The sequence below is a fragment of the Salinispora pacifica DSM 45544 genome (genome assembly GCF_000378845.1).
Classification (GTDB): Bacteria; Actinomycetota; Actinomycetes; order Mycobacteriales; family Micromonosporaceae; genus Micromonospora; species Micromonospora pacifica.
This window is the reverse complement of record NZ_KB905359.1, coordinates 3,029,479-3,251,779: the sequence shown is the minus strand read 5'-3', so window position 1 is coordinate 3,251,779 and position 222,301 is coordinate 3,029,479. Positions and strand designations below refer to the sequence as shown.

The window sequence follows — 222,301 nt, the reverse complement described above, 5'->3', positions numbered from 1 at the left end:
CACCGATGCTGGAGTCTCCCCTGGCGGGAGAGTCAAGCCTGGGACGGCGGTTCGGCGGGTCGCGGGCCAATTCCAGAACGGCCCGGCTGTACAGACGTCAACGGTCGGCCCGATCCGCTGCGACGGGACCTGGCGCAGGAGTTGGTCGACGTTGGCCAGGAGCCGCCCGCACTGGGCGCGGACCGAACATCAGGCCCGGCGCCGTTCTAGGCCCCGGCGGAAGCCCATACGCAATTATTTCGTAATCTGGCCGTTGAAGGGTCAGTCGTTGAGTCCGTTGCATCGCGCTTTCCACAGCTCTCGCCGTGCCTGTTTGGTGTTGAGGCGCTTCAGTCCAATGACAGCCCAAGACCGGAATGACTCGTCGTCGCTGTATAGTTGTTCGGTGAGTAATGGCAGCGCTTGGGATGAGCGGGCTTCGCCGATGAGTTCGAGCAGCCAGCAGCGCAAGCCGTGGCCGTTTCGTTCCTGAGCGAACTCAGCGATGAGTTCGTCAAGGTGGTCGGCGGCGTGAGGAAGTAGGAGGCCGAAGCCGTCTTCCATGGCTTGTGGATCATGACGGTGCATGAGCCACATGGCCCGCTCGAACCGCTTAGTCATGGCGGTGAGGCTAGCTGACCAGTGGCATGCGGCAACCCCGAGCGAGACTGATTCGATTTTCCTAGCCTCGCCCCTAGCCGGCGTGTTCGCTGGCCAGGGGGCGTTTGCTGTCCAGGTGGGCGGAGGGTGTGGGATTCGAACCCACGAAGACATCACTGCCTTACCGGTTTTCAAGACCAGCGCCATCGGCCACTAGGCGAACCCTCCCGGCGTGCCGCCCCGCGGGGCGGCGACGGTGCCCAGTCTGCCACGCCGGCCCGGCCGATGAGCAGGCGCGCCCACCGACACGCCGTCCATAGTGGGTATGAACGGTATGGGCTCCCCGGTGGGTACCGACGTCGGGTAGACAGGGACCATGCAGGCGATCACGATCCAGGAGTTCGGCGGGCCCGAGACGTTGGTCTGGACCGAGGTGCCCGATCCGGTGCCCGGCCCCGGCGAGGTGATCATCGACGTACGGGCCAGCGCGGTCAACCGGGCCGACGTGCTGCAACGGCAGGGCCACTATCCGCCGCCCCCGGACGCGTCCCCGTACCCCGGCCTGGAGTGCTCCGGGGTGATCAGCGCGGTCGCCGACGACGTGTCCGGTTGGGCGGTGGGGCAGCCGGTCTGCGCGCTGCTGGCCGGTGGCGGGTACGCGGAGCGGGTGGCGGTGCCGGCCGGTCAGCTGCTGCCGGTGCCGGACGGCGTGGACCTGGTGGACTCGGCAGCCCTGCCCGAGGTGGCCTGCACGGTCTGGTCGAATGTGGCACGGCTGGCCCGACTGACCGCTGGGGAGACACTGCTGGTGCACGGCGGCGGCAGCGGGATCGGCACCTTCGCGATCCAGCTCGGCGCGGCCCTCGGGGCGACGGTGCTGGTGACCGCGCGGTTGGCCAAGCACGACCGGCTGCGTGAACTAGGCGCCGCCCACACGATCGACTATCGGGAGCAGGACTTCGTCGAGGAGGTCCGTCAGGTCACCGGCGGCCGGGGCGCGAACGTGATCCTTGACATCATCGGCGCTGCCTACCTGGAACGAAACATGGCCGCGCTGGCCATTGGCGGACGGCTGATGGTGATCGGCATGCAGGGAGGCCGGAAGGCGGAGCTGGATCTGGGCGCGTTGTTGGTGAAGCGGGCGACGGTGGCCGCGACCGCGCTGCGGCCCCTCCCACTGGCCGAGAAGGCGGAGATCGTCCAGGGGGTACGCGAGCAGGTGTGGCCGCTGATCGTGGCCGGCCAGGTTCACCCGGTCGTGGACCGCCGGCTGCCGATAACCGACGTGGCCGAGGCCCACCGGCGCGTCGAGTCGAACCAGCACGTCGGCAAGGTGCTGCTGACCGTCGGCTAGCGCGGCATCGCCAGGCGCGCACCGGGACCCTCGTCGGCGACCTGGTCGCCCGGGTTGCTGAGAATGCAGCGGCGCAACGACAGGCACCCGCAGCCGATACACCCGTCGAGGTCGTCCCGGATCCGGGTCAGGAGCGTGATCTTCTCGTCCAGCCGGTTCCGCCACAGTTGGGAGAGTTGGGTCCAGTCCTCCGGGGTCGGGGTCCGGGCGGCCGGCAGGGATTCGAGCGCCTCGCGGATCTCCTCCAGCGAGATGCCGACCTGTTGGGAGATCCGGATGAACGCCACCCGGCGCAGTTCACTGCGCGCGTACCGGCGTTGGTTGCCGCCGGTGCGGTCGGCTCGGAGCAGCCCGATCCGCTCGTAGTAGCGCAGGGCGGATGACGCCACGCCACTGCGTGCGGAGAGCTGGCCGATGGTCAATAACTCCTGCATCACGTCACCTTGAGCTGAAGTGGGCTTCAAGTTGCAGGCTAGCCACATGACAGCCACCACGACCACCGCAGCGATCGCCGAGGCCGCCGCGCCGCTCGACGGCCAACCGCCGGTCGCGCCCCTGCTGGAGCGGATCCGAGCCGGCCGGGAGTTCGGCACGAACGTCTACTCCACCATCGACGTGCTCCAGGTGCTCTACCACCGCGTCCTGCGGGTCCACCCGACGACCGTTGACGACCCGGACCGGGACCGGTTCCTGCTCTCCAAGGGGCATGCGGTCGCCGGCTACTACGCGGTGCTCGCCGCCGCGCAGTTCATCCCCGCCGACTGGCTCGACGACCAGGGTGGGCCGGCGAGTCGGCTCGGCGAGCACCCCGACCGGATGCTCGTGCCCGGCGTGGAGATCGGCTCCGGATCGCTCGGCCACGGCCTCGGCCTCGGCGTCGGAACCGCGCTCGGGCTACTCGCCCAGGGCCGGCTCGAACCCCGGGTGTACGTGCTGCTCGGCGACGCCGAACTGGATGAGGGTTCCAACCACGAGGCGATCACCTACGCCGGTACGAACGGCCTGGCCAACCTCACCGCGATCGTGATCGACAACGCCTCCGCCACCCACGGCTGGCCAGGCGGACCGGCAGCCCGGTTCACCGTGGACGGCTGGACCGCGGCGACCGTCGACGGACGCGACCACGACGCCCTGCACGCCGCCCTGACCGGGCATGACGGCAACCGGCCCCACGTTGTCGTGGCGGTCGTCAACCCCAAGGAGGACTAGTGCGCGACACCTTCGTCGACACCACCACCGCGCTGCTCGCCGACGACCCGCGTACCGCGCTGGTGCTGGCCGACATCTCCGCCGCCCTCTTCGCCCCGGCGGCGGACCGGCACCCGGACCGGGTGCTGAACGTCGGAATCCGGGAACAGTTGATGGTCGGGGTGGCCGGCGGGCTCGCGTTGACCGGCCTGCGGCCGATCGTGCACACCTACGCGCCGTTCCTGGTCGAGCGGGCGTACGAGCAGCTCAAGCTCGACCTGGATCACCAGGATGCGAGCGCGGTGCTGGTCAGCGTGGGTGCCTCGTACGACCGCCCCGAGGCGGGCCGGACCCACCTGTCGCCGGCGGATGTCTCGTTGATCGACACCCTGCACGGCTGGACGGTGCACGTGCCCGGCCACCCCGGTGAGGTGGCGCCGCTGCTGCGGACGGCGGTAGCCGCGGAGACCTCGGCGTACCTGCGGCTGTCGGTGCTGAGCAACGAGCGGCCGTTGGGCGGCGACGGAGCGTTGCGGGTGGTGCGGGACGCCGGGCCGGGAGCACCCCTGGTGGTGGCCGTCGGACCGACCCTGGACGCGGCCACCGCAGGGCTGGCCGACCTGCCCGTCACCGTGGCGTACACCAACCGGCCGCGGCCGTTCGACACCGCCGGGCTGCGCGACCGGGCCGGCACCGACGTGATCCTGGTCGAGCCCTACCTCGCCGGGACCTCCAGCCGGGTGGTCTCGGCGGCGCTGGCGGACCGCCCACACCGGCTTCTGGCACTCGGCGTCGGGCGCGAAGAACTCCGGCGGTACGGGTCGACCGACGACCACACCCACTGGCATGGCCTGGACGCGTCTGGGCTGCGGCGATCGGTGCTGGACTTCGTCTCACCAGCGCGGCGCTGACCTTCCGTCTCGGCGGTCAACGGGGGCTCGGCCGGGTCAACGGGGGCTCGGCCAGGACAACGGGGGCTCAGCGGAGCGCTCGGCCGGGACAGCGGCGGCTCGGCGGTCAGCGCGCCGAGCCGCCGCCGGCGGGTGAACTACTCGCTCTTGGGCAGCACGATCAATCGGGCCGCACCGTTCTCCCCGTTCTTCGTGCCGGCCACGCCCAGCACCCGGCCAACCTCAACCGCCTCCGGCTGAACCGTTTGGCGGCGCTCCACCACCCGCAGCTCCGGCCCGAAGGTCCAGGTCATCTCAAAGCCATCCGACGACCGAACGGTCATCTCCCGCCCATCGACAGCGACCACCTCGCCACGTTGGACCGCCACCGTCCTCGGACCGTCCTCTTTCGTCTGCACCACGACCTCGCCGTACATGGCGTTCTTCCGCAGCAGCACCCGGGCCGGCCGCCGCTTGCGCCACTCTTCGGCCCGTTCCTTCCGGCCCGGCTCCGCGTCCGAAGACGGTGCGTTTGACGCGGCGGCGGGCACCACCTCCAGCTCGACGGGGTCCAGGCCCAGCGCGGCCAGCGCCTGACCCTCCACGCCCAACGCCGCGGCGACCTCGACGGCCTGCTCTCCGCCCGGCCCGGTCACCTGGGCCGCGCCGCAGCCGCTGAGCCCGAGCGTGACTGCCGCGAACAGCGTGGTGGCGGCGACTCCCCAACGTGCCATGACTCTCCCTCTCATCCCTGTGGGTGGGAGCCCAGCCTGGTCGGTCTCGGCGAGCGCCGGGTCAGGCCGATGTTCGGGTCTGGTAAGGATCCGGCGGCAGCGAGACGACAAACGCGGCCCCGCCCTCGGCCGCGTGCCCCGCGCTGATCTCACCACCGAGCCGCCGGACCAGGCCGGCGGCGAGGGCCAGGCCCAGCCCACTACCGACCTTGCGCACCCCCCGGTACCGCTGGTGCAGCGCACCCCGCTGGAAGACCACCGCCAGGTCGTCGTCGGTCAGGCCGGGGCCGCCGTCCCGCACCTCGATCACTCCGCCGGCGGCCGGGTCCGGGCCGGCCCACCGGGTCGCGAGCACCACCGGCGCCCCCGGCGGCACCACCCGCAACGCGTTCTCCAGGAGCCCATCCACCACCTGCCGAATCCGCCCCGGATCGGTGTGCACCGGCACCGCCGGATCCGGCGCCTCGACCCGGAACGCCACCGAGACGGCCGCGCACCGCGCCGCCCACGTCCGCTCCGCCTCCGCGGCCAGCCGAACCAGGTCGACCCGTACCGGCTCCAGCGGGAAGTCCACGGCCTCCAGCCGGGCCAGGGCCAGCAGGTCCCGTACCAGCCGATCCAGGTGCTCCGCCTCGACCAGCACCGTGCGCCCGGTGCCGGTCACCTCCGCCGAGTCGATCACCCCGTCCGCCAACGCCTCCGCGTACCCGCGAATGGCGGTCAGCGGGGTCCGCAGCTCATGTGAGACGGAGAGCAGGAACTCTCGCTGCCGTCCCTCACTGGTGGTGAGCGCGGCAGCCAAGCCGTTGAGGGCCTCCGCCAGGTCCGCCACCTCGTGCGGGGGCTCCACCGGCACGCGAACCGCGCGCTCGCCCGCCCGCAGCCGCGCGGCAGCGTCTGCCGCCCGCCGGATCGGCCGGGCCAGGCGACGGGCGAGCAGCAGACCGGCGACCGCCCCGGCCGCCAGCCCGGCCAGCAGGGGCAGCCAGAGGCTCTGGGCGACCTGCCGCCAGATGCCGCCGAGCGAGCCGGCCCGCGCGAGCACCACCCCGTCGCCGCCGGGCAGCGCTCGCCCCTGCACCAGCGCCGGTCGTCCGGCGACCAACCGCCGGTCGGCGACGTGCCGACCCGCGGCGATCCGCTCCACCACCTGGGCCGGCAGTCCCGGCCGGTCCACCACCCCGTCTCGCACCAGGTACGCCTCGATGCCCTGCGCCCGCAGTTGGCGCAGCAACCGGTCCTCGTCCACGGTGCGCGGGGTGTCCAGCCGACTGCGTAACGCCTCGGCGGCGAGTCGGGACTGGGCGGCCAGCGCCTGCTGCTCGCGGTGTTCCACTCCACGGACCGCGAGCGGCACCGCGACGATCGCGGTAACCAGGACCGAGACCAGGGCAACCGCGCAGGTGACCAGCACCGCCCGGACGGTCAGGGTCGGCCCACGGCGGGTGCGGTCACGCCGGGCGGATCCGGGCCGGGCGGGCTCGGGCTGGGTGCCGGTGGGCCGGGCGGATCCGGGCCGGGCGGATCGGGGCCGGGCGCGGGTGGGCCGCGGGGCGCCGGACGTCGGCACGGTCGAAGGGTCGACCCGGTGCTCACCCATCGGCGGCGTACCCCACCCCCCGATGGGTACGGATCACACTCGCCGAGCCGAGCTTCGCCCGGACCTGCGCCACGTGCACGTCAACGGTTCGGGTACCCGCGGGAACGGCGTACCCCCACACCCCGGCGAGCAGTTCCTCCCGGGTGAACACCCGGCCGGGGCGGGCCATCAGGTGGGCGAGCAGGTCAAACTCGGTGGAGGTCAACTGCACCGGATTCCCCGCGGCGGTCACCGTACGGCGGTCGAGGTCCAGCGTGACCGTGCCGACGATCCGCGGCTGGCCCGGCGGCGGCCCGGCGACCCGGCGCAGCACCGCCCGCACCCGGGCCACCAGTTCCCGCGGGCTGAACGGCTTGGTGACGTAGTCGTCGGCGCCGAGTTCCAGCCCGACGATGCGGTCCACCTCGTCGTCGCGCGCGGTGAGGAAGATGACCGGTGTCCAGTCCCCGGACTCGCGCAACCGGCGGCAGATCTCGGTGCCGGGCAGACCGGGCAGTGCGATGTCGAGAACGCAGGTCACCGGCCGGAGCCGGCGGGCGGCGGCGAGGCCGGCGTCGCCGTCCTGCTCCAGGTGTACGCCGAACCCGTCCCGGGCCAGATAGAGCCGGACCAGATCGGCGATGGCCGGTTCGTCCTCGACGAGGAGGACGAGCCCGCGATGCGGCGCGTCAACGGTCACCGGCTCATGATGGCCGACTGGGAGAGCGCTGCGTTGCTCGGGACATGTTCGGGTTCGGTAAGGAGACGGTCAGCGGACGGTGGCGGGTCGGAAGGCGGCCGGCCGGGCCAGGGCCGGACCGGGGTCGCCAATCGTGGCGACGAGCCGCTCGCGCGCGGTCCGGACGCGGGTGCGGAAAGCGTGGTTGAGCAGCTCGTCGAGCTGCCACACCTGCTTCGGGTGCCGCGTGCGGATGACGAACCGCTCCCGGACGCCGTCGATGGCGGTAGCGGCCAGCTCCAGGCAGTGCAGCCGCGGGTCCGGCCCCCAGGTGACGTCGCTCAGCTCGCGCAGCTCGGTGTTGAGATGCAGGCGGAGCCGGTGCAGCACCCGGGTCTGCCGGGTGACGACCAGCCGTCGGTGGGTCAACAGCAGGAGGTACTCGCCGGCGGTGGCCGACCGGTTCGGGCGACTGCACCGGGTGACCAGGATGGGGGCGTCACCCGAGCCGACACAGCGCCGGAAGACGGGCATGTGTCGGCTGGCGGTCTGGGTCGCGATACCAGCCTCGGCCGCAGCGGGAAGGAACGTTCGGGAGAAGACGTCCATACCCTGCCCAACGACGCCCCGGCGCGGGGTGATATGGGCGGGACGGCGGAACCTTGCATCTTCCACGCCCTCCGGTGGTCATGACCACCGAACGGGTCATGGCCACCCGGGCGGTGGGTGGTTCAGAGCAACTCGACGATGGTCGCGTTGGCCATGCCGCCGCCCTCGCACATGGTTTGCAGGCCGTACCGGAGGTTCTCGTCTCGCATGTGCGCCAACATGGTGGTCATGATCCGGGCCCCGGATCCGCCGAGCGGATGCCCGAGGGCGATGGCGCCGCCGCGCGGGTTGAGCCGGTGCGGGTCGGCCTCGGTCTCCGCGAGCCAGGCCAGCGGCACCGGGGCGAACGCCTCGTTAACCTCGTACACCCCGATCTCCTCGATGCCCAGCCCCGCCCGGCGCAGCGCCTTGGCGGTGGCCGGAATGGGCGCGGTCAACATGGCGACCGGGTCGTCGGCGCAGACCACCGCGGTGTGGATGCGGGCGAGCGGGCGCAGGCCGTGCCGGCCGGCCCACTCGGCGGTGGTGACCGCGAGCGCCGCCGCGCCGTCGGAGATCTGGGACGCGGATCCGGCGGTCACCACGCCGTCGGCCCGGAACGGGGTGGCGAGCTCGGCCAGCTTCGCCAGGGACGTGTCCCGACGGATGCCCTCGTCGGCGGAGGCCGTGCCCCCGTCGGCGAGGGGGACCGGTGCCAGCTCGGCGTCGAATGCGCCGGCATCCTGCGCCGCGCCCGCCTTCTCGTGGCTGGCGAGGGCGAACTCGTCGAGCTGGCTGCGGGTCAGTCGCCACCGGCGGGCGATCAGCTCCGCGCCGACGCCCTGGCTGAACGGGAGCGGGTCGTCCTCCGCCACCCCCTCCACACCCCGGTAGCGCTCCAGGATCGCCGCGCTGAACGGCACGCCCCCGGCCACGCTGGAGCCCATTGGCACCCGGGTCATCGACTCGACCCCGCCCGCCACCACCAGGTCGGCCTGCCCGGAGAGCACAGTCGCGGCGGCGAAGTGCAGCGCCTGCTGACTGGACCCGCACTGTCGGTCGAGGGTGGTGCCGGGAACCGTCTCGGGCCAGCCGGCCGCGAGGACGGCGTTACGGGCGACGTTCCAGGACTGCTCGCCGACCTGCGAGACGCAGCCCCAGAAGACGTCATCCACCTGGCCCGGGTCGATGCCGGTCCGTTCGGTGAGGGCGCGCAGCACGTGCGCCGACAGGTCGACCGGGTGTACGTCGGCGAGGCTTCCCTTGCGCCGCCCGACGGGGGTGCGTACCGCGCCGACGATGACTGCGTCACTCATGACTACTCCCCGGTAACTTGGCTTGCGTCGATGGTACGCGGCCCGCCGGGCAACCCGCTGCCCTGGCATGCTGGGCAATATGGATACGACTTCGTCCGAGACCCGGCAGTGGCGGGTCTCGGCCGCCCTACCAGCGGTCAAGGCCGGCGGGGCCGGGGCGCTGGTCGCGCTCGGTCTCCTGCTCGCCGACGGCGACCCGGTCCGGCTCACGTTGGCCGCGCTGGCCGCCGCCGCGCTCCTGGTCTGGGCCGCGCGGGACCTGCTGGTGCCGGTCCGCCTCGCGGTCGATCCGGAAGGACTGACGGTGGTCAGCGGCTTCGCCGGCCGGCGGCGGCTGCCGTGGTCGCAGGTGGCGGCGATCCGGGTGGACCAGCGGGCCCGGCTCGGCCGGTCGAACGCCGCCCTGGAGGTGGATGCGGGGGAGACACTGCACCTGTTCGGCCGGTTCGACCTGGACGCCGACCCGACTGATGTCGCGGCACAGCTACGGGCGGCTCGCCCGACCTGATCGTCAGGCGAGCAGGGTCGCGGTCCGGAACAGGGCCAGGCCGAGCAGGGCCACCACGAGCACCGTCCCGCCGCCCACCTGCACCAACGTACGCTGCGACCGTGGGGCGTGGGCGAGGACGAAGGCCATCAGACCGCCGACCACGAGACCGCCCAGGTGACCCGGGATCGAGATCCCCGGCACAGTAATCGTGAAGACCAGGTTGATCACCAGGATCGGGAGCACCTGGGAGACGTCCCGCCCCAACCGCCGGCCGACGACGAACAGGGCCGCGAAGAGCCCGAAGACGGCTGTGGACGCGCCCGCGGTGGCCGCGTTCGGCGCGCTGAACAGGTAGGCCGCGACGTTCCCGCCGAGGCCGGCGATCAGATAGAGGGCCAAGAACCGGGCCGGGCCGAGACTCGCCTCCAGGGTTCGGCCGAGGATCCACAACGCGTACATGTTCAGCAGCAGGTGGATCACGCCGTAGTGCAGGAACATCGCGGTGACCAGGCGGTACCACTCGCCATCGGCGACGCCACCCACGGTGCCGTTGGGAAAGACCGCGAGCCCGATCACGGCTCCCCACTCGGTCAACGGGGTGCTGCCGCCGAGCAGACCGCCGAAGCCGGAGCCCCCCACCACCGCGTCGCCACCCCGGTCGGTGCCGATGGAGAGCAGCATCACCAGGGCGTTGAACGCGATCAACGCCTTGGTGACGTAGCCGTGTTGGCCGGCGAGACCACCACCGAAGGCGGTACGCGCCGGCCGCACACTGCGGCGCCCTTCGTTGACACACTCCGGGCACTGGAAGCCCACCGACGCCTCGCGCATGCAGTCCGGGCAGATGACCCGGTCGCAGCGGTTGCACCGGATGTAGGCCTCCCGACCGGGGTGGCGGTAGCAGACCGGGGTGGTCGGTGGTGATTCACTCACCGGACAGCCCAGGTACCCGAGCGCTCAGTCATGCGAGCAAAGGTACCCTGTCCGCCTTCAGGAGCCGGTGCGCTCGATCTCGACCCGCTCGATAACGACGTCGCGCAGCGGGCGGTCAGCCGGGTTCGTCGGGGTGTTGGCGATCGCGTCAACGACCTTCACCGACTCCTCGTCGGCGACCTGCCCGAAGATGGTGTGCCGGTTGTTCAGGTGCGGGGTCGGCGCCACCGTGATGAAGAACTGCGAACCGTTGGTGCCCGGCCCGGCGTTCGCCATCGCCAGCAGGTACGGCCGGTCGAACCGCAGCTCGGGGTGGAACTCGTCGGCGAAGGTGTAACCCGGTCCGCCCCGGCCGGTGCCGGTCGGGTCACCCATCTGGATCATGAAACCGCTGATCACGCGGTGCGAGATCGTGCCGTCGAAGTACGGGCCGCTGCCCGGCTGGCCGGTCCGCGGGTCGGTGTACTGCTTGGTGCCGTCGGCCAACTCCACGAAGTTGCGAACGGTCTTCGGCGCGTGATTCGGAAAGAGCTGCAGCCGAATCGGGCCGGCGTTGGTGTGCAGGGTGGCGTAGAGATCCTCGGCCACGGGTACTCCTCACTAGGTGTTCAGTTCCAAGCGGATCCTCCCATGTGCCCGATCTGGCCATGCGGAGGCATCCGAAGGTGGAGGATGACGAAGGGACAACTCCGAGGAGGTGGGACCGTGTTTGGAAACGGGCGGCGTAGGACCCAGAGCCAGCTTGCCAAGATCGAGCTTGGTCGAAGCTTCGGTCATCTGAAGCGGGCGGCGGGGCACGCAACGAACGGCACCGGCGCCACGGTCGGCCCACGGGTGCGGGCGGCCCGCAGCGTTGTTGCCCCGACCGCGCTGGTCATGCGAGACCGGGCGGCGAGCGGCTACGTGTCGACCGTGGCGGCCCTTACCCCGCTGGCCATCGCCGTCCGCGCCGCCCAGGCGGAGGCAGCCAGCCGGGCCGGCGCGGGCAATTCGACCGCCACCAGCAGGAAGGTGCAGGAGAAGAGGATGCGGGCGACACGCGCGAAGAAGCGGTCCGGTCGGGGCAGGGTGACCGGCCTGCTGGCGGCCAGCGTCGTGGTTGGGCTGGTCGGCGCGATGGCGTTGCGACGCCGCTACGAGCGGCGGGAGTGGGTCGAGTACGACCCGGTTCCCAGCCTGGACCCGATGCAGGCCGAGATGGACATGATCGAGGTCACCACCCGGACCCCGGCCGAGCAGACCGCCCCGACGCCGACCGAGAAGGTGGCGCCACCGGCCGCCGGCAGGGCCCCCGCGACACCGACCGAGAAGGTCCGCGCGGCGACCGCCGAGAAGGCCCCCGCGACACCAACCAAGCAGGTCCCCGCGGCGATCGCCGAGAAGGCCCCCGCGACACCAACCGAGAAGGCCCCCGCGACGACCGAGGGCAAGAGCTCCACCAGCCGGACCACCAACGACCTCTCCAAAGCCATGAAGAACGGTCGCCGCTGACCCCCGGGTCAGAGCCAGCCGTGCCGGCGGAACCAGCGGTAGAGCGCCAGGCTGACCCCGAGCATCAGGGCCAGCACCGTGGGATAGCCGTAGGTCCACCCCAGCTCCGGCATGAACTCGAAGTTCATGCCGTAGATGCCGGCGATGGCGGTCCAGACCGCCGCGATGGCCGCCCAAGCCGCGATCTTGCGCATGTCGTCGTTCTGGTCCACGGTGACCTGGGCCAGCCGCACCTGAAGGATTGAGTTGAGCAGGTCGTCGGCGGCGTTGACCTGCTCAACGGTACGGCTGAGGTGGTCCTGCACGTCCCCGAAGTACCGGCGGATCTCCAACGGCACCTCGCGGTTGCGCTCAGCGGTGATCCGCAGAAGCGGACGCTGGAGCGGCATCACCGCCCGCTTGAACTCGACCAGCTCCCGCTTCACCTGGTAGATCCGCTGGATCCGATCGCCGCCCGGCCGACGGTCGAAGACGTCGGCCTCCAGCGTGTCCAGGTCGTCCTCCAGCCGGTCGGCGACTTCCAGGTACTGGTCGACCACCCGGTCGGTCACCGCGTACGCCACCGCCCACGGGCCGTGCGGCAGCAGATCCCCCTTCGCCTCCAGGTCGGCGCGCACCGGCGCCAGCCGGCAGGCGTCCCCGTGCCGGACACTGACCAGGAAATCCGGGCCGATGAAGAGCAGTACCTGGCCGGTCTCGACGACCTCGGAGTGCTCGGTCAACTCGGCCTGGTCGCGGTAGCGGGCGGTGCGCAGCACCAGGAAGCTGACCGCGCCGAACTGCTCCAGCTTGGGCCGCTGCTGGGCTTTGACCGCGTCCTCCACGGCCAGTTCGTGTAGGCCGTAGGTAGCCGCGATCTCGGTCATCTGGGCCAGGTCGGGCTCGTGTAGGCCGAGCCAGACGAAGCCATTGCCCGCCTCACGCGCCGCCGCCAGCGCCTCGGCGTGGCGCTGGTGGCCGGGTTGCCGCTCCCCGTCCAGGTAGAGCGCGCAGTCAACGACCGCATCGTGGGGCACGGCCGGCGCCGGTGGCCCGGCCGCGCTCTCGAAGCTGAGCCGGCGGGTCATCGCCCGCACCGGGGCTGCCCAGTCCCGCGGTCGGATCACCCGGCCACCCGACCGGGCGCCCCTGGGCCTACGCCGCAACCGGTCCGTCATCGCACCCTCCCCGCTCGACGACGCGTTGCAGCGTACGCCGCCAGCCGGGTCGACATCGGTGCCGCGGGGGCGGGGCGAGCGCCGGGCCGGCCGAGTCGAACCAGCCCGACGCCGATGGCGGAGGTCAGCCGCGTACGGCCGCCACCGCCGCCGCGAGTCGACGCGCACCCTCGTCGATCTGGTCCACGGTCACCGCCGAGTACGCCAGCCGCAGCGCGTGCTGCCCGCCGTCGAGTACGAAGTCACTGCCCTTCACAACGGCGACCCCGCGCTCCGCCGCCGCCGGAGCCAGCCGGTCCACCTCGACGTCCGCCGGCAACTCCACCCAGAGGAAGTAGCCGCCGTCCGGCTCGACGAACCGGGCCTCCGGCAGGTGCCGCCGCAGCGCCTCGGCCAGCGCCTGGGCCCGCTCGCCGAGGGCCCGGCGCACCGTCGCGATCGAGCGGTCGATGTCCCCGGAGACGCAGAACTGGTGCACCATCGCCTCGGAGACCATGCCCGGCGAGATGTAGAGGTTGGTCGCCTTCTTCGCGATATCGGCGATCAGGTCCGCCGGCCCGACCAGGTAGCCGACCCGAACGCCCGGGCAGACCGTCTTGGTGAAGCTGGAGGCGTGCACCACCCGGTTGTGGGTGTCCAACGAGAGCATCGAGGGCAGCGCCTCGCCGCGGAACCGGACGTCGGCGTACGGGTCGTCCTCAAAGATCGTGAAATCGAACTCGACGGCGAGGTCGAGCAGCTCCCGCCGCTTGTCGAGGCTCAGCGTCACCCCGGCCGGGTTCTGGTAGTTCGGAATGATGTGCGCCAGCCGTGGCCGCACCCCGGACTCCAGCAGCTTACGCAGCTCGGAGGTGTCCAGACCGTCCGGCTGGATGGTGATCCCGTGCAGCTCGCTGCCCATCCGCCGCAGGTTCAGCAGGGTCCGGTCGTAGGTCGGACGCTCCACCACCACCGCGTCACCGGGTCGGACGAGGTGGTCGAAGAGGAACGCGTCGGCCTGCAACGAACCGTTGGTCACCAGGACCTGGTCCGCCCCCACTCCGTGTTTCTGCGCGATCCACTGACGCAACGGAAGGTAACCGGCGGAGGGGCCGTACGTCGTCACGCCGGTGGGATCGGCGTCGAACGCACGGATGGCGGCGGTCTTCAGCCCCTCGACATCGACGATGTCCAACGAGGGAGCGCCACGGGCGAAGGAGATCAACTGCTCGGCGGTCATGGCTGTTCAGCGTACGGAAGGCGGCAGCGGATCCGCCGACGGCACGACGAGTGCCGTTGCGGAGCCACCGGATGGGTGACCGGTCTCACCCGGGGACGACCCGCTCGGTCGCCCAGACCCGGACGACGTCGCGGAGCGAGATCACCCCGGCCACCTCCCGCCCGTCGAGCACCACCAGGTGCCGAAACCCGCCGCGGGCCATCGCGGTCGCCGCTTCCTCGACCGTCCACTCCGGCCCCGCGTACACCACGTCCCAGGTCAGGTGGGCTCCGGTCGGCTCGTTGTCGCAGTCCAGCCCACGCCCGATCGCGTTGAGCAGGTCCCGCTCGGTAATGATCCCGATCCCCTCGGAATCCGGATCGATCACGACGGCCGACCCGATGCCCCGCTCCGACATCATTCGCGCCGCCTGCCGGAGCGTGTGCTCCGGGCCGACTACCAAAACCTGGCTGGACATCACTTCCCGAACCTGCATCACACATCAACCCCTGCGAAATGGTCGCACTCGGTAAAAACATGGTGCACCTAGTGTGTTACCGGGACAAGGCTGCCGCATGCGATCTGACCAGCCCGATTCAGCCGAGCGGCGCCAACAGCCCTGCGCTACCCACCCACCAGCCGGTCCGGTTGCCCCCAGGAGCCCCATTCGACAGCGCTATCCTCCTCCGGTGACAGCCGAACGAACGCAAAAGGACGCCGGAATGGTCGGAATGGTGCTAGCGGCTGGCGCGGGACGCCGCCTGCGCCCGCACACCGACACGCTGCCGAAGGCGCTGGTACCGGTCGACGGCGCGACCACCATCCTCGATATCGCGCTGCGCAACCTGGCCGAAGTTGGACTCACCGAGATCGTCGTCGTGGTCGGCTACGCCGCCGACGCGGTTCGGGAACGCCAGGCGGACCTGGAGCAGAAGTACGGCGTCACGCTCACCCTGGTACCCAACGACCGGGCCGAGGAGTGGAACAACGCGTACTCGCTCTGGCTGGCCCGCAGCTGGTTCGCCCGCGGGGTCCTGCTGGTCAACGGAGACACCGTCCACCCGGTGAGCGTGGAGAAGACCCTGCTCGCCGAGCGCGGGCCGGGGATCCTGCTGGCGATCGACACGATCAAGACGCTGGCCGAGGAGGAGATGAAGACCACCTTCGACGCCGACGGCCAGCTCACCCGGATCACCAAGCTGATGGACCCGCACGAGGCCCGCGGGGAGTACATCGGTGCGACGCTGATCGAGCCGCACGTCGCCGAGGCGCTCGCCGACGCGCTGGAGGCGACCTGGCGACGCGACCCGAACCGCTACTACGAGGACGGCTACCAGGAGTTCGCCGACCGAGGTGGCGAAGTACGCGGGGCACCGATCGGCGACGTCGACTGGGTCGAGGTCGACAACCACGACGACCTGGCGCGGGCTCGGGAGATCGCGTGCCGCTACTAGCCCGTACCGTCGCCACTCCGCTGGCCATCGAGGTCCGCCGGGGTGCGGTCGCCAACCTCGGCGAGCTCCTCGCCGACCGACGGATCTCCGCCGGCGGAGACGTGGCCGTGGTCGTGGGGCCCGGGCAGGGGGAGAAGATCGTCGAGCTGTGCCGACCGACGCTGGGCTCAGCCGATGTCTTCACGGTGGCCGGCGGCAGCGTGGACGCCGCCACCGAGTTGGGCGACCGGCTCCGCCGCCGGCACTACGACGCGGTGGTCGGGATCGGCGGCGGCCGGACGATCGACACCGCGAAGTACGCCGCCACCCGCTACGGCATCCCGATGGTCACGGTCGCCATCAGCCTCGCCAACGACGGCATCGCCTCCCCGGTGGCGTCGCTGACCCACGACGGCGGCAAGGGCTCGTACGGCGTCCACATCCCGATCGCCGTCCTGGTCGACCTCGACTTCGTGGAGAACGGCCCAGACCGGCAGACCCAGGCCGGGATCGGTGACGCGGTGAGCAACCTCAACGCCTGCGCCGACTGGGAGCTCGCCCACAAGCTGCGCGGCGAGCCGATCGACGGGCTCGCCGTGACGCTGGCCCGGACCGGCGCCGAGGCGCTGCTGAACCACCCTGGCAAGATCACCGACGACGCCTTCCTCACCACGCTGGCGGAGGCGTTGATCCTCGGCGGCATCGCCATGTCGATCTCCGGTTCGAGCCGGCCGGCCAGCGGCGGTGACCACGAGATCTCACACGCCATCGACCACCTCTGGCCCGGCACCAGCGCCCACGGCGAGCAGGCCGGGCTCGGGGCCCTCTTCTGCACCTGGCTGCACGGCGACCGGGACCGGTTCGGCCAGCTCGCCCGCTGCCTGCACCGGCACGGCCTCGCCACCCGCCCGGCCGAACTGGGCCTCACCAACGAGCAGTTCGTCGAGGCGGTGCACTTCGCGCCCCGGACCCGGCCGGACCGCCACACGATCCTCGAACACCTCGCCCTGTCCCCCGACGAGCTCCGGTCTCGGTTGGCAGACTGCCTCGACGCCCTCGGTGAACACCTTGCCTGAACCGTCCCAGCCGACGCCGGCCGACTTCTATCGGGCCAACCGGGGCGGCGGGCTGTTCAGCGAGGCGATCAGCCAGCGGATCGGGGCCACCTTCGCCGGCGGCGCACACCGGCTCGGGCTGCGGCCCACCACACTGAGCATCACCAACCTGACCCTCGGCCTGATCACCTCGGTGATCGTGGCGACGCTGGCCGAGCCGGTCGCCACGGGCCGCGTACCGGCCTGGCTGGTCGGGCTGGTGGCGTTGGTCGGCTGGCAGGTGGCGTACGCACTGGACTGCGCGGACGGGCAACTCGCCCGGGTCACCGGCCAGGGTAGCCCGGCCGGGGCGCGGGTGGATGTGCTCAGCGACGTGGCGGCCCAGATCGCCTTGGTCGCCGCGCTCAGCGCGACCGCGGTCGCGCAGTCACCGTCGATTCCCGCCTGGCTGATCGCGACCTTCGCCGGCACCTGGATGGTGAACCTGGTCACCTCGGTGCTGCAGGCCGGGCCGCACGCGACCAGCATGGTCACCTCGACCTCGCCGCTGGTGCGACTGGTGAAGCTGATCCGCGACTACGGCGCGGTGATCTTCGTTGCCGCGCTGGTGTTGCTCTTCGCGCCCAGCCTGACCAGCTGGGTGATCATCGCCTTCACCGCGATCAACGGCGGCTTTCTACTCGCCAGCATCGCCTTCGCCGCTCGGGCCTCACTGCGCTGACCCTCGGCCCGACTCGGCCATCCGGGCGGTTTCGGTGTAGATGTCGAGCAGCCGCCGGGTGACCACCTCCGGGTGGAAGGTGCGCTCATAGCGGGCCCGAGCGGCCGGCGCACGGCCGGCGGCCTCGGCGGCTGCCGCTGGCAGCGCGTCGGCCAGCGCGGCCGGATCCGGCGGCACCACCCAGCCGGCGGGTTCCGGGGTGCCGGCGCCGACCAAAAACGGGATACCACCGAGGGCCGTGCCGAGCACCGGCCGACCGGCGGCCAGCGCCTCGATGATCACGGTCGGCAGCACGTCGTGCCAGGTGGAGGTGGCCAACACCACCGCGCTCGCCGCCAGGGCGGCGTGCACCCCACCCCGGTCCAGCGGACCGAGGAATGTCACATCTGCCCGCTGGGCCGCCGCCTCCGCCACCAGCGGTCGCAGCTCACCGTCACCGGCGACGCGGAGCGGGCCGAGCGCACCGTCCGGATGCCGACGCCAGGCCTCCAGCAGCAGGTCCAGCCCCTTCTCCGGGCTGAGCCGGCCGAGGAAGAGGAAGCCGGTGCCCAGCGGCGCCGGGGCACCCGGGTCGGGGATCGCGTTCGGCTTCACCACGATCCGTTGCTCCGGGATGCCGTAGTCCCGGAGGTGCTCCGCGATCGAGGTGGTCAGCGCGATGAACCGGTCCACCGAGCGCCAGGTGCCCCGGTGCACGGCGAGCGTCGTCGCCATCAACGCGCTCTGCGCCCGCGACCCCCGGTAGCAGCGGTGCACGATCGCCGGTACGCCCAGCACTCGCCCCCGGCAGTCCTGGCAGATCGCCCCGTCCCGGAAGTACAGCCCGGACGAGCAGACCTGCCGGTAGTTGTGCACCGTCTGCACCACCGGCACGCCGTGCTGGTGCGCGGTCCGCACCACCCAGGGCGAGAGCAGGGGGTACGGGTTGTGCAGGTGCAGCACGTCCGGCCGCTGCTCGGCGAGCAGGCGACCCAGCTCCCGCTGGGCCCGTGGGGCGTAGATCGGGGAGATCGGCAGCAGCGCCTTCGCGGGCCGGGACATCGACGCGATCTCGTCGGAGCTACGCAGGAACGGCAGCACCTCGACCCCGGCCGCGGTCAGCTGGGCGATCTCCGCGTCGACGATGGTGTTCTCGCCAGACGGCTGAGCCTCCCGGTACCGGTTGTGCGCCACCACGATTTTCATGGAACCCGAGGCTACCGTTGGTGGGTGCCCGAGCTACCAGAGGTGGAGGCGCTCGCCGACTACCTGCGCCAACGCGCCGTCGGCCGGCAGGTTGACCGGCTGGAGGTCTCCGCGATCAACGCCCTGAAGACGTACGACCCGGCGATCACGGCCGCGGCCGGCCAGCCGGTCACCGACGCCCAGCGCCACGGCAAGTTCCTCGACCTGGTCTTCGGTGCTGACCTGCACCTGGTCATTCACCTGGCCCGCGCTGGCTGGCTGCACTTCCGGGAGAAGTTCCCCACCCGCGTCCCATTGCGCCCGGGTAAGGGCCCGGTGGCGCTACGGGCCCGCCTCGACGACGGCTCCGGGTTCGACCTGACCGAGGCCGGCACCCAGAAGAGCCTCGCCATCTACCTGGTGACCGATCCGACGGTGGTGCCGGGGGTGGCCCGGCTTGGTCCGGACGCGCTCGCCGTGGACCCGGTCACCTTCGCCGAGCGGCTCCGCAGCCGAAAAGGCCAGGTCAAGGGGGTACTCACCGACCAGACGGTGCTCGCCGGAGTGGGTAACGCGTACTCCGATGAGATCCTGCACACGGCGCGGCTGTCCCCGTTCGCGCTGACCACCCGGCTGACCGACGACCAGCTCGCCACCCTGCACGCGGCGACCCGGGACGTGCTCGGCGACGCGGTGTCCCGGTCGGTGGGGCAACGGGCCGCCGAACTCAAGAGCGAGAAGCGCTCCGGTCTGCGGGTACACGCCCGCACCGGGTTGCCCTGCCCCGTCTGCGGCGACACCGTACGGGAGGTCTCGTTCGCTGACTCCAGCCTCCAGTACTGCCCCGGTTGCCAGACCGGCGGGAAGCCGCTCGCGGACCGACGGTTGTCGCGAATTGTACGTTGAGTGAGGGCGCTCGCCGCTGACCGTGAATATTCCGCCCGGCTGCGACGAAGGTCGGGATTAGGGTTCTACTCGAACGGCCATCCATCGGTATAGTGGCCCGGTCCCGGCTTCCGTAAAGGTCCGGAGCCGGCCAGCTGCCAACAGCCACCCCCAGAAGCGAGGTCCTACCGGTCCGCGCTCGGGCCCGGGTGACGCATGGGAGACTGAAGTGGTGGGCGACACGGTCCCTCACTCCGAGTGAGCGGTCCGCGTCCTGCGGGAGGACATGAATGAGGTGACGACAAGCCTCCAGCACCCGGTAACCAACGGAGGCCAAAGCAGAACGGTGCGGCACGTCGACAGCTTCGAGATCCAGCCGCCGACACCGCCGTCTCACAACGGCGTACCTCGGTCGGCCTGGGCCCGCAGCCATCGTCGGGTCTCCCGTTGGCACCGCCCCTACACCGCGGCCCTGGTGCTACTGGACTTCGCCGCCGCCGCCTTCGCGAGTTTCACCGCCATCCGCGCCTTCGACCAGGCACAGGCCGGGTTCTACAACGACGACCCGACCTGGTTCTACACCGTGGCGTGCCTGTTGCTACCGCTCGGCTGGGTGGCGATCCTCTGGTTCAACGGGTCCTACGACCGGCGCTACCTGGGCCTCGGTCCGGACGAGTTCAAGCGGGTACTCCGGGCCGGCGTGGCGGTCTGCGCGACGGTCTCCTTCCTGGCCTTCGCCACCAAGACACATCTGTCCCGATATTCGGTCGGCACCGCGCTACTCCTCGCCCTGCTGCTGATTCTGCTGGTCCGGATCCTGGCCCGATTCGTGCTGCACGTGCTCCGGCGCAACGCCGGCCGGGCCGCGCACCGGATGGTCCTGGTGGGCACGCTGCCCGAGTGCCTGGAGGTCCATCGCCAGGTCACGCGGAGCCCCGCCGCCGGATTGGTGCCGGTCGCCATCCACCTCACCGACGGCTACGCGGCTGCCCGCGGCGTGGAGACCCCGGTCCCGGTCTACGCGGGGCGGGACCTCCTCGCCCTGGTGCGCGAGGTCGGCGGGGACACGATCGCGGTCTGTGGGTCGGCCAGCGCCGAGCCCGGTGAGCTGCGCCGGATGGCCTGGCAGCTCGAAGGCTCCGGGGTCGATCTGGCGGTGGTGCCGCAGCTGACCGACATCGCCGGGCCCCGGGTGCACATCCGCCCGATCGAGGGCCTGCCGCTGCTGCACGTGGAGGAACCGACCCTCTCCGGTCCGGCACTGCTGGCAAAGAACATGCTCGACCGGGTGGCGGCCGGCCTCGGCCTGTTGGTTCTGCTGCCGGCCTTCCTCGCGATCGCGGTAGCGATCCGGATCTCCGACCCGGGCCCGGTCTTCTTCCGGCAGCCCCGGGTGGGCCACGAAGGGCGGACCTTCCAGGTCTGGAAGTTCCGCACCATGTACGTGGACGCCGAGGAGCGGCTGGCCAGCCTCGTTGACCAGAACGAGACCGACGGCATGCTGTTCAAGATGAAGCGGGACCCGCGGGTCTTCCCGGTGGGCCGCTTCCTGCGCGCCTCGTCCCTGGACGAGCTGCCCCAGCTGATCAACGTGTTGAAGGGGGAGATGTCGTTGGTCGGGCCCCGCCCGCTGCCCGCCGACGACGGCGACTTCCTCGGCGACGTACGCCGCCGGCTGCTGGTCAAACCGGGCATCACCGGTCTCTGGCAGGTCTCCGGCCGCTCCGACCTCTCCTGGGACGAGGCGGTCCGCCTCGACCTCTACTACGTCGACAACTGGTCGCTGGCGTACGACCTGAGCATCCTGTGGCGCACGGTCGGAGTGGTGCTCGCCCGGAAGGGCGCATACTAGCCCCAATGCCGTGTTTGGTCCGCGAGCCGGGTACTTGCCGTGCGCGCGTTTGATCATGTGGGTTCTCAACGGGTCGCCGGTGGGGGGTAACAGGTGGGACACCGGGCTGGCTGTCGGTGGCGTCGGTCAGGGCGGCGGCCGCCGCTACCGTCACCGTCCGAGTTATGGCAGCCTGGGCGGCCAGCGGAGCTCCCGATGTTCAGGTCGCCTTGGAATGACACCCGCTATACCGGAGCTCCGCTGCTTCGCGTCTCAGACACGCTTTGACACGCCGACCCCCGCCCTGACTGAACGGCGTTAGGCCCAGACCGGGAGGAAGCCTAGACCGTGACTCAGCCCGTCGTGCCGCCGCTGATCTTGGAGCCGATGGCGCGGTCCATCACGTCCAGGCCCACGGCGTTGAACGGCTTGTTGAGGCTGCGCATCAGGGAGTCCTGCGACGGCCGGTAGACGCCGTACTGGTGGTAGTGACCGCCCTCATAGGCGCCGATAACACCGCCATCGGGAGTAGCGCGGCCAAGGTAGGAGGCCCATTTGCGGCCGGTGGAGTCGGTGGTGACGTTGGGTGCCAGCAGCTCGCCGCTGCTGTAGGTGGTGCCGGGGGTGTAGTACTCGTCGGCGAGGCCGCCGACCGAGTGGCCGAGTTCGTGGAGCGCGATCTGGCCGGACAGGATGTTGGCGCCGGAAACCGTGGACAGGTCGCGGTACCCGGCGCCACCGTACTTGGCGGTGTTGCCGACAGCGACGATCGCGTCGACGCCAGGGGCCTGGTTGGCGTACTGCCGGGCCTTGGCCTCGTTCAGGCAGAGCAGGCGTTCGGTGTTGTTACACCAGAGGTGCATGTCCAGCGCAGTGTCGCGGTTGACGCCCGGGGAGGGGTCGTTGTCGACGCCGGACTCGTTGGAGATGATGTTGACCAACCACACATTGATGAAGCTCTTGTACTTGTTCCACGGGGCGCTGGCGGCGATCTCGTCCCATTTCGCCTGCGCGTGCTTGCGCAAGGTGCCCATTTCGGCGGCGGTGTAGCCATCGCCGATGAACACCATGTCGAAGCGCTGGCTGGACGGTCCACTGTACTGGATCGTGACCACGTCCGCCTGGGCGACGACATCGGCTGGGGCGAGCTGGGTCGCGGTTTTCTCCTGGGGCAGATACGTCTTGGTGATCGTGCCGTCGGGCGAGAAGACCTCTCGCCACTGCATCGGCGTGCCCGGGTCGGGCATGGCGGCTGTCGGGGTGGACAGGGTGAGGCTCACCGCGGTGACGAGCAGGGCCAAGCCGATCCGCTGGATCGATCGTCGGCGCATGGGGGGTCCTTTCGGGGGGGGTCGGCGCCGTTGCAGGACGATCCCGCCCGGTTCGCCTGTTGAGGGAATCCCGTCCGGGCATAGTAGAGGTACGGACAAGGTCAGACCAAAGACCGCCATGGATTAATTTTGTGTGATGTTTCCGCTACGTGTGTTCACCCAGATGAGTGGCCGATCAGTCACTCGCCGACGCCGCGGGTGCGGCGGACCGTAGCCTTCCAGGGCGCGGTCGCGAATGTACTCGAATTCCATCCTGGACAGTGTGGCCAGCACGGTGCGCACCGTCCCGGACGGTCGTCGCCGAGCCCACGCCGGCAAAGATGGACAGCCACCGAGCCCGACTCGACCATCCAGGACCACGGCGCTACCGTCACCTTGTGCGGCTCCGGGCGGTCCACCTACGGCACCGTGGCGGTGGGACGCGACGAGCCGCCGACTACCTGGTGGCGCCGCCAGCAACGAGGTCCTCACCTCACTCCGGCGAGGAAAGTGCCCAACTCGTCAAAGATCCACAGTGGAATCAGACGAAGTGGCCGTGTTCTAATTTGGCAGGTTCATCCGTATCCGGCCGGAGCCTCCGGCCGGAGTGGCAAAGGAGTGCGCATGCCCGTCACCGCCGACCTCGGCAAGCTGGTTGACAAGGCCTACCAGGACAAGACCCTCACCGAGATCGTCGACGCCCCGGTGTCCGCCCTCTCCGGCGTCAGCGACGGCGACGCCAAGCTGCTCAAGGAAGCCTTCAACATCACCACCGTCGGCGACCTCGGCCGCAACCCGTACTTCCGGACCGCGAACGCCCTGGTCGCCCTTACCGGCGCGAAGTAACACCATCGTCGATTTCCAGTGGCACGTCGTGCCAGGCGGGCACTGATCAGACGCGGGGTGACCACCGTCCGCTTCCGACCCGTCACCAGACGGTGGTCACCCCGCGGCCAGCCCGCCTACACCACACGACCTCGCGGTACGCAAAGAAACCGTGCTGTTCACCCGCGCTGACCCCGATACGTGTTCGGCCCCCGCTCGGCTGGAATCACCGTCCAGCCGGTCGAACAGGGCCGAGCCTCGTCGCGAACCATCGACAGCGCATCCGACGCTCACGCAGCGTAGTCCGGTAGCAGAGCTGGCCTCAACCATCCAGCGGTCAACGCCGGAGCCCTTGGCACTCCGGCCGGCACGGGCCAGGATGCACTCCGTGAGTGGCAGCCTCTCCGCCGTCCTCGGTGTCGTCGCACTGGCGACCGCGCTGACGGCGACCCTCGTCGCGGTGCTGCGCCCGCGCGGCCACCGCACCATCGCCACCGCCACCCAGCGGGCCACCTACGAGGTGCTGCACACCGCCGGCCTCGCCGCCGAGCCGCTCCGCGCCGGGCTGACCGCCACGAACGCCGCCAAGGCCGTACGCCACCTCCGGGCCCTGGTTGGGGCGGCCGGGCTGGCGCTGACCGACACCGCGGCGTTGCTCGCCCTCGACGGGCGCGGCGCACACCACCAGGCCCAGCTCGTCGCGGCGGCCCGCCGGGTCGCGGCGGCCGGCCGGTCGACCGTGCTCGGGGAGGCGGAGCTGCCCTGCGACCGGGTGGACTGCCCGGTCCGGGGTGCCGTGGTCGCACCGTTGACCGGCGCGGACCGGCGGATTGTCGGCGCACTGTTGGCCATCGCGGACGGGGCACCCGCGCCCGGCCTGGTGCAGGCGACGCTGGAGACCGCGCACTGGGCCGGTAGCCAGCTCGCCCTCGCCGAGCTGGACTCCTCCCGAGAGCGGCTGGCCCGCGCCGAGGTCCGCGCGCTGCGGGCACAGATCAGCCCACACTTCATCTACAACGCGCTGACGGCGATCGGGTCCTTCGTCCGCACCGACCCGGACCGAGCCCGGGAGTTGATCCTCGAGTTCGCCGAGTTCACCCGCTACTCGTTCCGGGCGCACGGCGACTTCACCACCCTGGCCGAGGAACTCCGGTCGATCAATCACTACCTGGCCATCGAACGGGCCCGATTCGGCGAGCGGCTCCAGGTGCGACTCCAGGTCGCCCCCGAGGTACTGCCGGTGACCCTGCCGTTCCTCTGTCTGCAACCACTGGTGGAGAACGCGGTACGGCACGGGTTGTCCGGCAAGCCCGGCACAGGCATGGTGAGCATCGAGGCCCGGGACGCGGGCACCGAGTGCCACATCACGGTGGAGGACGACGGGGTGGGGATGGATCCGGCCACGCTGGCCGCCGGCATCGCCGAACTGGCCGCCGCCGGAAGCGCCCCGACGGGGACGCCGGGCGGGCAGGTGGGTTTGTCCAATGTTGACGAACGGCTCCGGGCGGTTTTCGGGGACGAGTTCGGCCTGGTGGTGGAGACCGGCCTCGGCTTGGGTACGCGGGTGAGCATGCGGGTGCCGAAGTTCCATCCCGGCGTACGGGCGGGGTCGTGACCGGGTTCCTCCGGGTCCTGGCGGTTGACGACGAACCACCGGCCCTCGACGAGCTGGCGTACCACCTGCGGGGCGACCCACGGGTCGCCCGACTACACACCGCCGGTGACGCCACCGAGGCGCTACGGGTGCTTCGCGACGGCGATGTGGACGTGGTCTTTCTGGACATCCGGATGCCGGGGCTGGACGGGATGGAGCTGGCCCGGGTCCTCCGCCGCTTCGCCCGGCCGCCGGCCATCGTCTTCGTCACCGCCTACGACGACGGCGCGGTGGACGCGTTCGACCTGGGTGCGACGGACTACGTCCGCAAACCGGTCCGGGCGCAACGGTTGGCCGAGTCGCTGCGCCGGGTGGTCGGAGCGCGGCGGGTGCCCCCGCAGCCGGCGGCGCCGGCACCGGATGAGGACCCGACCATCCCGGTCGAGCTGGCCGGGACGACCCGGATGCTGCCCCGGTCGGCGGTGCGCTGGGTGGAGGCGCAGGGTGACTACGTGCGACTGCACACCACCGACGGTTCCCACCTGGTCCGGGTCTCCTTGGCGACCCTCGCCGAGCGGTGGGCTAACGCCGGTTTCGTCCGAATCCACCGCTCCTACCTGGTCCAGCTACGGCTCATCGCCGAGCTACGGCTGGTGAACTCCGGCTACGTGGTGGTGGTCGACGTGACCGAGTTGCCAGTCAGCCGACGGCACACCCGCGAGCTGAAGGAGAAGCTGATCCGGGCGGCCAAGCAGGACTGGGCCCGCTGATCCGGCTAGCGCACCACGGCGGCGATCGCCGCCCCGAGCATCGCCGGCCCGTACGGGATGGGGGTTCGCCGGCCCGCACGACCAGTCACCAGCAGGACGCCGACCAGCGGAAGGTTGACCAGCGGGGCGAGTAGAACCCCGGTGACCACGGTCGGCCACCCCAGCCAGCCGAGGTAGAGCCCGAGCGCCGCACCGAGCTTCACGTCGCCGAAACCGAGTTGGGACCGGGGCAGCAGCGTAAGCGACAGGTAGCCGACCCCGCAGAGTGCGGCGGCGAGCAGGGCCCGGCCCAGCGCCGGGAACGCCGGGTCGGCTACCGCGGCGAGCAGCAGTAGCGCCAGCCCACCGCCGGCGACGGCCCCCACCAACGGGTCGGGTAGCCGCAGCACCCGCAGGTCGACCGCGGCCAGTGGCACCCCGAGGGCGGCGAGCAGCAGAAACGCCGGCAGCACCCAGGTGGCTCCGACGCCGCCCCCCACGATGCCGGTGACGGCGGCGGTGAGGGGCACGGTGACCGCCCATCCCGGGGTCAGTGGGCGCCGACAGTCCGGGCACCGCCGGGGTGCCCGCCACCAGGGTGACCGCGCACCGGCGCAGTCCGGGCAGGCGCTCCGCCAGGCCGGCCGGGGCCGACCGCTCGGCCAGTAGACCGCGTATCGGTCAATCAGCCCGGGCAGCAGCAGCCCCCAGCCGGCACCGGCGACGGCGGCAACGAGGGGGAGCAGCACGGCGGGAGCGTAGCGTCCACCCGCCTCGCCCCGGCGTCTTCGCCCGTCCCGCCCCGGCGTCTCGCCCGCGCCGGTCCACAGCTCCCACCGCTGGTCAGCGCGGCTGTGGGTCGAAGTTATCCACAAGAAGGAGCGCTTATGCACAAGTTATCCACAGGGCGGTGCGATGCGCTACCGGCAGCTGGGCAGCGCTTGACTTTCCCCGGAATCGAGCGAGACTGCCGGGGTGGTCGCCGCCGATGACCGCGTTTCCGCGCGGACCCGCATCGTGCTGGCCGATGTGGTCCGGCGCGAGTCCGACAGCGAGCACCCCCGCGCCGAGCACCCCCGCACCGAGCTCACCGAGCAGACCCGGGTCGGTGCGGCTCTGGTCCGCGGCCTGGTCCGGGCGCAGCTCTCCCTGGCGTTGCGGCTCTGGCTGGTGGTGGCCGTCGGGCTCGGCGGCCTGCCGTGGCTGTTCGCCATCGCGCCATCGGTCAGCCGGGTCACCGTGCTCGGGGTGCACCTGCCGTGGGTGCTACTCGGAGTGCTTCCCTTCCCGTTCCTGGTCCTGGTCGGCTGGGCGTACGTGCGCCTGGCCGAACGCAACGAGCAGGACTTCACCGACCTGATCCAGCGGCCGGAGCGCTGAGTGTGGGCAACGGTTACGTCGCTTCGGCGATCGTCGCGGTCACCCTGATCACCGTCGGCATCGGCTTCTACGGTCTGCGCCTCGCCCGCACCACCTCGGACTTCCTGGTGGCGTCCCGGGCGGTCAGCCCGACCTGGAACGCCGCCGCGATCGGCGGGGAGTACCTGTCAGCGGCGAGCTTCCTCGGCGTCGCCGGTCTGATCCTCAAGCACGGCGTGGACGTGCTCTGGTATCCGGTCGGCTTCGCCGCCGGGTACCTGGCGCTGCTGCTCTTCGTCGCCGCGCCGCTGCGCCGCTCCGGGGCGTTCACCCTGCCCGATTTCTGTGAGCTCCGGCTGGGCTCCCGGCGGCTGCGCACCCTCGCCACCGCCTTCGTGATCTTCATTGGTTGGCTCTACCTCGTCCCCCAACTGCAGGGCGCCGGGCTGACCATGGCCACGTTGACCGGCTCGCCCTACCCGGTGGGCGCCCTCCTGGTCGCGGCGGTGGTCACCGCGAATGTGGCGCTCGGCGGCATGCGGGCGATCACCTTCGTCCAGGCGTTCCAGTACTGGCTCAAGCTGACCGCTCTCGCCATACCGGCGATCTTCCTGGTGTTGCAGTGGCAGGCCGACGCCCGCCCGGCGGTGACCCCACCGGAGGGTCCGACCTTCCGCACCGCGACCACCGTCGTGGTCGAACATCCCGCCACCCTCGCCCTCCCCGACGGCCAGCTGCGGCAGGTACGCCCCGGTGACGAGCTGACCTTCGCCGCCGGGCAACCGGTGCCCGACGTGGCCGGGGTCGCCACCGACCCAGCCGACTGGTTGCTACCCGGCACCGAAGCCGACGACCAGGGCCTGTTCACCACCTACTCGCTGATCCTCGCCACCTTCCTCGGGACGATGGGCCTACCGCACGTGCTGGCGCGCTTCTACACCAACCCGGATGGCGCCGCCGCCCGCCGCACCACCCTGGTGGTCCTGGCCCTGGTCGGCGCCTTCTACCTGCTGCCGACCGTCTATGGGGCACTCGGCCGGATCTACACCCCGCACCTGCTGCTCACGGGGGAGACCGACGCGGTGGTGCTGCTCCTGCCCGGCGCGGCACTGGGTACGGGGACCACCGGCCGGCTCCTCGCCGCGCTGGTCGCCGCCGGCGCGTTCGCGGCGTTCCTCTCCACCTCCTCCGGCCTGCTCACCAGCGTCGCCGGAGTGATCTCCACGGATGTGCTGGGCCGCGGCTCGGTGCGCGGGTTCCGACTCGCCACCGTGCTCGCCGGCAGCGTGCCCACGGTGTTCGCGCTCAACGTCTCCGGGCTGGAGGTGTCACAGGTGGTGGGGCTGGCGTTCGCGGTGGCCGCGTCGAGCTTCTGCCCGCTGCTGGTCCTGGGCATCTGGTGGCGGGGGCTGACCGCCCGTGGCGCCGCCGTCGGGGTGCTCGTCGGTGGGGGCGCCGCGGCCGGGGCGGTACTGGTGACCGTGCTCGGCCCGCCGCTGGCCGGGTGGCCGGCCGCACTCCTCGCGCAACCGGCCGCCTGGACGGTCCCGCTCGCCTTCACCGTCATGGTGGCGGTGTCGACGGCCACCCGCCGCAGCGTCCCAACCGATGTCGGCGCCACGATGCTCCGCCTGCACACCCCCGAAGCCCTGCGACCGTGATCAGGAACAGCCGGCTGGGTCAGGGCTACTACGGTCGTACCCATGACAGCAGAGCAGCCCCCCGCCCTCGCGCTGCGTGGTCTGGTGAAGCGCTTCGACGCGAAGACGGCGGTGGCCGGCGTTGACCTGACCGTGCCAGCCGGCTCGTTCTACGGGCTCCTCGGGCCCAACGGCGCCGGCAAGACGACCACGCTGTCAATGGCCGTGGGGCTGCTCCGACCAGATGCCGGCGGCGCCTGGGTGCTCGGCCACGACGTCTGGGCCGACCCGGTACGGGCGAAGCAACTCCTCGGCGTCATGCCCGACGGCGTACGCCTCTTCGACCGGCTCAGCGGCGCCGAGCTACTCGCGTACCACGGCCTGTTGCGTGGCATGGACCCGGCGGTGGTCGACCAACGCGCGGCGGAACTGCTGGACGTGCTCGCGCTCGCCGACGCCGGGCGGACCCTGGTGGTGGACTATTCGGCCGGGATGAAAAAGAAGATCGGCCTGGCCTGCGCACTGCTGCACGGCCCCCGGCTGCTCGTGTTGGACGAGCCGTTCGAGGCGGTCGACCCGGTGTCGGCGGCGCTGATCCGCGACATCCTCGCACGGTACGTCACCGGCGGCGGCACGGTCGTCTTCTCCAGTCACGTGATGGAGGTCGTGGAACGGCTCTGCTCGCACGTGGCGATCCTCGCCGACGGCGCCATCAAGCGGGTCGGCACCCTGGACGAGGTCCGCGGGGAGCAGACGCTGGAGCAGGTCTTCGTGACGGTCGTCGGTGGACGCACCGCGACCGGTGAGGAGCTGGCGTGGCTGTAGCGGTGACCGACGCGGGATCCGACGTGGGGGCGGGTCGGCGGGTCTCGGCCTGGCACTTCGTCCGGCTCAAGCTGCGGGTGCTGGGCAACAACTTCCGGGGACAGGGTTGGCGGGTCGGCCTCTTCGCGGTCGGCGCGGCCGTTGGGCTCTGGTCCGCTGTCTTCGGCTTCTCCCTCTTCGCCGCCCCGGGCCTCGCCGGCAACGACCAGTACGCGACGCTGCTGGCGGCCCTGGGCGGCGGTCTGCTGGTACTGGGCTGGCTCCTGCTGCCGCTGATCTTCTTCGGGGTCGACGAGACGCTGGACCCGGCCCGCTTCGCGCTGCTTCCGCTGCCCCGCCGGACCTTGGTCACCGGTCTCTTCGCGGCGGCGCTGGTCAGCGTCCCGGCGGTCGCCGGGCTGCTGGCCTCCAGCGGTTTGATCTTCACCGCGGGTGTCTTCGGCGGATGGCCGGCCGCCCTCACGCAGGCGGTCGGGGTGCTGGCCGGCCTACTGCTCTGCGTCGCCGCTGCCCGCGCCATCACCAGCGCCTTCGCCACCATGCTGCGTTCACGTCGGGTTCGCGACCTGGCCGCGGTCCTGCTGGCCGGGGCTGCCGCCCTGATCGCGCCGGTGCAGCTGGCCGCCGTCGCCGCGCTGCGGGACGCGGACTGGGACCGGCTGGCCGCGGTGGCGGCGGTGGTCGGCTGGACACCGTTCGGCGCGCCGTGGACGATCGGCATCGAGGTCGCGCAGGGGCGGGTCTGGGCCGCACCGGTGAAGCTGCTGATCACGGCGGTGACCGTGGTGGCGCTGCTGGTCTGGTGGTCCCGCTCGCTGGAGTCGGCGATGATCGGCACCGCGAGCAGCGGCCGGACGTCAACCCGGTCACCGGCGACCGGCACCGCTGTCACGCAGCTCTTCCCCCGGCTGCTGGACTGGCTTCCCCGGGGCCGCTTCGGCGCGTTGGTGGCGCGGGAGGCGCGGTACTGGTGGCGGGACGCCCGCCGACGGGCGAACCTGATCACGCTGGCCGTGGTCGGCCTCTTCGTCCCGGTCATGCTCAACCTCGGCAGCGCCAGCCTCACCAGGGGCGGCGGCACCCCGGAAAGCTCGTCCCCGGTCCTGGTCACTCTCTCCATGGTCTTCGTCGGGGTGCTCGCCGCCGCGACCCTGGCCAACCAGTTCGGCTTCGACGGCAGCGCGTACGCGGCGCACGTGGTGGTGGGGGTGCCCGGCGCGGTGGAGCTGCGGGCCCGGATGGCGGCGTTCTCGCTCTACCTGCTGCCGCTGGTTCTGGTCATCTCCGGGATGCTCGCCCTCCTGGTGCTGGGGCAGCCGGGGTGGATCGGCCTGACGGCGGGGAGCCTGCTCGCCACCTTCGGCGCCGGGCTCGCGGTCAACACCCTGCTGTCGGTACTCGGGGCGTACTCCTTGCCGGAGACGAGCAACCCGTTCGCGATGAACAGCGGCGCCGGGGTGGCCCGCAGCTTCCTGGCCATTCTGTCCATGCTCGCCTCGGCGGTCGCGGTGATCCCGATGGTGGTGGCCGCCGCGCTCCTCGGCGACGTCTGGCTCTGGCTGGCCCTGCCGGTCGGCGCGGCGTACGGGCTGGGGGCGGCGCTGCTCGGCGCCTACCTGGCCGGCGACGTGCTGGACCGGCGTCAGCCCGAACTACTCGCGACCATCACTGCCCGCCGTTGAGTAAGTTCCCGGCCCCGGCTAGCTGCAACCATCGATCGGGGCAAGGAGTCTGCTGAATAGAGCCGCGCGATCAGCGGTCAGCCAGCAGGGGGGACGCCAACGTGACGGTAAGCATGCCCGGCCCAGGAGACACCCGGGAGGAACCGCCGCCCACAGTCGCCGAGGACACCGGCAGCGTGGTCGACAGTTTCGAGGAGTTCTACGCCGCCACCTTTCAACCGTTGCTGCTCCAGCTCTACGCCTACACAGCCGACATCGACCACGCCCACGACGCAGTCCAGGAGGCATTCAGCCGAGCCTGGCCCCGCTGGAACAAACTCGTCCACTACGACCACCCAGCAGCCTGGATCCGCACCGTCGCCATGAACGTCACCCGCAGCCGCTGGCGCCGGCTGCGCGCCGCCCGCGCCCACGCCCGGTTCCGCCACGACGACACCACCGAAGGACCCAGCCCAGACCGGGTAGCACTAGCCCACGCACTCGCCACCCTGCCCGAAAAACAACGGCGAGCAATCGTGCTCTTCCACATAGCCGACCTCAGCATCACCGAGATCGCCACCCAAGAAGCAACCACCACCGGCACCGTCAAGTCCTGGCTACACCGAGGCCGCGCCGCACTCGCCACCGCACTCTCCGACCCGGGGACGGAGGAAACCAATGCCTGAAAACAACAACACCCCACACCTCGACAACATCTTCACCGCATACACCTCCGGCGGACCACTGGCAACCCCAGCCGGCGCCGCCGCCGCACAACACGTCGCCCGCCGCCGCCGCACCACCCGCATCGTCGCCGCCGGCGTCCTAGCCATAGCCGTACTCGCCGCAACCCCAGCAATCGCCGCAACCTGGACCACCCCAAACCCACCCGCACCACCCGCAGACACACCAACACCAACCACACCGACCCCATCGAACTCCACCACCCCAACCGCCACCCCCAGCCCATCAGCCACGACCCCCACCGCTGCGGCACCCCCTGATGGCCGGATCAGCAAAGAACAACTGGGCAACACCACCCTCGACCTACCCGAGTGGCCCGCAGGTCAGCTCAGGTGCCCGTCCGGCCGGGTCAAATTTTCGGGCGGCAGCGCCATTCACCCCGACGATCAAGACATCAAAATCGAAATCCGCCAGGTTGCCCATACGGACCTGGATCGTGATGGAGCGCAGGAGACGGCCGCGCTTCTGCGCTGCAGCGGACGGGAGTGGAGCAAGGCGCGTGTGTTGGCCTTCGACCGGACCGAATCCGACACCATTGAGACAATGGGCCTGGTGGTCGAACAGACCGAACAGTCGTGGCCCACGCCGAGCAGCATCGCTGGCATCCGCAGCATCAGGCCAGCAGCGGCGGCAGTTGAAGTTGAGGTGGCTGATTTCGGCGAAAACGGTGTGCCGCAGAGCCTCGCTCAGCACCAATGGCGGACGTACTCCTGGTCCGGCAAGGGCTTCGAGCAGTCCGGGGGACCCTCCACCTTTCCCCCGAATCCCCGGATGACCGACCTGTCGATCAGCGGCGAAGACCTACAGCTCAGCCCGGTCGGTTCAGACCGAGCACAGGGTGTCATCCGGCTAGAGGTCGCGAACCTGGGGCCACAGCAGGCTACGGATCCGCAGGTGCGGGCATATCTCCCACCGGGGGTGGCGGTCACCTCGCCACCCAAAGGATGTACGACATCTGGCGGCGGCGCCCACGTGACATGTCGACTGGCGGCCCTGGCGGTCAACGGCAGCGCCACGCTGACCATCCCCGTGTCGGCGCAGCCCTCGGGGCTCGACCCTGGCAGCACGATTGGTGAGTATTCAGCGGTTGTGGAGTGGGTCGCTCCCACCGGAGACGGGACCTACCCGGAGCCACCAGGGACCCATCAGAACAGTAAGACCATTGGAGTACTGACCTTGCCCGCGTGATCCGGCGCCAAGGTGGTCTACGACTACGGCGGTGACATCCGCTACTGGTCAGCGGGGACGAGTAGCGGCGAACAGCACTGCTCGTGGTTGAGTTCCCGGCCCCGGCTAGCTGCAACCATCGATCGGGGCAAGGAGTCTGCTGAATAGAGCCGCGCGATCAGCGGTCAGCCAGCAGGGGGGACGCCAACGTGACGGTAAGCATGCCCGGCCCAGGAGACACCCGGGAGGAACCGCCGCCCACAGTCGCCGAGGACACCGGCAGCGTGGTCGACAGTTTCGAGGAGTTCTACGCCGCCACCTTTCAACCGTTGCTGCTCCAGCTCTACGCCTACACAGCCGACATCGACCACGCCCACGACGCAGTCCAGGAGGCATTCAGCCGAGCCTGGCCCCGCTGGAACAAACTCGTCCACTACGACCACCCAGCAGCCTGGATCCGCACCGTCGCCATGAACGTCACCCGCAGCCGCTGGCGCCGGCTGCGCGCCGCCCGCGCCCACGCCCGGTTCCGCCACGACGACACCACCGAAGGACCCAGCCCAGACCGGGTAGCACTAGCCCACGCACTCGCCACCCTGCCCGAAAAACAACGGCGAGCAATCGTGCTCTTCCACATAGCCGACCTCAGCATCACCGAGATCGCCACCCAAGAAGCAACCACCACCGGCACCGTCAAGTCCTGGCTACACCGAGGCCGCGCCGCACTCGCCACCGCACTCTCCGACCCGGGGACGGAGGAAACCAATGCCTGAAAACAACAACACCCCACACCTCGACAACATCTTCACCGCATACACCTCCGGCGGACCACTGGCAACCCCAGCCGGCGCCGCCGCCGCACAACACGTCGCCCGCCGCCGCCGCACCACCCGCATCGTCGCCGCCGGCGTCCTAGCCATAGCCGTACTCGCCGCAACCCCAGCAATCGCCGCAACCTGGACCACCCCAAACCCACCCGCACCACCCGCAGACACACCAACACCAACCACACCGACCCCATCGAACTCCACCACCCCAACCGCCACCCCCAGCCCATCAGCCACGACCCCCACCGCTGCGGCACCCCCTGATGGCCGGATCAGCAAAGAACAACTGGGCAACACCACCCTCGACCTACCCGAGTGGCCCGAGTACCTGAAAGAACACTGCCCCGCCGGGCGGGTGAAGTTCTCCGACGGCACCGCGCAGCTGGCGCCCGAGTCGGAACTCCGGATCACCATCTCCGAGGTCGTCCACGCTGACCTCGATCAAGACGGGGCTAAGGAGACGGCCGCACTGATCAACTGCAGCGGGATTGAGCTGGGTGAGTCGCGGGTCCTCGCTTTTGACCGATACGCCTCCGACACCATTGTGACGATGGGTCTGGTGACCGGGCACACCGGCGACATCGCTTGGATCAGGGGGATCCGCGCGAAAGGCACCGCCGTCGAGGTGGAGGTTCTGGACGCGGCCGGCGAAGGAGTCGTGGCCGGGTTCGCGCAGTCGCAGTGGCGGGCCTACTCCTGGTCAGGCAAGGGCTTCGTCCAGTCGGGCGGGCCGAGCGCCTTCCCACCGAACCCGCGAGTCACCGACCTCTCCATCAGCGGGGGTGACGTTCAGTTCGTCCCGGACGGCGCGGACACGGCGACTGGGACGCTGCGCCTGACCATCAGCAACCAGGGGCCGCAGCGAGCCACCGACCCCTATCTGAGGGTGGATCTGCCGGCGAAGGTCACGATCACCTCGCTACCCGCGAAGTGCGAAACATCGAAAACCCCGAGCGGTACGCGCTATCGATGCTGGCTGCCAGCACTGGCGGCGGGTGCCGACTCCGTCGTCAACCTTCCGCTGTCCGCACCGCAGTCCGTACTCGGAGGGGCGCAGCCCAGCCAGTGGGACGCCACCATCGTCTGGGGTTTCACCGGGACAGAAACCGGAGACGGCGAAGGCTGGCCCTACCCCGAGCCCGACGGCGCCGAGGGCGACAACTCAGCGAAGGGAAACCTTCTCCCAGCCCCGTGATCAACGGGAAGCCGCCCAGCGATCGCCACCTCGGTCGCTGGGCAGGCGGTGCGTCCTCCGGCCGCCGCCACGTCAGACGCAGCCGGGCGGGCCCGCTGCCGGTCAGCGGAGGCGGGTAGCGGCGACGAACGTGCGCCAGGACTCGGGACCAAACGTCAACGCAGGGCCGAGCCGGTCCTTGCTGTCCCGCACCAACACCACCCCGGTTAGATTGTCCGCCACCTCGACACAGTTGCCCCCGGTATCCCCAGAGCGGGTTGACGTGCGCCAGCGCGGTTCAACAGCAGTCATGACGTCACCTTCAGCTTTCGAATCATGTCCAGCGAAGTGCTTGTGGACAACGCCTCGCCCAGCACAAGGCCCAGATGGGCCGACGCGCCCGCCGACGCTGAGTGGCACAACATGCAGCCGGAGTTGCGGTAGCTCGGCCACCTCCAGCAACTGGTCAGCGGAGGCGGGTAGCGGCGACGAACGTGCGCCAGGACTCGGGACCAAACGTCAACGCAGGGCCGAGCCGGTCCTTGCTGTCCCGCACCAACACCACCCCGGCCAGATTGTCCGCCACCTCGACACAGTTGCCTTCATTGGCTGATCTGGTTGACTTCCGCCATAGCGGTCCGGCACTCATCATGGCGTCACCTTCAGCTTGTTGATCACATCGATGGAGGCCCGCTCGCTCAGGGCCTCGCCGAGTAGATGCTCCCACTTGCGCTGCACCAAGCGCATCCACTCCGGGTAGTCAGCGATTTGTCCCCGTGCCGCGTTGTCGAGGCAAAGCAGGTTGTCGCTTCCGGGGAGTTCCGCGATCACGAAGCCGCCGCCCATCGAGGCGTGGGCACCAACCTCAAGCGGCAGGATGTGTAGACGCACCTGAGGCAGCTCGGCCGCTTCGAGTAGTCGACTGAGCTGCCGATCCATGACAGCGTGCCCTCCGACCGGTCGATGCAGGGCACTTTCATCGATCACAAACACGCATTCGGACGACTCGTTCTGGTGGAGGACAAGCTGCCGCCTCATCCGGAGGCTGACAAGCTCCTCCACCCGCTCGGTTCGGTACAACCTGCCCGCCGAAACCACCGCCCGCGCATACTCCTCGGTTTGCAGTGGGCCGGGGATCAGACAGGGGTTCGAAGTAACACAGTCGGATGGCTCGTTCTTCGTGCCCGGGCCAAGACTCAAACCAGGACGGCCCACCCCTGCCCTCATCTTCCTTGAGCAGGCTGGCGAGGATTCCTCCAGTTCCAAGTGCTTGATCTGCAGCAACAGCAAACTCCATCGTCGGGCGACGTCGGCCAGTCTCGATCGCGGCCACCGTGGACGGGCTCCATTTGATCGAGGCAGCCAGCGCCTCCTGTGACATTTCTGCGCCCGCCCGAGCAGCCTTGAGCGCTCGAATCCACATCTCGACGTTCATCCTTACCTTCCTGGTAAGTACGTGACCGCGTTCTGTAGTAAGCACTGGCATCCTCCCCCGCCCGGGCTACCGAGTCCAGGGTGGAAGCTGCGCGGCCCGGCTGGTGGAGGCGACGCCCGGCAGCTGGTCCTGCGTCGGGTCGCCCCGAGCACTCCCGGGTCGGGGCGACCCACCACCTGGAGGAGGCAGCGATGCTCAGACTGTTCCGACGAAACGGCGCGTTGCGGTGGTACCGGCGCAGGGGCCGGCCGGCGGCGGCCAGCACGTGGGGGGCGACGGCGGTGGGGCGGGCGACGGCTCCGCCGCAGCAGCCGCCCGCGTGGGCCAGCTGGCCGACGGTGGCGTCACCCCAACCGGGCCGAGTTGGTTGGCTGACCCCGGCGCAGACCTGGCGGGCCAACGGTGGCCGCTGGTGAGCGGAGCACGACCGCCAAGGGGCCGCCCGGCGGCGGGCCGAGGGGTGCCACACGTACCGATGCGCCCGCTCTGGCGGTGTCGGGCGTGTGGCGCCCCCTGGCCCTGCCAACCGGCGCGACTCGCGTTGTTGGTGGAGTACCGGCACGATCGACCGGCGCTCCTCGTCTACCTGGGAACGCTGCTCGCGGAGGCGGCGACACAGCTGGCGCCGCTGCGCCGGAGTGAACTGTCGGACGGGCTGCGGGAACGCTTCGTCGGCTGGGCGCGGGCCGGGGACGGCAGAATGTTCCACGTGAATCATGAGCCGGGCGCTGACATCCACCACACCGACCCGTTCGCCGTTCCCGCCGGCCAGCGGTCCCCCGTACGCCGGTTGCGCGGTCGGCTGGCGACGCCGGTGACGCTCTGGACGGCGCCCGGCCCGGCCGGGCTGACGGTGTCGTCAACGCTGGTGGCGGAGGGTGAGCCGGACCGGCTACTCGGGTTGGTCGACCCGGAGTCGGAGCTGTGGGCGGCGGCCGAGGCGGCTGGGCGCTTCGCGGTGGCGCCACTCGGCCCGGCACACCGGCAGCTCGCCGACCGCTTCGCCGGGCTCTTCCCGTCGCCGGGCGGCCTCTTCGCCACCGGCGACTGGACCGACACCGAGTACGGCCCGGTGCCGTCGGACGCCGGCGGCTGGACCGGCTGCCGCCTCGACACCGCCCGGGAGTACGGCTGGGCGCTGCTGGTGGAGGCCACGATCGTCGCCGTCGAACTGGTCGAGGAGGCGGAGCCGCTGCTGCACTACCGGGGCCGGTACCGCGAGATCGCCGGAGGTGGTCGCCGGTCGTCGGAGTGAGCCAGGTCACTCAGCGCAGCCACGGTGCCGTTCGGCGCAGCTGACGACCGGCGACGATCGACGCCTTCCCGGACCGGTAGCGGATTCCCTACCGTGCGCGAAACCCCGGATACCTGTGAAGGTGGTGAGCCACGGATGTCCACAGACACACCCGCGTCCGACCCGGCCGAGTCGACGGCGGAACGCTATCTGGCCGTGCAACGGTCGGCTGACTTCGCCGGGTTGCGGCGCGCCTTGCGCGGCTTCGTCTTCCCGATGACCGTCGCGTTCTTCCTCTGGTACGCGCTCTACGTGATCCTGTCCGCGTACGCGCGGGACCTCATGGGTACGAAGATCGTCGGCAATATCAATGTGGCGCTGGTCTTCGGTCTGCTCCAGTTCGCCTCCACCTTCCTGATCGCCTGGCTCTACTCCTGGTACGCCGCCCGCCGGATCGATCCGGTGGCGGACCGGATCCGCGCGGAGATCGGGGAGATCGGGGAGGTGCCCCATGACCACGGTCCTCGCGGCTGAGGCGGGTGACAGCACCGCCCGGAACCTGACCCTCACGCTCTTTCTCGTCTTCGTGGCGGTGACGCTGGCGATCACGGTGTGGGCCAGCCGGCAGACCAAGACCGCCACCGACTTCTACGCGGGTGGCCGCTCCTTCTCCGGCTTCCAGAACGGCATGGCGATCGGCGGCGACTACATGTCGGCGGCGTCGTTCCTCGGCATCGCCGGCCTGATCGCCCTCTACGGCTACGACGGCTTCCTCTACTCGATCGGCTTCCTGGTCGCCTGGCTGGTGGCGCTGCTGCTCGTCGCCGAGCTGCTGCGCAACTCCGGCCGCTACACGATGGCCGACGTGCTCGCCTTCCGGATGCGGCAGCGTCCGGTACGGACGGCCGCCGCGGCCTCCACCATCACGGTCTCGATCTTCTATCTGCTCGCCCAGATGGTCGGTGCGGGGGCGCTGGTCGCGCTGCTGCTCGGCATCAAGCCGGGTACGACCTTCCTCGGCCTGGACGCAGACGCCGCCAAGATCGCCACGATCATCATGGTCGGCGCGCTGATGGTCACCTACGTGACGGTGGGCGGCATGAAGGGCACCACCTATGTGCAGATCGTGAAGGCGTTCCTCCTGATGGGCGGCGCCGTCGTGATGACACTGCTGGTGTTGGCGAAGTACAAGTTCAACCTCTCCGACCTGCTCGGGGAGGCGGCGGACGCCTCCGGCAAAGGTTCCGCCCTCCTCGCACCGGGGCTGCGGTACGGCGTCGAAACCCCCGGCGACGCCCTGAAAACCTTCTACAGCAAGCTGGATCTCCTCTCCCTCGGCGTCGCGCTGGTGCTCGGCACGGCCGGCCTGCCGCACATCCTCATCCGCTTCTACACCGTGCCGACGGCGAAGGCCGCCCGGAAGAGCGTCCTCTGGGCGATCGGCATCATCGGCACCTTCTACCTGCTCACGCTCGCGCTCGGCTTCGGTGCCGCGGCGCTGGTGGGAAGCGAGGCGATCACCGCGCAGGACCGGGCCGGGAACACCGCCGCGCCGCAGCTGGCCGAGGTGTTGGGGGTGGACTTCCTCGGCGGGGAGTTGGGCGGGGCGACCCTGCTGGCGGTCATCGCGGCGGTCGCCTTCGCGACGATCCTGGCGGTCGTCGCCGGCCTGACCCTGGCCTCCTCGTCCAGCCTGGCGCACGACTTCTACGCCAACGTGGTCAAGAACGGCACCGCCTCCGAGCGGCAGGAGGTAGCCGTGGCGCGGATCTCCGCCCTGGTGATCGGCGCGATCGCGATCGTCCTCTCCATCTTCGCGCAGAACCTGAACGTCGCCTTCCTGGTCGCCCTCGCCTTCGCGGTGGCTGCGTCGGGCAACCTGCCGGCGATCCTCTACAGCCTCTTCTGGCGGCGGTTCAACACCAACGGCGCGGTCTGGGCCATCTACGGTGGCCTCTTCGCCGCGGTCTTCCTGGTCTTCTTCTCCCCGGTCGTCTCCGGTTCACCGACCGCGATGTTCCCCGACCAGGACTGGCAGTGGTTCCCCCTGTCCAACCCGGGCCTGCTCTCCATCCCGTTCGGTTTCCTCTGCGGCTGGTTCGGGACGGTGATCTCCAAGGAACGCGACGATCAGCGCTACGCCGAGTTGGAGGTTCGCTCGCTCACCGGCGCGGGCGCGCACTGACCGTCCCGGGGCGGTGACATCGCGGTCCGGGCGGCGACACCCCTGGGCCGAGCCGGCGGCACCCGGGCGGGCCGGGCGGGGCGCCGATGCCCCGGCCCGGCCCTTCCGCGCCGGGCGGGAACCGACTGCTCGGTAGGGTGGCCGCCATGAAGGTTGTGCAACGCTTCGGCCCCGGTCATCGCATCCTCGTCACCGGCGGGGCGGGTTTCGTCCCCTCCCACCTGGTGGACGCCCTCCTCGCCCGTGGCTGCACGGTCGTGGCGGTGGACAACTTCGTGACCGGGTCCAAGGAGAACGTCGCCCATCTGGCGGAGACGTCGACCTTCACGCTCGTCGAGGCGGATATCTCCGACGGGCTTCCCGAGCACCACCCCGCCCTCGCCGAACGGTTCGACGCCATCCTGCACATGGCGTCGCCGGCCAGCCCCACCGACTTCGAGAAGCTGCCGGTGGAGATCCTCCGGGTCGGCTCGGTCGCCACCCTGCACCTGCTGGACCGGGCGGTCGCCGACGGTGCCCGGTTCCTGCTGGCCTCCACCTCCGAGGCGTACGGGGACCCGTTGGAGCACCCCCAGCGGGAGACGTACTGGGGCAACGTCAACCCGATCGGGATCCGGAGCGTCTACGACGAGTCGAAGCGGTTCGGCGAGGCGGCGACGATGGCGTACCACCGGAGCCGGGGAGCCGATGTCGCCATTGTCCGGATCTTCAACACCTATGGTCCACGGATGCGGCCAGACGACGGCCGGGCGATCCCGACGTTCATCGCCCAGTCCCTGCGCGGCGAGCCGATCACCGTGCACGGCACCGGGGACCAGACCCGCTCCATCTGCTACGTCGATGATCTGGTGCGGGGCATCCTGTTACTGCTGGACTCGACCGAGACCGGGCCGGTCAACTGCGGGACCGAGCACGAGCTGAGCATGCGTCGACTGGCAGAGTCGATCGTGTCACTCTGCGGGAGCAACTCCGAGGTGACCTACGTCACCCGGGCCGCGGATGATCCGAAGATGCGTCGACCGGATCTCACCCTGGCCCGGGAACTCCTCGACTTCGAGCCGGAGGTTACGCCCGAGGAGGGCCTGCGCCGCACGATTGCATACTTTCGCGACCGGCTCGGGTAGCCGCCCACGGCGGCCCATCGCCAATTCGGGTGCCACCGGCTTACAGCATCCCGACGTACCCTGACTCGCATGTCAGCGACCACCGCCGCCGCTTACCCGCTCCCGTACCTGAGCCGCAGCTCCGGGCGGGCGCGGGTGGCCGGCCCCAGCGCCACCGGACGTGCCCGCCCCGCGCCGACGGGATGGCACCCCGCGCCGACCGGCCCGACCGGACCGACCGGACCGACCGGTGGTGGGCCCCTCGGCCCTGGCGGTCCCGGTGGCCCGGGTGGCCCGGGGCGGCCGGGTGGTCGCCCCGGGCCGGGGCGGCGTGGCCCGCGTCCTCGCTGGGGCCGGATCGCGCTGGTGGCCGGAGTCGCGGTGCTGGTGTGCGCGCTGCTCGCCGGCACCGGGGCCTGGTTCTACGCTCGCGGCCTCGACAACGACCTCGACCGGACCAATCCGTTCCCGCCCGGGGAAACCGAGGACCGACCGGTCAAGACGGTTGATGGCGCGCTGAACATCCTCCTCGTCGGCACGGACTCCCGGGATCCGGACGCGCCGATGGACCAACGCGGCGAGTGGCGCGCCGACACGATCATCGTGCTGCACATTCCCAGCGACCACCAGGAGGCATACCTGGTGTCGATCCCCCGTGACCTGTACGTGCCGGTCCCGGAGAGCGCGAGCGCCGCCTGCGACTCGGGGCAGCGGAGGAAGATCAACGCCGCTTTCGCGTTCGGCGGCCTCCCCTTGGCGGTCCGCACCGTGGAGTGTTTCACCGATGTCCGCCTCGACCATGTCATGGCGATCGACTTCGGCGGGTTCGAAGAGGTCACGGATGCGCTCGGCGGCGTTGATCTCACCGTGGAGAAGACGATCACCTCAATCCACAAGCCCTACCGAACCTTCACCGAGGGTGTCAACCACATGGACGGCGCCGAGGCGCTGGACTGGGTCCGGCAGCGCAAGCAGTTCCCCCGGGGCGACTTCGACCGAATGCGGCACCAGCAGGAGTTCCTGCGCGCGCTGATGGGCAAGGCGGCCAGCACCGGAACGCTCACCAACCCAGTCAAGATGAACGACTTCCTCAAGGCCGTAACCGCCGCGGTCACCGTTGACGAAGACTTCTCCCTGATCGACATAGCCCTCCAGTTCCGCAGCCTGCGGGGGGAGAATCTGACCTTCGTGACCAGCCCGCACAACGGCAGCCAGACCATCAACGGCGAATCAGTCGTGATCTCCGACCGGGAGCAGGCGCTCGCGATGTACCAGGCCATCTCCGCGGACAGCATGGCCGACTGGGTCGCGACGAACGAGAGCGACGCCGACAGCTGACCCCGCACGCCGGGGCAGCGCCGCCAGCGTCGACCCGACCGGGTTGGGATCCAGCGAACGGACCCGCCGGTGGCGTGCCGAACCGTAGCCTGATGCGAGGATTACTCACAGACGGTGGCGGGGAGGAACCACGTCCAGGTCGAGGGGCGGACGGGAGCGGGCCGACGCGGGCGTCCGGCGCGGACGGCCACGTTGGCCCCGCCTCCTACTCGGCGTCGGCCTCGCGCTGGTGATCCTGGCCAGCGTCGCCGCGGTCGGCCTCTACCGGCTCGCCCATCGGTACGACCAGACGGTGACCCGGGAGGAGCTGCTCGACCCGGACGCCCGGCGGAGCCGGACCGACCTGGACGGTCCGCTGAACTTCCTGCTCATCGGGACCGACCGGTGGCGAAGCAGCAGCGCCACCGCCGACCGAAGGTCGGACACCATCCTCATCGTGCACGTGCCGGCCGGCGGGCGGGAGGCGTTCCTGATGTCGGTGCCCCGGGACCTTCGGGTCATCATCCCCCCGGCCCCCGGCTTCAGCGGCGGGGTAGACAAGATCAACGCCGCGTACCAACACGGCGGTGGCGGAGCATCCGGCACCCAACTCCTCTCCGCGACCCTCGCCCAGCTCACCGGCATCCGCTTCGACGGCGCAGTCAAGGTCGACTTCTCCGGCTTCCGCGACGTCATCGACCACCTCGGCGGCGTACGCATCTGCGTCGACACCGAGTTCCGCTCCATCCACACCGACCGGGTGTTCACCCCCGGGTGCCAGGAGATGGACGGCGGCACCGCGCTGGACTTCGCTCGCCAGCGTTACGACCTGCCCAACGGCGACTACGACCGGCAGACCCACCAGCAACAGCTCCTCCGGGCGATACTGCAGCGCACCTCCGAGACCTCGATCCGAACCAACCCGGTCCGCCTGGACCAGGTGATCCGAGCGGTCGGCAACTCACTGACGGTGGACACCAACGGCGTACTCCTGGCGGATCTGCTTCTCGCGCTGCGGGACCTGCCGGCGGACGCCCTACGGGGGATCCGGCTGCCGTCCTACCCGCAGACCATCGACGAGGTCTCCTACGTCGTCCTGGAGGAGGGCGGCGCCGGGATTTTCACCGCGATCCAGAACCAGCGGGTGCCGCAGTGGGCCCGGGCCAACCCCCGGTGGGTCACCCAGCTCTGACCAACCGGCAACACCCACCCAAAGCGCCCGGCCCCTAAGCTGGAGGCCGTGTTCGGACCCCGCGTACCCACCGTGACCGTGACCGAGATCAACGACGATGCGTACCTGCTCGATGTCCGCGAGGACGACGAGTGGCTCGCCGGCCACGCCCCCGGCGCCCATCACCTGCCGATGACCCAGCTCGCCACCCGGTTGTCCGAAGTGCCCGACAACCGCGAGGTGGCCGTCATCTGTCGATCCGGCGGGCGCTCCGCACAGGTCGTCACCTACCTCCTGCGCAACGGCTGGGAGCAGGTAAGCAACGTCGAGGGCGGGATGGGCGAATGGGCCGCCACCGGCCGGCCGGTGGTCGGCGGCGACGGACAGCCCGGCCGAGTCCTGTAGCCGCGCCTCATGGCCCACCCCCTGGTCTTCGCCCACCGCGGCTCGTCATACGACCTACCGGAACACACGCTGGCCGCGTACCTGCGCGCCCTCGACGAGGGCGCCGACGGGTTGGAGTGCGATGTTCGGCTGACCCGCGACGGGCACCTCGTCTGCGTACACGACCGTCGCCTGGACCGCACCAGCAACGGGCACGGCCCGGTCAGCACCCGCACGCTCGCCGAGTTGGAAGGGCTCGACTTCGGGTCCTGGCACCCGGGACCCGCACGAGCCAACGGCGACGAGGTGCTGGACGAGTCGTACCTACGGCTGCTCACCCTGGATCGGCTCCTGGAAGCGACCCGCGCCGCCGGCCGGCCGGTCCGGCTGCTGATCGAGACCAAACACCCGTCCCGGTACGGGCGACACGTCGAGCGCCGGCTGGTCGCGCTGCTCGAACGGCACGGACTGACCGTGCCAAGACCCGACCACCCGCTCCAGGTCACCGTCATGTCGTTCTCGCTGCTGGCGGTGCGGCGACTCCGTGCGCTGGCCCCCGCGCTACCCGCCGTGCTGCTGTTGGACAGGCTGCCGCGCGGGGTTCGGCTGAATCGGTTGCCGTTCGGCATCCAGATCGCCGGTCCCGGCCTCGCGCTGATGCGTGCCCACCCCACCCTGGTCCCCGCGCTGCAGGCAGCCGGCAACCAGGTGTACGTCTGGACCGTCAACAAACCCCGCGACCTGGAGCTGGTGCTGGACGCCGGGGTGGACGGCATCATCACCGATCGACCGGCTCCCACGCTCACCCGACTCCATGGCTGAGCGTGGGACCAACGGACCTGTCCCGGATCCGGCCGGCGGTGCACACTCGGGGGCATGCCGAGACGCACGGACTTCTCTGCTCTGATCAACGGCCACGCCGCGGTGATCGAACTGATCAACTCCGGCGAGGCCGGCGCACCGGCACTCCGCCAACTCCTCCGGGTGACCCAGCAGGCACTGGGGGCCGCCGGGATGGCCTTCGTCGAGTTCACCTCCACCGGTGGACGGGTGATCGCCGCCACCGGCACCGCCGAACGGACCCTCGGCCAACCCCTGCCGGCAGACGACCCGAACGTCATCTGTCTGCTCTCCGGACCCAGAGTCCACCAGCTCGACACGGACCGCCTGAGCGGCCGGCTCGGGACGAACTTCACCGGCCCGGCCAGGTCCCAGATGGTGGTGTCCCGCGCCGAGATCAGCGGGCACACCGTGGGCAGCCTGCACGCCCTCTACCCCGCCGCTGAGGATCAACCGGGCCCGGACCACCAGTGCGTGATCGCCTACGTCGCCTCCTGCATCGCCCATCTCTACGGCGACCAGCGCGGCCTGCCGGTGCACGTTGACGGACCGATCGTGGCCGCGCTCGCCGATGGCCTGACGGTGGTCGACAGCGAGGCCCGCGTCCAACTCTGGAATCCCGCCGCCGTCCAGATCACCGGCCACGCGGTCACCGACGTACTCAGTCGGCCCGCGCCGTTCCCCCTTCCCCCACCGGGGCAGGCACTCGACCATCGGCTGCCGGACGGTCGCTGGCTGCGGATCGCCTCGGAAGAGCTGCCGGGGCCCGGAACGCTCCGCGTGGTCACCTTCCGCGACATCACCGACGAGCAGCAGAGCATCGCCGACCACGACCTCTTCGTCGCGGTGACCAGCCACGAGCTGCGTACACCCGTGACTGTCATCAAGGGGTACGCGGACACCCTCACCGATCACTGGGAGGCACTCAGTGACGCCGACCGGCAGCTGGCCGCCCAGAAGATCGGGCAGCGCGCCAACGAACTGGCCCGCCTCGTCGACCGGCTCCTCTCCTCCACCGCCGAGGCGGGCGCCGGCGGAACGCCGCCCGCCCCGTACGACCTGGGCGACGCCCTGCGGGCGGCGGTGACCGAACTCCCCGCCGAGCTACGGCGCCGGATCACCCTCACCGCACCGGTCGGCCTGCCCTGGGCGCTCGGTCACCGGGCCAGTCTGGCGACGGTCCTCACCGAACTCTGTACAAACGCCGGCAAGTACTCACCCCCCACCAGTCCGATCACGGTCACCGCCGGTACCGACGGAGAGACCATCTCCGTCCGCGTCGCCGACCAGGGCATCGGCATCCGTCCAGAGCACGTGGAGCGCGCGTTCGACCAGTACTGGCAGGGCGATTCCGGCGACGGCCAGCGCCTTCCCGGAGCCGGGCTCGGCCTCTTTCTCGTCCGTCGCATCGTGGAGCAACAGAATGGACGGGTATGTCTCCGGCCGAAGGCCGGTGGCGGTACGGTCGCAGAGGTACGACTACCCCATGGGTGACCAAAAGCGGTGGGGGTGAAGGGCGACGGTGTTGACGGAGAGTCCCGAACGGACGTGGTGCGTGGTGGTTCCCCACGACGGGGTGGGAGCCCGGCAGGCGCGGCACTGGCTCGCCGGCGAGCTAGGCACCGCCGTACCGCCAGCGCTGCTCGCGGATCTCGTGGCGGTCCTCGCGGAGCTGGTGGGCAACGCCGTACGGCACGCCGACCCACTTCCGGGCGGGGTGATCCGGGTGGGTTGGCGGCTGCGCCCCACCCCGATCGGCCCGCGGATCTTCTTGCGGGTGACTGACGGTGGTGCCCCTGTCGAGCCGCGGATCCGGGCTATCGATCCCGACGCACCCGACGGCCGTGGCCTGCACATCGTCGCCGGTTTGTCCAGCCGCTGGGGTGTTGACCAGGATGGCCTCGGGCAGAGCGTCTGGGCTGAGTTCGAGCCGGCCGGAAGTCCGACCGAGCCGGTCGGACCGCAGGCCGAGACGGTCGGCGGCAACGCTTTCGACGGACCGGATCTGGTGATCGCCTGACCGGCGAGGCCGGGTGGGTCCGACCCCCGTCAGCCCACGCGGCCCTCTAGGCTGTCCGACCGTGAGCAAGCGTCGAAAGAGCCAGCGGGCCGCGGACACCACCGGGAAACGGGAGAAGGTGCGGGACATCTTCGTGCCCCGCCCCTTCGAGGGCCTGACCGACGAGCCGGAGTGGATCGCCCTACGCGAGCTCGTGCCGGCCGCCACCGCACCACTGCGCCTCGCCCCCGACCTGGTGACCGAGTTCGGCGAGCGGGAGGTCCTGCTGGCCACCGTCCTGCCGGTGGCGGCACCGGCGATGGTGCAGCCAACCGGCCGGGTCCTGCTCGGCCTCCAGCGGCATCAACAGTCCGGTGACGTCTCCCGGGACCTGGCCGAGGCGTTGCTCTGCGCGCTGCGTACCGAGCCGGGCCGCCAGGTCGGCGTGCCGCCGCTGCCCGGCCCGGGGCCCCGACTGCCGGACGTGCTGGTTGATGCTCCCCTGGAGATCACCCTGCACAAGAGCTTCCAGTTCTGGCTCGACCCGGACTCGGCCGCCGATCCGACCGTGCAGGCGTCGCTGGAGCGGGCCGACGCCGCGATCTACCCGACTGTGCGGCTCACCGCGGCCCGCGCCGCCTACTGGTGCCAGGTCTCGGAGAAGGCACACGTCCGGTGGGTGCTCCCCGACGACGAGGACGCCGCCCTGGATGCGCTGGCCCGCCTCAGCGTGGCCGGCACCCTGACCCTGGGCGAGGAGACGAAGTTCGCCGGAATGTTCCGCGCGCACGGACGCCTCGTGCCGGTCTGGGACCTTCCGGAGGAGACCCCGGCCGGCCACTGGGAGCAGCCGGTGGCCGAGTTCGCCGAACGCTACGCTGCGGCCTTGGCAGCCGCCACCCCCCTGGATGCGGCGGCCCGACGGGCGCGGCACGGGCTCCTCGGCCGCCAGCTCGCCCTCCGCTGAGTCCGCGCGGCCGGCGGAGGCGCGCGGCCGGCTCAGTCTCCCCGGCCGAGGGGGGCGCGGAGTAGCGGGCAGGACATGCACCGGGGGCCGCCCCGCCCGGAGCCCAGCTCCGAGCCGGCGATCGGGACGACCTCGATACCGGCTCGCTCAAGCTGCGCGTTGGTCTCTGTGTTCCGCTCGTAGCTGACGCAGAGCCGGGGCGCCAGGGCGAGGGTGTTGTTGCCGTCGTCCCACTGTTCCCGCTCGGCGGTCACCGGATCCAGGCCAGTGTCGATCACCCGAAGCTGGTCCAGTTTCATCGCGTCCGCTGCGGCCCGCAGGAACGGCGCTGGTCCTTGCACCCGCGGATCGTCGCCGCCCGTCCCGGCGATCACCGTGTACGCGACGAGCGTGCTGGCGATGTTCGGGTACATCAGCACCGCATCGGTGTCCACCATCGTGCAGACGGTGTCGAGATGCATGGTGGCCCGCTCCTGGGCGATCGGTACGACCAGGATGGTGTGCGCCAGCTCCGCGGCGAAGACCTGGCGGGAAAGCCGCTCGGCACCCGCTGGCGTGGTCCGCTCGCCCACCCCGACCGCCAGCACTCCGGGGGCGAGCAGCAGCACGTCCCCACCCTCCAGATGTTCCATCCCCGGGTGGTACGCGAACTCGGTGCCGGCGAAACGTGGATGGTGGCGGTAGATGATGTCAGTCAGCGTGCTCTCCCGCCGGCGGGCGGGCATGGCCAGGCTGGTGACGGCGGCCCGACCGCCGATCCAGACCGAGGAGTCGCGGGTGAAGAGCAGGTTTGGCAACGGGTCGATGACGAAGTCGTGCCGGTCCATCAGCTGGTAGACCAGGCCGCCGGGGCGCTCCCGGGTGATCCGCAGTTCCTCGTGGGCCAGACCGGCGATGAGGACACCGGCCAACGTGGCCGGGTCGAGGTAGGCGAGGTGGGCGGCGACCCGGGCGCGTAGCTGGTCGCCGAGCCGGGGCGAGCGCAGCACCTGCTCGGTCAGCTCGGCCCGCGCGTCGTCGCCGGCGAGGGTCTCGGTGAGCAGCTCCGCCAGGTGCAGCACCTCCACGTCGCGCTCGCGCAGCACGGCGGCGAACGCGTCGTGCTCCTCCTGCGCCCGGCTGACCCAGGGAATCGCGTCGAAGAGCAGCGAACCACTGTTGCGGGGGGTGAGCCGGGCGAGCTCGGGACCGGGGCGGTGCAGCAGGACCGTACCCAGGCGGCCCACCTCACTGTCCACGTAGTGGCTCACCATCGCAGCCTAGAGCCTGAGTTCTTGGTATCCGGCGAAACAACGATGGATGAACACGGCATTCATCCGCACTCACTCCGGCGCTCCAACTTGCCCTCTCAGGGGAGTAGCGACGTAGGGTAGCGGGGACATAACTTCGAGGGACCTTTTGCCGGAGGTCGCGATGACTGTCTACCCTGCTCGCCGAGCCGCACCCTCCGCCCAGGCGTTGCCGCCCATGGCGGTGCCGCATCCTCGGGTGGATAGCCCGGGCGCTCTCGCCCCACCCCGCTCCTCCCCCCTCGAGTGGGCCCGCCGCCGACGGGCCGAGCGGGGCGCACGGCGGCTGGAGGCAGCCGGAGCACGGGCTCTGGGTCGACTCGACCAACTCGGTCCGGCCTGGCACGTGATCGAATGGCCGCGTACCGACTCGCTCGATCTGCTCCACGACGCCGCCGAGGACGAACGCGCCGGCTTTCTCGTGATCGGCCCGAGCGGGCTCCACGCGGTCACCATCGTTGATCACGGTCGGGCCCGGGTGTTGGTGGCCGGGGAGGTCGTACAGATCAACGGCAAGCGCCCGGCCTACGTGGCCGAGGCCCGCAAGGATGCCAAGCGGGCGAGCAAGGCCCTCAGCAACGCGGTTGGGCTACCCATCCCGGTGACGCCGGTGCTGACGTTCGTCGGCTCCGGCGTCATCAGCGTGTACGGCCTCCCGGAGGACTGTCTGATGGCCACCCACCGGGAACTGGACCGGCTCCTCGTCGCCGCGGGGAACCGAATCAGCCCGGAAACCGCGGCCAAGCTGTCCCGGGTCGCGCAGCACCCGGGCACCTGGCGCAACGGCAGCTACCGTCCGGCGGCCGACTACCGGTGGTATGGCGACGGCAGCTGACAAGCCGGAGCACCGGCGGTACCGTCGGTGGGTCACGGTCCAAATCACCACCAGTGAGCTGACGGTTGCCGGCACGGTCAGCGAAAATGCGTCGGGTCACGCTAGCGTGGGCAGACCGTCTGGGTTTAGGTAGGAGGTGCGGTGGCCCACGTCGAACTCTCGCTCTCAGAAGTCCGCGTGCCGACGGTGGTGGCACCGACAGAGCAGGAGTACGACAACGTCACCTCCTGGTCGGTAGCCGTCTCCCAGGCAGACGAGCCCTGCCTGCTCATCGCTGCCGACACTCGTGTGGTCGCCGTATCCGCCGCCGGGTCTCAACTCCTCTTTCTCGGTGACTGTCGGGACGTGATCGGGCAACCACTACTCGACGGTAGCCTGCGGTTACTCGATTTCACCGCCAACCGGGGCGAGCTGACCGAGCCGGAACTCGACAAGATCCCACCGCTCCTCGCCATCACCTCCGGCCGCCTGGCCCGCGGGCTGCTCCGGATCAAAGGGGTGTCGGCGGGGGCGCCGGACGCCACCGTTGACGCCATCTCCACCCCGGTGCACCACGCCGGTGTAGCCGTCGGCTCCCTCACATTCTTCTCCGAGGTCTAACCCGGAGCACTGCATGTGGCGTGCGCCGCACGCGGTGTGCTGGGTAGGAACCGCCCGAGGCCGTAAGGTGCCCTCATGCTGGATCTCGCTCTGCTGCCGGGTGATTACGCCGTCTGCCGTCTGGCGGCCGGCTCTGCCCTGCCGCCCGGCCTCTCGGGCGGGCTGAGCGACGATGACGTGGTCACGGTGAGCTGGACCACCGATGGCGTGTCGGTGATCTGTCCCGCGACGCGCGCACCGGCACAGACCGAGACCACCTGGCGCTGCCTACGCCTGGTCGGCCCCTCCGACCTCGCACTCTCCACCGGCTTGGCCGCTCTCATCGACCCGCTGGCCGACGCCCGCGTCTCCGTGGTTGCCTTCTCCACCCACGACACCGACTACCTGCTGGTCCCGGCGGTCCGCCTCGATCAGGCCGTCACCGCGCTCGAGCGAGCCGGGCACCGGGTCCGCACCTAGCCAGGGCTGGGTCGCGTTGGCCTCGCGGGTCCGCACCTAGCCAGGGGCTGGTCGCGTTGGCCTCGGTCGAGAAGAGGCCCGGTTGAGGCTTCACCGGACCAGCGGACCCTCCTACGATGGGTCTCCCATCCGCTGCACTTATTCATGTCGATTTGAGGATCGTCCGTGCCGTCCGGACTCCGCCCCGCTGCTCCCGCTCCGCCCACCGACCGGCCCCGGACCGGACCACCGACCCGGCGTGGCCGGTCGCAGATCCCGGCCGCGACCGTGGGTGGGCTGGTGGCGCTCCTGGCGGTACTGCTCACCTCGGGCTGCGGCACCCCGCCCGAGCTGCGCGACCCCCAGCCGAGCCAGTCAGCCCGGTCCACCTCACCCAGCCCGACCGACGCCGCGACCACCACTGCGGCACCGTCGCCGACGGGGGCGTCCACCCCGACGGCCAGCAGTACGCCGGTCGCCGTCCGGTGCCCCGCCGGACCGTCCAGCCAGCAGGTGACCGACCTGGTGCGCGGGCAGGACCTGCTCCCCGCCGACGCCCGGGTACGGTTGCTGACCGGGCCGCTCTGCGCCGACGACTGGCACTACACCGTCCTCGCCGTCACCGGCTACGAACCGCTCCAGGTCGTCAGCCGCGGTTCCGGCACCGCACCACGCCTGGTCACCGCCGGCACCGACGTCTGCACAGCGGAGGTACGGGTAACCTCCCCAACCGGCATCCGGACCCTGGCCTGCGACGCCAGCTCGGGTACGTAGGCTGTCGCCATGCCGGGAACACCGCCGACCCGCTTTGTCTACCTCGGGCCCGAGGGCACCTTCGCCGAGCAGGCGCTGCGGACCATCCCCGCCGCCGAGCGGGCCAACCGAACGCCCGCCCGCAGCGTCGGCGAGGCGCTGGAGAGCGTACGGGTCGGTGCCGCGGATGCGGCGCTGGTGCCGCTGGAGAACTCCATCGGTGGCGCGGTCGGGGTGACGCTGGACGAGTTGGCCGAGGGCGAGCCGTTGGTGATCACGCGGGAGGTGATCCTGCCGGTGGAGTTCGTGCTCGCCACCCGCACCGGCGGGCACCTCGGTGCGGTGCGCAGCGTGGCCGCCCATCCCCAGGCGTCAACGCAGTGCCGGGCATGGCTGCACGCCCATCTGCCCGACGCGGCGGTGGTTGACGTGCTCTCCAACGGTGCGGCGGCGGTCGGGGCCGCCGCTGGCGACTTCGACGCGGCGATCTGCGCTCCGATCGGCGCAGCCCGACACCGGCTCGCGGTACTGGCCGAAAAGATCGCCGACCACCCGGACGCGGTGACCCGGTTCGCGCTCTTCTCGCGGCCGGGGCCGCCCCCGCCGCCCACGGGGGACGACGTGACGTCGCTGGCGGTGTACATCGCCCACGACCGGGTGGGCGCGCTGCTCTCCGTGCTGATGGAGTTGGCCGTGCGCGGAGTCAACCTGACCCGGATCGAGTCCCGGCCAACCGGCGAGGCACTCGGCCGGTACGTGTTCTTCCTCGACTGCACCGGTCATCTGGCCGATGCCCGGCTCGGCGAGGCGCTACAGGGATTACGTCGGGTCTGCGCCCAGGTGCGCTTCCTCGGGTCGTACCCCCGGCACCGCTGGACCGGCGGCGGAGGTGAACGGCCAGCCCCGGCGGGGCCCGTTGACGCCGACTATGTCGACGCCGCCGCCTGGCTGGCCCGGCTGCGTAGCGGGGATCTCAGCTGAGACCGGTCGCACAGTTTCTGGCCACCCCCGCCCGGCGCCGGGCCGTGGCCGACCTGTTCCGGGCGACCGACGGCTCAACCCCAGCCCAACTCGTGCAGGCGCTCGTCGTCGATGCCGAAGTGGTGGGCGATCTCGTGCACAACCGTGACCGCCACCTCCTCCACCACGTCCTCCTCGGTGTCGCAGATGCGCAGAATCGGGTTGCGGTAGATCAGGATGCGGTCGGGCAGCACGCCCGAGTAGTCCCAGCCGCGGTCGGTCAGGGCGTGCCCCTCGTACAGGCCGAGTAGCTCCTCGCCGGGGGGTGGGGTGTCCTCGACCAGGATGACCACGTTGCTCATCAGACTGAGCAACTCCTCGGGTACCTCGTCGAGCGCGTCGCCGACCAACTCCTCGAACCGCTCCCGGTTCATCTCCATGGCCACCGCCCCATTCTGCCGGTACCCGAGCTTCTGCCGGGAAGCCCCGCCCCGGCGGGGAAGGCGGACAGGCGGCGGGGGAGGCGGACAGCCGCCGGGGGAGGCGATTCGGTCCGAACCGTCGCTGGCTGGTTGTGCCATGATGCGGATCAATCTCATCGATGAGAAGGGCCTCCGATGGATCCGAAGCAACCCATCCCCCGGCAGGAAGACCGCTCCGATGAGATCGCCGGCGGGCAGTGGGGCGGGGACGCTCCTCGACCATCGGGCCACCGGCGCTCGATCACCCAGCTCCTCCGTAACCGAGGCCTGCCACTCGTTCTCGCCGGGCTCGGAGCCGTCGCCGGGCTGGCCTCGCTGACGCAAACGTGGGTGGTGCAGCACCTGCCCGGTATCACTCCCGGCGGGGATGCGTTCCAGATTCGGGAGACGGTTGACCGGACGGGTGGTCTCGGCCTCGCCTACCTGGTCGGCATCCTCGGTCTGGCGGTGGCGGTCGCCCTCGCCCTGTACGGCACCGGAGCCACCCGGCCGAACGCCCGCATCGCCGGCCTGGCCCTGGCGGCTGCTCTGCTCGCGGTGCTGGTCGCCGGGATGACCACGATCGGCGACCGAGACGAAAACGCCGGCTACTTCCCCGGCCAGGTGGGTGTCGACACCGAATACGGGCGGGGGATGGTCGCCGCCTTACTGACCTGCGCACTACTCGGGGCTGCCGTGCTGCTCGCCCCGGCCGCCGGCAGGTCCGAGCCGGAGGCCGGTGCGGCAACACCGGAGGCCGGGGCGACAACACCGGCCCGACGACCGCGTGCTCCCCGCCGCGCCGCAGCGGACGACCTGCCGCCCCCCGCCGACCTCACCGTCCGCCCGACCGCCCCGTTCATCCGCCCGGATTGATCGAGCCATGCCACTGGGCACCACCCGCGCCACGGGCCTACCCGACCACCGGTTCGGCCCTGCCGCCCCGCCACCCGTTGGCGCCGGATTCGCCGATTGGCCATGGTTGGCGCCGCCTCCGCGAGGTACGGTGGCTGCCCGCCGTAACGCCGGGTCACACAACCGTGACGACTGGCCGTAGCGGTGGCGGGCGAAGGAGGAGCCATGGTCCGCCCGGGATTACCGAAGTTGATCGCCACCGATCTGGACGGGACGCTGGTCCGCAGCAACAACACCGTCTCCGCGTACACGCACGAGGTGCTCGACCGGATGCGCGCCGCCGGCATCCCGATGGTCGGCGCGACCGGTCGCGGACCACGGCTGACCGAGCTGACCCGTAACGACATCCGCGCCGCCGACTTCCTGGTGATGGCGAACGGCGGCTGGGTGGTGGACCAGAGCGACCCGGACGGGCCGTTGGTGCTCCGCGACGAGTGGTTCTCCGGTGCGGTGCTGGCGGAGTTGCTGACCGAGTTGGAGGCAGCGGTCGGCCCGCTGACCGTCATGGTGGAGTCGTCCGGCGAGTCCAACGCACCGCTCTGGGGGGACTACCACGCGAGTTGGCCGTACCCAGAGCTGTTCGAGGCGCGCAGCCGCGCCGAGTGCCTCGCCGGCAACGTGATCAAGGCTTTCGCCCGGACCGCCGACCACCACACCGATGAGCTCCTGGCGATGGCCCGGCGAATCATCCCACCGCACGCTGCCTCGCTCACCCAGGCGGGCCTGGGCTTCATCGAAATCTGCCCGCCCGGTGTGGACAAGGCGACCGGGCTCCAGGTGGTCGCCGAACGGCTCGGCGTGGACCCAGCGGAGGTGCTGGTCTTCGGCGACCAGCCGAACGACCTGCCGATGTTCTCCTGGGCGGGGTGGGCCCGGGTGGCGGTGGCGAACGCGCACCCGGCCGTGCACGCGGCCGCCGACGAAGCCACCCTCCGAAACGACGACGACGGAGTCGCCGTCTACCTTGACCGGCTCCTGACCCGCTGACAGCCCCCGGGCCGCACCGATCAGAGGTACTGGCCGGTGCTGTGCCCCTCACCGCCCGCCGGCTGCCCCATCCCGGGCATGCCGGGCGCGATTCCGCCCGGCCCGCTGGGGAGGGCCTGCCGGCCGGAGCGCATCTGCTCCAGCTGCACCCGGGCCGCCATCTGTTGGGCGACCAAGGCCGCCTGGATGCCGTGGAAAAGCCCTTCCAGCCAGCCGACGAGCTGCGCGTGGGCGATCCGCAACTCGCTCTCGCTGGGCGCCTTCTCCTCGGTGAAGGGCAGGGCGAGACGCTCCAGTTCCTCCCGCAGCTCGACGGCGAGCCCCTCCTTGAGCTCGACGATGGACCGTTCGTGGATCTCCCGCATCCGGTGCCGGCTGGCGTCGTCGAGCGGGGCGGCCTTGACCTCCTCCAGCAGCTGCTTGATCATGCTGCCAATCCGCATCACCTTGGCCGGCTGCTCGACCAGTCGGGCCGGGTCCTCCTGGCTATCGTCGGTCTGCACCGTGCCCACCGGACGGCCGTCCGGTCCCACCACCACCACGGTGCCGGACCGGGCAGCATCGTCCTGGCCTTGCTCGTCAGCCTGGTCCTGCACGTCGTTCTGTCCTGCGGACTGCGCTTCGGTCATGGCACCCATCTTTCCCCAGCCGCCGGCGGCGGTGCCCTCCGGGAGCAACGATCAGCGCCGATCGGGGCAACCCGCTACCGTCACCGGCATGTCCAGCGACCCGCGTGCCGTGCTCACCCGTCCCGCGCCGGCCCCGGAGGTCACCGTCGCCTACGGCCCCCATCCGGACCAGGTCGCGGATCTGCGCCGGCCAACCGGTGCCGGGCCGGCCGAGCGGCTCGTGATCGTTGTGCACGGCGGCTTCTGGCGAGCTGAGTACGACCGCCGGCACACCGCGCCGCTAGCGACCGCGCTGGCCGGGCTCGGCTTTCCGGTGGCGCAGGTCGAGTACCGCCGGACCGGGCAGCCCGGCGGTGGCTGGCCAGGAACCATGGTCGACGTCCTGACCGGGGTGTCCGAGCTACCCCGACTGACAGCCGAGGCCTTCCCCGGTGCGGTGGCGACCGGCCCGCCGATCCTCATCGGTCACTCGGCTGGTGGGCAGCTGGCACTCTACGCCGCCGCCACCCGGCCCGCCGTGGTCGGTGGGACCCTCGCCCTGGCCCCGGTGGCGAACCTGGCCGAGGCCTACCGGCTGGACCTGGACACGGGTGCGGTGGCCGCACTGCTCGGTGGCGGTCCGACCGAGGTACCGGGCCGCTACGCGGCCTGTGATCCGCGTTCACTGCCGCCCCCTAAATCACGGACAGTAGTCATACATGGCACCCTCGACGAGCAGGTGCCGGTCCCGATGAGCCGAGAATTCGTTGCCGCCGGGCACGCCGCTGGCGGCAACGTCCAGCTTATAGAGCTGCCCGAGTGCGAACATTTCGGCCTCATCGACCCAGAGTCAGCGGCCTGGCCGGAGGTCGTCCTCGCATTACGTTCCCTCACCAAAATCTAGGAGCTGGTTGACGCAGCGTGGCCAAGCGGGTAAAACGCCGGATGGGCCGGATACGCCCGGCAAAGACTCTGGAGAGGGACCGGTGACACAGGTGAACCGCAGGCGTGCCCTACAGCTGTTGGCAGCGCTGGGCACGGTCGGACTCGGGGCAGGATGCGCCGGCCGTGGTACGTCCGACGCTCCGCTGAGCCCCATCAAGATCGGCATGCTCATTCCGCAGACCGGTGACCTCACCGACGTCGGAACCGAGGTGGCCAACGGCTTCCAACTCTTCCTGGATCTCAACGAGGAGCAGCTCGGCGGGCACCCGACCGAGCTGGTCACCGCCGATGAGGGCAACGACGCGAAATCCGGCCAGGCCGCGGTGGAGAAGTTGCTCAAGCAGGGAGTGCTGGCCCTCACCGGCGTGGTCAGCTCGGCCGTCATGCTCGGCATCCGAGACACCGTGGAGCAGGCCCAGGTGCCGCTGGTCGGCTCCAACGCCTCCCCCAGCAGTCTGCAGAGCGTCGTCTACATCTGGCGCACGTCGTACGTGCTGGACGAGGCCGGTCGGGCCCTCGGCCGCCACCTGAAGGATGCGCTCGACCCGTCGGCACGGCTGGCGATCATCATGCCGGACTCGCCAGCCGGCGAGGACGTACTCCGGGGCTTCCAGGAGGAATTCGGGCAGTCCGACCCCCGGATCGCGGCTCCCGTCACCTGGACGGAGGATATCTCCGGCGTCCCGGGCAAGAATGCCTACCAGCGGGATATCGCCACGGCGCTGACCCGCGCTCCGGACGGCGTCTTCTGCTTCTTCGCCGGTGCCGCTGCCGTGGAGTTCCTCAAGCAACTCCGCGCGGAGGGATACACCGGCCCCGTCTACGCCCCGGGCTTCCTGACCGAGGGCAACGTCCTGGCGAGCTTCAAGGACAAGACGGATGTTCTCGGCATCCAGACCACCCTGAACTACTCGCCCGATGTCTACAACGCGGCCAACCGACTCTTCGCCTCCGCGTACCGCAAGAAGCACGGCACCTCGCCGACGGCCTACGCGACGGCGTCGTACGATGCGGCGCACGTCCTCAACCAGGCGATCCGGCGTGCTGGCGAGTCACCCACCCCGGCGGAGGTGAACCTCGCGCTCGGCAAGATCGGCCGTATTGACAGCCCCCGTGGCGTGTGGCAGTTCAACCAGTCGCGCACCCCACAGCAGCGGTGGTACCTCCGGGAGGTCCAGTTCGACGGCCAGCTCCTCTCCAACGTGCTCTTGACCGAGCTGGCCACGCTCGGCTGAGCGGGGGCGGCGCGGATCCGCCCCGGCCGCCTGCCGGCGCTGCGCCGCCCGGCAGCGAGCGCTAGGGGCGCAGTTCAGCGATGCAACACTTCACGCTGCCGCCGCCCTTGCGTAACTCGGCCAGCGCCACCGGCACCGGCTGGTAGCCGGCGGCTGCCAGCTTGTCGGCGAGGCCGGTCGCCTCGCTGTTCAGGACGACGTTGCGTCCATCGCTGACCAGGTTCAGTCCGAACGCGAGGGCATCGGCGTCATCGGCGACCACGGCCGCGGGAAAGAGCTGCGCCAGCACCTTCTGGCTGGTGGTGGAGAAGGCACCCGGATAGTAGGCGATGTTACTGTCATCGATCGACGTCAGCGCCACGTCCAGGTGGTAGAAGCGAGGGTCGACCAACCGCACCGAGACCACCGGTCGGCCCAGCGCCTCCTGGGCCTCGGCGTGGGCGGCGGGCTCGGTCCGAAAGCCGTAGCCAGCCAGGACGAGGCCACCGTGCGCCGCCGGCAGGTACGCGAAGTCACCCTCGCCCTCGTTGGTGGCGGTCGGGGCGATGAAGTGCCAACCGTGTGACTGGTAAAAGGCGCGGTGGGCCGCGGCCTCGGCGCTGCGCTGGGCATGCTTGAACCGCGCGCCGTAGACGGTGCCATCGACGACGAGGGCGCCGTTGGCCGCGTAGACCATGTCGGGTAGCCCCGGCTCGGGGGTGAGCAGGTGCACGTCGTGGCCGAGCTCGACCAGCGTCTCGCGCAGCCGGTCCCACTGCTTGACCGCCAACTCCACGTCAACCGCGGCGGTGACGTCCATCCACGGGTTGATCGCGTACTCAACCGCGAAGTGTTTCGGCGAGCACATGAGATATGTCCGCCTTCGCGGCACTCGCTGCTGGTTCACGATTACCAAGGTAGGTATCGTCGAACAACGGTAACAGCCACAAATATTGCTTCCAGGAGGCAGAACATTGCAGATCGACGCAGTAGATCAGCGAATCATTGCGTTGCTGGTCGCCGACGCCCGTGCGTCGTACGCCGACATCGGACAGCGAGTTTCCCTCTCCGCCCCGGCCGTGAAACGGCGCGTCGATCGGCTTCGCGCGACCGGAGTCATCCGCGGATTTACCGCTGTCGTTGACCCGGCCGCGGTCGGCTGGACCACCGAGGCCTTCGTCGAGCTGTTCTGCGCCGGTCGAACCACGCCACCGCAGATCGGTGTCGCCGCCCGCCGACACCCCGAGGTCGTCGGGGCCTACACCGTCTCGGGCGAGGCGGACGCCCTCGTCCACCTACGCGCCGCCGACATCGCCCACCTCGAGGTCGCACTGGAACGCCTGCGAGCGGAGTCCTTTGTGACCTCCACCCGCAGCACCATCGTGCTCTCCCGGCTCGTCGAGTCCCCCGGCGTCGGCCCATCCGACTAATCACCGATCGCCGCTGCTCCCAGCCGTCCCGGGACCACCACCCCGCCGCGTCGCTGGCGCGGGCTCCGCCGCGCCGTACGGCAACGAGCCGCACGGGAACCGCGGGTCGGCCGGCGGCGTCAGAGCGAACATGACATCGCGCCGTCCCACCCTTGTCGCGGGTACGCTACTCGCGCTCCTCCTGCTCGCGGGTAGCGTCGCCGCGGCCCGGTCACCGGCGCCGAAGACGCCACCGGCCGGACCCGAGTCACCTCTACAGCTGGTCTCCTTCGACTCCTGCGCCGATGCGCTGGCCGAACTGCGCGCCGCGACGGCAGCCGAGGTCGGCCCGTGGGGCCTCGCCAACGGCGTGCCCCAGCAACGGTCCGTATCGGCATCGGAGTCCGCACTCAGCGACAGCGCCGCGTTGAAGCCGGCCGGGGAACACTCGCTCACCAACGGGTACGAGCCCGGCGTTGACGAGCCGGACCTGGTCAAGACCGACGGGCAGCGGATCGTCACCATCAGCCAGGGCGTGCTCCGGGTCGTCGACGCCACCACCAACCGGTTCACCGGGCGGCTGGACCTCAACGATGGCCCCGACCTGCGCCCCTGGGGCCAGCAAGACCTGCTCCTGTTCGGCGATCACGCGGTGGTCCTCACCAACGCGGCACTGATGGTCTTCCCCGCGGCCAGGCTCGGTCGCGAGGACATTGCCGCGCCGTCACCCGAATCGAGCCCGCCCGCCGCGACCCGGCTCCACCTGGTCGACCTGAGCGGCCCACCCCGGGTGCTCAGCACGTACGAGATCCACGGTCGCACCCTTGACGCCCGCCAGACCGGTAGCACGGTCCGGGTGGTGGTCCAGTCCCACCCCCAACTGACCTTCCCGGAGTTGCCCGCCAGCGCCGACGAGGCGGCCCGAAAGGCGGCCTACCGGGCAACGGTGATCGCCGCGGGTATCGACGCGTGGCTACCGGCCTACGAGTGGACAGCCGGAGCGGAGCGCGGGAGCGGCCGGGTTGGCTGCGACCGACTCAGCCGCCCGCAGACCGGCACCGGCTCCACCGTGCTGACCGTACTCAGCTTCGACCTCAAGGCTGATCGGCTCACCGACGGCGACCCGGTCAGCGTGGCCGCCGCCGCGGACACCGTCTACAGCACCGGCGACAGCCTCTACCTGGCGGGCCAGCGATATCTGACGGCTTCGTCCACTCCGGGGCGGTGGCCCGGCCAGATCGGTACCTCGGTCACCGACATCTACCAGTTCGACACCGCCGCCGCCGGCCGTCCCCGGTACGTCGCCGCCGGCACGGTGCCCGGCCGGCTGATCAACCAGTACGCCCTGTCGCAGTGGCAGGGCCACCTACGCGTCGCCACCACCATGGTCCAGCTCGCCACCACGGGCCAGGACGCCATCACGGACCAGAACGCCATCATGAGCCAGGACGAACGCAGCTCGGAGTCCGGCGTTCACGTGCTGCGTCGACAGGGCGGGGTACTGACCCGAACCGGTGCGGTCACCGGCCTGGGCCCCGGGGAGCAAATCTATTCGGTGCGCTACCTCGGTGACACCGCGTACGTGGTGACGTTCCAGCAGACCGACCCGCTCTACGCGCTCGACCTGAGCGACCACGCCGCCCCCCGGGTCACCGGGGAGCTGAAGATCACCGGCTACTCGGCGTACCTACACCCGGTCTCGGACGGCCGGCTGCTCGGTATCGGGCAGGAGGCCGACCTCGACGGACGCACCCAGGGGGTCCAGGTCTCGCTCTTCGATGTCCGGGACCCGGCCCAACCGCTCCGGTTGGACCGCTGGCACCGCCCGTACACCTGGTCCGCCGCCGAGCACGACCCGCATGCCTTCCGGTATGACCCGAGCACCGGGTTACTCGCTGTCCCGGTCAACGCCGGTCTGCGTCTGTTGCGGGTCGCCGGGGACACCCTCACCGACCAGGGCGAGGTGACCCACCCGGCTGGTGGGCACATCACCCGTTCGCTGCTCGTCGATGGCACCCTCTGGACGGTGTCGGACGCGGGCCTGCGGGCCTCCGACCCGACGACCGTTGAGAGTGTGGCCTGGCTTCCCAATAGCTGACGGGCCTGGCTTCCCTGCAGCTGATCAGCCCCGCTCTGGTGGTGGGCCCCGGCCCCTCGGATTTCCGGGCCCACCACCGTCACCGGCTCGGAGTGTCGGCGGAGCCCTCGGAGCCCAGCTCGACGGGCCAGTTGGCGGCCAACTGATTGATCCGGGCCGCGGCGGCGGCCGGTTCCGCGCCCCCGCCCACCGCGACCCCCACCAGGTAGGCGGCGACCGGCGCGCCGGGTCGCAACACCTGATGCGCCACCTCCCGCGTCAGGTCAAGCACCGCTGGCACCGGCACCCGAGCCGGGTCGAGGCCGAGCTCGGCGCAGACCGCCGTCACCCATTCGTCCATCGTTGTCATCGCACCCACTCCTCTGCCCGGCGTAGATCCTCGTCGGTGTCACAGTCGAACCACGGTGGGGGGCCGCCCCCACGCCACGGCACCTCGCGTACGGCCAGCCCATGCAGCAGGGCCCGCAGGGACGCCCCGGCCAGGGGGCGCTGGGTGACCAGCCGGGTGAACGCGGCCCGCAGCGGGGCGACCCGCCACACCCCGCAGAGCGGCTGCCGCCGCCCGGCGTCGTCCACGAAACACACCCCGGCGATCCCACCGGGACCGGCCGCCGGTTGGTCCCCGTCCTGCTCGTCTTCGAGCTGGCCCAGCAACTCCCGAACCGCATCCCCCGTGAGCAGCGGCAGGTCGGCGGCGAGGAGGGCGAGGAGGTCCACATCGGCGGGTAGCCGGGCCAGCCCGGCCGCGGCAGCGGCGACCGGCCCCCCGCCCGGCGGCGACTCTCGGGTGATCACCACGTCGGCCGGCACGCCGGCCGCGGGGCCCACCAGGATTCGCGGTGCGGCGTCGGCGACCGCGGCCAGCACCCGGTCCCGCATCGGACGCCCACCGACCGGCTGGGCTGGCTTGTCCACACCGTCCATCCGTCGGGCCGCACCCCCGGCCAGCACCACCGCCGCGTACCTGCGCACCCGGCTACGGTACCGGCCGAGCCCGGTTGGCCCCGCGCCCACCTGCACGAAGAGCGGCCCGCCGCAGGCCGAGACCTGCCGGTTGATCAACGGGCACCCCGCCGGCCCCGCCGGGGGCGGGGACGAACCACGCCGGTCAGCGCGATGGCTGGCCACCCGGCCAGCTGGGTCGGGGGCACCCCATGCCGAAGCAGGTCGTCCACCAGCAGCGCGAGCGAATAGTCGGGATGTGGGGCGAGCACCCGTTCCAACGCCACCGCCGCCAGCGCCCCCTCCCCGGCCCGCCAGGCCGCGAAGGCCAGCAGCGACCCGGGGGCGGCGATCAGCTCCGGCTCGGCGCGGCGGAGCAGGTCGGCCCAGAGCGCGATGTCGGTCTCCCGCCCGTCGGTTCGCTCCCAGGCCAGGTCTCGCACCGTCTGGTCGGTCAGCAGCCAACTGAGCCAGGCCACCTCGTCGTCGTCGAGTCGTTCGCCCCGTCGGTGCCGACGCTGAGCGGCCCGGATCGCGATGCGCCCCGCCGCCCGCACCGACCGTCCACCCGACCGGTCGACCGACCGCCCGCCGGACCGGTCGGCCCCGGCTGCCCGGGCCACCAGGTCGGCGAAGCGCCGCCCCGCCCGCTGCGCGGCCCGCCGCAGCCGAGCTCGCTCGTCGCCCTCGACCGGCGCCACCTGGGCGACGAGCGCCGCCCGGTCGGGCAGAGCGACCTGACCGGCGAGGACCGCGGCGGCGGCCACCTGACTCGTGCTCGAGTCGTACGCAGTGCCGTCGGGCGGACAGCACTCCGGCTCCGGGCACAGGTACGACCAGTAGCGGCCATCGGTGACTCGGAGCGCGTCGAGCACCGCGATCCCGACCTCGGCCAGGGCCTGCCGGATGGCGTCAACCGCGGGGGTGACCTTGGACGCGGGCCCGTAGCCGAGCACCGTCGCGCGGTCGGTGGGCTGCTGTGCGACCACTGCCGCCAGATGTCGGGCCGCCGCGGCAGACCCACCCGGAGTGACAGCGCCACCCACCGCGCCGGTGGAGCCGGCCACAGCGGCGGAGTCGGCCAAGCCCGCAAGGTCCGCCCGAGCGGCGAAGGTGACCCGTGGACCACGCATCCCCACCACGACCACGCTGTCCGCCGGATGAAACCCGAGCAGGTAGGGCACGGCGGCGATCAGGTCCGCGCCGGAGCGAACGGAGAACCGGGGGAGGTCAGTCGAGGCCATTCCGGCAGCCTGTACGCCGCCCCCGACCGCCGCCCGCCCCTGTGGACGACACGCGGTCTATCCACAGCTACGTTCGGTAGTTACGCTGGTAACGGCGACTTCTCGGCCGCCGCCGCCCTCAGCCCGCCCCTACCCACTACCGTCCGACCCATGGATCTGGCGTACCTGCGGGCCCACCCGGAGCACCTGCCGACCTTCCGGACCCACCAGCGGATCCGGGAGACGCCGGTCGCCGGCGGCAGTAGCTGCACCGCCACCCGGCTCACCCTCGACGACGGGCATTCGATCTTCGCGAAGACCTGGCCCGAGACGGCCACCGGAGACCAGCCGGGGCGCTTCTTCGCCAGCGAGGCGGCCGGGCTGCGCTGGCTACGGGAGGCGGACGCGGTCGCCGTACCGGAGGTGATCGTGGCACTGCCCGACCTGCTGGCGCTGGCGTGGGTCGAGCCCGGCGAGCCCGACCCGGGGGCGGCCGAGCGGTTCGGCCGGGAACTGGCGGCCCTGCACCGGGCCGGCGCCCCGGCCTTCGGCGCCGACTGGCCGGGCTTCATCGGCACACTACCGGCGGACAACACCCGGGACGACGGCCCGTGGTCGCGGTGGTTCGTCGAGCGCCGGCTCCTGCCATACCTGCGGATGTCGGTCGACAACGGCGCGCTCGGCCCGGCGGAGCGGAAGCTGGTCGAGCAGGTCGCCGCCCGGGCCGCCACCCTCGGCGGCGACGAACCGCCGGCCCGGCTGCACGGCGACCTCTGGCCGGGCAACCTGCTCTGGGGCCGCGACGACCGGGCCTGGCTGGTGGATCCGGCAGCACACGGTGGCCACCGGGAGACCGACCTCGCGCAGCTCGCGCTCTTCGGTGGCGCACCGCACCTGGAGCGGATCCGCGCCGCCTACGACGAGGCGTGGCCGCTGGCCGATGGCTGGCCGGAGCGGATCCCACTACACCAGCTGCACCTGCTGCTGGTGCACACCGCTCTCTTCGGTGCGACCTACCGCGAAGCGGTTGCCCACACCGCCCGAAGCGCCCTGCTCGGCTCGGGCGCGCTACCGTCGTGAGGTGAGCGCCGCCCGACCGACCGCTGGGATCCTCGTGGACCGGCATGGCCGCGTCGCCCGAAGCCTGCGCGTCTCCCTGACCGACAAGTGCAACCTGCGTTGCACCTACTGCATGCCGGCCGAGGGGCTGCCCTGGCTCGCCGGGCCGCAGCTCCTCGACGACGACGAGGTGGTCCGGCTGATCCGGATCGCGGTGCAGCGGCTCGGGGTGACCGAGGTGCGGTTCACCGGTGGTGAGCCGCTGATCCGGCCCGGCCTGGTCGGCATCGTCGCGGCGGTCGCGGCGCTGGCCCCCCGGCCGCGCATCTCGCTGACCACCAACGGCATCGGGCTGGACCGGCTGGCGCCGGCCCTGCGCGCCGCCGGCCTGGACCGGGTGAACGTCTCGCTGGACACCCTCGACCGGGAGCGGTTTGTCCGGCTGACCCGACGGGACCGACTGGATGCCGTGTTGGCCGGGTTGACCGGCGCGGCCAAGGCCGGGCTGACCCCAGTCAAGATCAATACTGTCCTGATCCGCGGCATCAACCAGGACGAGGCGCCCGTGCTGCTTCGCTTCGCCCTCGACAACCACTACGAACTGCGCTTCATCGAGCAGATGCCGCTGGATGCCCAGCACGGCTGGGACCGGTCGACCATGGTGACCGCCGACGAGATCCTCGCCCTGCTCCGGGCCGAGCACACCCTGGTGCCGGACCCAGCCCACCGGGGCGCGGCACCGGCCGAGACCTGGCTGGTCAACGGTGGCCCGGCGCGCGTCGGCGTGATCGCCAGCGTCACCCGCCCCTTCTGCGGAGAGTGCGACCGTACCCGGCTCACCACCGACGGTCAGGTCCGTGACTGCCTCTTCGCCACCACCGAGTCCGACCTGCGCGGAGCGCTCCGGGCCGGGGCCGACGACGACGAGCTCGCCCGCCGCTGGCAGGCCGCGATGTGGGGCAAACGGGCTGGCCACGGCATCGACGACCCGGGGTTCCTGCAACCCGACCGCTCGATGTCCGCGATAGGAGGCTGACATGTCCGACCTGCGGGGGCCAGCGAACGACGCCGGACCCGACCGGAGGACCGCGACCCTCACGATCCGCTACTTCGCCGGGGCCCGGGCGGCCGCCGGATGCGTCGAGGAGCACCTGCCCGCCGGCCGGTCGCTGGACGCGGTCCTGACCGACATCGCCGACCGACACGGCGAACGGCTCGGCGCGGTACTGGGCGTCGCCAGTTTCCTGGTTGACGGGGTGAACTGGCACGATCGGCGGGCACCGCTGCCCGCGGGCGCCACGATCGACGTTCTGCCCCCCTTCGCGGGTGGCTGAGGGAGGCACAGCCTTGTTCGCGGTACTGGGGTTCGTCGCCGCTCTGGCCCTCTTCACCGGCCTGGTCCACCTCTACCTCTGGAAGCGGCTGGTACGCGACACCACCCGGCCGGGGCTGCCGCGACGCATCGGCAGTGTCACCATGCTGGTGCTCGCGGCGCTCGCCCCGGCCACGCTGGTCGGCACCCGAGCCGGGATGCACTGGCTCGCCTGGCCGGGCTACCTCTGGCTCGCGATCCTGTTCTACCTGCTGGTCCTGCTGGTGGCCCTGGAGCTACCGATGGCGGTCGCCCGGCTGGTGCTGCGCCGCCGGAGGGCCGCCGCCACGCCCACCGCCCCGGCACCAGAACCCGCCCTGGTGGTGGCCGGCGGGTCGGCCGAGCCGCCGGCCACCACCCCGCCTGTCGACGGGCAGCCGGACCACGATCCGTCCCGCCGGTTACTCCTCGCGCGCGGGGCGGCGATCTTCGCCGGGCTCACCGCCACCGGCCTGACCGGCTACGGCGTGCGCACCGCCCTCGGCCCACCCCAGCTGGACCGGGTACAGGTCCCCCTGGCCCGGTTGCCCCGGAGCATGGACGGCCTCCGCATCGCCACCGTCTCCGACATCCACATCGGCCCGCTGCTCGGGCGGGCCCACACCGAACGGATCGTGGCCATCATCAACCGGCTGGACGCCGACCTCGTCGCGGTCGTCGGCGATCTGGTGGACGGCTCCGTCGCCGAGCTGGGCGAGGCGGCGGCGCCACTACGCGACCTGCGATCCCGACACGGCAGCTTCTTCGTCACCGGCAACCACGAGTACTACTCCGGCGTGGAGGAGTGGGTGCAGGAGGTGGACCGCCTGGGCCTGCGGGTCCTGCAGAACCACCGGGTGGAGATCAAGGCCCGGGGCGGGGCACTCGACCTGGCCGGGGTCAACGACGCCGATGCCGCCGGCACCGGGGTGGCCGGCCCGCCGGACTACGCCGCCGCCCTCGGCGATCGGGACCCGAGCCGGCCGGTGGTACTCCTCGCCCATCAGCCGGTCGCGGCCTTCGAGGCCGCCAAACACGGTGTTGACCTGCAGCTCTCCGGGCACACCCACGGTGGGCAGATGGCGCCCTTCAACTATCTGGTGCAGCTCGAGCAGCCGGTGGTCTCCGGCCTCGGCAAGGTCAACGGCACCCAGGTGTACGTGACCAACGGCGCCGGCTTCTGGGGACCTCCGGTCCGGGTCGGCGCCGAGCCACAGGTCACCCTCGTCGAGCTGCGTTCGGCATAGTGCAGCTCACGTGAGCGCGTGGCGGCGAGCGTAGGACGTGGGCTTTGTGGCAGGATGCCTCGTGCCTCCGATCAACGCCGCACCCCCCGGTGGCCTCCCGTCCTTCGTCGCGGACCTGCACATCCACTCGAAGTACTCGCGGGCGTGCAGCCGTGATCTCACCCTGCCGAACCTCGCCTGGTGGGCTCGGCGCAAGGGCGTCGCCGTCCTCGGCACCGGCGACTTCACCCACCCCGCCTGGTATGACCACCTGCGGGAGACCCTGCAGCCGGCGGAGCCGGGCCTGTACCGACTCGCTCCGGAGGCCGAACGGGAGATCGCGCGCCAGCTACCGCCGCGCCTCGCCGACGAGGCGGAGCACACCCCGGTACGGTTCATGCTCAGCGTCGAGATCTCCACGATCTACAAACGCGGCGACCGGACGCGCAAGGTGCACCACCTGGTCTACCTACCGGACCTGGCGGCGGTGGCCCGGTTCAACACGGCGCTCGGGCGGATCGGCAACCTCGGCTCGGACGGACGGCCGATCCTCGGCCTGGACTCCCGCGACCTGCTGGAGATCACCCTCGCGGCGAGCCCGGACGGCTACCTCGTACCGGCGCACATCTGGACGCCGTGGTTCTCCGCCCTCGGCTCCAAGTCCGGCTTCGACGCGATCGCCGACTGCTACGCCGACCTGGCCGAGCACATCTTCGCGGTGGAGACCGGCCTCTCCTCCGATCCGGAGATGAACTGGCGGGTCGGCAGCCTCGACCGCTACCAGCTGGTGTCGAACTCCGACGCCCACTCGCCGCCCGCGCTGGCCCGAGAGGCGACGGTCTTCAGCTCCGCCCGCGACTACTTCGCCATCCGGGAGGCGCTGCGGACCGGCGACGGCCTGGCCGGGACGATCGAGTTCTTCCCGGAAGAGGGGAAGTACCACGCGGACGGCCACCGACTCTGCGGGGTCAACTGGGCGCCGGAGCAGACCCGGGCGGCGGGCGGCCGCTGCCCGGAGTGCGGCAAGCCGCTGACCGTCGGGGTCCTCAACCGGGTGGAGGAGTTGGCCGACCGACCCGTGGGGCACCGGCCGGCGCACGCCCGGGACGTCACCCACCTGGTGCCATTGGCCGAACTCCTCGGTGAGATCAACACGGTGGGGGCGCGTTCCAAGAAGGTCGCGGGCAAGCTCAACGACCTGATCGCCGCGCTCGGCCCGGAGCTGGAGATCCTCACCCGGACGCCGCTCGCGGAGATCGACCGGGTCGGCGGCGAACTCCTCGCCGAGGGCATCCGCCGGCTTCGTCGGGGGGAGGTCCGCCGGGTCTCGGGCTTCGATGGCGAGTACGGCGTAATCACCCTCTTCGACCCGACCGAAATCCGCCCCGGTGGGGGCTCGGCAGCGCAGGAGACCCTCTTCGACGTACCCGCCGTGCCGGCGCCGCGCCGTCCCGCGGAACCGACCCCGACCCCGAAGCCGAAGGCCCGCCGCCCGGCGACGAAGCCGGAGCCGAGGCGGGTCAGCCCACCCTCGCCGCCGATCGCGCCACCCCCCTCGCCGCACGAGCCCTTCGAGCCGATGCTGTCCGGGATGGAGGAGGTCGGCACCGGCCTGCTCGACCGGTTGGACGCGATGCAGCGAGTGGCCGCGGCCGCGCCCGGCGGGCCGCTGCTGATCGTGGCCGGTCCGGGCACCGGCAAGACCCGTACGCTGACGCACCGGATCGCGTACCTCTGCGCGGAGCTGAACGTCTTCCCGGAGCGCTGCCTGGCGATCACCTTCACCCGACGCGCCGCCGAGGAGCTGCGGCACCGACTCGACGGGCTACTCGGGCCGGTCGCCGAGGACGTCACCGTCGGCACGTTCCACTCCGTCGGCCTACAGCTCCTGCGGGAGAACCATGCGGCCGCTGGCCTGCCGGCGAACTTCCGGATCGCCGACGACGCGGACCGTGCCGCCGCCCGGGCCGAGGCCGGCGACGACGACGGCACCTATCTGGCGCTGCTCCGCAAGCAGGACCTGGTCGACCTGGACGAGCTGCTCACCCTGCCGCTGACCCTGCTGCGAGCCGATCGGCGGTTGGCCGACTCCTATCGCGAACGATGGCAGTGGATCTTCGTTGACGAGTACCAGGACGTTGACGAGGTGCAGTACGAGCTCCTCCGGTTGCTCAGCCCCGCCGACGGGAACCTCTGCGCGATCGGCGACCCGGACCAGGCGATCTACTCCTTCCGGGGCGCCGATGTCCGCTACTTCCTGCGCTTCTCGCAGGACTTCACCGATGCCCGGCTGGTCCGGCTGAACCGCAACTACCGTTCGTCGGCACCGATCCTGGCCGCCGCGGTGCAGGCGATCGCCCCGACGTCGTTGGTCCGGGGCCGCCGGCTGGACCCGGCCCGACTCGACCCGGAGGCCCCGCTGCTCGGGCGGTACGCGGCCATCTCCGTCGCCGACGAGGCCACCTTCGTCGCCCGTACGGTGGACGAGTTGGTCGGTGGGCTGTCGCACCGCTCGCTGGATTCGGGGCGGATCGACGGCGCCGCGAGCACGCTCTCGTTCTCCGACATCGCGGTGCTCTACCGCACCGACGCGCAGGCCGCACCGATCGTGGACGCGCTGTCCCGGGCGAACATCCCGGTACAGAAGCGCTCTCATGACCGGCTCCGTGACCGCCCCGGCGTCGCCGAGATCGCCCGGGAGTTGCGGCACACCGGCGTCGTTGACGGTGGCCTGCCGGCTCGGGTTCGGCTCGCCGGCCAGGTGGTCGCGCAACGGTTCGCCACCCCCACCCTCGACGGTTCGGGCACCGCCGGGCCGACCGACGTACGGGTGGCGGTCGACCTGCTCACCCCGCTGGCCCGGCGCTGCGGCGATGACCTGGACCTGTTCCTGTCCCAGCTGGCGACGGGGGCGGAGGTGGACGCGCTCGATCCACGCGCGCAGGCGGTCACCCTGCTCACTCTGCATGCCGCCAAGGGGCTGGAGTTCCCGGTGGTCTTCCTGGTCGGCGCCGAGGACGGGCTGTTGCCGCTGCGCTGGCCCGGTAGCGAGCCGGACGACGACGCGGTCGCCGAAGAGCGACGGCTCTTCTTCGTGGGGGTGACCCGGGCGCAGGATCGGCTCTACCTCAGCCACGCCGCCCGGCGATTCCGGCACGGCGCCGAGTACGACTGTCGACCCTCGCCATTCTTGTCCGCAATAGATCCGGGGCTCTTCGAACGCCTCGGGGAACCGGAGTCCCGCCGCCCCAAGGATCGTCAGCTCCGCCTGGTCTGAATCGCGGCCGCCACACACTACGGTGGCGAAGGCGGCGATACCCCGAGTGTCCAGCCGCTCACACTCCCGCTGGAGGACGCGCATGCCGGACTACGAACCACCGGCCGGCCACGGTGCCGAGCCGATTCCCCCTCGGCGCCGCGGACCGCTGGTCGCGGTACTCGGCATCGTCGTGTTCCTGACCCTCGGGGTCGGGGCGGGTGGCCTCTGGTTCCGCGCCGGGGGCGACGAGACGCCGGCGGCGTCCGACCCGACCCCCAACGTCACGGTCTCGGTCTCCTCCGCCGGGCCAGCCACGTCGGCGGGGCCCGGTCTCGCGGCCCCAGACCCTTCGGCCAACCCCCGCTTCGTCGAGGTCGGCCAGTGCGTCCGCAACAACGGGCCAGCCGGCGGTAAACCCGAGCTGCTGATCACCGAGTGCGGCCCACAGACGTACGAGGTGCTGCTCCGTGTTGACGGCCCGACCACGGGCAAGAAGGACGCCGCGGCGAAATGCGCCTCCGTCGGCGGCTACACCAACTGGTTCTTCTTCGACAGTGACCTGGACACTCTCGACTTCGTGCTCTGCCTGAAACAGCGCTGAGCACCGCCGCTCGGGGGCGACCACCAACGAGGCACCGGACCACGCGCTTATCTCCACACCTAGGGCTGTCTAGCGTGGAGGCTATACAGCCCTAGAATTGACTCGACACCGGACTTCCCGACACGCCGGTAGCTCCATCTACCGAGGTCTAGCCCCACTGCTAGACAGCCCGATACTCTCCGATGCGTGGATCCGATCCGCAATCCCTACGCTCCGGGCGCCGGGCAACGCCCGCCCGAGCTGGCCGGGCGCGGGCGGGAGCTGGACGTCTTCGACATCGTGCTGGAGCGGATCGCGCGCGGCCGACCAGAGCGCAGCCTGATGCTCACCGGGCTACGCGGCGTGGGCAAGACGGTGCTGCTCAACACGCTCCGGTCGCAGGCCATCAACCGACTCTGGGGCAGCGGCAAGATCGAAATCCGGCCAGACCAGTCGCTGCGCCGACCGATCTCGGCCGCCCTCCACATGGCCGTGCGCGAGCTGGCCCCCCGGCACCGCGCTCCAGACCGGATCGACGCCTTCCTCGGTGTCCTGAAGGCCTTCGCACAACGATCCGCCCCGAGCGGGCGGGGCGGGACCTTCCCCCGGCTACGGGACCGGTGGCAACCCGGCATCGATGTCCCCGCCGCGAGCGGGCGGGCCGACTCCGGCGACATCGAGATCGACCTGGTGGAGCTGCTGACCGACGCCGCCGCGGTGGCCGCCGACGTCGGTACCGGCGTCGCCGTCTTCATCGACGAGATGCAGGACCTCGCCCCGGAGGAGGTCTCCGCGCTCTGTGCCGCCTGCCACGAGCTGTCCCAACTCGGCGCGCCACTGATCGTGGTCGGTGCCGGGCTGCCGCACCTTCCGGCTGTGCTCAGCGCGGCGAAATCGTACTCCGAACGGCTCTTCCGCTACCAGCGCATCGATCGACTCGACCGGGTCGCCGCCGACCAGGCGCTCTGCGCGCCTGCTGCGCGCGAGGAGATCGAGTACGAGCAGAAGGCGCTCGACCTGCTCTACGAGAAGTCCGGCGGCTATCCCTACTTCGTCCAGGCGTACGGAAAGACGACCTGGGACCACGCTCCCCGCTCACCGATCACCGCCGCCGACGTCCGGGTGGCGGCGCCGGACGCCGAGGCCGAACTGGCGGTGGGCTTCTTCGGCTCCCGGTTCGAGCGAGCCACTCCGGCCGAACGCGAGTACATGCGGGCGATGGCGACCCTCTCTCTGGTTGACGGTACGGACGTGGGCACCCCGGATGACATGGACGCGGCCGTGCCGACCGCCGAGATCGCCCGCGCGCTGGGGCGTAAGCCCGCAAGCCTCTCCCCGGCTCGGGACGCACTGATCAAAAAGGGTCTCATCTACTCCGGCGAACGCGGTACGGTGGCGTTCACGGTGCCCCACTTCGGCCGTTACCTCCGCACCCAGCCGGCATAGCTGGGTCGAGCCAGCCGACGGCTCGGTGACTCACACCTTCGACCACGGCGGCGGAAAGATCACCTCGCCGGGAGCGGGCGGCCCGGTGCCACCGCCGACCGAGGGCAACACCCGGGCCTGCCAGGGCTCACCGAGCCCGGACCAGGGGCTGGTGAGGCCGAGCCGGTCGGCCCGACCGAACCCGAACCGCCGGTAGAAGGCCGGATCACCCAACACCACCACGAGGCGCTCACCCAGCTCGGCGGCGGCGTCCAGGGCTGCCTGCACCACCGCGCTGCCCAGCCCGATGCGCTGCCGGTGCGGGGCGACCGCCACCGGCCCGAGGGCGAGCGCGGGCACGTCGTCGCGGTCGGAGCGAACCCGCACCCGGGTGAGCAGCGCGTAGCCGACGACCTCACCCCCGTACTCGGCCACCATGGCCAGCGCCGGCAGCCACTCCGCGCTGCCGCGCAGCTCGTCGACGAGGCCGACCTCCGGCGGGGTGGTGACATCGGGACGGGCGAACGCGCCAGCGAGGACCCGCCGAACCGCACCGGTATCTGCCGGATCCTCGGGCCGTAGTCGCATGGTGGTCACGCCGGGGACGTTACCCCTCCGGCGCCGGCCCGTCCGGGACAGTACCGCGATTCGGCGTGGCAGGCCGGGTCGACCGATCCAGATCGGTCGGTTGCCGGGGTGGCGGCGGATCCGACAGGGTATGACTGACCCATGACACCCGTGCGCTCCCTCGCCCGAGTAATGCTCAGTGGCATCCTCGTGGTCGAGGGGGCCCGCAGCCTCGCCGCCCCGGCTCGGCTGGCCCCGGCCGCCACGCCGATGGCAGACCGGGTCGCGCCCCTGCTGCGACGAGCCGTTCCCGGCGTCCCCACCGATACCGAGACCCTGATCCGCGCCAATGGAGCCGTACAGTTCGGGGCCGGCCTACTGCTCGCCACCGGACGACTCACCCGACCGGCGGCCTTGGTTCTGGCCGGCACTCTGGTGCCGGGTACTATCGCCGGACATCCCTTCTGGACTGACGTGGATCCGGGACAGCGGGTCAACAACCAACTCCATTTCCTGAAAAACCTTGGCCTATTCGGTGGGCTCTTGCTGGCCGCCGCGGACACCGCCGGGAAGCCGGGGCTGCGCTGGCGGGCCGGTCAGCGGCTCGGCCACTCCCAGCGTTGGGCGACGCGAGCTGTTCGTACCGCCCGCCGACAGGCTCGGACCGCCGTACGATCGGCAGCGACGGCTCGACGCTTCCCTGGCTGACCAGCGTCGATCCTCCTCCCGTCGCGCTCCGTCGGACCAAACAGTGAATCCGACGTACCGACCGCCCGGTGTTAACCCGGTAGAAATGTCAAAAACCAGTGTGGGATCGGACACGGTCATATAACGCGGGAGGCAAACACGTGAGGGACCGTTCTAGGCTCCGTACCGGACCAGGACGGCGAGGGCGATATTGGTACGGGGGTGGGCACTCAATGCCGACGACTCTCCGTCGGCGGGGACGCCGCCTCACCCCGGTTCGCCGTGTCCTGCAGGGGCTCGATCGTAGGACCGTCATCCGGATCGGAGTCGTGGCCGTCGTCGCGTACGCCGCCTGGCTCGCGGTCGGCGCGTTCGGGCGGCCGTACAACTTCTTCGACATGAAGATCTACCACGGTGCGGCGGTGTGGTGGGCGAACGGCCACGAGCTGTACGAGTTCATCGCGCCCGACACGACCCTCGGGTTCACCTACCCGCCCTTCGCCGGGCTCGCCATGCTCCCAATGGCGCATCTACCGGTCGGGCTGGCCGGGCTGGTGAACGCGGTGGCGAGTGTCGCCGCGCTGGCCGTGGTCCTCACCGCGCTGCTCCGCCCGATCGCCGACCGGCTCAACTATCCCCTGTGGTACGCGGTGGCGCTCGCGACGGTGCTCGCCACCGCCCTTGAGCCGTCCCGGGAGACCCTCGGCTACGGGCAGGTCAATCTGCTGCTGTTCGCACTGGTCATGGCCGACCTGGTCGGTCTGCGCTGGCGATCCCGTCGAGGCGCCCACGGCGCCCCCACCGACGGGCCGCTGCTGCGCTTCGTCTACAGCGGCGCCTGGGCGGGCGTCGGGATCGGCCTCGCCACCGCGGTGAAGCTGACCCCCGCTCTCTTCATCGCCTACCTCATGATCCCCCGCCAGTGGCGGGTGGCTACCACCGCCGTCGGCACGGTACTGACCGTGACGATCGGGTCATTCGCCGTTGTCGGCCCCGAGTCCCGGGCCTACTTCGGTGGGGTGCTCTGGCAGACCGAGCGGGTCGGTGCCGCCGACATGACCCCCAACCAGTCGCTCGCCGGCCTGCTCGCCCGCCTCCACGACTCGATCGAGACCCCGGGGCTGCTCTGGTTCACGTTCGCGATCCTGCTGCTCGCGCTCGGTCTGTCCCGGGCCGCCAACGCCCGGGCAGACGGCGACGAGCTGACGGCATTCACCCTGGTCGGGCTCACCACCAGTGTGATCAGCCCGATCTCCTGGACGCACCACCTGGTCTGGGTGATCCCCGCGATCATCGTGCTCGCCGACGCCGCCGTCCGCCGCCGGGACGCCAGCCGGGCGCTCGCCGCCCGGGCCGGCTCGGAGGCACTACCCGGAGTGAACGGTCTACGCCCCCCGATCTGGTACCCGACGCTGACCGGGCTCCGGCATGGAGCCGCTGCCGTGGTCCTCTATCTCCTCTTCCTCGTCTCGCCGATCTGGCCGTACGAGCACCAGCTGCCCGAGGTGTCGCACTATCAGGACGGTCTCTTCGGTGCCCTGATGGAGAATTCGCTGGCCCTGGCGCTGATCGTGCTGGTCGCCGCGCTGCCCTGGCGCCCCGGGGCCGAGCCGGCCTTCTACGGCGAGCGTCCAGGCCGGCCGGTCCCGCTGGCCAGCCGCCGCTGACCGTTGACCACGGACGGCGTCAGGGACAGTTCACCCACTCCTCGGTGCCGTCCGCGAACACCTGCCGCTTCCAGATCGGCAGCCGCGCCTTCACCTCGTCAACCAATCGGGCACAGGCGGCGAACGCGGCGGCTCGGTGGGCGGTGCTGACCGCCGCCACCAGTGCCGCGTCGCCGATCTCCAGTGGCCCGACCCGATGCGAGACCGCCACCGCGTACACCTCGGGGTCGGCGGCGATCTCGGCGGCGACCTCGCGCAGCACCCGCTCGGCGCTCGGGTGCCCCTCGTAGGTCAGCGCGACCACCGCTCGGCCATGGTCGTGATCCCGGACGACGCCCTGGAACGACACGACCGCGCCAGCGGCCCGGTCCGCCACCGCGCCCTCGTGTGCGGCGAGATCCAACGGTCGCTCGGTAACCTCGCCGAACGCCACGGTCGGGGCGGTCACGACCCGCGCTCCCCAGGCAGCAACGGCAGCGGCACGACCGACACCCGGTCACCCGGCTCGCCGGACGCGCCGGGGCGGATCACCGCGAACCCGTCGGCTTCGGCCAGGCCGCGCAGCATCGCCGAGCCGACGTGCCGGAGCGGATGGGCGGTGCCGGTGACTCGATCCAACCGGACCAACGCAAGGTGGGTGAAGGCGCCCCGCCCGGGAATCGGCTCGGCGAGCACCGCCTGCGGCAACTCCGGCATCAGCCGGCCGGCGAGACCGGCCAGCAGCGGTGCGACCAGCGACGCCAGGGCGATAATCGCGGACTGCGGGTTACCGGGCAGCCCGGCCACGAAGCGTACCCGGCCGTCGGTGCCGACCACCCGGGCCAGCAGCATCGGGAAGCCGGGCCGAACGGCGACGGTGTTGACCACGTACTCCGCCCCCAACGCCGCAAGTGCGGGATGCAGGTGGTCCACCGGTCCGTGCATGGTGCCGCCGGTCGTGCAGACCAGGTCGGCCTGGGTGAGCGCATCCCTGAGCGCCGCCACGTGCGCCGAGAGGGTGTCCGCCACCGGCCCGACCACGTCGGAGGGGCGCACCGCACACCCGTACCGGCGCAGCCACGCCGGCACGGCGGGACCGAGTGCGTCCCGGACCCGCCCCGCCCCGGGCGGCCCGGCCGTCAACAGTTCGTCCCCGAAGACCAGCAACGCCGCGCGCGGCTGCCGCCGTACGCGCAGGGTGTCGTGTCCGCAGGAGGCGGCCAACCCGATCACCGCCGGGTCCACGGGCGTGCCGACCGGGCACAGCTCCTCTCCGGCGGCGGCCTCCTCACCCGGCAGCCGCCACTCGGGCGACGGCCGGGGGGTGCCGGCCACCAACCCGTCCGGAGTACGGCTCGACTCCTCCACCCGCAGCACAGCGGCGGCGCCGTCGGGAACCATCGCACCGGTGGCGATCTCGACGGTGGTGCCGTCCTCGGTCAGCGGCGCCGGAACCCCGCCGGCCAGGACCCGACCCACGATCCGCCACGGACCGGCGCCACGCACCGCCCAGCCATCCACGCTGGTCGTGCGGAACGCCGGTAGGGGGGTCCGGGTGGCCAACGGCTCGGCCAGGGTATGCCCGTCGAGGTCAACGAGCGGCCGACCCACCACCGGCAGCGCGGCAGCTCGACCCACCGCATACGCCCGGGAACGCGCCTCCTCCCAGCCCGCGGGTGGGGGCGGAGCGACGGGGGCGGCGGCTGCGGCTTCCATGCTCACCCGACGAGAGTATCGGGGCGTGCACGTGCCCGTTGGTCCGCGAACCGATCAGTGGTCCCCGCCACGAAGCTGGTCAACAGCGTGGGCGAGGATCGGCCCGAGCACGGCCAGCCCGTCGCGGGCGCCACCGGTCGAGCCGGGGAGGTTCACCACCAGCGTCCGCCCCAGCACACCGGCGACTCCCCGGGACAACACCGCGGTGGGCACGCGGTCCCGGCTGTACGCGCGGATGGCCTCCGCGATGCCCGGGATCTCGTGGTCGAGCAGCGCCCGGGTCACCTCCGGGGTACGGTCCGTCGGGTTGATGCCGGTGCCACCACTGGTCACCACGACATCCACCCCCTCGGCGGCGGCGGCGCCCAGCGCCGCACCGACCGGGTCACCGTCCGGGACCACGATGACCGGCTCGTCCACCACACAGCCCAGCTCCCGCAGGCCGGCGGCGAGCAGCGGGCCGCTGGTGTCCGGGTAGACACCGGCGAAGGCCCGGTTGGAGGCGACAACCACCCGCGCCCGGATCACGGGCGGTCCTCGGGGCGGACCCACTCACCGGTCGCTCCGCCCTCCTTGCGCAGGACACGGACCGCGTCCACCGTGGCCGCCGGGTCGACGGCCTTGACCATGTCGACGAGGGCCAGGCCGGCGACCGCGACGGCGGTGAGCGCCTCCATCTCGACGCCGGTGCGGTCGGCCGTCCGGGCGGTCGCGGTGATCTCAACGGTGTCGTCGGTGAGGGTCAGGTCAACGGCGACGCCGTGTAGGGCGATCGGGTGGCAGAGCGGAATCAGGTCCGGGGTCCGTTTCGCGCCCATGATCCCGGCGAGCCGGCCAACGGCGAGCGCATCTCCCTTGGGTAGCCCATCGCGGCGCAGGAGGTCAACGACCGCACGGGTGGTGCGGAGCCGGCCGGCGGCGACGGCCAGCCGCCCGGTCACCGCCTTGGCGGAGACGTCAACCATGCGGGCTGCGCCTGCCGCGTCAACGTGGGTGAGCTGCGCGGAGTCCGTCACGACGGCGAGTCTAGTCACCGCTCTGCCGGGCTCGGCCGCCGGTTGGAACGGCCACCGGCCGGCTACCACCGCGGTCCTTCCCAGCTCGCCTGACCCGGCGCCGCCGATCTGCAAAACTGACCGCGTGACCAGCGCCGTTCCGGGCGTACGCCGCGGGTGGTCCGCCGTTGACAACGCCGCCGGTGGCCTCGCCGTCGACCTGGCCCTCTACGCCGCCTCAGCCGGATTCGCCGCAGTCACCACCCTGACCTCCGCCCTCGCCCCGCACCGCGCATGGGGCAGTGTCGCCACCGCCGGCTACCTCGTCGCCGCCGTCGTCGCCACCGCCCAGCTGCTGAGCTGGCGGCGCCGCCCCGGCTCCCCGCTGACCGGGCTCGCCACCCGCTGGGCGGTCGCCGGGCTCGCCGCCAGCACCACCGTGCTGCTGCCGGTGCTCTGGCAGAGCACCGAACGGGCCTTCGGGCGTCCCGACCGGGCGCAGGAGGAGGTCATCGTCATTGAGGACTCCGGGCGGCGGCTGATCGAGACCGGTACGCCCTATCTCAGCCGCGAGGCGATCGCCGCGCTCCCCGCCAGCGAGCAGCTCTTCGGCTACACCCCGTACCAACCGGCAATGGCCCTGTTCGGGCTGCCCCGCGCCCTCGTCGACACCGCGTTGACCGACGCCCGAGTGTGGTTCGCGCTCGCCACCGTCGCCATCCTCGCACTCGCCGGGCGCACGCTCTGGCGGTCCGGCGCCCGCGAGGCACACCGGCCCGGCAACGGCATCCTGCGCGGCGTACAGGCCGCCGCGATCCTGCCGGTCAGCGCGCTCACCCTCGCCACCGGCGGCGACGACCTACCCGTTCTCGCGCTCTGCCTGTTCGCGCTCACCCTCGCCGCCGCCGGTAAACCGGGCCGGGCCGGGGCTGCCGTGGGGTTGGCCGCTGCCCTGAAACTCTTCGCCTGGCCGGTCGCGGTGGTCTTGGCCGTCTGGGGTGCCACCCGACGGTCCGGCCGGCGGGTCCTCGCCGGCGCCCTGGGGCTGCCGGCCCTCGCCCTGCTGCCCGTTCTGCTGATCGACCCCGACGCGTTGGTCGAGAACGTGCTCCGCTTCCCGCTCGGCCAAGGCCTGGTCACCAGCCCGGCCCAGTCCCCGCTCCCGGGCCACCTGATCTCCACCGCGCTGCCCGCCGGGCGGCTACTCACCGGCGGGCTGCTGCTCGCCGTGGGGCTGGCCTTCGCCCTGCGGCTCACCCGCCGCCCGCCGCGTACGGCCGCCGCCGCGTCGCTCATCTGCGGGTACGGGCTCCTCGTCGCGCTCCTACTCATGCCTGCCAGCCGGTTCGGCTACCTGCTCTACCCGCTGGCCTTTCTGATCTGGACCCCCGCACTCGCCTGTCGGAATCCAGCAACCCGCCACGAAACCGACTAACCCGGCGTACACCTGAGAGGTGACCACCTTTCGTGACCGCGGCGACGCGGGTCGGGCACTCGCCGATCGGCTCACCGCGCTCGTCGGCGAACCCGATGTCATCGTGCTTGCCCTGGTTCGCGGCGGAGTGCCGGTGGCCGAGGTGATCGCCCGTCGACTCGAGGCCCCACTCGATGTGATCACCGTCCGTAAGCTCGGCCTTCCCGGTGCGCCCGAGGTCGCGTTCGGCGCGATCGGTCCCGGCGGGGCCCAGGTGCTCAACGAGCGGATCGCCAGCCGGCTCAGCCCGGCGGAGATCGCCGAGGTCGATCGCCAGGAGCGGGCCGAGTTGGATCGCCGGGAGCGGCTCTACCGGGCCGACCGTCCGCCGCTGGATCTCACCGACCGCACCGCCCTGATCGTCGATGACGGCCTCGCCACCGGCGCCACCGCCCGCGCCGCGGTCCAGGTCGCCCGCCACCTCGGTGCCCGACGGGTGGTGGCGGCTGCCCCGGTCGGCTCGCAGGAGGCGTACGAGTTGCTCTCCGCCGAGGCCGACCAGGTTGTCTGTCCGCAGCACCCGGCCGAGTTCACCGCGGTCAGCGCCTACTACGACGACTTCCACGAGGTCTCCGACGACGAAGTCACCGCCACGTTGACCGCGACCGCTTAGGTCAACCAGGTACGGTCAGATGATGAGCCTCACCTGTCCCAAGTGTCACGGCGAGATGCGCCAGTACGAGCGCAGTGGCGTCGTCATCGATCAGTGCAGCGAGTGCCGGGGGATCTTCCTCGACCGCGGCGAGTTGGAGAAGCTGTTCGAGGCGGAGGCTAACTGGAACCGGCAGCAGGCCGCTCCGGCACCCGCCCAGCCCAGCCAGCCCGGCGGGTACCCGCCGCCACCGCCGCAGCAGCCCGGCTACGGCACCGTGCCGCCCCCGCCGCCCGCGCACGGCTACCCCCCGGCTCCGGCCCCGGCCTACGGGAGCCACGGTCAGCACTACGGTTACCACGGGCACTACCGGCGGAAGCGGCACAAGGGCTTCCTGGGCGACCTGCTCGGCTGACACCGTACGGCGCGTCCGGAGGGACCCCGCCGCGGCAGCGCGGGCCGGGATCCTTCCGGACGCTGCCCGTTCCTTCCGCAGGCTGCGCGGTGATTCGGACGCTGCGCGGTCAGCTGACTTCGCGCACCTGATCGCTGGGTCCACTCACACGATCGCCATGTCCACGAAGCGCGACAGGTGGAGCTGCGCTGCCACCGTCACCGTGTCGGTCGGCCCGTTCCGGTGCTTGGCCACCACGAAGTCCGCCTCCCCGGCCCGCGGCGACTCCTTGTCGTAGTAGTCGTCACGGTGCAGCAGGATGACGACGTCGGCGTCCTGCTCGATGGAGCCGGACTCCCGCAGGTCGGAGAGCTGGGGCCGTTTGTCGGTCCGCTGTTCGGGGCCACGGTTCAGCTGGCTGACCGCGATGACCGGGCACTCGACCTCCTTCGCGAGGAGCTTGAGGCCACGGGACAGGTCGGCGACCTCCTGCTGCCGGCTCTCCGTACGCTTCGGCGAGGTCATCAGCTGGAGGTAGTCGACGACGATGAGCTTCAGATCGTGTCGCTGCTTGAGACGTCGCGCCTTGGCCCGGATTTCCATCAGGTTCATGCTCGGCGTGTCGTCCACGAAGAGCGGCGCCTCACTGATCTCACCCATGCAGCGGGCGAGCTTCGTCCAGTCGTCGTCGGAGAGCTGACCGCTGCGCAGCACGTGCAGGGGCACCCGGGCCTCGGCCGAGAGAAGTCGCATGACGATCTCGACCTTGCTCATCTCCAGCGAGAAGATCGCCGCAGCCTGGTTGGCGCGAATCGCTGCATTCCGCGCGAAGTCCATGCTTGCCGTGGACTTCCCCAGGCCGGGCCGCCCGGCGACGATGATGAGCTGGCCGGCCTGCAGACCGTTGAGGAGTCGGTCGAGGTCGGTGAAGCCGGTGGGAACGCCGGTCATCATGCCGTGCTGGGCGCCAACCGCCTCGATCTCGTCGAGCGTGGGCTGGAGCATGTCGGCGAGGATGGCGAAGTCCTCGCTGACCCGCCGCTCCGTGACGTCGTAGACGGCCTGCTGGGCGAGGTCAACGACGTCATCCACGTCCCGGCTGCCGCTGGCGGCGGTACCGAATCCGAGTTGCACGATCCGGGTGCCGGCCTCGACCAGCCGCCGGAGCACAGCCCGTTCGCTGACAATCCGGGCGTAGTAGGCGGCGTTGGCCGCGGTGGGCACACTGGCGATCAGGGTGTGCAGGTACGGTGCGCCCCCGATCCGGACCAGGTCGCCGGAGTCGGCCAGGGCCGCCGCGACCGTGATCGAATCAGCGGGCTCGCCCCGGCCGTAAATCTCGAGAATCGTGTCGAAGACGGTGGCGTGGACGGGTCGGTAGAAGTCGTTGCTCTTGAGAATCTCGACCACGTCGGCGATCGCGTCCTTGGACAGGAGCATCCCGCCCAGCACACACTGCTCGGCGGCGATGTCCTGCGGTGGGGTCTTCTCGAACTGGCCGTCCCGCTGCACCGGCACCGATGTCGGCCCACCAGAACGCGGTTCGGCTGCCATCTCGTCGGCGACCGACACGGCTCCCCCTTCACACCGTCAGCTCATCGACCTGGCTCCACCGCGGAGTCACGGCCTTCTCGACCCGCAGGGCGATCGGGGGCCATCGTGCGGCGGGTCGGTTGGCAACCATACGGAAGACGAGCAGGACGCCTCAACAGCAGCGGTGGACGAGTCTCGGGACAACCTGTGGATAGCAGGGGGCAGGCATGTGTGCAGCTTGTGCACAGCCTGTGGATAACTGTGGAAGAGTCTCCCTCAACACCACTCTGAGCTGGAAAAACAGCATCCACACCCTGTGGATAAAAGAAAATCGGTCAGCCGCCGGGCTGGGATACCGGCGCCAGTTCGGCCCGAGGCACGATACCGATCGAGCCGGGACGGGATACGGATCGGGCCCGCGCCGAGTACGGCGCGGGCCCGATCGGTGGTGCGGGTGGTTGTCAGCTCTGAACGACGTTCAGGTCGAACGCGGCGGTCACCTCGGGGTGCAGCTTGATCCGCACCGGGTAGGAGCCGAGCGACTTGATGTGCCTGGGCAGCTCAAGCCGACGACGGTCCAGCGTCGGGCCGCCAGCGGCCTTGACGGCCGCGACGATCTCGGCCGCGGTGACCGAACCGAAGAGCCGACCGCCCTCGCCGGCGCGGGCCTTCAGGGCTACCTTCAGCCCTTCGAGCTGGCCCTTGACCTCGTTGGCGTGGCCGAGGTCACGAATCTCGCGGGCCGACCGGGCCCGCTTGATCAGCGTGACCTGCTTCTCCGCGCCCTTGGTCCAGGCGATCGCGAAGCCCTGGGGCAGCAGGTAGTTACGGCCGTAGCCGTTCTTGACCTCCACGATGTCCCCTGGGGCACCGAGGCCGGATACCTCCTGAGTCAGGATGATCTTCATGTCGGCGCCTCCCCTCAGCGAGCCGTCGCCGTGTACGGCAAGAGCGCCATCTCGCGGGCGTTCTTGACCGCACGGGCGATCTGCCGCTGCTGCTGCGAGGTCACGCCAGTCACTCGCCGGGCACGGATCTTGCCCCGGTCGGAGATGAACTTGCGCAGCAGCGCAGTGTCCTTGTAATCGATATAGGTGATCCCGTCCTTGTCTAGCGGGTTCACCTTCTTCTTCGGCTTGCGAAGTGCCGCAGCCTTGGCCATTGACCTTGCTCCTGGTTTGCGATTGCGGGCGCTCGGCGCCATCAGAACGGAGGCTCCTCGTCGAAGTTGCCACCACCGGACCCGCCGCGCGAGGGCGCGGGAGCAGGAGCAGGAGCGGCCGAGGCCCACGGGTCGTCGAAGTTGCCTCCGCCGCCCTGGCCACCACCGCCGCCAAAACCACCACCGCCCGAGCGGGACATCTTCTGCACCTTCGCCGTGGCGTAGCGCAGCGACGGGCCGATCTCGTCGACCTCCAGCTCGATTACCGTGCGCTTCTCACCCTCGCGGGTCTCGTACGACCGCTGCCGCAGCCGACCGGACACGATCACGCGGGTGCCGCGCTGCAGCGACTCCGCGACGTGCTCGGCGGCCTGCCGCCACACGGTGCACGAGAGGAACAACGGCTCGCCGTCCTTCCACTCGCTGGACGACTTGTCGAAGAACCGGGGCGTCGAGGCGACCCGGAACTTGGCGACCGCCGCCCCGGAGGGGGTGAATCGCAACTCGGGGTCATCGGTCAGATTGCCGATGACCGTGATGATGGTTTCTCCTGCCATGACCATCTCCTCGCGCACTCATCGTCTCGCCGTACAGGCTGACAGAGCCGTCCGACAATGCCGACGAGGCTGATCCGGGGGTGTCGGGGTTGGGGGTCGGGGTGCGCCTCAGCGCACTTCCGGCCGAATAACCTTGGTACGCAGCACCGACTCGTTGAGCCGCAGCTGACGGTCCAGCTCGGCCACCGCTGCTGGCGTCGCCTGCAGGTCGATGACGGCGTAGATCCCCTCGGTCTTCTTGTTGATCTCGTACGCGAGGCGCCGGCGGCCCCACACATCGGTCTTCTCGACCGAGCCACCCGCGGTCCGAATCACGTTCAGGTACGTGTCGAGCGACGGAGCGACGGTGCGCTCCTCAAGGCTGGAGTCGAGGATCACCATGATCTCGTAATGACGCAAGACGTGCTCACCTCCTATGGGCTAGGACGGCCACGGTCCTTCCGTGGCAGGAGGTCGTGCGTCGTGGCCCACCCGGAACCGGGGGGACCCGGCCGGACGTGGACAACCGAACCAGGATACCCGGCCCGAACGATCATGCCCGGGGTGGTGGAAGTGCCCCCGAACATGGTTCACGGGGGGCCCGGCCAAGACGTCGATGTCGAGGCGAGCCCCCCGTGAACCAGAGACCGCGGGGTGTCGTGTCCGCATTCCTTGGGTGGGACCTGGGGAGGAACGACCACACCGATGAGGTTGGACCGGCGACACCCCGCGGGGCTTCATCATGTTGTTTCCCGACCATATCCTTAATGTGCAGGACTTGTCGGAGAATTCGGTAAATCTCAGACAATCTACTAGTCCAAGCTCACAGAACCGTCCATCCCACCTCGTTCAACGACGACTGATCACTGCGGTGACGCACCTCTGACCACGCCGGTTACGCGCGTCGCCGCACTGCGGTCGCCGTCGGTCGGTGAACTCGACGTAGGCTCCCCAGCATGCGTATCGGAGCCCACGTCGATTCGTCCGACCCACTGGCGGAGGCGACCGCCAGAGCCGCCGACACCGCGCAGTTCTTCCTCTCCGACCCGCAGGGTTGGAAGACGCCGAAGCCGCGGGCGGACGCCGACCGGCTGCGCAGCGCCGAGGTGGACCTCTACGTGCACGCACCGTATGTGATCAACCTGGCCACGTTGAACAACCGCATCCGGATCCCCAGCCGGAAGCTCCTGCTCGCGCACGCCCGAGCCGCCGCCGCTGTCGGAGCCCGTGGCCTGATCGTGCACGGGGGCCACGTCAACGCCGGCGACGACCTCGCCACCGGGTTCGACAACTGGCGCAAAGCCTTCGCGTACGCGGCGGAATCCGGCGGCTTCGGCGTACCGGTGCTGATCGAGAACACCGCCGGCGGGACGAACGCCTGCGCCCGCCGACTGGACGCGCTCGCCCGGCTCTGGGACACGATCGGCGATCACGAGGTGGGCTTCTGCCTGGACACCTGCCACGCGTACGCGGGCGGTGAGGAGTTGCTCGGGCTGGTCGACCGGGTCAAGGCGATCACCGGGCGGATCGACCTGATCCACGCCAACAACTCCAAGGGCGCCTTCAACTCGGGCCAGGACCGACACGACAACCTGACCGGCGGCACGATCGACCCGGAGCAGCTGGTGGCGGTGATCCGCGCGGCGGGCGCCCCGGTGGTGGTCGAGACACCCGGCGGGGCGGACGGCCAAGCAGCCGACATCACCTTCCTCCGGGAGCAGCTCGGCGTGCCGGGTCCGACCGGATGACCATCGGACGCCCTGGCGGCCCACCGCCACCGAATCCCAAGGCGGCCAGCACCGCCGGTGACCGAAAGCCCAAGACCATCATGGACAAGCTCGAAGCCGGCCCGGGTAACGCCGGATCACCCAAGGACGACGCCACGGCCGCCGACACCGCCAAACCCACCAGCACCGCCACCGCGGAGAGCACCACCGCGGGCAGCGCGGACACCGCCACCAAGAGCACCACCGCGGACACCACTGCTGGCGGCAGCGCCGCCGGGCGCGGCGACGCCTCCTCTTCGGACGGCACCGCTACTTCTGCTGGCAGCACCGCCGAGGGCAGCACAGAAAAGGATGCGAAGGGCGCTAAGGGCGACAAGGAGAAACAGGATCCGTTCGCGTCCTTCGGCCCCGCTCCGACCCCGGTACCGACCCGGATCGGCCGGGCAACCCGCTCCGTTGGCCGGTTCCTGACCCACGAGTGGATGCTCGCAGCGCTCGGCTCGCTGGCCCTGGCCGTCGCGATGACCTGGCCGACACTGCGCTACCCGCGCTACACCCTGCCCCAGGACTACTGGGATCCGAGCCTGCAGGCATGGCAGATGGCCTGGTCCGGGCACGCGCTGTTGACCGACCCGGGCCGGCTGTTGCACGCCAACGCGTTCTTCCCGGAACGGTGGAGCTTCGTCTTCTCCGACACCCTGCTGGGGTACGCCCCAGCGGGGATGATCGGCACCGGCCCCGAAGCCGCCCTGCTCCGATACAACATCATGTTCGTGCTGGCCCACGCCCTCGCCACGTTCGGGGCGTACGTGCTGGCCCGGCAGTTGGGGTCGGGCCGGATCGGCGCCGCGGTCGCCGGAGTTACCTACACGTACGCACCCTGGTTGCTGGCCCAGGCCGGGCACCTGAACGTCATCTCCAACGGTGGCATCCCGCTGGCGCTGGCGATGCTCGCTCGGGGGCATGGCTGGTCGCTGCGGCACGGCTACCGACCGGAGAAGCGACGGGTCGGTTGGGTGTACGCCGGCTGGCTGGTCGCCGCCTGGCAGCTCAGCCTCGGCTTCGGCATCGGGCTGCCGTTCGCGTACGTCCTCGCCGGGACCGGGCTGGCCGCCACGGTGACCTGGTTCCTGCGACGCTGGGTCGTCCGCCCGGTGCGACGCCCCTTCGGTCGGCGGCTGTTCGCCGCCAACGTGGTCGGCGGGCTGATCTTCGCTGCGGTTGGCGCGTTGCTCGCACTCCCCTACTTCACCGTCGTCGAGCTGCATCCGCAGGCGGAGCGGACCGTCGCCGACCTCGCCTGGTTCTCTCCACCCGCGACGGGCTTCCTCACCGCGCCGGCCGAGTCGCGAATCTGGGGTGACCTGCACGAGGGGGCTCGGTCGACGCTGCCCTGGCAACCGGAGATGACCTTGCTGCCCGGGTACGTGCTCTACGCGCTCGCCCTGGGCGGCCTCTTCTTCTCGGTGTGGCGGGTCCGGCACCGGCTCCTGCTGCTGGCGGGGGTCGTGGTCAGCATGGTGCTGGCGATGGGCACCGAACTATTCGACGGGCGGTACACCTACGTGCCGCTCTTCGAGTACCTGCCCGGGTGGAACGGCCTCCGTACGCCGGGTCGGCTGATGCTCTGGACGACCCTGCTGCTCGGACTCCTCGCGGCCGGCGCGGTAAGCGCCTTCGCCGGCCGGGTCCGGAAGATCTCCGCCGCCCGGATCCCATCCTGGCCGAACCCGTGGCTGCGGTTGGCCACGCTGCTGCCACTGCTGTTGGTGACCGCCGAGGGGCTGAACCGCACCCCGCACCCGGTCGTCCCGGTGCAGCCCGCGGCGATGCGCACGGTGGACGGCCCGCTGCTGGTGCTGCCGAGCGACCCGAATCGCGACCAGCCGGTCATGCTCTGGTCAACCACCCACTTCCAGGACCTCGTCAACGGGGGGAGTGGCTTCACCCCGGCCCTGGTCGAGGAGGTGCGTCAGGCGACGATCACATTCCCCGACCAGGCCAGCGTCGACTACCTGCGCACCCTGGGCGTTCGCAACGTCCTGATCCCTCGGGATCAGGTGGCCGGCACGCCCTGGGAGTTCACCATCGACGCACCGGTTGACGCGCTCGGCATCACCCGGGAGGAGATCGGCGACGTGGTCGTCTACCGCCTGTGACCGGATCCCGAGTCAGTCAGGTCGCCGCCGGCACGGACGCTCGCTGTCTGGCCACCCAGGGAGCGTCCGGTGCGCCGTCGATGACCCCGCCGTCCGGGTCGTCGGGGTAGCTGGCCCGTACCGCGTCCTGCTCCGGCCGGAGGATCTCCTGGATGACCAGCACGCAGAGCACGACGACGGTGGTCAGCCGGAACGCGGCGGCCAGCACGAAGACGCCCTCGGGAAAGACCGGCGTGCCGGTGGAGGTGCCCAGCAGCTCGCCGTAGAAGGCCAGGAAGTAGCCGACCTCGGCGAGCTGCCAGGCCAGGAAGGCACCCCACTTGGGGCGGGCGAGTACGGCGAGGGGCAGCAGCCAGAGCACGAACTGCTGCGACCAGACCTTGCTGAAGATCAGGAAGGCGGCGACCACGAGGAAGGCGAGTTGGGCGAGGCGCGGGCGGCGCGGGGCCCGTAGGGCCAGCACGGCGATGCCGACGCAGGCCAGGAAGAACAGCGCGTACGCCAGGTTGTTCAGCACCGGAATGTTGTTGCTCAGCCACTCGAACGGGCCGGCGCCGGGCTCGCCGATCCTGCCGTCGAGGTAGCGGCCGATGTACCAGAGGGTGCCCCAGTCGATCGCCCGCTCCGTGTTGAGCTCCAGGAAGCGTCCCCAGTTGGTGGGGTTGGCCAGCGCGGCGGGAAGGTTAACCAGGACCAGCGCCACCGCGCCCGTAACGATCGCGGTGAGCGCGGCTCGCAGCCGGCTACTTCGAATGGCCAGCAGCAGGATCGGCCAGAAGAGGAAGAGCGGCCAGAGCTTCGCCGCCCCACCCAGGCCGAGTAGCAGGCCGGCCAACGCGGGTTTGCGGCGCGCCCAGGCGAACAGGCCGAAGGCGGCCAGTCCGATGGCGAGAAAGTCCCAGTTGACGGTGGCGGTGAGCAGCAGCGCGGGGGCGAGTGCGAAGAGTGCCGCGTCCCAGGGTCGTCGGCGCCGCAGCGCCAGGATCACCGCGACGGTGGCCACCGCCAGCGCCCCGAGCACCAGTACGTTCAGGTTGTAGAACCACATGGCCTGGTTCAGGCCGGGGTCCGCGCTGCCGAGCGCGTGCACCGGCAGGCCGAGGGCACCCATGAAGTAGCCGGTGAGCACCGGATACTCCACCGGGTGGTCCAGGTAGGGCACCTTCCCCTCGTTGAGCCCTTCGGCGTAGTAGAGCGCGAGCACGTCGGTGTAGCAGAAGCGGGTGTACTGGACGTTGTTCGTCCAGGCGCCATCCTGGCAGGGCGACTTCTGCACCCAGTGCAGGGCCATCGTCAGGCAGACCAGGGCCAGAACGATCCGCACCGCGGTCCAGAACCGACGCTCCCCGCCGACCGGCCGGTCCAAGGCGGTGGCGTGGTCACCCAACGGGCCACCGATCAGGCCGGAGACGCCACGAACGAAGCCGTCGGAACGGGACGGGTGGTCCGGTGCGGCGGAGTTGTCGGCGCCGCCCGTCGTCTGCGTGCTCATGACGTGCATCCTGCACTAGATCGGCGTCGCCGTCGTGCACCTGGATGGCGTTGGCGCTACCGCACCGCAGGTCTGGGCATCGCCGCTACCGCACCGCCGCGCCCCACCCCCAAGAGGTGGGACGCGTGACGGTGCGGCACGGCGCTGGCCCAGCCCGGCTAGTCCCGCCCAGGTCGTTGGGGGCCTCCGTTCGGCGGCGGTGGGAATCCGGTATCCCCACCGTTGTCGCCACCGCCGTTGTTGTCGCCACCGCCGTTGTTACCGCCGCCGCCGTTATTGTCACCGCCGCCGTTGTCACCGCCGCCGTTGTCACCGCCGCCGTTGTTGCCGCCGCCGCCGTTGTTGCCGCCGCCGTTGTTGTTGTCGCCGCCGTTGTTGCCCCTATCGGGGCAGAACAGGTCGAGCAGCCCACAGTCCGGCTCCGGCGGGGGCGGCAACGCGCCGTTACCGGCCTTGTCGTCCCCGACTCCGGTGATATTCGGCAGCTCAGACCTGGGCGCGTCCTTCAGCGCCTCGTTCATGAACTTTTTCCACACATCCGCCGGCATGGTGCTGCCGCCGATGTCGGCACCGTTCTTGTTTTTGATCGCCGGGTTCTCATTGGGGTCGTGGCTACCGATCCAGATCGCGGTCGCCAGGTTGTCGTCGTAGCCAACCATCCAGGCGTTCGAGTTGTTAGGGGTCCCGTCCAACTCCCAGGTGCCGGTCTTCCCGGCCGCCTCCCGCCCCCCGGAGAGGGCGTCGCCGTTCCTCCTCGGGATCTGCTTGAGCACCGCGGTCACCTCATCGGTGACCTGCTTGCGGATCCGTTGCTGCCCGTCCAGCTTCTCGCCGGTCCCACGGACGACCTTCCACTCGCCGGTCTCCTCGTCCTTCTGCTCGACCTTGAGCACGAAGTGCGCCTGGTGGAAGACGCCGTCGTTCGCCAGCGTCGCGAGCCCGTTGGCGTGGTCGAGGACGGTGATCGGGTACTGGCCAAAGCCCACCACCCGGTCGAAATAGTCCGGCGCCAGGTCCTCCGGCTTCTCCGCCAACAGGTTGTACGGCTTGGCCGGCTCGACGCTGTTGTCCCACATGGTGGTGACACCCGCCTGCCGGGCCATGCTGATCACCTTGTCCGAGCCGATCTGCTCTGCCACGTGGAAGAACGGAACGTTGTACGACTTGACCGTCGAAAAGTCGAGGGTGCAGGAGTTGTTCTCACATTCGACGGATCGGCCCGCGTTCCCGATGGGCTTTCCGTAGCCCGCGGGGGTGAAGGGCTCGGCGTCCCACCGTGAGTTGACGGAGATGCCGGCCTCGATGGCGGCCGCCAGGGTGTAGACCTTGAAGGACGAGGCGGGCGGATGGCCGCCGTAGAGGTTGCCGCCCTTATCGGTGTTCATACCGGCCCAGTCGGTGCCGGCGCCACTCTCCCCACCGTAGTAGGCGAGCACCCGGCCGGTCTTGGGGTCCACGGCGACTCCGGCGGCCTGCAGGTTATCCGGCTGGCCCTTGAGAGGCGAGCCCTTCGCCTCCGCTCGGGCCGCGTTCTCCATCGCGGTCTGCATCTTGTCGTCGATCGTCGTGGTGATCTTGTAACCGCCGTTGCGCAGCGCGTTCGTACAGGAGGGCGTACTCTCGTCCCCCGCCCCCGTGTTGGTGCAGAGCCCCCACTGCTCCATCTCCGCCCGCACGTAGTTGATGACGTTGCCGCGGGGGGTGCCCACACCGAAGCCGCTGCCCTCCTCGGCCAGCGGCTTCACCTCCGGAAATTCGGTCGGCCGCTCCGCCGCGTCGAGCCAGCCCTCGGCCACCATCCCGTCAAGGACGTAGTCCCAGCGCGACTTCGCGTCCTCCGGGCTGACCGCCGGGTCGTACCCGTTGTGGGTGGCGGTCTTCTCCGGCTGCTTGATGAGCCCGGCCAGCACCGCGCCCTCACCGACGGTCAACTTGCTGGTGGGCTTGCCAAAGAAGGTCTGCGCCGCGGCCTCGACCCCGTAGGCGCCGCGGCCGAAGTAGATCACGTTGAGATAGTTCTCCATGATCTTGTCCTTGCTGAACCTGTCGTTCAGCTTGGAGGCGAAGATCGCCTCCCGCACCTTTCGGGCGTAGGTATCGTCCTCAAGGCTCTCGTAAGCGTTACGCGCGTACTGCTGCGTAATCGTGGACGCGCCCTGCCGGTCACCACCGGTGAAGTTGTTCCAGGCGGCCCGGGCGATGCCCTTGTAGTCGACGCCCGAGTGCCGGTAGAAGTTCCGGTCCTCGGCCGCGGCGACCGCGTCCCGCACGTGCTGCGGCATCTGGCTTTTGGTGATCAGCGTCCGGTTCTCGTTACCGAGCTTCGCGACCAGACCCTTGCCGTCACTCGTGTAGACCGTCGTCGACTGCGGAAGTGGAATCTGGTCGGGCAGGACGACGTTGGTGTTCAAGTAGGTGAAGCCGACGACGCCCAGGCCGGCGAGCATGATAAAGACCGCGAACGAGGCGATCAACATGTTCGCCCGCTTCCGCTTCTTCGCCCGCGCGGCGTTCGGGTCACGGCCACCATTACGGGATCGGCCCGATCCACCGGGGCCACCCGGGCCGCCGGGACCACCGGCGGCCGAGGCGACGCTGGCCCGCGCCACCGAGGCCCGGCCTCCGGCCGCTGCGGCACCGGCTCGGGCCCGCCCCACGGACGCCGACCCAACGGAGGCCGACCCAACGGAGGCCGAACCGCTCGCGGCACCGACGCTCGCGGCACCGACGCTCGCGCGCCCGGCGGAGCCACCCGGCGCGGGGGATACCGGCACGGAGGCGCGTCCGGGCGCGGATGGCGCCGGCACCGAAGCACGGCCCGGCCCGGCCGGCGTCGGCACCGAAGCACGGCCCGATCCGGCCGGGGTCGGCACCGAAGCACGGCCCGATCCGGCCGGGGTCGGCACCGAAGCGCGGCCTGACCGGCCAACCGAGGCCGAGCCGGCGGCACCCTGGGTGGGGACGGAAGCCGAGCCGCCAACCGAAGCCCGGCCGCTGGAAGCGCCGCCCCGGGGCGTCACCGAGGCGCGGCCCGCTGTTCCCTCCGGTCCGGCCGACTGGCCACGTGCCGCACCATCGGGGGCACGGTACGCGTCGTCGGCCCGCCCGGGGACGCCGTGCTGGCCCGGTATCTGGGCCCGCCCACGCGAGGAGCTGGGGTCGCCGTACGAGTTCATTCTTCACACCCTGCCGGTCGCGGTGGAGCGCTGCCGCGCCACCACCGGTTTGCCGTGAGTTGCGGCACCCAGTGATACAACGCGACCAAGCCGCGCAAAGGTGCCTATCTGCCAATCAAGCGGGCTAATCGGACTATCAGAACGTCGATCGAGCTGGGCGGTGGCCCGTCGGGCCGAAGCGACCGATCGTGCTGACGTCACCGTTGCGCCTCTCGCCTCCGTCGCCTGCCTGGGGCGTCCGTTGAGGGCGCCCCGCCCACCACGACCTGCTCCGGCCCATTCTCCGCCAGCACGTCCCGACCGAGCAGATACTGCTCGATGAGGTGGTTCCAGGCGCAGCCGAGGCACACTTCTACCACGAAGACCTGAAACTCACGCAGTGTCATCGCCAGCGCGGGCAGCTCCGCCAGTCTCCGGGCCTGACCGGCGGACTGCCGGAGTTCGTCGCCGTAAATGTAGTGCACGCGCGTCAGGTTCTCACTCCGACAGATCGGGCACCGCTCGTCGGTCGGCTCGCCGTGGAACCGGGCCGCGTTCTTCAGGTAGGGCGAGGCATCGCAGAGGTCATCCGGGCCGACCCGGTTGGTCAGGAGATCCCGCAGCGCCGCCCGCTTCCGGAGCGAGTAGTCGACCACCTGGCGCTGCGTACGCATGAGCACGAGAGTACGCGGTGCCGCCCCACCCGGCGACCGAGTGACTATCTGTAATCGAGACACGGCGGTGCGAGGTTTGCCCCACCCGCGGCAATCCGCTAGCGTGACGATGTATCGGCCCGATACATCGTCGCGGTTAGTGCTCGGGTGAGCAGGGTAAGGAGGATGGCAGTGCTCGAATTCGCCATCCTCGGTCTCCTGCAGGAGGCTCCGATGCACGGTTACGAGCTACGCAAGGAGCTCACCGCGAAACTCGGTGCCATCCGGGCGGCCATCAGCTACGGAAGCCTCTACCCGACCCTGCGCCGCCTACAGGCGGCAGGGTGGATCACCGAGGCCAACGAGACACCCACCGTCTCGGACGTTCCCGCGCTGACCAGCCGACGAGGCCGCGTGGTTTACAAAATCACCGCGGAGGGCAAGGAACGGTTCGCCCAACTCATCGCCCAAGCCGGGCCCGAGACGTATGACGACACCGGTTTCGGCGTGCACTTCGCGTTCTTCGCCCGCACCGACCAGGCAACCCGACTTCGCATCCTGGAGGGTCGCCGCCGCAAAATCGAGGAGCGCCGCGAAGGGCTCCGCGACGTGCTCGGTCGCGCCGCCGAACGGCTCGACGCGTACACCCTGGAACTGCAACGCCACGGCCTGGACGCCTGTGAGCGTGAGGTTCGCTGGCTGGAGGAGCTCATCGCCAACGAGCGCTCCGGCCGTGCCCCGACAGCCCCGATCACCGGGGCGGCCGGCGGTCGACCAGAAGACAACAGCCCGCCTCCGCCTGGAGAGTCCAGGGAAGAGCGGCCGTGATGAAGGAGAAGGAGGCAGACGCTATGGGCTCCGTCCGCGTCGCCATCGTCGGTGTGGGTAACTGCGCCTCGTCCCTCGTACAGGGCGTGGAGTACTACCGGAACGCCGACCCGAACGACCGCGTCCCGGGTCTCATGCACGTCACCTTCGGCGACTACCACGTCTCGGACGTGGAGTTCGTCGCGGCGTTCGATGTGGACGCCAAGAAGGTGGGCATGGACCTCGCCGAGGCGATCGTCGCCAGCGAGAACAACACCATCAAGCTGTGCGACGTGCCCCCGACCGGGGTGACCGTGCAGCGCGGCCCGACGTTCGACGGTCTCGGCCAGTACTACCGCGAGATCATCGAGGAGTCGGACACCCAGCCGGTGAACGTGGCCGAGACGCTGCGCGCGGCCAAGGTCGACGTGGTCGTGGCCTACCTGCCGGTGGGCTCCGAGGAGGCCGGCAAGTTCTACGCCCAGGCCGCGATCGAGGCCGGCTGCGCCTTCGTCAACGCCCTCCCCGTCTTCATCGCCTCCGACCCGGTCTGGGCGAAGAAGTTCGAGGACGCGGGCCTGCCGATCGTCGGTGACGACATCAAGAGCCAGGTCGGCGCCACCATCGTGCACCGCGCCCTCGCGAAGCTGTTCGAGGACCGCGGCGTCGAGTTGCTGCGCACCTACCAGCTCAACTTCGGCGGCAACATGGACTTCATGAACATGTTGGAGCGCAACCGCCTGGTCTCCAAGAAGATCTCGAAGACCCAGTCGGTCACCTCCCAGGTGCCGCACGAGATGGCCAAGAGCGACGTGCACATCGGCCCGTCGGACCACGTGCCGTGGCTGGACGACCGCAAGTGGGCCTACATCCGCCTGGAGGGCCGCTCCTTCGGCGACACCCCGCTCAACGCGGAGCTGAAGCTTGAGGTGTGGGACTCGCCGAACTCGGCCGGCGTCATCATCGACGCGGTCCGGGCCGCGAAGATCGCCCTGGACCGGAAGATCGGCGGCCCGATCCTGTCGGCGTCGTCGTACTTCATGAAGTCCCCGCCGGTGCAGTACGCCGACTCCGACGCGCACGCCGCCGTCGAGGAGTTCATCGCCGGCGAGATCGCACGCTGACGTTCTGACAGGTGCGGGCCGGGCCCGGGTGGCTCCGGCCCGCACCGCCGTCGCGGGCGAGCGCACCGTGCCGCGTCCGGCGTGGGGCAGCACACCACCAACACTCGTGGCAGCATGACGGCGGTGCGCCTACGACCGCTGCTGCTCGGCACGGCGGCCGTACTGGCCACCACCCACGTCCTCGGCGTCCTGTTCGACGATCCCCCACTGCGCCACGCGGAGATCTTGGCTCTGCTGGCGCTTGGGGGCTACGCGCTCCTCGGTGAGCTGCCGAAGCCCCGCTGGGTCGTACCGGCCACACTCCTCGTGCTCGTCGTGGAGGCGTACCGCACCGCTCCGGCCGCCATCAACCATGACCGCGACCTGCGGCTGCTGCTCCCCGCGCCCGAAGGCCCCTCTCCGTCGCCGGTCCTGCTCACCGACGGTCTCGCCCTGACCTGGGCGCCCCTGGCTGTCTCCCTGCTGCTGCTCGGAGCCGGACGTCGCTGGCCGATCGCCCACCAGTCGGCCGCGCGTCGGAGGCCGGTCGTTGTGGGCACCGTACTCGCCACTCTGCTGTTCGTGGCATATCCAGCCGTCCGGCTCAGTGAGTTGGCCCTCGACCTGTCCGCGCGAGAGCAATCGAACTCCACTTCGACCGATCCGGTCTCAACGACCGTGCTCAGCGCCGGTTCGGTGCTGCTGGCGCCACTCGTACTCGGGCTGGTCGCGATCTGCCTCACCGCCGTACTGCTCCGGCGGGGTCGGGCGATCGCCGCCGTAGGTGCCGCGCTCCTCGCTGTCGCCGCCCTGCCACAGGTGGACCTGGCGCTTGCCACGGTGGACCTGCTGCTCGCCGTCAGGTGGAACTCCGCCGTGGTCAGCTCGTTCGTCATCGCGCCGCCGTCGCTGAGGTTGGCACCGCTTCCCGCGCTGGCCGCCGCCATCGAATTGATCGCGTACGCACTGCTCGCCGTCGGCCTGACTCGCGCCGGGCGCCGCGGGCAGACCGTCACCAACAGTCCGCGGTGACAGCCCGACAACCAGCGCTTCCCAGCGGCAGCCGTTGGCCGGCACCCGAACCGGGTGCCGGCCAACACCGTGTTCCCGCCGGCGGGTGAGATATGTGGTGGCGGGTATCAGAGCTCCTGGTACATCACGTGCAGACCGACCCGACCAAACGTCGGGTGAGCGAACGCACCCGGCACCGTACCGACGATACGGAAGCCGAGCCGCTCGTACACCGACACCGCAGTCCGGTTAGACGCGGCAACGGCGTTGAACTGCATGCCGGCGTACCCGCGCTGGTGAGCCCAGTCCAGCGCGAAGCGGCACAACGCGGTGCCGACCCCCTGCCCGCGGGCGCCGGCGGCCACGATGAAGCTGGCCGTGCAGACATGCGACCCGGGTCCCGCCCGATTCGTACCCATTTTCGCGCTGCCCAGGACCCGCTCACTCCTAACCGCGACGACGGTCAACCCGGGTGCTGGCTCGATCCACACCTCACGCGCCTCGTCAGGGGAGAGGTGCGGGTCGTACGTGAACGTCTCCTGAGCCCGTACGACTTCCCGGAGGATCGGCCAGACCTGCGGCCAGTCGGCTTCCTGGAACTCACGAATCGTCATCGGGCGTTGGTCACCTCCTCCTGAAACCGGCAGCGCGTTCCAGAGAGAGCTGTTGGCCGACACCCGAACCGGGTGCCGGCCAACAGTGTCTTTCTCCTTGTGGGTTAGGTCTACGGGTTTTGGGTCAGCTGGTCCAGTGCTCGGCCACCAGGTCAGCGGCCTGGGTCTCCCACTGGGCGTAGTGGAACGGGTACGCCGACACCTGCACCTTCTGCGCGGCCTCGGTCAACGGCATGTCCTGCCAGCCCTCGACCTGCCGCAGACCCTTCAGGAACGCGGTGGTGGAGTACTCGGGGTCGGTGATCTGCTCCACCGTGCCCCACCCGGAGGACGGACGCTGCTGGAACAGGCCCTGCGAGTCGTGGTCGTTACGCGCACCCAGGTGACCCAGGTTCTCCAGCTTCGACTCCTGCAGACTGGTGGCGATCGCCACCACGGCGGCCCGCTCGTCCATGCCAGCGGCCTTCGTGGCCTCGATGATGGCTCTCACGTTGCCGGTCTGCTCGCCACCCAGGTCGATCCGCGATTGCTCACCCTGCGTACCGTGCGGGATCAGCGTGCCCATGTCCGGCTTCTCCGCTGGCACCGCGGCCGCCGCGGTGGTCGAGGCCGCCGACGCGCTCGGGGTGGGGGTGGGGGTGGGGGTGGAATCGGTGCTGGTGTCGAAGGCCTGGGGACCAGCGACCACACCGGCGCCGAAGGCCAGACCAGCAATACCAAGCGCACTACGCAACATGATCGTGTTCATGAGTGTTGCTCCATTCGGGGGTCGACACCCACACGCACCCGAAGGGGGTCGGGAGCGGGGTGCAAGCACCGTCCGGCGCTCAAAGAACCAAGGGATAGGTCGGCGACCGCGGGTCTCGTCGGGACACGCACGGCGCCGGGTCCGGAGATAACGACCGGCCGGCCACCACCATTCCCGGCGGCCGTCCCCGCTTACGGCGGGGCACTTCCTCGGTCGTACGCATGGTGTAACGCCCCGGCGCCCGCCACGATTCCGCCCCCCACCGCGACCCCGGTCACCCCTCAAACAGGCATCTACCGGACAGATCGCTCCTGAGCTCAGGGCATCGACCTCAATGGCGGCCTTTCGGCACGCCCCTCGACGGCCAGCGTTCGGGCAGGGGAGATTTGGCCGATTCGGGGCATTGCCGGGCGTTTCTCAGCCGGTCCGGGAGATCGGTAGCCGATGATACGCACGTTTGGTTTGCGCAGCACTGTCCGCTCGGAGGTACAAATGATGCCGGAAACTCCCCGATGGGTGGTCCGGGACACCGACGCGCGCCGAGCGGGACGCACCGTGGCCGGCTGGTTCTTCCTCGCGCTGGCGGTGACCGTGACACAGGTGACCGGCGGGTGGCCCGCCCTCGCGCAGCAGCCCGCCGCGTCCAACGCGATGTCGGAGACCGTCCTCGCCTGGGGAGGAAACGGCGAGGGCGAGCTCGGCAACGGCACCACCACCGACAGCCCCGTCCCCGTGGAAGCGGAGTTACCGGCCAACACCACGATCACCGCCATCGCCGCCGGCAACGGCCACAGCCTCGCGTTGACCTCCGATGGTGCCGTCCTCGCCTGGGGCGAAAACATCTCCGGCGAACTGGGCGACGGCACCACCGACAACAGAAACACCCCGGTGGCGGTCAACCTCCCCCCGAGCACCACGATCACCGCCATCGCCGCCGGCCACAACCACAGCCTCGCGTTGACCTCCGATGGTGTCGTCCTCGCCTGGGGCTACAACTTCTTCAGCCAGTTGGGCGACGGCACCACCACCAACCGCAACACCCCGGTGGAGGTGGACCTACCGACCGGCACCACCGTCACCTCCATCGCCGCCGGCGCCGTCCACAGCCTGGCGATAACCACGGCCGGCGCCGCCCTCGCCTGGGGCGGCAACTACGCCGGCCAACTGGGCGACGGCACCACCGACAACAGAAACACCCCGGTGGAGGTGGACCTGCCGACCGGCACCACCGTCACCTCCATCGCCGCCGGCGGCGTCCACAGCCTGGCGGCAACCTCCACCGGCACCGCCTTCGCCTGGGGCAGTAACAACTACGGCGAGCTGGGCGATGGCACCAACACCGACCGTCTTGTTCCGGTGGCCGTCAATCTCCCCCCGAACACCACCGTCACCACCATCGCCGCCGGCGGCGGCGTCCACAGCCTGGCGATGACCTCCGCCGGCAGCGCCCTCGCCTGGGGCTACAACTACTACGGCCAGTTGGGCGACGGCACCACCACCAACCGCAACACCCCGGTGGAGGTAGACCTACCGACCGGCACCACGCTCACCACCATCGCCGCCGGCGGCGGCCACAGCCTGGCGATGACCTCCACCGGCGCCGCCCTCGCCTGGGGCGGCAACTACTCCGGCCAACTGGGCGACGGCACCACCAACCAGAGCAACACCCCGGTGAAGGTCAACCTGCCGACCGGCGCCGCCATCGCCACCATCGCCGCCGGCAACGACCACGGCATGGCCCTCATCGAACGACCGAGTTCCACCACCACGCTGGAGGTCGCACCGCGGAACCCGGAACCGGATCAGGACGTCACTCTCACCGCCGCCGTCACCTGCACCACCGACGCCCCCACCGGAACCATCACCTTCCGAAACGGCAGCAGTGACCTCCACACCGTGCCCCTGGATGGCGCCAACACCGCCGCCCACACGACCAGGCTCCCGGCCGGCAGCCACACCCTCACCGCCCACTACACCAGCACCAGCACCTGCCCCAGCGGTCAGTCGGAGGCCACCACCATCACCATCGACACACCCACCAGCCCCAGCCCCGACACCCCCGACGACCCCGGGCTCCCCATCACCGGCTCAAGCCTGCCCACCACCGTCGGCGCCGCCGCCCTGCTCCTCCTCATCGGCACCGCCCTGATCCACCTCGCCCGCCGATACCGACCAACCCACCACCCGCACTGAGCGAGCCGTCGTTGGTCGGCACCTCAGCGCTACCTCTCCTCCTGGGTGAGTCGGTCCAGCAGATCGCCCGCACGACCTACTTCGGTGTTCACGCCGAGTGCCCCCAAAAAGCCGCGCTCCACGAGCCGGCGAGAAGAGCACGGAAACGGGTCGCCACAGGTGCAACGGCCGGCATCGGTGAGTTGGTGGCTGCGGTGCAGCCGATAGCTCAACCGCCAAACGGTCGGCGACACGCACTCGGCCGGCGGGTCCTCCGGTGGCTCCTCCGGATCGAAGCTGAGTCGCATCAGTCCACCACCAACCCGAACCGCCTACGCCAGGCCCAGGTGAGCAGCGGTGCCGAACGTGGTCGAGCTCGCCGGTGTGGCGCGAACCAGCGCCGCAGCGCGTCGCGGCGTTGCGACGGCAGCACTGGTTCGAGAACCGGGAGGCCCAGCTCGACCAGCCGGTTTGCCGCCGCGTTGGCCGGTGAGCATGGTGCGACAGCCAGACAGACCCGGCAGAGTTGGCTTTCCGGATCGAGGACATGCGCGGCGAGCATCTCGTGCGCGGCCAGCGTTTCCGCTCGCGCGCTGCTCTGATGGACAGCCATGCCGTTGGCACCCTTCCGTTGGGGCGCGCACAGGTCGCAACGGAGTTGGCAGCCACGACCGATCACGACGGCGTAGGACCAAATGCACGCCCGGCCTGGTCCGGCATCGAGAAACACCGGACGGTCGGAAGCCGGGGAAGGCACGCATCGGCCTGGGACCGGCGGGCTGCCGGCACAGGGGTACGGCATGGTAGACAGTCACTGAGTCGGTCTTCGGGACGCGATCTATCGCGATGTCTCCCACGGCTCGTTTCCGGGTCGGGGTGGGCCGGCCGCCAAACCAGAGCCCACCCCGACCCGCTCTTCAACTTTCGGTAGTTGGTTCAGCACAGCCAGCATGGACCATCATCATGGAAACCACAATATTGTGCTGGCCATGTTTTTAGACGAAGCTGACTACGTCGAGAGGAGCACCAATGGCGGGCGGGCAGACAGCGACGCTGCGAGCGCAATGGATCGGCCAGCAACTCCGGGTGATGCGGGAGACGGCGGGGCTGACCCTGAAAGAGGTCGGCGACTACGTAAACCGCAACCCCGGCACGTTGAGCCGGATGGAGTCTGGATTCGTGGCTGCCCGCCTACCCGAGGTGCTGGCATACCTCGACGTATGTGGCATCGATGACCCAAAGCGCAGGGAAGATCTCAAGACGATGGCGCAAGACGTCTGGCAGAAAGGCTGGTGGGACGGGTTCACTGCGAACGTCGCCGGCGCACTGATCGACTGGGTCTGGCTGGAGAGCAGGGCGACCCACATCTACTCGTTCGAGGTCGCTGTGCTGCCCGGCCTGTTACAGACCCACGAGTACGCCGAGGCTGTGATCCGCGCCTGGGACCACAGCGCCTCCAACACCGAAATTGACCGCTTTGTCGAAGTCAGAATGGGCCGCCAACGCAGACTGACTGACGCCGAGCCCGTCCAGCTCTCCACCGTCATTGACGAGTGCGCCCTTCGCCGGCTGGTGGGCAGCCCGGAAGTTATGCGTGCACAACTCGCTCACCTGCGTTCTGTGGCCAGCTGGCCGAATGTTGAAATCATGATCTTACCGGGCAAGGCGGGCGCACATGCCAGCCCGAACGGTTCCTTCGACGCCTTCCGAATGCGCCGGCCGTACCCGCCAGCCGGCTGCATCGCCACTGCCGCCGGCAGCATCGTGGTCGAGGGAGACAAGGCACACTCACTCTTCCGGCGCTACGATCGACTGCGCAGTGCGGCCCTACACAATGGGGCCGTGCAGCGGTTCCTCTTTGATCTGGAAGCACGTCTGGAGTGAGCATGGCGGCGAAGACCTGGGTCCACCCCATCGAGCCGAGCAGGGTCGCCTGGCACGTCAGCACCCGCAGCGGCAGTGGCGGCGGTGACTGTGTCGAGGCGGGGCCGGTGCTCGATGGGAGCAGGCGGGTCGCCGTACGCGACAGCAAGGACCGCTCCGGCCCGGTCCTCGGCTTCTCCGCCACCAGTTGGACCGACTTCCTCACCGGCCTACGGTCCGGCACTCTGACCGGCTAATCCGCCGCCGACCAGCTTCGCCGAAGGGCCACGCCGGCCTCCAACTCCAACAGCTTCACCTTCCGGTCGAGCCCGCCACCGAAGCCGACCAGCTTCCCGCCGGAGCCGACGATCCGGTGGCAGGGCACGATCACCGGCACCGGGTTCCGGTTGCATGCCACGCCGACCGCGCGCGCCGCCGAGGCGTCGCCGAGCCGCCGGGCCACCTCGCCGTAGGTGAGCGTCTCCCCGTAGGGGATGGCGGTCATCTCCCGCCACACCGCCCGCTCGAACTCCGAACCCCGGGGAATCCGCACCGGCACGGTGAAGGCGGTCAGCTCGCCGGCGAAGTAGGCCCGTAGCTCGGCCACGGCGCGGGCCGAGAGGTCGTCGGCTGGTTCGTCGGCCGCCTCGGTGACCCGCGCGAAGTGCGCTCCGCACACGGTCTCACCGTCGGTGGCCAGGGAGAACTCGCCGATCGGCGAGTCGAGCACGGTCCAGCGCATCCGCCCATTCTCCTTCGCCGGTACGACAAGCCGGGGGTGGGCCGGCCCGTTGTGGCCGGCCCACCCCCGGTTTGTGGTGGTGTGGTGGTTAGAGGCTGTTGACGAAGGTGAGTAGGTCGTTGTTGAGCTGCTGCTTGTGGGTGTCGGTGATGCCGTGGGGGCCGTCGGGGTAGATCTTGAGGGTGGAGTCGGTGACGATTTCGTGGGCTTCCTTGGCGGAGTTCTCGATCGGTACGACCTGGTCGTCGCCGCCGTGGATGATGAGGGTGGGTACGTCGAAGCGTGTGAGGTCTTCGGTGAGGTCGGTTTCGGAGAAGGCTTTGATCGAGTCGTAGGCGGCCTTGTGGCCGGCCTGCATGCTCTGGAGCCAGAAGGTGTCCTTCATGCCCTGCGATACCTGGGCGTCGGGGCGGTTGGCGCCGAAGAAGGGTCCGTTGGCGAGGTCGCGGTAGAGCTGGGAGCGGTCGGCGAGGGAGCCTTCGCGGAGGCCGTCGAAGACGTCGATGGGTACGCCGTTGGGGTTGTCGGGGGTTTTGAGCATCAGTGGGGTGACGGCGCCGACGAGGGCGACCTGGGCGATGCGGTCGGTGCCGTGTCGGCCGACGTAGCGGGCGACTTCTCCGCCGCCGGTGGAGAATCCGACGAGGGTGGCGTCTTTGAGCTTGAGCTTTTTGATGACGGTGGCGAGGTCGTCGGCGTAGTGGTTCATGTCGTTGCCCTCCCAGGTTTGGGAGGAGCGGCCGTGGCCTCGGCGGTCGTGGGCGATGACGCGGTAGCCGTTGTCAGCCAGGTGCATCATCTGGGATTCCCAGCTGTCGGAGTTCAGGGGCCAGCCGTGGCTGAAGACGACGGGTCGTCCGTCGCGGGGGCCCCAGTCTTTGTAGAAGATGTCGACGCCGTCGCGGGTGGTGACGAAGCCCTCGTTGCGGTCTGATCGTTTTCCGGCGGCGGCGGGGTCGGCTTGGGCCTCGCTGGCGCTGTTGGTGGCGATGGCGGTGCCGCCGGCGGCGATACTGAGCACGGCCACACCGGCCAGGAGGGCGGCCCACACGGGACGACGGCGGTTACTGGTCAAGCGGGTAGGAGTGTCGAAGGTGTCCATGTCGGGTTTCCTTGTCTGAGTGTGGTCCTGGGCAGGGGTGCGGAGTTGGCGCTACTTGGCGAGGAAGGTCAGCAGGGCCTGGTTGACGTCGTCGGCGTGGGTCCAGAGCAGGCCGTGGGGTGCGCCGTCGATTTCGACGTAGTCGGCGTTGGGTAGCTGCTTGCGCAGTTCGCGGGCGGTGGCGTCGATGGGCAGGATGTTGTCGGCGGTGCCGTGCAGGATCAGGCTGGGTACGTCGATCTTGGGGATGTCGGCGCGGAAGTCGGTGATCCAGGTGGGCACGGCGGCGCTGGAGGCGTACCAGGACGCGCCGGCGGCGATGTTCCAGCTGTTGCGTAGGGCTTCTTCGGACAGGCGGGTGCCGAGGGTGTCGTCGGTGTTGTAGAAGTTGCGGTAGAAGTCGGTGAAGTAGGCGTAGCGGTCGGCGGTGACCGCGGCGAGGATGCCGTCGAAGACGTCCTGGGGCACGCCGGTGGGGTTGTCGTCGGTCTGCAGCAGGAACGGCTGCAGTGAGGCCAGGAACGCGGCCTTGGCGATGCGGGTGGAGCCGTAGCGGCCGAGGTAGCGGGCGACCTCGCCGCTGCCCATGGAGAAGCCGACCAGGACCACGTCGGTGAGGTCCAGGGTCTCCAGGACCGCGTTCAGGTCCGCGGCGAAGGTGTCGTAGTCGTAGCCGACGGTGGGTTGGCTGGACTGGCCGAAGCCCCGCCGGTCGTAGGTGATCACCCGGTAGCCGGCCTTGAGTAGGGCCGCGGACTGCTTCTCCCACGAGTGCCCGTCCAGGGGGTAGCCGTGGATGAGTACCACCGGCTGTCCCTGACCGTGGTCCTCGTAGTACACGTCGATGTTGGTGCTGTTCTCGGTTCCGACGGTGATGTACGGCATGACGACCTCCCAGACCAAAAGTGAGAACGTTCGTTCTCGCTTGCGCTGGGTAGTACGTTAGAGAACGAACGTTCCCCTGCGCCAGCCGGGGCAGCGTGACCGTCACCACACTTGACCGGGACAAGAGGAAGCCATGGCCCCCGCCACCCGAAACCGGACCACACCCGAGACCGAGCAGATCCGCGAACACGTCCTGATCACCGCCGACCGGCTCTACTACAGCCGCGGCATAAACGCCGTGGGCATGGACGCCCTACGCAACGAGGCCGGCGTCTCTCTCAAACGCCTCTACCAGCTGTTCCCCTCCAAGGAGAACCTTGTCGAAGCCGTCCTGCATCGCCGCCGCGGCATCTGGAACAGCCTCGTCGAAACCGCCATCGCCACCGGCAGTGACATACCCCGAGATCAACTACTCGCCGTCTACGACATGCTGGCCCACTGGTTCGACGAAGACGACTTCCGCGGCTGCGTCTTCATCAACACCTTCGGCGAGCTCGGCGGCACCGCACCCCACATCGCCGAACTCATCCGCGACCACAAGGCAAACTTCCAGGCACGCCTGGCCGAACTGGTCACCCAAACCGGCGCCCCCGCCGCACTCGCCCACCAACTCGCCATCCTCGCCGAAGGCGCCCAGACCACCGCCGCCATCGCCGGCACCAACGACGCCGCCCACCACGCCCGCGCCGCCGCCACCACCCTGATCGACACCGCCCTGGCCACCAACCGGCCACCAGCCAACACAACGGGGTGAAACCTCCCGGGCGCCGCCGGACCGGACTCAGAGGAGGTTCACCCCGAGCAGCAGGGTGCCGGCCGTGAGGCTGGCGCCGCCGGCGACGGTGAGCCAGATGAGTTTGTTGGGCTTGGTGTCCCGGGGCCGGATCACCGAGAGGAAGAAGCCGAGCGGCATCAGGATCGGGGCGGCGACGAAGAGCAGCCGGATCAGCGTACGGGTGCCGCTTCCCGCATCGGCCTCTTCGATGTAGGGGAGGGCGACGAGGGCGAAGAGGACCAGCACCCCGGCGTGCGCGTGCCCGGCGGCCCAGAGGCCCCGGCGGACCGGGTTGTCCAGGTAACCGGCTACGCGCCCGGCGAGGTGCTGGAGCAGGGCCAGTCCGCCGAACGCGATCGTCGCGACGGTGATCAGCAGGATTCCGGCGGTGTTCAGGGTTGACGGGGACATCGGGCACCTCCAACTAGTCAGTGTAAAGATGCACCTCCGCCCGAATCTTGTCAACATCTAGATTCCCCACCAGGCAAGCTCTCAGCGGTCGCCGGCGTCAGAGGTATCGGAGGTGACCGGTGTCCGAACGCATCGACGGGGAGTTCACCGCGTTTGTCAACGAACGGGGTGGTGTTCTACTGCGGGCCGCCTACGCCCTGGCCGGCAGCCAGCACGGCGCCGAGGACCTGCTCCAGACCGCGCTGGCCAAGGCGTACGCCCGCTGGTCACGGATCCGGGGAGAGCCCGAGCCGTACGTACGCCAGATCCTCTACCGGGACCAGGTGTCCGGCTGGCGGCGCCGTTCCCGCCGGCCGGAGTTCCCGGTCGCCGTGCCGCCCGACAGCGTCGGCGGACCCGACCGCGGGCACGAGGTTGACCTGCGGCTGCTGCTGCGCGAGGCGCTGCTGGCGCTGCCACCGCGGCAACGCGCGGTACTGACCCTGCGCTACCTGGAAGACCGGAGTGTCGAACAGACCGCCGAGCTGCTCGGCTGCCGGGCCGGCACGGTCGCCAGTCAGACCTCCCGGGCGCTGGCCCGACTGCGGCAACTGGTTCCCGCACTCGACGGGCACCGCACCGAGGAGTGGAGATGAACGGACCAACCGAGCAGGACCTACGGATCGCACTGCGGGAGCTGGCCGACGAGGCCCGCCCGCCAACCAGCCTCGCCGACGCCGCGCGGAGCCGGGGCCGACGGCTGCGGCGCCGACGGCGACTGGCTGTGACCAGTGGCGCGCTGGCGGCGTTGGTCGCCCTGGCCGCTCCCTTCGTCTGGCTCCGGCCAACCGCCCCCGAGCCGGGCCCGGCCGCCTGGGTTCCGCCGTCGAACCCAGCGGCACCGAGCCCATCCCGGATACCCGCACCCACCGGGAACTGGACCCAGCGCCCCCTGCCGCTGCCCGGCGGGTGGCTACTGGTCGGCGCCACGCCGTCCGGCATGTCCTACACGCCGGACGGCGAGCGCATCATCCAGCAGGGGTACGCGTTGGACCGCACCCAGGACCAGTACGTCAGCACCGACGAGTACGACGAGATCTGGACCTCACCCAGCGGCGCGGTCGCGGGGGTGGTGGACTACGACCGGCCGGGCGAGTTCGGGTTACTCGACCTGGGCAGCGGCGCGGTCCGCTGGGTGCGTACCGGTCAGCACGCCATGACGCCACAGTGGTCACCCGACGGCAGCCGAATCGCCCTGACCATCGGACGACACACGGCCCTCGGTGTGCTGAGTGCCACCGGCGAATGGCAGCTGTTCCCGGTGGACACCGAGAGGTACTTCTGCACCGACTACTGCTACTTCACCTGGACCCGGGACGGCCGGGAGGTGGTGTGGCAACAGACCGACCCCACCGCGCCCCGCTCCGAGGCTGCGCCGCACATCCGGCGGGGCGTGCAGCTCTTCTCCCCCGACGACGGCCGTCCGACCCGGTTCCTCCCGATCAAGGGGGACCCCACCGGACCGTGGTCCTGGTCGCCGGACGGCGAGCGGGTGGTGGTCAAGGGCCCGCAGGGGCCGGAGATCGTCGAGGTTGCCACCGGACGCGTGCTCGGGCCGACGGCGAGCGCGGAGGCGGCGTGGGGCCCCGACAACCAGTTGCTGTACCAGGACCGGCTGACCGGGGAGATGGTGCTGGTCGACCTGGACGGTCGGGAACTCGTCCGGCAGGCCCTTCCGGGAGAGGTCGGGCAGGACCTGACTGTTCTGGTGGCACCCCGTTGACCGGCCGGCAGACACTCGCGGCACCCCGGTCCGCGAAGCGCCGGACCGGTCGCGCTCCGCCCTACTCGACGATTCCCTGCTCGCGGGACCAGCGCAGCAGCTCGGCCTCGGCCTCGTCCCGCCCCAGCGGGCCCCGCTCCAGCCGTACCTCCTTGAGGTGCTTCCAGGCCTGCCCGACGACCGGACCCGGCGGTACGCCGAGCAGCTCCATGATCGCGTTGCCGTCCAGGTCGGGGCGGACCCGGGCCAGGTCCTCCTCGGCCGCGAGCCGAGCGATCCGCTCCTCCAACGCGTCGTAGTCGGCGGCGAGTCCGGCGGCCTTACGCCGGTTGCGGGTGGTGCAGTCGGAGCGGGTCAGCTTGTGCAGCCGCGCCAGCAGGTCACCGGCGTCGGTGACGTACCGGCGCACCGCCGAGTCGGTCCACTCGCCCCGGCCGTACCCGTAGAACCGCAGATGCAGCGCGACCAGTGCGGTGACCTTGGTGGTGGTCTCCCGGGGGAAGCGCAGCGCCTTCATCCGGGCCTTGGTCATCCGGGCGCCGACCACCTCGTGGTGGTGGAAGCTGACCCGACCGTCCGACCCGACCGCCTTCGTCGCCGGCTTGCCGACGTCGTGCATGAGCGCGGCCATCCGGAGGATGAAATCGCAGCCGTCCTCCTCGTACGAGACGGCGTTGCGCACCACGGTCAACGTGTGCTCGTACACGTCCTTGTGCTGGGCGTGCTCGTCGATCTCCAGCTTGAGCCCGGTCAGCTCGGGCAGGAACCGCTCGGCCAGCCCGGTGTCGACCAGCAGTCGCAGGCCGGCCACCGGGTCCGCGCCGCAGAGCAGCTTGGTGAACTCGTCCCGGATCCGCTCCGCCGTGATCCGATCCAGGTCGGCGGCCATCCGTACCATCGCCGCCCGGACGTCCGGGTGCACGGCGAACCGCAGCTGGGCGGCGAACCGGGCCGCCCGCAGCATCCGCAGCGGGTCGTCGCGGAACGACTCCTCCGGCGCCGCCGGGGTACGGACCACTTTGGCCGCGAGATCCGCCAACCCGCCGTGCGGGTCGGTGAAGCGATGCTCGGGGAGGCTGACCGCCATCGCGTTGACGGTGAAGTCCCGCCGCTTCAGGTCCTCGGCGAGGCTCGTGCCGTACTGCACCACCGGATTGCGGCTGACCTGGTCGTACACCTCCGCCCGGAAGGTGGTGATCTCCAGCCGCAGGCCGTCGCGCTGCACTCCGATGGTGCCGAACTCCCGCCCGGTCTCCCAGATCGCCTCGGCCCAACCACGCACGATCCGCAGCGTCTCGTCCGGCTGCGCGTCGGTGCAGAAGTCCAGGTCGTCGCCGAGACGGCCGAGCAGTGCGTCGCGGACCGATCCGCCGACCAGGTGCAGTTCGTGACCGGCGCTCGCGAAGCGGCGGCCCAACTCGTCGGCGACCGGAGAAACCCGGAGCAGTTCGGCTACGGCGGTGCGCTGCGCGGCGGTGAGTTCGCGGCGGTCGGCGGCGTGCGGTGCGGAATCGGACATGGGAGGGCCAGCCTATCGGTCCGACCGGGCCCGGCATCCGCCGGGCGCGGATGACGCCGGGCCGACGACTAGTCTGTGTCGAGGCCCTCGCCCGCGGACCCATGGTCGGTGCCGGGCACCGACCAGATCCTGGAGGCGACAACGATGAGCGGCCGGCTCTACCGCAGCGCCAACGCGCTGGGCGACGGTGGCCGACCGACGGGAGACGACGCGATCTTCATCTCGGCTGAGCCGCTGAACCAGCCGGCCGCCGAGGCGGTCGCGCCACCGGATGAGGCGGTGGCCGAGGGGAGCGCCGCGGCGAACAGCCTGGTGATGGCCGCGGGCAGCCTGGTCAGTCGGGGTACGGGTTTCATCCGGAACCTGATGATCGGCGCGGCTCTGGGCAACCTGGTCGGTAACGCGTACACCACGGCGATCTTCCTCCCGAACCAGGTGTACGAGTTCCTGCTCGGCGGAGTGCTCACCAGCGTGCTGGTGCCGGTGCTGGTTCGGCGGCGCAAGGCCGACCCGGACCGGGGCGAGGCGTACGCCCAGCGGCTGCTCACCCTGGCGGTGGTGGCGCTCGCCGCCGCCGCCCTGATCGCGGTGGTCCTGGCTCCGGTGCTGACCGGCATCTACGCCGGCGGTAAGGACGAGAACTACCGGGGCCTGGTCACCAACCTGTCGTACCTGATGCTGCCGATGTTGTTCTTCACCGGCATCAGCGCGCTGATCGCCGCCGTGCTGAACACGCGCGGGCACTTCGCCGCCCCGATGTGGGCGCCGATCCTGAACAACCTGGTGGCCATCGGCACCTTCGGCCTCTACATCTGGGTCTACGGCGCGCAGGCGCTCCAGCCGGGCCAGGTCGGGGCGGACCGGATCCTGTTGGTCGGCGGCGGCACCCTGCTCGGGGTGGCGGTGCAGGCCGCGGGTCTGCTGCCCGCCCTACGCAAGGTCGGCTTCCGGTGGAAGCTGCGTTTCGATTTCCGCGCGTTGGGGCTGCGGGAGTTGGCCCGGCTCGGCGCCTGGATGTTCTGCTACGTCGCGGTCAACCAGCTCGGGCTCTTCGTGGTGGTCAACCTGCTCACCCGGGTCGCCGGCGAGGACGACGCCGGCCTGCTGATCTACAACAACGTCTTCCTGCTGCTGATGATGGCGCACGGCGTCATCGCGGTCTCGATCATCACCGCGCTGATGCCCCGGATGAGCGCCGCCGCGGCGGACGGCCGATTCACCGACCTCACGGCCGACCTGTCCCGGGGCACCCGGATGGTCACGGCCGTACTCGCCCCGGTGGCGGTCTGCTACGCCGTGCTGGCCGCGCCGATCTCCGTGGTGGTGTTCCGGTATGGCGCGTTCACCGGGGAGAACGCCACCGCCACCGCCACCGTGCTGCTGGTCGCCGCAATCGGCTTGGTGCCCTTCGCGGTCAGCCAGCTCCTCACGTTCGCGTTCTACGCACTACCGGACACCCGTACGCCCGCGCTGGCCAACATCCCGGTGGTGGCGCTGCGGGTGCTGCTCCAGGTCGGGCTCTACGTCGTCCTTCCCGCCACCTTCGCGGCGGCCGGCATGATGCTCGGCAACGCGATCTCGTACCTGGCGGCGGTGGTGCTGTCCGCGTTGCTGTTGCGGCCCCGGGTCGGCCGGATCGGGCTGGGCGGGATCATGCGTACGGTGGGCAAGGTGCTGGTCGCCGCGCTCGGAGCGGCACTGGTCGGTCTCCTGGTGGTCCGCCTGCTGCCGGGCCGGCCGGAGGAGCTCGGGTGGTTCGCGGCGGCGGTACAGCTCCTGATCGGTGGGGCGGCGATCGGTCTCAGCTACCTCGGGCTCGCGATGCTGCTCCGGATCGGGGAGGTCACCGAGGTGGTCACCATGGTCCGCCGCCGGCTCGGTCACTGAGCGTCCCGTTCTGACCGTTTCTCCCGAGGCGGGAACGATCTGATCCGCCCACCGGCGGGAGTGCACTCTGCGTGAACGAGGATCACCAATCTGGGGATACGGCTGTGGATAACTTCCGCTCCGCCGCGCCGTTGCCGCGCCAGCCTGTGGATAACCAGCCGGGCGGGAGGCATGTCCGGTGCTGGCCCGGGAATCTGGCCCGGGTGTCCGGCCACCCGACCCCAGCCCCTGCGGCAACTACTAGCGGTCAACCTCTAGATTGGCTAGTACATGCGCCAGCAACACCGCCAACAACAGCCAAAACCGGACAAGACACCCGAGCCTGGCAGCCGCTAGCGGTGCGGTGGGAAGATGACATGCTGGGGAAGGTGGGGAACCCAGGTAAGGTCGCTCTCGACGGATGCGGCCGGTTTCGGCGCAGGCGCCGACAACAGCCGGCCGGTTCGTGGAAGGCAGAGCGGAAGCCACAATGCCCAGCAACGCGGGTCCATCGATCGACACGATCACCGAGGGAGGACGGGTGACCCAGGTCGGCGGGGGTCAGGAGGCGGACGAGGACGCTCCTCCGGTCATGACCTTCGGTGCTCCGATCGCCGGTGATGTGCTCGCCGAGCGGTACGAGCTCGTCGAGCACATCAACAACGACAGTGCCGGCCGGCTGCTCTGGCGTGGGGTCGATGTCGTGTTGCGCCGTCCCGTCGCAGTGGTGCTGCGCTACCCGGGCGGCGACTCCGCCACCGAAATGCTCCAAGCCGCCGTCGCCGCCAGCCGGGTCATCCACCCCAACCTGGTCGGTGTCTACGACGCGATCGACGAGGGCGAGCGGGCATACGTGGTCCGCGAGTGGGTCGACGGACAGTCGCTGCGGGAGCTCGTGGCCGCGGGGGCACTGGATCCAGCTCGGGCGACCGCCGTCGGCAACGCCGTCGCAAGCGCCCTGGCCGCCGTGCACGCCACTGGAATGGTGCACGGCAACGTCCACCCCGGCACGATCATGATCAGTGATGATGGCCGGGTGGTGTTGGCGGACGCGCGCACCGACGGGGCCGACAGCCAGGCCAGCGACCTTCGGGCGGTCGGCGGCGTCCTCTACTTCGCACTGACCGGCCACTGGCCGCACGCCGAGGTCCCGCTACACGGCGCCACCGCCGGACACGGACGGGCGGCGACCCCGGACGCGGTCCGGGGTCCGACGGGTGCGCTCGCCGCGCCGCGCCAGGTCCGGGCCGGGGTTCCGGCATACCTCGACGACCTCACCATGGATCTGCTGGACGGCTCACTCCCGCCCCCACCGTCGGATGTCCTCGCCGCGGAGTTGGCCCGGCTGGATGTCCCGGTCGATGAGCACCTGCTGGAAAGCAGCGGTCCACTGCGGTTCACCGCCGAGACCGGGGACGAGCCGTCACCGCTGGCCGCGGCGGGCGGGCGCAAGTTTGCCGTCGGGATCGCCAGCCTCCTCGCCGTCGCGCTCGTCGGCCTCCTGATCGGCATCAGCGTGCTCAGCGGAGGCGGGGACAGCGACCGGAACCCGACGACGGCCGCCAGTCCTTCTCCCACCACGACGGCTGGTGAAGATCCACCCGACTCCGTAGCGGCCGAACCGCCGGAAATCAGCGCTGCGAAGGTCATTGACCCGGACAGTGGGGACCGCGTCGAGGTCCGCAACGCCGAGAAGGTGTTCGACGGCAGCCTGGATGAGGGCTGGGCGACCCAGACCTACCGAGGGCACCCGGATTTCGGCAAGATCAAGCGCGGCATGGGCATCTGGCTCGACCTCGGTGAACCCCGCAAAGTCAAGTCCCTGCAGGTCCAACTCTCGGCCCGGGGTGCGTCGGCCCGGTTGTACACGGGCGCCAACGACCACCCCTCCTCAAGCGCAGGCGACAATGCGCTCTTCGAGGAGTACGAGCAGAACCCGATCGGGCCGGCCAAGGAAGATGCTGGCACGACGATGACCTTCGACGCCTTCGATGCGGACACCGAATACCAGTACCTGCTCGTCTGGCTGACCGAGCTGCCGCCGAGTGACGGCGGCTACAAGGTCGGCATTCAGGAGATCAAGGTCTCGTGATCCGCTCACCGCGTCCCCGGCACTGTCTCCGCCGGGCGCGGTGATGGCGCCGAACGGGTCAACCGAGCGGCCGGTGGGTCACGACGGCCCACCGGCAACCGCTGCCTCCTCCGATCTCGAGCTGCTGCGCGCGCACGTCGCTGGCGATCGGGACGCCTTTGCCGAGCTGCTGCACCGGCACCGGGACCGGCTCTGGGCGGTGGCGGTGCGCACCCTCGGCGACCGGGAGGAGGCGGCCGACGCGCTGCAGGACGCGCTGCTCTCTGCTCATCGGGCCGCCGGACGGTTCCGGGGCGATTCGGCGGTGACCACCTGGCTGCACCGGATCGTGGTCAACGCTTGCCTGGACCGGATCCGCCGCCGCCAGGCGCATCCGACGGTGCCGCTGCCCGACGGCGTACGCGACGGGGCCGGTGCCACCGGTGGCACGGAGCCGGCCGCTCCCATGCCCGACCACGACACTGCTCTGGTGGTCCGGGAGGCGCTGGCCGCGCTACCGGTCGAGCAGCGTGCCGCGCTGATCCTGGTCGACGTGCAGGGCTACCCGATAGCCGAGGTTGCCCGCATCCTTGAGGTAGCGGAGGGGACGGTGAAGAGCCGGTGTGCCCGGGGTCGGGCCCGTCTGGCAGCGACGCTCGGCTATCTCCGGACGGCGCCGGAGCAGCCACTCCTGGACGGAGGTATGCCAGCCGTCACGGGACGGAACCACCAGCCGCGCGGTGGCGTCCGATCGGTGTCGGGGCGACCCCGGCGCGAAGCCAACCAGGAGGAGCTGTGACGACCGGGGCGTTCCGGGAGGTCGACCACGAGTTACTCGCTGACTACGTCGGTGGGGCGCTGGCGGGCACTCCCGACGAGATGACCGTCGCCCGCCTGGTCGAGCGAGACGAGGCTTGGGCGGACGCCTACGCCCGGCTCGCGCCGGCGGTCGCGGAGGTCCACGCCGCCCTGCTCGCCTACCGGACGGCGGAGGAGATGCCCGCGACCGTGGCGGATCAGCTTCGCGCCGCGCTGGCCGCGACCGACGCTGCGCCGACGACCGAGGGCGCGCCAGCCGAGGGCGTGACGGCCGGCAGAGCAGCGCGACCTTCGGTAGTGCCGGCTCAGCCGCACGCTGGGTCACGGCGCCCCGGTGGCGTTCCGCACCCGGCCACCGCCGGCCCCGGCCGACGACGCCGGCGGTGGCAGCGGGTCGGTGCTCCGGTCGCGCTCGCCGCGGTGGCGGTGGCCGCTGTCGGGCTGCTCGACCTGGACCAACTCGGCTGGGGGACGGATGTTCCGGGGTCGAGCACCAGCACCCCCGAGCAGGCTGCCGCCGGGGTGGTGCGCACCACCGCGCCGCCGATGCGGACCGGTACGGACTACCAGCGGGAGGACTTGGCGGCGCCGGTCTCGTCGCCGCAGCAGTACTCCAGCCAGGGCACCACGGAGTCCGAGCCATCCGGCGTGGGCACCGCCGAGTCCGAGCCATCCGGCGTGGGCACCGCTGGGTCGGAGCCATCCGGCGTGGGCACCGCCGAGTCGGAGCCATCCGGCGTGGGGATCCAGGGCGACCGGGCGGCTGGGTCGATCGGGCTCGATCGGCTGACCGATCCGGGCGCGCTCGAAACCTGCCTGGCCGAGATCGGCGTCGAACACGATGCTGGCCGGCTGGCGGTCGAGGTGGTGGACTATGCCCGCTTCGAGGGCCAACCGGCGTTGGTCGTCCGGTTCGCCGATGAGACTGGTGCCCGCTGGGCCTGGGTCAGCGGGCCCGAGTGCGGTGTGCCCGGGTCGGGCGCGGACACCCGGTACCGTACGCGGGTAGGGTAAAACCCCACGACCGTCGCGGGGTGTGCTGCGTGACGTGAGCTGACCCACCGGATGACCGGCTCGGGAATTCCCGGTTCGTACGATGGCGTTCTCTACATCAGTTGCCGGCGCCTGATTCCGGGGTGTCGGCACCGAATCGCCGTCGGTGCGCGCCGTCGGCGAACACACAGACGAATCGGGAGACGGCAGTGGACGACGTCCGCAACCTGATCATCATCGGCTCCGGGCCAGCCGGCTACACGGCGGCGGTCTACGCCGCGCGCGCGAACCTCGCGCCGCTGGTCATCGAGGGGGCGCAGTCCGGCGGTGCGTTGATGACGACGACCGAGGTGGAGAACTTCCCGGGGTTCGCCGACGGAATTCTCGGTCCCGAGCTGATGGACAGCATGCGCAAGCAGGCCGAGCGCTTCGGCGCCGAATTCCTCACCGACGATGTCACCCGGGTTGAGCTCAACAACACCGGCGAGGTCGGCTCAGACGCGGTCAGCACCGTCTGGGTGGGGGAGACCAGCTATCGGGCAAAGGCTGTCATCCTCGCCACCGGCTCTGCCTGGCGCCCGCTGGGTGTACCGGGTGAGCAGGAGTACCTCGGCCACGGTGTGTCGTCCTGCGCCACCTGTGACGGCTTCTTCTTCCGGAACCAGCACATCATCGTGGTGGGCGGTGGTGACTCGGCGATGGAGGAGGCCAACTTCCTGACCCGCTTCGCCGAGTCGGTCACGATCGTCCACCGTCGGGACACGTTCCGGGCCAGCAAGATCATGGCCGAGCGCGCACTGAGCAACGACAAGATCAAGGTCGAGTGGAACGCCGCGGTGGAGGAGATCCTCGGCGCGGACGGCAAGGTATCCGGCGTCCGACTCCGCAACGTGCACACCGGTGACTCCCGGGTGCTTGACGTGACCGGCGTGTTCGTGGCGATCGGCCACGACCCCCGCAGCGAGCTCTTCCGCGGCCAGGTGGACCTGGACGACGAGGGGTATGTGAAGGTGGACGCGCCCAACACCAAGACCAGCATCCCGGGGGTGTTCGCCGCCGGTGATCTGGTGGACCACACCTATCGGCAGGCCATCACCGCCGCCGGTACGGGCTGCGCCGCCGCCCTGGACGCCGAGCGCTTCATCGCCACGATCCAGGGCTGAAATTCCGAAACACATCCCCCGAGGAGGGAACGTAGTGGGAGCAACCAAGTCGGTCACTGACGCCAGCTTCACCACCGAGGTACTGCAGTCCGACAAGCCGGTTCTGGTGGACTTCTGGGCGGAGTGGTGCGGGCCGTGCCGGAAGGTGTCGCCACTGCTCGAAGAGATCGCCGGTGAGATGGGCGATCAGGTCAGCATCGTCAAGCTCAACATCGACGACAACCCGGAGACCGCCCGCAACTACCGGGTCATGTCGGTGCCGACGCTCACCGTGTTCAAAGACGGCAAGCCAGTGCAGTCGATCGCCGGCGCCAAGCCCAAGGGGGAGCTGGTCAAGCTCATCCAGTCCGCGCTCTGACCAGCACCCGACGCAGACCTGCCCCCCGCATCCGCTCCACCGGGTGCGGGGGGCAGGTCTTTTTCCGGCCGCCACACCTCAGGCCCGGCGAGCGCCTAACCTCAACCCCAGAGACAACACCGCAGATCGTCTGCGGGGCCACCGGAACAGGGCCATCGGCGGCCTTCGAGGGCCATCCGGCCAGCCAGTGTCCGTGCAGAGGGGGTCGAGCGTGCGTCCGATCCGACCCGGCGACCGTGGACCGGCGGTCACCGAGATCCGTAAGGTGCTGGCCGGCCTCGACCTGCTCGTCCCGGCACCCGACAGCGACGAGTTCGACGCCCGCACCGAACGTGCTGTCCGCGCCTTCCAACAGTCCCGTGGGCTCAGCGTGGACGGCCGAGTCGGCGCCGAGACGTGGCAGGCCCTGGACGCGGCCCGCTGGCGGCTGGGTGCCCGTAGCCTCTACCACTCCGTACCGGAGCCCCTCATCGGTGAGGACATCCGGTCGCTGCAGGAACGGCTCCTCGAGATGGGCTACGACGTCGGCCGGGCGGATGCCATCTACGGGGTCCGGACAGCCCGGGCGCTCACCCAGTTCCAACGCGAGGTGGGGCTGGTACCGGACGGCACCTGCGGCCCCCACACCGTGAACTCGCTCCGACGCCTCGGCCGTAAGGTGGTCGGCGGGCGCCCACAGTGGCTCCGTGAATCTGACGCCATTCGACAGTCCGGTCCCACCCTGGTCGGGCGGACAGTGGTCATCGACCCGGGGCACGGCGGCAGCGATCCGGGCTTGACCGTGCCCGAGGGGCAGCGGCACTGGACCGAGGCCGACCTGGTGCACGACCTCGCCAGTCGCCTCGAGGGGCGGCTCGCCGCGGCCGGGGTACGAGTGCAGCTGACCCGCGGTCCGGCACAGCGGGACCATCTGCCCGACGCTGACCGGGCCGCCCTGGCCAACTCGCTCAGTGCGGACGTGTTCATCTCCCTGCACCTCGACGGCCACGTCAACCCAGCCGCCGACGGCGTGGCCACCTACCACTACGGCACCGACAACGGCGTCACCTCCACCACCGGTGAGCGCCTCGCCGGCCTCGTCCAGCGGGAGATCGTGGTGCGAACCGGGCTGCGCGACTGTCGGTCCCACGCCAAGGCATGGGACCTGCTCCGGCTGACCCGAATGCCGGCCGTCCGGGTCGAGGTGGGCTACCTGACCTCGCCAGCGGACCGATCCCGGCTGATCGACCCACGGTTCCGGGACCGCGTGGTGGAGGCGATCGTCGCCGCCATCCAGCGGATGTACCTCCCGATCGAGCAAGATGTACCCACCGGGTCGATCGACGTGAGCAAGCTGCGGGCGATGGTGGCGGCTGAGAGCGTGGCCGCCGGGACGGTGGTCGACTGACCGAAGCAGTGCCCGCGGCCAGCCGGCGCCGGACCAGGTCACCGGCGGCCAGTTGGCGCCGGACCAGATCCGGCGGTCAGTTGGCGCCGGACCGGGTCGCCGGGGTGGGCCGGACCGGCCGGAGCAGGCTCTCCGGGCTCATCGAGCCGAGCAGCTTCTCCAACGCGTACTCGACATCGGACTTCCAGCTCAGTGCGGTGCGCAACTCCAGGCGCAGGCGGGGGAAGCGCGGATGCGGGCGGACCGTTTTGAAACCCACGGAAAGGAAGTACTCTGCCGGGGCCACACAGGCCCCCGCCGAGTCGTCGGCGTCGCCGAACTTCGCATCACCGAACGCCTCGATCGCCTTGACTCCGCGTTTCGTCAGGTCCCGGGCGACCCCCTGCACGAGCATCCGGCCAAGCCCGCCACCGGCGAAGGCCGGCACCACCCTCGCCGTCATCAACAGCGCCGCGTCGGGGGAGACCGGTGAGGTCGGGAAGGCCATCGATCGCGGCACGTAAGCCGGTGGGGCATACAGCACGAACCCGGCGGGCATGTCGTCCACGTAGATCAGCTTGCCGCAGGCACCCCACTCCAGCAGGGTCTGCGAGACCCACGCCTCCTTCTCCAGGCCGGGATCCCCAGCCCCACGGGCCCGGTCCGCGGAGACCGGATCCAGCTCCCAGTAGACACACTGCCGGCACGAACGGGGCAGATCCTCCAGGGTGTCCAAGGTCAGACTGACCAGACGTCGCGACATTGGCGCATCCCCACAGTAGGCTCGGAGGTAGACCGCCCTTCGGTGTCCCCGACCACTGATCGTACGTCGGATCCGGACACCACGGGAAGGGATACGCGAAACGACCACCGGGCAGGTGACAGCGGAACATGACCGGCACGACGCTTGACGACTACACCGACCGCTACGCTCGACGAGTCCGAGGCATGACCGCCTCGGAGATCCGGGCGCTCTTCGCGGTGGCCAACCGGCCGGAGGTGGTCTCGCTCGCCGGAGGTGCGCCGTACATCGCTGCTCTCCCCCTGGACGCGGTCGGCGAGATGCTGGGCCGGCTTGGTGCCGACCACGGCACAACCACCCTCCAGTACGGCATCGGCCAGGGCACCCCGGAGCTACGGGAACGAATCTGCGAGGTGATGTCGCTCTCCGGCATCGACGCCGCCTGCGGCGCCTCGCCCGACGACGTCGTCGTCACCATCGGTGGCCAGCAGGCACTGGACCTGGTCGCCCGCCTCTTCCTCGACCCCGGTGATGTCGTACTCGCCGAAGGCCCGACCTACGTCGGGGCGCTCGGGGTCTTCCAAGCGGCCCAGGCACAGGTCGTGCACGTGCCGATGGACAACGACGGGCTGATCCCGGAGGCGTTGGAGACGGCTATCGCCGATCAGGCACGCGCCGGGCGCCGGATCAAGTTCCTCTACACCATCCCCACGTACCAGAATCCGACCGGCGTGACGCTGACCGAGCAGCGGCGGGAACGGATCCTCGACATCTGCGAACGCTCCGGCCTGCTGGTGGTCGAGGACGACCCGTACGGGCAGCTTGGCTTCGAGGGCGACGCGCCGGCCCCGCTGCGTGCTCGCCGCCGCGATGGCGTCTTCTACCTCAGCACGTTCTCGAAGACCTTCGCGCCGGGGTTGCGGGTCGGCTGGATTCTCGCCCCGCACGCGGTGCGGGACAAGCTCGTCATCGCCAGTGAGGCACAGATCCTCTGCCCCAGTGGCTTCGCTCAGGCGGCCGTGTCCACCTACCTCGGCACCATGCCGTGGCGGGAGCAGCTCAAGGTCTACCGGGAGGTCTACCGGGAACGGCGGGACGCGCTCCTCGCCGCCATGGCGGACCTGATGCCGGCCGGCACGGCGTGGACCCGACCCGGAGGCGGCCTCTTCGTCTGGGCCACCTTGCCGGACGGGCTGGACTCGAAGGCGATGATGCCCCGCGCTATCGCCGCCCGGGTGGCGTACGTGCCCGGCACCGGCTTCTACGCCGACGGCACCGGCAACGACGCGATGCGCCTCAACTTCTCCTTCCCGCCGCCCGAGCGGATCCGGGAGGGCGTACGGCGGCTCTCCGGAGTGATGGAGCAGGACATCGCCATGCGCCGGGTCTTCGGCGCCGTCGGCCCGCCCGGCTCTCGTCGGGGGCGGGCCGGTTCCGACACCCCCGGACCACACTTGGCATGATTCTGGCATGGGTAAGACCGCTGCCGATTCCGCTGTCCTGACCGACCTGCGCGTACTGGTACTCGCCGGTGGGCTCTCCTATGAACGGGACGTCTCGCTGCGATCCGGCCGCCGGGTCCTCGACGCGCTACGCGCGGTGGGCGTGGAGGCGGAGCTACGCGACGCGGACGTCGCCCTGCTGCCGGCGCTCGTCGCTGACCCACCGGACGCGGTGGTCATCGCGCTACACGGCGCCACCGGCGAGGACGGTTCGCTCCGGGGCGTGCTGGACCTCTGCGACGTCCCGTACGTCGGCTGCGACGCCCGCGCGTCCCGCCGCGCCTGGGACAAACCCTCGGCCAAGACCGTGCTTCGAGAGGCGCACATCCCCACCCCGGACTGGGTGGCCCTACCCCATGACCGTTTCTCCGAGCTTGGTGCGGTGGCGGTGCTGGACCGCATCGTCGATCGGCTGAGCCTCCCGCTGATGGTGAAGCCCGCACAGGGTGGATCGGGTCTGGGCGCCGCCGTGGTTCGGGACAGCGCCGCCCTGCCCGCCGCGATGGTCGGATGTTTCGCGTACGACTCCACCGCCCTCGTCGAACGCTACCTACCCGGGACAGACGTGGCAGTATCCGTAATCGACCTCGGCGCAGGACCGCAGGCCCTGCCGGCGGTGGAGATCGTGCCCCGGAACGGCGTCTACGACTACGCCGCCCGGTACACGGCCGGCCGCACCACATGGCACACACCGGCCCGACTGGCCACCGAGGTGGCCGAGGCGGTCGCCGAGCTCGCTGTCGCCGCCCACACCGCGCTCGGGTTGCGCGACCTCAGTCGGGTCGACCTGATCATTGATCCCGACGGTCAGCCGCACGTACTCGGGGTGAACGTCGCGCCCGGAATGACGGAGACCTCGCTGCTACCGCTCGCGGCCCAGGCCGCCGGTCTCGACTTCGGTCGGATGATCGGGACCCTGGTTTCCCAGGCCGCTTCCCGGGCGGCCTGAGCCGGCGAAGCATGGTCGTAGTTGGCGGGGCCGGGTCAGGACGAGACCGGGTCCGGCGCTGATGGCAGTGGCGGAGCGTCATCGGCCTGCTCCGGTGCACCGGAGTCGGCGCGGCCCGCGGGGTCCTCGCCGATCGCGCCGCCCGATCCGGCCTCGCCTTCGGGGTGGTCCGGGGCACCCGCACCCTCCGCCGGAGGTCCCGGATCCTCAGCGAGCCGGGACGAGGAAGATTCACTCTCCGGAGCGCCAACACCAGCATCAGCGCCGGCCGCCGGAACGTCAGCACCAGCGCTAGCCGCCACACTCCCGACCTCCCCACCGACCTCCCCGCCCGGCGCCGCGTCAAGTCCCGCCGCACCGGCGCTCTCCGCCGTACCGCCGCCCGCCGTACCGCCGCTACCTGTCGCGTCCTGCTGCCTGGTCACGGAAACTGAGCTTCCTGCGTCCAGGGCGGATTCCGCGGTCTCCGCGGTCTCGACGGCCTCGGTGGCTGCTGCGGCCTCTACCGCCCCGAAACTGGCCGGTGCCTGCCACTGGATTCGAGGCGGTTCGGCCAGTTGGCGTCCACCGAAGTCCGCCAACCACGCGGCGACGAGGGCGAGGTTCTCCCGCCAGGTCGACTCGGGGATCGGCGGCAGAATCGAATCCCACAGGGGCAGGAAGGTCCCCCGGAGCTGGAGCTGACCGTACGGCCGGGCGAGAAACCAGAGGTGTAGGTGCGCGGATCCGTCACCCCAGCGGTTCACATGCACCCGGGACACGCCGTCGAGGGAGCGGATGGCACGCTCCAGCCGAACCGTCAGCACGCCGAGCTCGGCCGCGAGCAGGTTCGGTAGGTCACCTAGATCCAAGTGCGAGCGGGATTCAAGGATCAACACCATCGGAAGCCCGGTAGGTCTATCCATCGCACGTACCCGCCACCGCTCGCCAACCCAGATGTACGCCTCATCGGGGGCGCCACAAGCGGTGCATTCCCGGTCACCTTCGCCGCGACGGGGCGGCTCGGTCGCGACCGGATCATCAAGTTGTTTGACGCGGAGATCGCCCTCAAAGGGGAAGGAGGGCCACTGGGTGAAGTTCGGCACTGAGGGAGGGGTGTCGGGCACGAGGGTGACCCTAGCTGTTTCCGGGACCGCTGTCCCCACCTCCTTCGACCGTCGATCCGTCGGATCGGCTCACCGCCGTCCATCCGCCCCCGACGTTATCCACAGGAGGTCGGCGGTTATCCACAGCCGTCTTCCACAGGTCAACACCGGGGTTGGGGCGCTGTTTCACGTGAAACAGCGCCACCTGTGGACAACTGCTGTGGATAACGTTGGGGACGATACTTTTGCTTCGCCCGGCGCCGACATCACCGGTCAGAGCCGCGAGGGCCAGTCGACAGGCACACGCCGGTCGCGGGCTGACACCCAGGCGCGGGAGCAGCCGCCCGACGGGCCCTTCCGAGCTGACCCATCGGCATGATCAGCTCGGAGAGCCGACAGATCCGCGTGAACGGATCGGGTTCGAGTAGCCAGTGGGACAAACGGGCGGGCGGGCGCAAGCAAGCGAGTGCAAACGGGGCGAGCGGACGGATAGGTGTAAGCGGGCGGAGGGGAGTGGCCGAGGCAACAGATCAAGTGCAGCGCCGACGTGCGGTGCTCCCCACCGCTCCACAGATCGAGTCACTCCCAGGTCGAACGACAGCCGCCCCCGTTTCACGTGAAACGGGGGCGGCGCTTCAAGGGCCCGCGAGTCGGGCCTTCGGTCAATCCTCGGGCTGCTCCCGGTCGACCCCAATGATGTCGACGATGCGCTCCAGGTCGTCCACACTGCCAAACTCGATCGTGATCTTTCCCTTGCTCCGGCCGATGTCGACCTTGACTCTGGTGTCGAAACGGTCGGAGAGCCTGTCGGCGAGATCAGTCAGTGCTGGCGCAGGTGGCTTCGGCCGACGCGTTGGCGCCTCCTTCTCACTGCTGTCGTCACTGAGCGAGAGCGCCACCACCTCCTCGGTTGCCCGTACCGAGAGCCCCTCGGCGACGATGCGTTGGGCAAGCCGCTCCTGCGCCTCCGGATTGTCCAGGCTCAACAGCGCTCGGGCGTGGCCAGCAGAGAGCACTCCAGCGGCGACCCGGCGCTGCACCTGAGCAGGGAGGTTGAGTAGCCGTATCGTGTTGGAGATCTGCGGCCGGCTTCGGCCGATCCGCCGGGCCAGTTCTTCGTGGGTGGCGCCGAACTCATCCAACAGTTGCTGGTACGCCGCCGCCTCTTCCAGCGGGTTCAGGTTGGCGCGGTGGATGTTCTCCAGCAATGCGTCCCGGAGCATCGAATCGTCCCGGGTGTCCCGGACGATCGCCGGAATGGAGCTCCGACCAACCGCCTGTGCCGCCCGCCAGCGACGCTCACCCATGACGAGTTCGAACTTCTCGTCGTCCAGCTGACGGACGACGATCGGCTGGAGGAAACCGACCTCCTGGATGGAGACCTTCAGCTCCTCCAGGGCGTCCTCGTCGAAGACCTGCCGCGGCTGCTTGGGGTTGGGAACAATCGCGTCGACCGATATTTCGGCGAAGCGAGCACCCGGGACCGGGCTGAGTGAGTCGGACGCCGGTGGCGGCGTACTCACCACCGCCAGGCCCGCGGTCGGCGTCACCACTGGGCTACTGACGACCGGGGTGGGTGCGCCGGGCGCGGCCGCCTCAGTCGGAATGAGAGCGCCCAGCCCTCGACCGAGTCCACCCTTGGGACGATTCTTCATGCCTGGCCTCCCCGTGGCCTGTCCGCGCTATGCATTGCGGTTCACCTCGGCCTTGATGCCCCGCTCCGCAATCTCCTGGGCGGCCTCGAAGTAACTCGTCGCCCCCCGTGACCCGGGATCGTAGGTCATCACGGACTGGCCGTAGCTGGGTGCCTCGGATACCCGGACGTTACGCGGGATGACCGCCTGGAGCACCTTGTTCCCGAAGTGGTTGCGGACATCCTGCTCCACGGCGTCCGCCAGCCGCGTACGCCGGTCGTACATCGTGAGCAGGATGGTGGAGACGTCCAGCCGGGGGTTGAGGTGCTGCCGGACGAGGTTGATGTTGTTGATGAGTTGGTTCAACCCCTCCAGCGCGTAGTACTCACACTGGATCGGGATGAGCACCTCCTCCGCGGCAACCAACGCGTTCACCGTGAGCAGGCCAAGCGACGGCGGGCAGTCGATGAGGACGTAGTCGAAGTGGCCCGGATAGCCCGTGATGGCGCGGGCCAGCCGCGACTCCCGAGCAACCACAGAGACCAGTTCGATCTCGGCGCCGGCCAGGTCGATAGTGGCGGGTATACACCACAGACTGGGGATACCCTCGACCGGCTGGGCGACCTCAGCCAAGGGCAAGCCGTTGATCAGGCAGTCGTACACGTCGGGCACCCCGGTGTGATGCGGGACGTTGAGTCCAGTAGACGCGTTGCCCTGCGGATCGAGGTCAACCACCAGCACCCGGTTCCCGTGCAGCGCTAGCGCCACTGCCAGGTTCACCGTCGTGGTGGTTTTTCCAACGCCGCCCTTCTGGTTCGCGACGCACATGACCCGGGTCCGGTCTGGGCGAGGCATCGTCACCTCGCCGCTCGGGTTCAGGATCTGCACGGCGCGCATAGCTTCCATCGCCAACGGTGGGTCATCCTCTTCGCGCGTCGGTGTTTCACGTGAAACGTACGTGTCAACCCCGTCCTGCCCGGAGGGCAGGTTCGGAGCCTTGGTCGGTTCGGCCGGCCGCCCCGGCGTTGCCTGCTGCGGCACAGCCACCTCGACGCCTGTCGAGGCGGCTGCCGTCCCCCGTACCGACGCGGCCTGCTCGGCCACCGGCGGATCGCCGACCCGGGAAGTCTCCCCGGTACTGCGGCTCAACGATACTTCCGGCGGCGAAGGGCGGGAACGTCCCGGAGCTGGCGCCGCTCGCCGGAAGGTCTCGTCCTGCGACGCTCGGACGGGCGGACTGACGGGAGGGCTGGGGGTGACCCAACCGGGATCGTCGGTTTCACGTGAAACCAGGTCGCCCGTTGACCCGGTCGCGCGCGGATCGTCGTACCTGCCGTCGTCATGCACCTGTCATCCCTGCCCGGCTTCGGATGGTCGGTCCGCATCCTGTCAACGGGTCGCTCGGGTGGTCACACCCGAGCGTGCGGCCCGTTGGAAGCGGTCGGAATCCGGCGAGTGCCCGGCACCCCCGCTCCACATTATCGACGCGCGGCCAGCCTACGGGGATTGGGCGTGATCGGTCCACGTCGGGCTGCACAGCTCGCCTGCCACCCGTACCTGTTCAACGACGCAGCTGCGAGCCGGATCCGCCGAGCTCAAACCAGAGCGCTGAATGGTCCACCAGGTCGGCGGCGCCCCATGGCGCCGCTTCCAACACACCTGGACACGCCTCGCTGATCAGGAGGCGGCAGTGCGGTGTCCGATGATTCAGCGCCGCCGACCACCACGGGAGCGTTTCGTGGGCTTGGGTCGCGGCGGTCCCACCACCCGCTCCCGAACGATCTCGATCACCGTCGTCGGTGGCTCGACAACACCCGCGCCGCAGAGGTGCACCTCCGGTGAGCCGCCGCCGAGCCGATCCACGACGACGGCATGCTCGGCGGCCTCCTCCGCAGCCGAGGCGCCCTTGAGGGCGACCAGCCGTCCACCCGGCACGGCCAGCGGGAGGCACCACCGGGCGAGCCGATCCAGCGGGGCCACCGCCCGAGCGGTCACCACATCACCGGTGAGCGGCTCGACGCCACCACCACCGGAGGCGATCTCCTCGGCCCGGCCCCGGATGACCCGGACCGAGGCCGCCAGGTCGAGCTGCGCCACCGCCTCGACGAGGAAGGCGGTGCGACGTGCCAGCGGCTCGACCAGGGTGACCGAGAGATCCGGCCGAGCGACCGCGAGCACGAGGCCGGGCAGTCCGGCACCGCTACCCACGTCAAGCACCGTCGCGCCCGACGGAATCCGCTCCGCCACCGCCGCGCAGTTGAGTAGATGCCGATCCCAGATCCGCGGCGCCTCCCGCGGGCCGATGAGGCCGCGGACCACCCCATCGGTCACCAACAGGCCCGCGTACGCAACAGCCAGGCCCAGCCGGTCACCGAAGAGCGTCCGGGCCGCGGTCGCCAGTTCCGGGGGTGGCGTGGCATCCACCGCGGCTGGCGCGGGGCGATCGCCGACAGGCAACGGCCCGGGCGGCGTACCACCCGGGCCGGACGCGGAGCGCGCCGCTGTGTCGTCGTGAGTCACCCGCTCAGTCCGCCGGCCGAACAATGATGCGCCGACTCGGCTCGACGCCCTCGGACTCGCTCGCCACGCCGTCGATCGCGTTGACCACGTCGTGCACACACTTACGTTCGAAAGCGGACATCGGCTCCAGCCGCACCGACTCGCCGTACTCCTTGACCTTCTCAACGGCGTTCTTCGCCACTGCGGCGAGCTCCTTACGGCGGCCCGCCCGGTAGCCGCCCACGTCGAGCAGCAGTCGGCTGGGGGTGCCGGTCTGCCGGAAGACCGCGAGTCGGGTGAGTTCCTGCAGCGCCTCCAGCGTGGCGCCGCGCTGACCCACCAGGCTCTGGAGTCGGCCGCCAACCACCTCCACAACCGGGCGCCCACCGGAGACCAACTCGTCGATGTCCCCGTCGTAGTCGAGGATGTCGAGCAGGCCCTCCACGTAGTCGGCGGCGATCTCACTCTGCCGGAACAGATCGCTCTCACCGGTGGACCGCTGCTCCGTGCCGCCGGCCTCGGCCGCCTCGGTCTGGCTCTTCGCCGTCGTCTCCGTCCCCTCTGCGTCCTGGGACTCGTCAGCGCGGGGCGTGCTGATCTCGGTCACGGTCTCCTCCGTACTCACTCGGCCGGACCGTCGGGTCCGCTGGTCTCCCGGGGCCGGCGGGAACGCCGATACCACGGGTAGGTCTATCCGGGCAGTCTCGCCCGTGGCCGCAGGGCGCGGCGGCGTTTTGCCCACCGGCGGCGGTATCAAGGTAGATACCGCCGAACACCGGTCGGATCAGCCCTGCCGTTTGGCGGGACGCCCCTTCTGGTTCGCGGGCGGGCCCTTCTTCTGGCCGGCGGCCTGGCCCTTCTGGTTGGCCGGCTGGCCCTTCTGGCTCGCAGGCTGGGCCTTCTGACCGGCGGCCTGGCCCTTCTGGTTCGCGGGCGGGCCCTTCTTCTGGCTGGTGGGCTTGGCACCTGGCTTCGGGGCGGCGACCTTGGTCGCGGCCGGCTGGGTGGCGGCCGAAGTGGCGGACTTGCCGCGGCCGAAGAGGCCGCCGCTCTTCGCCGGCTGCACCGGACCACGCGTACCAGTGGTGCTGGACTTCGCGCTCGGCGGCGGCGGGAACTTGCGCAACACCCACTGCTGCTGGGCCAGCGTGAACATGTTGTTGGTAACCCAGTAGATGATCACACCGATCGGGAAGATCGCGCCGGAGATAAGCAGCGACGCCGGGATGCCGTAGAGCATCAACCGCTGGATCATCCGCTGCTGCGGGTCCTCGGCCCAGCCGGTCTTGAGAATCATCTGGCGGCTGGTCAGGTAGGTGGTGCCCATCATCACCAGCACCAGAATGCCGGCCATGATCTTGACGGTGGTGCCGTCGGCGCCCAGCGCGGCCAGTTCCTCGGGGGAGGAGCCGAACTTGCCGGCGATCGGCGCGGTGAAGAGCTTCGCAACCGATGCGCTGTCGAACTGGTCGACCGTCCAGCCGTAGAGCGTCTTCTTGTCCAGTGGCTTGTCTGGATTGAGCCGACGGAGCACATGGAACAGGCCGAGGAAGACCGGAATCTGGAGGAACATCGGAAGGCAGCCCATGAGCGGGTTGGCCTTTTCCTTCCGATAGAGCTCCATCATCTCCTTCTGGAGCGTCTCCCGGTCACCCTTGTGCTTCTCCTGCAGCGCCTTGACCTGCGGTTGCAGCGCCTGCATCGCCCGCTGTGACTTGATCTGCTTGACGAAGACCGGGAAGAGGATCACCCGAACGGTGACCACCAGGAAGATGATCGCCAGGATCCAGGACCAGTTGGTGCCGAGCACCACGCCTTCCGGCACCCCGATGGCGTCCCAGAGCTGGTGCCAGCGCAGCAGGATCCACGAGATCGTTACATAGATAGGATCGAGCAATTCTCAGACTCCAGTCACATCGGCGCGGCGGCGACCATCCGGCTCCGGCACCGGATCGAATCCACCCGGATGGAAGGGGTGGCAGCGCATCAGCCGCCGGGCCGTCAGGCCGGCTCCCCGAACCGGGCCGTGGCGGGTCACCGCCTCCAGGGCGTACGCGCTGCACGACGGGTAGAACCGACAGCGGGCCGGCAACGCCGGACTTATCCACCGACGGTACGCGATGATGGGCCCGGCCAGCACCCGGGCACCGAGTGAGATCGGCTGTGCCGGATCTGGTGTCGAACTCACCGGGACCGCCGCCCGCGGGGGGCGCGTGCGGCCGCGATCGCGGTGTCGAGATCAACACCGAGTCGTTGGTACGACCGGTGCGCCGCGGCGGGCAGGGCACGGACGACGAGAGTGCTCCCGGCCGGCAGCCCGGGGAGGCGCTCCCGGACCAGGTGCCGCAGCCGGCGGCGAACAGTGTTGCGGACGACGGCGTTGCCAACCGCCTTGGAGACGACGAAGCCGGCGCGGGCTGGTGCGGATGTCTGCTCCGCACCAGTGTCCCGCGCCGGCTCCGGCGACGAGATCTCCGGTGGAGTGCCGGGCGAGGTCAGATGGACGACGACCACGCCGCGCCCGACGCGTCGGCCACCACGGACCGCCGCGGCGAAGTCAGTGCTGCGCCGCAGACGCTGCGCGGCGGTCAGCACGACTCTCCACGCCCTGCCGATCGGACCTGGCAGCCTCAGGCCGCCAGGCGAGCGCGGCCCTTGCTGCGACGGGTCGAGATGATGGCGCGGCCGGCACGGGTGCGCATGCGCAGCCGGAAGCCGTGGGTCTTCGCGCGCCGGCGGTTGTTCGGCTGGAAGGTGCGCTTGCTCACGTCAGGCTCTCCGTTGTCCTACCCCTGGGCGAAGATCGCCGGGGTCGCGTCTGGTCCGAGGTCGTCCCAGTTTCAGGTCGTGTCACGATCCGGGTCGTGTCATGATCCGAACCAGGTCATGATCCGGAACACCTTCGCGGCGCCCCCGATCAACGCTGCCCGACGCTGCGGACAGCAAGCATCCATCACCCTAGCAGAGGGTGAGAGAGCAGCCGCTCCAGCGTACGCAGGGGCACAACGAGCGTCAACGCTCCCACCGTCTGGCCCGACACCGATTGTTCCGGTGTTTCCGCTGCTGCCGCCGACGGTCCGGGTACGTCCGCTGTTGATGGCATCCGGACATCGCTGTTACCGTGCCCGATTGCGGTGCAGGGCTGTCGGCCCAAATCGCGAATGGCTGTCGGAAGCCCGGAGCCGTCCGGCTGTGGTCGCCGCCGGCAGGCAAGACCGAATCGGGCGGTGGATCGTTCGGCAAGATGACCCGCTTCAGTGCCCGCTCGTACCGGGGGAGGTCTGACCCACATTCGGTGGGCGGCACAATCGGTACGCACACAGGCTGTGGATAACTTGTGGACAAGGGTCGTTCGGTCAGCCGGGACGGGGGAAGACCGCGTGAACCCGGCGGGCCCGGGACGGCCGACGGGGAGGACGGCGGCGTCCGGGAACAGAGGCGAGGGGGTGGCACGACGGTGACGGATACAACCGACCTTGCCGCGGTGTGGACGGCGACGACCGACGAACTGGCCGATGAGATCGTCTCCGCGCAGCAGCGGGCCTACCTACGGCTGACCCGGCTCCGCGCCATCGTCGAGGACACCGCGCTCGTCTCCGTCCCGGACGCCTTCACCCGAGATGTCATCGAGTCCCGGCTCCGCCCGGCGATCACCGAGGCGCTCACCCGCCGGCTGGGGCGGCCCATCCAGGTAGCTGTCACCGTGCGAGCGCCGGAAGACGGCTCCGGCCGCCCGGCCGGCACCATCTACCACAGCGCCCCAAGCCCCGAGGCCGGTACGCCGCCCGGCGGCACCACCGGTGGTGCCGCGGGAGGGAACCCGGACGACGGCGTGGACCAACAGTTCCCGCTGATTCCCGGGCAGGCCCAACCGGAGCGCCGCGCCGCGGTGCCCGCCGGTTCGTACGGCGAGCAGCCGACGTCGGTGTCCCAGGACGGCCAGGAGCCGTTGTTCGGCTCCGCTTTCGGCGGGCCGTCCCGAGGCGAGCGACTCGATGTTGACGAGCAGGCCCGCCTGGGCCCGCCGGTGTCCGAACGCCCCTTCGACGTCCGCTACCGCGCAGCGGCGGCGGAGCAGCGCGGGGGGCCGGCGCTGCCCCGGGAACTCGGTACCGACAGCGGGCCGGGGCGGGTGGACCACCTGCCCCGACCCGGTGGCCGCGAGGACCGCCGGTTACCAACACCAGCCGACGGCGGTGGCAACCGGCTCAACCCGAAGTACATGTTCGAGACGTTCGTCATCGGTTCGTCCAATCGATTCGCCCATGCGGCTTCGGTGGCGGTCGCCGAGTCGCCGGCGAAGGCGTACAACCCGCTGTTCATCTACGGCAGCTCCGGGCTGGGCAAGACGCACCTGCTGCACGCGATCGGCCACTACGCCACCACGCTCGGCAACGCCAACTCGGTCCGGTACGTCTCGACCGAGGAGTTCACCAACGACTTCATCAACTCACTGCGCGACGACAAGACCAGCGCCTTCCAGCGCCGATACCGGGATGTCGACATCCTCTTGATCGACGACATCCAGTTCCTGGAGAACCGGGAGCGGACGCAGGAGGAGTTCTTCCACACCTTCAACACGCTGCACAACGCCAACAAGCAGATCGTGATCACCTCCGACCGGTCACCGAAGCAGCTGGCGACCCTGGAGGACCGGTTGCGGACCCGGTTCGAGTGGGGTCTGCTCGCCGACATCCAGCCGCCAGACCTGGAGACCCGGATCGCGATCCTGCAGAAGAAGGCCGCCCAGGAGCGGCTGTTCGCCCCGCCGGACGTACTCGAGTTCATCGCGTCCCGGGTGTCGAACTCGATCCGCGAGCTTGAGGGCGCGCTGATCCGGGTCACCGCGTTCGCCAGCCTCACCCGGTCGTCGGTGGAGCTGTCGCTGGCCGAGGAGGTGCTGCGGGACTTCATCCCGGACGGCAGCGGACCAGAGATCACCGCCGACCAGATCATGGTGGCGACCGCCGACTATTTCGGGGTGAGTCTGGAGGACCTGCGTGGGCACTCCCGCTCGCGGGTGCTCGTCAACGCCCGCCAGGTCGCCATGTACCTGTGCCGGGAGCTGACCGACCTGTCGCTGCCCCGAATCGGACAGGCATTCGGAGGGCGCGACCACACCACGGTCATGCACGCCGACCGCAAGATTCGTCAGCAGATGGCGGAACGGCGTTCGCTCTACAACCAGATCGCCGAACTCACCAACCGGATCAAACAGAACACCTGAGGCCCCGCCGGCGCCCCCACCTGCCAGCGGGTTGCCCGGAACCACCGAATCACCCGCCGAGCCACCGAACCGGCACCCACAGCGGCGCTCCTTCGGCGCTCCACCATCCCCCACCGGACCGGACGACGGGACCCGGATCTGGGCCGTGGGGCGGACCCGGGCCGCCCGTCTCGGGACCGAGAGTCCCGCTCGTTGTCCACAGCCTCCGCCGCTGTCGGTGGAGAACGTGGGGCCATCACCTCCTCGTTATCCACAGGTTGTGGAAAAACCTGGGGGTAGTGCTGTGGACGCTTGGGGATAACGGGGTGGTTGTCCACCGGAGGCGGACCTGGTGTGGACAAGCTGTTGAAGGTTCTGGGGATAACTCGGGTCGAGCTACGAGCGACGATCCACAGGCCTGGGGAAGAAGTCGGTGGATAACCGGTGGATAACCGGTGGACAACGGTGGACGGCCTGGGGGTAACTCTGGCCTGTGGATGACAGCCCTGGTTTTCCCCCGGGTTCTCCACAGGAAACCCACCGGTGGATACCCGGGCTGACCTGGGTCAACACAGGTTTTCCACAGTTTGCACAGGTGCGACGAAGACGATGAGTTATATCTCTGAAGACAACAAAAACCAATCATCACCGTTGGACTTTCTGTGGATCGGGCCGCAGACCGCCGCAGCCGGTCAGCAGCACCTGGACATGCATGGGGCCGGGCGTACCGCCGATGCCCGCGCGCCCTAAGGTGCCAGGAGAACCGGCACGCCCCGGCGGGTCGGTAGGCAGCGGTCGGCATGAGAGAGTTGGCGCTGACGTTGACGCGGAGGCATTGATGAAGTTCCGAGTAGAGCGCGACGCGCTCGCCGAGGCCGTGGCCTGGACCGCAAAGAGCCTGCCGAACCGTCCTTCGGTACCGGTGCTCGCCGGGGTGCTGCTCCGGGTCACCGACGGCAACCTGCAGGTCTCTGGCTTCGACTACGAGGTCTCCAGTCAGGTGACCGTCGAGGTGCAGGGAGACGCCGACGGCGCCGCCCTGGTCTCCGGCCGGCTCCTCGCTGAGATCACCAAGGCACTGCCGGCGAAGCCGGTCGACATCGCGGCGGTCGGCGCCCACCTCGAACTCGTCTGCGGCAGCGCCCGGTTCACGCTGCCCACCATGCCGGTCGAGGACTATCCGACACTCCCGGAGATGCCGGTCAGCGCTGGCACCATCGACGCCGCCGCGTTCGCCGCCGCCGTCGCCCAGGTAGCCGTGGCGGCCGGCCGGGACGAGACCCTGCCGATGATGACCGGTGTCCGGCTGGAGCTCTCCGGCGGCACGTTGGCCATGCTCGCCACCGACCGCTACCGTCTCGCCCTGCGCGAGATCGAGTGGCACCCGGAAGACCCGGAGATCAGCCTCAACGCGCTGGTGCCGGCCCGCACTCTGCACGACACCGCCAAGGCCCTGGGGACGCTCGGTGGCCAGGTAACCATGGCGCTCTCCCAGGGGGCGGCGGGCGAGGGCATGATCGGTTTCGTTGGCGGCCCCCGGCGCACCACCAGCCGACTCCTCGACGGCGCCAACTACCCGCCGGTCCGTTCGCTCTTCCCCGCCACTCACAATGCGCAGGCCCAGGTGCCGGTCAGCGCGCTTGTCGAGGTCGTCAAGCGGGTCGCGCTCGTCGCCGAGCGCACCACTCCGGTGCTGCTGAGCCTCAGCGGTGACGGACTGGTGGTCGAGGCCGGTGGCACCGAGGAGGCCCGCGCCAGCGAGGCGATGGAGGCCACCTTCAGCGGTGATCCGCTGACTGTTGGCTTCAACCCCCAATACCTGATCGACGGTCTCTCGAACATGGGGACCCAGTTCGCCGTTCTGTCGTTCGTTGACGCCTTCAAGCCGGCGGTGATTTCCCCCGTCGGCGAGGATGGTGAGATCGTGCCCGGGTACCGCTACCTCATCATGCCGATCCGCGTCTCCCGCTGATCGCACCCGAGACGAACACAACGCACGGAGGTACGGACATGCAGCTCGGCCTGGTAGGGCTCGGCCGGATGGGCGGCAACATGCGGGAGCGGCTGCGTGCCGCCGGGCATGAGGTGATCGGCTACGACAACCATGCCGAGCTGAGCGACGTCGCGAGCCTGGCGGAGATGGCGCAGAAGCTGGACGCGCCCCGCGCGGTGTGGGTCATGGTCCCCGCCGCCGTCACCGACGAGACCATCAACAAGATGGCGGAGGTGCTCGACGCCGGCGACATCATCGTTGACGGTGGCAACTCGCGGTTCAGCGACGATGCCCCGCGCGCCGAGCGGCTGAACGAGCGTGGCATCGGGTACGTCGACGTCGGTGTTTCCGGTGGCGTCTGGGGCCGGCAGAACGGGTACGCCCTCATGGTCGGCGGCGCCCAGGAACATGTTGCCCGGTTGATGCCGATCTTCGAGGCGCTGAAGCCGGCCGGAGACTTCGGCTTCGTGCACGCTGGTCCGGTCGGTGCCGGGCACTACGCCAAGATGGTGCACAACGGCGTCGAGTACGGTCTCATGCACGCCTACGCCGAGGGCTACGAACTGCTGGCCAAGTCTGAGCTGGTCACCGATGTCCCCGGTGTCTTCAAGTCCTGGCGGGAGGGAACGGTCGTCCGCTCCTGGCTGCTCGACCTCCTCGACCGGGCACTCGACGAGGACCCGGAGCTGGCCGAGTTGAGCCCCTACACCGAGGACACCGGCGAGGGGCGGTGGACCGTGGACGAGGCGGTCCGGCTCGCCGTTCCGATGAACGTCATCGCCGCCGCGCTCTTCGCCCGTTTCACCTCCCGGGAGGATGACTCGCCCGCGATGAAGGCGGTCGCCGCGCTGCGCCAGCAGTTCGGCGGGCACGCCGTTCGCAAGCGCTGACGGCTCCACCACCCGTGTACGTTCGCCGGCTGGAACTCGTTGACTTCCGCTCGTACGAGCGGGTCGGCGTGGATCTTGAGCCGGGGGCGAACATCCTGGTCGGTCCGAACGGGGTGGGCAAGACCAACCTGATCGAGGCGCTCGGCTACGTGGCGACCCTGGACTCCCACCGGGTCGCCACGGACGCACCGTTGGTCCGGATGGGTGCCGCCGCGGGGATTATCCGCTGCGCCGTGGTGCACGAGGGGCGGGAGCTGTTGGTCGAGCTGGAGATCGTTCCGGGGCGGGCGAACCGGGCCCGGCTCGGCCGGTCCCCGGCCCGGCGGTCCCGGGACGTGCTCGGTGCCCTGCGGCTGGTGCTCTTCGCCCCGGAGGACCTGGAGCTGATCCGGGGCGACCCGGCGCAGCGGCGCCGCTACCTCGACGATCTGCTGGTGCTCCGGCAGCCCCGGTTCGCCGGGGTGCGGGCCGACTACGAACGGGTGCTCCGGCAGCGGAACGCTCTGCTGCGCACCGCGTACCTGGCGCGTAAGACCGGCGGTACCCGCGGCGGTGACCTCTCCACCCTCGCCGTCTGGGACGACCACCTCGCGCGGCACGGTGCCGAGCTGCTCGCCGGTCGGCTCGACCTCGTCGCCGCACTCACCCCCCACGTCACCCGGGCGTACGACGCGGTGGCCGCCGGTAGGGGCGCGGCCGGCATCACATACCGATCGTCGGTCGAATCGGTCAGCCCAGCCGCTGACCGGGCGGCGCTGACCGCGGCGCTGAGCGACGCGCTCGCCGCCGGCCGGTCAGCCGAGATCGAGCGAGGGACCACCCTGGTCGGCCCGCACCGGGACGAGCTCACCCTCACGCTGGGGCCACTACCCGCGAAGGGGTACGCCAGCCACGGCGAGTCCTGGTCGTTGGCGCTGGCGCTCCGGCTGGCCGGGTACGACCTACTGCGCGCTGACGGGATCGAGCCGGTGCTGGTGCTGGACGACGTCTTCGCCGAGTTGGACACCGGCCGACGGGACCGCCTCGCCGAGCTGGTCGGTGCGGCGAGCCAACTCCTGGTGACCTGTGCGGTGGCAGAAGATCTCCCCGCGCGTCTGCACGGGGCGCGGTTCGTTGTCCGCGAGGGGGAGGTGCAGCGTGTCGGATGAGGCGGAACCCACCGCCGCCCCCCGTGCGGCGGGGGATACCGGAGCGGACGGGGCGGCCCCGGCAGCGGAGGCCGGCGCGGAGGCGCCGGCCGGGCCGCAGCTCGCGCGGGCGGTGCTGGATGCGGCGAAGGCACGGCGTCAGGCGGCGCAGCCGCAACGGCGCGGCCGCAACAGCGGGGTGAGCGGTGGGGGGCGACGGCCGCGGGGCTACTCCGGCCCGGGGCCGGACCCGCGCGACCCGCAGCCACTCGGCGCGGTGCTGGACCGGCTGGTGAAGGCCCGGGGCTGGCAGCAACCGGCGGCCGAGGCCACGGTTTTCGGCGCCTGGGAACGGGTGGTCGGCCCGGACGTGGCCCAGCACAGCCGGCCGGTGAAGCTGGAAGGGGGTGAGCTGACCGTGGAGGCGCGCTCGACCGCCTGGGCCACCCAGCTCCGGCTGCTCGCCGGCTCGCTACTGCAGCAGATCGCCAGCGAGGTGGGCCACAACGTCGTACGCCGGCTGCACATCCACGGTCCGGCCGCGCCGTCCTGGTCGCGTGGCCCTCGTCGGGTGCGGGGCCGCGGCCCCCGGGACACCTACGGCTGAACGACCCGGCGGGGTGCCACCGACTCCGCGTAGACCGCGAAGCCCCGCTCGGCGCAGCGACGGTAGAACGCGGCGAGAACGCTCAGCTCCGCGCAGGTGAAGGTCCACTGCGGCGGCGCTCCGCTGTCGTCGCGGAGCCGGTCCAGCCGGCTGTCCAGCCAACGCAGCTGCTGCTCGGCCAGGCGTCCGTCGCCGAGTAGCGCGCGGAGTACCGCGCTGACGGTCTCGAAGGTGACTGCCTCGCCGACTGCTCGGTGCCGCGCCACGAACCGCTCGACTCCGTCGGCGATCCACCCGCAGCCGTCCGGGTCGATCACCGGGTCCTCGTCCTCCTCCGAGTTCTCTGTGGCGTACAGCACATTATCCAAGCCGAGGATCAGATCGACCAGCTCGGTGTACGCGGTTGCCCGGACCGTGCCGGTCTTGGCGATCAGCTCGGCGAGCGCGGCGGTCGGTGCGGAGATCTTCGGCATATCGACGATCTCCCCGAAGTCCACGAACTCCGCCGGCGCGACCGGTTCGTAGAAGCGGCCGGTCCGCGGCCAGTTCACCACGACGTTGTCCAGCCCCATCTGGTGTCACCTCTCAAGCCCAAACTCCGTACGAACGCGTCGATCGTCCGGTTCCAGCCGGCAAAGATCAAGCCGGAGTTCGTCGCGAGATGGACACACATTGGGCGGGAGCGGCGCCGGCCGGTGCGAGCCTACGGTCGGCTCGGTGTACGTAGGGGGAGTCGTGGAGTGAGCAGTCGGCCGGCTATGAAGGTCTCAGCCGCCGCGCAAGGGGTGCCGAGTGGTGGATCTGTCGCCGACGCACAGTAGGATTGGGCCTGAGACGAAGACCCGGTGCGGAGCGATGAAACCCGGGGCCAACATGGGCCCGAGATCATCGTTCCACATCAGGTCGAGCCGATCGCGATCCGCGGGCACCCGCGGCGGCCGGCGCGTTCGACCCCCGGCCCGGACCACTCTCCGGTGCCGGTCCGCGCGCCCGACGTCGCGTTCTGTCCGCCGAACCCCGTGACCGGTCGCGCCAGTGGTGTGGCCGACGCGAGAAAGTGGCCGAGGGTGGCAGCGCAGGACAAGCAGGAGTACGGCGCAGAGTCGATCACCGTCCTCGAAGGGTTGGAGGCGGTCCGTAAACGCCCCGGTATGTACATCGGGTCCACCGGCGAACGCGGTCTGCACCACCTGGTGTGGGAGGTCGTGGACAACGCGGTGGACGAGGCGCTGGCCGGGCACTGCGACACCATCGACGTGGTGCTGCTCGCCGATGGTGGGGTTCGGGTCACCGACAACGGCCGTGGCTTCCCGGTCGACCCGCATCCGAAGCTCAAGAAGCCGGGTGTGGAGGTGGCGCTGACCGTGCTGCACGCCGGCGGCAAGTTCGACGGCAAGGCGTACGCCGTCTCCGGTGGCCTGCACGGCGTCGGTGTGTCGGTCGTGAACGCCCTCTCCACCCGGATGGCTGTCGAGATCCAGAAGGACGGCTACTTCTGGCGGCAGTCGTACACGGACTCGAAGCCGACGCCGCTGGAGAAGGGGGAGCCGACCGACGCCACCGGCTCGGCGGTCTCCTTCTGGCCCGATCCGACGGTCTTCGAGACCGTTAGTTTCGACTTCCAGACCATCTACCGTCGGCTCCAGGAGATGGCCTTCCTCAACCGGGGTCTGACCATCCACTTCCTCGACGAGCGCGTCGACGAGGGCGATGACAGCAAGATGCGCGAGGTCACCTTCTGCTACCAGGGTGGCATCGCCGACTTCGTCCGGCACCTGAACGCCTCGAAGACCTCGATCCACAAGTCGGTGGTCGAGTTCGGCACCGAGGAAGACGGGATGTCGGTCGAGATCGCCATGCAGTGGAACGAGTCGTATGGCGAGTCGGTCTACACCTTCGCCAACAACATCAACACGCATGAGGGCGGCACCCACGAGGAAGGCTTCCGGTCGGCGCTGACCAGCGTCATCAACCGGTACGGTGCGGAGAAGCGGCTCCTCAAGAGTGACGAGAAGCTCTCCGGGGAGGACATCCGGGAGGGGCTGGCGGCGATCATCTCGGTGAAGCTGACCAACCCGCAGTTCGAGGGGCAGACCAAGACCAAGCTGGGCAACACCCCGGTCAAGAGCTTCGTGCAGCGGGTCTGCAACGAGTGGCTGGTTGACTGGCTGGACCGAAACCCGGCCGAGGCGAAGGTCATCATCACCAAGGCCTCCCAGGCCGCGCGCGCCCGGGTCGCCGCCCAGCAGGCCCGCAAGCTGGCCCGGCGTAAGTCGTTGCTGGAGTCCGGCTCGATGCCGGGCAAACTGGCCGACTGCCAGTCAACTGATCCCCGTGAGTGTGAGGTCTTCATCGTTGAGGGCGACTCGGCAGGCGGCTCCGCCAAGCAGGGGCGCGACCCGCGGACGCAGGCGATCCTGCCGATCCGCGGCAAGATCCTCAATGTGGAGAAGGCGCGGATCGATCGGGTTCTGAAGAACAACGAGGTCCAGGCGCTGATCACCGCGCTCGGCACGGGTATCCACGACGACTTCGACATCGAGAAGCTGCGGTACCACAAGATCGTGTTGATGGCTGACGCGGACGTCGATGGTCAGCACATTCAGACGCTGCTGCTGACGCTGCTCTTCCGCTTCATGCGGCCGCTGGTCGAGCTGGGGCACGTCTACCTGGCCGCCCCGCCGCTCTACAAGATCAAGTGGAACCGGAAGGGCGACGACGCGCAGTACGCGTATTCGGACCGAGAGCGGGACGGTCTGATCACCCTGCGGCAGCAGAAGAAGCCCAACGCCAAGCCGGACGACATCCAGCGGTTCAAGGGGCTCGGCGAGATGAACTATCCCGAGCTGTGGGAGACCACGATGAACCCGGCCACACGCACCCTGCGGCAGGTGACGCTCGATGACGCGGCGACCGCGGACGAGCTGTTTAGCGTGCTGATGGGCGAGGATGTCGAGGCTCGTCGCTCGTTTATCCAGCGTAACGCCAAGGACGTACGGTTCCTGGACATCTGAGGTCTGCTCGGGTCTGGTCCGGCGAACGCGGCGCGACTCGGTGAATCCACAGAGTTATCCACAGCCAGGCCGGTTTCCACAGCGGTTATCCACAGCACAAAAGCGACTCTGAGTCTGATAAGGGTTAACAAGTGACCGATACCCCCGAGTCCACACCGAACGAGTCCGACACCTCCGAGACCGCCGGCGCCGTCGTGGCGCACGACCGGATCGAGCCGGTCGGTCTCGAGGTGGAGATGCAGCGCTCCTACCTCGACTACGCCATGAGCGTGATCGTCGGGCGGGCACTGCCGGACGTCCGGGACGGGCTGAAGCCGGTCCACCGCAAGATCCTCTACGCGATGTTCGACTCGGGGTACCGGCCCGACCGGGGGTACGTGAAGTGCTCCCGGGTGGTCGGCGACGTGATGGGCCAGTTCCACCCGCACGGTGACTCGGCGATCTACGACGCCTTGGTCCGGATGGCCCAACCCTGGGCGCTGCGCTACCCGCTGGTGGACGGCAACGGCAACTTCGGGTCCCCGGGCAACGATCCGGCAGCGGCGATGCGGTACACCGAGTGCAAGCTCCAACCGCTGGCGATGGAGATGCTGCGGGACATCGACGAGGACACCGTCGACCTGCAGGACAACTACGACGGCCGGGCCAAGGAGCCCACGATCCTGCCGTCCCGAATCCCCAACCTGCTGGTCAACGGCTCCGAAGGTATCGCGGTCGGGATGGCCACCAAGATCCCACCGCACAACCTGCGGGAGATCGGTGCGGCGGTGCAGTGGTGCCTGGAGCACCCGGAGGCCGACGAGGCGAGCACCCTGGAAGCCCTCCTGGGGATCGTCAGAGGGCCGGACTTCCCGACCCACGGCCTGATCGTCGGCCAGGCGGGAATCCAGGACGCGTACCGCACCGGTCGTGGTTCGATCCGGATGCGCGCCGTGGTCGAGGTCGAGGAGGACAAGCGGGGCCGCCCGGCACTGGTGGTCAGCGAGCTGCCGTACCAGGTGAACCCGGACAACCTGGCCGAGCGGATCGCCGAGCTGATCAAGGAGGGGAAGCTCGGCGGAATCGCCGACATCCGGGACGAGTCCTCCGGCCGCACCGGCCTGCGCCTGGTGCTGGTACTCAAGCGCGACGCGGTCGCCAAGGTGGTGCTGAACAACCTCTACAAGCACACCCAACTGCAGGAGACCTTCGGCGCGAACATGCTGGCGCTGGTGGACGGTGTGCCGCGCACGCTGAACCTGGCCCAGTTCATCCGCTACTACGTCGATCACCAGATCGAGGTGATCCGCCGGCGGACGGCGTACCGGCTGCGTAAGGCCGAGGAGCGGGCGCACATCCTGCGGGGTCTGTCGAAGGCGCTGGACGCCCTCGACGAGGTGATCGCGCTGATCCGGCGCTCGCCGACGGTGGACGATGCGCGGCAGGGCCTGATCCGGTTGCTGGACATCGACGAGATCCAGGCGACCGCGATCCTGGACATGCAGCTGCGCCGGCTGGCCGCGCTGGAGCGGCAGCGAATCCTCGACGACCTGGCGAAGCTGGAGCTGGAGATCGCCGACTTCAAGGACATCCTGGCGAAGCCGGAGCGGCAGCGGCGGATCGTCTCGGAGGAGTTGGGCGAGATCGTCGCGAAGTGGGGCGACGACCGGCGTACCCAGATCATTCCGTTCGACGGCGAGGTCTCGATGGAGGACCTGATCGCCCGCGAGGACGTCGTGGTCACCATCACTCGAACCGGGTACGCGAAGCGCACCAAGGTGGACGCGTACCGGTCGCAGCGGCGGGGCGGCAAGGGGGTCAGTGGCGCCTCCCTGCGGCAGGATGACATCGTCAGCCACTTCTTCGTGTGCTCGACGCACGACTGGATTTTGTTCTTCACCAACAAGGGCCGGGTGTACCGGGCCAAGGCGTACGAGCTCCCCGAAGCCAGTAGGGTGGCCAAAGGCCAGCACGTGGCCAATCTGCTCGCCTTCCAACCAGACGAGCAGATCGCACAGATCATCGAGATTTCCGACTACCAGGTCGCCCCCTACCTGGTTCTGGCCACGAAGAACGGAGTGGTAAAGAAGACCAGACTTGAGGAGTTCGACTCCAACCGGTCCGGCGGCATCATCGCGGTCAACCTGCGCGAGGACGACGAACTGGTCGGTGCCGCCCTGGTGGCGCCGGAGCAGGATCTCCTGCTGGTGTCGAAGAACGCCCTGGCGATCCGGTTCAACGCCTCCGACGAGGCGCTGCGGCCAATGGGGCGGGCTACCTCGGGCGTGATCGGGATGCGGTTCAGCGAGGACGACGAGTTGCTCGCGATGGAGGTCGTCCGGCACGGCTTGGACGTCCTGGTGGCCACCAATGGTGGATACGCGAAACGTACTCCGATCGAGGAATACCCGGTCCAGGGCCGGGGAGGTAAAGGCGTGCTGACTGCGAAGATCACCGAGCGGCGCGGTGGTCTGGTCGGTGCTGTGGTGATCGACCCGGACGACGAGCTCTTCGCTATCACCAGTAACGGTGGTGTCATTCGGACTCCGGTGAAGCCTGTACGCCGTACGCGCGACCGGAACACAATGGGGGTCAAGCTGATGGACCTTCCGGATGGCGTAACCATCGTGGCGATTGCTCGCAATGCCGACGAGCCTGACGAACAGGACTAGTTGCATGACGGAGACACAGGCGAAGTCGGGGAACGCGGGGAACTCGGCTGACCCGGTCGACGAGGACAGCGCCACGAGCGGTGCCTCAGCCGCCAGCCGTGCGGCAGTGGGCCGGGCCACCGTCCCCGCCGACGTGCCGGCCCCCAAGTTCACCAGAGCTCCGGGGATGGCCCCGCCGCCGGACAACCCGGCCAAGGAGTCGGAACCCACCGAGGAACCGGTTACGGCCACGAAGGCTGAACCGCCGCGTACCGATGGTGCCGCCGCTGAGAAGAAGACGGCCGGGACCGCCCAGGTACCGACCTCCGGTGGCGCTGGGAAGACCAGCGCGGCTGCCGGGAGCGCGGCTGCGGGGAGCGCGGCTACCGGGAGTGCGGCTACCGGGAGTGCGGCTGCCCTGGGCGGCGTGAACAGCGTCCCCCGACTTGGTGACACCGGAAGTCACCCGCGGGTCACCGGGGCCGCCCGACCACAGCCGAACTCCATTGGCCGACCCCAGGGCGGCGGCCTCCCGCCGGGAATCGGCGGGGTGGCGGCCGTCGGCGCCGCGCGCGTCGGCGAGGCGGTGCGCGCCGCGCGTACCGCGGTCAGCTCGGCCGCGTCTCGCGGGCCGCGCCGGGCCCGGCTGAACCTGCGGCGGATCGACCCATGGTCGGTGATGAAGTTCGCCTTCGCCGTTTCGGTGGTGCTCTTCATCGTCGTCGTGGTCGCGACCTCGGTGCTGTATCTGGCGCTGGACGCGATGGGCGTGTTCGCCAGCGTCAACGACAGCCTGAGTGATCTGGTCAACGCGGGCGGCGGGCAGAGCGCCAACGGTTTCCAGATCACCGCCCGTGGCGTGATTCTGAGTTCTGCGTTGATCGGCTTGGTCAACGTCGTGCTGTTCACGGCACTGGCAACGCTGGGTGCCTTCGTCTACAACGTCTGCGCCGACCTGGTGGGCGGTGTCGAGCTGACGCTCGCCGAGCGCGACTGAGTACGTCACGGGGACCCGGGCCGCCCGGCCCGGGTCCCCGATCCGCCGGTGCCGGGAGCACGCCCGGAGCCACCCCCGATTTTGGGGCGGCCGGGCCGATGGGTTAACCTTGCTCGTCGCAACACGGGGCTATAGCTCAGTCGGTTAGAGCGCAGAGCTGATAACTCTGAGGTCGCTGGTTCGATTCCAGCTAGCCCCACCTACCGCTCGGTCCTCACATTCTGGGGGCCGAGCTTTTTCGTAGCGCCGATTACCGTGTCCCCGCCGTGCCAGCGGCGAGACGCCAGCACCGCAGCATGCGTGGCGGAAGTGTCATACCCCGCTCCTAGACTGGCGCCGTTCGATGCGCTGTCCCGCCCGGTTTCCCTGGGTCGGTTCGTCTTCGAGGAGGTCCGGTGCTCAACCACCTTGGCATTCAGGTGCGTGATTTCGATGCCAGTCTCGCCTTCTATGATGCTGTCCTGGCCCCACTTGATGGGCGCCGCCTGATGGAGTTCCCGGAGGCGGTCGGCTATGGCAGCAGCACTCCTGACTTCTGGCTCAGCCCGCTGGGCGGTGCGGCCGAGGGTGTTGAGGCGCACATCGCCTTCACCGCGCCGGACCGGGCTGCGGTGCAGGCGTTTCATGACGCCGCGGTGGCACTCGGGGTGGAGGTGCTGCACGCGCCCCGGGTCTGGCCGGAATATCACCCGACCTACTTCGGGGCTTTCGTCCGTGATCCCGATGGCAACAACGTCGAGGCGGTCTGCCATCGGCCGGAGTGATCGATCCCGCAACGTCGGCCGAGGGCGGGATGCGGTGCTGAGTCGTCCCGGGGGCACTGCGTCGGTGGGCCCGTTTACCGCCCCTTGCCTCCGGCTGATACGGTCCTTGGGTAGGTCCGACGGCACTGTCGAGCGTGAGGGGTCGCCCTAATGTTCAAGAAGCTGCTGATCCTCGTCGGTATCGTCGGTGTGGCGGCAGTCGTGGCCAAGCGGGTCAAGGAGACCAACGACGAGCGCGCCCTCTGGCACGAGGCCACCAACGCGCCCGACCTGCGCTGACTCGTACTGGTCAGCGTTCGGCGGCACGGACCACTTCCGGGGCCCTAGCTCAACTGGCAGAGCACTGCCTTTGCAAGGCAGGGGTTAGGGGTTCAAGTCCCCTGGGCTCCACTTTTTACGCCTGTGACCAGGCATGACGTGATTTCTGGAGCGCACGTAGGTCTCCCTCCAGCATGATTGACCTACCCTCGGTGCGTGTGGGAGCAGCGGGCTTCGCCCATTCCCGAGATCCGGACAGTCTGGCGTGCCTACGTCGAGGAGGCCGCCGATTACATCGACGAAGCGAGCGAGCACTGGGGCCTGTCGTTCATCCGTCGCCCCGATGGATCGCTGGCGGCTGAGCTGGCAGGTCCGCGGATCACGAGCCTGCCGATCTGCGCACATGCCGGGGAGTCCTACTGGGGCGTCGAGCTCGCCGCTGACGTGGTGATCCCCGGCGTGGACAAGGCGTTGCTGCGCGGTGCGATTGCTGAGCTGCTGGTCGTCGACGGGCAGGTAGCGCTCGGGGGCCGCCGCTGTCGCGTTCCTGGGTGGGAGGAACTCGAGTCCTTCGTCGCGCGGCTTGTGGCCGACGGAGTGTTGGTGGCGGATGCCGACATCCGGCGGGCGCTCAACGGCGACGACCGTGGGCTGTCGCGACGGAGCTGGCAGCGGCGGTTCTGGTCGATCACGGGCCTGCGCCGCAAGGAAATCGAGCGGCTCGACCGTGCGCGTCGTGCCTGCCATCTGCTCAGCGAGGGAGTGCCGCCGCCCGAGGTCGCTCTCGCCCTGGAGTATGCCGATCAGGCGCATCTCACCCGAGAGCTGAGGCGTATCCGGGGTGAGACGCCGGCTCGCATCCGCTCGGCGAAGACTGCCTGACGTTGGCGCTTTTGTTCAAGACCTCCGGACGGTCGGTCAGCGAGGGTGGGGACACTGATCAGCCGACCTTGCGCAGGAGGACGACACATGAACGCCATCGCCACCCCGACCGGGTTCTCCACCCTGAATCCGTTCTTCGTCGTCCACGATGCTGACGGGCTGATGACCTTCCTGCGGGAGGTGTTCGGGGGAGCGGAGCACCCCGAGGCCCGCACTGTAGACATCGACGGTCTTTTGTTGCATGCCGAGCTCGAGATTGGCGGTACGACGCTGTTGTTCGGCGAGCGGAAGCCGGGCTGGCCGTTCCTGCCGCAACTGACCCAGATCTACGTCGATAGCGTGGACAGCGTGCTCGCGCGGGCCGTGCGGCGTGGCGCGCGGATCGTCACCCGGCCGACCGACTTTTTCGGCACGGTCTTTTCTCGGATGCGTGACCCGTGGGGCAACCTGTGGTGGGTGTACCAGCACGCCGAGGCCCCGGAGCCGGACTGGGACGGCGGTGGTGGCAGCGACGCGGGCCTCACGGAATGGTCCGACCCCGACCTCGCCTACATCCATCGAACCCTCGTGGAGGCGATGCCGCGGCTGGACACCGAGCCCAGCGGCGAGCGTTAAGCCCGTCTCCATCGACGCGTCAGCGACAGGTCGACGGCTCGGTGACGACATGCCCAGCATCCCCGAGACCTGCGCCAGCGGTACGGAGCAGGTCGCAGTCATCGACAGACTTTACCGCCAACACTCGTTGACGCTCGGGACTCCATCCGTTCGCAATGCCTGGATGCGCTTGTGGGGTGCTCTTTCCTGGGCCGTGGTCGGCTGCGGTAGACGCACGTTTCGCCGCATCGCGAACACGTGCCCGTAATGAGGTTCACCCCCCGCTCGTCGAGGTAACCTGGCGCCGGTGAGCGATGCCGAAGATCGCGGGAGCAGTTCGAGTCGGGCACGTGAGGCTGCCGCGACGCAGTTGGTGGCGGCGCGGGCCGGTGACGGCAATGCCTTCGGCCGTTTGGTGGAGCCGTTGCGGGATGAGCTCCGCGTCCACTGCTACCGGATGCTGGGGTCGGTCCATGACGCGGAGGATGCGGTCCAGGAGACCCTGGACCGGGCGTGGCGCAGCCTGGAGCGCTTCGACGATCACGGGTCAATTCGGCCGTGGCTGTACAAGATCGCGACGAACCGGTCGTTGACGATTATTGAGCGACGGGGTCGGCGCGAGTTGCCCACGGATCTGAGTCCGGGCGGTGCGCCGCTGACCGAGGCGGCGTGGCTGGAGCCGTATCCCGATCGGCTCATGGGTTGGACGGCGCGGCTGAATCCCGAAGCCCGCATCGTGGCGCGGGAGAGCGTGGAGTTGGCGTTCGTCGCCGCCTTGCAATATCTGTCGGCGTCACAGCGAGCGGTGCTGTTGCTGCGCGACGTGCTCGGCTACACCGCCGGTGAGGTCGCTGAGGTGTTGGACACCACGGTGGCCGCGGTCAACAGCGCTCTGCAGCGGGCCCGCAAGGTCGTCGGGAAGCTGTGCCCTGAACGCAGCCAACAGCAGACCCTGCGGACGCTCGGTGACGCGGAACAACGGAAGGTGGCCCGGCAGTACGTGACCGCCTGGGAGGCTGGTGACGTTGACGCCATCGTGGCGATGTTGACCGAGGACGCACGGTACTCGATGCCGCCGCTGACAAGGTGGTATGCCGGCCCCGCAGACGTTCGCGGGTTCCTGGCCGAGGCGGTGCTGGGGCATCGCTGGCGGTTCGTGCCGGCGCGGGCGAACGGGCAGCTCGCGTTCGGCACCTACCTGTGGAGTGACGGGCGGGGCGCGTACGTCCCGGCGGGTCTGGATGTGCTGACGCTGCGCGGGCGGCAGGTGGCCGAGGTGGTCTCGTTCCTGGACGCCGACTTCTCGACCTTTGGCCTGCCGGCCCGACTGTGGGAAGAGAATCTTCCCGGTGCGCGATGAATTTGCGGACTGGCCCGGGTTGTAGTCCTGACGGACCCATCAACCCGGAAGGACCAGGCCGACCATGGCTAGCAACGAGGAGCAGATCCGCACCCTGATCGAGGGCTGGGCCAAAGCGGTCCACCACGGTGATCTCACCGGAGTCCTTGCCGACCACACGGAGGACATCGTGATGTTCGACGTGCCGCCGCCGCAGCAGGGGGTGCGGGGTCTCGATGCCTACCGCGAGACCTGGCCACCGTTTTTCCAGTGGCAGGCCCAGGGGGCTTCGTTCGACATCGAGTCGTTGGAGGTCACCGCGGGGGAGGATGTCGCCTTCGCGTACGCCCTGCTGCGTTGCGGCACTGAGCGCGACTTCGCCGACAATCCCGACAACCGGCTGCGGCTGTCGTTCGGTCTGCGCAAGCAGGCCGGCTCGTGGGCCATCGCCCACGAGCATCACTCATTTCCGCTCACCGGCGGGTAGGACCACGCCGCCACCGAGCCAACCGTTCGTGTGGCACGCATCGATCCCGCTGTACCAGGAGCCCGCCCCACCTCCTGTCTCAGCGGATCAACAGCTGCCCTGGCTGCGCATGCTCCGGTGCGGAGCATCGCCGCCGGGCGCAGGTCTCAGCCTGGGCCCGGCCAGTCGAGGGTGATCTCCGGCGTTAATTGCGTGTCCGCCTCGGTGGTGCCGACCGCCCGCACCACCCCCGCGGCCCGAACATCCCGGCTGACCAGGGCGAAGGTGGCGAGGTCGGGGGCGCGCCCACGGAGGGTGAGCTGGGCTACCGGCACCCGCATCGACTGCTTCGCCTCGGACTTCGCCCGGCGGATGGCGGCGAGCAGGTCGGCGGCGAGCCCGAGTAACTCCCCGGACTCGGCGGAATCGTCGGTGCTGGCGAGCTCCTGCCGGGTCGGCCACGCCGCCCGGTGCACCGAACCCTCCTGCCACCACGACCAGGCTTCCTCGGTGACGAACGGCAGCAACGGCGCGAAGAGGCGCAGCAGCGTGTGCAGCGCCAGCGCGAGCGCGGTGTGGGCCGAACGGACGGCGGGATCGTCCGGTTCCCCGTACGCGCGCTCCTTGACCAGCTCCAGGTAGTCGTCGCAGAACGACCAGAAGAACTGCTCCGTGCACTCGAGGGACCGGGTGTAGTCGTACTGGGTGAACCCGGCGGTGGCGGAGTCGACGACGGAGGCCAGGCGGGCCAGCATCGAACGGTCGAGTGGTTCGGTCACCTGCGCCACCTGGGGTGCCAACAGCGTTGGGGAGCCGAACCGCAGCACGAATTTGGTGGCGTTCAGGATCTTGATGGCGAGCCGGCGGCCGATCTTCATCTGCCCGGTGTCGAAGGCCGTGTCGGTGCCCGGCCGGCCGCTGACCGCCCAGTACCGGACGGCGTCGGAGCCGTACTCCTCCAGGAGAGCCATCGGCGTGACCGTGTTCCCCTTGGACTTCGACATCTTCTTACGGTCCGGGTCCAGGATCCAGCCCGACAGCAGTGCGGTGTTCCAGGGCAGACGGCTGAACTCCTGGTGTGACCGGAGCACGGTGGCGAACAACCAGGTCCGGATGATCTCGTGCGCCTGCGGACGGAGGTCCATGGGGAAAACTCGGGCGAAGAGGTCGTCGTCGACCGACCACCCGCCGGCGATCTCCGGGGTGAGCGAGGAGGTGGCCCAGGTGTCCATCACATCCGGGTCCGCCATGAAACCGCCAGGTTGGTTGCGCTGGCTCTCCTGGTAACCGGGCGGGGCGTCGCTGCTGGGGTCAACCGGCAGCGCCGTGTCCTCCGGCAGGATGGGGTGCTCGTGGTCAGGCTCGCCCGAGTCGTCGAGCGGGTACCAGACCGGGATCGGCACACCGAAGAAGCGCTGTCGACTGATGATCCAGTCTCCGGAGAGACCCTCGACCCAGTTTTCGTACCGGCTGTGCATGAACTCGGGGGACCAGGTCAGTTCGCGCCCCCGGCGGACCAGCGCGGCCCGCAGCTCGGTGTCCCGACCACCGTTACGGACGTACCACTGACGGGTGGTGACGATCTCGAGTGGCTTGTCACCCTTCTCGTAGAACTTGACTGCCTGGGTGGTGGGGCGAGGCTCGGTTTCGAGCTCCCCGGCGGCGCGTAGCAGCTCCACGATCTTCGCCTTCGCGGAGAATGCGGTCAGGCCGGCGAGCATCCGGTACGCCGCCACCGCGTCGGCGCTGACGACCCCGGGTGGTGGCTCGGAGAGCAGACGGCCGTCGCGACCCATCACCGGCCGGGTCGGTAGGGCCAACTCCCGCCACCACAGCACGTCCGTCAGGTCGCCGAAGGTGCAGATCATCGCGATTCCGGAGCCCTTGTCCGGCTGAGCCAGCGGGTGCGCCCTGACCGGCACCGGGACACCGAAGAGCGGCGTGACGGCGGTGCTGCCGAACAGATGTTGGTACCGCGCGTCATCCGGGTGGGCGACGAGCGCGACGCAGGCCGGCAGCAACTCGGGCCGGGTGGTCTCGACGTAGATCTTGTCTCCGGTCGCTGAGTGGAAGGTGAGCCGGTAGTAGTTGCCCTGGCGCTCGCGATCCTCCAACTCGGCCTGCGCGACGGCCGTGCGGAAGGTGACATCCCAGAGGGTCGGGGCGTCCGCCAGGTACGCCTCACCCCGGGCCAGATTACGGAGGAAGGCCCGCTGGGAGATTGCCCGACTCCGGTCGTCGATCGTCGCGTACGTCAGGGACCAGTCGACGGAGAGGCCCAGGTGTCGCCACAGGGCTTCGAACGCCTGCTCGTCAAGCTCCGTGAGGTTCCGGCACAGCTCGACGAAGTTACGCCGGGAGATCGGTTGCGGCCGGCTCGGTGGCTCGGCCGGTAGCGTGTAGCCCGGGTCGTAGGGCAGGGAGGGGTCGCACCGCACCCCGTAGTAGTTCTGCACCCGCCGCTCGGTGGGTAGACCGTTGTCGTCCCACCCCATCGGGTAGAACACCGCCCGACCCCGCATCCGCTGGAATCTCGCGACGGCGTCGGCGTGGGTGTAGGAGAAGACGTGACCGACGTGCAGCGCCCCGCTGACCGTCGGCGGCGGGGTGTCAATCGAGTAGACCTCGTCGCGGGTTACCGAGCGGTCGAAGCGATAGGTGCCGTTCTGCTCCCATACCTGCGACCAGACCTTCTCGATGCCCTCGAGGGACGCCTTGGCCGGCACAGCTATCCGCTTCCTGGTGTTCTCGGTCACTGTCGGACTATATGCCGCTGGTCCAGTGATTTCTGCACGCTGATCGGGTCGGCGGCGGGGGAGCGGGTCCGGCAGGCTAGCGTCGAGGTGTGAGCACGCCGCGAGTATTGCCCGCTGACAGCGGTGTCGCCGAGGCCGCTGGCGTCCTGCGATCCGGTGGTCTGGTGGCCCTGCCCACCGAGACGGTGTACGGCCTGGGCGCGAACGCACTGGACGCCCCGGCGGTGGCGCGGATCTTCGCGGCCAAGGCCCGACCGAGCTTCGACCCGCTGATCAGTCACCTGGCTGAGGCGGCGGAGTTGGAGAAGCTGGTGGGTACGGTGCCGGCGGCGGTGGCGGTGCTGGCCGAGCGATTCTGGCCCGGGCCGCTGACGCTGATCGTGGACCGACCGGCGGTGATCCCGCCGATCGTCACCTCCGGGCTGGAGACGATGGCGGTGCGGGTGCCGGACCACGCGGCGACGCGCGAGTTGATCGCGGTGGCCGGGGTGCCGGTGGCGGCACCGAGCGCGAACCGGTTCGGTCAGCTCAGCCCGACCCGGGCCGAGCACGTGGTTGCGGGGCTGGGGGCCGCCGTTGATGTGGTGCTCGACGGTGGACCGACCCGGTGTGGGATCGAGTCGACGATCGTGGACGCGCGAGGCGACCGTCCGGTGGTGCTGCGGTTGGGCGCGTTGCCGGTGGAGTCGCTGCAGGAGGTGGTCGGTCCGGTGCTGGTCCGGCCGGGTAGTTCGGGGCAACCGGTGGCACCGGGGACGCTGGCGGCACACTACGCCCCGCGTACGCGGCTGCGGTTGGTCACCGACGTCGAGCCGGCGGACGGCGGCGTCTCCCGGCGGGGGTTTCTGGGCTTCCGCGGCGCTCCGGTGGGGGACTGGGCGGCGGTGGAGGTGCTGTCCGGCAAGGGCGACCTGACCGAGGCGGCGGCCCGGTTGTTCGACGCGCTACATCGACTGGATGGGGCCGGTGTGGACGAGATCCTGGTGGAACCGGTGCCCGAGGAGGGAGTGGGCCGGGCGATCAACGACCGGTTGCGCCGCGCCGCCGCTACCTGGACGTAGCCGCTAGCCGCCGTGCCCCCGGTGGCGGAGGCGGGCGAGCAGGTCGGGCAGGTCCACCCCGGGACGGGGTGGGGCTGGTAGCTGCTCCACCAGGCGGGCGACCGTGCCGTTGGCGAGGGCGGCGCCGGCCGCGGATCCGGTGGCGATCGTCCAGCCGATCGGGCCGAGCGGGGTGCAGCCGAAAAAGTGGCTGAGGCCGGGAGTCTGCACGACCAGTACGAGTACCCCCACCGAGCCGGCGGTGGAGAGCAGGACGCCGCGGGTGGTGCCGCCGGCCAGCAGGGTCTGGCCGAGTTGGGTGCCGATCAGCGACACCAGGGCGACGGTACCGGCCCGGCGGGGTGACGCCGCCACCCACCGGGCCAGCACCCAGCCGGCGGTGGCACCGAGCGCGGTGGAGGTGGCGCGGACGCCGAGTTCCCGGTTGAGGGTGGCGCCGAGGGAGGTGTCTGGCCCTTCCCGGAGCAGGTTTTCGCTCTGTTCCGGCGGGGGCGGCCGGACCGCCACGGCCAGGGCGGGGGCCAGGTCGGTGAGCAGGTTGACGAGTAGCAGTTGTCGGCCGTTGAGCGCGGAGTGGCCGTCAACAGCGGCGGTGACGATGCTGAACGCGATCTCGCCGAGGTTGCCGCCGAACAGGATGCTCAGCGCGTGCCGGACCGACGACCACATGGCCCGCCCCTCGGCGAGGGTGGCGATGATGGTCTCCAGCCGGTCGTCCAGCACCACCAGGTCGGCCGCCGCGCGAGCCGCGGGGGTGCCGCGCTGTCCAAGGGCGATGCCGACGTCGGCGAGGCGGATGGCGGGTGCGTCGTTGGCGCCGTCGCCGGTCATCGCCACGGTACGACCGCAGGTCCGGAGCGCCTGGATTATCCGTACCTTGTGGGCTGGGGTGCACCGGGCCACGATGTCGGTGGTGACCAGGCGGGCTGCCAGCGCCTCGTCGTCGAGGTCCACGAGGTCGTTGGCGGTCGCGACCCGCTGCCCATCACCGGGGCTGATCACCGAGCCGATCGCCTCGGCGGTGGCCGGGTGGTCACCGGTGATCATGATCGTGTGCACCCCCGCCCGGCGGATGCTCTCCACCGCCGGGGCGGCGCTGGCCCGGATTCCGTCGGCCAACGCGAGGATGCCGACGAAGGTCAGGCCTTGGACATCGTGGTCGGTGACCGACTCATCGGACATAATCCGTTCGGCGAGGGCCAGCACGCGCTGGCCGGCGCCGGCATGCCGGAGCAACTCCTGCTGGACCGTCTCTCGGGTCGCGTCGTCCAACGGCACCACCCCGGCCTCGGTCCGCCGACTCCGGCAGCGAGGCAGGACGGTCTCCGGGGCACCCTTGACGCTGAGGACCAGGCCGGCATCGCAGGTGCCGACGGTGGCGTGGTAGCCACGGGACGGTTCGAAGGGAAGCTCGCCGGCGGGACGCCAGTCCTCCGCACCGGTCTGCTCCACCGTGTTGGTCTCCTGGGCCGCCCGGCGGATCGCCCGGTCGGCCTGTTCGGGAAGCTGATCCGGGTCCTCGGCGTCCGGAGTGGCGCGCAGCGCGACCGCGAGGATCATGCGGAGGTGGTCGTCGAGCCGGTCAACAGTGGCGAATCGAGTGCCGTCGCCGACTCCGGAGAGCACGAGCCGCCCCTCGGTCAGGGTGCCGGTCTTGTCGAAGCAGAGCACGTCCACGCGCCCCAACGCCTCGATCGTGCGGGGGTTACGCACCAGGGCGCCGCGTTCGGCCAGACGCCGGGCCGCCGCCAGCTGCGCGGCGCTGACCAGGAACGGCAACCCCTCGGGCACCGACGCGACGGCCAGGTTAGCGGCGGTCGAGGCGGTCTCCGCCAGCGGTACGCCGCGCGCGACGCCGGCACCGGCGACCGCGACGGCGGATCCGAGCGCGAGCGGTATCGCCGAGCCGGTGAGCCCGCCGAGTCGCGCTTCGACGCCGCCGCTGGGTCGGGACTGCCGGGCGAGACTGAGGCTGCGCCCGGCCTCCGTGTCGGTGCCGGTGGCGACGACCACCCCTCGACCGTGACCGGCGGCGACGGTGGTGCCTTCGTACAGCATCGAATGGCGATCGGCGATGTCGGACGCGGCCACCGGTCGGTCGGTCTTGCCAACCGGCAGCGACTCGCCGGTGAGCGAGGACTCGTCTGCCTCCAGCCCCGTGGCCTCAAGGATCCGGCAGTCGGCCGGTACGGCGTCACCGGGTTCCAGGATGATCACGTCGCCGGGGACCAGGTTGTCGGCGGGTAGCTGCTGCTCGGCGCCGCTCCGCCGAACCCGGGCGGTGACCGCAGTACGGGACAGCAACTCGGCCAGTGACCGTTCGGTGTTGCGTTGGTGTACCGCCCCGACCAGGGCGGATCCGCCTACCACCCCGCTGACCAGGGCGGCGTCGACCAGGGAGCCGAACGACGCGGACAGCACCGCCCCGGCGGCGAGGACCGGGGTCAGCGGGTTGGCCAGCTCGTCCAGGAAGGCGCGGAGCAGGGTCGGAGTCGGGCCGCCGTCGGTGACCTGGTTGGAGTGTCGGCGGTCGGCCTCCGTCGGATCCAACCCGTCGAAGCTGCTGCCCAGCTCGTTGAGGACGGTTCCCACCGGCATCAGGTGCCACGGGACCGCCGTCCGCCCGGCCGGGGCCTCGGTCGGTTTGGGCAGGTGGTGGGCTCGCCACACGCCGTGGGCGAACGCCAGCGCCGCCGTCCCGTTGACCGCGGCCTGGGTCCGGTCCGGGAGCTGCTCCCGGGCGGCGGTGAGTGCGGACAGTGTCCCGAGACCGGCGCCCCCGAGCCCCAGCCGGATGTTCTGCCTCGTCATCCGGCGGGCCACCCCAGCTGCCTCGACCACCAGCGCGGCGGCCTCGAGGTCGGTGCCGACCAGCAGGTGCGCACCCCAGGGTGGCAGCTCCTCGTCGATGGTCAGGCCGAGGCCGCAGTCGGCTGCCGCGAGCGCCCCCCGGTCACCGGAGAGCAGCATCACGACCGCGCCGTCGCGTTGCAGCTGGCGTACGGTTTCGGTGAGCTGGGCACCGCCGGCGAGGACGATGTCGGCGAAGTCGTACCGGCCCGGGTCGTCGTCGGCGACGACCAGCCGCAACCCCGCGCGTCGAGCGGCGGCCGGCAGAAGGTCCACGCCGGGGGCCGGCTCGGCCTCGACCCGCAGCAGCGCGACGAGCCGACCGCCGTGGGCCAGGCCGAGGAGTTGGCCACCGGAGGCGCGAAGCCGGTCGCTGTGCAGGGTGTCGCCCGGGTTCGTCGCGTCCAGGCGGTCCAGCGGGCCGATACTCCAGCCGTCGCCGTGCTGGACCGCCGCCGGCTGATCCGGGTCGAAGAGGGCAAATGCCCGAGCACCCACCTCGCCCAGCTCCGCGTCACCCAGTGGCGCCAGGTCGCTGAGGAGGCCGCGGTCGGAGCCGAGGGCCGTGGCGTCCAGCACCAGCGTGTCGATTCGGTCGAGTTCGCGGAGCGCGCGGCGGTCCATGGCGATGACGCCGCGCCGCGCGAGCACGCTACCGAGCTGGGCGGCGTACCCCTCCCGGCCGGCGCCGCTGGCCTTCGGCAGCGTGGCGAGGCCGAGTGCGGCGGCGCGTTTCGGACCGGCCACCGGGGTTGCGGCGGCGGCTGCTGCCGCGCCGGTGTGGAGCATCCGGAGCACGTACTTCTCGGCCGGTCCATCCGGCTTCGGGCAGGGTCGTTCGGCGGGCAGGACGGGGGCAGCGGCCCGGCCCGGGGCGCCGGTGAGCCGGGGCTCGGCTGCTGTCCACGCGGCGAGTTGGGCCCGTGCCTCGCCCCACTGCACCACCCGCTGGAGGCTGTCCAGGACGATGCCGGTCCAGCCGCCCGCGAGGCCCTGCGCCACCGCCTCGGCCAGCGGGAAGAGGAGGTCGGCACGCGGGTCGGCGCGCACTCCCCGGTCGGCGAGGGCGTGCAGCCTCGGGTGTAGGTCAATCGCGTTGAGGAGGCCGGCGACCTCCCCCGGCACCGGGGTGAAGGGCAGGATTCGGGTGGCGGCGGAGAGCGTCAGACCGAGCGCGTCGGAGGCGAGGGCGCCGAGCGTACGGGGGGTGCGGGGGCCCTCCTCCGGCGGGTGCGGCGGTGGGATCTCCGGGTCCGGTTCGTGCGGGCTGACGCGTTCGGCACGGGCCACGGTGGCGATCAGATCGCGCAGCCGTGGCTCGGGGGAACCGACGGCGACCACCACCCGCCCCGAGGGGGCGTTCACCCGGGCCCAGCTCACGCCGGGTACGCGTTCCAGCGCCGCTTCGACCTGCCGGGCGAGCCGGTCCCCGCCGTCCTGACAGACACCGTGCACCTCGATGTGGTGTCGGCTGTGGCGGGACCAGACCCGGCGGCGGGCCAGCCCGGTGAGCCGCGCGGCCCGGGCAGCGGCCGATCCGAGGCCGCGGGCCGTCTGCCCCATCAGCTCTGGCACGGCCGGTACGCGCACGCTGCCAGCGACGCGTCCCAGCGGGATCATCGAGGCGTAGGGCGGTACTCGTATCGGCGCGATTCCCCGGTGTCGCTCTTCCCGTACGCCATCCCGCCTCCCACGCCGTGTGTCCCGGCGGTCTGACTTCCCGCCCGGCCGTCCGTTATGCCCCTGACCAACGGCGAAGTTCTACCGGTCAGGCCGGCATGGCGGGCGCCGACGGTGGAAGACCAGAGCGGTCACCGCCGTTTCTGGGGAGGTCGAGATGAGTATGTTGACCCGGGATCTCAGTGGGAGTCGGGACATGGTTCGGACGTTCACCCGCCGAGTGGAGGTGCCGGTACTGGGGGAGGTGGCCATCCCACCCCCGGACAAGCTGGCGTACTACGCGGGGGTGGGTCTGCTTACCCTGTTGCAGGTCATCGAGTGGCCGGTGGCGTTGGTGGTAACCGCTGGTCACGTGCTCGCCGACCAGCATCTGTCCGGGCTGGCCAAGGGGCTTGGGGAGGCGATGGAGACCGCCTGATCACCCTGGCGGGGTGCACCCGGCGATCCTCGGTGTTCCCGGGCCGGGTCGGGGTGGGTGGGCGCTGGACACGAACGGGGGAACCCGTCTGCGGCCACCGCCTGACCCGGCTCGGACAGACCTACGGTGGCTTCATGTTGGTCCTGGTCACCACCGTGGTTCTGTACGTCGGAGGGTTCATCTTCCTGTACGGCGTGATTCGCCTCGCGATCCGGCACTCCCTGGAGGAGGCGGAGGTACGGCGGATCGAGGCCCAGCGGGCCGAGGAGTTGGCTGCCCACCGTGATCGGACCCTGTTGGAGGGGAAGGGCTATCTCGCCGGGAGTTGACCTGGTGGTAGCGGCACCCGCGCCATCAGGTAGCGGGGTCTGTCAATGTTGTTGCACGTGAAACATCAGGGTGGTCGATGTTCGGGGCCGCCGCCCGAGGTGCTCCATCACCCCCCGGTCGCCAGGTGCCGCTGGGCCTCGGTCAGGGCGGCGAGTAGGGCTGACGAATCCTGCGCGCCGCGCACCGCGTACCGGCCGGCGAGAACGTAGGTCGGCACGCTCGTGATGCCGAGTTCCCGCGCGGTGGCCAGCCGGGCCCGGACCTCGGCTACCTGCCCGTCGGAATCGAGGAAGGTGTGGGCTGCCGGGGCGTCCAGGCCGACCTCGCCGGCGATCGTGGCCAGAGCCGGTCGGGAGCCGATGTCGACGCCGTCGCGGAAGTGGGCCCGGTGTAGCGCCTCGACCGTCTCGGCGGCCCGGTCCCGCTCGGTCGCCCAGGCGACCAGCCGATGCGCGTCGAAGGTGTTCGCGTCGAGCGCACGATCGAAGTCGAACTCGATGCCGTCTCCGGCGGCGGCCCGCGTGACCTGGTCCGCCATCTGCCGCGCGCGCTCCCGGCCGCCGAACTTAGCGCCCAGCGCGTCCAGTAGCGGCAGCGGCTCGGGTACCGGCGCCGGGTCGATCTGAAATGGTCGATAGCTGACGGTCACGGCGCCGTCGTAGGACGCGAGCGCCCGCTCCAACCGGCGCTTGCCGAGATAGCACCAGGGACAGACCAGGTCGCTGTAGATTTCGATCTCCATAACCGAGGGCAACCCGGGGGTCAGCTCGTCTGTTCCCGGACCTGACGTTTGAGTCGGGCCAGGACCGCGGTGCCGCCCCGGATCCGCAGCGGACTGACCGCCTGGGTCAGGCCCATCCGCTGGTACAGGTCGTCGGGGACGGCCAGCACCTGCTCCGGCCGAGCGCCGGCGAGCCCCTCGGCGAGGATGCCCGCGAAGGCGCGGGTGGTGGCGGCCTCGGGTGGGCAGTCGAAAACGGTCTCGACACTGCCCTCCGGAGTCACACGTGCGCGTAGGAAGAGCGCCGTCTGGCACTCCGGGACCGGCTCCAGCTCCGCGCGGTCGGGGTGGCCGGACGGCAACGTCCCGATGGCGTCGGCATACTCCAGTAGCAGTTCCAGCACGATGTCACGGGGCGCCGTGGCGAACTCGTCCACGATCTCGACCAGCCGGGGAGGCATCTCGGGCATCCCGCCAGGCTACCGTCGCCCGGAAGCCGGATCGGGACGTGTGATGGCGGAGCGCGCCCGTCTCCCGGCGATGCGGGCATGCCTCCGCCGGACGTCGGGGCGCGTCCACCGCACGGCAGCGGGGCGCGCTCGTGCCATGGCGGCGGGGCGCGTTCACGTCACGGCGTCGGGGCCTGTCCGGTGAGCTGGCCGAGCGCCGACTGGGGGTCGAGCCGCAGGGCGAGGTCACCGAGGGAGACGATGCCGACCAGCTTTCGCTCGTTGTCGCAGACCAGTACCCGCCGTACGCCCCGTTCCCGCATGAGGGCCGCCGCCTCGCCCGCGGTGCAGTTCTGTTCGATCATCACCACCTCACGGGTGATGATCGAACCAATGGTGGTCCGGGCCGGGTCGCTCCGCTGGGCGACGGCCCGAACCACGATGTCCCGGTCGGTGAGTACCCCGGCGAGCGTGGCGCCGTCGGTCGCGACCACGTCTCCGATGTCGGCCTCTTTCATCACCCGTGCCGCTTCGTCCAGAGTGGTCTCCAACGGTAGGTAGATGACCTGCTTCGTCATCACGTCACTGACCCGGAAACTGGTCATGGGACTCCTTTGGCAGCGATTCAGCCCGATCGGGACGCGGTTCCCCGATTCCCCCCTTAATACACCTACCTCTGCGGTCACCCCTTCGGCCAGAGGCTTTCGGACTCCGCACCGCCTCGATGTCACCCGGCTTGACCCCGGGGGCACCAAGAGAAGCATCATTGGTGAGAAACTATCGCTTCTCAGGCGGGGCTTGCCGCTACCGGAGGCGGAGACACGGGTCCTTCCCTACCCTGGAGGGTGTAGTGGGCTGGCGCAGTTTTGTGGCGGTCGGGGACAGCTTCACCGAGGGCCTTGACGACACGTACCCGGATGGCGGCTTTCGGGGCTGGGCCGACCTGGTGGCCACCCGGCTCGCCGCGGAAGCCGGGTCTGAGTTCCGGTACGCGAACCTCGCTGTTCGCGGCCGGCTCTTTCCTCGGGTGGTGGACGAGCAGGTTCCCGCCGCGTTGGCGATGCAGCCGGATCTGATCAGTTTCGCGGCGGGTGGGAACGATGTGCTGCGGCGAAGCTTCGACCCGGATGGCCTGATCGCGCGCTTCAACGACGTGGTGGGGCGGCTGCGCGCCGGCGGGGCCGACGTGGTCCTGTTCCGCTTCGCCGACGTCATGGCCCGCCTGCCCGGGCAGCGGCTGGTCGCCCCTCGAGTGCAGCTGCTCAACCAGGCGGTCGGTGACACGGCGGAACGGCATGGCGCGATCCTGGTCGACCTGTACGCCGACGACACGTACCTGAATCCGATGCTGTGGAGCACCGACCGGTTGCACCTCTCCTCGGCCGGGCACCGGCGGGTGGCTGCCCAGGTGCTGACCGCGCTGGGAGTCAGCTGTGCCGAGGAATGGTTGCTGGCCCCCGAACGTCCGCTGCCCCGGCCATGGCTGACGGCCCGCACCGACGACCTCCGCTGGGCCACCCAGTACCTGGCGCCCTGGCTGACCCGTCGCCTCACCGGTCGCAGCTCTGGCGACACGGTCACCGCCAAACGCCCCGATCTGACCCCGTTGAAGGGCTGATCGGCTCCGCTCTGCCCAGGGCCCACCGCGCCTGGGCTCGGTCTCGGCCGTGCTTCGGGAATCCGGGGCACGGCCCCGACCGCTGCACGTGGTGGAGTCCGCGGACTACGCTTTCCCCGTGACGGTGCAGCAGTCGCCCAGAGCGGCGAACGGCGATATGGGCAGTGGCCGGCGTCGGTCCCGTAAGGACGAGATCCTTGAGATCGCGGTCGGGCTGTTTGCCGCCCGGGGCTACCACGGTGTGTCGATGGATGACATCGGCGCTGCCGCCGGGGTCACCGGTCCGGCGCTCTACCACCACTTCGCTGGTAAGGAGGCGATGCTGGTCGCCGCGTTGATCCCGGTAAGCGAGGGGCTGCTCACCGGCGGCCGGGAGCGGGCGGCGGACCATCCCGACGACCCTCGCGCCGCGTTGGAGTCGCTGATCGACTTCCATGTCGACTTCGCGCTGGCCCAACCGGCGGTGATCGCCCTGCACCTGCACGAGCTGGACCGGTTACCTGACCAACCGCGTCGCCGCATCCGCCGGCTCCAGCGGCTGTACGTCGAGGAGTGGGTGAGCGTGCTGACCGCGTCGCACCCGGGCCTGCCCGACAACGAGGCGCGGGTGCTGGCACACGCCGCCTTTGGCCTGATGAACTCGACCCCGTTCCTCGGAGGCGTGGTGGACCGGCAGCGCCGAGCCGAGCTGCTCCGAGGCGCGACACTGGCTGCGCTGTTGGCGCCGACAGCACGCTGAGCACTGGCCCCAAGCCCGAACCTGCCCCAGGCTGGATCGAGGGGCTGTGCCGCACACTGACTCGTCAGTAACCGGGGCGGCATGGTTCCCTAGCTTCCGTTCGACCCCGGGACGCTGGAGGAAACATGATCGAGTCACTGCTGGTCGTCAATCGGGGCGAGATCGCCCGCCGGATCATCCGGACCGCGAAGCGGCTCGGTGTCCGGGCGGTGGCGGTGCACTCGGAGGCGGACGCCGGCCTGCCGTTTGTGACCGAGGCCGACCAGGCGGTCTGTGTTGGTCCGGCGAATCCGGCGCAGAGTTACCGGAACGTCGACGCTGTCCTCGCCGCCGCCAAGTCGACCGGCGTGCAGGCGATCCACCCTGGCTACGGCTTCCTGTCGGAGAACGCCGACTTCGCCCAGGCCGTCGCGGCGAGTGGTCTGCTCTGGGTCGGGCCCGGTCCGGACGCGATCACCGCGATGGGCGACAAGATCAACGCCCGAAATCTGATGGCGGCGGCCGGGGTGCCGGTCGCGCCGGGCACCACGGAACCGGCGGCGGACCTCGCCGCGGCGGTGAACGCGGCGGCAGAGATCGGCTACCCGGTGATGGTCAAGGCCGCCGCTGGTGGGGGCGGCATGGGCATGGGAATCGCGGACGACGAGACCGCGCTCCGCACCGAGTACGACAAGGTTCGTGCGTTCGCCGAGCGGATGTTCGGGGACGGGTCTGTCCTGATCGAACGGTATTTCCCCCGGGTGCGCCACGTCGAGGTGCAGATTCTCGGCTTGGCTGACGGCCGGGTGGTGGCGCTCGGCGAGCGCGAGTGCTCGGTGCAGCGACGGAACCAGAAGTTGGTCGAGGAGTCCCCCTCCCCGGCGGTCACCTCGGAGCTTCGGTCCCGTTTTCTGGCCGCGGCGGTGCGGGCGGGCGAGGCGGTCGGCTACCGCAACGCCGGCACGGTCGAATGCCTGCTCGACCCCACCACCGGCGAGTTCTTCTTCCTGGAGATGAACACGCGACTGCAGGTCGAGCACCCGGTTACCGAGCTGGTCTACGGGGTTGACCTGGTCGAGGAGCAGTTGCGGGTGGCCGCCGGGCTGCCGCCGACGTTCGACCCGGATACCCTGACGCCGAGGGGGCACGCGATCGAGCTGCGGATCAACGCCGAGGACCCGAAGCGCTTCCTGCCCGGGCCGGGGGCGATCACCACCTGGACCGAGCCGGCCGGCGAGGGTGTCCGCGTCGATTCGGGGTATGTCGCCGGCAACACGGTGACCCCGTTCTACGACAGCCTGATGGCCAAGCTGATCGTCAGTGGCGCGGACCGCGCCGAAGCGATCAGTCGCGCGCGGGCCGCGGTGGCGCAGTTCCAGCTGGCTGGGCCGAAGAACAATCTGCCCTTCTTCGCCGAGCTGTTGGACAACCCGGAGTTCCTCTCCGGTGACTACGACACCGGCATCGTCTCCCGCATGCGCTGACCACCTGCTTGTACGCCCTGACGTGTCCGCGTTGGGCGGGTGCTCCCGGGGTCGAGGTACTGACCCCCGGGGCCAGGCGGTTGATCTGGTGTCGGGTTGGCCCGGGCTGTCGGCGCGGGGCGATGGAGGTGGCGCGGCTTGGGGCGCTGCCCCCGGGGGTGCGGGCTGATCGGTCGTCGCGCAGCGTCGGCGGTCGAGAGCACACGATCGATTCGGTTGATGGTGTGGGTGACATGCTGGGGGAGTCGGACCAGAGCGCGTCACAGTGAGGTGGCCCCATGGGTGATATGCCGGGATTCGTGGCTATTCGGGAGGTTGGGCCGCGGGACGGTCTCCAGAACGAGGAGCCGATTCCGACCGAGGCGAAGGTACGACTGCTCGACGCGCTCTCCCGGACCGGGGTTGGGCGGATCGAAGCGGTGTCCTTTGTGCACCCAAAGGCAATCCCACAGATGGCCGACGCCGACGAGGTGTGGCGGCGGGCGGAGCGGACCGAAGGGGTGCGCTACTCCGCGCTGGTGCCGAACACCCAGGGTGCCCGCCGCGCGTTGGCGGCCGGCTTCACCGAGATCGAGGTGGTGGTATCCGCCAGCGACACCCACAACCGGCGCAACGTCAACCGCTCCACCGACGAGTCGCTGGACGACATCGCCGAGTTGATCGAGCTGCTCCACAACGCCGGTGCCCGGGCGGAGGTCATCGTCGCGACCAGCTTCGGCTGCCCGTACGAGGGGGACATCGACCCCGTTCGAGTGGCCGGGATCGTGGACCGGGTGGTGCGCGACGGCGCCGACCGGGTGGCGTTCGGCGACACCACCGGCATGGCGACGCCCCGCCGGGTCCGTGAGTTGGTTACGGCCGTACGTGATCGCGACGCACGCACGCCACTGCTGCTGCACTTCCATAACACCCGAGGCACTGCCCTGGCGAACCTGTTGACCGCCCTCGAGTTGGGCGTCACAGAGTTCGACGCGAGCGTCGGGGGGCTGGGTGGGTGCCCGTACGCGCCCGGGGCCAGCGGCAACCTGGCCACCGAGGAGGCCGTGCACCTGCTGCATGACATGGGGATCGACACCGGTATCGACCTGGCCGCCCTGATCGAGGTCGCCGAACTGGCCGAGGAGTTGGTCGGCCGAAGCCTGCCCAGCGGCGTGCTCCGGGCCGGCCCGCGGACCCGGCTGACTCCCTCGCCTGTCTGACTCCCTCGCCTGTCTGACGCCCCGGCCTGACAAACCCCTGGCCTGGCTGGCTCCCGCACCGGGCTGGCTCTCACCACCGCGCGGTCGGTCCCGGCCGCACGGTGGTCGCTGCCATGGCCCGGACGTTGCCCCTGGGCCGGACCGGACATCGCCCCTGGGCCGGACATTGCCGTGGAGCCGAACGGATGGTGTCCGAATCCGTTCGGAGCGGGCAGGCAAATGGTGGGCGCGTGCGCTACCCTAACGATCGTTCAGGTAGGCTCGGTGGTGCGCGCGAGTGCGCGCCGGGCCGGGAGCGGCGGCACAGGAGGAGTCGGCGTGACGCTCGATGGTGAGGCGCTGGAACAGCTACGGAAGCGGGCCCGGGCCGGTGGCGCGGACAAATACCACGCGGCGAATGCCGCGAAGGGCAAGCTCTTCGCCCGGGAACGGGTCGCGTTCCTGGTTGACGAGGGGTCGTTGGTCGAGGACGGGCTCTATGCCAACGCGCTGGCCGAAGGGCTGCCCGCCGACGGCGTGATCACCGGAACCGCCACCATCGACGGCCGCCCGGTCTGTGTGCTGGCCAACGACTCCACGGTCAAGGCGGGCAGCTGGGGAGCCCGGACCGTCGAAAAGATCATCCGGATCATCGAGCGGGCCTACGCGGCCAAGGTTCCGATGGTCTACCTGGTCGACTCGGCCGGTGCCCGGATCACCGATCAGGTGGATCTGTTCCCCGGCCGGCGTGGCGCCGGAAAGATCTTCTGGAACCAGGTCCGCGCGTCTGGCTCGATCCCCCAGGTCTGCGCGCTCTTCGGCCCGAGCGCGGCCGGTGGGGCGTACATTCCGGCCTTCTGCGACGTGGTCGCGATGGTCGAGGGAAACGCCAGCATGTACCTGGGTTCGGACCGCATGGTCGAGATGGTCACCGGGGAGCAGACCACGCTGGAGGCGATGGGCGGGGCCCGGGTGCACTGCGCCGAGTCCGGCGTCGGGCACTTCCTCTGCCAGAGCGAGGCCGACGCGCTTGACGTCGTGCGACGCTACCTGTCGTACCTGCCGACAAACTGGACGCAGGAGCCGCCGTCGGCGTCCGCCGTCGATGCGCCGGCGAAGATCGATCTGGCGGCACTGGTGCCAGCCAGCGAGCGGCAGGCGTTCGACATGCGTCGGTACGCGAAGGGGCTGCTCGACCAGGGGAGTTTCTTCGAGATCCAGGCGCTGTGGGCCAAGGAGCTGACGATCGGTTTTGGTCGGCTCAACGGCGAGGTCGTTGGCGTGGTCGGCAACAACTCGATGTTCAAGGGGGGCGTGCTCTTCGTTGACTCGGCAGACAAGGCGACGCGGTTCGTGCAGCTCTGTGACGCGTTCAACGTGCCGCTGCTGTTCCTCTCCGACGTGCCCGGGTTCATGGTCGGCAGCGCGGTGGAGAAGCAGGGCATCATTCGGCACGGTGCAAAAATGATCACCGCGATCTCGGAGGCGACCGTACCCAAGATCTGCGTGGTGGTGCGCAAGGCCTACGGCGCCGGCCTCTACGCGATGGCCGGCCCCGGGTTCGAGCCGGACGCCACGATCGCCCTGCCGACCGCGAAGATCGCCGTGATGGGTGCGGAGGCGGCGGTGAACGCGGTCTACGCCAACAAGATCGGGGCCATCGAGGACGAGGGCGAACGGGCTGCCTTCGTCGCCGCCCGGCGCGAGGAGTACGAGCAGGACATCGACATCGTCCGGCTCGGCAGCGAACTGGTGGTCGACGCGATCGTGGAACCACCCGAACTGCGTGGCGAGCTGATTCGCCGGTTCGCCGCCGCCCGCGGCAAGGATCGCCACTTCGCCACCCGCCGGCACGGCGTCACCCCTGTCTGACCCGGCCGCCCCGGCGTCACGAGCGTCGGGTGGCCCATCCCCCACCAGGAGGAAACCATGGACTTTCGGCTCGCCGAGGAGCACGAGGCGCTGCGGACGAGTGTCCGCGACTTCGCCCGCGAGGTGGTCGCTCCGGTCATCGCCGACCACTACGAGCAGCACACCTTCCCGTACGAGGTCATTCGCAAGATGGGAGAGATGGGCCTGTTCGGCCTTCCCTTTCCCGAGGAGCACGGTGGCATGGGGGGTGATTACTTCGCGCTCTGCCTGGTGCTGGAGGAACTTGCTCGGATCGACTCCAGCGTGGCGATCACGCTTGAGGCGGCGGTCTCGCTCGGTACGATGCCCATCTATCGGTTCGGCACGAATGAGCAGCGGGCACGGTGGCTGCCGCGGCTACTCAACGGCACGGCACTGGCCGCGTTTGGGTTGACTGAGCCGGGCTTTGGCTCGGACGCCGGGGGAACCCAGACCCGGGCGGTACTCGATGAGTCGACGGACGAGTGGGTGATCAACGGGTCGAAGGCGTTCATCACCAACTCCGGGACCGACATCACCGAGCTGGTCACCGTCGCGGCGGTCACCGGTACCAGGCCGGACGGCTCGAAGGAGCTGTCCACAATCATCGTGCCGACCGGAACCCCGGGCTTCACCGTGGCGCCGGGATACTCCAAGGTGGGCTGGACGGCCTCCGACACGCACGAGCTGACCTTCGATGACTGCCGGGTGCCGGCGGGAAACCTGCTTGGCGAGCGGGGCCGAGGCTTCGCGCAGTTCCTACGGATTCTCGACGAGGGGCGAATCGCGATCGCCGCCCTCGCCGTCGGCCTGGCCCAGGGCTGTGTGGACGAGTCGGTTCGGTATGCAAAGGAACGGCACGCCTTCGGCCGTCCGATCGGGGCCAACCAGGCGATTCAATTCAAGGTTTCGGACATGGAGCTGCGGGTGCACACCGCCCGGCTGGCCTATTACGACGCCGCGGCGCGGATGCTCGCCGGAGAACCGTTCAAGCGCCAGGCGGCCATCGCCAAGCTGCACGCCAGCACCATCGCGGTGGACAACGCTCGGGACGCCACCCAGATCCACGGCGGGTACGGCTTCATGAACGAGTTTCCGGTGGCCCGATTCTGGCGGGACGCCAAGATCCTGGAGATCGGTGAGGGTACCTCCGAGGTGCAGCGCATGATCATCGCTCGGGAGCTGGGGCTGTAGCGGGAGCTCTGTGGCCGGAGCTGGGGCTGTGGCCGGGGGCGGTTTCGTCCCCGGAGCTAGGCCTGGCATTGCTGTCGGGTATCCGTAGGGCACGTCAATAGGGCGACGAGGGCCTGTCGGCAATCGTCGTTGATCCGTACCCTTCCTGGCAATGAGCCCGGAGGACGACTATTCGCGGTGGTCCGGCGGCCCGATGGGGCTGCCCGACCTGCTCCGCGGACACCGGCTCGCCGCCGGCCTGACTCAGGCCGAACTCGCGGACCGGGCCGGTATCGGGGTCCGGACTGTGCGGGATGTGGAGCGGGGCCGTTCGTCGCGGCCCCAGCGGACCACCGTCGAACTGCTCGCAACCGCCCTTGGGTTGGCCGGGGCAGCGCGGTCCACCTTCGTCGCCGCCGCCCGACAGCTGCCGACGCCCCGGTACCCGGAGTCCGAGTCAGTGTTCTACGTCGGCCCGGACGGCATGGCACGGCCGACCGCGCTGCCCCCGGCCCCCGAGCTGATCGGTCGGGAGCGTGACGTGGCCGAGGTGGTCGGGATGCTCAGCGGAGACCCGGCCGCCCGGCTGGTCAGCCTGGTCGGATTGGCTGGAGTCGGCAAGACGGCGCTGGCGCTGTCGGTGGCCCACGCGGCTACCGGGCACCTCCCGGGTGGGGTGGCCGGGGTCCTCACCGGGGAGGGAACGGATGTCGCGGAGCTGCTTGCCGCCTCGGCGGCGGCCTTCGGAGTAGCTCGCCTCCCCGAGCTGGCCACCCGCCTCGCCGGCCAGCCGGCGCTGCTGCTCGTGGACGCCGTGGAGCGGGCTCCCGGCCCGGTCGCCGAAGCCGTGCACCAGCTCGCGACCGCGGTGCCGTCCCTGTGGGTGCTGGTCACCGGTCGGCACCCGGTCGGGCTGCGCGGTGAGCGGGTCCGGCCGGTGGCCCCGCTCGATACGCCACCGCCGGACCGTGACGAGGCTGGCCCGGCGGCCCTCGCCCAGTATCCGGCGGTGGCGCTGTTCACCGCCCGGCTGGAACTGGTCCGACCGAACCCGCCGACGGCGGCCGAGCTGCCCGCGCTGGCTCGGCTGGTCCGCCGCCTCGGTGGCCTTCCGTTGGCGATCGAGCTAATGGCGGCGCGGGGACACCTCCTCGACCTCAACGAGCTGCTCGACCGGTATGGCGATCGGGTTCTTGATCTGGCGACTGTTTCCGGTGCGGCCGAGCGGCCGGGCTGGAACGCTGCTGATCCGGGCCCGACGCAGCGGACGCCCGCGGCGGTCGTCGAGACGCTGCGGGACGCCGTAGCGACCAGCTATCTCCTGCTCACCCCCGAGGAGCGGGCTGCCCTGCGGCGGCTCGCCATCTTCGGGAATCGGTGGTCGATCACGTTGGCCGAGGAGATGCTCGGAATTGGCGCCGAACCGGAGGGCACGGTGCTGGTCGTTGACCCGGTTGTGCTGCTGGATCGGCTCCGGGAGCTGGGTCTACTCAGCATCCTGGGGGTGGGGCCGTTTCGATTCCGGCTGCTCGACGCCGTTCGGGAATTCGCCGTCGAGCAGGCTGCCGGCGCGGGTGAACTCACCCTGGCCCGGCGTCAACATGCGCGGGTGATGGCCAGACTGGTCGCCGAGACGGCTCCGTATCTGGTGGGCGCGGACCTGACCGCGGCGGTGCACCGACTGGACGACGTCGGCGGGGACATCAGCTCCGCACTCGGGCATGCCGCTGTCGACGAACCGGTGACCGCGCTGGGCCTGGCGGCTGGACTCGTCCGGTGGTGGCGCTTCCGGGGGCGCGACGTCGCCGGCCGGCAGTGGCTGCGCCGGTTGCTGGCGGATCCGCGTACCGCTGACGCTTCCCCCGTCCTGCGGGCGTGGGCGTTGCTAGGCGTGGCCCGGTTGGCCGCGGAGCACGGCGCCGGGGCAGAGGAGCTGCCGGCTGCCCGCGCGGCACTCGCCGCCTTCCAGTCGGCCGGTGAGGTCGCTGGTGAGCTGGAGGCCCGTACCGTTCTGGGTAGGTTGTTCACCGGCACCGGCGACCACGATGAGGCGCGGGGGCAGGCCGAGGCGGTATTGGCGCTGGCCACCCGGCACGGGCGGATCCGGGATGTGACGGTGGCACAGAACAACCTGGCCTGGCACGGGATCCGGGTCGGTGACCTTGCCACCGCTCGACGCCGGTTGGCTACCGCCGACCGTCTCGCGGCCCAGTGCGGGGAGCGGCGGCTACGGGTACTCGCGATGGCAAATCTGGCCGAGGTCACGCGCCTTGAGGGCCGGTACGAGATCGCCGTCGATCAGGGACGGAGGACGTTGGCGGCGTTGACGGCGCTGGGTGACCCGGGGCACCACCGGCGGGTGCTGGGCACGGTCGGGCTGGCGCTGGCACAGGACGATCGCGTGGCGGAGGCGACCGAGGTGCTGGCCGAGTTGCGACCCCCGGCGGCGGGTGTGAGCTCAGTTCCAACGGACGGGATCTGTGGCCTGATCGAAGGAACGTTGGCGTTGCGCCGGGGCGATCGGGAGCTGGCGGCCGAGTGGTTCGCCGTCGCTGCCGAGGCGGGAGCCAACAGTCAGGACCGCCGTGACCTGGTGGAGGCGCTGGTGGGGCTGGCCGCCAGCACAGGCGAGCCGGCCGTGTTGGATCGGCTGGATGCGGTCTGTCGGGTCAGTGGGATCCGCCTGCTGCCGCCGGAGGAGGAGGCATTGGCTGCGGCTACCCGTCGGCCCTGAGCCCCGGGCGGGGTGGGCCGGGTTAACAGGTCCCGGGAGCGGCGCGAGCGAGAGCCCCCTCTGTTACCCCTCGCTCGTCGCCCGCGCCTCCCCCGGGTGCATCCCCCGTTGATTGGAGCTTAGTTGGCGGGGAAACGTCGGCTGACCGATTTGCCCAATAATGATCCGGCTCCCGGGTAGTTCTGCCGCTCTTTCTGCCGGTGGTGTTCGCTGCCGGCGGTGTCCTGGCCAAGCTGGCGCTATCCACCGGTGGCGTCAGTGGCTGTTTCCGGCCGGCTCCGGGCCAATCGCGCCGGCGGTGGCGCCGGGGTGAACCGCATCTCGCACTCGACGTAGCCCATCGAGGAGCCGGGTCAGTGACTCCGGGTCGAGCTGGCCGGTGAACCACTCCTCGATGATTCGTAGGTGATCCGGGAGTACGGCCTCGAGCCGCTCCCGGCCGGATTCGGTCGCCACCGCGAAGGAGCTACGTCGATCGGCGGGGCAGGCGCGTCGGGCGAGGAGCCCATCGCGTTCCATCCGGTCCACCACGCGGGTCGTCCCGCTGGTGGAGAGGGAGGTCTGTGCGGCGAGATCGGTCATCCGGAGCTGATTGTCAGGTGAACGAGCGAGCCGGGTGAGCACCTCGAATTCCACCGGGGAGAGGCCGTGCTCCTCGAACTGGGCGGTAAACCGAGCCATCAGCCCAGCGTGCGCCTCGACAAGTAGGCCGACGGCGGTGATGCGGGGGTCGTTGAACACATTCTGATCCACCCGTTGATACTACCAGTAGTTGATCAACCAAATATTGCCGCGAGCGTATTTGTAAAGCACGTTATTTACAAAACAAGCATCTTTGTGGATGGTGCACGTGACCAGGTGTGGTGGGTTCGTGCGTGCCCGGCTCTGGCCCGCTGCCTTGGCCACTCTTACCGTGGAGGGTTCACAATGCGCTGCGGAGCGGCATCGCTCCGTCACCTCGGGCGCCGGGAGGATACATGGGCAGGGATGTCACGCGGGGCGCCTTCTCCCGGGAGGATCGGATCCGCTATCGGCACAAGGTACGTCGCTGCCTGGACGTCTTCGCCTTGATGCTGGACGACTTCGGGTTTGCCGCCGACCGGCCAATGACCGGCTTGGAGATTGAGCTGAACCTGGTCGACTCCGCCGCCGAACCGGCGATGCGGAACGAGGAAATTCTCGCCGACATCGCCGACCCGCTCTTCCAGACCGAGTTGGGGCAGTTCAATCTCGAGCTGAACGCCGCGCCCCGGCTGATCGAGGGCACCGGCTTCACCGGCTACGAACAGGACCTTCGTGGCAGTCTTGCCCGTGCCGACGAGCGGGCGGCCAAGTCTGACGCACAGATCCTCCTGGTGGGAATCCTGCCCACCCTGACCGAGGGGCACCTGGTCGTTGACAACCTCTCCACCAACGAGCGCTACCGGGTGCTCAACGACCAGATCGTTGGAGCGCGTGGCGAAGACATCGAGCTCGACATCCGTGGGGTCGAGCGGTTACAGACCCACACCGACTCGATCGCTCCTGAATCAGCCTGCACCAGCCTGCAGTTCCATCTCCAGGTCGCGCCGGACAGCTTCGCCGACTACTGGAACGCCTCACAGGCGATCGCCGCCGCCCAGGTAGCGATCGGGGCCAACTCTCCCTATCTGTATGGCCGACAACTCTGGGCGGAGACCCGGATCGCGCTGTTCCAACAAGCGACCGACACCCGGCCAGACGAGTTGAAGGCGCAGGGTGTCCGTCCTCGGGTCTGGTTCGGTGAGCGGTGGATCACCTCGATTTTCGACCTCTTCGAGGAGAACGTTCGCTACTTCCCGCCGCTGTTGCCGATCTGTGAGGAAGAGGACCCGGTGGAGGTGCTGCACGCCGGGGGAGTGCCGAAGCTCGGCGAACTACGTCTGCACAACGGGACGGTCTACCGCTGGAACCGGCCGGTCTACGACATCACCGAGGGGCGTCCGCACCTACGGGTGGAGAATCGGGTCCTGCCGGCGGGTCCGACCGTGATCGACATGCTGGCCAACGCCGCCTTCTACTTCGGATCGGCGCGAGGGCTGGCGGAGGCGGACCGTCCGGCTTGGAGCCAGCTGCCGTTCAGCTCGGCGGAGGAGAATTTCCACTCCGCCGCCCGACGAGGCATGGACGCCATGGTGCATTGGCCTCAGCTCGGTGAGGTGCCGGTCGCCGAGCTGGTCCTTGACGTGCTGCTGCCGCAGGCGGCGATCGGCCTCGACCGGTTCGGCGTGGCTCCCGGTGAGCGAGACCGGTTGCTCGGCGTTATCGAGCAGCGTTGTCGGACCCGGCGTAACGGCGCGGTATGGCAGGCGGAAGCGGTGTGGGCGGCCGAGCGGCACCGGAAGCTCGACCGCCCGGCGGCCCTGCACCACATGGTCCAGCGGTACGCCGAACTCCAGCGCAGCAACGAGCCGGTGCACACCTGGCCGGTCGACTAGGCGGACGGTCGTCCGCCCTCACGGTCAGACGTCGGGGCGATGGTCGCCGATGGCTTGGGGCAGCTCCCGGCCCGGGCCGCTGTTCGGCACCACGGTCAGCTGGTGCGGCGGGGAGACCGGGGCCGGGGCGAGCCCGTCTCCGTCGGCTCCGGCACGGCCGGGGCGGCGTCCGTTGCCGATGCATCGTCCACACCGCGCTGAACCGGCACCCCGGCCGCGGTGTCCGCCTGGACAGTGCGGGGACGTCGGCTACTTGATCCGCGCGCCCGGCGGCGAGTGGTAGCCGCCGTGCTGGTCGAACCGTCCGGCTGTGGGGCGGTCGGGGGCTCGGCCGGCGGGGGCGAATCGGCTGGAGACTCCGCCGGCTGGGGCGGAACTGCCTGCCCCCGGCGGTCAGCCCGTTGGCCGAGCGTGGCGACCAAAGCCGAGCCCCCAAAACCGATGATGACCGCGTACGGGGCGATGAGGTGTGCCGACGCCTGGCCGGGAGCGAGGTCCGCTAACCCCGGCGCGGCGAGCAGGTAGACGACTGCGACGAGGAGCGGGCCGGCTGCGCCGGAGGCGGTGGCACCAACCCGCTGGTCGGGGTTCCGGGCCGTGCCGCGGGCGACCAGTACGCCGATGAGAAGGGCAGAGCCGAGGGACAGCAGCGCACCCGGCCAGTAGAACCAGTCGCGCAGCCACAACTCGCTCCCGCCGAAGCTGAGTTGCCAGATGCCGAGCTGGGCGGTGTTCAGTCCGCGCCCAGCGATGACGCCATCCACAACGGCCACCACAGCGAGCAGCCACAGCCAGCCGACGGTCACGATCACGTTGGTGGCGGCGGCGCGGGAGTGCAACGCCCATGCGGCGATGGCCACGCCGACCAGGACGCCCAGGGCGGCGTATCCAGCGGCGACATCCCGGGGTGTGGCGACGCCGGGTACCACGGCCACCCGGGCCGGTACGGCGCTCAGCAGGACCGTGATCAGGGCACCGAACCCGGCGGCTCCGGCGAGCGCCAGGTTGCCGAGCGCCCCGTCGGATTCACTCGGGTTGGCCTGGCTCCGCTTCGCCGTCTCCCGGATGGTCGGTGCGGCGGTCTCGGGGCCGCTCGGGCCGTCGGCCGCCGAGTCCACTCTGGAGGGCTCATTGTGGCTGCTGGTCGATGGGTGTTCCACCGGGCCGCGACGGCGGAGGTGTTGGGCGCAGACCGCACCGGCCACAGTAGAGGTGGCAGCGATCCAGGTGGCCCAGATCAGGCTGGCTGTCCAGGCCGTGAGAGCGACACCCTCATCGGGCGGTGGGGCCCAGTTGATGATGCCCAGGCCGTAGCCGAAGCCCAGCGCGGCGGCGCCGGCCCCGGCGGCGGTACCATGCGCGGTCATGATCGATATTGCCCAGCCGCGTCTCGCCATGCCGGCGAGCGTAACGTCCTGTGGTCGGGGCGGGGAGTACCGAGCCCAGATTCTTACGCAGGGTAATTGCGGCGGGGTGGTGTGGTTGTGGGGTTGACACGTACCGGGCCGTGGTGAGCTGATTCCCGCCGACCCCCCTGCTCGCCGGCTAGGTTGTCGTCAGGCAGCGAGGGGGGACGTGGGATGAGCGACGACCGAAAGCCCGCCGCTGACGGGCCGGACGACGAAACCCGCCCGCTGCCGGCGGATCAGACCGAGCCACTGCCGCCTGCTGGCCAGACCGCGCCCCTGCCCCCCACCGGAGGGCCGGCGGCATGGTCCGGGCGTGCGGGCGTGCCGCCGCCGCGTCCGCCGGAGTACCAGCAGGAGACCGGGTGGTACGCGGAGCCGAACGGGCGACGGTGGTGGTCACCGATCCTCTGGGGAGTGATTCTCCTTCTGCTCGCCGTCTTCGGCGCCGGTCTGTGGCTCGCCCTCGGCGCCGGCGACGACGAGCAGGTCAACCCCGACTCCTCGCCGTCGGCCACCACGCCACCGGCGGCGCCGACGTCAACATCCCCCACGCCAACGTCCGCTGCGCCGACCACGACCACGCCGACCTCGGCAGCACCGACCTCTCCGTCGCCGACGGCGGAGCCGGGTGAGGTCCCGATGCCCCCGGTGGTCGACCTGCCGCTGGCGACGGCCCAGGCGCTCCTGGACCAGATCGGATTGGCGTACCGGATCCAGTATCAGACCTCGGATCAGCCGCCCGGCACCGTGATCGGGACGGAACCGCAAGCAGGTGTGCTGGTGCCGGAGGGGACGGCGGTGGTACTGGTGGTGTCGAGGTCCGGACCGTCGTCAGAGCGGCCGACGGTCACTCCGACCCCCGAACCCACCCCCACCGGCTGATCGAACGTTTACGCCAACCACCGGCTGGCCGTCAACCTCACTGGTGGAACTGGCGATCGCAGCAGGTCAACCCACGCGGGCCGGGGTTCGCGCCAGCGGTCGGCGCGGTGTCCCCACGGTGTGTGGGTGGCGTTGCGGTGCAGGCTGGATCTGGTTCAGTCCTTCCTGCTGTACGAAGATCGACCGCCGGCTGACCGCGTCCCCCGAGGCGTTCAACTCGTAGCCGTCGAGCCAGAGCCAACCGTCGTAGGTCGGCCAATCGAGGACCCGGATCACCCGGAAGGCGATGGGTCGGCGGAACTGGACACTCGCCGCGCGAGTCACGTGCAGTACGTCACCGGTGCGGGGAAGCACATGGGCTCCTGGGAAAGAGGGCCGGCGGAGGCGCCGGCGGGAGTTGTCGGGGGACATGTGTTGTCGGCCTCGGGGGTGGTGCCCCGCCGGCTGGCGTTGTTGGTGCCTGACCGCGGGATCACCACGGTGTGAGAGCGGAGTAGGACTCTGCGTGATCCACCATAGGGAATAGAGTGCATCAGTGACGTGCGACATGCAAGTTGCATGTCGGTTGTTGCCGATGGGTTGTCAGTCCAGCGCGATGCAATGCTTGAGCTGTTCGTATTCGGGCGGCACACTGAGGGCCGGGTTCGCCCCGCCGCCATCCGCCGCTGCGAGCCCGTCCACCGTCGTGCCCTCCCCGGCACGACGGCCGAGCCGGGAAGTTGTCAAGGTGGAGGGGGACGGGTGGCAATGACCGCGAGATTGAGTCCGGGGTGGCACCGTGGCTGAGCGGCGAAGCCCGACGATCCGCCGTCGGCGGCTGGGCGCGGAACTCCGTCGGCAGCGTGAGGCTGCGGGGATCACCATCGAGTCGGTCGCCGAGCAGCTCGAATGCTCGGCCTCGAAGGTCTCCCGGATCGAGACCGGTCACACCACGGCGACGCCCCGTGATGTCCGGGACATGCTCCGGATCTACGGCGTGGTGGGCGCCGAGAGCGACGAGCTGGTGCAGATCGCTCGCGAGGCCCGACAGAAGGGCTGGTGGCACCCGTACAGCACGGTTTTGGTCGGGGCGTACGTCGGCCTGGAAGCGGCGGCCAGCTCCATCCGTGCCTACGAACAGCAGGTCGTACCGGGTCTACTGGAGACCGAAGAGTATGCGAGCGCCATGATCCGTGCCGCGCGACCGGACTTCACCGCAGAGCAAGTCGCACAACGTGTCCGTGTCCGACTGGGCCGTCAGTCGTTGCTGACTCAGGATGATTCAGTCGATCTGTGGGTGGTGCTCGATGAGGCGGTGGTGAGCCGACCGGTGGGTGGGGACACGGTGATGCGTGGTCAGCTCAAGCGGCTGTTGGAGGTAACCGAACTACCGAACGTGACGTTGCAGATCCTGCCCTTCGAGGTGGGTGCGCATGCGGGCATGGACGGGACCTTCAGCATCCTGAGCTTCCCCGAACCCAGTGATCCGGATGTTGTGTACGCGGAGAACGCCACGGGTGGGCTCTTCCTGGAAAAGAGCGACGAACTGCAGAAGTACAGCTTCATCTTTGATCATATCCGCGCGGCTGCCATCAGTCCTGAGGAGTCCATGGCACACATCGCGAAACTGGCAGAGGAGCCGTTGTGGAAATGGCGACCAAGGAGTTCCCCGTGGACCTGACGCAGGGCACCTGGTTCAAGAGCTCGAAGAGTGGGCCGAACTGCGACAACTGCGTTGAGGTGGCGTACGTGCCGGGGGCGGTCGGCGTGCGGGACTCGAAGGACCGGTCCGGCCCGGCCCTGGTCTTCAGCCGGGGTGACTGGCGATCCTTCGTCAGCAATGCGCGGGGCGGTGCCTTCGACCCGCGCTGACCAGTACCGGTGCCCCCGTCCGCCCCGTTCGGGTGGGGGCACCGGCCCGGTTGCATCCGTTGAACGCAGCAGATGCGCTCGATACAAGATTTCTTTCCCCTGTGTTGGCCAGCTTGATTTCCCCGTTTTGGGGTTGGATGACCCGGCTTGCCAATGCCCCGTCGCCACAACGGCTCCGTCTCGTTGAACCCGTCGGTGCGGCGCATGGTCAGTGCCGGCCGTACCGATCGGCAACCGAACGAAGTAGGCGAGACGGATGACGACGATCGGGTCAGAGAACCTCACCAACGGTCCGGGCAAGCCGGAGCGGTTTGGTGGCAAGTACCGCGGGACACGCCGGGATACGGTGCTGACTGAGGTGGTGTCGCCGGACGGCGAAGCCGGTGAGCGGCAGGATGGGTCCCCACCCCAGCGATCTGCTCCACCTCAGCCCCTGACTTCGCTCGACCCGGATTCGTCGACCGGACCGGGCTTTCCGGCCGACCGCTGGCCGACCGGTCCGGTTGAATCACTGGTTGATCACCCGTTGCTGCGCGGTCTCCTGATGGAGCTACCACCGAAGGGCAGTGTTCCGCCGCCGGGTTGGCTGGATCGCTGGTTTGAGGCGACTCGGGCCATTCTCGAACTTCTCTACGTGCAGGGCCCGGGGCGGTCCCGCTGACGGTTGTATCGCACCGGGACGCTGCTCAGGCCGCCAGTCCGCGATGCTGATCAGCGACGCCGGTCGGGCGCGCACGCACGGCGACGAACGCCGGTGTCTCCGTCTTTTGGCAGCCGGACGTATCACCGTGGTCGCATCGGTGACTTCCCGGGTAACCCACCTGTGGGTCGGTGACTCGATGTGTTGATTTCTCATCTCCCCGCCGATTACTCTCATTGATGGATTGGCATCTATCGATCGACTCGCCGGGAGTCGGTGGACCTTGATGCCATCCGGAGGGAGACAGAGGAGATGGGTCTATCCCGAAGGTCCATGTTCGTCGGACTAGCCACGATGGCCATGATGGCGTCCGCAACCCCCGCTATGGCCGCTGAACCGGTTGGTGAGATCCGTAGTGCGGGAGGCGCTACGGCGGTAGCCGACAGCTACATCGTGGTCTTCAAGGACAGTGCGGTTGGCCGTGGTGCGGTCGAGCGGTCGGCTGATCGCTTGGTGGACCGGCATGGTGGCCAGGTAGCCCGGACGTACACCGCGGCCCTCCGCGGAGCCGAACTGCGGGTGGACGCTGGTGCCGCCGCTCGGATCGCGGCTGACCCAGCGGTGGCCTACGTCGAGCAGAACCACGAGGTGTCGATCGCTGACACCCAGAACAACCCGCCGTCCTGGGGCCTGGACCGGGTTGACCAGCGGGATTTGCCGCTGGACAACTCCTACACCTACCCGAACACTGCCAGTGACGTGACTGTCTACATCCTCGACACCGGTATCCGTACCACTCACCAGGACTTCGGTGGTAGGGCTACCTGGGGCACCAACACCGCCGACAGTAATGACACCGACTGTAATGGGCACGGCACGCACGTCGCCGGTACCGTCGGTGGCACGGCACACGGCATCGCCAAGGAGACGAACCTGGTGGCGGTGAAGGTGCTGAACTGCGCGGGTAGCGGCAGCTGGGCCGGGGTGATCGCCGGCGTCGACTGGGTGACCGCGAATGCGGTCCAGCCGGCGGTGGCGAATATGAGTCTTGGTGGCGGTGCGAACAGTGCGTTGGACGCCGCGGTGACCAACTCGATCAACTCCGGTGTCACCTACGCGCTGGCGGCGGGTAACAGCAGCGCCAACGCCTGTAACTACTCACCGGCCCGCACCCCGGCTGCGATCACTGTCGGCTCCACCACCAGTAGTGACGGACTGTCCTGGTTCTCCAACATCGGAACCTGTCTGGACATCTTCGCGCCGGGCTCGTCCATCACCGCGCCCTGGATCAACAGTGACACCAGCACAAACACGATCAGCGGCACGTCGATGGCGTCGCCGCACGTCGCGGGTGCCGCGGCGCTGGTCCTGTCGGCCAACCCGTCGTACACCCCGCAGCAGATTCGGGACGCGCTGGTCGACAACGCCACCGACGGCGCGATTGGCTCGCCGGGCAGTGGCTCGCCGAACAAGCTTCTCTACGTCGGTGACGGCGGCACCACGCCGCCGCCTCCGCCGCCGGGCTGCTCCGGCACCAACGACACCGACGTGGCGATTCCGGACGCCGGTTCCGCGGTGACCAGCTCGATCGCCATCGCCGGCTGCGACCGGGACGCCTCCGCCTCCTCGACCGTGGCGGTGGACATCCCCCACACCTGGCGGGGCGACCTCGTCATCGACCTGATCGCGCCGGACGGCTCGTCCTACCGACTGAAGACCAACAACCTCTCCGACTCCGCCGACAACGTCAACGAGACCTACACGGTGAACCTCTCCAGCGAGGCAGCCGACGGCACCTGGCAGCTCCAGGTCCGCGACGTCTACCGCGCGGACACCGGCCACATCGACACCTGGACCCTGACGGTCTGATCTGATTTCGCCGGGCGGGGCCCTTTCCGGAGACTCCGGGAGGGGCCCCGTGCCACCCAGGCCCGGTGACTCGACGTGTTGGTTTCTCGTCTCAATGCTGACCACTCATCATCGCCGAATCGGCATCTGACGACAGGTTCACCAGGAGTCGGTGGACCTTGATGCCATCCGGAGGGAGACAGAGGAGATGGGTCTATCCCGAAGGTCCATGTTCGTCGGACTAGCCACGATGGCCATGATGGCGTCCGCAACCCCCGCTATGGCCGCTGAACCGGTTGGTGAGATCCGTAGTGCGGGAGGCGCTACGGCGGTAGCCGACAGCTACATCGTGGTCTTCAAGGACAGTGCGGTTGGCCGTGGTGCGGTCGAGCGGTCGGCTGATCGCTTGGTGGACCGGCATGGTGGCCAGGTAGCCCGGACGTACACCGCGGCCCTCCGCGGAGCCGAACTGCGGGTGGACGCTGGTGCCGCCGCTCGGATCGCGGCTGACCCAGCGGTGGCCTACGTCGAGCAGAACCACGAGGTGTCGATCGCTGACACCCAGAACAACCCGCCGTCCTGGGGCCTGGACCGGGTTGACCAGCGGGATTTGCCGCTGGACAACTCCTACACCTACCCGAACACTGCCAGTGACGTGACTGTCTACATCCTCGACACCGGTATCCGTACCACTCACCAGGACTTCGGTGGTAGGGCTACCTGGGGCACCAACACCGCCGACAGTAATGACACCGACTGTAATGGGCACGGCACGCACGTCGCCGGTACCGTCGGTGGCACGGCACACGGCATCGCCAAGGAGACGAACCTGGTGGCGGTGAAGGTGCTGAACTGCGCGGGCAGCGGTTCCTTCGCCGGGGTTGTGGCCGGTGTTGACTGGGTGACCGCGAATGCGGTCCAGCCGGCGGTGGCGAACATGAGTCTTGGTGGCGGTGCGAACAGCGCGTTGGACGCCGCGGTGACCAACTCGATCAACTCCGGTGTCACCTACGCGCTGGCGGCGGGTAACAGCAGCGCCAACGCCTGTAACTACTCACCGGCCCGCACCCCGGCTGCGCTTACCGTCGGGAATACGACCAGCACCGATGACAGGTCCTCTCGCTCCAACTACGGCCCCTGTCTGGACATCTTCGCGCCGGGTACGTTGATCACCGCACCGTGGATCGACAGTGACACCAGCACGCGTACGATCAGCGGCACGTCGATGGCGTCGCCGCACGTCGCGGGTGCCGCGGCGCTGGTCCTGTCGGCCAACCCGTCGTACACCCCGCAGCAGATTCGGGACGCGCTGGTCGACAACGCCACCGACGGCGCGATTGGCTCGCCGGGCAGTGGCTCGCCGAACAAGCTTCTCTACGTCGGTGACGGCGGCACCACGCCGCCTCCGCCGCCGGGCTGCTCCGGCACCAACGACACCGACGTGGCGATTCCGGACGCCGGTTCCGCGGTGACCAGCTCGATCGCCATCGCCGGCTGCGACCGGGACGCCTCCGCCTCCTCGACCGTGGCGGTGGACATCCCCCACACCTGGCGGGGCGACCTCGTCATCGACCTGATCGCGCCGGACGGCTCGTCCTACCGACTGAAGACCAACAACCTCTCCGACTCCGCCGACAACGTCAACGAGACCTACACGGTGAACCTCTCCAGCGAGGCGGCCGAGGGGACCTGGAACCTTCGGGTCCAGGATATTTACCGCGGGGACATCGGCTACATCGACACCTGGACCCTGACGGTCTGATCTGATTTCGCCGGGCGGGGCCCTTTCCGAAGACTCCGGGAGGGGCCCCGTGCCGTGTCGAATCCTCCCTCAGACGGCGAAGCTGGTGGGCTGGTCGGTGGCGGGTTCCGGCGGCTCCGCCTTCCACAGGCCGGTCTTCTGTGCGGCCAGCCGGGCCAGGTAGGCCGGGTTGAGGATCAGGTAACGACGCCAGAGCCGCTTCGGTTCCAGACCGAGTCGCCAAAGCCACTCCAGGCCGGCCCGCTGCATCCACGGTGGCGGCTGCCGCAGCAGACCCGCGTGGTAGTCGAAGGCCGCACCGACCGCCATCAGCGGCATGTCCAGCAGCGGTCGCATGGCGTACGCGAAAATCTCCTGCCGCGGGCAGCCCAGCCCGATCAGGACGAGTCGGGCCCCGCTGTCCCGGATCCGGTCGGCGATCTCGACCGCCTCGCCGGGTTGCACCGGTCGGAACTTGGACGGCTCCACCCCGGCAAGCTTCAGCGCGGGAAACATTCGCTCCAGTGCCGGCACCAGCGTTGCGAGCGTCTCCTCGGTGGAGCCGTAGAGATAGACCGGAAGGCCCTCGTCGGCGAAGCGGGACAACACATGCAGGGTGAGCGTGGGGCCGTAGACCCGGTCGGTCAACCCGGCCCGGTGCAGCACGTTGAGCGCCCAGCGCACCGGCTGTCCATCCGGAGTGACCACGTCGAACGAGTTCAACCGGGCATTGTGTGCGGGGTCGAGCACCCCGGTCATCACGCCGTGTACGGCCAGGGCGGTCAGCGCCAGCGGTTGCCGCTCGTGCGCCGCGGTCACGACCGTCTCGGTGGCGGTGGCGTAGTCGGTGACATCAATGAGGACGCCGAGCACGTTCCGCTTGCACCGGGGGGTCATGACTGCGGAACCCACTTGTCGACGTTGGCCTCGTAGATCTCCCGCATGATCATGGGCACGTCGTAGACCTGCTTCCAGTCCGGGTAGTCGGCGTGGAAGGCTTCGTTCGAGCCGATCCACCACTTGTGGTCGCCGATTCGGTTCGCCTCGACGTACTCGGAGTCCATCTCCTGCCCGGTGATCTGCTGGGCCAGGGCGAAGGCCTCGCGCATCGAGGTGTTGGAGTGCCGGCCGCCGCCCAGGTTGTAGACGGCGGCGGAGCGCGGGTCACGGAAGAACGACTCGAATGCCGAGACCACGTCTGAGCTGTGAATCGCGTCCCGGACCTGCTTGCCCTGGTATCCGAAGATCTTGTACTTCCGGCGCTCCATGTTGGCCCGCATCACGTACCCGAGAAAACCGTGCAGCTCGGTGGCGGCGTGCGCGGGCCCGGTCAGGGTGCCACCGCGGAAGCAGGCCGTCCGCATGTCGAAGTAACGGCCGTACTCCTGCACCATCACGTCCGCCGCCACCTTGGAGGCGCCGAAGATCGAGTGTAGGCAGGCGTCGATCGACATGTCCTCCCGGATGCCCTGTTCGTACGGGTGCCCGGGCTCGATCTCCCACCGGGTCGCCAACTCGACCAGCGGCAGGCTGTTCGGCCGGTCGCCGTAGACCTTGTTTGTGGAGCAGTGGATGACCGGTGCCTCGGAGCAGTGCTCGCGGACGTTCTGCAGCACATTGAGGGTGCCGGCGGCGTTGACGTCGAAGTCGGTGAACGGGTCGCGGACGGCCCAGTCGTGCGACGGCTGTGCGGCGGTGTGGATCACCACGGCGGTGTCGCGGCCGTACCGGCGGAAGAGCTTCGCGAGGGCGTCCCGGTCGCGGATGTCGATGTTCTGGTGCGAGTAGGCGGCCCCCAGCTCCTCGGTGAGCCGTCGGACGTTCCACGCGGTCGAGGCCTCCGCGCCGAAGAACTCCTGCCGCATGTCATTGTCAATTCCGACGACATCGAGACCGAGGCCGGCGAAATGCCGGACCGCTTCGGAACCAATGAGACCGCCCGATCCGGTCACGAATGCGACACTCACACGTCACTCCTGGTCCGTCGGAGTCAAGAACGATCGGAGCATAGCGTGACGTACGACGTGCCCCGAGACGGCGCGAGGGCCCCGCTATTGCGGAGCCCTCGTCTGGTGGGGAAGGGGGGAGTTGAACCCCCACGCCCTTTCGGGCACACGGACCTGAACCGTGCGCGTCTGCCATTCCGCCACTTCCCCGTGGCTTCAACCGGAGACACCTGGTGTCCGGCCCTCCGGCTGCGCCGCCGGGCTCGGGACATTCTACGTGGCTCCTCGCGCTTGCCACCAACGGTTACCCTCGTAGGAAGGCCACCGTTTGTGGCGGACGAAAGACTAGCACGACGGAACCGGCCCGCCGAACGGGCCGGGACAAGCGCGGCCGAGCGGCGTGTGAGCTGCACGCTCGTCGGCCGGATACCATCATGTCCTCGGGACCCGAGGAGGAGCCGGTGAGCGTGCTGCAACGCTTTGAGAAGCGTCTGGAAGGCCTGGTCGAAGGGGCTTTCGCCAAGGTCTTCAAAGGGGTGGTCCACCCCGTGGAGATCCTCAACGCCATGCAGCGGGAGGCCGAGGCGCACAAGGCGATTTTGGCCGGTGGGCGCACGTTGGTGCCCAACCGCTACGTGATCGATCTCTCGCCATACGACCACAGTCGCCTGGCGCCGTACGCTGCCGCGCTGGCCCAGGAGCTGGCCCAGTCGCAGGCGGAGTTCATCGGCGAGCAGGCGTGGACGGTCTACGGCGATGTGATCGTCGAGGTCGAACGAGGGGAGGGGCTCGACACCGGCATGTTCCGGGTCACCGCCGAGGTCTATACCGGCGGCGAGGTCGCCCCGGTTTCGGGGCCGGGCTACGACGCCGGCCCGCCGGGTTACGACGCCGGCCCGCCGGCCTACCCCGCGTACGACCAGGGGGGTGGCTACGGCCCGCCGCCCGGTCAGGGTGGCGGCCCCAACGTGCGGTTGGTCTCCGGTGACGGGCGGACCTACCCGCTCCAGCTGGGGACGACCGTGATCGGCCGCGGCGACCAGGCCACCCTGCGCCTACCCGATGTCGGCATCTCGCGGCGACACGCCCGGCTGGATTTTGATGGTGGGCAGGTCGTGCTGACCGACCTCGGGTCGACCAACGGCACGATGGTCAACGGTCAGCGGGTCTCCGCGGTTGCCTTGAACCCCGGCGACATGGTCCAGCTCGGCACCACGACCCTGACCTTCCGCGTGGATGGCTGATCGGCCTTGCCGGAACTCGTCGTCACCGTTGCCCGGTTCGGGTTCCTGATCCTGCTGTGGATTTTCGTCTTCACGGTGGTCGGGGTGATCCGCCGGGACCTCTTCGCGGGTGCCCGCTCCGGCCGGCTGGTAGCGGCCCCCCGGGGAGTCGGAGCCGTCCTTGGTCAGGGCGGTAAGCCGGCCCGGGTGAAGCGGGGAAAGGCAGCCCGCCAGCTGGTGGTGACCGCCGGCCAGCTGGCCGGCACCCGCATTACCCTCGGTGAAGCGCAGATCACAATCGGTCGGGCTGAGGATTCCACCCTCGTGATTACCGACGATTACGCCTCCGCGCGACACGCCCGGCTCGTGCCCCGCGACGGGCAGTGGTTCGTTGAGGACCTTGGCTCGACTAACGGCACCTACCTGGATCGCGCTAAGGTCACCGGACCTACCCCCGTCCCCCTCGGCGTGCCGATCCGCATCGGGCGCACCTCACTCGAATTACGGCCATGACTCTGACCCTCCGCTATGCGGCCCACAGCGACCGCGGGCTGATCCGAGACGGCAACCAGGACTCCGTCTATGCCGGGCCACGGCTGCTCGCCGTCGCTGACGGTATGGGCGGTATGGCCGCCGGTGATGTCGCCAGCAACATTGTCATCGGCGCCATGGCGCCGCTGGACGAGGATGTCCCGGGTAACGCCCTCGTGGATGCGCTTCGTTCGGCTGTCACCAACGCCACCCAACAGCTACGCGAGACGGTTGACGCCAATCCGCAGCTGGAGGGGATGGGCACGACACTCACCGCGATCCTCTTCTCCGGCAGCAAGCTGGGCATGGTGCACATTGGCGACTCTCGTGCCTACCTGCTGCGTGCCGGCGAGTTCGCCCAGATAACCAAGGACGACACGTACGTCCAGATGCTTGTTGACGAGGGCCGGATCAGCGCCGAGGAGGCGAGCAGCCACCCCCAGCGGTCGCTGCTGACCCGGGCCCTCGATGGCCGGGACATCGACGCGGAGTACTCGGTCCGCCAGGTCCTCGCCGGCGACCGGTACCTGATCTGTAGCGACGGTCTCTCGGGCGTGGTGAGCGCAGAGACGATCGTGGAGACGATGCGGGAGTACGCCGACCCGCAGCAGTGCGTGGAGCGGTTGGTCCAGCTCGCGCTGCGCGGTGGCGGGCCGGACAACATCACCGTGATCATCGCCGACGCGACCGACCAGGACATCGTCGAGGCGAGCCCGATCGTCGGTGGCGCCGCCTCCCGGGACCGGGGCATGGCGACCTCGGCCGATGACTCCACCCCCGCGGCCCGCGCCTCGGCGCTCTCCGGGGCGCCGCCGGAGCCGCCGGACGAGTCGACTGCCGGGGACGACGAGCCGGAGCGCGGCCGCCGCCGGCCGATCCGCCTCGCGGCGATGAGTCTCGCCCTGCTCGTCCTGCTGGGCGGAACGCTCTACGGTTGGTGGAGCTACACCCAGCGGCAGTACTACGTCGGAGCCACGGGGAGCGGCCAGGTCGCGGTGTTCCGTGGCGTCGAGGGTCAGATCGCCGGCATCGACCTCTCTGCCGTGCACTCGACCAGCTCCGCCGAGCTGGACGACCTCACGCTCGCCGCACAGGAACAGGTCAAACAGGGCATCCCTGCCAAGAGTGAGGCGGATGCGGAGCGCCGGCTCGCCGAGCTGACCGCTGATACTCCGACCAATCCCAACCTGAAGCCGACCTGTCCCCCGAGCCCCAGTCCGACCCCGCCAGCGGCGCCGAGCCCGACCGGGGAGCTCGATGCGTCAACGCCGGCCACCGTTTCGAGTACACCTCCGGCGGCCTCCGCCACCCCGAGCACGCCGGCAACCGGCGAGCCGACCGAACCGACCCCCTCGCCCGACGCCTTGCCCGCCATCCCGCCGCCGGCTGTTGATCCGGCCGCCTGCCGGTCGCCCGAGTGAGCGCCGGCTTGATCTGTCAGGACATTCAGTGACCGTAGCGGCCACGTCGACATCCCCGCCCACGACCACGGGCGGGCAGAGCGGCGTGCGGCTGGCCCGGTCCCGGCGTAACGCCGAGCTGTCGCTGCTGTTACTCGCCATGGTGCTGGTGGCCGCGTACGGGGCGATGGTCGAAGCCAGCGTGCTCGACACGGTCACGCCGAGCTTCTGGGTGCCGGCCGCCGCGCTCAGCGCGGTCTTCCTCGGCCTGCACGTGGTGATCCGGTTCCTGGCTCCCTTCGCCGACCCGGCCCTGTTGCCGTCCGTCGCCCTCCTCAACGGCCTCGGTGTCGGCTTCCTGCACCGGCTGGACCTGGCCCGCGCCACCCCGGCCGAGCGTGCCGAACTGGCGACCTTCGCCGGCACCGGCGGGCGTCAACTCGCCTGGACACTGATCTCGGTCGCCCTCGCCGCCGGGCTGCTCGCTGTCGTCCGCGACCACCGCTCGATCTCTCGGTACGCGTACACCCTGGGTCTCGCCGGCATCGTGCTGGTGATGATCCCGGCGGTGCTACCGCGGAGCATTTCCGAGATCAACGGTGCGAAGCTCTGGATCCGGGTCGGTGGTCTCTCCATCCAGCCCGGCGAGTTCGCCAAGCTCGCGCTGCTCGCCTTCTTCGCGTACTACCTGGTGCGCAAGCGGGAGGTCCTCTCCCTGGCCAGTCGCCGGTTTCTCGGTGTCGATCTCCCCCGGGGCCGGGACCTCGGGCCGGTCGTGGTGGTCTGGCTGATCAGCCTCCTGGTGCTGGTCTTCGAGAAGGACCTGGGCACCTCCCTGCTCTACTTCGGCATGTTCGTGGCGACGCTCTACATCGCCACCGAACGGGTGAGCTGGCTCCTCATCGGCTTGGTGCTCTTCTTCGGCGGCGCCTATCTGGCGTACGTGTTGGGCGACGTGGTCGGTGGTCCGTTCGCCAACTTCTACCTACGGGCCAACATCTGGCTGGACCCGTTCGCCGACCCGTACAACGACGGCTACCAGCTGGTGCAGGGATTGCTCGCCCTTGGTAGCGGAGGAATGTTCGGCGCCGGGCCCGGCGCCGGCCAGCCGCTCAAGCTGCCCGAAGTGCAGAACGACTTCATCTTCGCCGGCCTCGGTGAGGAGATCGGTCTCTTCGGTCTCTCCGCCCTGCTGGTGGTCTACCTGCTCATCGTCGAGCGGGGGCTGCGCGCCGCACTGGCGGTTCACGACTCGTTCGGCAAGCTGCTCGCCGGCGGTCTGGCGTTCACCCTCGGGCTCCAGGTCTTCGTGATCGTTGGCGGGATCAGCGGTCTGATTCCGCTCACCGGCCAGACCACGCCGTTCCTCTCCGCCGGCGGTTCGTCACTGATGGCGAACTGGCTACTCATCGCGATCCTGCTCCGGGTCTCCGATGCTGCCCGCCGGCCGGTGACCGGCGGAGGCGCTCCGTCGACCCGACCGACGGGCGGCCCACCGGAGCAGCTACACGGTGCCCCGACGGAGGTGATCAGACCGTGAACGCACCACTGCGCCGGGTGGGTCTCGTCGTGATGGTCCTGTTCGGGCTTCTCTTCGCGAACCTGAACTGGATTCAGGCCTACAAGGCCGACGACTACCGCAACAGCGACTACAACGGCCGGGTCCAGGTCGCCGAATACGAGCGCAAGCGCGGCAACATCGAGGCCGGCGGTACGGCGTTCGCGGTGAGTAAGGAGACCGACGGGGAGCTGGAGTACCTGCGCACCTATCCCGGCGGGGAGAAGTACGCCCACGCGATCGGCTACAAGCCGGTCAACCTGGCCGACACCGGCATCGAGGAGGCGGAGAACGCGTTCCTGGCCGGCACCAGCGACCAGCTGATCGGCGACCGGCTGCGGGACCTGGTCACCGGCGACGAGACCGCCGGCGCGAACGTCCTGCTCACCATCTCCGAGCAGGCGCAGGACGTCGCGTACGAGCAGCTGCGGGACAACCGTGCGGGGGTCAGCAAGGGCGCGGCCATCGCCCTCGATCCGCGTACCGGGGCGGTGCAGGCGCTGGTCTCGATGCCGAGCTTCGACCCGAACCCACTGGCCAGCCACGACTCGGACGAGGCCACGACGGCCTACAACAAGCTGCAGCAGAACCCGGACGGTCCGCTGAAGAACCGGGCGCTCGGCGAGGTGCTCCCGCCGGGCTCCACCTTCAAGATCGTGACGGCCGCCGCCGCGCTCGAGAACGGTGTCACCCAGGACACGAAGATCCCCGCCGGGCCCAGTTGGACGCCGCCGACCTCGGGCAAGCCGATCGAAAACGCGGCCCCCTCCATCTGTCCGGAGGAGGAGGTCACCCTGATGAACGCGGTGACCGAGTCGTGTAACACCGGCTTTGCCCAGCTCGGCGTACGCCTCGGCGCGGACACGCTCAAGGAGAAGGCCCGGCAGTTCGGCTTCGAGCAGGACGACTTGACCGTCGGCCGGCTCGGTGAGGATGGCGAACCGGTCGCGGCCAGTCGGACCGGCGGCATGGAGAACCCCGACGGCAGCGTTGACCAGGCTGCCCTCGCCCAGTCCTCCATCGGCCAGCGGGATGTCCGGATGACGCCGCTTCAGGGTGCTCTGATCGCCGCCACGGTCGCCAACGACGGCAGCCAGATGCGTCCGTACCTGGTCAGTCAGATCCTCGGTGCTGATCGCACCACCAACTACTACACCGCCGAGCCCGACGAGTTGCGCCAGCCGGTCAGTGACCAGGTCGCCGCCGACCTGCGGGAGATGATGGAGAGTGTCGTCCAGAACGGCACCGGCCGGAACGCCCGGATCAGTGGCTACACCGTCGGCGGCAAGACCGGCACGGCGGAGTCTGGTCCGGACACTCCCGATCACGGTTGGTTCATCGGCTTCGCACTCGACGAGGACGGCAACCCGGTCTCCGCGGTCTGTGTCCTGCTGGAGGAGTCCGGCGACGGCGGCAGCGCCGAGGCCGCGCGGATCGCCGGGCAGATCATGCGGGCGGCGATCGCCTCACCGGGGAGCCGCTGACGTGCTCAGTACGGGGGTGAAGCTCGGCAACCGCTACCGTCTCGACGAGCGGATCGCCAGCGGCGGCATGGGCGATGTCTGGCGCGGCACCGACGAGGTGCTCGGCCGGACAGTCGCCGTGAAGAGTCTCCTGCCCGCCCTGCTGGACGATCCCGACTTCGCCGAGCGGTTCCGGGGCGAGGCGCGCACGATGGCGACCATCAACCACCCCGGTGTCGTTGACATCTACGACTTCGGCAGCGACCAGCAGATCGCTTTCCTGGTGATGGAGCACGTGGAGGGAGAGGCGCTCCTGGCCACCCTGAACCGGGTCGGCCGGCTCACCTCCGCCCGGACGATGGCCCTGGTAGCCCAGGCTGCCGACGCGTTGCACGCCGCCCACCTGGAGGGCATCGTGCACCGGGACGTGAAGCCCGGCAATCTCCTGGTCCGGCCGAACGGCACCCTGGTACTCACCGACTTCGGTATCGCCCGATCCGACCTGGTGGCCCAGCTCACCGCCGCCGGCTCGGTACTCGGTACCGCCTCGTACATCTCACCGGAGCAGGCCACCGGAGCGGTCGCCACCCCGGCCTCGGATGTGTACGCCCTCGGTGTGGTCGCCTACCAGTGTCTCTCCGGCCGGCGGCCGTTTGCGGGCGACAACCCACTCGAGATTGCCCTGCAGCACGTCCGGGATACACCTCGGGCGCTGCCTGCCGACATTCCGCCGCAGGTGCGGGCGGTGGTAGAGCGGGCCATGGCGAAGGACCCGGCGGACCGCTGGCCGAGCGCGGCGGCGTTGGCCGGAGTGGCTCGACAACTGAAGGCCCAGCTCTCCCAGTCCGCCCGGGCGGCGGGCCAGGCCAGTCCGGTTTCGGCGGTGCCAGGTCGGGCCAGTGTGGTTTCGCCGGCGCCTGCACCACCGGGTCGGGCCAGCGTGGTTTCGCCAGCGCCGGTCCGACCGGTTTCGGCGGTGCCGGGTCGGGCCAGCGTGGTTTCGCCGGGCCGGGCCAAGGTGCCGCCGCCGGTCGTCGCCCGGCCGCCGCAGGCTTCCCGCTCGCCGGGGCCGCCGCAGCCTTCCCCGCCGCAGCCTTCCCCGCCGCTGGCCCCGCGACCGCAGGCGCAGTGGTCCCCGGTTGCGGCCGTGCCGCTGGCGTCCGCGCGGCTCGGGCACCCCCCAACACCGGCTCCGCGGTCCCGCCGGTCCCGGTTCGGGAGACTGCTCCTTGTCCTCCTCCTGGCCGCTCTGGTCCTGACCTGCTTTCGCATGGTTTCCTACGTTTGGGACGAGGTGTTTGCCGGGCCCACGGCCCGGCCGGGGCAGTCGACGGGAACGTCCGGCGAACTCCGGCTCGACGGACGCGACGATTCAGACCAAACGTCGTACCGTCAACTGCAACTGCCCGCGACGGGCGGCGACGAGACGACGACGAGCGAAGGACGACAGACGCGATGACAGCGCAGGCCCGCCTGCTCGGTGGCCGCTACCAGGTCGGCGAGCTTATCGGCTACGGCGGCATGGCCGAGGTGCATCGCGGTCGTGACCTGCGACTGGGTCGGGATGTTGCGATCAAGATGCTCCGGGCCGACCTGGCCCGCGACGCCACCTTCCAGATGCGGTTCCGACGGGAGGCGCAGAACGCGGCCTCCCTCAACCACCCGGCCATCGTCGCCGTCTACGACACCGGCGAGGAGCAGGCACCGACCGGGGAGACCCTGCCGTTCATCGTCATGGAGTTCGTCGGCGGGCGGACCCTGAAGGAGGTGCTGGGCGCCGAGGGGCGGCTCCAGCCGCGGCGGGCGCTGGAGATCTGCGCCGACATGTGTGCGGCGCTGGAGTTCAGCCACCGGCACAGCATCATCCACCGGGACATCAAGCCCGGCAACGTCATGCTCACCCAGACCGGCCAGGTCAAGGTGATGGACTTCGGGATCGCCCGGGCGCTGGCCAGCGGCGCGACCACGATGACGCAGACCAGCGCCGTGATCGGCACCGCCCAGTACCTCTCACCCGAGCAGGCCCGCGGCGAGTCGGTGGACGCCCGCTCGGATGTCTACGCCGCCGGCTGTGTGCTCTTCGAGTTGCTCTGCGGGCACCCGCCGTTTGTCGGGGACAGCCCGGTCAGCGTCGCGTACCAGCATGTTCGGGAGACGCCACCGACGCCCAGCGACCTCAACCCGGAGGTCCCCCCGGCCGTCGACGCGATCATCCTCAAGGCGCTGTCGAAGAACCCGCTCAACCGCTACCAGAGCGCCGGCGAGATGCGGGCGGACCTGCTGCGTGCCGCCGCCGGACGGCCGGTCATGGCGACCCCGGTCCTGCGGGAGGAGGAGGCCACCCAACTCGCCCCGGCCGGCGCCGGATACCCGGCCGCCGCGCCCGGTCCACGTACCCAACAGATACCAGCCCGGGTCGGCGACCCACGTCGGCGTCGGGCATCGTCGTGGCTGATCGCCACCTTCGCCGCGCTCGGCGTACTCGCGGTGGCCGCGCTGGCGGTGGTGGCCCTCCTGCCCGAAGAACCCGAGCGGGCCACGGTCCCGCCGGTAACCGGGCTGACCCAGGAGCAGGCGTTCGCGGCGATCAAGGAAGCCAGCCTGGTGCCGGATACCGGCCGGGAGGTCCGCGACAACGACTGCACCAAGGGGGAGGTGGCCAACCAGGAGCCAGCCCAGGGTGAGCGGCTGGCCCCGGACGACGTTGTCACGATCTTCATCTGCGCTGGGCCGGCGACGGTGACGATTCCGGACACCCTGGTCGGCTCCACCTACGACAACGCGAAGCGGCAGCTGGAGAATGCCGGCTTCGAGGTCGCGCGGGAGGAGGTCGACGACGCGGAGCCGGCGGGCACCGTCCTGCGGGTGACGCCGGATGAGGGCAGCCAGGCGGCGGAGGGGGAGGTGGTCACACTGACCGTCTCCAAGGGCAACATCGGCACCGTACCGAACGTGGTGCAGTCCTATGTTGAGGATGCCAAGCGGGAGCTCGAGAACGCCGGCTACAAGGTTGACGTCAGGGAGGGCCAGCCGGTGCCGCCGGGCGAGGAAGGCCGGGTGACGAACCAGAACCCGGGTCCGAACACCAAGCTTGCGAAGGGCAAGACGGTGACCATCACGGTGACGGTGCTGGAGGAGCCGACCGAGCCCCCGACGCCGGAGCCGACCGAGACGCCGACGCCGACGCCGGAGCCGACCGAGACGCCGCCGGGCGACGGTGATTGAGGTGCGGCGCTGTTGATCGTCGGTTAGGTGGTGCTGAAGGCGGTACGTCGGCGTGCGTCGACCTCGGCCGCCAGCGCGGGGGCGCGCTCCAGCGCCTCCGGGAAGCCGCAGGACGCCAACCAGTTCGCCAGCATCAGGTGCCCGCCCTCGGTCAGGACCGACTCGGGGTGAAACTGCACCCCCTCGATCGGCAACGTCCGGTGGCGCATCGCCATCACCACACCGGAGCTGGTCCAACCGGTGACCTCCAACTCGGCCGGCAACGTCCCCGGCACGAGAGTGAGCGAGTGGTAGCGGGTCGCGGTGAACACCTCCGGTAGGCCGGCCAGTACCCCCACGCCCTGGTGCCGGACCTCCGAGGTCTTGCCGTGCAGCAGCTCCGGAGCCTGGGCGACGGTGGCGCCGAACGCCTCCCCGATCGCCTGGTGGCCGAGGCAGACACCGAAGAGGGGGAGCACCCCGGCGTACTCCCGGATGATGTCCAGGCAGATGCCGGCGCGATCCGGGCTACCCGGACCGGGGGAGAGCAGGACGCCATTGGCCTTCGCCTGCCCGACCTCCGCGACGCTGATCTCGTCGTTGCGGCGTACCTCGCAGTCGGCGCCGAGCTGACCCAGGTACTGCACCAGGTTGAAGACGAACGAGTCGTAGTTGTCGATGACCAGGATGCGCACGGGTCACTCTTCCGGGGAGGGAGGCGGGTTGTTCTCGTCCGTGTCGTACGGCAGGTCGTGCCCGTCCTCGGTTGGTGCCGGTCCGTCGCCGGGCGGCGGATAGCCGGGAGCACTCGGGTCCCCAGGATCTCCCGTTTCCTGACCGACCTGTACATCGTCGAAGGGGAGCAGCGGCTCAGCCCAGGGGAAGATCACGTACCAGAGCAGGGCTACCGCGGCCGTCGTCAACAGGACGCTGCCGGCCAGCTTGCCGGGAAGTCCGAACGGCAACTTCCGCCAGATCCAGGCGTACATCTCCTCAGCCCCCCAGTTCCGCCGGGCGACCCGCCGACTTGGCCTGGGTCCGGTCCAGCTTCGCGTGGATGATCAGGCGTTCGTAGTTGTCGAACTTCGGGTGGCAGGTGGTCAGGGTGAGCATCGCGTCGGTCGGCTCGGCACCCGGGTCGCCGGGAACCGGCGCCACCACGGACACCTCGCTCGGTTTGACGATGTGATTGCGAGTGACGCGGTAGATGTGCCAGTTGTCGCGATCCTCGGCAACAATCACGTCGCCATCCTTCAGCTCGTCGAGTCGCCAGAAGGTGGCCCGGTTCCGGTGTCCCGCGATGGAGAAGTTGCCGGGCTGGCCGGGGAGGGCACTCGTCGGATAGTGGCCCGGGGCGTATCGGAGGTCCTTCTGGGTCACCCCCTCGACGACAATCCAGTTCTTGTCGAGCTGTGGAATGTACAGGCCGGCGATCGGAGTGCCCTGCACGGTCGGCGAGGCGGGGGCGGACGAGGAAGCAGCGGAGGGCGTCACCGTGGGGTCACCGGTCGGCCCCCACGCCTCGGCAAGCTGCTGGCTGAGGTCGTTCTGGTGGGCGTTGACGATCACCGACTTCCCCCAGATCTCGTACCCGGCGAAGAGGAGCACCACTATGCCGAAGGTGATGAGTACCTCTCCGGCGGCGCGGACGCCGGTGCGGAAGCGGGACCGGAACGTCGGCCGAGTCATCTCCGAGTAGACGCTCTTGTAGCCGTCGCCGGACTGCTCTGGGCGTAGCTTGACCACCCGCTCGCCCCGGCGCGGCTGGGCCGGCTCCCCGCCGGCGGGTTCGGTCGTGGCGTCCGCGTCCCGCGGCGGCTGGGGCACCGCGCCCATCAGGGCGGTGGAGTCGAGTGGCGGAGGAGGACGGCTGGCCACTCGCGGGATGAGCGCGGTGGCCGCCGGATCGACGGCGGAGCCAGTGCCCCGGGGGGTATCGGGGACCGGGCTGGCCTTCGGGGCGGTGTCAGCGTTCGGGGCGGTGCCGGCCTCCGGGGCGGTGTCAGCCTCCGGGGCGGTGTCAGCCTCCGGAGCGGTGCCGGCCTCCGGGGCGGTGTCAGCGTTCGGGGTCGCGGCCCGCGGCGGTGTGGTGGGAATGAAGGCGGTGGGGGCGTCAGCCGTCGACGGGGTGCGGTCCCACGCTGGCCGGCGCGGGTGGCCCGGGCTCGCTGCGGGGGAAGGGGTGGGTGGTCCCGACGAGTGGGGTGGGGTTTCGGGCCGAAGTTCCCGATGGGCTGCGGTCGGCTGGTCGAGTAGCCGCTCGGCCGCTGGTGCCGTCGGTGGCGCTGGTTCCCTCGGTGGTGGCGCTGGTGCCGTCGGTGGCGCTGGTGCCGTCGGCGTTGGCGGGTACGCAGCGTCGAAGGCTGAGCCGGTTGGAGGTGCTGAGGCGGGGCCGGCCGAGTGTCGTGGTGACTGGCTCGGCGGGCGCTGCGGCGCGCCGGCCAACCCCGGCAGCTGGATCGGCTGGCTCGGTGGGGCTGGGGCGGACGGCTGGCCCGGTGGGGCTGGGGCGGACGGCTGGGGCGGGGCTCCCGGCGGGGGTAGCGGCTGCTCCGCATCGTGCCGGGGCTGCTGCCCGGGGCGCTCCAGCCGCGGCAGGAACGCCGTCTCGTCGTTGTCCCGATCGGGTTGCCAGTTCTCCGGTGCCCTGGTCATTCGGGCACCGTCGTCCAACGGAGGGCGGCTGAGCCCTCAAACGCCGGCACCGTCACGGTGGAGTCAGTCTCCTTGTAGCCGAGCTTGTAGGTGTTCGCCAGGTCTCTGAACAACCGGACTCCCTCGGATTCGGTGAGGGCCTGCTGGAGAGCAGCGGGGTCACCGATCGCTACGATCTTGAATGGAGGGGAGTACACCCGGCCATGGAGTAGCAGGGTGTTACCGACGCAGCGTACCGCGCTGGTGGCGAGTACGCGGACATCCATGATTGACATCGCCTCCGCGCCGCCGGCCCAGAGGGCGTTCACCACGGCCTGTACGTCGCCTTGGTGCACCACCAGGTCGTCGTTGGTGGCGCCTGCGGGCAGGTTGCCGTCCCCGCGCCGCGGCGCGTCGTCGAGCTCCACGGTCACCCCGGGGCCGGTGAGGGCGGTGAAGCCGGCCGGCTCCTGGCTGGCCGCCGCCCGCTCCTGCTGCTGCTGGATCGTCCCGTCCGAACCGGCGAGGGCGTCGGTGCGGGCCTCGACCGTCGCGCGGAGCTCCGCCGCCCGCTGCTCGCTGGCCGCCACCTCGGCGTGGCGGTCCTGGATGAGCTGGTTGAGCTGGGGGCGCCGGTCCTCGCGCAGGGTGGTGCCCCCGGCGGTGGTAGCGGTGGTGGTGAAGAGCAGCCCGGCCGCAGCGGCGATCAATGGTACGCCGACCGGCCAGCCGAGCCGGCGCTGCCGAGGGCTCCGGATGAGGGCGACGACGACCCGCCGGAGCACCTTCCGCCAGGAGGCCGCGCCGGATGTGTACTCCACGGGTTCCCTCCCCTCGTCGCCTGCCAGCCCGCTCCAATCACCCCTCCGGGTGTTGGAGAAGACCTTTCGTGGCCTGAACGGGTCTTCCGGACTACGCTAGCTGTCGAACATTATTGGCCATGGACCGTCGCCCTCGCGCCCGGTTGTCAGGCCGGACGAGGTCGTCACCCCCTCTGGAGAGCGTCGTGCCCAAGTCTCAGGTCCGTAAGAAGAAGGTGTACACCCCGCCGACGGATGTGCGTCCGACGGCGACGGCGGCGACGCGTAAGCCTAGCCCGGTCTGGTTGCCGGTCACGGCGGTCGCGCTCATCGTCGCCGGCATCGGCTGGCTGGTGGTCTACTACCTCTCCGAGCAGGCGTATCCGGTCATGTCGTGGGGTTACTGGAACCTCGCGGTGGGCTTCGGCGCAATGGTCGGCTCCCTGATCCTGCTCTCGCGCTGGCGTTGACCACGCGTTGACCCGCGCGCCGGCCGGAGCCGGCGCGCCCGCCCAGCCAGCCCGGTCGACCTGGCCCCAATCGGCGCTGCCGGGCGCGGCACCTTATGGTGTGGCGCAGGACGGAATCGCTGCGGGTGCGAGATGCGTCACGTTACCGCTGGGTAACCTTGCGCGTAGGCTGCACTGCACGACCGGGTGAGGCAAGGTCAACGATCGGCCCGGGCCCGGGTACGCGGCAGGAGCTTCGCCGACCGCGTCCTGGCCGGTACCGATCGCCGAGCCGCTCGAGCAGTAGTAGACCGGGAGGGCCGACTCGATGGGCAGCGTCCAGATCGCCACCACGATCGTCGCGGCCGCCATCACCGCGGTGGCGGTGTGGCTCGCCGTGCGGGCAGTCAGGAAGATGGTGGCGGTGATCCGGCTGGGCCAGCCGGATCCGGCCCGCTTCACCGACTGGGCCACGCGGACGCGGACGATGCTGGCGGAGACCGCCGGGCACACCCGGATGCTTCGCTGGAGTCTGGTGGGAGCCGCGCACTGGTTCGTGATGGTCGGGTTCATCGTGCTGTCGCTGCTGGTGCTGGAGGCGTACTTCGAGGTCGTCTCCCCCACCGGGGGACTCCCGCTGGTCGGGAACTGGGCGGTCTACGGTCTCGTCACCGAGTGGCTCGGCATCCTCGGGATCGCCAGCATCCTGGTGTTGATCGCGATCCGGCTGCGCAACCGACCGACCCGGCCCGGTGGGAGGTCCCGGTTCACGGGCTCAACCATGTGGCAGGGCTACTTCGTTGAGGCCGTCATCCTCGGCGTCCTGGTGATGGGTTTTCTCATCCGGGGTTTCAAGGTCGCTACTGATCACTTCGAGTACCCGGTTTGGGCGGCACCGCTCAGCCACACGGTCGGTGGCCTGCTACCGGACTGGGAGGCCGGGGTCAGCGTCGCCGCCGTCATCAAGATTGCGATCTCGATGACCTGGCTGATCGTGATCTCGCTGAACGTGACCATGGGGGTCGCCTGGCACCGCTTCCTGGCCTTCCCCAACATCCTCTTCAAGCGCAACCCGGGTCGGCCGGGGTCCGGGCTCGGTGCGCTGCGGCCGATGACCAGTAACGGCGAGCTCCTCGACTTCGAGGAGGCGGACCCGGAGAAGGACCAGTTCGGGGTCGCCCAGGTCGAGCAGTTCACCTGGAAGGGACTGCTGGACTTCAGTACCTGCACCGAGTGTGGCCGCTGCCAGTCCCAGTGTCCGGCGTGGAACACCGGTAAGCCGCTGTCGCCGAAGCTGTTGGTGCTCAGCCTCCGCGATCACGCCTACGCGAAGGCCCCGTACCTGCTGGCCGGCGGCGGCAAGGATCTGACCGGTGCGGAGAAGGCGACCGACGGGCAGCTCGCCCACGTTGACGCGCTGGCGCTCGCCGAGGCGGAGAAGCCGCTGATCGGCGGCGCCGAGGAGTCCGGTGTCATCGACCCGGACGTGCTCTGGTCCTGCACCACCTGCGGGGCCTGCGTCGAACAGTGCCCGGTCGACATCGAGCATGTCGACCACATCGTCGATATGCGTCGCTACCAGATGCTCATCGAGTCCAGCTTCCCCTCGGAGGCCGGGGTGATGCTGCGCAATCTGGAGAACAAGGGCAACCCGTGGGGTGCGCCGCAGAACACCCGGGAGGACTGGACCAAGGGTCTCGACTTCGAGGTGCCGCGGGTCGGTGAGGTTGACGACTTCGAGTACCTGTTCTGGGTTGGCTGCGCCGGAGCCTTCGAGGACCGGGCCAAGAAGACCACCCGGGCGGTCGCCACGCTGCTGCACGAGGCCGGCGTCTCCTTCGCCATCCTGGGCGAGGGGGAGACCTGCTCCGGGGATCCGGCCCGTCGGATCGGCAACGAGTTCGTCTTCCAGATGCTCGCCCAGCAGAACGTCGAGACCCTGAACGAGGCGTTCGAGGGCCGGGAGCAGAGCCGGCGCAAGATCGTCGCTACCTGTCCGCACTGTTTCAACACCCTGGGCAACGAGTACGGGCAGCTCGGTGGTGAGTTCGAGGTGGTACACCACACCCAGCTGCTGGCTCACCTGGTCGCCACCGGCGCGCTGACGCCGGTGCAGCCGATCGATGGCGGCGTCACCTACCACGACCCCTGCTATTTGGGCCGGCACAACCGGGTCTTCGCCCCACCGCGCGAGGTGCTCGGAACGGCGATCCAGGGCGAGCTGACCGAGATGCCGCGTAACAGCGAGCGCTCCTTCTGCTGTGGCGCCGGCGGCGCCCGCATGTGGATGGAGGAGAAGATCGGTAAGCGGATCAACGTGGATCGGGTCGAGGAGGCTATGTCGACCGGCGCAGCGACGGTTGCGGTCGGCTGCCCGTTCTGCTCGACGATGCTCAACGATGGCGTGAACGGTAAGGGCGCTGGTGAGCAGGTCGAAGTGGTTGACGTGGCGAGCGTCCTGCTCCGGTCGGTGCGCCCGGAGCAGCCACCGGTTGACCAGAAGAGTGCACAGGTCGCGGGCTGATCCAGCCATTACGGGCTCTACCAGGTGCCGCGCCGGCACCTGGTAGAGCCCTTTCCACACCGGGACGGCGGTGGCACCCCGATGGGGGTGCCACCGCCGGTCGCTTCGTATCAGCTCGACTGAATCGTGACTACTTACGGTAATGGTTGTGGATATAAGTATATTGGCAGTACGTATTTTGAGGGGGGTCAGCACTATTTGTGGGCGAGTGACTACGTAGAGGTGAAACCCGCTCGCCTGCCTTGATTCCGTACCAGGCCCTACCTATTGTTGTGCGTGCGCTGCGGTGGATCGTCTGCCTCGTACCCCCCCTTGTTCCGAGGCGCCCCGCGGTCTGGGTTGCAAAAGGAGTCGGTGCTGGTGGCAACCACGCCCCCTCATCGTCAGGACTGGGTACGGCCACGCCGTTCGGGCGGATTGCGTCGGGCCGTTCACGGTCTGCTCGCCGCGGCCGCCGCGGTGGCGGTCAGTCTCGGCGCGCTGGCGGTTCCCGCGTACGCCGAGCCGACCGTGGAGGAGATCGAGGCCGCGATTGACGAGCAGTGGCGCGAGATGGAGCCCACGATCGCGCAGTACAACAAGGTTCGGGCGGAGCTGAAGACCAACCGCGAGAAGTCGGAGGAGCTGGCGGAGAAGCTCGCTCCGCTCCAGCAGCAGAGCGAGACCGCGATGAAGCGGATGGGCGGTCTGGCCTCGCAGTACTACATCAGTGGGCCGTCGCGGGAACTCGGTGCGCTGCTGGTGAGCGATGACCCGAATGAGATCCGCGAGGAGTTGGCCCTACTGAATCGGGTTGCCATTATGGAGAACCGGCAGCTCGAGGAGGTGCTGGCGATCCGTAAAGAGTATGAGGGCCAGAAGAATTCGCTCGATGAACTGATTGCGAAGCAGGATAAGCAGGAGAGCGAGCTGGCGGCGAGAAAGAAGCAGATCGACGCCGAGATCAAGCGGCTCAAGGACTCACTACCAGTGACCACGGTGTCGACGCCGCAGTGCCCCACCATCAACGGTGTCGTGACCGAAGCTGCCCGGATCGCCATCCGGACCGCCTGCGCTCAGGTGGGTGACCCGTACGTCTGGGGGGCCAACGGCCCCAACTCGTTCGACTGCTCCGGGCTGACGCAGTACGCGTACAAGGCGGCCGGTGTCTACCTGACGCACTACACCGGTGCCCAGTGGAACGAGGGCCCGGCGATTTCGCAATCCGAAGCGCGCCCTGGTGACCTTGTCTTCTTCTCCAGCCCCAGCAACCTGCACCATGTCGGCCTGTACCTGGGCAACGGCCAGATGGTGCACGCGCCCCGGGCCGGCAAGCCGGTCATGGTCGCCAGCATCTACAACATGCCGAGTATCGCCGGCTTCCGTCGACCGGGCTGAGCCGGCGACTGGACCGAGGCCCCGGACGAGACAGGTCGTCCGGGGCCTCGTCGTATCCAGCTGTCGGTCCCGACGCTGTCGTCCCGGCGGTGCCAGTCCCGGCGGTGCCGCCGCCGGCTCGCCCCGTGGGAGCGTCGCCGGCTCAGCCGTGGGGTAGCCGTCTTGGTCGCCCGGCGTCAGCGCGTCGGCCAGGTATGCCAACTCTGCCAGGAGCGGCTGGGCGTCGGGCCCCGCTGCCCCTGGTAACGGGACCCGTAGACGGCCGATCCGTATGGGTGCTCGGCAGGTGAGCAGAGGCGGAAGATGCAGAGCTGACCGATCTTCATGCCGGGCCAGAGCATGATCGGCAGGTTCGCCACGTTGGAGAGCTCCAGCGTCACGTGGCCGGAGAAGCCCGGGTCGATGAAGCCGGCGGTCGAGTGGGTGAGCAGCCCGAGCCGGCCGAGTGAGCTCTTGCCCTCCAGCCGGCCGGCGAGCTGGTCCCCGAGCGAGATGACCTCAAGGGTGGAGGCGAGCACGAACTCGCCGGGGTGCAGCACGAATGGCTCGCCGTCGGGCACCTCGACCGCCGAGGTCAGGTCGTCCTGCTGCTGGGACGGGTCGATGTGGGTGTACAGGTGGTTGTTGAACACCCGGAAGAGCTTGTCCAGCCGTACGTCGATGCTGGATGGCTGGACCAGCGCGGGATCGAACGGCTCCAGCGCCAGCGTGCCGGCCTTGATCTCGGAGGCCAGGTCACGATCGGAGAGAAGCATCGGACCACCATAGCGAGTGGGACGACACGCGCCTATTTCGCCTGGGCATTCGAACGCACGTTCGATAGGGTCTGGGGTATGGCTTCCTGGTCCGAGTTCGCCGCCGACGTACCCCGCCTCGCCGACGGGGTCCGCCGGCTTCTCCAGCAGTACGGGCCGGGCCTGGGCTACCTGGCCACGGTCCGCGCCGATGGTGGTCCTCGCGTGCATCCGGTCTCCCCGGTGCTCGCCGAAGAGGGCCTCTTCTGTTTCGTGATTGACTCGCCCAAGCGGCGTGACCTGGAGCGCGACGGGCGTTACGCGCTGCACTCCTTCCCCGCAGAGGAGAGCGACGACGAGGCCTACCTCGCGGGTCGGGCGCAGCTGGTGACGGATCCGGCCCGGGTGACCCGCTTGGCCCGCCGACACTGCGCGATCTACGACATCGACTGGCGGCTCTTCGAGTTCAGCATTGATGTCGCGATGATCGCCCAGCACGACATCGCTGGCGTGGCGAGACCGGCGGTTCAGGTCTGGCTGGAGCCGGGTGGTCAGGCCGGGTCGGGTCAGCCCGGCCAGCCTCGACGCGCCGGCTCGCCGGCCCCCACCGTCGATCAGGGCAGCGCGGCGGCCTGAGCGCCGGCCCTGCACGCGCCGCTGCCGGCTCCAAAGGGTTTGGAGCCGGCAGCGGACCGTACCGGTCGAGGGCTAGGCCCGATACGCATTCCAGGCGGTCAGCATGCGGCTGGCCTGGCCCGGAGTGAATTCGTACATGCAGGAGTCGTACGTGTAGTCCATGAAGTTGTGGATCGGGTCCACGCCCGCCGAGGAGCAGGTGTCCCGTCCGGTGGGGCACTGGTAGGCGGGGGAGGCTTCGGCCGGGGTGTCGCTGACCCCGTCCCCGGAGCCACTGCAGCCGCCCTGGAAGGTGTGGTAGAGGTTCAGCCAGTGGCCAACCTCGTGGGTGCCGGTGTCGCCGAGGTTGTAGTTGGTGGCGGTGCCACCCGGCAGCGACTCGTTCAGCACGACGACGCCGTCCAACTTGCTTATCGAGCGCTGCGGGAAGGTCGCCCAGCCGAGCAGGCCGCTCGAAAGGTCACCGAGGTAGATGTTGAGGGTTTCCGCACCGCCGACGCGCAGCGACCTCTTCATCGACCGTTCCGACGATGAGCCGTAGTTGATCGGGTACCAGCTCGGGTTCGTGACCCGGTTGATCGACTGGAGTGCGAAGCTGAAGGCCGTCGGGGCGCCACCGGTCGCCCCGCTGAACGAGTCGTTCAGCACGTCGATCTGTGAGTAGATCATGGAGTCCGGGATGTTGCCGCCGGCCCGGCTGCTGTTTTCCTGGATGACATGCACCACCACCGGGATGGCGACCGACGCGGGAGCCACGGGTGCGAACGCGGCGGCGCCCTCGCGCCGTACCTGCATCTCCACCAGTTCGATCAGCTCATTCTCCCGTGCTGCCACCTGGGCTTCGGTCAGGTGGTTCGGGTCGTGTTCGGTGATGCTGCCCGGCCGAGCCTTGGCGTCGGCGTGGACCGGCTCGCACTCCTCGCTCGCGGCGTGTTCCGCGGCGTGGTTCGCGAGCGGCGCCGCGTGCGCCGGGACGTAGCCGGCCGTGACGGCGCCGAGGAGCAGCGCGAGCGACGTTGACGCGATGCCGGCGCTTCGACGGGACAGTAGGGGTCGGAGGCCCATGGGCCACCTCCTTCTGGCAGCACAGCGGGGGGGTGTGCGTGCCATGGCAGGAAACGTAAGGCAGACCTTACAAGACATCGACAACTTTGAAAATGCTGAGCCGGCTCCGAAGGGCCTGACCGGCAGTTCGCTCCGTCTCCCTTGGCGGGGCTCGTCCGGAGCCACTGCACCGAGGCCGACCTTCGCGGTTACGGGTTCAGCCCGCTCCGGTGACTGCTGCCGCTCGCAGACCGCTCGGGTCGGCGGGTGCCGGGATATGCGCCGCGCGGTGCTTGGGGTACAGTGGTGCCGCTTGCGGGTGTAGTTCAATGGCAGAACATCAGCTTCCCAAGCTGACAGTGCGGGTTCGATTCCCGTCACCCGCTCCACGCACGAAAGCCCTGGTCAGGATGCATGTCCCGCCAGGGCTTTCGTCGTTCTAGACGGCTGAAACAGGCGCTCGTGCCATTAGCGTGCCTCGGTGGCCGGTCCGCCGCCCTCGGTAGCCCGCTTGACCCGGCGCTTGCTCGGCTTGCGCCGGGCCGCCTTGACGGCCTGGTCGATCGCGTCGGCGGTGCCCTGGTCGGCCTCCCTGTTGGCGTGCTGGTAGATCAGCGCGGCGCGGGGGCTGTCGTGACCCATCCGCGCCATGATGTCGCGCAGGCTCATGCCTGGCGCTCGCGACGCGAGCGTGTTGCCGGTGTGCCGCAGGGTCGTGAAAGTACAGTTCAGAACACCCACGGCAGCGACCGCCTCAGGCCACTTGACCAGCTTGTTGAAGTTGCCGCGCCAGAGGTTCGGGCTGCTCTCGCCAGGACAGCAGGATGGGAGCGCCAGCCACGGTGGCAGCGATGACGCCCGCGCTACCGACGGCACCGGCCAGATAGCCGGCGGCGAGGCCAGGGTGGCGGCCACGGGTTTGGGAGATGCGTCCGACGGCATTGGCTGCCAGCACGGAACCGGCGGTGCCCACGGCACTGGGCAGACCGGCAAGGCTGGTGGAGTTGATGTGCTCCAGTGGTCCAGCGACAGTCGGACTGTCCCCGGCAGGCGGGCGGTGTCTAGGCCGCACGGGAGAAGGCGAAGGAGCGCTGTGGCGGGCCGAGCCGATAGCTCCGGCCACGGCATCGGTCGAGGCCCGGCCCGCCTCGATCAGCGCACGTGGCCGAGGTCCAGGCGATCAACCAGCATAGCGGCGGTGAAGGCGGTGACCAGTTCGTCACGGCCCTCGGTGAAGTGGGCCCAACTGTCGTAGTGGACGGGGACCACCCGGCGAGTGCCGAGGATCTTGGCAGCCTCGGCGGCCTGGACGCTGTCGAGGACGATAGGCGCGCCGTCGAAGAGGACGCCGGGGAAGCGCGGAGCGCCGGCGAAGAGAATGGCAGTGTCCACCGGCTCGAAGCGCTCCGCGATCTCCTTCACGGCGTCGAGCGAGGCGTTGTCGCCGCTGACATAGACCGTGGGCAGTCCCTCCCCGGTCAAGACGAATCCGACGACCTGACCGGTGATCGGTTCGACATCCTCGCGAGCGCCGGGGCCATGGATGGCGGGTACGCCCGTCACGGTGATCCTGCCGCCGCCGGGGCGGTCCAGCTCGATCGACTCCCAGTCCGCCAGCCCCTTAGCCCTATTCCCCAAGCGGCGCCCACCCCCGGGCGTGGTGAGGGTCAGTGGAACGTCGGCGAGCAGGACCCGGCCGGAGTTGTCGAGGTTGTCAGGGTGCTCGTCGTGGGAGAGCAGGACTACGTCGATGCGGCCGAGGTCTGTGGAACTGCCGGAGGGGGGCGCGGTCTTGGTCAGGATTCTCTGGCCTGATTCGTAATAGTCGCCAGGAGCGTCGAAGGTTGGGTCAGTGAGGAGCCTCAGCCCGCCGTATTCAAAGAGGGCGGTCGGGCCGCCGAAGACGCGGACGGGGAACTGGTCAGTGGTGGTGTCGGCAGAAGCCATGGGGAACTCCTCACGGATGCGGGCTAGGCTATCCGTGAAGTGACGGTAGTAGCTCCTCACGGATGAACGCAAGTCGTACCATGAGAGCCATGACAGAGAGCTGGTTTGTCGAGCCTGTGCTGCCGTCCGCGCCAGGGGCGGAGCAGTACCTCGCTCTAGACTTCGTCAACAGCGCCATCGCGCTACCCGGTGGGCAGTTAATCGATCTCCTCGGCACCCCCGAGGCGACGAATCACTGGCTCACAGAACGCGGCCTCGCTCCGGCCGGTGCCGGAGTGCAGGAGATGTGCGCGACCCAGCTACGCTCGCTGCGCGAACACGTCAGGGCATTGTTCGCCGCCCACGTCGCCGGGTTTCCCCCCCTGCCCGCAGCTCTATCCGCCGTAAACGATGCACTGAGCAAGGCTCCCACGGCCGCTTTGCTGCTTTGGAACGACAAAGAAGGCCCCTACCGAGCGGCACCGTGCCCCACCAACGAGGTTCTCGAGCACGCCCTAGCGGCCCTCGCGGCCAGTACGGCTGACCTTCTCACCGGCCCCCACTCCGGCTGCCTGACCGCCTGCGACTCCACTCCCTGCAATCGCTACCTGCTGCGCCGGGGCCGCCGCCACTGGTGCTCTACCCGCTGCGGCGACCGCGCCCGCGCGGCCCGCGCCTACGCCCGACGCACCCAGTCGAAGGCCGACTGACGATGGCCGGCCGCACCACCCCGCTTGGCTGACGCTTCCGGCCCGCCGGTGCGTGGGCAGCGTGCCCGATCTGTGCCTGATGCGGAGGTGCAGGCCGGACGTCCGTCCAGGGGCGACAGACGGGCAGTCACCGTGCGTAGGGTGCAGTAGGCCTGCTGGCGGATCGGGGCCGCTATCATCTATCGATGATCGCTGGAGTCATCGTCCCGGGGATCGGTTACGGCCCCCAAGCCCCGTTGCTCAACCTCGCCGGCGAGGCGCTCACTGACCTCGACGCCCCAATAGAGACCATCACGTGGACCGTGCCAAAGGGACTGCTGGACATCGGCCCCGAGCCCTTCGTCAGGGCGCACGTCGCTGCGGCACTGCACCGGCTCACCAATGCGACACCAGACATGCAGCCCGTGATCATCGCCAAGTCGCTCGGGACATACGCCGCCGGTCTGGCGGCGGAGCGGCAACTACCGGCGATCTGGCTGACGCCACTCCTGAACGACAATGCGGTGGCCGAGGCGATCACCCGCAACCCAGCGCCGGCCCTGCTCGTCGGGGGGACACACGATCGAACCTGGGTTCCTGACGCTGCAGTACGGACAGGCAAGAAGGTCCTGACCATCGAAGGTGCTAACCATGCCCTGCGACCGCATGGACCACTCAGTTCCTACACCGACGCGCTGGCCGCTGTCGGCATGGAAATGGAGGGGTTCTTGTCTCAACTGATCTGACCGCACCAGGCCGATGATCCGGCGCACGCGCTACCACGACGGCTCACAACCGGTGCGAAGGCTGAGCCCGTCGGAGATGCGCTGGTCACGCTCCTGCACCGTGGGCGAATCAGAATTCCCGCCACTCTGGCCACTGAGGCGGGGTATCTGAGGTCAGCGCCTCGAGCATGACGTGCTCTACCTCGGCTGGGGTTAGCTGGGGACGCTTCTGCGGGATCTTGCTTCCCGCGCGGGCCGCGTACCACATCCGGCCGTCATCTTCGGTCATCATGATGTCGGTCGGGGCCCGTCCTTCGCCGACCACGCAAACCGACCCCCATGACCGATGGATGATCACCGTTTGGTCACGCTCCTGATGGAGTTCGCGCAGCCACCGTACGACCGTATCCCGGCTATCGAGGCTCACGGTGTCGCCGGTTACCACCTTCCGGAACAACCCTTGCCGCCTGGTCGTCAGACGCTCGGCGACATCCCTCGGTGCGGAATTATCTTCGCCCATGTGCGTTCCTCACGTTTGCTTGCCGCAAAGCGAGTCTCCTGGTCGTGGTGGCCATGGCGCAGGTGACGGTCCGTCCCGCCCGACCGGCTGGCGCGGCCACTGACGGCGCAAGTCAGTCCGCCCCCCGAGCTGACCGTGCGGGTTCGGTTCCGTCACCTGCTCCACGCACGGAAGCCCTGTTCCGTACATGTCTCGCCAGGGCTTCCGTGGTCTAGTCGGCTGAAACAGGTGGTGGGGCCATGGTCGGCGACGACTAGGTGCCGGCCCTGGTCAACAGGGTGCTGAGGATCGGCTCGGCATGTGTCCACAGCACGGCTCCGCCGATCGCGGGTACGAGGTGATGCTGTGCGCCGGGTATCCGGGCGGCGAGCAGCGATCCGTTGTCTGGCGAGTGGCTCTGGTCCAGTTCGCCGTACCAGACGTCGACCGGCACGGAGATTTTGCCGAGGTCGATGGGCCAGGGGCTCATTGCCAGCACCGTGTCCCGCGCGTACCCAGCTGCCCCCGGCGCGAACGCCTCGTGCACGGCACGGCGATAGGCGTCCGCGAACCCGGGCTCGCGGTACACCGCGAGGTCACACTCCGGGCTGCCGTCCAGTACAAAGTCAAGCAGCCGGTCGGCGCTGTATCCGGCGAAGAAGCGCTCCGCCTCGGCCGCGTCCTGTACGGCCCAGTCGACGAGCTTGCGTAGCTCGGCGGGCAGTGCGGAGGCGAATTCCGGCGCGGCCACCTCGTCTGCGCCGGAGACGATGGCGAGGGCAGCGGTGACACCTCCCTCGGCGCAGGCCAGCGCGAACGGCGCGCCCTGTGAGTTGCCGACCATCGCGGGCCGACCCAATCCGCGCATCGTGGTGAACTGTCGGAAGTCGGTGACGAAATCGGCGAACGTCCGACCGGGCAGCGGCGTCGAGGCGCCGAGCCCTGGACGGTCCACCGAAACGAGTCGTACGCCGAGCCGGTCGATGACTTCGGCGCCGAACCCGAGCCAGCGGCTGGTGGCGGCACCAGGCGAGAACAGCACGGGTGTCCCATCCGGTGGTCCCCATTCTGCCCAACCCAGCAGCCGCCCATCAGGGAGCTGGACTTCACCAACGCGGTCAGGAGCTGTGACGTACATGGGAGTAATCAAATCAAGTGGGATCGGCCATGTGCCAACACCCCCTGAGCCTCGATCCACCGACGCGGTTCGTCCTGAGCTCGGTTGAGTAGTTTCGGTGTTGGGAGATTTCGGGGCGTGGCGAGATCGCCGATTACGTGATCGGCTTGCTCCGGGCGTGGTCGTTCGGGGTTGGGACGGAGGGTTCGTGGCCTGTGGCCGGGCCGCTTGGTGGTGGTCGGTGTGCCGTGGTCAACCGGGTGCCGGGTGGACGGTGGTGAACAGGTTGTCGAACGCTGCCTGCCAGGGCCAGTGCTGGGGTAGGTGCAGTTGGATGGTGCGGGCCCGGTGCGCGAGGCGGGCGGCGACGGTGCTGATCCGGGTGCGGATGGTCGTGGTCCGGGCGGTGGTCCAGGTGCCGGCGGCGAGGTGCCCGGCGGCGCGGGTGAGGTTGTGGGCGATGCCGGCGCAGGTCAGCCAGGTGTCGTTGGCGGAGAACCGGCCGGATGGCGGGTGCGCCAGAGGGCCGGCGATCAGATCCGCGTTGACCTCTTCGATGATCGCGTGTTGGCGATGCTGGGCTTCGGCCTGGATCAGCGTGTAAGGGCTGTGCAGTTGGAATTGCCGAGCGGCACAAGGCACTGCCGACAACATCGAGTCACCTACACCAAATCGCTACCGACACGGCCTCGTCTGGCACAGCCCTACTGGTCATGATTCAGCGAATAGCGGAAGAGCTGGGAACCTAATCGTCGCCGATATTGCAAAGTTTGCCCGGGCGACATTGCCTCGCTCGAATCCGGACAATTCACGCCGCCGATTCCGTTGGATTGATGGCGATTCCTCCGGCCCTCTAGCGGTAGCGGTAGTCTGCGGAACCAGTTTGTGTGATAGTGGCACAATGTCAGCCAACGATCCTCAGACATCCCTAACCTTGAAGGAGAACAGGTTCTCGGCATGGCAGGTTGCGGTCGCGTTCATGGCTGCCGCACTCGCATCATTTGTGGCATCTCTGGAGGAAATTCGTCAAGTTGGACAGGTTTGGCTCGACTGCGAGATGGACTCGGCCGGAATGGGTGGCTACCTCATGATGTTCCACCTGCCGGTGCTATTTTTCGGGCAAACCGCCCTGCTAGGGGCAGTGGCAACGGTGGCGATGTCGGTGATTCGTCCACGATATGCTGCTGTATTGACAGCAGTCACAGTCGGAATGGTTCTACTCGTTTTGTGTGCTTTCGTGTACTTCAACTTCAACGACTTCCCGGTCACTAATCAGTTTTGCCGCACACCGCAACCCACGTGGTGGCCATGAGGGCGGGCGATGTCTGATTCCCAGTGGGAGTAGGCTCAGAAGAACGCACATCTCGCGGTGACCTGGGCTCAGCTGAGGCTGGCCGCCCACAGGCTTACCCACGACGCGGGCCTGCGTGGGCGACTTTCCCACCGTCCGTCCATTTCGGTTGCAGGTGCCCGAGAATCATTTGAGCCTCGTCGCGTATTCCAGCGTCTTCGTCCATAGTTAGCTCCCGAAGGTGCTTGATCAGGCGGTTTGTGCCCTCGATCGTCATCCAAGCAGGGTTGCCGTCCAGAGCGGCTTGGATCTCGTCGGCGGTGGCTTCGTTGGCGGCATAGCTACGGGCTAGCAGCACCATGCGCAGGCCCAGGACATCTCGGCGTTCTAGCAGCGCCTCGGCCGTCCTCCAGGTAACCCAAGTGTCGTCAGGATCTAGGAGAAGGCGGTGGATGACGTCCACGACCTCGTCAATTTCGGCTAGCAGCGCGAGATGCCGCCCGGCTTCGGCGCGAGTTGACCAGGCAGGCGAGCCGGCATTCCTGATTGCGGTGCTCAGCCCATGATCCTCGGAGAGCTGCATGCCCCCAGTGTGCCGTCAGCTCCCGTCAGACGGGAAGCCGCGTTCGCGAGGTCGACCCGCGATGAGGTCGTCCACCTGGTCTGGTGAATCATGTGGCTACGTCACTGACTTCCTGGTCATCGCAGACCAGGCGGCAGAAGCTTAGGAAGTGCCGGACTTCTGCCGGCCGATTGCACCGGTGTGACCTCGGGATCAATCGTGCGGCCGAGGTGGAAACTGTCGGCCAGGGTCGACAGACCGCCCGGCATGAGTTACGACTTGACGGTCTGGGAGGGCGAGCAGCCGGCCGCCGACGCCACTGCGGGCAGGGCCCACGAGCAGTGTTACGCCGCCGCGTACGCGGAGGGTGAGGAGCAACCGCCAACCCCGCGTATCCGTGCCTCTGCGCTCGCGTTGCTGGAGCGGTCGGTCGACCTATCCGACGGCGAGGACGGCGTGCCGATGGCGTGTCTTTGGGCTGTTGCCTGCCGTCTTTGTCATACCAGCGAGTCAGGATAGATCCATGCGTGGGCGGATCACCGACGACAGTGCTACCCCGAGAGCAGAGCGGCGGGACTACTGGGGCGTCGTGCTGGACGCGCCGGAAGCGGCGATGCTCGCCCGGTTCTACACCGAGCTGCTGGGTTGGCAGGTCTACCAAGAGGAGCCGGATTTCGTCAGCATCGCCGCGCCGGATGGTGTGGCCTACCTGGCGGTGCAGACCGCCGCCGGCTACCAGCGTCCCACGTGGCCGACCACCTCAGATGCTCCGCAGATGATGCTGCACCTGGATTTTGAGGTGTCGGACCTGGGCGCGGCGGTGGCGCACGCAGTGGAGCTCGGTGCGACGGTCGCCGACCACCAACCACAGCAGCGGGTACGGGTGCTGTTCGATCCCGCTGGGCACCCTTTCTGCCTTTACCTGGGCCGCTAGTGCTGTGACATGAAGCGTTCACCGGCCAACACCCGCCCGGAGAAGCTGTGGCGACCGTTTACCTGGTGGAGCGTTCCGCAAACTCGCCCATCTGCCTCGGTCTGCTAGCTCCGGTTCGCGGTGACATACTCGAGGGAGTTGTTGAAGACCTCGACCGGTTCGCCGACAATACCCCACGGCCAGGGGGTGACCACATTCTCCAACAGGGCGAAGGCGTGCGCAGCCGCGTCGAACTCGTCGGCCAGTTCGAAGGCCAACGCGAACACGGCTACCCGAGGTGCCCAGCCCGGGCCAGCCGGGATGTAATCCGGATGGAAGATTGAGTTTTCCGCCGCGGTTAGGAGTTCGGCGCAGACCTCCTCCGACCTGATGTACTCGTTGCCCGTTTCCCGGTCCGAGTTGTCCCACTTCTCAACGTGGGCGACGGCCACCAGTTCATGCAGGAGGCTGTTCGGCCCGGCGTTCACTGCGGCGCTGCGGGCGAAGTCGAACATCTCTTCGTCGCTACCGGCCCATTTGGCACACAGATATTGCAACCGCTGTTCGTGGGCGACCAAGTGGCCCGGGTGTAGGCGAGTCACTGCCTCGAAACGTTGCCGGGCTTCGACCGGTTCGAGCTCCAGCCCCCGAGAACTGGTGACCAGCCAGGTCCATGCGGTTACATTGTCGGGGTCGAGAGTGAGCACTCTTCGCAGTAAGGATTCAGCGTAGTGTAGCCGCTTGTGGAACTCCCTGAATTGGGCGGCGGCGGTGTACTTCGCTCGCTTACCACCCCGGGCCTCCCACGCCCAGTACACTGCGTGGCAGCCCGCGACCAACACAGGCAAAGGCGATTCGGGCTCGGCGTCGACCCATTCGCCGATCCACTCCTGGATCCCGTCGACGCTTCCGGCTGCCTCCATCAGGAAGGCCATCTCATCCGGGTCGGCTGCCATGTTGAACAGCTCCCGGGCGAACTTCCACCGGCGCCGCTGTAGCGCCCGGATCAGGGCCTTCCGGTGCGGGTCGCCGTAGGTCGGGTCCAGGCTCGGTGTCTTCAGTCGTCTCCTGAACGGCCACATGCCACCACCCCACCCGGTACGCCGTACTGGCCGCCGAATACTAGATGATCGACTCTTGGTACGACAGCGGCGCCGGGTCCATCGCCGGCGGGAGGGCCAGCTCGTCGGGCCGGTGGTGTTCGGCCTTACCTGGCTGGCCAGTTGGCCGGCGTGCCCCAAGCGGACTGTCGTGGCCGGCCCGGGTCGTGCCCCGAGTAGCCTTCGACCATGGGTCAGGTCGTGAAACTGCGGGACATGCGCCAGGACGAGTACGACGTCTACTCGGATCAGCAGCTCCGCGAGTATGTGGAGTCCCAGACCGGGTTGGTCTCGACCGAAGCCGCCCGGCGGAAGGCACTTTGGGATCGGGAGCAGTTCCTGCCCCACGGGCTGGCCACCGAGCGCCATCGGCTGTTGGTGGCGGAGAACAGCAGCGGGGAGGCGGTCGGAGTCCTCTGGCTGGGCTTGGACGACCCGCGCAGCAAGTCGGCCGAGATGGCCTGGATCTTCGATATCCGGGTCGATCCCGCCCACCGACGGCTGGGCTACGGCGCTGCCATCCTGTCGGCTGCCGAGGAGTTGGCCCGGGAGGCGGGGGCGCTGCGCCTGGGGCTCAACGTCTTCGGCCACAACAAGCCGGCGATCGCCCTGTACGAGCAGAGTGGGTACGAGGTGATCGCTCAGCAGATGGCGAAGCCGCTGCGCTGACGGGCAGCGCCTCGCTGCGTGTGGCGATCAACAGGTGGGTGAATCCGCCGCGTACCGCCGAGTCTTCTCCGTGGCCTCCGGGTGCCGTGCGGGGAAGGGGATAGGCTGGTGATCATGCGGATCGGCATTGTGATCCTTCCAGACCAGCGCTGGGCGGAGTCGGAGCGGCGTTGGCGGCAGGCGGACGAGTGGGGCTTCGACCACGCCTGGACCTATGACCATCTGGGCTGGCGGGACCTGGTGGACGGGCCCTGGTTCGACTCGATGACCACCCTGACCGCCGCCGCGGCCGTGACCCGCCAGATCCGGCTGGGCACGCTGGTCGCGTCGCCGAACTTCCGGCACCCGGCCGCCTTCGCCCGCCAGGTCACCGCCCTCGACGATGTGTCCGGCGGCCGGGCCCTGCTCGGTCTGGGCGCGGGCGGCATCGGGTTCGACGCCGCGGTGTTCGGCGGCGAGACCCTTCCGCCGCGGCAGCGGGTGGACCGGTTCAGCGAGTTCGTCGAGCTGCTCGACCTGGTGTTGCGCGAGGATGGGACGACGTGGCGGGGTGACTGGTTCACCGCGGTGGACGCGCGGAACAACCCGGGCTGCGTACAGACGCCGCGGGTGCCGTTCGTCGTCGCCGCCAACGGACCTCGTTCAATGCGGCTCGCGGTCCGGTACGGCCAGGGCTGGGTCACCACCGGCCCCACCACCGACGACTTGGAGGCGTGGTGGGACGGGGTGGCGGATCTGGCCGCTCGGCTGGACAAGTCGCTGGCGTCGGTCGGCCGCGAGCCCGGTTCCCTCGACCGGCACCTGTTGGTGGACTCCGCGCCCGTCTTCTCGCTCCGTAGCGCGGAGTTCTTCGCCGAGCAGGTGGGGCGGGCCGCGGCACTCGGTTTCACCGACGTGATCACGCACTGGCCCCGGCCCAGTAGCTGGTACGCGGGAGAGGAAGCGGTCCTGGTGGAGGTTGCCTCCCAGCTGCCGCAGCTGCGCCGGCTGACGGGCTGACCGAGCTGCCCCGGCTGCGGCTCAGGGGGTGAGGTCGGCGCCGGTGAGCAGGCTCTGGATTCGGAGTTCGACAGCGACTTCCGGGGAACAGTCGGCCACCACCGTGGCGGTGCCGAGCGGGGTGGCGCCCCGGGCCGCGCAGATGTCGTAGAGGGCGCGCACCTGGGCTCCGGTGGAGACCCAGTCGTCCACCACCAGCACCCGGTCTCCGGCTTTCAGGTTCTGGTCTCGTACGGCGAGGTCGAGTCGCCGCCCGCGATAATCCGGTGGGCCCTGCGCCCAGGTGAGCGTGCCCGGGGGGAGGCGACCGTCGCCGGGCTTGTGGGCCGCGACGAAGCCGATGCCGAGCGCGGTCGCGGCGAGTGGTCCGAGCAGGTAGCCGGTGACCGCCGGGGAGATCACTACCGTCGGCTGGGACTGCTGGAAGGGGTTGACCAGGGCCGGGCCGAGGCGGGCCAGTACCACCGGGTCCCGCCACCAGCCGGAGATGTCACTGACCAGATGGCTGGCGCCCGGCCCCGGGTCGATCCAACGGATCAGCTCGGCGAGACGTCCACTCAGCTCGGGGCGCATAGCGCCATTGTGGTCCACTGCTCGTTGATCGGCTGGCCGGACTAATGCCGATCGGATGATCGGCTATTCGTTTCGTCATAAATCGGGCAATACTTCCATGATCACGTTGACTTCGGATGTGCTTCGCTCGTTACGGTCCGACCCGCTTTGTTCAGTTGGCGGAAGGATCGGGCTGGTGGCCGGCAGGCATGCGCGTACCCGAAGGGTCTCCCCGGCCGGCGTCGCGGCAACCGCGGCGGTCGGTGTCGTGCTCGTGATCGGTGGGACCGTGGGCGCCGTCCGACTGACCTCCGCCAACGAGTCCGACCGGTCCGTCGCGGTCACGCCGACCACGGTTGACTCTCCGGCCGCCACGCCCGCCCCGCTCTCCGCCTCGCCGAGTGGTTCGCCGAGCGTCGGCGCCTCGTCCACCCCAGCCGCGAGCCCCACACCCACCCGGAAGACCGAGGCGCCGTCCCGGAGCAAGTCGAGATCCAGCACGCCGCAGCCGACCGCGCCGACGTCGACCAGCACCGCCCCGGCGTCGACCAGCGCCGCCCCGACTGTGGTGGAGACCGGGTCCTGCGGCGCCTCCTACTACTCGGAGGGGCAGCTGACGGCGAGTGGGGAGGTCTTTGACCCGTCGGCGATGACCGCCGCCCACCAGACCCTGCCGTTTGACACGATGGTGCGGGTCACCAACCCGGTCACCAGTACGTCGGTCACCGTGCGGATCAATGACCGGGGCCCGTTCGTCACGGGGCGCTGCATCGACCTGTCCCAGGCGGCCTTCGCGGTGATCGCGCCACTGAGCGCGGGGCACGTCGAGGTTCGATACGACGTGTTGGGGTGAGCCCGCCGTCAACCGCGAACGGCTTTCTGGGGTGACCCGCCCAGTCAGAACCGCCTCGGATGTCAGGTCAGGTTTATTCAACGGTCACTCTCCATCAGGCATGCTGTCCCTCGTACATACACAGCTTTCCCGGTTGGGCCGCGGCCCACTGGGCCCCGGATCCCGCGCCGGCCTCGGCGCGGCCCTCGCCCTGCTCGTAATCGTCTCGGTGCTGGAGGGCGCCGACGGCCGGGGGGCCAACTACATCGCCCTGTTGATCGCTGCCCCGTTCCTGGCCGCCGCCCTGGCCTCCTGGCAGGTGGTGCTGGGGGTGGGGGTTGTAGCCGTCTTCCTCGGCGTCGGCTTCGCGTTGGCCGAGGGGGTCGGGTCACTGCCGGCCGCGGTTGCGGTGGCTGGCATCGCCCTGGGCGCCGCATTGGCTGCCACCATGGCCTCGATCCGGCAGCGGCAGGCCGAGCGGATCGAGGAGTTGTCGAGGCTCGCCACTGTTGCTCAGCAGGCGGTACTCCGTCCGCTCGGTCCACAGGTCGGCTCCTTGGCCGTCGCCGCCCGGTACATCTCCTCCACGGCCACCGCGGAGATCGGCGGCGACCTGTACGAGGCACTGGACACGCCGTACGGCGTACGCATGATCATTGGGGATGTTCGGGGTAAGGGCCTGGACGCGGTCCGGTTGGCCAGCATCGTGCTGGGCTCCTACCGGCATGTGGCGTACGAGCGGGCGGACCTGCGGGCGGTCGTCGCGGACCTGGACCGGGCGGTGGCCCGGAGCGGGGGTGACGAGGACTTCGTGACCGCGGCTCTGGTCGAGGAGCGGGGTGGCACCCTGACCATCGTGAACTGTGGACATCCGGCGCCGCTGTTGTTGCGGCGGGGGGTGGTGATCGCGTTGGAGCCGCCGGCGCCGGCTCCGCCGCTGGGGTTCATGCCGGCGGTCCGAGCCCGGGTGGAGCGGTTGGAGCCGGGCGACCGGCTGCTGTTGTTCACCGACGGTCTCGGCGAGGCCCGGCGGGACGGTGAGTTCTTTCCGACCGCTGGTCGAGCCTGGCGGTTGCTCGGGCATGGCACCGTCGCCGACGGGCTGGCCTCTCTGGAAGCAGCGCTGGTCGAGTGGGTGTATGACCGGCTCGACGACGACATCGCACTGGTCCTGATGGAGTACACCGGTACTCGGCCCGGGGGTTCGGCCGTCGTGCCGAGTTGGGAGGTTGGCACGCCGGAGGGGTGAAGGGCTTGTCGTTGCCTACCCGCGAGTAATACAGTCGGGGTTACTGATCGGTAACACGCGTCCGGAAGCGGGGCCAGCGACCATGACCCACTACAAGAGCAACCTTCGGGACCTTGAGTTCAACCTGTTCGAGGTGTTCGGGGCAGACCGGGCGTTCAGCCAGGCCCCCTACACGGAGCTGGATGTCGACACCGCCCGGAGCTTCCTCGCCGAGGTCGACCGGCTAGCCCGGGAAGACCTGGCAGCCAGCTACACGGACAGCGACCGCAACCCGCCGGTCTTTGATCCGGCGACACACACCGCTCCGCTGACGGAGTCGTTCAAGAAGTCGTACCGCCGGTTCATCGACGCCGAGTTCTGGCGGCTGGACCTGCCCGAGGCGCTCGGCGGTAGCAACGCACCCCGCGCCCTCTGGTGGTCGCTGGCCGAGCTGGTGTTGGGCTCCAACGCCGCGGTCTGGATGTACGCCTCCGGCCCCTCGTTCGCGCACGTCCTGCACGTTGAGGGCACCGAGCGGCAGCGGAGGTGGGCAAAGCTCTTCATCGACCAGGGCTGGGGCTCCACGATGGTGCTGACCGAGGCGGACGCCGGCTCGGATGTCGGCGCCGGCCGCGCCCGTGCCATCCCGCAGCCGGACGGCTCGTGGCACATCGAGGGCGTCAAGCGCTTCATCACCTCCGGCGAGCACGACCTCAGCGACAACATCGTCCACTATGTGCTGGCCCGGCCGGTCGGGGTCGAGGGTGTGGGCGGCCCGGGCACCAAGGGCCTCTCCCTCTTCGTGGTGCCGAAATACCACTTCAACGAGGAGACCGGCGAGCTGGGCGAGCGCAACGGCGTCTTCGCCACCAACGTCGAGCACAAGATGGGGCTCAAGGTCTCGAACACCTGCGAGCTGACCTTCGGCGAGCACGGCGTGCCGGCCCAGGGCTGGCTGCTGGGTGAGAAGCACGACGGCATCCGGCAGATGTTCATGATCATCGAGTACGCCCGGATGATGGTCGGCACGAAGGCGATCGCCACCCTCTCCACCGGCTACCTGAACGCGCTTGAGTACGCCAAGAGCCGGGTGCAGGGCGCCGACCTGACCCAGATGACCGACAAGAGCGCTCCCCGGGTCACGATCACCCACCACCCGGACGTACGCCGCTCGCTGCTGCTCCAGAAGTCGTACGCCGAGGGGCTGCGGGCCCTCGTCTGCTACACCGCCACCTGGCAGGACAAGGTCGCCATCGCTGAGGCGGCCGGCGACGAGAAGACCGTCAAGCTCGCCAAGCGGGTCAACGACCTGCTGCTGCCACTTGTCAAGGGCGTCGGCTCGGAGCGGGCGTACGAACTGCTCGGCCACGAGTCCCTCCAGACCTTTGGTGGCTCCGGCTTCCTCCAGGACTACCCGCTGGAGCAGTACGTCCGGGACGCCAAGATCGACACTCTGTACGAGGGCACCACGGCGATCCAGAGCCTCGACCTGATCTTCCGCAAGGTCGTCCGGGACAACGGCAAGGCCCTGATGGCGGTCGCCGGCGAGATCCAGGAGTTCATCTCCGCCGAGGCTGGTAACGGGCAGCTCAAGGAGGAGCGGCAGGCGCTCGGCCGCGCCCTCGGCGAGATTCAGAGCATCCTCGGCACGCTGACCGGCTGGCTGGGTGCGGCGCAGGGCGGCGAGACCCGGGCGCTGTACAAGGTCGGCCTGGGCAGCCGCCGGTTCCTGCTCGCCGTTGGGGACCTGGTGGTGGGCTGGCTGCTCCAGCGGCAGGCCGACGTGGCGCTGACGGCGCTCGCTGGCGACGCCGGCACCGACCGGGACTTCTACACCGGCAAGGTGGCGGCGGCCCGGTTCTTCGCCCGCGAGGTGCTGCCGCGCATCGGCGCCGATCGGCGCATCATCGAGAACGTCGACCTGAGCGTCATGGACCTCCCGGAGGAGGCGTTCTGACCAGTTTCGAAGGGCAGGGCTGATCCGGGGACAGACCCGGCAGAACCGACGGCCGGCGGGGTGACCCGCCGGCCGTCGTGTTGGTTGCCCGGCCCGGACAGGGGTAGCACCCGGCGGCGGCGGGTAACCGGCATCAGGTCAGGCAGAGAACGCCCAGAGCCATCGCACGGGGGAGTGCAGCGCACATGGGCATTGGTAGCGGTATTTTCCTGATCGCCCTCGGGGCGATCCTCACCTTCGCGGTCCGGGCCAACGTTTGGTGGGTGGACCTGCGTGCGGTCGGTTGGGTCTTCATTCTGGCCGGGCTGGCCGTCCTCCTCACCACGGTGTGGTTCTGGCAGGACCGGCGCAAGCGGGCGCGGACGCTGATCGTGGAGGAGAACCGGCTGTCGCATCCGACCGCGATGATGCCACCGCCGCCGGATCCACCGCCGCCGACAGCGCCGCCGTCCTGAGCGGCGGGGTGAGCCGTCGCGACTGGCGCCGGCTTAACCCGGCGGCCCCGCGCGGCGGCGCCGCCCGGCAGCAGCTCAACCCCAGCAGCTCAACCCCAGCGGCTCCGCCCGTCGCGGCTCAGCCGCGGGCGGTGTGCTCGGTGGTGATGACGGTGTCCCGGCGGCCGAGGTGGGCCCACTCCGCCGTCGTGCGATGCACCACGGCCTGGCTGGTCCGTTGTGGGTCCCGGTCCGCCTGCTCGGAGTCGAGCAGTATCGACAGCTGCGACACGCCGGGGTTGTGGGCGATCAGTAACACCGTCCGGGCGGTCGGTTCGACCCGGCGCACCAGGGCCAGCAGATCCGCCGGATGCGCCTCGTACGCGTCGTCGGCGTAGTGCACGTCGGGTGCCGGGCCCGCGGAGCCGCCCTCCGATGGCGCCCCGGTCATCCCCATCGCCACGCCGTGCCAGGTTTCCCGGGTGCGGCGGGCCGAGGAGCAGATCACCACGTCCGGGAGGAACCGGTGGTGGGCCAGCCACGCGCCGGCGGCCGCCGCGTCCGCCCGCCCGCGCGCCGTCAGCGGCCGGTCCACGTCCGGTCGGTCACCGGGGGGCTCTGCCTTCGCGTGTCGGAGCAACACCAGCGTGCGGTTTTGGGCGTGCGCGTCCGTCATACCCCCAGCTTGCCCGATTGGCGTTCCCGACCGACCGGAGGGCTAGGCGAAGAGGGCGAAGTAGATCGCGATGTGGTGACAGATCGCGGCGACCAGGGTGCAGGCGTGGAAGAACTCGTGGTGACCGAAGACCGTGGGCCACGGGTTGGGCCGGCGCAGGGCGTAGCTCACCGCGCCGATGCTGTAGATCGCACCGCCAACGATCAGTAGGACCAGGGCGGTCACCCCGCCCGCGTGGAGGATGTCCGGCAGCATCGCCACCGCGACCCAGCCGAGCGCCAGGTAGAGCGGCGCGGAGACCCAGCGTGGGGCGTGCGGCCAGATGAGCTTGAGGGCCACGCCCCCGAGTGCGCCACCCCACACCAGCGCGAGCATGATCGTCGCTGGTCGGGGCTCCAGCAGCAGGACGCAGAATGGCGTGTACGTACCGGCGATGAAGATAAAGATCATCGAGTGGTCCATCCGCCGCATGACCTGGAAGCCGCGCTCTGACCACACCCGCCGGTGGTAGAGCCCGCTGGTGCCGAAGAGCCCGCAGACGGTCAGGCTGTAGATCAGGGTGCTAACCAGCGGCGACCAGCCGGACCGGGCGGCAGCGATGGAGCAGAGGACGATCCCGCAGACGACGGCGACGAAGAACGCGTACGCGTGCAGCCAGCCGCGCATCCGAGGTTTGCCGAGGTCGGTCGGCTTGAGGCGGGTTGGTGCGGAGGAGGTCACGCCAACAGGTTACGACGCCGTAGGTTACCTGGTGGTAGTGCCGATGGTCACGTAACCGGTGGCCGAGCGGATGGGCGTCCGGCTGCCGGCTCGTTCCGGAACCTGGCTGGGTCCGGGAAGATGGCGGGATGCGGATCCGGCCGGTCGGGGCGCACGCCCTGCTGCTCGACTGTTCCGACGCCGACCAGGTGGAGGCGTGGCGAGCCGAGCTGTGGCGACGCCGGGAACGGGGCGACCTGGACGCGATCGAGATCATTCCGGCGGCCCGCACCGTGCTGCTCGACGGCCTCCCCGATCCGACCCACACCGCCGCGCTCCTCGGCACCTGGAACCTGCCCCCCAGCATCGCTGCCACCGGCGCCGCCGCCCTGAGCGCCGGCACCGCCGGCACCGATATTGCCGGCACGGGCACGGGCACGGGCACGGGCACCGGCACCGGAAGTGGAGGCACCGGCGTCTGCGAGGTTCCGGTGCGTTACGACGGGGCCGACCTGCCGACCGTCGCCGGCTACTGGGACGTCGCCGTGCCGACCGTCGTACGCCGGCTCATCGGCACCGAGTTCCGGGTGGCCTTCTGCGGTTTCGCGCCCGGCTTCGCGTACCTGACCGGGTTGCCCGCCGGGTTGGCCGTGCCCCGGCTGCCGACCCCCCGCCCCCGGGTCCCGGCCGGCTCCGTCGCGCTGGCCGGTCCGTACGCCGGGATCTATCCGACCGCCTCGCCCGGCGGCTGGCTGCTCGTCGGCCACACCGACCTGCCCCTGTTCGACGTGCACGCCGACCCACCGGCCCGGCTCACGCCCGGCACCCGGGTGCGGCTGGTCCCGGCATGACCGGCACCCGGCCCACCGGGCCGACGTTAACCAGCGCGGTCGAAGCCGGCAGGGGTGACGTGGTCGAGGTATTGCGGGCCGGCATGCTCACCACCGTGCAGGATCTCGGCCGGCCCGGCTGGGCGCACCTCGGCGTACCGCGCTCCGGCGCTCTCGACCCGGGTGCGCTTCGGCTGGCCAACCGGCTGGTCGGCAACCCGGAGGGCACCGCCGGTCTGGAGATCACCCTGACCGGGTGTGAGCTGCGGTTCCGTCGCGCCACCGCGGTCGCGGTCACCGGGGCGGACGCTCCCGTTCACGTCGGCGAGCGTCCCGGCGACGTGGGGCGGCCGCTCGCGATCCCGGCAGGTGCGGTGGTGCGGGTCGGTCCGCCGCGCACCGGGCTGCGGTCCTGGCTCGCCGTCGCCGGCGGGCTCGCCGTCGAACCGGTGCTCGGCAGCCGGGCCACCGACACCCTCTCCGGGCTCGGCCCGCCCCCACTGCACGACGGCGACCGGCTCCCCGTGGGCGCGCCGGCCGGGCCGCCCGCCCCGGTGGATGTCACCGCGACCGTGCCGGCCCCGGCCGAGGTACGGCTGGCGCTGCGCCTCGGTCCACGCGCCGACTGGTTCACCGCACCCGCACTCGACCGGCTGTTCGGTACGGCCTACACCCTGACCCCGGTCAGCAACCGGGTCGGCGCTCGCCTGTCCGGGGCGCCGCTGCCCCGAGCGGTGTCGGGGGAGCTGCCCAGCGAGGGGCTCGTACTCGGGGCGGTGCAGGTGCCGGCGGACGGCCAACCCCTGGTCTTCCTCGCCGACCATCCGACCACCGGGGGGTACCCGGTGGTCGGGGTGGTGGTTGACGTGACCCCGCTCGCGCAGGCCCGGCCAGGGACTACGGTGAGGTTCTATGGACCTCAACGCGGATCTCGGTGAGGGCCTCGGCGTCTGGCGGCTCGGCGACGATGCCGCGCTGCTGGACCTGGTCACCTCCGCCAACGTCGCCTGCGGCTTCCACGCGGGCGACGCCGTCACCATGCGTCGGGTCTGCGCCGGGGCCGCCGAGCGGGGAGTCGTGGTGGGCGCCCAGGTCAGCTACCGGGACCTGGTTGGCTTCGGCCGCCGGCACATCGCGTACGAGTTCGCCGAACTACGCGACGAGGTCATCTACCAGCTCGGTGCGCTCGACGGCTTCTGCCGGGTCGCCGGGACGCGGGTCCGCTACCTCAAGCCGCACGGCGCGCTCTACCACGCCGTCACCCACGACGAATCGCAGGCGGCGGCGGTGGTCGCCGCGGTCGCCGAGTACGACGACCAGCTCTCCCTGCTCTGCCCGTCCGGCTCGGTGCTCGCCCAACTCGCGAATGGTGCGGGGCTGCGGGCGGTCAGCGAGGGCTTCGCCGACCGGGGCTACCAGCCCAACGGCAGGCTGGTGCCCCGGGGCACCCCGGACGCGCTGGTCACCGACGCGGAGCAGATGGCCCAGCAGGCTCTCCGGATGGCTACCGAGCAGGCGGTGGTGGCGGTCGACGGCACCGTGATTCCCTGCCCGGTCCAGTCGATCTGCCTACACGGCGACACCCCCGGTGCGGTGCGCTGCGCCGAGCTGATCCGCGCCGTGTTGGTTGACGCGGGGGTCCCGCTCGCCCCGTTCACCGGAGGTGCGGGGCGGGCCTAACAGCGTTACGGGACCCCCGTGCCGGTCAGGTGCCGGGGTCCGCGCCGGCCCCCGGGTCCATGCCGCGTAGCACCAGCGGGAGGCGGTCGGCTGCGTCGTCAACCACCCAGATCGGTACGCCCCAGTCCTGTCGGGTCAGGTGACACGCGGCGTGCGCCGCATCGGCGTCGCAGGTCGCCGCCTGGGCGGTCACCTGGAGCACCCCCTCGGGTACCGAGTCGTTGAGCACCAGCTGGCGGGTCAGCTCGGTGCCGGTGCCCGCGCCGGCCAGCAGCAGCTCCGGCGGGGACGCCGTGACCACCAGGCGGGTGGACGGTCCGTAGCTGTCGTCGAGCTTTTGACCGGGCGCCGGGGTGAAGATGACCTCCAGGGTCACCTCGCCGGCGCGTAGCTCGGTCGGTCTCCGCTCGGTCCGGTGCCGCGGGCCGTCGACCGTGCTGGCCCCGGCGGCGGTGAGCGCGCCCGGCGCGAGTCGGGTCAGTCGGTGGGCGGTGGACTCCACGACCAGCACTCCGCCGTCCGGGGTGAGCAGCAGGTCGCTCGGCTCGGCGAGCCCGTCGGCGACCGTGCCGACTGAGTCCGACTCCGGGTCGTAGCGGCGGACCGCCCCGTTGTACGTGTCGGCGATCAGCACCGACCCGTCGGGCAGCGCGCAGACCCCCAGCGGATGCTGGAGCAGCGCCTGCGCGGCCGGCCCGTCGACGTGCCCGAACTCGAAGAGCCCCTGCCCGACCGCGGTGTGCAGGGCGCCGTTCTCGACGTAGCGGACCGCGCTGGTCTCGCTGTCGGCCACCCAGAGCCGGCTGCCGTCGGCGGAGACCGACAGGCCGGAGGGCTGGGCCAGCCACGCCTCGGCCAGCGGGCCGTCCTTGCGCGCCTCGACGGTGCTGCCCGCGTACATGCCGGCCGTGCGTTTCACCGGGTCGAACCACCAGAGCTGGTGGATGCCGGCCATGGCGATCACCAGGCGGTCGTCGTACCAGGCCAGGTCCCAGGGGGAGGAGAGGTCGACCGAGCGGGCGTCGTGGGCGTGGTCATCCACGGTGGAACGCCACTGCCGGCCGGTGCCGGCCACGGTGACCACCTCGCCGGTGTCGAGGCGTACGCCGCGCAGCAGATGGTTGACGGTGTCCGCGACGACCAGGTCGTAACCGACCAGCCGGGAGACGTGGGCCGGGAGGAGGCAGAGCCCCTGCGGCTCGGCGAAGGTGGCCGCTGTGGCCGGCCCGTCGGCCCGACCGCGCGCGCCGGTGCCGATCCGGCGGAGCAGCGTCTCGCCGTCCGGAGCCAGCTCGGCGAGGGAGTGCCGGGCGGAGTCCGACACCAGTAGGTTCTCGTTGTCGAGTACGACACCCTTGCCCGGGAAGCGCAGCGTGGTCTCCGGCTCGGCGGGGGGCACGTACGGGCCGTCGCCCCGGTGCAGAGTGCCCTTGGCCTCGTGGGTGGCGATCAGGTCGTCCACGAGCCGGACCAGGCCTTCGGCGTGTCCCTCGCCGGCCATCGTGGCCACCACGTATCCCTCGGGGTCGATCACGGCCAGGGTCGGCCAGGCCCGGGCGGCGTACTGCTGCCACATGTTCAGTTCGGGGTCGTCGAGCACCGCGTGATGCACGCCGTACCGTTCGACGGCGTCGGCCAGGGCGTCCGGGTCCTTCTCGTGTTCGAACTTGGGTGAGTGGACGCCGATGACCACGAGTACGTCGGCGTACTTCTGCTCGATGGGCCGTAGCTCGTCGAGTACGTGTAGGCAGTTGATGCAGCAGAAGGTCCAGAAGTCGAGGACGGTTATCCGGCCTCGAAGGTCGGCCAGGGTCAGGTCTCGTCCGCCGGTGTTCAGCCAGCGACGGCCCTTCAGCTCGGGTGCTCGGACGCGAGGCGCGGTTGCCATGGGGCAACCCTCCCACGGCAACGACGCAGGTGCCCCCGTGGATGAGCCAACGTGATGAGGAAAACGACGCGGGCGCTCTCCAGGGGTTGTGTTGGTCGGGGGCGTCGGTCGAGGTGGCTTCCTGGCTGTCGGCCAGCAGCCTGATGGGTACGGTGATGTCAACGATGCGGACCGGCACCGTCGCCCCCGCCTCCTGGATCAGTTGGGCGAGGGGCGTGCTCGGCTCGGTGGGGCGGCAGAGTCTTTACGAACCGCATTGCGTTCCTTGACTAGAAACTGAAATCCCCCGATTGGTGCAAGCCGAATAGCGGTGCTCAGCAGCCCGACCGCCGGAATGGCCCCCAGGCGACGAAGCGTTCGAATAGGTCGCGGGGGTGTGGTGCGTCGTGGGGGTTGAGGTGGTAGAGGTCGTGCATGGCTTCGTAGCAGAGTCCGGCGAGGTAGATCGACAGGCTTGACTGTCGGGTGTTGTATTGGGTGGTGAGGAGGAGGCGGGCTTCGGCGCAGGGCCAGGGGTGGCCGCAGGCGCGGCAGGTCCAGGTGGGTCGTAGGGGTGTGTGGGGTGGTTGGTTTCTGGTGTGGTGGTGTGGGTGTTGGGGGTGGGGGCCGAGTCGTGGTTGGGGGAGGTGGTGGGGGTTCACCAGCGGCCTCCGTTGGCGCGCCATTGTTGGGCGGGGGTGAGCCGGCCGACGCGTCCGGGTTGGGGTTCGGCGAGGGTGGGTTGGGTCATCCACGTCGGCAGGTTCGCTGGGCGGCCAGGCCCGCTTCCCCGGTGTGGCCCGCTTGCCCGGTACGGCGCATTGCTGCGCGGTGATCTGCCTGCCCGGTGTGCTCCGCCTGCTCGGTGCACCCCGCCTGCGCGGTACGGCGCATTCGTGCCGTGCGGGCGGGGCGGTGCGGCGTTCCTCCGACGCCAACCAAACCAGCGGATTCGCATTTGGACCTCCTTGATGTTGGTGGAGGACCGCCCCCACTGACAGCGCGGGGGGTGGGGGCGGTCCGACAGGCGCCTCCGGCGGGAAAGTCCTCCACCGGCTCACGCCGTCTCAATTCACTCTGGGTGTTAACCACCTGGCGGCGGAAGGGCTTCATGCTGATCCTGGCGAGGGTCTGGCGATCGTGCTCTTTTCCTGGCGAAGCTTGGCGATCTTGCTGGTAGGGCTGGCGACGTCTGGCGATCTTGCTCATTTTCTGGCGGCGCTTGGCGATCTTGGCAACCCGACTGGCGGCGCTTGGCGATCTTGCTTGATGGGCTGGCGTGGTGTGGCGATCTAGAAGAATCTCTGGAGGGCCGATGGAATCTGAACGTGCCGCTGATCTCATCCGGGTGCAGCTCCGTCGACAACGGGCGCTCGCCGGCATGAGCCAGGAGGAGTTCGGGCGTCGAACGAACTACTCGGCATCGACCGTGTCGGCGGTGGAGACCGGCACCCGGATGACTGACCTGCCGTACGCGT

At 69.9% G+C, this 222,301-nt stretch carries 217 protein-coding genes, 5 tRNA genes and 4 pseudogenes; 136 read left to right on the top strand and 90 right to left on the bottom strand.

The genetic code is table 11. The features are described from left to right. Window positions 1-261: 261 nt before the first annotated feature. Window positions 262-600 (bottom strand): HEAT repeat domain-containing protein, encoded by a 339-nt coding sequence (locus tag SALPAC3_RS0114835; protein ID WP_232430505.1) that lies wholly within the window; start codon window positions 598-600, stop codon window positions 262-264. Between the two features lie 120 nt (window positions 601-720). Next, a tRNA-Ser gene (locus tag SALPAC3_RS0114830) sits at window positions 721-807 on the bottom strand. Window positions 808-955: 148 nt separating this feature from the next. Between SALPAC3_RS0114830 and SALPAC3_RS0114825 the strand changes: the two genes are divergently transcribed. Next, complete coding sequence (locus tag SALPAC3_RS0114825; RefSeq protein WP_018222006.1) at window positions 956-1,933, top strand: NAD(P)H-quinone oxidoreductase; 978 nt, start codon at window positions 956-958, stop codon at window positions 1,931-1,933. Here the strand turns inward: SALPAC3_RS0114825 and soxR are convergent. Next, window positions 1,930-2,367, bottom strand: coding sequence for a redox-sensitive transcriptional activator SoxR (gene soxR / locus SALPAC3_RS0114820; protein ID WP_018222005.1), 438 nt, complete (start codon window positions 2,365-2,367; stop codon window positions 1,930-1,932). The two genes, SALPAC3_RS0114825 and soxR, sit on opposite strands and share 4 nt — an antisense overlap. A 46-nt stretch (window positions 2,368-2,413) precedes the next feature. On the opposite strand from soxR, the gene SALPAC3_RS0114815 reads away from it, so the two are divergent. After that, complete coding sequence (locus SALPAC3_RS0114815; RefSeq protein ID WP_018812867.1) at window positions 2,414-3,142, top strand: thiamine pyrophosphate-dependent enzyme; 729 nt, start codon at window positions 2,414-2,416, stop codon at window positions 3,140-3,142. Beyond that, complete coding sequence (locus SALPAC3_RS0114810; RefSeq protein WP_018222003.1) at window positions 3,142-4,032, top strand: transketolase family protein; 891 nt, start codon at window positions 3,142-3,144, stop codon at window positions 4,030-4,032. Before SALPAC3_RS0114815 ends, SALPAC3_RS0114810 begins: the two co-directional genes overlap by 1 nt. A gap of 137 nt (window positions 4,033-4,169) precedes the next feature. On the opposite strand, the gene SALPAC3_RS0114805 is transcribed toward SALPAC3_RS0114810, so the two are convergent. The 5 genes from SALPAC3_RS0114805 to SALPAC3_RS0114785 form a co-directional block, all read right to left on the bottom strand. Then, window positions 4,170-4,745 carry a hypothetical protein gene (locus tag SALPAC3_RS0114805; protein ID WP_018222002.1) on the bottom strand — a complete coding sequence of 192 codons (576 nt, stop codon included), beginning with the start codon at window positions 4,743-4,745 and terminating at the stop codon, window positions 4,170-4,172. Window positions 4,746-4,806: 61 nt separating this feature from the next. Further along, window positions 4,807-6,345 carry a sensor histidine kinase gene (locus SALPAC3_RS0114800; protein WP_018222001.1) on the bottom strand — a complete coding sequence of 513 codons (1,539 nt, stop codon included), beginning with the start codon at window positions 6,343-6,345 and terminating at the stop codon, window positions 4,807-4,809. Continuing rightward, a complete protein-coding gene (locus tag SALPAC3_RS0114795; RefSeq protein WP_018222000.1) occupies window positions 6,338-7,024 on the bottom strand; it encodes a response regulator transcription factor in 687 nt (228 codons plus the stop codon). The genes SALPAC3_RS0114800 and SALPAC3_RS0114795 overlap by 8 nt, the downstream gene beginning before the upstream one ends. Window positions 7,025-7,093: 69 nt before the next feature. After that, entirely contained in the window at window positions 7,094-7,612 is a 519-nt protein-coding gene (locus tag SALPAC3_RS0114790) for a hypothetical protein (protein ID WP_018221999.1), read from the bottom strand. Between the two features lie 122 nt (window positions 7,613-7,734). Beyond that, a complete protein-coding gene (locus tag SALPAC3_RS0114785) occupies window positions 7,735-8,907 on the bottom strand; it encodes a thiolase family protein (RefSeq protein WP_018221998.1) in 1,173 nt (390 codons plus the stop codon). A gap of 67 nt (window positions 8,908-8,974) precedes the next feature. On the opposite strand from SALPAC3_RS0114785, the gene SALPAC3_RS0114780 reads away from it, so the two are divergent. After that, complete coding sequence (locus tag SALPAC3_RS0114780; protein WP_018221997.1) at window positions 8,975-9,415, top strand: PH domain-containing protein; 441 nt, start codon at window positions 8,975-8,977, stop codon at window positions 9,413-9,415. A gap of 3 nt (window positions 9,416-9,418) precedes the next feature. On the opposite strand, the gene SALPAC3_RS0114775 is transcribed toward SALPAC3_RS0114780, so the two are convergent. Then, the gene (locus tag SALPAC3_RS0114775) at window positions 9,419-10,330 is read right to left on the bottom strand and encodes a rhomboid family intramembrane serine protease (protein ID WP_018221996.1); all 912 of its coding nucleotides are present in this window, start codon (window positions 10,328-10,330) and stop codon (window positions 9,419-9,421) included. A gap of 57 nt (window positions 10,331-10,387) precedes the next feature. After that, a complete protein-coding gene (locus SALPAC3_RS0114770; protein WP_018221995.1) occupies window positions 10,388-10,918 on the bottom strand; it encodes a peptidylprolyl isomerase in 531 nt (176 codons plus the stop codon). 117 nt (window positions 10,919-11,035) lie between these two features. Between SALPAC3_RS0114770 and SALPAC3_RS0114765 the strand changes: the two genes are divergently transcribed. Then, window positions 11,036-11,821, top strand: coding sequence for a hypothetical protein (locus SALPAC3_RS0114765; protein WP_018221994.1), 786 nt, complete (start codon window positions 11,036-11,038; stop codon window positions 11,819-11,821). An 8-nt stretch (window positions 11,822-11,829) separates the two neighbouring features. On the opposite strand, the gene SALPAC3_RS0114760 is transcribed toward SALPAC3_RS0114765, so the two are convergent. The 3 genes from SALPAC3_RS0114760 to SALPAC3_RS0114750 all read right to left on the bottom strand — a co-directional run bounded on the left by SALPAC3_RS0114760 (window position 11,830) and on the right by SALPAC3_RS0114750 (window position 14,672). Beyond that, the gene (locus SALPAC3_RS0114760) at window positions 11,830-12,978 is read right to left on the bottom strand and encodes a magnesium and cobalt transport protein CorA (RefSeq protein WP_026185580.1); all 1,149 of its coding nucleotides are present in this window, start codon (window positions 12,976-12,978) and stop codon (window positions 11,830-11,832) included. A gap of 124 nt (window positions 12,979-13,102) precedes the next feature. Further along, window positions 13,103-14,197: an aminotransferase-like domain-containing protein gene (locus tag SALPAC3_RS0114755; RefSeq protein WP_018221992.1), complete on the bottom strand. Its 1,095-nt coding sequence runs from the start codon at window positions 14,195-14,197 to the stop codon at window positions 13,103-13,105. An 85-nt stretch (window positions 14,198-14,282) separates the two neighbouring features. Further along, window positions 14,283-14,672 carry a CBS domain-containing protein gene (locus tag SALPAC3_RS0114750; RefSeq protein ID WP_018221991.1) on the bottom strand — a complete coding sequence of 130 codons (390 nt, stop codon included), beginning with the start codon at window positions 14,670-14,672 and terminating at the stop codon, window positions 14,283-14,285. Window positions 14,673-14,898: 226 nt separating this feature from the next. Between SALPAC3_RS0114750 and SALPAC3_RS0114745 the strand changes: the two genes are divergently transcribed. From SALPAC3_RS0114745 to SALPAC3_RS0114735, 3 genes are read left to right on the top strand one after another with little or no spacing between them, the layout of a single operon-like run. Beyond that, window positions 14,899-15,630 (top strand): phosphocholine cytidylyltransferase family protein, encoded by a 732-nt coding sequence (locus SALPAC3_RS0114745; RefSeq protein ID WP_018221990.1) that lies wholly within the window; start codon window positions 14,899-14,901, stop codon window positions 15,628-15,630. Continuing rightward, the gene (locus SALPAC3_RS0114740) at window positions 15,618-16,685 is read left to right on the top strand and encodes an iron-containing alcohol dehydrogenase family protein (RefSeq protein WP_018221989.1); all 1,068 of its coding nucleotides are present in this window, start codon (window positions 15,618-15,620) and stop codon (window positions 16,683-16,685) included. Before SALPAC3_RS0114745 ends, SALPAC3_RS0114740 begins: the two co-directional genes overlap by 13 nt. Next, the gene (locus SALPAC3_RS0114735; RefSeq protein ID WP_018221988.1) at window positions 16,669-17,385 is read left to right on the top strand and encodes a CDP-alcohol phosphatidyltransferase family protein; all 717 of its coding nucleotides are present in this window, start codon (window positions 16,669-16,671) and stop codon (window positions 17,383-17,385) included. The genes SALPAC3_RS0114740 and SALPAC3_RS0114735 overlap by 17 nt, the downstream gene beginning before the upstream one ends. Here the strand turns inward: SALPAC3_RS0114735 and SALPAC3_RS0114730 are convergent. Then, window positions 17,374-18,570, bottom strand: a complete 1,197-nt coding sequence (locus SALPAC3_RS0114730) for a glycosyltransferase (RefSeq protein WP_018221987.1) — start codon at window positions 18,568-18,570, stop codon at window positions 17,374-17,376. The genes SALPAC3_RS0114735 and SALPAC3_RS0114730 overlap by 12 nt on opposite strands. A 24-nt stretch (window positions 18,571-18,594) precedes the next feature. Here SALPAC3_RS0114730 and SALPAC3_RS0114725 point away from each other — a divergent pair, with 24 nt between their 5' ends. Together SALPAC3_RS0114725 and SALPAC3_RS0114720 are read left to right on the top strand one after the other, a co-directional pair. Continuing rightward, window positions 18,595-19,455: an Fpg/Nei family DNA glycosylase gene (locus SALPAC3_RS0114725; protein ID WP_018221986.1), complete on the top strand. Its 861-nt coding sequence runs from the start codon at window positions 18,595-18,597 to the stop codon at window positions 19,453-19,455. A gap of 265 nt (window positions 19,456-19,720) precedes the next feature. Then, window positions 19,721-21,286 (top strand): sugar transferase, encoded by a 1,566-nt coding sequence (locus SALPAC3_RS0114720; RefSeq protein ID WP_026185579.1) that lies wholly within the window; start codon window positions 19,721-19,723, stop codon window positions 21,284-21,286. Window positions 21,287-21,618: 332 nt separating this feature from the next. Here SALPAC3_RS0114720 and SALPAC3_RS0114715 read toward each other — a convergent pair whose 3' ends face one another. Continuing rightward, window positions 21,619-22,596, bottom strand: a complete 978-nt coding sequence (locus SALPAC3_RS0114715; RefSeq protein WP_018221984.1) for a M64 family metallopeptidase — start codon at window positions 22,594-22,596, stop codon at window positions 21,619-21,621. A 603-nt stretch (window positions 22,597-23,199) separates the two neighbouring features. Between SALPAC3_RS0114715 and SALPAC3_RS0114710 the strand changes: the two genes are divergently transcribed. The 3 genes from SALPAC3_RS0114710 (at window position 23,200) to SALPAC3_RS0114700 (ending at window position 25,764) form a co-directional block, all read left to right on the top strand. Next, window positions 23,200-23,421 carry a hypothetical protein gene (locus SALPAC3_RS0114710; protein WP_016810424.1) on the top strand — a complete coding sequence of 74 codons (222 nt, stop codon included), beginning with the start codon at window positions 23,200-23,202 and terminating at the stop codon, window positions 23,419-23,421. Between the two features lie 367 nt (window positions 23,422-23,788). Beyond that, window positions 23,789-25,015 carry a sensor histidine kinase gene (locus SALPAC3_RS0114705; RefSeq protein ID WP_026185578.1) on the top strand — a complete coding sequence of 409 codons (1,227 nt, stop codon included), beginning with the start codon at window positions 23,789-23,791 and terminating at the stop codon, window positions 25,013-25,015. Continuing rightward, on the top strand, window positions 25,012-25,764 hold the full coding sequence (locus SALPAC3_RS0114700) for a LytR/AlgR family response regulator transcription factor (RefSeq protein WP_018221982.1): 753 nt from the start codon (window positions 25,012-25,014) through the stop codon (window positions 25,762-25,764). Before SALPAC3_RS0114705 ends, SALPAC3_RS0114700 begins: the two co-directional genes overlap by 4 nt. Window positions 25,765-25,769: 5 nt before the next feature. Here the strand turns inward: SALPAC3_RS0114700 and SALPAC3_RS0114695 are convergent, their stop codons facing one another. Then, the gene (locus SALPAC3_RS0114695) at window positions 25,770-26,492 is read right to left on the bottom strand and encodes a prepilin peptidase (protein WP_018221981.1); all 723 of its coding nucleotides are present in this window, start codon (window positions 26,490-26,492) and stop codon (window positions 25,770-25,772) included. A gap of 226 nt (window positions 26,493-26,718) precedes the next feature. Between SALPAC3_RS0114695 and SALPAC3_RS0114690 the strand changes: the two genes are divergently transcribed. The 8 genes from SALPAC3_RS0114690 to SALPAC3_RS0114655 all read left to right on the top strand — a co-directional run bounded on the left by SALPAC3_RS0114690 (window position 26,719) and on the right by SALPAC3_RS0114655 (window position 35,161). After that, window positions 26,719-27,123, top strand: coding sequence for a DUF485 domain-containing protein (locus tag SALPAC3_RS0114690; RefSeq protein ID WP_018221980.1), 405 nt, complete (start codon window positions 26,719-26,721; stop codon window positions 27,121-27,123). A gap of 2 nt (window positions 27,124-27,125) precedes the next feature. Continuing rightward, window positions 27,126-28,763 carry a sodium/solute symporter gene (locus tag SALPAC3_RS0114685; RefSeq protein ID WP_018221979.1) on the top strand — a complete coding sequence of 546 codons (1,638 nt, stop codon included), beginning with the start codon at window positions 27,126-27,128 and terminating at the stop codon, window positions 28,761-28,763. Window positions 28,764-28,805: 42 nt separating this feature from the next. Next, on the top strand, window positions 28,806-29,567 hold the full coding sequence (locus SALPAC3_RS0114680) for an ABC transporter ATP-binding protein (protein ID WP_018221978.1): 762 nt from the start codon (window positions 28,806-28,808) through the stop codon (window positions 29,565-29,567). After that, window positions 29,558-31,249 carry a hypothetical protein gene (locus SALPAC3_RS0114675; RefSeq protein WP_018221977.1) on the top strand — a complete coding sequence of 564 codons (1,692 nt, stop codon included), beginning with the start codon at window positions 29,558-29,560 and terminating at the stop codon, window positions 31,247-31,249. The genes SALPAC3_RS0114680 and SALPAC3_RS0114675 overlap by 10 nt, the downstream gene beginning before the upstream one ends. 113 nt (window positions 31,250-31,362) lie before the next feature. Then, entirely contained in the window at window positions 31,363-31,914 is a 552-nt protein-coding gene (locus tag SALPAC3_RS0114670; protein WP_018221975.1) for an RNA polymerase sigma factor, read from the top strand. Then, window positions 31,907-33,160: a DUF11 domain-containing protein gene (locus SALPAC3_RS0114665; RefSeq protein WP_018221976.1), complete on the top strand. Its 1,254-nt coding sequence runs from the start codon at window positions 31,907-31,909 to the stop codon at window positions 33,158-33,160. Before SALPAC3_RS0114670 ends, SALPAC3_RS0114665 begins: the two co-directional genes overlap by 8 nt. A 200-nt stretch (window positions 33,161-33,360) precedes the next feature. Then, on the top strand, window positions 33,361-33,912 hold the full coding sequence (locus SALPAC3_RS0114660; RefSeq protein ID WP_018221975.1) for an RNA polymerase sigma factor: 552 nt from the start codon (window positions 33,361-33,363) through the stop codon (window positions 33,910-33,912). Then, window positions 33,905-35,161 (top strand): hypothetical protein, encoded by a 1,257-nt coding sequence (locus SALPAC3_RS0114655; protein ID WP_018221974.1) that lies wholly within the window; start codon window positions 33,905-33,907, stop codon window positions 35,159-35,161. Before SALPAC3_RS0114660 ends, SALPAC3_RS0114655 begins: the two co-directional genes overlap by 8 nt. Before the next feature lie 102 nt (window positions 35,162-35,263). Here the strand turns inward: SALPAC3_RS0114655 and SALPAC3_RS27195 are convergent, their stop codons facing one another. The 4 genes and pseudogenes from SALPAC3_RS27195 to SALPAC3_RS28785 all read right to left on the bottom strand — a co-directional run. Further along, the gene (locus SALPAC3_RS27195; RefSeq protein WP_018217692.1) at window positions 35,264-35,452 is read right to left on the bottom strand and encodes a DUF397 domain-containing protein; all 189 of its coding nucleotides are present in this window, start codon (window positions 35,450-35,452) and stop codon (window positions 35,264-35,266) included. A gap of 154 nt (window positions 35,453-35,606) precedes the next feature. Then, window positions 35,607-35,789, bottom strand: a complete 183-nt coding sequence (locus SALPAC3_RS0114645) for a DUF397 domain-containing protein (protein ID WP_027648382.1) — start codon at window positions 35,787-35,789, stop codon at window positions 35,607-35,609. Beyond that, window positions 35,789-36,424 (bottom strand): DUF5753 domain-containing protein, encoded by a 636-nt coding sequence (locus tag SALPAC3_RS27190; protein ID WP_232430504.1) that lies wholly within the window; start codon window positions 36,422-36,424, stop codon window positions 35,789-35,791. The genes SALPAC3_RS0114645 and SALPAC3_RS27190 overlap by 1 nt, the downstream gene beginning before the upstream one ends. A gap of 22 nt (window positions 36,425-36,446) precedes the next feature. After that, window positions 36,447-36,521: pseudogene (locus tag SALPAC3_RS28785) on the bottom strand (helix-turn-helix domain-containing protein); the annotation flags it as partial. Window positions 36,522-36,766: 245 nt separating this feature from the next. Here SALPAC3_RS28785 and SALPAC3_RS27185 point away from each other — a divergent pair. The 12 genes from SALPAC3_RS27185 to SALPAC3_RS0114585 all read left to right on the top strand — a co-directional run bounded on the left by SALPAC3_RS27185 (window position 36,767) and on the right by SALPAC3_RS0114585 (window position 47,775). Beyond that, complete coding sequence (locus SALPAC3_RS27185; RefSeq protein WP_080642634.1) at window positions 36,767-36,991, top strand: hypothetical protein; 225 nt, start codon at window positions 36,767-36,769, stop codon at window positions 36,989-36,991. A gap of 131 nt (window positions 36,992-37,122) precedes the next feature. Next, window positions 37,123-37,830, top strand: coding sequence for a flavin reductase family protein (locus SALPAC3_RS0114635; RefSeq protein ID WP_018221971.1), 708 nt, complete (start codon window positions 37,123-37,125; stop codon window positions 37,828-37,830). A gap of 135 nt (window positions 37,831-37,965) precedes the next feature. Further along, complete coding sequence (locus SALPAC3_RS0114630) at window positions 37,966-38,343, top strand: DUF485 domain-containing protein (protein ID WP_018221970.1); 378 nt, start codon at window positions 37,966-37,968, stop codon at window positions 38,341-38,343. Next, the gene (locus SALPAC3_RS0114625) at window positions 38,321-39,994 is read left to right on the top strand and encodes a solute symporter family protein (protein ID WP_018221969.1); all 1,674 of its coding nucleotides are present in this window, start codon (window positions 38,321-38,323) and stop codon (window positions 39,992-39,994) included. Before SALPAC3_RS0114630 ends, SALPAC3_RS0114625 begins: the two co-directional genes overlap by 23 nt. 146 nt (window positions 39,995-40,140) lie before the next feature. Continuing rightward, complete coding sequence (locus SALPAC3_RS0114620; RefSeq protein ID WP_018812308.1) at window positions 40,141-41,118, top strand: NAD-dependent epimerase/dehydratase family protein; 978 nt, start codon at window positions 40,141-40,143, stop codon at window positions 41,116-41,118. A 69-nt stretch (window positions 41,119-41,187) separates the two neighbouring features. Beyond that, the gene (locus SALPAC3_RS0114615) at window positions 41,188-42,435 is read left to right on the top strand and encodes an LCP family protein (protein ID WP_080635183.1); all 1,248 of its coding nucleotides are present in this window, start codon (window positions 41,188-41,190) and stop codon (window positions 42,433-42,435) included. A 229-nt stretch (window positions 42,436-42,664) separates the two neighbouring features. Further along, window positions 42,665-43,606 carry an LCP family protein gene (locus SALPAC3_RS0114610; protein ID WP_018221966.1) on the top strand — a complete coding sequence of 314 codons (942 nt, stop codon included), beginning with the start codon at window positions 42,665-42,667 and terminating at the stop codon, window positions 43,604-43,606. A gap of 48 nt (window positions 43,607-43,654) precedes the next feature. Then, window positions 43,655-43,990, top strand: a complete 336-nt coding sequence (locus SALPAC3_RS0114605; protein ID WP_018221965.1) for a rhodanese-like domain-containing protein — start codon at window positions 43,655-43,657, stop codon at window positions 43,988-43,990. 9 nt (window positions 43,991-43,999) lie between these two features. Beyond that, entirely contained in the window at window positions 44,000-44,791 is a 792-nt protein-coding gene (locus tag SALPAC3_RS0114600) for a glycerophosphodiester phosphodiesterase (protein ID WP_018221964.1), read from the top strand. A gap of 54 nt (window positions 44,792-44,845) precedes the next feature. After that, window positions 44,846-46,303, top strand: coding sequence for a sensor histidine kinase (locus SALPAC3_RS0114595; RefSeq protein WP_018221963.1), 1,458 nt, complete (start codon window positions 44,846-44,848; stop codon window positions 46,301-46,303). Between the two features lie 61 nt (window positions 46,304-46,364). Continuing rightward, window positions 46,365-46,829 carry an ATP-binding protein gene (locus tag SALPAC3_RS0114590; RefSeq protein WP_018221962.1) on the top strand — a complete coding sequence of 155 codons (465 nt, stop codon included), beginning with the start codon at window positions 46,365-46,367 and terminating at the stop codon, window positions 46,827-46,829. A 61-nt stretch (window positions 46,830-46,890) separates the two neighbouring features. Then, window positions 46,891-47,775 carry a DUF5926 family protein gene (locus SALPAC3_RS0114585; RefSeq protein WP_018221961.1) on the top strand — a complete coding sequence of 295 codons (885 nt, stop codon included), beginning with the start codon at window positions 46,891-46,893 and terminating at the stop codon, window positions 47,773-47,775. 32 nt (window positions 47,776-47,807) lie between these two features. On the opposite strand, the gene SALPAC3_RS25815 is transcribed toward SALPAC3_RS0114585, so the two are convergent. Beyond that, a complete protein-coding gene (locus SALPAC3_RS25815; protein ID WP_018221960.1) occupies window positions 47,808-49,028 on the bottom strand; it encodes an arginine deiminase in 1,221 nt (406 codons plus the stop codon). 160 nt (window positions 49,029-49,188) lie between these two features. Here SALPAC3_RS25815 and SALPAC3_RS0114575 point away from each other — a divergent pair, with 160 nt between their 5' ends. The 5 genes from SALPAC3_RS0114575 to pheA all read left to right on the top strand — a co-directional run bounded on the left by SALPAC3_RS0114575 (window position 49,189) and on the right by pheA (window position 52,671). Then, window positions 49,189-49,899 (top strand): hypothetical protein, encoded by a 711-nt coding sequence (locus tag SALPAC3_RS0114575; protein WP_026185574.1) that lies wholly within the window; start codon window positions 49,189-49,191, stop codon window positions 49,897-49,899. Between the two features lie 141 nt (window positions 49,900-50,040). Beyond that, entirely contained in the window at window positions 50,041-50,499 is a 459-nt protein-coding gene (locus SALPAC3_RS0114570; protein ID WP_018221958.1) for a hypothetical protein, read from the top strand. A gap of 75 nt (window positions 50,500-50,574) precedes the next feature. Beyond that, on the top strand, window positions 50,575-50,958 hold the full coding sequence (locus SALPAC3_RS0114565) for an ACT domain-containing protein (RefSeq protein WP_018221957.1): 384 nt from the start codon (window positions 50,575-50,577) through the stop codon (window positions 50,956-50,958). A gap of 267 nt (window positions 50,959-51,225) precedes the next feature. After that, the gene (locus SALPAC3_RS0114560) at window positions 51,226-51,711 is read left to right on the top strand and encodes a hypothetical protein (RefSeq protein WP_026185573.1); all 486 of its coding nucleotides are present in this window, start codon (window positions 51,226-51,228) and stop codon (window positions 51,709-51,711) included. Window positions 51,712-51,720: 9 nt separating this feature from the next. Continuing rightward, window positions 51,721-52,671, top strand: a complete 951-nt coding sequence (pheA, locus tag SALPAC3_RS0114555) for a prephenate dehydratase (RefSeq protein WP_018221956.1) — start codon at window positions 51,721-51,723, stop codon at window positions 52,669-52,671. A gap of 74 nt (window positions 52,672-52,745) precedes the next feature. On the opposite strand, the gene SALPAC3_RS0114550 is transcribed toward pheA, so the two are convergent. Continuing rightward, on the bottom strand, window positions 52,746-53,090 hold the full coding sequence (locus tag SALPAC3_RS0114550) for a metallopeptidase family protein (protein ID WP_018221955.1): 345 nt from the start codon (window positions 53,088-53,090) through the stop codon (window positions 52,746-52,748). A 177-nt stretch (window positions 53,091-53,267) separates the two neighbouring features. Between SALPAC3_RS0114550 and SALPAC3_RS0114545 the strand changes: the two genes are divergently transcribed. Next, window positions 53,268-53,987, top strand: coding sequence for a hypothetical protein (locus tag SALPAC3_RS0114545; protein WP_018221954.1), 720 nt, complete (start codon window positions 53,268-53,270; stop codon window positions 53,985-53,987). Between the two features lie 204 nt (window positions 53,988-54,191). Further along, window positions 54,192-55,013, top strand: a complete 822-nt coding sequence (locus SALPAC3_RS0114540; RefSeq protein ID WP_018221953.1) for an HAD family hydrolase — start codon at window positions 54,192-54,194, stop codon at window positions 55,011-55,013. A gap of 20 nt (window positions 55,014-55,033) precedes the next feature. On the opposite strand, the gene SALPAC3_RS0114535 is transcribed toward SALPAC3_RS0114540, so the two are convergent. Continuing rightward, window positions 55,034-55,651: a bacterial proteasome activator family protein gene (locus SALPAC3_RS0114535; protein WP_026185572.1), complete on the bottom strand. Its 618-nt coding sequence runs from the start codon at window positions 55,649-55,651 to the stop codon at window positions 55,034-55,036. 79 nt (window positions 55,652-55,730) lie between these two features. On the opposite strand from SALPAC3_RS0114535, the gene SALPAC3_RS0114530 reads away from it, so the two are divergent. After that, entirely contained in the window at window positions 55,731-56,525 is a 795-nt protein-coding gene (locus SALPAC3_RS0114530; protein ID WP_018221951.1) for an alpha/beta hydrolase family protein, read from the top strand. Between the two features lie 82 nt (window positions 56,526-56,607). After that, window positions 56,608-57,801 (top strand): ABC transporter substrate-binding protein, encoded by a 1,194-nt coding sequence (locus SALPAC3_RS0114525; RefSeq protein WP_018221950.1) that lies wholly within the window; start codon window positions 56,608-56,610, stop codon window positions 57,799-57,801. Between the two features lie 61 nt (window positions 57,802-57,862). On the opposite strand, the gene ddaH is transcribed toward SALPAC3_RS0114525, so the two are convergent. After that, complete coding sequence (gene ddaH, locus SALPAC3_RS0114520; protein WP_018221949.1) at window positions 57,863-58,648, bottom strand: dimethylargininase; 786 nt, start codon at window positions 58,646-58,648, stop codon at window positions 57,863-57,865. A gap of 106 nt (window positions 58,649-58,754) precedes the next feature. On the opposite strand from ddaH, the gene SALPAC3_RS0114515 reads away from it, so the two are divergent. Together SALPAC3_RS0114515 and SALPAC3_RS0114510 are read left to right on the top strand one after the other, a co-directional pair. Beyond that, window positions 58,755-59,210 (top strand): Lrp/AsnC family transcriptional regulator, encoded by a 456-nt coding sequence (locus SALPAC3_RS0114515; protein WP_018221948.1) that lies wholly within the window; start codon window positions 58,755-58,757, stop codon window positions 59,208-59,210. Window positions 59,211-59,340: 130 nt separating this feature from the next. Beyond that, window positions 59,341-61,287 carry a beta-propeller domain-containing protein gene (locus SALPAC3_RS0114510; protein WP_018221947.1) on the top strand — a complete coding sequence of 649 codons (1,947 nt, stop codon included), beginning with the start codon at window positions 59,341-59,343 and terminating at the stop codon, window positions 61,285-61,287. A gap of 79 nt (window positions 61,288-61,366) precedes the next feature. Here SALPAC3_RS0114510 and SALPAC3_RS0114505 read toward each other — a convergent pair whose 3' ends face one another. From SALPAC3_RS0114505 to SALPAC3_RS0114495, 3 genes are read right to left on the bottom strand one after another with little or no spacing between them, the layout of a single operon-like run. After that, on the bottom strand, window positions 61,367-61,636 hold the full coding sequence (locus tag SALPAC3_RS0114505) for a DUF6457 domain-containing protein (RefSeq protein ID WP_026185571.1): 270 nt from the start codon (window positions 61,634-61,636) through the stop codon (window positions 61,367-61,369). Next, window positions 61,633-62,415, bottom strand: a complete 783-nt coding sequence (gene mobA, locus SALPAC3_RS25810) for a molybdenum cofactor guanylyltransferase (protein ID WP_018221945.1) — start codon at window positions 62,413-62,415, stop codon at window positions 61,633-61,635. The genes SALPAC3_RS0114505 and mobA overlap by 4 nt, the downstream gene beginning before the upstream one ends. Beyond that, window positions 62,346-63,473: a DUF4192 domain-containing protein gene (locus tag SALPAC3_RS0114495; protein ID WP_018221944.1), complete on the bottom strand. Its 1,128-nt coding sequence runs from the start codon at window positions 63,471-63,473 to the stop codon at window positions 62,346-62,348. Before SALPAC3_RS0114495 ends, mobA begins: the two co-directional genes overlap by 70 nt. Before the next feature lie 150 nt (window positions 63,474-63,623). On the opposite strand from SALPAC3_RS0114495, the gene SALPAC3_RS0114490 reads away from it, so the two are divergent. The 7 genes from SALPAC3_RS0114490 to SALPAC3_RS0114460 all read left to right on the top strand — a co-directional run bounded on the left by SALPAC3_RS0114490 (window position 63,624) and on the right by SALPAC3_RS0114460 (window position 72,373). Next, on the top strand, window positions 63,624-64,532 hold the full coding sequence (locus tag SALPAC3_RS0114490) for a fructosamine kinase family protein (RefSeq protein WP_018221943.1): 909 nt from the start codon (window positions 63,624-63,626) through the stop codon (window positions 64,530-64,532). Between the two features lies 1 nt (window position 64,533). Further along, on the top strand, window positions 64,534-65,547 hold the full coding sequence (gene moaA, locus SALPAC3_RS0114485) for a GTP 3',8-cyclase MoaA (RefSeq protein WP_018221942.1): 1,014 nt from the start codon (window positions 64,534-64,536) through the stop codon (window positions 65,545-65,547). Window position 65,548: 1 nt separating this feature from the next. Further along, the gene (locus tag SALPAC3_RS0114480) at window positions 65,549-65,845 is read left to right on the top strand and encodes a MoaD/ThiS family protein (protein WP_018221941.1); all 297 of its coding nucleotides are present in this window, start codon (window positions 65,549-65,551) and stop codon (window positions 65,843-65,845) included. 13 nt (window positions 65,846-65,858) lie between these two features. Next, a complete protein-coding gene (locus SALPAC3_RS0114475; RefSeq protein WP_026185569.1) occupies window positions 65,859-67,109 on the top strand; it encodes a metallophosphoesterase in 1,251 nt (416 codons plus the stop codon). Between the two features lie 61 nt (window positions 67,110-67,170). Next, a complete protein-coding gene (locus SALPAC3_RS0114470; RefSeq protein ID WP_018221939.1) occupies window positions 67,171-70,365 on the top strand; it encodes a UvrD-helicase domain-containing protein in 3,195 nt (1,064 codons plus the stop codon). An 82-nt stretch (window positions 70,366-70,447) separates the two neighbouring features. Next, window positions 70,448-70,948, top strand: coding sequence for an LppU/SCO3897 family protein (locus SALPAC3_RS0114465; protein ID WP_018221938.1), 501 nt, complete (start codon window positions 70,448-70,450; stop codon window positions 70,946-70,948). 186 nt (window positions 70,949-71,134) lie between these two features. Then, window positions 71,135-72,373 carry an ATP-binding protein gene (locus SALPAC3_RS0114460; protein WP_018221937.1) on the top strand — a complete coding sequence of 413 codons (1,239 nt, stop codon included), beginning with the start codon at window positions 71,135-71,137 and terminating at the stop codon, window positions 72,371-72,373. Window positions 72,374-72,403: 30 nt separating this feature from the next. Here SALPAC3_RS0114460 and SALPAC3_RS0114455 read toward each other — a convergent pair whose 3' ends face one another. Next, window positions 72,404-72,940 carry a GNAT family N-acetyltransferase gene (locus SALPAC3_RS0114455; RefSeq protein WP_033660614.1) on the bottom strand — a complete coding sequence of 179 codons (537 nt, stop codon included), beginning with the start codon at window positions 72,938-72,940 and terminating at the stop codon, window positions 72,404-72,406. 141 nt (window positions 72,941-73,081) lie between these two features. Here SALPAC3_RS0114455 and SALPAC3_RS0114450 point away from each other — a divergent pair, with 141 nt between their 5' ends. Beyond that, window positions 73,082-73,627, top strand: coding sequence for a DoxX family protein (locus SALPAC3_RS0114450; protein ID WP_026185568.1), 546 nt, complete (start codon window positions 73,082-73,084; stop codon window positions 73,625-73,627). A gap of 212 nt (window positions 73,628-73,839) precedes the next feature. Further along, window positions 73,840-75,273: a glycosyltransferase 87 family protein gene (locus SALPAC3_RS0114445; RefSeq protein ID WP_026185567.1), complete on the top strand. Its 1,434-nt coding sequence runs from the start codon at window positions 73,840-73,842 to the stop codon at window positions 75,271-75,273. A 19-nt stretch (window positions 75,274-75,292) separates the two neighbouring features. On the opposite strand, the gene SALPAC3_RS0114440 is transcribed toward SALPAC3_RS0114445, so the two are convergent. From SALPAC3_RS0114440 to moaC, 4 genes are read right to left on the bottom strand one after another with little or no spacing between them, the layout of a single operon-like run. Beyond that, complete coding sequence (locus SALPAC3_RS0114440; RefSeq protein ID WP_018221933.1) at window positions 75,293-75,721, bottom strand: molybdenum cofactor biosynthesis protein MoaE; 429 nt, start codon at window positions 75,719-75,721, stop codon at window positions 75,293-75,295. Further along, a complete protein-coding gene (locus SALPAC3_RS0114435; RefSeq protein ID WP_018812330.1) occupies window positions 75,718-76,968 on the bottom strand; it encodes a molybdopterin molybdotransferase MoeA in 1,251 nt (416 codons plus the stop codon). Before SALPAC3_RS0114435 ends, SALPAC3_RS0114440 begins: the two co-directional genes overlap by 4 nt. 54 nt (window positions 76,969-77,022) lie before the next feature. Next, window positions 77,023-77,496: a MogA/MoaB family molybdenum cofactor biosynthesis protein gene (locus tag SALPAC3_RS0114430; RefSeq protein WP_018221931.1), complete on the bottom strand. Its 474-nt coding sequence runs from the start codon at window positions 77,494-77,496 to the stop codon at window positions 77,023-77,025. Continuing rightward, window positions 77,493-77,984, bottom strand: coding sequence for a cyclic pyranopterin monophosphate synthase MoaC (moaC, locus tag SALPAC3_RS0114425; RefSeq protein WP_026185566.1), 492 nt, complete (start codon window positions 77,982-77,984; stop codon window positions 77,493-77,495). The genes SALPAC3_RS0114430 and moaC overlap by 4 nt, the downstream gene beginning before the upstream one ends. A 124-nt stretch (window positions 77,985-78,108) precedes the next feature. On the opposite strand from moaC, the gene SALPAC3_RS0114420 reads away from it, so the two are divergent. Genes SALPAC3_RS0114420 through SALPAC3_RS0114410 form a run of 3 tightly spaced genes read left to right on the top strand, consistent with a single transcriptional unit; the run spans window position 78,109 to window position 80,444 of the window. Beyond that, window positions 78,109-79,398, top strand: a complete 1,290-nt coding sequence (locus SALPAC3_RS0114420) for a glycosyltransferase 87 family protein (RefSeq protein WP_018221929.1) — start codon at window positions 78,109-78,111, stop codon at window positions 79,396-79,398. A gap of 19 nt (window positions 79,399-79,417) precedes the next feature. After that, window positions 79,418-80,050 (top strand): phosphoribosyltransferase, encoded by a 633-nt coding sequence (locus SALPAC3_RS0114415; protein WP_018221928.1) that lies wholly within the window; start codon window positions 79,418-79,420, stop codon window positions 80,048-80,050. Between the two features lie 19 nt (window positions 80,051-80,069). Next, a complete protein-coding gene (locus SALPAC3_RS0114410) occupies window positions 80,070-80,444 on the top strand; it encodes a TFIIB-type zinc ribbon-containing protein (RefSeq protein ID WP_018812333.1) in 375 nt (124 codons plus the stop codon). A gap of 144 nt (window positions 80,445-80,588) precedes the next feature. Here SALPAC3_RS0114410 and dnaB read toward each other — a convergent pair whose 3' ends face one another. From dnaB to rpsF, 5 genes are all read right to left on the bottom strand, one after another. Next, entirely contained in the window at window positions 80,589-81,995 is a 1,407-nt protein-coding gene (gene dnaB, locus SALPAC3_RS0114405; RefSeq protein ID WP_018221926.1) for a replicative DNA helicase, read from the bottom strand. Between the two features lie 422 nt (window positions 81,996-82,417). Beyond that, entirely contained in the window at window positions 82,418-82,864 is a 447-nt protein-coding gene (rplI, locus tag SALPAC3_RS0114395) for a 50S ribosomal protein L9 (RefSeq protein WP_018221924.1), read from the bottom strand. Window positions 82,865-82,878: 14 nt separating this feature from the next. Then, a complete protein-coding gene (gene rpsR / locus SALPAC3_RS0114390) occupies window positions 82,879-83,118 on the bottom strand; it encodes a 30S ribosomal protein S18 (protein ID WP_007073789.1) in 240 nt (79 codons plus the stop codon). A gap of 41 nt (window positions 83,119-83,159) precedes the next feature. Next, window positions 83,160-83,693: a single-stranded DNA-binding protein gene (locus SALPAC3_RS0114385; RefSeq protein WP_018221923.1), complete on the bottom strand. Its 534-nt coding sequence runs from the start codon at window positions 83,691-83,693 to the stop codon at window positions 83,160-83,162. Window positions 83,694-83,783: 90 nt separating this feature from the next. Next, window positions 83,784-84,074 (bottom strand): 30S ribosomal protein S6, encoded by a 291-nt coding sequence (rpsF, locus tag SALPAC3_RS0114380; RefSeq protein WP_025618049.1) that lies wholly within the window; start codon window positions 84,072-84,074, stop codon window positions 83,784-83,786. Window positions 84,075-84,610: 536 nt separating this feature from the next. Between rpsF and SALPAC3_RS0114375 the strand changes: the two genes are divergently transcribed. Both SALPAC3_RS0114375 and SALPAC3_RS0114370 read left to right on the top strand, forming a co-directional pair. Then, on the top strand, window positions 84,611-85,402 hold the full coding sequence (locus SALPAC3_RS0114375) for a deoxyribonuclease IV (RefSeq protein ID WP_018221922.1): 792 nt from the start codon (window positions 84,611-84,613) through the stop codon (window positions 85,400-85,402). Beyond that, window positions 85,399-87,540, top strand: a complete 2,142-nt coding sequence (locus SALPAC3_RS0114370; RefSeq protein ID WP_018221921.1) for a hypothetical protein — start codon at window positions 85,399-85,401, stop codon at window positions 87,538-87,540. Before SALPAC3_RS0114375 ends, SALPAC3_RS0114370 begins: the two co-directional genes overlap by 4 nt. Before the next feature lie 16 nt (window positions 87,541-87,556). On the opposite strand, the gene SALPAC3_RS0114365 is transcribed toward SALPAC3_RS0114370, so the two are convergent. Together SALPAC3_RS0114365 and SALPAC3_RS0114360 are read right to left on the bottom strand one after the other, a co-directional pair. Beyond that, a complete protein-coding gene (locus SALPAC3_RS0114365; protein ID WP_018221920.1) occupies window positions 87,557-89,032 on the bottom strand; it encodes a glycosyltransferase family 87 protein in 1,476 nt (491 codons plus the stop codon). A gap of 158 nt (window positions 89,033-89,190) precedes the next feature. After that, window positions 89,191-91,509 carry a transglycosylase domain-containing protein gene (locus tag SALPAC3_RS0114360; protein ID WP_018221919.1) on the bottom strand — a complete coding sequence of 773 codons (2,319 nt, stop codon included), beginning with the start codon at window positions 91,507-91,509 and terminating at the stop codon, window positions 89,191-89,193. On the opposite strand from SALPAC3_RS0114360, the gene SALPAC3_RS28780 reads away from it, so the two are divergent. Continuing rightward, complete coding sequence (locus SALPAC3_RS28780) at window positions 91,478-92,266, top strand: hypothetical protein (RefSeq protein WP_026185564.1); 789 nt, start codon at window positions 91,478-91,480, stop codon at window positions 92,264-92,266. The genes SALPAC3_RS0114360 and SALPAC3_RS28780 overlap by 32 nt on opposite strands. A gap of 139 nt (window positions 92,267-92,405) precedes the next feature. Here the strand turns inward: SALPAC3_RS28780 and SALPAC3_RS0114350 are convergent, their stop codons facing one another. Further along, a complete protein-coding gene (locus SALPAC3_RS0114350; protein WP_018221918.1) occupies window positions 92,406-92,861 on the bottom strand; it encodes a DUF5318 domain-containing protein in 456 nt (151 codons plus the stop codon). A 171-nt stretch (window positions 92,862-93,032) separates the two neighbouring features. On the opposite strand from SALPAC3_RS0114350, the gene SALPAC3_RS0114345 reads away from it, so the two are divergent. The 3 genes from SALPAC3_RS0114345 to SALPAC3_RS0114335 all read left to right on the top strand — a co-directional run bounded on the left by SALPAC3_RS0114345 (window position 93,033) and on the right by SALPAC3_RS0114335 (window position 95,782). Next, window positions 93,033-93,668, top strand: a complete 636-nt coding sequence (locus tag SALPAC3_RS0114345) for a PadR family transcriptional regulator (RefSeq protein ID WP_018221917.1) — start codon at window positions 93,033-93,035, stop codon at window positions 93,666-93,668. A gap of 23 nt (window positions 93,669-93,691) precedes the next feature. Continuing rightward, window positions 93,692-94,771 carry an inositol-3-phosphate synthase gene (locus SALPAC3_RS0114340; RefSeq protein ID WP_018221916.1) on the top strand — a complete coding sequence of 360 codons (1,080 nt, stop codon included), beginning with the start codon at window positions 93,692-93,694 and terminating at the stop codon, window positions 94,769-94,771. Between the two features lie 114 nt (window positions 94,772-94,885). Beyond that, window positions 94,886-95,782 carry a hypothetical protein gene (locus SALPAC3_RS0114335; RefSeq protein WP_026185563.1) on the top strand — a complete coding sequence of 299 codons (897 nt, stop codon included), beginning with the start codon at window positions 94,886-94,888 and terminating at the stop codon, window positions 95,780-95,782. Window positions 95,783-95,889: 107 nt separating this feature from the next. Here SALPAC3_RS0114335 and SALPAC3_RS0114330 read toward each other — a convergent pair whose 3' ends face one another. Then, window positions 95,890-96,375 carry a GNAT family N-acetyltransferase gene (locus SALPAC3_RS0114330; protein WP_018221914.1) on the bottom strand — a complete coding sequence of 162 codons (486 nt, stop codon included), beginning with the start codon at window positions 96,373-96,375 and terminating at the stop codon, window positions 95,890-95,892. Window positions 96,376-96,499: 124 nt separating this feature from the next. After that, window positions 96,500-97,123, bottom strand: a complete 624-nt coding sequence (locus SALPAC3_RS0114325; protein ID WP_018221913.1) for a hypothetical protein — start codon at window positions 97,121-97,123, stop codon at window positions 96,500-96,502. 492 nt (window positions 97,124-97,615) lie between these two features. Here SALPAC3_RS0114325 and SALPAC3_RS0114320 point away from each other — a divergent pair, with 492 nt between their 5' ends. Continuing rightward, complete coding sequence (locus SALPAC3_RS0114320) at window positions 97,616-99,316, top strand: RCC1 domain-containing protein (protein WP_026185562.1); 1,701 nt, start codon at window positions 97,616-97,618, stop codon at window positions 99,314-99,316. A gap of 29 nt (window positions 99,317-99,345) precedes the next feature. On the opposite strand, the gene SALPAC3_RS0114315 is transcribed toward SALPAC3_RS0114320, so the two are convergent. Beyond that, complete coding sequence (locus tag SALPAC3_RS0114315; RefSeq protein ID WP_018221911.1) at window positions 99,346-99,603, bottom strand: hypothetical protein; 258 nt, start codon at window positions 99,601-99,603, stop codon at window positions 99,346-99,348. Then, on the bottom strand, window positions 99,603-99,908 hold the full coding sequence (locus tag SALPAC3_RS0114310; protein WP_018221910.1) for a hypothetical protein: 306 nt from the start codon (window positions 99,906-99,908) through the stop codon (window positions 99,603-99,605). The genes SALPAC3_RS0114315 and SALPAC3_RS0114310 overlap by 1 nt, the downstream gene beginning before the upstream one ends. 416 nt (window positions 99,909-100,324) lie before the next feature. Between SALPAC3_RS0114310 and SALPAC3_RS0114305 the strand changes: the two genes are divergently transcribed. Beyond that, entirely contained in the window at window positions 100,325-101,179 is an 855-nt protein-coding gene (locus tag SALPAC3_RS0114305; protein WP_018221909.1) for a helix-turn-helix domain-containing protein, read from the top strand. Between the two features lie 2 nt (window positions 101,180-101,181). Next, window positions 101,182-101,415 (top strand): DUF397 domain-containing protein, encoded by a 234-nt coding sequence (locus SALPAC3_RS0114300; protein WP_018221908.1) that lies wholly within the window; start codon window positions 101,182-101,184, stop codon window positions 101,413-101,415. Here SALPAC3_RS0114300 and SALPAC3_RS0114295 read toward each other — a convergent pair. The 3 genes from SALPAC3_RS0114295 to SALPAC3_RS0114285 form a co-directional block, all read right to left on the bottom strand. Further along, the gene (locus tag SALPAC3_RS0114295) at window positions 101,412-101,900 is read right to left on the bottom strand and encodes a methylated-DNA--[protein]-cysteine S-methyltransferase (protein ID WP_018221907.1); all 489 of its coding nucleotides are present in this window, start codon (window positions 101,898-101,900) and stop codon (window positions 101,412-101,414) included. The two genes, SALPAC3_RS0114300 and SALPAC3_RS0114295, sit on opposite strands and share 4 nt — an antisense overlap. Before the next feature lie 88 nt (window positions 101,901-101,988). Further along, window positions 101,989-103,002: an alpha/beta fold hydrolase gene (locus tag SALPAC3_RS0114290; protein WP_018221906.1), complete on the bottom strand. Its 1,014-nt coding sequence runs from the start codon at window positions 103,000-103,002 to the stop codon at window positions 101,989-101,991. Window positions 103,003-103,053: 51 nt separating this feature from the next. After that, entirely contained in the window at window positions 103,054-103,887 is an 834-nt protein-coding gene (locus SALPAC3_RS0114285; RefSeq protein WP_026185561.1) for an alpha/beta fold hydrolase, read from the bottom strand. Window positions 103,888-104,020: 133 nt separating this feature from the next. Here SALPAC3_RS0114285 and SALPAC3_RS0114280 point away from each other — a divergent pair, with 133 nt between their 5' ends. After that, window positions 104,021-104,641: a TetR/AcrR family transcriptional regulator gene (locus SALPAC3_RS0114280; RefSeq protein ID WP_018221904.1), complete on the top strand. Its 621-nt coding sequence runs from the start codon at window positions 104,021-104,023 to the stop codon at window positions 104,639-104,641. 27 nt (window positions 104,642-104,668) lie between these two features. On the opposite strand, the gene SALPAC3_RS0114275 is transcribed toward SALPAC3_RS0114280, so the two are convergent. Continuing rightward, complete coding sequence (locus tag SALPAC3_RS0114275) at window positions 104,669-105,073, bottom strand: hypothetical protein (protein ID WP_018221903.1); 405 nt, start codon at window positions 105,071-105,073, stop codon at window positions 104,669-104,671. A 119-nt stretch (window positions 105,074-105,192) separates the two neighbouring features. Between SALPAC3_RS0114275 and SALPAC3_RS25805 the strand changes: the two genes are divergently transcribed. Both SALPAC3_RS25805 and SALPAC3_RS0114265 read left to right on the top strand, forming a co-directional pair. After that, the gene (locus SALPAC3_RS25805; protein WP_018221902.1) at window positions 105,193-105,708 is read left to right on the top strand and encodes a SigE family RNA polymerase sigma factor; all 516 of its coding nucleotides are present in this window, start codon (window positions 105,193-105,195) and stop codon (window positions 105,706-105,708) included. After that, a complete protein-coding gene (locus SALPAC3_RS0114265; protein WP_018221901.1) occupies window positions 105,705-106,835 on the top strand; it encodes a TolB family protein in 1,131 nt (376 codons plus the stop codon). Before SALPAC3_RS25805 ends, SALPAC3_RS0114265 begins: the two co-directional genes overlap by 4 nt. A 61-nt stretch (window positions 106,836-106,896) precedes the next feature. Here the strand turns inward: SALPAC3_RS0114265 and SALPAC3_RS0114260 are convergent, their stop codons facing one another. Then, the gene (locus tag SALPAC3_RS0114260) at window positions 106,897-108,354 is read right to left on the bottom strand and encodes a CCA tRNA nucleotidyltransferase (protein WP_018221900.1); all 1,458 of its coding nucleotides are present in this window, start codon (window positions 108,352-108,354) and stop codon (window positions 106,897-106,899) included. Between the two features lie 144 nt (window positions 108,355-108,498). Here SALPAC3_RS0114260 and murJ point away from each other — a divergent pair, with 144 nt between their 5' ends. From murJ to SALPAC3_RS0114225, 7 genes are all read left to right on the top strand, one after another. Further along, on the top strand, window positions 108,499-110,241 hold the full coding sequence (gene murJ / locus SALPAC3_RS0114255) for a murein biosynthesis integral membrane protein MurJ (protein WP_026185560.1): 1,743 nt from the start codon (window positions 108,499-108,501) through the stop codon (window positions 110,239-110,241). A gap of 469 nt (window positions 110,242-110,710) precedes the next feature. After that, window positions 110,711-112,312: a protein kinase family protein gene (locus tag SALPAC3_RS0114250; RefSeq protein ID WP_018221898.1), complete on the top strand. Its 1,602-nt coding sequence runs from the start codon at window positions 110,711-110,713 to the stop codon at window positions 112,310-112,312. Window positions 112,313-112,355: 43 nt separating this feature from the next. Further along, window positions 112,356-113,090: an RNA polymerase sigma factor SigM gene (gene sigM, locus SALPAC3_RS0114245; RefSeq protein ID WP_018221897.1), complete on the top strand. Its 735-nt coding sequence runs from the start codon at window positions 112,356-112,358 to the stop codon at window positions 113,088-113,090. Further along, window positions 113,087-114,124 (top strand): hypothetical protein, encoded by a 1,038-nt coding sequence (locus tag SALPAC3_RS0114240; RefSeq protein ID WP_026185559.1) that lies wholly within the window; start codon window positions 113,087-113,089, stop codon window positions 114,122-114,124. Before sigM ends, SALPAC3_RS0114240 begins: the two co-directional genes overlap by 4 nt. Window positions 114,125-114,312: 188 nt before the next feature. Beyond that, window positions 114,313-115,266, top strand: a complete 954-nt coding sequence (gene trxB / locus SALPAC3_RS0114235) for a thioredoxin-disulfide reductase (RefSeq protein WP_018221896.1) — start codon at window positions 114,313-114,315, stop codon at window positions 115,264-115,266. A gap of 34 nt (window positions 115,267-115,300) precedes the next feature. Then, window positions 115,301-115,624, top strand: coding sequence for a thioredoxin (gene trxA, locus SALPAC3_RS0114230; protein ID WP_018221895.1), 324 nt, complete (start codon window positions 115,301-115,303; stop codon window positions 115,622-115,624). 211 nt (window positions 115,625-115,835) lie between these two features. After that, window positions 115,836-117,011: an N-acetylmuramoyl-L-alanine amidase gene (locus SALPAC3_RS0114225; protein ID WP_018221894.1), complete on the top strand. Its 1,176-nt coding sequence runs from the start codon at window positions 115,836-115,838 to the stop codon at window positions 117,009-117,011. A gap of 76 nt (window positions 117,012-117,087) precedes the next feature. Here SALPAC3_RS0114225 and SALPAC3_RS0114220 read toward each other — a convergent pair whose 3' ends face one another. Beyond that, window positions 117,088-117,753, bottom strand: a complete 666-nt coding sequence (locus SALPAC3_RS0114220; RefSeq protein WP_018221893.1) for an N-acetyltransferase GCN5 — start codon at window positions 117,751-117,753, stop codon at window positions 117,088-117,090. A 128-nt stretch (window positions 117,754-117,881) separates the two neighbouring features. Here SALPAC3_RS0114220 and SALPAC3_RS0114215 point away from each other — a divergent pair, with 128 nt between their 5' ends. Continuing rightward, on the top strand, window positions 117,882-119,195 hold the full coding sequence (locus tag SALPAC3_RS0114215; RefSeq protein ID WP_018221892.1) for an aminotransferase-like domain-containing protein: 1,314 nt from the start codon (window positions 117,882-117,884) through the stop codon (window positions 119,193-119,195). A 7-nt stretch (window positions 119,196-119,202) separates the two neighbouring features. Beyond that, complete coding sequence (locus tag SALPAC3_RS0114210) at window positions 119,203-120,183, top strand: D-alanine--D-alanine ligase family protein (protein ID WP_018221891.1); 981 nt, start codon at window positions 119,203-119,205, stop codon at window positions 120,181-120,183. Between the two features lie 35 nt (window positions 120,184-120,218). Here the strand turns inward: SALPAC3_RS0114210 and SALPAC3_RS0114205 are convergent, their stop codons facing one another. From SALPAC3_RS0114205 to rpmH, 9 genes are all read right to left on the bottom strand, one after another. Next, window positions 120,219-121,268, bottom strand: a complete 1,050-nt coding sequence (locus SALPAC3_RS0114205; RefSeq protein WP_026185558.1) for a hypothetical protein — start codon at window positions 121,266-121,268, stop codon at window positions 120,219-120,221. Window positions 121,269-121,930: 662 nt separating this feature from the next. Further along, window positions 121,931-122,923 (bottom strand): ParB/RepB/Spo0J family partition protein, encoded by a 993-nt coding sequence (locus SALPAC3_RS0114200; protein ID WP_026185557.1) that lies wholly within the window; start codon window positions 122,921-122,923, stop codon window positions 121,931-121,933. Window positions 122,924-122,950: 27 nt separating this feature from the next. After that, entirely contained in the window at window positions 122,951-124,249 is a 1,299-nt protein-coding gene (locus tag SALPAC3_RS29090; RefSeq protein ID WP_080635181.1) for a ParA family protein, read from the bottom strand. A gap of 360 nt (window positions 124,250-124,609) precedes the next feature. Then, on the bottom strand, window positions 124,610-125,326 hold the full coding sequence (gene rsmG, locus SALPAC3_RS0114190; protein ID WP_018221887.1) for a 16S rRNA (guanine(527)-N(7))-methyltransferase RsmG: 717 nt from the start codon (window positions 125,324-125,326) through the stop codon (window positions 124,610-124,612). Window positions 125,327-125,426: 100 nt separating this feature from the next. Then, window positions 125,427-126,026: a Jag family protein gene (locus SALPAC3_RS0114185; protein ID WP_018221886.1), complete on the bottom strand. Its 600-nt coding sequence runs from the start codon at window positions 126,024-126,026 to the stop codon at window positions 125,427-125,429. 159 nt (window positions 126,027-126,185) lie between these two features. Then, window positions 126,186-127,298 (bottom strand): membrane protein insertase YidC, encoded by a 1,113-nt coding sequence (yidC, locus tag SALPAC3_RS0114180; RefSeq protein ID WP_018221885.1) that lies wholly within the window; start codon window positions 127,296-127,298, stop codon window positions 126,186-126,188. A gap of 3 nt (window positions 127,299-127,301) precedes the next feature. After that, window positions 127,302-127,541, bottom strand: coding sequence for a membrane protein insertion efficiency factor YidD (gene yidD / locus SALPAC3_RS0114175; RefSeq protein WP_018730969.1), 240 nt, complete (start codon window positions 127,539-127,541; stop codon window positions 127,302-127,304). A 44-nt stretch (window positions 127,542-127,585) separates the two neighbouring features. After that, a complete protein-coding gene (gene rnpA, locus SALPAC3_RS0114170) occupies window positions 127,586-127,996 on the bottom strand; it encodes a ribonuclease P protein component (protein ID WP_018221883.1) in 411 nt (136 codons plus the stop codon). 35 nt (window positions 127,997-128,031) lie between these two features. After that, window positions 128,032-128,169 (bottom strand): 50S ribosomal protein L34, encoded by a 138-nt coding sequence (rpmH, locus tag SALPAC3_RS0114165; RefSeq protein WP_018221882.1) that lies wholly within the window; start codon window positions 128,167-128,169, stop codon window positions 128,032-128,034. Between the two features lie 689 nt (window positions 128,170-128,858). Between rpmH and dnaA the strand changes: the two genes are divergently transcribed. The 5 genes from dnaA (at window position 128,859) to SALPAC3_RS0114140 (ending at window position 135,224) form a co-directional block, all read left to right on the top strand. Next, window positions 128,859-130,628, top strand: coding sequence for a chromosomal replication initiator protein DnaA (gene dnaA / locus SALPAC3_RS0114160; RefSeq protein WP_033660603.1), 1,770 nt, complete (start codon window positions 128,859-128,861; stop codon window positions 130,626-130,628). Window positions 130,629-131,445: 817 nt separating this feature from the next. After that, entirely contained in the window at window positions 131,446-132,579 is a 1,134-nt protein-coding gene (dnaN, locus tag SALPAC3_RS0114155) for a DNA polymerase III subunit beta (RefSeq protein ID WP_018221880.1), read from the top strand. Between the two features lie 38 nt (window positions 132,580-132,617). Next, a complete protein-coding gene (gene gnd / locus SALPAC3_RS0114150) occupies window positions 132,618-133,490 on the top strand; it encodes a phosphogluconate dehydrogenase (NAD(+)-dependent, decarboxylating) (RefSeq protein WP_018221879.1) in 873 nt (290 codons plus the stop codon). A 14-nt stretch (window positions 133,491-133,504) separates the two neighbouring features. Further along, a complete protein-coding gene (gene recF, locus SALPAC3_RS0114145; RefSeq protein ID WP_018221878.1) occupies window positions 133,505-134,638 on the top strand; it encodes a DNA replication/repair protein RecF in 1,134 nt (377 codons plus the stop codon). Continuing rightward, on the top strand, window positions 134,628-135,224 hold the full coding sequence (locus SALPAC3_RS0114140) for a DciA family protein (RefSeq protein ID WP_018221877.1): 597 nt from the start codon (window positions 134,628-134,630) through the stop codon (window positions 135,222-135,224). The genes recF and SALPAC3_RS0114140 overlap by 11 nt, the downstream gene beginning before the upstream one ends. On the opposite strand, the gene SALPAC3_RS0114135 is transcribed toward SALPAC3_RS0114140, so the two are convergent. Further along, window positions 135,215-135,796, bottom strand: a complete 582-nt coding sequence (locus tag SALPAC3_RS0114135; RefSeq protein WP_018221876.1) for a hypothetical protein — start codon at window positions 135,794-135,796, stop codon at window positions 135,215-135,217. The two genes, SALPAC3_RS0114140 and SALPAC3_RS0114135, sit on opposite strands and share 10 nt — an antisense overlap. A 495-nt stretch (window positions 135,797-136,291) precedes the next feature. On the opposite strand from SALPAC3_RS0114135, the gene gyrB reads away from it, so the two are divergent. The 11 genes and pseudogenes from gyrB to SALPAC3_RS0114080 all read left to right on the top strand — a co-directional run. Continuing rightward, a complete protein-coding gene (gyrB, locus tag SALPAC3_RS0114130; RefSeq protein WP_026185556.1) occupies window positions 136,292-138,238 on the top strand; it encodes a DNA topoisomerase (ATP-hydrolyzing) subunit B in 1,947 nt (648 codons plus the stop codon). Window positions 138,239-138,369: 131 nt separating this feature from the next. Further along, entirely contained in the window at window positions 138,370-140,889 is a 2,520-nt protein-coding gene (gene gyrA / locus SALPAC3_RS0114125) for a DNA gyrase subunit A (protein ID WP_018221874.1), read from the top strand. A 4-nt stretch (window positions 140,890-140,893) separates the two neighbouring features. Next, on the top strand, window positions 140,894-141,865 hold the full coding sequence (locus SALPAC3_RS0114120; RefSeq protein ID WP_018221873.1) for a DUF3566 domain-containing protein: 972 nt from the start codon (window positions 140,894-140,896) through the stop codon (window positions 141,863-141,865). A gap of 125 nt (window positions 141,866-141,990) precedes the next feature. Beyond that, window positions 141,991-142,064, top strand: a tRNA-Ile gene (locus SALPAC3_RS0114115). Window positions 142,065-142,260: 196 nt separating this feature from the next. Continuing rightward, window positions 142,261-142,629, top strand: coding sequence for a VOC family protein (locus SALPAC3_RS0114110; protein ID WP_018221872.1), 369 nt, complete (start codon window positions 142,261-142,263; stop codon window positions 142,627-142,629). A 150-nt stretch (window positions 142,630-142,779) separates the two neighbouring features. Next, on the top strand, window positions 142,780-142,908 hold the full coding sequence (locus SALPAC3_RS28775; protein ID WP_018221871.1) for a DLW-39 family protein: 129 nt from the start codon (window positions 142,780-142,782) through the stop codon (window positions 142,906-142,908). A gap of 38 nt (window positions 142,909-142,946) precedes the next feature. Beyond that, window positions 142,947-143,019 (top strand) — tRNA-Ala (locus SALPAC3_RS0114100). A gap of 84 nt (window positions 143,020-143,103) precedes the next feature. After that, window positions 143,104-143,769, top strand: a complete 666-nt coding sequence (locus SALPAC3_RS0114095; RefSeq protein ID WP_018221870.1) for a helix-turn-helix domain-containing protein — start codon at window positions 143,104-143,106, stop codon at window positions 143,767-143,769. 87 nt (window positions 143,770-143,856) lie between these two features. Beyond that, entirely contained in the window at window positions 143,857-144,384 is a 528-nt protein-coding gene (locus SALPAC3_RS0114090) for a VOC family protein (protein WP_018221869.1), read from the top strand. 352 nt (window positions 144,385-144,736) lie between these two features. After that, complete coding sequence (locus SALPAC3_RS0114085; RefSeq protein WP_018221868.1) at window positions 144,737-145,723, top strand: sigma-70 family RNA polymerase sigma factor; 987 nt, start codon at window positions 144,737-144,739, stop codon at window positions 145,721-145,723. 64 nt (window positions 145,724-145,787) lie between these two features. Next, window positions 145,788-146,186 (top strand): annotated as a pseudogene (locus SALPAC3_RS0114080) (YybH family protein); the annotation flags it as partial. Between the two features lie 149 nt (window positions 146,187-146,335). On the opposite strand, the gene valS reads toward SALPAC3_RS0114080, so the two are convergent. Further along, the gene (gene valS, locus SALPAC3_RS0114075) at window positions 146,336-148,894 is read right to left on the bottom strand and encodes a valine--tRNA ligase (protein ID WP_018221866.1); all 2,559 of its coding nucleotides are present in this window, start codon (window positions 148,892-148,894) and stop codon (window positions 146,336-146,338) included. 137 nt (window positions 148,895-149,031) lie between these two features. Here valS and SALPAC3_RS0114070 point away from each other — a divergent pair, with 137 nt between their 5' ends. Beyond that, a complete protein-coding gene (locus tag SALPAC3_RS0114070) occupies window positions 149,032-149,985 on the top strand; it encodes an L-threonylcarbamoyladenylate synthase (RefSeq protein WP_018221865.1) in 954 nt (317 codons plus the stop codon). 3 nt (window positions 149,986-149,988) lie between these two features. Here the strand turns inward: SALPAC3_RS0114070 and SALPAC3_RS0114065 are convergent, their stop codons facing one another. Continuing rightward, the gene (locus tag SALPAC3_RS0114065; protein ID WP_018221864.1) at window positions 149,989-154,455 is read right to left on the bottom strand and encodes a cation-translocating P-type ATPase; all 4,467 of its coding nucleotides are present in this window, start codon (window positions 154,453-154,455) and stop codon (window positions 149,989-149,991) included. Window positions 154,456-154,572: 117 nt separating this feature from the next. On the opposite strand from SALPAC3_RS0114065, the pseudogene SALPAC3_RS0114060 reads away from it, so the two are divergent. Both SALPAC3_RS0114060 and SALPAC3_RS0114055 read left to right on the top strand, forming a co-directional pair. Further along, a pseudogene (locus SALPAC3_RS0114060) lies at window positions 154,573-154,933 on the top strand (hypothetical protein). 134 nt (window positions 154,934-155,067) lie between these two features. After that, on the top strand, window positions 155,068-155,262 hold the full coding sequence (locus tag SALPAC3_RS0114055) for a hypothetical protein (RefSeq protein WP_026185554.1): 195 nt from the start codon (window positions 155,068-155,070) through the stop codon (window positions 155,260-155,262). Window positions 155,263-155,369: 107 nt separating this feature from the next. Here SALPAC3_RS0114055 and SALPAC3_RS0114050 read toward each other — a convergent pair whose 3' ends face one another. From SALPAC3_RS0114050 to SALPAC3_RS0114040, 3 genes are all read right to left on the bottom strand, one after another. Further along, window positions 155,370-156,005, bottom strand: a complete 636-nt coding sequence (locus SALPAC3_RS0114050; protein ID WP_018221861.1) for a DsbA family oxidoreductase — start codon at window positions 156,003-156,005, stop codon at window positions 155,370-155,372. Window positions 156,006-156,025: 20 nt separating this feature from the next. Further along, entirely contained in the window at window positions 156,026-156,454 is a 429-nt protein-coding gene (locus tag SALPAC3_RS0114045) for a SufE family protein (protein WP_018221860.1), read from the bottom strand. A gap of 158 nt (window positions 156,455-156,612) precedes the next feature. After that, a complete protein-coding gene (locus tag SALPAC3_RS0114040) occupies window positions 156,613-157,038 on the bottom strand; it encodes a CBS domain-containing protein (RefSeq protein ID WP_018221859.1) in 426 nt (141 codons plus the stop codon). A 245-nt stretch (window positions 157,039-157,283) separates the two neighbouring features. Here SALPAC3_RS0114040 and SALPAC3_RS0114035 point away from each other — a divergent pair, with 245 nt between their 5' ends. From SALPAC3_RS0114035 to SALPAC3_RS0114005, 7 genes are all read left to right on the top strand, one after another. After that, window positions 157,284-158,051: an SGNH/GDSL hydrolase family protein gene (locus SALPAC3_RS0114035; protein WP_018221858.1), complete on the top strand. Its 768-nt coding sequence runs from the start codon at window positions 157,284-157,286 to the stop codon at window positions 158,049-158,051. A 157-nt stretch (window positions 158,052-158,208) separates the two neighbouring features. Beyond that, window positions 158,209-158,790 carry a TetR/AcrR family transcriptional regulator gene (locus SALPAC3_RS0114030; RefSeq protein ID WP_018221857.1) on the top strand — a complete coding sequence of 194 codons (582 nt, stop codon included), beginning with the start codon at window positions 158,209-158,211 and terminating at the stop codon, window positions 158,788-158,790. A gap of 125 nt (window positions 158,791-158,915) precedes the next feature. Beyond that, a complete protein-coding gene (locus SALPAC3_RS0114025) occupies window positions 158,916-160,253 on the top strand; it encodes an acetyl-CoA carboxylase biotin carboxylase subunit (protein WP_018221856.1) in 1,338 nt (445 codons plus the stop codon). A 287-nt stretch (window positions 160,254-160,540) separates the two neighbouring features. Further along, on the top strand, window positions 160,541-161,452 hold the full coding sequence (locus SALPAC3_RS0114020; protein ID WP_026185553.1) for a hydroxymethylglutaryl-CoA lyase: 912 nt from the start codon (window positions 160,541-160,543) through the stop codon (window positions 161,450-161,452). Window positions 161,453-161,770: 318 nt separating this feature from the next. Next, entirely contained in the window at window positions 161,771-163,303 is a 1,533-nt protein-coding gene (locus SALPAC3_RS0114015; protein WP_018221854.1) for an acyl-CoA carboxylase subunit beta, read from the top strand. A gap of 57 nt (window positions 163,304-163,360) precedes the next feature. Further along, complete coding sequence (locus SALPAC3_RS0114010; RefSeq protein ID WP_018221853.1) at window positions 163,361-164,515, top strand: acyl-CoA dehydrogenase family protein; 1,155 nt, start codon at window positions 163,361-163,363, stop codon at window positions 164,513-164,515. Between the two features lie 151 nt (window positions 164,516-164,666). Next, window positions 164,667-167,228: an ATP-binding protein gene (locus SALPAC3_RS0114005; protein ID WP_026185552.1), complete on the top strand. Its 2,562-nt coding sequence runs from the start codon at window positions 164,667-164,669 to the stop codon at window positions 167,226-167,228. A gap of 255 nt (window positions 167,229-167,483) precedes the next feature. Here SALPAC3_RS0114005 and SALPAC3_RS0114000 read toward each other — a convergent pair whose 3' ends face one another. Continuing rightward, window positions 167,484-167,981 carry a MarR family winged helix-turn-helix transcriptional regulator gene (locus tag SALPAC3_RS0114000; protein ID WP_018221851.1) on the bottom strand — a complete coding sequence of 166 codons (498 nt, stop codon included), beginning with the start codon at window positions 167,979-167,981 and terminating at the stop codon, window positions 167,484-167,486. A gap of 224 nt (window positions 167,982-168,205) precedes the next feature. Between SALPAC3_RS0114000 and SALPAC3_RS0113995 the strand changes: the two genes are divergently transcribed. Continuing rightward, entirely contained in the window at window positions 168,206-169,684 is a 1,479-nt protein-coding gene (locus tag SALPAC3_RS0113995) for a glutamate-cysteine ligase family protein (protein WP_018221850.1), read from the top strand. 95 nt (window positions 169,685-169,779) lie between these two features. On the opposite strand, the gene SALPAC3_RS0113990 is transcribed toward SALPAC3_RS0113995, so the two are convergent. Next, window positions 169,780-171,051 (bottom strand): hypothetical protein, encoded by a 1,272-nt coding sequence (locus tag SALPAC3_RS0113990; protein WP_018221849.1) that lies wholly within the window; start codon window positions 171,049-171,051, stop codon window positions 169,780-169,782. Between the two features lie 213 nt (window positions 171,052-171,264). Here SALPAC3_RS0113990 and SALPAC3_RS0113985 point away from each other — a divergent pair, with 213 nt between their 5' ends. Further along, complete coding sequence (locus tag SALPAC3_RS0113985; RefSeq protein ID WP_018221848.1) at window positions 171,265-171,975, top strand: PASTA domain-containing protein; 711 nt, start codon at window positions 171,265-171,267, stop codon at window positions 171,973-171,975. A gap of 66 nt (window positions 171,976-172,041) precedes the next feature. Here SALPAC3_RS0113985 and SALPAC3_RS0113980 read toward each other — a convergent pair whose 3' ends face one another. Together SALPAC3_RS0113980 and SALPAC3_RS27990 are read right to left on the bottom strand one after the other, a co-directional pair. Continuing rightward, window positions 172,042-172,329, bottom strand: coding sequence for a hypothetical protein (locus SALPAC3_RS0113980; RefSeq protein WP_018221847.1), 288 nt, complete (start codon window positions 172,327-172,329; stop codon window positions 172,042-172,044). A gap of 228 nt (window positions 172,330-172,557) precedes the next feature. Further along, the gene (locus SALPAC3_RS27990) at window positions 172,558-172,701 is read right to left on the bottom strand and encodes a hypothetical protein (RefSeq protein WP_155246665.1); all 144 of its coding nucleotides are present in this window, start codon (window positions 172,699-172,701) and stop codon (window positions 172,558-172,560) included. Window positions 172,702-172,753: 52 nt separating this feature from the next. Here SALPAC3_RS27990 and SALPAC3_RS0113975 point away from each other — a divergent pair, with 52 nt between their 5' ends. The 5 genes from SALPAC3_RS0113975 to SALPAC3_RS0113955 all read left to right on the top strand — a co-directional run bounded on the left by SALPAC3_RS0113975 (window position 172,754) and on the right by SALPAC3_RS0113955 (window position 178,076). Further along, window positions 172,754-173,635 (top strand): helix-turn-helix domain-containing protein, encoded by an 882-nt coding sequence (locus SALPAC3_RS0113975; protein ID WP_018221846.1) that lies wholly within the window; start codon window positions 172,754-172,756, stop codon window positions 173,633-173,635. After that, window positions 173,605-173,826 carry a DUF397 domain-containing protein gene (locus SALPAC3_RS0113970; protein ID WP_018221845.1) on the top strand — a complete coding sequence of 74 codons (222 nt, stop codon included), beginning with the start codon at window positions 173,605-173,607 and terminating at the stop codon, window positions 173,824-173,826. Before SALPAC3_RS0113975 ends, SALPAC3_RS0113970 begins: the two co-directional genes overlap by 31 nt. Before the next feature lie 256 nt (window positions 173,827-174,082). Then, complete coding sequence (locus SALPAC3_RS0113965; RefSeq protein ID WP_018221844.1) at window positions 174,083-174,487, top strand: hypothetical protein; 405 nt, start codon at window positions 174,083-174,085, stop codon at window positions 174,485-174,487. 291 nt (window positions 174,488-174,778) lie between these two features. Then, window positions 174,779-176,335 (top strand): S8 family peptidase, encoded by a 1,557-nt coding sequence (locus tag SALPAC3_RS0113960; protein ID WP_026185551.1) that lies wholly within the window; start codon window positions 174,779-174,781, stop codon window positions 176,333-176,335. 187 nt (window positions 176,336-176,522) lie between these two features. After that, window positions 176,523-178,076 carry a S8 family serine peptidase gene (locus SALPAC3_RS0113955; RefSeq protein ID WP_026185550.1) on the top strand — a complete coding sequence of 518 codons (1,554 nt, stop codon included), beginning with the start codon at window positions 176,523-176,525 and terminating at the stop codon, window positions 178,074-178,076. 69 nt (window positions 178,077-178,145) lie between these two features. Here SALPAC3_RS0113955 and SALPAC3_RS0113950 read toward each other — a convergent pair whose 3' ends face one another. From SALPAC3_RS0113950 to SALPAC3_RS0113940, 3 genes are all read right to left on the bottom strand, one after another. Then, the gene (locus SALPAC3_RS0113950; protein WP_018221841.1) at window positions 178,146-178,952 is read right to left on the bottom strand and encodes a WecB/TagA/CpsF family glycosyltransferase; all 807 of its coding nucleotides are present in this window, start codon (window positions 178,950-178,952) and stop codon (window positions 178,146-178,148) included. Next, window positions 178,949-180,022, bottom strand: coding sequence for an NAD-dependent epimerase/dehydratase family protein (locus SALPAC3_RS0113945; RefSeq protein ID WP_018221840.1), 1,074 nt, complete (start codon window positions 180,020-180,022; stop codon window positions 178,949-178,951). The genes SALPAC3_RS0113950 and SALPAC3_RS0113945 overlap by 4 nt, the downstream gene beginning before the upstream one ends. 103 nt (window positions 180,023-180,125) lie before the next feature. Next, window positions 180,126-180,211: transfer RNA gene (locus SALPAC3_RS0113940), tRNA-Leu, on the bottom strand. A gap of 224 nt (window positions 180,212-180,435) precedes the next feature. On the opposite strand from SALPAC3_RS0113940, the gene SALPAC3_RS0113935 reads away from it, so the two are divergent. The 7 genes from SALPAC3_RS0113935 to pknB are packed head-to-tail and all read left to right on the top strand — an operon-like array spanning window position 180,436 to window position 189,401. Continuing rightward, window positions 180,436-181,245 (top strand): FHA domain-containing protein, encoded by an 810-nt coding sequence (locus tag SALPAC3_RS0113935; protein WP_018221839.1) that lies wholly within the window; start codon window positions 180,436-180,438, stop codon window positions 181,243-181,245. Window positions 181,246-181,251: 6 nt separating this feature from the next. Beyond that, window positions 181,252-181,737, top strand: coding sequence for an FHA domain-containing protein FhaB/FipA (locus tag SALPAC3_RS0113930; RefSeq protein WP_018217829.1), 486 nt, complete (start codon window positions 181,252-181,254; stop codon window positions 181,735-181,737). Next, the gene (locus tag SALPAC3_RS0113925; RefSeq protein WP_018221838.1) at window positions 181,734-183,176 is read left to right on the top strand and encodes a PP2C family serine/threonine-protein phosphatase; all 1,443 of its coding nucleotides are present in this window, start codon (window positions 181,734-181,736) and stop codon (window positions 183,174-183,176) included. Before SALPAC3_RS0113930 ends, SALPAC3_RS0113925 begins: the two co-directional genes overlap by 4 nt. A gap of 28 nt (window positions 183,177-183,204) precedes the next feature. Beyond that, window positions 183,205-184,695, top strand: a complete 1,491-nt coding sequence (locus SALPAC3_RS0113920) for an FtsW/RodA/SpoVE family cell cycle protein (RefSeq protein WP_026185548.1) — start codon at window positions 183,205-183,207, stop codon at window positions 184,693-184,695. After that, window positions 184,692-186,197: a peptidoglycan D,D-transpeptidase FtsI family protein gene (locus SALPAC3_RS0113915; protein WP_018221836.1), complete on the top strand. Its 1,506-nt coding sequence runs from the start codon at window positions 184,692-184,694 to the stop codon at window positions 186,195-186,197. The genes SALPAC3_RS0113920 and SALPAC3_RS0113915 overlap by 4 nt, the downstream gene beginning before the upstream one ends. A gap of 1 nt (window position 186,198) precedes the next feature. Further along, a complete protein-coding gene (locus SALPAC3_RS0113910) occupies window positions 186,199-187,635 on the top strand; it encodes a serine/threonine-protein kinase (RefSeq protein WP_026185547.1) in 1,437 nt (478 codons plus the stop codon). Further along, complete coding sequence (gene pknB / locus SALPAC3_RS0113905; RefSeq protein ID WP_018221834.1) at window positions 187,632-189,401, top strand: Stk1 family PASTA domain-containing Ser/Thr kinase; 1,770 nt, start codon at window positions 187,632-187,634, stop codon at window positions 189,399-189,401. Before SALPAC3_RS0113910 ends, pknB begins: the two co-directional genes overlap by 4 nt. Window positions 189,402-189,424: 23 nt before the next feature. Here pknB and SALPAC3_RS0113900 read toward each other — a convergent pair whose 3' ends face one another. The 4 genes from SALPAC3_RS0113900 to SALPAC3_RS0113885 are packed head-to-tail and all read right to left on the bottom strand — an operon-like array spanning window position 189,425 to window position 192,835. Continuing rightward, window positions 189,425-190,075 (bottom strand): aminodeoxychorismate/anthranilate synthase component II, encoded by a 651-nt coding sequence (locus SALPAC3_RS0113900; RefSeq protein WP_018221833.1) that lies wholly within the window; start codon window positions 190,073-190,075, stop codon window positions 189,425-189,427. Window positions 190,076-190,078: 3 nt separating this feature from the next. Continuing rightward, window positions 190,079-190,369 carry a hypothetical protein gene (locus SALPAC3_RS0113895; protein WP_018221832.1) on the bottom strand — a complete coding sequence of 97 codons (291 nt, stop codon included), beginning with the start codon at window positions 190,367-190,369 and terminating at the stop codon, window positions 190,079-190,081. A 4-nt stretch (window positions 190,370-190,373) separates the two neighbouring features. Next, window positions 190,374-192,035 (bottom strand): class E sortase, encoded by a 1,662-nt coding sequence (locus SALPAC3_RS27170; protein WP_080635177.1) that lies wholly within the window; start codon window positions 192,033-192,035, stop codon window positions 190,374-190,376. Next, the gene (locus SALPAC3_RS0113885; RefSeq protein WP_018221830.1) at window positions 192,032-192,835 is read right to left on the bottom strand and encodes a DUF881 domain-containing protein; all 804 of its coding nucleotides are present in this window, start codon (window positions 192,833-192,835) and stop codon (window positions 192,032-192,034) included. Before SALPAC3_RS0113885 ends, SALPAC3_RS27170 begins: the two co-directional genes overlap by 4 nt. A gap of 185 nt (window positions 192,836-193,020) precedes the next feature. Here SALPAC3_RS0113885 and SALPAC3_RS0113880 point away from each other — a divergent pair, with 185 nt between their 5' ends. The 3 genes from SALPAC3_RS0113880 (at window position 193,021) to SALPAC3_RS0113870 (ending at window position 197,164) form a co-directional block, all read left to right on the top strand. Then, on the top strand, window positions 193,021-193,284 hold the full coding sequence (locus tag SALPAC3_RS0113880) for a cell division protein CrgA (RefSeq protein WP_018217839.1): 264 nt from the start codon (window positions 193,021-193,023) through the stop codon (window positions 193,282-193,284). A gap of 307 nt (window positions 193,285-193,591) precedes the next feature. Continuing rightward, window positions 193,592-195,787 carry a (Fe-S)-binding protein gene (locus tag SALPAC3_RS0113875; protein WP_018221829.1) on the top strand — a complete coding sequence of 732 codons (2,196 nt, stop codon included), beginning with the start codon at window positions 193,592-193,594 and terminating at the stop codon, window positions 195,785-195,787. A 360-nt stretch (window positions 195,788-196,147) separates the two neighbouring features. After that, window positions 196,148-197,164: a C40 family peptidase gene (locus SALPAC3_RS0113870; RefSeq protein WP_196230351.1), complete on the top strand. Its 1,017-nt coding sequence runs from the start codon at window positions 196,148-196,150 to the stop codon at window positions 197,162-197,164. A 176-nt stretch (window positions 197,165-197,340) separates the two neighbouring features. On the opposite strand, the gene dcd is transcribed toward SALPAC3_RS0113870, so the two are convergent. After that, complete coding sequence (gene dcd, locus SALPAC3_RS0113865; RefSeq protein WP_018221827.1) at window positions 197,341-197,919, bottom strand: dCTP deaminase; 579 nt, start codon at window positions 197,917-197,919, stop codon at window positions 197,341-197,343. A gap of 78 nt (window positions 197,920-197,997) precedes the next feature. Between dcd and SALPAC3_RS0113860 the strand changes: the two genes are divergently transcribed. Beyond that, window positions 197,998-198,534: a pyridoxamine 5'-phosphate oxidase family protein gene (locus SALPAC3_RS0113860; RefSeq protein ID WP_018221826.1), complete on the top strand. Its 537-nt coding sequence runs from the start codon at window positions 197,998-198,000 to the stop codon at window positions 198,532-198,534. Window positions 198,535-198,606: 72 nt separating this feature from the next. Here SALPAC3_RS0113860 and SALPAC3_RS0113855 read toward each other — a convergent pair whose 3' ends face one another. Then, a complete protein-coding gene (locus SALPAC3_RS0113855; RefSeq protein ID WP_018221825.1) occupies window positions 198,607-199,599 on the bottom strand; it encodes a zinc metalloprotease in 993 nt (330 codons plus the stop codon). A gap of 294 nt (window positions 199,600-199,893) precedes the next feature. On the opposite strand from SALPAC3_RS0113855, the gene SALPAC3_RS0113850 reads away from it, so the two are divergent. After that, window positions 199,894-199,967, top strand: a tRNA-Gly gene (locus SALPAC3_RS0113850). A 79-nt stretch (window positions 199,968-200,046) separates the two neighbouring features. Here SALPAC3_RS0113850 and SALPAC3_RS0113845 read toward each other — a convergent pair. Together SALPAC3_RS0113845 and SALPAC3_RS0113840 are read right to left on the bottom strand one after the other, a co-directional pair. Continuing rightward, window positions 200,047-200,493 carry a site-specific integrase gene (locus SALPAC3_RS0113845; protein ID WP_018221824.1) on the bottom strand — a complete coding sequence of 149 codons (447 nt, stop codon included), beginning with the start codon at window positions 200,491-200,493 and terminating at the stop codon, window positions 200,047-200,049. A 237-nt stretch (window positions 200,494-200,730) separates the two neighbouring features. Then, window positions 200,731-201,525, bottom strand: a complete 795-nt coding sequence (locus tag SALPAC3_RS0113840; protein WP_026185545.1) for an MBL fold metallo-hydrolase — start codon at window positions 201,523-201,525, stop codon at window positions 200,731-200,733. Between the two features lie 80 nt (window positions 201,526-201,605). On the opposite strand from SALPAC3_RS0113840, the gene SALPAC3_RS0113835 reads away from it, so the two are divergent. Further along, on the top strand, window positions 201,606-202,214 hold the full coding sequence (locus tag SALPAC3_RS0113835) for an ABATE domain-containing protein (RefSeq protein WP_018221822.1): 609 nt from the start codon (window positions 201,606-201,608) through the stop codon (window positions 202,212-202,214). A 185-nt stretch (window positions 202,215-202,399) separates the two neighbouring features. Beyond that, window positions 202,400-202,939, top strand: coding sequence for an alpha/beta fold hydrolase (locus SALPAC3_RS0113830; protein WP_018221821.1), 540 nt, complete (start codon window positions 202,400-202,402; stop codon window positions 202,937-202,939). 109 nt (window positions 202,940-203,048) lie between these two features. Here the strand turns inward: SALPAC3_RS0113830 and SALPAC3_RS0113825 are convergent, their stop codons facing one another. From SALPAC3_RS0113825 to SALPAC3_RS0113815, 3 genes and pseudogenes are all read right to left on the bottom strand, one after another. Next, window positions 203,049-203,438 carry a hypothetical protein gene (locus SALPAC3_RS0113825; RefSeq protein ID WP_018221820.1) on the bottom strand — a complete coding sequence of 130 codons (390 nt, stop codon included), beginning with the start codon at window positions 203,436-203,438 and terminating at the stop codon, window positions 203,049-203,051. A gap of 253 nt (window positions 203,439-203,691) precedes the next feature. Further along, entirely contained in the window at window positions 203,692-204,555 is an 864-nt protein-coding gene (locus tag SALPAC3_RS0113820; protein ID WP_026185544.1) for an alpha/beta fold hydrolase, read from the bottom strand. A gap of 231 nt (window positions 204,556-204,786) precedes the next feature. Next, a pseudogene (locus SALPAC3_RS0113815) lies at window positions 204,787-205,122 on the bottom strand (transposase); the annotation flags it as partial. 313 nt (window positions 205,123-205,435) lie between these two features. Between SALPAC3_RS0113815 and SALPAC3_RS27985 the strand changes: the two are divergent. Next, on the top strand, window positions 205,436-205,846 hold the full coding sequence (locus tag SALPAC3_RS27985) for a hypothetical protein (RefSeq protein ID WP_157632326.1): 411 nt from the start codon (window positions 205,436-205,438) through the stop codon (window positions 205,844-205,846). A gap of 94 nt (window positions 205,847-205,940) precedes the next feature. Here SALPAC3_RS27985 and SALPAC3_RS0113810 read toward each other — a convergent pair whose 3' ends face one another. Continuing rightward, window positions 205,941-206,408: a hypothetical protein gene (locus tag SALPAC3_RS0113810; RefSeq protein ID WP_018221817.1), complete on the bottom strand. Its 468-nt coding sequence runs from the start codon at window positions 206,406-206,408 to the stop codon at window positions 205,941-205,943. A 502-nt stretch (window positions 206,409-206,910) separates the two neighbouring features. On the opposite strand from SALPAC3_RS0113810, the gene SALPAC3_RS0113800 reads away from it, so the two are divergent. Further along, window positions 206,911-207,321, top strand: coding sequence for a VOC family protein (locus tag SALPAC3_RS0113800; RefSeq protein WP_018221815.1), 411 nt, complete (start codon window positions 206,911-206,913; stop codon window positions 207,319-207,321). A gap of 104 nt (window positions 207,322-207,425) precedes the next feature. Here the strand turns inward: SALPAC3_RS0113800 and SALPAC3_RS0113795 are convergent, their stop codons facing one another. Further along, on the bottom strand, window positions 207,426-208,382 hold the full coding sequence (locus tag SALPAC3_RS0113795; RefSeq protein ID WP_018221814.1) for a DUF4034 domain-containing protein: 957 nt from the start codon (window positions 208,380-208,382) through the stop codon (window positions 207,426-207,428). 207 nt (window positions 208,383-208,589) lie between these two features. On the opposite strand from SALPAC3_RS0113795, the gene SALPAC3_RS0113790 reads away from it, so the two are divergent. Beyond that, window positions 208,590-209,069, top strand: a complete 480-nt coding sequence (locus SALPAC3_RS0113790; protein WP_018221813.1) for a GNAT family N-acetyltransferase — start codon at window positions 208,590-208,592, stop codon at window positions 209,067-209,069. A gap of 108 nt (window positions 209,070-209,177) precedes the next feature. Then, a complete protein-coding gene (locus SALPAC3_RS0113785; protein WP_018221812.1) occupies window positions 209,178-210,068 on the top strand; it encodes an LLM class flavin-dependent oxidoreductase in 891 nt (296 codons plus the stop codon). A gap of 21 nt (window positions 210,069-210,089) precedes the next feature. On the opposite strand, the gene SALPAC3_RS0113780 is transcribed toward SALPAC3_RS0113785, so the two are convergent. Further along, window positions 210,090-210,641 (bottom strand): phosphoribosyltransferase family protein, encoded by a 552-nt coding sequence (locus SALPAC3_RS0113780; protein WP_018221811.1) that lies wholly within the window; start codon window positions 210,639-210,641, stop codon window positions 210,090-210,092. Window positions 210,642-210,816: 175 nt separating this feature from the next. On the opposite strand from SALPAC3_RS0113780, the gene SALPAC3_RS0113775 reads away from it, so the two are divergent. From SALPAC3_RS0113775 to SALPAC3_RS0113760, 4 genes are all read left to right on the top strand, one after another. Beyond that, the gene (locus SALPAC3_RS0113775; RefSeq protein WP_026185543.1) at window positions 210,817-211,473 is read left to right on the top strand and encodes a septal ring lytic transglycosylase RlpA family protein; all 657 of its coding nucleotides are present in this window, start codon (window positions 210,817-210,819) and stop codon (window positions 211,471-211,473) included. Window positions 211,474-211,573: 100 nt separating this feature from the next. After that, the gene (locus tag SALPAC3_RS0113770) at window positions 211,574-212,701 is read left to right on the top strand and encodes a PP2C family protein-serine/threonine phosphatase (RefSeq protein ID WP_018221808.1); all 1,128 of its coding nucleotides are present in this window, start codon (window positions 211,574-211,576) and stop codon (window positions 212,699-212,701) included. Between the two features lie 82 nt (window positions 212,702-212,783). Beyond that, window positions 212,784-214,637 (top strand): acyl-CoA dehydrogenase, encoded by a 1,854-nt coding sequence (locus tag SALPAC3_RS0113765; protein WP_018221807.1) that lies wholly within the window; start codon window positions 212,784-212,786, stop codon window positions 214,635-214,637. Between the two features lie 185 nt (window positions 214,638-214,822). After that, window positions 214,823-215,092: a DUF6458 family protein gene (locus SALPAC3_RS0113760; protein WP_018217865.1), complete on the top strand. Its 270-nt coding sequence runs from the start codon at window positions 214,823-214,825 to the stop codon at window positions 215,090-215,092. Window positions 215,093-215,210: 118 nt separating this feature from the next. Here SALPAC3_RS0113760 and SALPAC3_RS0113755 read toward each other — a convergent pair whose 3' ends face one another. Both SALPAC3_RS0113755 and trhA read right to left on the bottom strand, forming a co-directional pair. Continuing rightward, a complete protein-coding gene (locus SALPAC3_RS0113755; RefSeq protein ID WP_018221806.1) occupies window positions 215,211-215,747 on the bottom strand; it encodes a SixA phosphatase family protein in 537 nt (178 codons plus the stop codon). A gap of 42 nt (window positions 215,748-215,789) precedes the next feature. After that, complete coding sequence (trhA, locus tag SALPAC3_RS0113750; protein ID WP_018221805.1) at window positions 215,790-216,467, bottom strand: PAQR family membrane homeostasis protein TrhA; 678 nt, start codon at window positions 216,465-216,467, stop codon at window positions 215,790-215,792. A gap of 128 nt (window positions 216,468-216,595) precedes the next feature. On the opposite strand from trhA, the gene SALPAC3_RS0113745 reads away from it, so the two are divergent. Genes SALPAC3_RS0113745 through SALPAC3_RS0113735 form a run of 3 tightly spaced genes read left to right on the top strand, consistent with a single transcriptional unit; the run spans window position 216,596 to window position 218,956 of the window. Next, window positions 216,596-217,297: a 5-oxoprolinase subunit B family protein gene (locus SALPAC3_RS0113745; RefSeq protein WP_018221804.1), complete on the top strand. Its 702-nt coding sequence runs from the start codon at window positions 216,596-216,598 to the stop codon at window positions 217,295-217,297. Continuing rightward, the gene (locus tag SALPAC3_RS0113740; RefSeq protein WP_018221803.1) at window positions 217,294-218,214 is read left to right on the top strand and encodes a 5-oxoprolinase subunit C family protein; all 921 of its coding nucleotides are present in this window, start codon (window positions 217,294-217,296) and stop codon (window positions 218,212-218,214) included. The genes SALPAC3_RS0113745 and SALPAC3_RS0113740 overlap by 4 nt, the downstream gene beginning before the upstream one ends. Then, window positions 218,189-218,956 carry a LamB/YcsF family protein gene (locus SALPAC3_RS0113735; protein ID WP_018221802.1) on the top strand — a complete coding sequence of 256 codons (768 nt, stop codon included), beginning with the start codon at window positions 218,189-218,191 and terminating at the stop codon, window positions 218,954-218,956. The genes SALPAC3_RS0113740 and SALPAC3_RS0113735 overlap by 26 nt, the downstream gene beginning before the upstream one ends. A 25-nt stretch (window positions 218,957-218,981) precedes the next feature. On the opposite strand, the gene SALPAC3_RS0113730 is transcribed toward SALPAC3_RS0113735, so the two are convergent. Then, window positions 218,982-220,844, bottom strand: a complete 1,863-nt coding sequence (locus tag SALPAC3_RS0113730) for an NHL domain-containing thioredoxin family protein (RefSeq protein ID WP_018221801.1) — start codon at window positions 220,842-220,844, stop codon at window positions 218,982-218,984. A gap of 314 nt (window positions 220,845-221,158) precedes the next feature. After that, complete coding sequence (locus SALPAC3_RS28770; RefSeq protein WP_080635175.1) at window positions 221,159-221,485, bottom strand: hypothetical protein; 327 nt, start codon at window positions 221,483-221,485, stop codon at window positions 221,159-221,161. A 653-nt stretch (window positions 221,486-222,138) separates the two neighbouring features. Here SALPAC3_RS28770 and SALPAC3_RS29415 point away from each other — a divergent pair. Further along, the coding region (locus SALPAC3_RS29415) for a helix-turn-helix domain-containing protein (RefSeq protein WP_033774851.1) at window positions 222,139-222,301 on the top strand (163 nt) is incomplete at its 3' end.

Excerpts from the sequence above, each read along its gene's own strand:
- SALPAC3_RS0114835 (WP_232430505.1), bottom strand. The coding sequence starts at position 600 with ATGACTAAGCGGTTCGAGCGGGCCATGTGGCTCATGCACCGTCATGAT.
- SALPAC3_RS0114825 (WP_018222006.1), top strand. The coding sequence starts at position 956 with ATGCAGGCGATCACGATCCAGGAGTTCGGCGGGCCCGAGACGTTGGTC.
- soxR (WP_018222005.1), bottom strand. The coding sequence starts at position 2,367 with ATGCAGGAGTTATTGACCATCGGCCAGCTCTCCGCACGCAGTGGCGTG.
- SALPAC3_RS0114815 (WP_018812867.1), top strand. The coding sequence starts at position 2,414 with ATGACAGCCACCACGACCACCGCAGCGATCGCCGAGGCCGCCGCGCCG.
- SALPAC3_RS0114805 (WP_018222002.1), bottom strand. The coding sequence starts at position 4,745 with ATGGCACGTTGGGGAGTCGCCGCCACCACGCTGTTCGCGGCAGTCACG.
- SALPAC3_RS0114800 (WP_018222001.1), bottom strand. The coding sequence starts at position 6,345 with ATGGGTGAGCACCGGGTCGACCCTTCGACCGTGCCGACGTCCGGCGCC.
- SALPAC3_RS0114790 (WP_018221999.1), bottom strand. The coding sequence starts at position 7,612 with ATGGACGTCTTCTCCCGAACGTTCCTTCCCGCTGCGGCCGAGGCTGGT.
- SALPAC3_RS0114785 (WP_018221998.1), bottom strand. The coding sequence starts at position 8,907 with ATGAGTGACGCAGTCATCGTCGGCGCGGTACGCACCCCCGTCGGGCGG.
- SALPAC3_RS0114780 (WP_018221997.1), top strand. The coding sequence starts at position 8,975 with ATGCTGGGCAATATGGATACGACTTCGTCCGAGACCCGGCAGTGGCGG.
- SALPAC3_RS0114760 (WP_026185580.1), bottom strand. The coding sequence starts at position 12,978 with ATGACGGACCGGTTGCGGCGTAGGCCCAGGGGCGCCCGGTCGGGTGGC.
- SALPAC3_RS0114755 (WP_018221992.1), bottom strand. The coding sequence starts at position 14,197 with ATGACCGCCGAGCAGTTGATCTCCTTCGCCCGTGGCGCTCCCTCGTTG.
- SALPAC3_RS0114750 (WP_018221991.1), bottom strand. The coding sequence starts at position 14,672 with ATGCAGGTTCGGGAAGTGATGTCCAGCCAGGTTTTGGTAGTCGGCCCG.
- SALPAC3_RS0114745 (WP_018221990.1), top strand. The coding sequence starts at position 14,899 with ATGGTCGGAATGGTGCTAGCGGCTGGCGCGGGACGCCGCCTGCGCCCG.
- SALPAC3_RS0114730 (WP_018221987.1), bottom strand. The coding sequence starts at position 18,570 with ATGAAAATCGTGGTGGCGCACAACCGGTACCGGGAGGCTCAGCCGTCT.
- SALPAC3_RS0114720 (WP_026185579.1), top strand. The coding sequence starts at position 19,721 with ATGAATGAGGTGACGACAAGCCTCCAGCACCCGGTAACCAACGGAGGC.
- SALPAC3_RS0114715 (WP_018221984.1), bottom strand. The coding sequence starts at position 22,596 with ATGCGCCGACGATCGATCCAGCGGATCGGCTTGGCCCTGCTCGTCACC.
- SALPAC3_RS0114710 (WP_016810424.1), top strand. The coding sequence starts at position 23,200 with ATGCCCGTCACCGCCGACCTCGGCAAGCTGGTTGACAAGGCCTACCAG.
- SALPAC3_RS0114680 (WP_018221978.1), top strand. The coding sequence starts at position 28,806 with ATGACAGCAGAGCAGCCCCCCGCCCTCGCGCTGCGTGGTCTGGTGAAG.
- SALPAC3_RS0114670 (WP_018221975.1), top strand. The coding sequence starts at position 31,363 with ATGCCCGGCCCAGGAGACACCCGGGAGGAACCGCCGCCCACAGTCGCC.
- SALPAC3_RS0114665 (WP_018221976.1), top strand. The coding sequence starts at position 31,907 with ATGCCTGAAAACAACAACACCCCACACCTCGACAACATCTTCACCGCA.
- SALPAC3_RS0114660 (WP_018221975.1), top strand. The coding sequence starts at position 33,361 with ATGCCCGGCCCAGGAGACACCCGGGAGGAACCGCCGCCCACAGTCGCC.
- SALPAC3_RS0114655 (WP_018221974.1), top strand. The coding sequence starts at position 33,905 with ATGCCTGAAAACAACAACACCCCACACCTCGACAACATCTTCACCGCA.
- SALPAC3_RS27195 (WP_018217692.1), bottom strand. The coding sequence starts at position 35,452 with ATGACTGCTGTTGAACCGCGCTGGCGCACGTCAACCCGCTCTGGGGAT.
- SALPAC3_RS0114645 (WP_027648382.1), bottom strand. The coding sequence starts at position 35,789 with ATGAGTGCCGGACCGCTATGGCGGAAGTCAACCAGATCAGCCAATGAA.
- SALPAC3_RS27185 (WP_080642634.1), top strand. The coding sequence starts at position 36,767 with ATGCTCAGACTGTTCCGACGAAACGGCGCGTTGCGGTGGTACCGGCGC.
- SALPAC3_RS0114630 (WP_018221970.1), top strand. The coding sequence starts at position 37,966 with ATGTCCACAGACACACCCGCGTCCGACCCGGCCGAGTCGACGGCGGAA.
- SALPAC3_RS0114625 (WP_018221969.1), top strand. The coding sequence starts at position 38,321 with ATGACCACGGTCCTCGCGGCTGAGGCGGGTGACAGCACCGCCCGGAAC.
- SALPAC3_RS0114620 (WP_018812308.1), top strand. The coding sequence starts at position 40,141 with ATGAAGGTTGTGCAACGCTTCGGCCCCGGTCATCGCATCCTCGTCACC.
- SALPAC3_RS0114615 (WP_080635183.1), top strand. The coding sequence starts at position 41,188 with ATGTCAGCGACCACCGCCGCCGCTTACCCGCTCCCGTACCTGAGCCGC.
- SALPAC3_RS0114600 (WP_018221964.1), top strand. The coding sequence starts at position 44,000 with ATGGCCCACCCCCTGGTCTTCGCCCACCGCGGCTCGTCATACGACCTA.
- SALPAC3_RS0114595 (WP_018221963.1), top strand. The coding sequence starts at position 44,846 with ATGCCGAGACGCACGGACTTCTCTGCTCTGATCAACGGCCACGCCGCG.
- SALPAC3_RS25815 (WP_018221960.1), bottom strand. The coding sequence starts at position 49,028 with ATGGTGAGCCACTACGTGGACAGTGAGGTGGGCCGCCTGGGTACGGTC.
- SALPAC3_RS0114575 (WP_026185574.1), top strand. The coding sequence starts at position 49,189 with ATGACTGTCTACCCTGCTCGCCGAGCCGCACCCTCCGCCCAGGCGTTG.
- SALPAC3_RS0114565 (WP_018221957.1), top strand. The coding sequence starts at position 50,575 with ATGCTGGATCTCGCTCTGCTGCCGGGTGATTACGCCGTCTGCCGTCTG.
- pheA (WP_018221956.1), top strand. The coding sequence starts at position 51,721 with ATGCCGGGAACACCGCCGACCCGCTTTGTCTACCTCGGGCCCGAGGGC.
- SALPAC3_RS0114550 (WP_018221955.1), bottom strand. The coding sequence starts at position 53,090 with ATGGAGATGAACCGGGAGCGGTTCGAGGAGTTGGTCGGCGACGCGCTC.
- SALPAC3_RS0114545 (WP_018221954.1), top strand. The coding sequence starts at position 53,268 with ATGGATCCGAAGCAACCCATCCCCCGGCAGGAAGACCGCTCCGATGAG.
- SALPAC3_RS0114540 (WP_018221953.1), top strand. The coding sequence starts at position 54,192 with ATGGTCCGCCCGGGATTACCGAAGTTGATCGCCACCGATCTGGACGGG.
- SALPAC3_RS0114535 (WP_026185572.1), bottom strand. The coding sequence starts at position 55,651 with ATGGGTGCCATGACCGAAGCGCAGTCCGCAGGACAGAACGACGTGCAG.
- SALPAC3_RS0114530 (WP_018221951.1), top strand. The coding sequence starts at position 55,731 with ATGTCCAGCGACCCGCGTGCCGTGCTCACCCGTCCCGCGCCGGCCCCG.
- ddaH (WP_018221949.1), bottom strand. The coding sequence starts at position 58,648 with ATGTGCTCGCCGAAACACTTCGCGGTTGAGTACGCGATCAACCCGTGG.
- SALPAC3_RS0114510 (WP_018221947.1), top strand. The coding sequence starts at position 59,341 with ATGACATCGCGCCGTCCCACCCTTGTCGCGGGTACGCTACTCGCGCTC.
- SALPAC3_RS0114505 (WP_026185571.1), bottom strand. The coding sequence starts at position 61,636 with ATGACAACGATGGACGAATGGGTGACGGCGGTCTGCGCCGAGCTCGGC.
- SALPAC3_RS0114495 (WP_018221944.1), bottom strand. The coding sequence starts at position 63,473 with ATGGCCTCGACTGACCTCCCCCGGTTCTCCGTTCGCTCCGGCGCGGAC.
- SALPAC3_RS0114490 (WP_018221943.1), top strand. The coding sequence starts at position 63,624 with ATGGATCTGGCGTACCTGCGGGCCCACCCGGAGCACCTGCCGACCTTC.
- SALPAC3_RS0114480 (WP_018221941.1), top strand. The coding sequence starts at position 65,549 with ATGTCCGACCTGCGGGGGCCAGCGAACGACGCCGGACCCGACCGGAGG.
- SALPAC3_RS0114465 (WP_018221938.1), top strand. The coding sequence starts at position 70,448 with ATGCCGGACTACGAACCACCGGCCGGCCACGGTGCCGAGCCGATTCCC.
- SALPAC3_RS0114455 (WP_033660614.1), bottom strand. The coding sequence starts at position 72,940 with ATGCGACTACGGCCCGAGGATCCGGCAGATACCGGTGCGGTTCGGCGG.
- SALPAC3_RS0114450 (WP_026185568.1), top strand. The coding sequence starts at position 73,082 with ATGACACCCGTGCGCTCCCTCGCCCGAGTAATGCTCAGTGGCATCCTC.
- SALPAC3_RS0114445 (WP_026185567.1), top strand. The coding sequence starts at position 73,840 with ATGCCGACGACTCTCCGTCGGCGGGGACGCCGCCTCACCCCGGTTCGC.
- SALPAC3_RS0114435 (WP_018812330.1), bottom strand. The coding sequence starts at position 76,968 with ATGGAAGCCGCAGCCGCCGCCCCCGTCGCTCCGCCCCCACCCGCGGGC.
- SALPAC3_RS0114410 (WP_018812333.1), top strand. The coding sequence starts at position 80,070 with ATGATGAGCCTCACCTGTCCCAAGTGTCACGGCGAGATGCGCCAGTAC.
- rplI (WP_018221924.1), bottom strand. The coding sequence starts at position 82,864 with ATGAAGATCATCCTGACTCAGGAGGTATCCGGCCTCGGTGCCCCAGGG.
- rpsR (WP_007073789.1), bottom strand. The coding sequence starts at position 83,118 with ATGGCCAAGGCTGCGGCACTTCGCAAGCCGAAGAAGAAGGTGAACCCG.
- SALPAC3_RS0114375 (WP_018221922.1), top strand. The coding sequence starts at position 84,611 with ATGCGTATCGGAGCCCACGTCGATTCGTCCGACCCACTGGCGGAGGCG.
- SALPAC3_RS0114370 (WP_018221921.1), top strand. The coding sequence starts at position 85,399 with ATGACCATCGGACGCCCTGGCGGCCCACCGCCACCGAATCCCAAGGCG.
- SALPAC3_RS0114365 (WP_018221920.1), bottom strand. The coding sequence starts at position 89,032 with ATGAGCACGCAGACGACGGGCGGCGCCGACAACTCCGCCGCACCGGAC.
- SALPAC3_RS28780 (WP_026185564.1), top strand. The coding sequence starts at position 91,478 with ATGATAAAGACCGCGAACGAGGCGATCAACATGTTCGCCCGCTTCCGC.
- SALPAC3_RS0114360 (WP_018221919.1), bottom strand. The coding sequence starts at position 91,509 with ATGTTGATCGCCTCGTTCGCGGTCTTTATCATGCTCGCCGGCCTGGGC.
- SALPAC3_RS0114350 (WP_018221918.1), bottom strand. The coding sequence starts at position 92,861 with ATGCGTACGCAGCGCCAGGTGGTCGACTACTCGCTCCGGAAGCGGGCG.
- SALPAC3_RS0114340 (WP_018221916.1), top strand. The coding sequence starts at position 93,692 with ATGGGCTCCGTCCGCGTCGCCATCGTCGGTGTGGGTAACTGCGCCTCG.
- SALPAC3_RS0114335 (WP_026185563.1), top strand. The coding sequence starts at position 94,886 with ATGACGGCGGTGCGCCTACGACCGCTGCTGCTCGGCACGGCGGCCGTA.
- SALPAC3_RS0114330 (WP_018221914.1), bottom strand. The coding sequence starts at position 96,375 with ATGACGATTCGTGAGTTCCAGGAAGCCGACTGGCCGCAGGTCTGGCCG.
- SALPAC3_RS0114325 (WP_018221913.1), bottom strand. The coding sequence starts at position 97,123 with ATGAACACGATCATGTTGCGTAGTGCGCTTGGTATTGCTGGTCTGGCC.
- SALPAC3_RS0114320 (WP_026185562.1), top strand. The coding sequence starts at position 97,616 with ATGATGCCGGAAACTCCCCGATGGGTGGTCCGGGACACCGACGCGCGC.
- SALPAC3_RS0114315 (WP_018221911.1), bottom strand. The coding sequence starts at position 99,603 with ATGCGACTCAGCTTCGATCCGGAGGAGCCACCGGAGGACCCGCCGGCC.
- SALPAC3_RS0114310 (WP_018221910.1), bottom strand. The coding sequence starts at position 99,908 with ATGGCTGTCCATCAGAGCAGCGCGCGAGCGGAAACGCTGGCCGCGCAC.
- SALPAC3_RS0114305 (WP_018221909.1), top strand. The coding sequence starts at position 100,325 with ATGGCGGGCGGGCAGACAGCGACGCTGCGAGCGCAATGGATCGGCCAG.
- SALPAC3_RS0114300 (WP_018221908.1), top strand. The coding sequence starts at position 101,182 with ATGGCGGCGAAGACCTGGGTCCACCCCATCGAGCCGAGCAGGGTCGCC.
- SALPAC3_RS0114295 (WP_018221907.1), bottom strand. The coding sequence starts at position 101,900 with ATGCGCTGGACCGTGCTCGACTCGCCGATCGGCGAGTTCTCCCTGGCC.
- SALPAC3_RS0114290 (WP_018221906.1), bottom strand. The coding sequence starts at position 103,002 with ATGGACACCTTCGACACTCCTACCCGCTTGACCAGTAACCGCCGTCGT.
- SALPAC3_RS0114285 (WP_026185561.1), bottom strand. The coding sequence starts at position 103,887 with ATGCCGTACATCACCGTCGGAACCGAGAACAGCACCAACATCGACGTG.
- SALPAC3_RS0114280 (WP_018221904.1), top strand. The coding sequence starts at position 104,021 with ATGGCCCCCGCCACCCGAAACCGGACCACACCCGAGACCGAGCAGATC.
- SALPAC3_RS0114275 (WP_018221903.1), bottom strand. The coding sequence starts at position 105,073 with ATGTCCCCGTCAACCCTGAACACCGCCGGAATCCTGCTGATCACCGTC.
- SALPAC3_RS0114265 (WP_018221901.1), top strand. The coding sequence starts at position 105,705 with ATGAACGGACCAACCGAGCAGGACCTACGGATCGCACTGCGGGAGCTG.
- SALPAC3_RS0114260 (WP_018221900.1), bottom strand. The coding sequence starts at position 108,354 with ATGTCCGATTCCGCACCGCACGCCGCCGACCGCCGCGAACTCACCGCC.
- murJ (WP_026185560.1), top strand. The coding sequence starts at position 108,499 with ATGAGCGGCCGGCTCTACCGCAGCGCCAACGCGCTGGGCGACGGTGGC.
- SALPAC3_RS0114250 (WP_018221898.1), top strand. The coding sequence starts at position 110,711 with ATGCCCAGCAACGCGGGTCCATCGATCGACACGATCACCGAGGGAGGA.
- sigM (WP_018221897.1), top strand. The coding sequence starts at position 112,356 with ATGGCGCCGAACGGGTCAACCGAGCGGCCGGTGGGTCACGACGGCCCA.
- SALPAC3_RS0114220 (WP_018221893.1), bottom strand. The coding sequence starts at position 117,753 with ATGTCGCGACGTCTGGTCAGTCTGACCTTGGACACCCTGGAGGATCTG.
- SALPAC3_RS0114215 (WP_018221892.1), top strand. The coding sequence starts at position 117,882 with ATGACCGGCACGACGCTTGACGACTACACCGACCGCTACGCTCGACGA.
- SALPAC3_RS0114210 (WP_018221891.1), top strand. The coding sequence starts at position 119,203 with ATGGGTAAGACCGCTGCCGATTCCGCTGTCCTGACCGACCTGCGCGTA.
- SALPAC3_RS0114200 (WP_026185557.1), bottom strand. The coding sequence starts at position 122,923 with ATGAAGAATCGTCCCAAGGGTGGACTCGGTCGAGGGCTGGGCGCTCTC.
- dnaN (WP_018221880.1), top strand. The coding sequence starts at position 131,446 with ATGAAGTTCCGAGTAGAGCGCGACGCGCTCGCCGAGGCCGTGGCCTGG.
- gnd (WP_018221879.1), top strand. The coding sequence starts at position 132,618 with ATGCAGCTCGGCCTGGTAGGGCTCGGCCGGATGGGCGGCAACATGCGG.
- SALPAC3_RS0114135 (WP_018221876.1), bottom strand. The coding sequence starts at position 135,796 with ATGGGGCTGGACAACGTCGTGGTGAACTGGCCGCGGACCGGCCGCTTC.
- SALPAC3_RS0114120 (WP_018221873.1), top strand. The coding sequence starts at position 140,894 with ATGACGGAGACACAGGCGAAGTCGGGGAACGCGGGGAACTCGGCTGAC.
- SALPAC3_RS28775 (WP_018221871.1), top strand. The coding sequence starts at position 142,780 with ATGTTCAAGAAGCTGCTGATCCTCGTCGGTATCGTCGGTGTGGCGGCA.
- SALPAC3_RS0114090 (WP_018221869.1), top strand. The coding sequence starts at position 143,857 with ATGAACGCCATCGCCACCCCGACCGGGTTCTCCACCCTGAATCCGTTC.
- SALPAC3_RS0114065 (WP_018221864.1), bottom strand. The coding sequence starts at position 154,455 with ATGATCCCGCTGGGACGCGTCGCTGGCAGCGTGCGCGTACCGGCCGTG.
- SALPAC3_RS0114055 (WP_026185554.1), top strand. The coding sequence starts at position 155,068 with ATGTTGGTCCTGGTCACCACCGTGGTTCTGTACGTCGGAGGGTTCATC.
- SALPAC3_RS0114050 (WP_018221861.1), bottom strand. The coding sequence starts at position 156,005 with ATGGAGATCGAAATCTACAGCGACCTGGTCTGTCCCTGGTGCTATCTC.
- SALPAC3_RS0114045 (WP_018221860.1), bottom strand. The coding sequence starts at position 156,454 with ATGCCCGAGATGCCTCCCCGGCTGGTCGAGATCGTGGACGAGTTCGCC.
- SALPAC3_RS0114040 (WP_018221859.1), bottom strand. The coding sequence starts at position 157,038 with ATGACCAGTTTCCGGGTCAGTGACGTGATGACGAAGCAGGTCATCTAC.
- SALPAC3_RS0114030 (WP_018221857.1), top strand. The coding sequence starts at position 158,209 with ATGGGCAGTGGCCGGCGTCGGTCCCGTAAGGACGAGATCCTTGAGATC.
- SALPAC3_RS0114025 (WP_018221856.1), top strand. The coding sequence starts at position 158,916 with ATGATCGAGTCACTGCTGGTCGTCAATCGGGGCGAGATCGCCCGCCGG.
- SALPAC3_RS0114020 (WP_026185553.1), top strand. The coding sequence starts at position 160,541 with ATGCCGGGATTCGTGGCTATTCGGGAGGTTGGGCCGCGGGACGGTCTC.
- SALPAC3_RS0114010 (WP_018221853.1), top strand. The coding sequence starts at position 163,361 with ATGGACTTTCGGCTCGCCGAGGAGCACGAGGCGCTGCGGACGAGTGTC.
- SALPAC3_RS0114005 (WP_026185552.1), top strand. The coding sequence starts at position 164,667 with ATGAGCCCGGAGGACGACTATTCGCGGTGGTCCGGCGGCCCGATGGGG.
- SALPAC3_RS0113995 (WP_018221850.1), top strand. The coding sequence starts at position 168,206 with ATGGGCAGGGATGTCACGCGGGGCGCCTTCTCCCGGGAGGATCGGATC.
- SALPAC3_RS0113990 (WP_018221849.1), bottom strand. The coding sequence starts at position 171,051 with ATGACCGCGCATGGTACCGCCGCCGGGGCCGGCGCCGCCGCGCTGGGC.
- SALPAC3_RS0113985 (WP_018221848.1), top strand. The coding sequence starts at position 171,265 with ATGAGCGACGACCGAAAGCCCGCCGCTGACGGGCCGGACGACGAAACC.
- SALPAC3_RS0113970 (WP_018221845.1), top strand. The coding sequence starts at position 173,605 with ATGGCGACCAAGGAGTTCCCCGTGGACCTGACGCAGGGCACCTGGTTC.
- SALPAC3_RS0113965 (WP_018221844.1), top strand. The coding sequence starts at position 174,083 with ATGACGACGATCGGGTCAGAGAACCTCACCAACGGTCCGGGCAAGCCG.
- SALPAC3_RS0113960 (WP_026185551.1), top strand. The coding sequence starts at position 174,779 with ATGGGTCTATCCCGAAGGTCCATGTTCGTCGGACTAGCCACGATGGCC.
- SALPAC3_RS0113955 (WP_026185550.1), top strand. The coding sequence starts at position 176,523 with ATGGGTCTATCCCGAAGGTCCATGTTCGTCGGACTAGCCACGATGGCC.
- SALPAC3_RS0113950 (WP_018221841.1), bottom strand. The coding sequence starts at position 178,952 with ATGACCCCCCGGTGCAAGCGGAACGTGCTCGGCGTCCTCATTGATGTC.
- SALPAC3_RS0113935 (WP_018221839.1), top strand. The coding sequence starts at position 180,436 with ATGTCCTCGGGACCCGAGGAGGAGCCGGTGAGCGTGCTGCAACGCTTT.
- SALPAC3_RS0113925 (WP_018221838.1), top strand. The coding sequence starts at position 181,734 with ATGACTCTGACCCTCCGCTATGCGGCCCACAGCGACCGCGGGCTGATC.
- pknB (WP_018221834.1), top strand. The coding sequence starts at position 187,632 with ATGACAGCGCAGGCCCGCCTGCTCGGTGGCCGCTACCAGGTCGGCGAG.
- SALPAC3_RS0113895 (WP_018221832.1), bottom strand. The coding sequence starts at position 190,369 with ATGTACGCCTGGATCTGGCGGAAGTTGCCGTTCGGACTTCCCGGCAAG.
- SALPAC3_RS27170 (WP_080635177.1), bottom strand. The coding sequence starts at position 192,035 with ATGACCAGGGCACCGGAGAACTGGCAACCCGATCGGGACAACGACGAG.
- SALPAC3_RS0113875 (WP_018221829.1), top strand. The coding sequence starts at position 193,592 with ATGGGCAGCGTCCAGATCGCCACCACGATCGTCGCGGCCGCCATCACC.
- dcd (WP_018221827.1), bottom strand. The coding sequence starts at position 197,919 with ATGCTTCTCTCCGATCGTGACCTGGCCTCCGAGATCAAGGCCGGCACG.
- SALPAC3_RS0113860 (WP_018221826.1), top strand. The coding sequence starts at position 197,998 with ATGGCTTCCTGGTCCGAGTTCGCCGCCGACGTACCCCGCCTCGCCGAC.
- SALPAC3_RS0113855 (WP_018221825.1), bottom strand. The coding sequence starts at position 199,599 with ATGGGCCTCCGACCCCTACTGTCCCGTCGAAGCGCCGGCATCGCGTCA.
- SALPAC3_RS0113840 (WP_026185545.1), bottom strand. The coding sequence starts at position 201,525 with ATGGCTTCTGCCGACACCACCACTGACCAGTTCCCCGTCCGCGTCTTC.
- SALPAC3_RS0113835 (WP_018221822.1), top strand. The coding sequence starts at position 201,606 with ATGAGAGCCATGACAGAGAGCTGGTTTGTCGAGCCTGTGCTGCCGTCC.
- SALPAC3_RS0113830 (WP_018221821.1), top strand. The coding sequence starts at position 202,400 with ATGATCGCTGGAGTCATCGTCCCGGGGATCGGTTACGGCCCCCAAGCC.
- SALPAC3_RS0113825 (WP_018221820.1), bottom strand. The coding sequence starts at position 203,438 with ATGGGCGAAGATAATTCCGCACCGAGGGATGTCGCCGAGCGTCTGACG.
- SALPAC3_RS0113820 (WP_026185544.1), bottom strand. The coding sequence starts at position 204,555 with ATGTACGTCACAGCTCCTGACCGCGTTGGTGAAGTCCAGCTCCCTGAT.
- SALPAC3_RS27985 (WP_157632326.1), top strand. The coding sequence starts at position 205,436 with ATGTCAGCCAACGATCCTCAGACATCCCTAACCTTGAAGGAGAACAGG.
- SALPAC3_RS0113810 (WP_018221817.1), bottom strand. The coding sequence starts at position 206,408 with ATGCAGCTCTCCGAGGATCATGGGCTGAGCACCGCAATCAGGAATGCC.
- SALPAC3_RS0113800 (WP_018221815.1), top strand. The coding sequence starts at position 206,911 with ATGCGTGGGCGGATCACCGACGACAGTGCTACCCCGAGAGCAGAGCGG.
- SALPAC3_RS0113795 (WP_018221814.1), bottom strand. The coding sequence starts at position 208,382 with ATGTGGCCGTTCAGGAGACGACTGAAGACACCGAGCCTGGACCCGACC.
- SALPAC3_RS0113790 (WP_018221813.1), top strand. The coding sequence starts at position 208,590 with ATGGGTCAGGTCGTGAAACTGCGGGACATGCGCCAGGACGAGTACGAC.
- SALPAC3_RS0113780 (WP_018221811.1), bottom strand. The coding sequence starts at position 210,641 with ATGCGCCCCGAGCTGAGTGGACGTCTCGCCGAGCTGATCCGTTGGATC.
- SALPAC3_RS0113770 (WP_018221808.1), top strand. The coding sequence starts at position 211,574 with ATGCTGTCCCTCGTACATACACAGCTTTCCCGGTTGGGCCGCGGCCCA.
- SALPAC3_RS0113765 (WP_018221807.1), top strand. The coding sequence starts at position 212,784 with ATGACCCACTACAAGAGCAACCTTCGGGACCTTGAGTTCAACCTGTTC.
- SALPAC3_RS0113760 (WP_018217865.1), top strand. The coding sequence starts at position 214,823 with ATGGGCATTGGTAGCGGTATTTTCCTGATCGCCCTCGGGGCGATCCTC.
- SALPAC3_RS0113755 (WP_018221806.1), bottom strand. The coding sequence starts at position 215,747 with ATGACGGACGCGCACGCCCAAAACCGCACGCTGGTGTTGCTCCGACAC.
- SALPAC3_RS0113745 (WP_018221804.1), top strand. The coding sequence starts at position 216,596 with ATGCGGATCCGGCCGGTCGGGGCGCACGCCCTGCTGCTCGACTGTTCC.
- SALPAC3_RS0113740 (WP_018221803.1), top strand. The coding sequence starts at position 217,294 with ATGACCGGCACCCGGCCCACCGGGCCGACGTTAACCAGCGCGGTCGAA.
- SALPAC3_RS0113735 (WP_018221802.1), top strand. The coding sequence starts at position 218,189 with ATGGACCTCAACGCGGATCTCGGTGAGGGCCTCGGCGTCTGGCGGCTC.
- SALPAC3_RS0113730 (WP_018221801.1), bottom strand. The coding sequence starts at position 220,844 with ATGGCAACCGCGCCTCGCGTCCGAGCACCCGAGCTGAAGGGCCGTCGC.